Origin of the sequence: Variovorax sp. SRS16 (assembly GCF_901827165.1) — a bacterium.
Lineage (GTDB): Bacteria > Pseudomonadota > Gammaproteobacteria > Burkholderiales > Burkholderiaceae_C > Variovorax.
The window spans coordinates 1-226,156 of the sequence record NZ_LR594666.1; the positions used below are offsets into that span (position 1 = coordinate 1).

Genomic DNA, 226,156 nt, shown 5'->3' on the forward strand with positions numbered 1-226,156 from the left:
ATGCCGAGTGACAGCATCGGTGACAGCCTCTGGCAGGCTTGCGTCGATCAGCTCGCGCAGGAACTGTCCGAACAGCAGTTCAATACCTGGATCAAACCCCTGACGGCGCGGGTCGCGGACGACCTGTCCCGCGTCACGGTGTTCGTCGCCAACCGCTTCAAGCTCGACTGGATCCGGGCCCAGTACGCCGGCAAGATCGCATCGATGGCCGAGAAGCTCTATGGCCAGCCGGTAATCATCGAGTTAGCGCTCGCTCCTCGTGAAGTGGTTACCAGGCCTACCTCACTGGCCGTGGTGTCGGAAACCGACGTGCCGCGCGACATGGCAGGCCCGGGTGAGGATCCGGCCGCGGCCAGCTTCAAGAACCGGCTGAATTCGGGCCTGACTTTCGACACCCTGGTCGAAGGCACCGCCAACCGCATGGCGCGCGCTGCAGCCATGCATGTGGCAGGCATGCCCGGCCATCTCTACAACCCGTTGTTCATCTATGGCGGCGTCGGTCTGGGCAAGACCCACCTGATGCATGCGGTGGGCAACCGCCTGCTGTCGGAGCGGTCCGAAGCCAAAGTTCTCTACATCCATGCCGAGCAATTCGTTTCGGATGTGGTCAAAGCCTATCAGCGCAAGACTTTCGACGAATTCAAGGAACGTTATCACTCGCTCGATCTGCTGCTGATCGACGATGTCCAGTTCTTCGCCAACAAGGACCGTACGCAGGAAGAGTTCTTCAATGCGTTCGAAGCCCTGCTCGCCAAGAAGTCGCACATCGTCATGACGAGCGACACCTATCCCAAGGGCCTGGCCGACATCCACGAGCGGCTGGTGTCGCGCTTCGATTCCGGCCTGACGGTCGCGATCGAACCCCCCGAGCTCGAGATGCGCGTCGCGATCCTGATCAACAAGGCCCGCGTCGAAAGCGTCGAGATGCCCGAGGAGGTGGCCTTCTTCGTGGCGAAGAACGTGCGCTCCAACGTGCGCGAGCTCGAAGGCGCGCTGCGCAAGATCCTTGCGTACTCGCGCTTCAACCAGAAGGACATCTCGATCGCGCTCGCGCGCGAAGCACTGCGCGACCTGCTCTCGATCCAGAACCGGCAGATCTCGGTCGAGAACATCCAGAAGACGGTGGCCGACTACTACAAGATCAAGGTCGCCGACATGTACTCGAAGAAACGTCCGGCTTCGATTGCACGACCGCGCCAGATCGCCATGTACCTGGCCAAGGAGCTGACCCAGAAAAGCCTGCCCGAGATCGGCGAGCTCTTCGGTGGCCGCGACCACACCACCGTGCTGCACGCCGTGCGCAAGATCTCGGGCGAGCGCCAGCAGCTCACCGAACTCAACCAGCAGTTGCACGTGCTCGAACAGACGCTCAAGGGCTGACGAATGACTGTCATCGCAGATTCACATCAGCCTGTCAAAGGACAACTCTGGGGACAGTTCCGGCACAAGAAGGACCTTGTCCACAGCCGCGGCGTGAAGGCCGAAGTTGTGCGCCTCGGCGCGACAGCACCGAAGCACGGCTGCGCACAGCCGGCCGGCTGCAGCAACTCCCTGTCACGAAAGCGGAAAATCGCCCTGTCCACAGCAGGGGGCGTCCCTTATCTACTACTACTAAGTTGAATTAAAGAAATAAGGAAGAGGTAAGACATGATCGTATTGAAGGCAACTCAAGACAAAGTCCTTGCAGCGCTGCAGTCGGTGGCAGGGATCGTGGAACGGCGCCATACGCTGCCGATCCTGGCCAATGTGCTCATCCGCAAGACCGGCGGCCAGCTGCAGCTCACCACGAGCGACCTCGAAATCCAGATCCGTACCCAGGCCGAGCTCGGCGGCGACGAGGGCAGCTTCACGACCACCGTGGGTGCTCGCAAGCTCATCGACATTCTGCGCACGATGCCGTCCGACCAGACCGTGAGCCTCGAGTCGAGCGCGAACAAGCTGGTGCTAAAGGGCGGCAAGAGCCGCTTCACGCTGCAGTCGCTGCCGGCCGAGGACTTTCCGCTGGTGCAGGAGTCGGCCAATTTCGGCCCGGTTTTCAGCGTGCCGCAAAAGACGCTCAAGGACCTGCTCAGCCAGGTCTCGTTCGCGATGGCAGTGCACGACATCCGCTACTACCTCAACGGCATCCTGTTCGTCGCCGAAGGCAAGCAGCTGAGCCTGGTGGCCACCGACGGCCATCGCCTGGCTTTTGCTTCTGCAACGCTCGACGTCGAAGTGCCGCGCCAGGAAGTCATCCTGCCGCGCAAGACCGTGCTCGAGATGCAGCGCCTGCTGTCGGACGCCGAAGGCGCGATCGAAATGCAGTTCGCGAACAACCAGGCCAAGTTCAGCTTCGGTGGCATGGAGTTCGTCACCAAGCTGGTCGAAGGCAAGTTTCCAGACTACAACCGCGTGATTCCCAAGAACCACAAGAACAGCGTAACGCTGGGCCGCGCGCCGTTGCTGGCGAGCCTTCAGCGCACAGCAATCCTGACCAGCGAGAAGTTCAAGGGCGTGCGGCTCAACATCGAGCCCGGCACCTTGCGCATCGCGTCCAACAACGCCGAGCAGGAAGAAGCGCAGGACGAACTCGACATCGACTACGGCGGCGATGCGATCGAGATCGGCTTCAACGTGACCTACCTGATCGATGCGCTCGCCAACATGGGCCAGGAAATGGTGAAGCTGGACCTGGCCGATTCCAACAGCTCGGTGCTGATGACAGTGCCCGAGAACGCGTCGTTCAAGTACGTCGTGATGCCAATGAGGATCTGAGCACACCCCCAGGCTTGCCCACTTCGTGTGGCCGCCCACCCCCTTGCAGGGGGCAATACCGGCGGACCGGCAGAGCCGGATCCGCGGTATTCCTGAAATGAAGAGAAGAAGCGCCGGTGGCCTGAGTCCCTGAGAGAAAGATCCTGATGAGTGAAGAAAACAAGCCGGAAGTGCCGCACACCGAGCCGGTCTACACGCCTGAAATCGACAACGCGATTCCGATCGAAGTGACACCGGCCGCGGACAATTCCTATGGTGAAGGCGCCATCACGATCCTCGAGGGCCTGGAGGCGGTGCGCAAGCGCCCGGGCATGTACATCGGCGACACCTCCGACGGCACCGGTCTGCATCACCTCGTGTTCGAAGTGGTCGACAACTCGATCGACGAGGCGCTCGCGGGTTATTGCGACGACATCGTGGTTACCATCCACACCGACAACTCGGTGTCCGTCACCGACAACGGCCGCGGCATCCCGACCGGCGTCAAGATGGACGACAAGCACGAGCCCAAGCGCTCGGCGTCCGAGATCGCGCTGACCGAGCTGCATGCAGGCGGCAAGTTCAACCAGAACAGCTACAAAGTCTCGGGCGGTCTGCACGGCGTCGGTGTGAGCTGCGTCAACGCGCTCAGCAAGATGCTGCGGCTCACCGTGCGCCGCGACGGCAAGGTGCATACGCTGGAGTTCAGCAAGGGCTTCGTGCAGAACCGCATCGTCGAGACCGTCAACGGCGTTGAAGTCTCGCCAATGAAGATCACCGGCGAGACCGAGAAGCGCGGCACCGAAGTGCACTTCCTTCCCGACGATGAGATCTTCAAGGAAAACGCAGATTTCCATTACGAGATCCTCAGCAAACGCCTGCGCGAGCTGAGCTTCCTCAACAACGGCGTGCGCATCCGCCTGCTCGACGAGCGCACCGGCAAGGAAGACGATTTTTCCGGTGCCGGTGGCGTCAAGGGCTTCGTCGAGTTCATCAACAAGGGCAAGACGGTTCTGCACCCGAACGTGTTCTACGCGACCGGCGAGCGGCCTGCCGATACCTACGGCGGCATTCCAGGCACGCACATCGGCGTCGAGGTCGCGATGCAGTGGAACAGCGGCTACAACGAGCAGGTGCTGTGCTTCACCAACAACATCCCGCAACGCGACGGCGGCACCCACCTGACCGGCCTGCGTGCCGCGATGACGCGCATCATCAACAAGTACATCGAAGAGAACGAGTTCGCCAAGAAGGCCAAGGTCGAGGTCACCGGCGACGACATGCGCGAAGGCCTGTGCTGCGTGCTGAGCGTGAAGGTGCCGGAGCCCAAGTTTTCGAGCCAGACCAAGGACAAGCTGGTGTCGAGCGAGGTGCGCGCGCCGGTCGAGGACATCGTCGGCCGCCTGCTCTCCGACTACCTGCAGGAACGCCCGAACGACGCCAAGATCATCTGCGGCAAGATCGTCGATGCGGCGCGCGCGCGCGAAGCCGCCCGCAAGGCGCGCGAAATGACGCGTCGCAAGGGCGTGCTCGACGGCATGGGCCTGCCCGGCAAGCTGGCCGATTGCCAGGAGAAGGATCCGGCGCTGTGCGAGGTCTACCTGGTGGAGGGTGACTCCGCCGGCGGCTCGGCCAAGCAGGGCCGCGACCGGAAGTTCCAGGCCATCCTGCCGCTGCGCGGCAAGATCCTCAACGTTGAGAAGGCGCGCTACGAGAAGCTGCTGACCAGCAACGAAATCCTGACCATGATCACCGCGCTCGGCACCGGCATCGGCCGCGCGGGCGCGACCAGCGCGGGCGGCGGCGCCGACGACTTCAATGTCGCCAAGCTGCGCTACCACCGCATCATCATCATGACCGACGCCGACGTCGACGGCGCCCACATCCGCACGCTGCTGCTGACCTTCTTCTATCGGCAGATGCCCGAACTGGTCGAGCGCGGCCACATCTACATCGCACAGCCGCCGCTCTACAAGGTGAAGGTCGGCAAGGAGGAGCAATACCTCAAGGACGGCCCGGCGCTCGATGCCTTCCTGCTCAAGGTCGCGCTCAAGGATGCCAGCGTCGAGACCGGTGGCGCGCAGCCGACCACGCTCAAGGGCGATGCCCTCGCCGAGCTCGCGCGCAAGCATCAGCTGGCCGAGGCCGTCATCGCGCGCCTGGGCGTGTTCCTCGATGCGGCGGCCTTGCGCGCGATCGCCGACGGCGTGTCGCTGGACCTCGAGACGACGGCAAGTGCCGAAGCCTCCGCGGTGGCCCTGCAGAACAAGCTGCGCGAACTCAACACCACCGGCGCGCCGGCCGAGGTCGCCAGCGAGTTCGACGTCCGCAGCGACAAGCCGCTGCTGCGCATCAGCCGCCGTCACCACGGCAACATCAAGAGCAGCGTGCTGACGCAGGACTTCGTGCACGGCGCCGACTATGCGGCGCTCGCCGAGGCGGCCAAGACCTTCCGCGATTTGCTGGGCGACGGTGCCGTGGTCAAGCGCGGCGAAGGCGAGCGCGCCAAAGAAGAGAAGGTCAACGACTTCCGCGAGGCGATGCGCTGGCTCATCGGACAGGCCGAGAACGCCACCTCGCGCCAGCGCTACAAGGGCCTGGGCGAGATGAACCCCGAGCAATTGTGGGAGACCACCATGGACCCCAACGTGCGGCGCCTGCTGCGCGTCCAGATCGACGACGCGATCGAGGCCGACCGCGTGTTCACGATGCTGATGGGCGACGAGGTCGAGCCGCGGCGGGAGTTCATCGAACAGAACGCGCTGCGGGCGGCGAATATCGACGTGTGAGCGCCGGCCCTCTGGCCGCCACCTCGAAAGCCAGCGACACCGCAACGCGAACTGCCGATCGCGTGCCTGCTTCTTTTCGTTCCTGATCCGATCCTGCTTCGAGGCCGGCTGCGGTTGTCGTGCCAGCGCATCGAGCCAACCGATGCTGGTTTTGGTCGGCGTTCACGACCTCGACATTCATGAAATAGTGCCGGCCCGATCGATCTCCGATCGTCGCGTCCACGCTCCCTCCGCGTAAACGCTATGTCGAGCCCGAGTCTTGCTAAGGAAAATTCCCGGCGATTCCCACGCCGTTTTCTTGACAAGGACAGCACCGAAATGAACCCGATCCGGTTTTGGCAACCCGTCGCCGCCTTGGCGTTCTTCGGTGCGATGGCGTCGGCGCATGCGCTGACCAATCCGCCGATCCGCGTGGCGCAAGGCGTTGAATACATGTGCGGCGGAAACGGCAGCGCCGAGGCAGCGTTCATGCAGACGGTCGAGCCGCGCTGGGCGGCAGCCCTCGAGTTTTCGGTGAGCCGCGCCAAACCGGGCCATGTCCCGGCCGGCGTGAAGGTGGTGGTGCGCGAGCGCTATTCGAACCGGCAGGTGATGGAAGCGTCGGCCGACGCGCCCTTCATGCTCGCCCGGCTCGAGCCCGGTGCCTACGAAGTCGAGGCGACGCTGGCCGGCGTGACGCTGGAGCAGCCGCTGACGGTGTTCAATGGCCAGTCGTCCAAGGCAGTCTTCGTCTGGCCGTCGAACATCGATTTCGCTGCCGCGACCGGGCTGCCGCGGACGGAGCAGCAAGCCGCTGCGCGCACCGGCGACTGAGCTGGCTCGGCGGCGGTTTCGGCGTCGAGGTACCCTCGAGCGCGCCGCAGAATTCAGGTTCGCCTAAGCCTTGCTGGGGATAGTGGCGCCGTGGAGTTCGCTTCACGCCAACTCGAGCAAGGACACAGCGATGAACACGATCCGGTTTTGGCGGCCCGCAGCCGCGCTTGCAATTGGCGGTGCGTCACTTTTCGGTGCGTTGGCCGCCCATGCGATCTACAACCCGCCGATTCACATGGCGAACGGCATCGAATACATGAGCGGCGGCATCGGCAGCGACGAGGCCGCGCTGATGAAGACGGTGTCGCCGCGCTGGCCGGCGACTTTCGAATTCGCCGTCAAGGACAGGAGCGACAAGAACGGCGGCGACTTCGCGGCCGGCATCTCGGTGACGGTGCGCGACGCGTCCGGCCACGAAGTGCTCAACCATGTTTCCGCGGACGGTCCCTTCATGGTCGCGCGGCTCGATCCGGGCCGCTACGAGGTCGAAGCAACGCTGGCCGGCCAGACGCTGAAGCAGGAGGTCGACGTCCACGCCGGGATGCCGGCCAGGACGCTCTTCGTCTGGCCCGCGGGCACGGACACCACCAGCGCGCATTCGTGACAGCTGGCGGCGTCGGCTGACGCAGCCACCGGACCAGGATCCTTCCGGATGCCTGGTCTACCCCGAGCGGATGGTCCTTGGCCTTGCGCCGCGTGCGGGAAAGAAAATGCCGACCGCGCCGTGGCACGGACCTTGAATAGAGTGGCGAACGCTCTCACATGGGCTGTCTGGGCTCTGCCCGTCTTCCAAGGCCTCGATGCCGCTCCGTCCGCTGACCCTTCTCATCGCTCTGCTGCATGTCTACGTCGGACTGCGGCTGCTGCCCGCGCTGCAGGCGTGGACGCTCGCCTGGCCGCTGCTGCTGGCGGCGCTGGTGGTGTCCGCGGCGACCATGCCGCTGCCCTTCATCGGTCGGCGTTCAGCACGCCGGCCGCTGCCGGATGTCTGGAAGTGGATCGGGCTCCTGAGCATGGGCTGGTTCTCCTCGATGTTCGTGCTCACGATCGTGCGCGACGCGGGGCTGCTGCTGGGCTGGCTGGCCACGCTCGTCGGCGGATGGGAGATCGATGGGCAGCCATGGCGCTCATGGAGCGCTGCCGCCGTGCCGCTTGCGGCGACCGTGATCTCGCTGATCGGCTTTCTCAACGCCCGGCGCACGGCCGGCGTGGTGCGGGTCGACGTGCCGATCCGCGACCTGCCACGGGCGCTGAGCGGCTTCACGATCGCGCAGCTGAGCGACATCCATGTCGGTCCGACGATCAAGCGCGGTTACATCCAGCGCATCGTCGAGGCGGTCAACGGCCTGGGAGCCGATATGGTCGCGATCACGGGTGACCTGGTCGACGGCACGGTGCACGAACTGCGCGACCATGTGGCGCCGCTCGCGAGCCTGCGCGCCCGGCACGGCACCTTCGTGGTCACCGGCAACCATGAGTACTACGCCGGTGCGCATGCCTGGGTCGACGAATTGCGCCGGCTCGGCATGCGCGTGCTGATGAACGAGCACGTGGTCCTGCAGACGCGCAACACCACCGGCGCGCAGACCGAGGAAGAAGAACTCGAGAGTGCGCTCGTGGTGGCGGGCGTCACCGACTACACCGCGGTGCATTTCGATGCCGCACATGCGAGCGACCCGCAGGGCGCGCTGTACGGCGCGCCGCCGCTGGTGCACACGCGGCTGCTGCTGGCACATCAGCCGCGCAGCGCCCCGGCCGCGGCCGATGCGGGTTTCCACCTGCAGCTGTCGGGCCACACGCACGGCGGGCAGTTCTTTCCGTGGAACCTGTTCGTGCCCTTGCAGCAGCCCTTCACGGCGGGTCTGCACAAGCTGCGTGAGATGTGGGTCTACACCAGCCGCGGCACCGGCTACTGGGGGCCGCCCAAGCGTTTCGGCGCACCGTCCGAAATCACCTTGCTGCGCCTGGTGCAGGCCGTCTGAGGCAGGCCGCAGCCTCGCGCGAGCTGTCTCACTCAGGCTTGCGCGCTCAGCCTGCGCGCGTTGGACGTCGCCTTCGCATGGATGGGTTTCAGCCCGCGCTGGACGATGCGTGCGCTGGCGCTGGACAGCTGACTGGCCGTGGCGGCCGAGCGTGCCGCGGCGCTGCCGAGTGTCCTGGCATGTGTGACGGCCTGCTCGGTATCGGTACTGGTGATGAGCGCGAGGAGCGCGGCCGCGCCGATCAGCCATTGCTGCAAGGCACGCTGCACCAGCGCGAACTGGGTGGTGTGCAGCTGGTTCGCCATCGCCGCGCCGGATTCGGTGGCGGCCGCCAGCTTTTCCTGCCCCATCAGCTGGAACTCCGCCAGATCGGCCGCGCTCGGCGCGAGGCCGGCCTGTGCGATGCGCTCGGTCCGCATCCGGATCACCGAGCCGGAAGACAGCAGCATCTCGTGGGTCTTGAGACCGACGTCGGCCCACAGCATGAGCGGGTTGAAGAAGCGAGGGGAGGATGACAGGCTGGGCGACATGACCTCACTATAGGCCTTTGCATGGCGAATTGCTGCACTGCAGCATGAATTTGGTGGTGGCGTCCTACTTGCGAGGATCGACCGGCAGATGCAGCGGCGCCCGTCTCCGTCATGGACTCCGCGCGTGCGTGGCGAGCCCCGGCCGGGTCGGATCGAAGACGCTGTGGTAGTGCATGAGCCACAGGGCCTCGCCGGCATCCGGCGCTGGTGCCTGGTCGCGCCGGACGCCGGGTCCGAACTCGATCTCCTCGCCGCGGCCTCGCACGCTGCGTTCGGGCGTGAAGAGAGCCCAGCGTCGGTGCATGAAACGGCGCGCGAAGAAGGGCGACACCGCCTCGACGACATGGTGGACCGGCTCGAACCATGCGGCGTTCAAGGGGCCCCCGTCGTCATCCTCCTCGATGGTGCAGAAGCGAACGAAGGCCTTCATCCGGTGCATGTCGCGCCGCACGGCCTGCGCCATGTGCTGCGCGTGCAGCCGTTCCGCGTCGAGCGGTGCATGGCCGAGGGCGGGTTCGTGCACCAGACGCCAGAGCAGTCGGTACAGCAGCGCGAAGCGCGCAGGATCCTCATGAAGGACGACGGTCTCGCACAGCGACACGAAGGAACGCGGCACCACCAGGTTCATGCTGCCGCGCGCGGATTCGGCAGCGTGGCCGCGTGCAGCCGGCCGGGTGCATAGATCGGATGCGATCACCGATGGCGTGTGCCAGCTCACCGCTTCAGGCGGCACCAGCCGGGCGAGCAGCCCGCGAGCTTCCTGGCGAAAGCCGGGCCAGTCGGTCTCGCTCGCGAGCATGACGGTGTGCTGCAACATGCCGCCAAGTTAGGACGCGGCGCGATCGCATGTTGTAGGCGGTCAGGTGGAAAACAGAGAGGCCTCGACCGGCGTGCGCGGCCGCCGCATGTCAGCGGGTAGGTGATGGCGCTACGCCGCGGCGGCGGCGAGTTTCCTCGCGTTGGCTTCCATCGCGAGGTAGAGCAGCGTGGCCACCGCGAGCGGCGCCCAGTAGTAGACCGCGCGGTACATCAGCACGGCGGCGATCAGCGTGGTGTTCGACAGCGGCGGCGCCAGCAGCGCGACGAAGACGCCCTCCAGCACGCCGAGTCCGGCCGGCACGCGCGACAGCAGGCCGGCGACGGCGCCGGTCAGCAGCACGCTCAGCGCCGTCGGGTAGCCGACCTTGTCCTGCAACAGTACATCCATGATCGCGCCCATGACCGCCCAGTTGGCGATCGAGATCACCAGCTGGATGCCCGCGAGGCGCAGGCCGGGCAGGCCGATCTCGTGGCCGGCCACGGTCCACTCGCGCCGGCGCGAGAAGGCGCACAGCGCGAGATAGCCCAGTGCCACCGCGACCAGTGCCCCGCCGAGCGCCTGCAGTGCGCCGACGCCGATATGCCAGTCCGCGGGCAGCGCGAGCGGCCACCAGAGGAAAGCCAGCCCCGCCAGCAGGAAGTAGCCGAGCCAGTTGGTCAGCATGCTGGTGCCGACGACGCGCGTGATGGTGGCGGCTTCAAGCCCCAGCCGCGAATACAGCCGCGCCCGCATCCCGACCGCGCCGACCAGGGTGCCCAGGTTGAGATTGAAGGCATAGCTCACGAAGGTGATGCCCATCACCGTCGGCGCGCGCAGCGCGTGGCCGGTGTAGCGGCGCCCGACCAGATCGAAGCTGCTGTAGATCAGGTGGCTCGCGGCGCTCAGCGTGGCAGCGGTCAGCAGTACGGCGGACGGATAGGCGCCGATCGCATCGAACACCTCGCGCCACTCGATGGCCCGCGCCTGGACGATGAGCAGCGCGGCGACGAAGAGCAGGAAGCCGCTCACGACAACGCGCTTGGCCCAGGGCCACCAAGCTTTGGGCTCACCCCCAGGCTTGCCCACTTCGTGTGGCTGCCAACCCCTTTGCAGGGGGCAACACCGGCGGGCCGGCGGAGCCGGTTCCGCGGTGTTCTTCATGCTGCGTCCGTCTGCGTGGCGCCGCTGCCGGGCTCGGGCGGCGCCTCGAGCGGCTTCAGCCGCGGCGCATGGCGCGGCAGCCAGCTGGCCCAGCGCGGATACCAGCGCAGCAGGTGGAAGATGAAGAAACTGCGCACCAGGCGCCAGCCGCTCCATTCCGTCAGCTCCGATGTCTGCACCTGCTTGCAGCCGTGGCGCATGAGCTCGTTCAGCCGCCCCGCGAGCACGTGGTTGAAATCCTTGTCCCGCACAATGACGTTCGATTCGAGATTGAGCGACAGGCTCAGCGGGTCGAGATTGCTCGAACCGACGGTGCTCCATCGATCGTCGACCACGGCGACCTTGCCGTGCAGCGGGCGCTCGCAGTATTCGTAGATGTGCACGCCGGCATGCAGCAGGTGGTGATAAAGCATGCTGGCCGCGACCTTGACGATCGGCATGTCCGGCTCGCCCTGCAGGATCAGCCGCACGTCGACGCCGCGGCGCGCGGCCCGCCGCATCTCCTTGATGAGCCGATAGCCCGGAAAGAAGTAGGCGTTGGCAATGATGATGCGGTGACGCGCCGTGCGGATCGCGGCGCGATAGTGGCGTTCGATGTCGTTCGTGTGGCGGCGGTTGTCGCGCGTCACGAACTGCACGTCGGCGGTGCCGGTGGGCGCGCGCTCTTCGTGGCGCGCCGCCTTGAGGCGGCGGCGGAACCAGCCCGGGCCCTTGCCGCCGACCGCGATCGCATGCAGCACGAAGCGATGGATCTCCGACACGATCGGGCCGGTGAGCTCGACCGCATAGTCCTGCTTGGCCTTGGGCCCGAAGTCCATCAGATGGTCGGCCGAGAAGTTGATGCCGCCCACGAAGGCGCGCAGGCCATCGATCACCACCAGCTTGCGGTGCATGCGCCGAAAGAGATTGAGGCGCTGGCCGAACAGGCGCGAGCCGGGATCGAAGACGCGCACCTTGACGCCGGCCGAGGTCAGGCCTTCGATGAAGGCCGGCGACAGGTCGGGCGAGCCGAAGCCGTCGATCATGAGGTCGACCTTGACGCCGCGCAGCGCAGCCGAGCGCAGCGCGGCATGCAACTGTTCGCCGACCTTGTCTTCGAGCAGGATGAAGGTCTCGACGATCACCTCGCGCTCCGCCGCGCGGATCATCTCGAACACGCGCGGATAGAAGGCTTCGCCGTTCTCCAGCAACTCGAGGTGGTTGCCGGCGACCCAGTTGTTGCTCATGGGAGGCGCCCGTTCACAGTTCGATCTCCGCCACCAGCGGCGCGTGGTCCGACAGGTGCGACCAAGGCTTGCGCGGCAGCACGATGGGCGCATGCACGCCGGCGTTGCGCACGTAGATGCGGTCCAGCGCGAGCAGCGGAAAGCGCGCCGGAAAGGTCTTGGCCGCACTGCCGTTGGCATGCACGAACACCTCGCGCAGCGAGGCGCCCTCGGCAAGGATCTCGTGGGCCCGGGCGCGCCAGTCGTTGAAGTCGCCGGCGACCACCAGCGGCGCATCGTCGGGCACCTCGTCGCGCACGATGTGGCACAGCAGCTCCAGCTGCTGCTGGCGGTGCGTTTCGGCCAGCCCCAGGTGCACGCAGACTACATGCACGTCGATCGGCCGCCCGGGCAGGCGCAGCACGCAATGCAGCAGGCCGCGCTTTTCCGGACCGGTGATCGACACGTCGTGGTTGCGGAAATGGACGATGGGGAATTTCGACAGCACCGCGTTGCCGTGGTGACCCTTCGGATAGACCGCGTTGCGCCCATAGGCGAACTGCGGCCACATGGTGTCGGCCAGGAATTCGTAGTGCGGCGCCTCGGGCCAGTTGTCGACCTTGCGCGAATGGCGCGAATGCGTGCCGAGCACTTCCTGCAGGAACACCACGTCGGCGCCCACGGTGCGCACCGCATCCCGCAGCTCGGGCAGGATGAACCTGCGGTTCAGCGCCGTGAAGCCCTTGTGGGTGTTCACGGTCATGACCTTCAGGGAAGTGGGCGTGGCTGTCGCAACGGCCGCAGGGGAGAGAGACATCAGGTGTTCGGTTGTAAGCCGCCGCTCGCCGCCCGGCTGTAGGAACGCGCCACCTTCTTCATACTTCCAAAGTCAAAGGCCCGCAGCGCGTGATCGCTGCGGGCCTTTCTTTTCCGTGACGCCGGCAGGCGTCATGGACTCAACCCTTGGCGTGGGCCGGCGCTTCGTTGCCGGCATGGCCCATGTGGCCCATATGGCCGCCGCGGCCGTGGCCGGCGAAATGCATCGCCTCGACGTCGAAGATCTTCTGCTGCACCGGCGAGAGGGCGGCGTAGAAGTTGCGCGTGGCTTCGGCACGCTTGGCGAACATCGCGCTGCGCTCGGCCTGGCGCGCCTGGATGCGGTCGAGGCGCTGCGGCGTCGTCAGCTTGGCGAACTCGGCGCGATCGAAGCGGGCCGCGCCGGCGGGCCGGGCAGGCGGCTGCTGCGCGGCCGTGAAGCTCTGCCAGGCGCTTTCCTGGGCGGGCGTGATCTGGAGCACCAGCTTGAGATCGGCCATCCGCTTGGCGCGATGCGCCTGCATGCGTTCCATGCGCTGGGCCGGGTCCATGTGCCTGTGCTGCGCCGCGGGCCCGGCGTGAGACTGCGTTTCGGCGGCGGGCACGCCGGGCGCCGAGGGCGCCTGCGCGAACGCACCGGCCGAGCAGAAGGTGGCGGACGCCAGCAAGCCGGCGAGGAGGAGGTTTTTGCGAGAAGAGATCATGACAGTGCTTCCTTTCGAAGAAGCCTGCCACCGAGGGGCAGCAGGTGAGGGCAAGTGTGGCCGGGCTCTGTAACGCGGCCGTGAGGACAGCGTTAGCGCGCGTAAAGATAGATGAACCCGGCAGCGCGGCGTCAGGCTTCAGGCAGAGGTGCGCGGTATCGCGTAGTCCTCGCAAGCTTCCGGTGGCCGCGGCGCGGCGCCGGTGGGTTCTAGCCGAGCTTGCCGTTCTGGAAGTCGTGCATCGCCTGCGTCACCTGCTCGCGGGTGTTCATCACGAAGGGACCGTATTGCGCGATCGGTTCATGCAGGGGCCTGCCCGCGATCAGCAGCGCGCGCGCCGAGCTGTGATTGGAAGCAGGCGCATGCAGCAGCACACCGTCGCTGTCGGCCGCGTTGGCGAGGATGGCCATGCGCTTGGTCGGAATCTCGCTGCCGGCGATGTAGAGCGACTCCCGAAACACATAGACCAGCGCATTGTGGTTGGCCGCCAGCGGCTGCGCGAACTCGGCGCCCGGCGGCAGCGTGATGTCCAGGTAGAGCGGCTCGGTGTGCTCGCGCTGCACCGCGCCGGCGATGCCGTGGCTCTGGCCGGCGATCACGCGCACGTGCACGCCGGCCGGCGTGGTGAATTCGGGGATCTCCGCGCTCTGGATGTCCCGATACCAGGGCTTGCGCATCTTGTCCTTGGCCGGCAGGTTGAGCCAGAGCTGGAAGCCTTCCATCAGGCCTTCTTCCTGCTCGGGCAGCTCGCTGTGGACCAGGCCGCGGCCGGCGGTCATCCATTGCACGCCGCCGTTTTCCAGCAGGCCTTCGTGGCCGGCGCTGTCGCGATGGCGCATGCGGCCGGCGATCATGTAGGTCACGGTTTCGAAGCCGCGGTGCGGATGGCTCGGAAAGCCGCCGATGTAGTCGCCCGGGTTGTCGCTGCCGAAGGCGTCGAGCATGAGGTAGGGGTCGAGCCGCTGCTGCAGGGTCTGGTGCAGCACGCGCGTGAGCTTGACGCCGTCACCGTCGCTGGTCGAGACGCCGGCCACGATCTGGTCGATGCCGCGCGGTGCGGCCAGGGCGGCGGGTTCGACGGCGTGGGGATGGTGTGCGGTGGTCATGCGGCCATGGTGGCACGGACGGGACGACCGCGTTGTGCGTGGGGCGACCGGCACAAGGCGCGAAGGATCGGCGCCGGGCGGCGAGGCCGGCTGATCGACCACGCCTGGACGAAGATCTCGTCAGGGCGGCGGCGCGAAGTGCGCGTTGGCGACGCCGCGCAGCAGCGCTTCGCGCTGGCCATGGGTGATGCCGCGAACGCCCTCGGCCACCCACTTGGCACGCGCGGCATCGATCTGGCCGCTCTGCTGCCACTTCTCGAGCGCGGCGCCCGGGTTGCGCAGCATCGCCGCCAGCCACACCGCCTGCGCCGGCTCGAGGTTGCGCGCGCTGCGCTTGAAATAGCGGCGCGCGGCCGGCTCGGCGCCGCACAGGTCCGGGCCCCAGGGCGCGTTGTCGAGGTAGAGCTGCAGGATGCGCGCCTTGCCCAGCGTCTGTTCCATCTCGACCGCATAGAGCAGTTCGCGCAGCTTGCGCGCGGCGCTGCGCTCGCTGCCGGTCACCAGCAGCTTGGCGAGCTGCTGCGTGAGCGTGCTGCCGCCGCGCTCGGCCTGTTCGCCTTTCTGGTTGCTCTCCATCGAGGCCGTGAGTTCGGTCAGGTCGTAGCCCGGGTGGGTGAAGAAGCGCTGGTCCTCGGCCGCGATCACGGCGCGCGCGAGCCAGCTGTCGCTGGCCAGGCGGCTGGGTGCGCCGCAGCTGCTGCGCGCACCGAGCATCGCCTCGGTGCCCAGTCCCTCGACGGTGAACTGCGAGATGCGCGGCTGCATCGCGAAGGTGCCGGCCGGCAGCGCGACCTGCGCATGCAGTGCCAGCGTGCCGCCGATGCGTGCGCGCTGCAGCTCCGGCAGTTCGGGCGCGAGCACCGCGTACCACTGCGTGATCGGCGCGTCGGCGGCATCGATGCTGAGCTGCAGGTTCTTCTGCGAGAGCCGACCGTTCCAGCGCGCGTGAAGCACTTTGTCGGTGGTGCCGGATGCAGCACCGGCCGGCAGCGCGCCCGGCGTGGCTTCCAGCGTGCCGCTCAGCGAGCCGGCATCGCGGCGGGCCGTGATGCGCAGGTTGTCGACCCGGATCGGCGCCGGCCCGAGCGCGGGCACGGTGGCGCTGCAGGGCGCGCAGTCCATCTCGAGCGTGTTGGTGGGTTCGTCCCATCCGAAGCGCATCGGTCCGAAGCCGGTGTCGAGGGTGCGGCCTGCGATCCAGGGCGCGAACCAGGACGAGGTGGCCAGCCGAATCGCCGTCGGCACGCCGACGTCGAGCGTCAGCGGCCCGGTCTTGATGCGGGTCGGCCATTCGTCCTGGCCCGGCGCCAGCGCCAGCTTCACGATCAGGAAGGCGGCGACCGCGGCCGTCAGGATCACGGCCAGCAAGGCATACAACAGATAACGCAGCGCTTTGTTCAAAATCACTCTCTCACTCGATCCGCCGGGCGAGGGTCACGGCCTGCCACGGCCCCTGGGACTGTCCGCCGACGGCCGACCAGTACCAGGCTGAAGTGTCGGTGAAAGCACGGCCTTCGGCGTCGACGATGCGCTCGCAGACACGCAACTTCGACGTGCCGCGGCGCTCGGCGTCGAAACAACGCCACAGACGGGCCCCGGCATCGCGTTCCAGCCGCACCTGCGCGATCCGAAAACCGAGCGCGCGGTAGCAGTCGGCGGCCGGATGCAGCATGCGGGTCGGCGTGTTGACCTGGCGCAGCACGAACATGCGTTCGCCGTCGGTCATGCGCGCGATGGCGCCGGGGAAGCGGTCGGCGAAGCGCTGCTCGACCTCGCCGAGCGCCAGCGGGCGCAGCCGCACGCCGTCCCATTCGCTCGGCCACTCGTGAAAGGGCGCGATCGCCATGGGCGCCGGAGACGACCGCAATGCGCAGGCGGCCGACCATGCGAGGCAGGCCAGCATGACGATGGCGAACGCCGCCTTGTGGGCGATGCGGTTGACGAAGCGGTTCGCGAACCAGCGGTCAAAGAGCGGTATCGACACGGCGGCCTCCGTCGGTGGTGATCAGGCCCGGGATGGTGGGGGCCAGGCGGTGTTCGCGGGGCTTGGGTGCGCGCGCCATCACCCAGGCGATGCCGGCGCACACCAGCGCCAGCAGCGCGAGGCCGAGCGCTTCGTGCAGCGCGGGTGCCAGCGCATGGCCCGCGCCCTCGAAGCCGATCAGCAGGCTGTTGCGCACGATGTTGCCGGCCATCACCAGGAGGCCCACGGCCGGCAGCCGGGCCAGGAAGCCGCGGTCGTCGCGCCGCGCCCAGAGCGCGACCACACAGGCCGTGAAGTAGCCGAGCCAGACCATCTGCACGCCGGAGCAGGGCGCATCGACGATCACCAGGTGGCCATCAACCACCAGGCTGCTGCCTTCACGCGCGACGTCGAACAAGGGCGCCAGCAACCAGCGGCTGGCCTCGGCCGTCACGATGCGCAGCGGATAGCCCGCATAGAACTGCAGCGATGACAACAACGGCAATGCGAGCACCGACAGGCCCGCGACCGGCAGCGCGGCAATGCGCCGCGGCAGGAAGGCGATGAGGCCGCACGCGAGCGCGAGCACGGCCAGCAGCCCGGCCGCGAGCGGCGGCAGCGCCGGCAAGGCGCCCGCGCCGGTGCGCAACACGGTCGCGGCGAGCGTGCCGCCGGTGGCGCATGCCAGCCAGCCGAGCCGCGGCGCCGGACGCAGGTCGCGCCGCAGCGACCAGGCCAGCACGGCCAGCGCTGCGAGCGCCAGCAGGCCGAGCGGATCGTCGGAGCCGTCGCCGAGGCGCGTGGCCATCCAGAGCCAGGTCGGCATCAGCGCCGCGGCCTGCAGTGCCAGCCACCCCGAGGCCGGCGCGCGGTCGAGCTGGATGCCGCGGTCGAAGACGCGGGGGTGGGTGCTTGCGAGAACAGCGAGTGACATGCCGGTTCCTTCAAGCGGTGAAACGACGCGGGTCATGGCGGCGCGCTCTGCGGCGCAGCATGGCGAGCATCGACAGCACCACCGCGATCGCGCCCAGCGTTTCGGGCTCGGGCGTGCTCGGCACTTCGGCGCCGAGGGTCTGGCCGAGCGCGGATTCTTCGACGCCCTTGGGCAGCGGCTGCGGCTGGTCGACGCCCACGCTGTACTGCGGCGCTGGATTGCGCACCACCTTGTCGATCGCGATGAAGCTGGTGTACTGCGTCAGCAGCCCATAGCGCAGGCCGAGCTCGGTGATGCGCTGCTTGAACGCGTCGCCGCCTTCCAGCGCTTCCTGGTCGCTCAGGCTCGCGATGCGATGGCGCGCCCAGAGGCTGCGCAGCGCGGCCGCATCGCGGCGCGTCGGGCCGTCGATCTTCAACACCTGGCGGTACGGCCCGCTGGCGCTGCGGCCTTCGATCACGACGCTGCCGCGGGCTTCGCCGCGCCACTTGCCGAACACGATCACCGGTCGCTCGCCGAGCACGTCGGGCAGCGTTTCGGGTTCCACGTCGTAAACGTCGAGGCCCTCGAAGCGCGCCTTCACGTCGGTCAGCACGGGCGACTCGACCATGCGCCGAAAGCGCGCCGCCTGCTCCGGCGCCTGCAGCGGGTCGGTGATGATGAAAGGCTCGCCCATGCCGGCGCGCGCCAGGCCTTCCATCAGCATCCGGTTGACCGAGGAGCCGATGCCGAAGGCGAACAGGTTGGCCTTGGAGAGGTTCTGCCGCACCAGCGCGAAAGCTTCGCGCTCGACCGTCACATAGCCGTCGGTCACGACCACGATGCTGCGCGAGATGCCTTCGGGCTTGGGCTCCGCATAGGCGCGCCTGAGCGCCGGGATCAGCTCGGTGCTGCCGCTGCCGCTGTAGTTCTGGATCGTCGCGAGGGCCTGCGCGATGTTGGCGCGCGTCGCGGGCACCGAGTGCGGCGAGAGCATGCGGTTGCTGCCCGAGAACAACAGCACGTTGAAGGTGTCGCTGGGGCGGAGGCCGCCGATCAGCCGCTCCAGCATCACCTTGGCGGTGTCGAGCGGAAAGCCGTGCATCGAGCCCGAGATATCGACCACGAAGATGTAGTCGCGCGGCGAGATGGCGCTGGCGGCCACCGATTTCGGCGGCTCGACCATCGCGAGGAAGAAATTCTCCGCACCCTCGCCGCCGCTGCCGCCCTGGCCCTTGTAGAGCATCAGGCCCGATTCGATCTGCTCGCCCGCGAGGCGGTAGTCGAGCACGAAGTCGCGGTTGTTCGCAGGCTCGCCGCCAGCAGCGAGCGTGATGTCCGCATGCCGGTCCTCGTCGCGCTTCGCGACCTCGATCGCATGCGTGAGCGAGCGCACTTCGCGGATGCCGAGCGGCGTGTCGAGCACGACCTTCAGCTGGAAGGCCGTGCTCGGCGCCACGCCCGCGTGCAGCGTCGGCTGCGCGACCCACTTCGCATCCCGGTTCTCCGACCGCGGGCTGTTGTAGCGCGGCCCGACCACGGTCGGGAACACGAACTGGTAGTTGCCGGCCTGCGGCACCAGCAGCTCGGTGTAGCGCAGCTCGACCCGCACGTCATCGCCCGGCAGGATGTTGGCCACGTTCATCTGGAACACGTTGGGCAGATGCTGCTCGAGCAGTGCAGCGGTCTTGCCTTCCTTCTTCGCGCTGTCGTAGTCGATGCGGGCTTGCTGCTTCTCGCGGATCTGCGCGGTGATCAGGCGATCGCCGAGCCGCACATTGAGGCCGCCGACCGCGGCCCGCGGGGAGCCCGGGAACACGTACCTCGCTTCGATCGGTCGCTGCCCTTCGTTGCGATAGGTCTGCGTGACCGTGACGTCGGCGATCACGCCCGAGATCTTCACGTCGACCTGCGTGGCCTTGAGCGGCAGGCGGTCGACCGTCGGATCGTCGCTCTGGACGAAGAAGTACGGGCTCTCGGTCTTCAGGCGCGGCCCGGGCGCCTCCTGGGCCTGCACCGGTCGCGCGATGAGCACTGCGCAGCAGGCGCTCGCGAGGCTCAGCGTGGCGAGCCAGAGCCAGCGGCCGGGTCGGGGTGTGATGGCTTCCATGACGATGGTCCTTGTCCCTCGGGGGATGGTCGTGCGACGGTGCACGGGGACCAATGTCGGAGCCGGCGGAGAAGACAGTGGGAAGCCTGTTTGAACCAATCGGCCGCAAGCCGAGTCTTCTGTGAAGTCTGTGTGAAGTGAAGCGGCAAGGGACTTCACATGCGCTGCGGGTGGTGCAGCCACCATCGCAGCTCCCGATCGACGAGAGCGAGAACCACCGTGCCCCACATCGAAAGAGATTCCGACCCGCGCCGACCGCGCGACACCGCTCGCCCGCGTCCGGGTTGGCACACCTGGCTGCAGCGCCTCGCGCTGGTGGGCGCGGCCGGCCTGGCCTCGGTGCTGCTGGCCGGTGGCGTCGCGGTGGCGTTGGTCTATCGGAATCTGCCCGACGTCTCGGCGCTGTCGGACTACCAGCCCAAGCTGCCGCTGCGCGTGTTCTCGTCCGACGGCGTCCTGATCGGCGAATTCGGCGAGGAGCGGCGCGAGCTGATGCCGATCGCGCGCATTCCCAAGCAGATGAAGGAAGCCGTGCTCGCGGTGGAGGACGCGCGCTTCTACGACCACGGCGGCATCGACTACAAGGGGCTGGTGCGCGCGGTGCTCGCGAACATGAAGCGCGGCAAGAGCCAGGGCGCCTCCACCATCACGATGCAGGTGGCGCGCAATGTCTACCTGAGTTCCGAGCAGACCTACACCCGCAAGTTCTACGAGGTGCTGCTCGCCTTTCGGCTGGAACACCAGCTAAGCAAGGACCAGATCCTCGAGATCTACCTGAACCAGATCTACCTCGGCAACCGCGCCTACGGCTTCGCGGCCGCCTCCGAGACCTATTTCGGCAAGCCGCTGTCGGACATCACGCTCGCGCAGGCGGCGATGCTGGCGGGCCTGCCGAAGGCGCCGGGCACCAACAACCCGATCAACAACCCCGAGCGCGCGCACACCCGGCAGCTCTACGTGATCGATCGCATGCAGGAGGCCGGCTTCATCACGGCTGCCGAGGCGGACGCGGCGCGCAAGGAACCGCTGCAGCTGCGACAGGCGGCCGACCCGACCCGCCTGCATGCCGAGTACGTGGCCGAGACGGTGCGCCAGCTGATGTACGCGCAGTATGGCGACAGCATCTACACGCGCGGCTTCAAGGTCACGACCTCGCTGGTGGCGGCTGATCAGGCGGCGGCGTACAAGGCGCTGCGCAACGGCATCATGAACTACGAACGTCGCCAGCCCTGGCGCGGCCCGCGCAGCTTCGTCGACCTGCCGGACGATCCCGCGTCGCTCGACGACGCGGTCGACGACGCGCTGGCCGATCAGCCGGATGTCGGCGACGTGCTGTCGGCCGTGGTGCTGTCGGCTGGCCCGAAAGAGGTACGTGCCGTGCGCGGCAACGGCGATACGCTGAGCATCACCGGCGAAGGCCTCGGCCTGGTGCGCGCCGCGCTGTCGGACCGGGCCGCGCCCAACCTCAAGGTCCGCCGCGGCGCGGTGATCCGCGTGGCGAAGACGCCGAAGGACAGCTGGGAGATCACGCAGCTGCCCGAGGTCGAAGGCGCGCTGGTCGCGATGGATCCGAAGAGCGGCGACGTCAAGGCGCTGGTGGGCGGCTTCGATTACAGCCAGAACAAGTTCAACCACGTGACGCAGGCGTGGCGCCAGCCGGGCTCGAGCTTCAAGCCCTTCATCTACTCGGCGGCGCTCGAGAAAGGCTTCGCGACGACCACCATCGTCAACGATGCGCCGCTGTTCTTCGATGCCGCCACCACCGGCGGCCAGCCGTGGGAGCCGAAGGACTACGAAGGCACCTTCGAAGGGCCGATGACCTTGCGCCAGGGGCTGCAGAAGTCGAAGAACCTGGTGACCATCCGCGTGCTGCAGTCGATCGGCACGCACTACGCGCAGGACTGGATCACGAACTTCGGCTTCGACCGCGACAAGCACCCGGCCTACCTGCCGATGGCGCTCGGCGCCGGCTCGGTCACGCCGATGCAGATGGCCTCGGCCTATTCGGTGTTCGCCAATGGCGGCTATCGCATCGCACCACGCCTGGTGACGCGCATCACCGACCGCGACGACAAGGTGCTGGTCGAGACCGAGCCGCCGAAGCTCGACGAGAGCCGGCGCGCGATTTCGCCGCGCAATGCCTTCATCATGGACAACCTGCTGCAGAGCGTGGTGCGCGGCGGCACCGGCTACAAGGCCTACCAGGCGCTCAGGCGCGATGACCTGTACGGCAAGACGGGCACGACCAACGATTCGATCGATACCTGGTTCGCGGGCTTCCAACCCAGCATGGTCGCGATCGCATGGATGGGCTACGACGCGCCGCGCAAGCTCGGCGACCGCGAGAGCGGCGGCAGCCTGAGCCTGCCGATCTGGATCGACTACATGCGCGCGGTGCTCAAGGACGTGCCGGTGGCCGCGCCGGCGCCGCCGCCGGCCGATGTGGTGAAGGTCGACGGCGAGTGGTACTACGACGACTACACGCCGGGCCACGATGTTGCCAGCCTGGGCGTCGACGAAGGGCCGACGCCGCCCGCCGAGCAGCTGGCCGGCGCGCCCGTGAGCCCGATGCCGGCGCCCGAGGAGCGCAGCCGCATCCTCGACCTTTTCAAGTGAGCGGCAACGTGAGCGTGGCGAGCGCGCCGCCGCGCGGTGCGTTCGCCAGCTCGACGCGGCCGCGATGCAGCGTGGCGATCTCCTTCACGAAGGCCAGGCCGAGCCCGGTGCTTTTCTTCTGCGTGTGCGGGCGCGCGAGCGAATAGAACTTCTCGAACACCTTGTCCTTCGCATAATCCGGAATGCCCTTGCCGTGATCGCGCACGGTGATGCGCGCGACGCGCGAGGTGCTGCGCAGCGCGAGCACGACCTCGCTGCCCGAGGGCGAGAAGTCGATCGCGTTGTCGAGCAGGTTGCTGACGGCGCGCCGCAGCAGGAACGGGTCGCCTTCGGTGGAGGCGGGCGCATCGATCGACACCAGCACGCGCACCTCGCGCGCCGCGGCCGCGGCCTGCGCGCTGGCGGCCACCTCCTCGAGCAGCGGCACCAGCGCGACGGTCTGCGTGCGCTCCAGTGCGCGCCGCGTCTCGAGCGCGGTGAGTTCCATCATGCGGTCGACGATCTCCTGGATGCGCAGCGTCTCGTGCGCGATGTTGGCCAGGAAGCGCTCGCGTTCGGCCTGCGGCATCGAGGGTTCCTGGATCAGCTCGGCCGCGCCGCGGATCGCCGACAGCGGGCTCTTGATCTCGTGCGTGAAGGTCTGGACGTAGTCGGCCACGTAGTTGCGGCCGGTCAGTGCATCGCGCAGTTCGCGGGCGCCGCTGCGCAGCGTGTCGACGGCGCGGCGCGCCATGCGCCAGAGGCTGAGGCTGCCCTGCGCGTGCTGGCTGCGGATCCAGGCCAGGTAGTCGGAGATCAGGCCGAAGGGCCGCACCAGCCAGACCGAGACGATGATCGCCAGCACCATCAGCGCGAGGCCCGAGCCGGCGCCGACCCACAGCGTGCGCGCGCGCGCGTCCTCGACGAACTGGCCGAAGCTGCGCACCGGCTTGCCGACGGTGACCTCGCCGACGATCTCGTTGTTCCAGCGCACCGGCGCGCCGACGTACATCACCGAGGTCAGCGGGTCGCCCTCGATGTCGCGCGTGGTGCGCGCGCCGTAGACGCCGGCCAGCGAGCGGTTGACATCGCTCCACTGCGAGTAGTCGGCGCCGGTGTGGCGGCCGAGCGAGTCGAACAGCACGCGACCGTTGCGGTCGGTGACGTACATGCGCAGCTCGACGCGGCGCTTGTGCAGGTTGTAGATCTGGGCCGAGAACTCGCGCGCGTAGACCGAACGGAACAGCGGCTCGAGCCGTGCCGGGTTGATCGCGCCGGCGATCACGTCCTGTTCGACCAGGCTGGCCATCAGCTGCGAGATCTCGACCAGCGATTCCTCGGCCGACTCGCGGTAGCGCGGATCGATGTCGGCGACGACGCGGTACAGCAGAAAGGCAATGCCCGCGGTGTAGATCAGCAGGATGCCGATGAAAATTCGAGTTCTTCGGCTCACTCCCGAGCTCCGCGCACTTCGGTGTTCACGGCGTGGGAGGGAGGTCTTCATTGAGCGCATAGCCGGTGCCGCGCAGCGTGCGGATCGGCTCGACCTCGGGCGCGATGGCCTTGAGCTTGGCGCGCAGCGTCTTGATGTGGGCGTCCACCGTGCGGTCGAAGCTGTCGCTGGCCTCGTCCCAGACGCGCTGCAGCAGCTCGTCGCGCGTGAAGACGCGGCCGGGCCGTTGCACCATCAGGCGCAGCAGGCCGTATTCGTAGCGCGAGAGCTCGAGCAGCCGGCCGTAGTAGCGGATCTGCATGCGTTCGTTGTCGACCGCGAAGGGCGTTGCCGGCGCCATGGACGGCGCCGGTGCGGCGGCCGCCGCGCTCGCGGGGCCATTGCCGGCTGCTGCGCGCCCGCTGCGCCGCAGGATGGTGCGCACCCGCGCCACCAGTTCGCGCGGCGAGAAGGGCTTGGCGACGTAGTCGTCGGCGCCGAGTTCGAGCCCCACCACGCGGTCGATCTCGTCGCTGCGCGCAGTGAGGAACAGCATCGGCACGTCCGCGCCGCCGGCCTCGCGCATGAGGATCTGCAGGCGCTTGAAGAGTTCGAAGCCGTTCATGTCGGGCAGGCCGACATCGAGGATCGCGAGCGCCGGTGGTTCGGCGATGAACTGCGCGATGGCCTCCGCGGCGGTCGCGCACCAGACGGGCTCGAAGCCGTCGGTGCGCAGCACGTACTGCAGGGTGTCCGCGATGCCGGACTCGTCTTCGGCGATCAGGATGCGGGGAAGGGGCGGCATGGTCCGCATGGTAGCGGGCCGCGCCATGTCCGGGCGCCGGCTTCGCGGCGCGTCCCGCTCAGGCGGTCGGGATCCGGATGTTCAGCTGCCGGCGCGAAGGCTCGGGCGCGACGTCCGCGGAAGCCGGCGTGATGACGCGCGGCAGGACCAGCGTGCGTGCCAGCTTCGGTGATCGGGCCTGGAACGATTCGACGGCCGTGAGAGCCTTGCCCAGCACGCGCAGATAGCCGGTCAGCAGCTGGAGCCGGAACGCGGGCATCTTCTCGCGTTCGGCCTGCGCCACGTCGGCGATGAAGCCGTCCCAGTTCGAGGCGTCGAGCATGTTGGTGCACACCGAGATCGAGGTCGACAGCGCGCGCGCCGCATGCCACCACTGGGCGGGCACGAAGATCATGTCGCCGGGCTTGAGCACGGTGCGGTATTGCGTGGCCTTGGCCAGCAGCGGGTAGCGATCCAGGTCCATCAGGGTCGGATCGTCGACCATCGAGTGGTTCGGGAAGAACTTCTTCGGATAGAGGTACTGCCCGTCCTCGGGCGCGAACATCACGAATTCCTTGTCGCCGTAGATCTGCGTGATGGCGGCGTGCGCGTTCTCGCCGTCGAAGTGCATCACCGGGAACTTGCTGCCGACACCGCCCACGAGCAGCTTGAGGTAGCCGTCGGGCCGGCGCCATTTCTCGGGCATCAGCGGACTGGCATAGCGGCGCGGAAAACAGAACTTGTTCTGCGGGATCACGTCGGGCAGCAACTCGGGCAGCACTTCGTGCAGGAAGGACCGGTACATGTACGGGCCGGGCGCTTCGGGCGTGGAGGCCACGACCTCGTCGATGAACTGGTCGAAGGGCATGTCGCGGCCGTAGCCGATGGCGACCGGCTTGCTGCCGAAGCGTTGTTTGAAATGCGCCGGTGTCCAGCTGCGCATGGCGGCCCATTGCGGCGCCACATTGGAGATCACCACCGGCCGGCACGGGTGCATGTAACGGGCCAGGAAGTCCTCGTAACTCAGGTGCGTGCCGTCCACCCGTTCGATCGGTCGCCACTCGGCCGGGACGCGCCCGCCGGTCGGCGCGGCAACGGTCGCCCTGTCGGTGGCCTCTGTTTGCAAATGCATACAAAGATATTACAAAGAACACCGGGCTTTCGCAACCCGGCCCGGCGGCGTAGGCCGCCCGGTGTGTGCACTATTTCGCCTGGTACCCGGCGTTCTCGATGGCGACGATGATGTCCTGGCGTGGCTGGTTGCTCAGCACGTCGACATGGCCGCTTTCGAGGTCGACCGTGACCTGGGCTTCAGGGTCGACCGTCTGCACCGCGTTCTGCACGGCGCTCACGCAGTGGTTGCAGCTCATGCCCGAGACCTGGAATTTCTGGCTCATCGTCGTTGCTCCTTGAGGTCGATGGAATGGAAATGCAAGTCTGAACCTTCCCACGAGGTGAATGTCCAGTCGGCGGCTGTTTGACCTTGCGGCGTGCTGAGGTTTTCGCCTGCGCTGTCTCCGCGCGGACGCCGGCTCAGTGCGGCCAGAGCAGCGCCACGGCGATGCCGAGGCCCAGCAGCTGCAGCCCCCACGCGGAACGCGCCCGCAGCCGCGCATCGAGCAGCGCGCCGGTCGTCCAGAGGCCGGCGCCGCAGAGCGCCAGCAGCGCCGCATCGAGGCCGAAGCGCAGATCGTCGGCGCACCAGAGGAAGCGAAGCACCACCGCGGTCCAGAGCAGGAACTGCAGCGCGCCGGCGATGCCTTGCTGCGGGTGCGCGGGCGGCGTATCGGCGCGCGCCGCGACCAGCGAGAAGGCCGGCTTCGGATCGCGCAGCGCCACGTCCGCCGGCCGCCAGCCCGGCGGCATGAACCACACCCGCAGCTTGTCGCGCCAGTGCCGCGTGCGCCGCGCGTCGCGCCACAGCGGCGCGTAGGGCCCGAAGACCGCATGCAGGGGATTGCTGCCCTCGAGCCGTTCGCGCGTGCCGTAGACACAGGGCGCCGCCTCTTCGGCGAAGGTGCCGAACAGGCGGTCCCAGACCACCAGCATGCCGCCGTAGTTATGGTCGATGTACTCGTCATTGACCGCGTGATGGACCCGGTGGTTGGAGGGCGACGAGAACACGCGGTCGAACCAGCCGAGCTTGCCGATGTGCTCGGTGTGGATCCAGAACTGGTAGAGCAGCACCGCCAGCCCGGCCAGGCCGAATTGCTCGGGCGGCACGCCGACCACGGCCATCGGCAGATAGAACACCCATCCCAGCAGCGCCACCAGGCTTTCCTGCCGCAGCGCGGTCGAGAGATTGAAGCGCCGGCTCTGGTGGTGCACGGAATGCGCGGCCCAGAACACGGCCGACTCGTGACCGGCGCGATGCAGCCAGTAGTCGCAGAAGTCGAACAGCAGGATCGCCAGCGTCCAGCCGATCGCGCTGTTCCAGAAATCCGGCCGGGTCCAGAGCGCGAGTGCCGGATAGACCCACGCATACAGGCCGATCTGGAACAGCTGCGTGCACGCCGCGACGGCCTGGCTCAGCAGGCCCTGGCTCAGGCTGGCGACGGTGTCGTCGAAGCGATAGGTGTTGCGCTTGCGCAGCCATCCGTAGATGAACTCGCAGGCCATCAGCAGCGCGAACACCGGCACCGCGAAGACCACCAGCCGGTGCATGGATGCCTCGCGTCCTCTTCAGTCCGCCGCCGTGCGCGCGGCGACGATGACCGCGTTGGTGCCGCCGAACGCGAAGGAGTTGGACATCGCGTAGCGCAGGCCCGCGGCCTCGCGCGCGGTGCCGCGCACGAAGTCGAGGTCGAAGGCGGCATCGGGCGTGTGCAGATGCGCGGTGGGCGGCAAGACTTCGCGCGCCAGTGCACGCAAGGTCGCGACCAGTTCCACCGCGCCGCCGCCGCCGAGCAGATGGCCGTGGATCGCCTTGGTCGCGCTCACCGGCACCTGGTTGCCGAACACCGCGAGGATCGACGCTGCCTCTGCCGCATCGCCGGCCGAGGTGGCCGTGCCGTGGGCATTGATGTAGCCGATCTGCGCCGCCTCCAGCCCGGCGTCGCGCAGGGCCGCGCGCATCACGCGCGACTGCCCCGCGGAATCCGGATTGGTGATGTGGCTGCCATCGCAATTGGTCGCATAGCCGGTCAGCGTCGAATGCGCCGGCACCCCGCGCGCACGCGCATGCGATTCGGACTCGAGCACCAGTGCCGCCGCGCCCTCGCCCAGCGCGAAACCCGTGCGGTCGGCCGAGAACGGCCGGCACGCGGTGGACGGCGCATCCGCGGGCGGCGTCGCCAGCACGCGCATCGCCTGCCAGCCCGCCATCAGGCCCGGTGTCAGCATCGCCTCGTGGCCGCCGACGATCGCGACATCGAGCCAGCCGCCGCGGATCGCCCGCATCGCCTCGCCGATGGCCACGGCCGACGACGCACAGGCGCAGGCATAGCCGATGGCCGAACCGCGGGCGCCGAAGTGCAGCGCGATCTCGGCGACGGCCGCATTCGGCATCACCGTGAGCACCGTGGTCGGACGCATGCGCCGGTGTTCGCCGTAGAGCGCCGCGGCGGTGCTGTCGAAGGTGGCGGCGCCGGCCATGCCGCTGCCCCAGAACACGCCCAGGCGCTCGGGATCGACGCTCGAAGGCGCCAGCCCGGCCTGCGCTGCGGCGTCCTGTGCGACGCAGAGGGCCATCGCCGTGCCGCGGTCGAGCGGCAGGCGCGAGGTGCTGCGCGTGGCGCTCGCATCGAAGTCGCAGCGCGCCAGCGCGAGCTGCATGGGATCGAGCCCTTCGAGCCGCAGCGTTTCGCGCTCGACCGCCGAGCGCCCTTCGAACAGCGCCTCGTCGAAGGCCTCGGCGGTGCGCCCGAGCGGCGTCAGCAGGCCGATGCCGGTGACCGCCACGCGGCCCGCGTGCGCGGCGCCCTCCCGGCGATGGCTCGCGCGCACGCCGGCTGCGGCATCACCGGCCCTCATGCGGTGGGAGCGAGCGCGCTGCGCGGCTCGAGCTCCATCTGGTCGATCACTTCGCACAGGCGCTGCAGCGTGATGCCGGCTTCGCGCGGGTCGAGGCGTTCTTCCGGGATGCGAAGACGAAAGGCGTCCTCGACGGCGAAGACGAACTCCATCAGCGCGAGCGAGTCGAGGCCGAGATCGGCCAGTGCCGCATCGGGCTGGATGACGGCGGGCTCCAGATGGAACTCGGTTTCCAGGATCTTGGCGATGCTGTTGAAGGTGGTGGAACTCATGGGTGCGTTCTCCTTGGTCAGAGCGAAGGCGTGCCGCGCCTTCAGGCGGTGCCGTGCGCAACGGCTGCGGCGAATTCGAGGGTCTCGCGGATCACCTGCTGGCGATCGTTGTCGATGGTGATCATGTGAAAGCTGTTGCCCAGGATCACGGTGCGGAACGAAGCGCAGCGCAGGCCGCGCGCGAGGATGTCGAGGTTGGCGATGCTGGCGACTTCGTCCTCGCGCGCGTGCAGCGCCAGCACGTCTTCGCACACCACCTGGGCGAGGCGCGCGCGCACGTGGCGGATCAGGCGGTCGTGCTCGCGCAGGTGGGCGATGCCGATCACCGAGGCGCCGGCGCTGGAGATGCGGCGGGTGCGCAGCTCGCGCTCGATCCAGGCGCGCACGCGTTCGTTCTTGACGCCGTAGGGCGGACGCTCGCGGTATTTCCAGAAGCGACCGAGCGGGGTGTAGAACGCGAGCGGCAAGAAGAACTGGCGGCGCGGAACCGACCAGCCGTCGAAGCGCAGCGTGGTGGACATCAGCACCAGCGCGTCGACGCGCCGGCCGCAGCGGATCGCCGCGCCCAGCGCGAGCGAGGCGCCGGCGGAGATGCCGATCAGCATCACGCGGTCATGGGTGGCGCGCAGCGCGTCGACCTTCTGCTCGATGGCATCGATCCAGCCGGCGAAGGGCGTGGCGCGCTGCACCGCGAGCTCGGCGTCGAAGGAATAGCCCGCGATCGGCAGCGGGTGGATGGCGTAGCCGAGGCTGCGCAGGGAGGACTCGACGGGTCGCAGTTCGTCGGGCGTGCTGCACAGGCCGTGCAGCAGGACCACGGCGGTGCGGCGCGCGGCCGGGTGGCCGACGCCGGCGGTGTCGAAGGACTCGCGCGCACTCACAGGACCACCTCGGCTGCATGAGCCTCGGCGCTTGCTGCGGCCGCGGCTTTGGGCGCGAACCACGCGAGGCAGGACGCGGGCAGGACCACCAGCGCGAGCAGCGTGCCGGTGAAGAGGCCACCGATCACCACGACCGCCAGCGGACGCAGGAGCTCGGCGCCGGCGCCGTGCGACAGCGCCATCGGCAGCAGGCCCGCGGCCGCGAGGCTGGCCGTCATCCCCACGGTGCGCAGCCGGCCCATCGCGCCTTCGCGGATGGCATCGACCACCGGGCGGCCGTCATTGCGCAGCTGCTGGAATGCCGACAGCATCAGCATGCCGCTCAGCGCCGACGGGCCCGCGAGCACGATGAAGCCGACGACGGCCGCGACGGACAGGGGCATGCCGGAGATCCAGAGCGCCAGGCAGCCACCCGCCATGGCCAGCGGCACGCTCAGCAGCGCCAGCGCCGCCATCGGCAGCGACTTGAAGACCTCGAGCAGCAGCACGAAGATCAGCAGCAGCGAGACCGGCGCCACCACTGCGAGCCGTGCCATCGCACGCGCCTGGTTCTCTAACTCGCCGGACCATGCGACCGTGTAGCCGGCCGGCAGCCGGACGTGGCGCGCGACGCGGGCCTGCATGTCCCGCACCACCGAGCCCATGTCGCGGTCCTTGATGAAGACGCCGACGGCCATCGTGCGGCGGCCCGCTTCACGCGCGATGTCCATGGCACCGCTGGTCTCGCGGATGTCGGCGACCGCGGCGAGCGGGGTGTCGCTGCCGTCCGGCGTGGCGATCGGCATGCTGCCCAGCGTCGCGACCGTGCGGCGCGATTCGGGCAGACGCACGGCGACCGGCAACTTGCGCTCGCCTTCCCACAGGAAGGTGGCCGGCTTGCCGGCGAGCGCCACCTCGATCATGTCCTGCACGTCGTTCACGTTGATCCCGGCGTGCGCGGCGCGCTCGCGGTCGATGTCGATCGCGAGCTGCGGCAGATGGCCTTCGCGGTCGAAGCCGGCGAGAGACACGCCGCGCACCTGCTTGACTTCGTGCTCGATCGATTCGGCGATGCGGCGCAGCGTCGCATCGTCGTCGCCCGCGACCCGGACCACGATCTGGCCGTCGGTCTGCGAGATCGACTCGAGCAGGTTGTCGCGCACCGGCTGCGAGAAGGTCGGCGCCATGCCGGGCAGCGCCGAGAGGGCGCGGTCCATCTGATCGATCAGCTGCGGCTTCGTGATGCCGTCGCGCCATTGGTCGTGCGGCTTCAGGTCGACGAAGACTTCCGCCATGCTGATGGTGCGCGGGTCGGTGCCGTCCTCGGGCCGGCCTGCCTTGGACACGGTGGTGCGAACCTCCGGCACCGTCAGCAGCGCCTGGCGCGCGTTGTGCAGCATGCGGCCGGCTTCGGCGGTCGATACGCTGGAGGGCAGCTGCAGATGAATCCAGACCGAGCCTTCGTCGAGTTCGGGCATGAACTCCGAACCGAGGCGCGATGCGGCCAGCAGCGCCAGCGCGCATGCCGCGAGCGCGACGGCCGCCACTTGCCTGCGATGGTCCAGCGCCCAGTCGAGCACCGGCGCATAGAGGCGCTGGCCGGCGGCGGCGATGCGGTTGTCGCCACGCGGCAGCCTGCGCCGCAACAGCCCGCCGGCCAGCAGCGGCACCAACGTCAACGAGAAGATCAGCGCAGCCGCCAGCGCACTGCCGCTCGACAGGGCCATCGGCTGGAACAGGCGGCCCTCCTGGCGCTGCAGCGCCAGGATCGGGAGCTGCGCCGCGATCAGGATCAGCATCGCGAACAGCGTCGGCCGGCCGACTTCGGCCGTGGCCTCGATGAGGGCGCGGCGCCGCTCGTCGCGGTCTTGCAGTCCGGGTCTTTCGGACAGGCGATGCAGGATGTTCTCGACCACGATCGCCGCGCCGCACACGAGCATGCCGAAGTCCATCGCGCCCAGGCTCGACAGGCTGGCCGGCACGCCGCCAAGGGCCAGGCCGAGGAAGGCGGCCAGCAAGGCCAGCGGCATCACCACCGCCACGGCCAGGCTGGCGCGCAGGTTCCACAGGAACAGGCAGAGCGTCAGCGAGACCCCCAGCGCGGCTTCGACCAGGTTGCGCAGCAGGGTCGCGCGCGCTTCGCTCATCAACGACGTGCGGTCGTAGAAGGGCACGATCTGCACGTCGGCCGGCAGCCCGCGCCCGTTGAGCTGGGCGATCTTGTTCTTCACGTTGTTCAGCACCACGCTGGCATTCTCGCCCCGTCGCATCACGACGACGCCCGTGACCACGTCATCATCGAGATCCTGGCCCACGGTGCCGAGGCGCGGCAACGCGCCGATCTCCACATGCGCTACGTCGCGTACGAGGATCGGTGTCGTGTCCCGCGCGGAGACGACGATGCGGCCGATGTCGTCGGCCGAGCGCAGGAGGCCGATGCCGCGGATCGCGTACTGCTGCGCGCCCTGCGCCAGATAGCTGCCGCTGGCACTCGCATTGCCGCGGCCCAGTGCATCGAGCAGTTGCTGCAGGCTGAGCTTGCAGGCCCGCAGCTTGTCGAGGTCGGGTTGCACTTCGTACTGCTTGATGGCACCGCCCATCACGACCACATCGGCCACGCCGGGCACCTGCCGCAGCTGACGTTCCACGGCCCAGTCCTGGATGCTGCGCAGCTCGGTGGCCGAGAGTGCATCGCCGCGCAGCCGGTAGCGCAGGATCTCGCCCGCAGGCGTGGTGTTGGGCGCGATGTCGGCCTTCGCTTCGGAGGGCAGGTCGACACTGCGCAGTCTCTCCGCGATCTGCTGGCGAGCGTCCTGCACCCTGGCCGCGTCGTTGTAAGTGACGACGGTGAACGAGAGGCCGAACTGCGTGTGCGACAGCACGCGGATCGCATGAGGCAGGCCCGACAGCGCGACCTCGATCGGCAGCGTGACCTGTCGCTCGACTTCTTCGGCGGCATGGCCCGGGTAGAGCGCGATCACGGTCACCTGGATGTCGCTCGCGTCGGGAAAGACCTCGAACGGGAGCTTCCTGAAGGCAAGGAGGCCGACCATCACGAACAGCAGCGTGCCGAGCACGATGAGGAGCGGCCGGTCGAGCACATACCGGATCGATCGCTTCATGGCTTGCCGCTGCCCAGTGCGCTGGCCGCGACGTGTTCCGGATCGTCCGGCCCGGTGACGATGGCCGCCGACCTCTGCGCTTCGCACAGCTCGCGGGCCAGCAGGAGTGCGTTGTCGCTGACCACCAGCTCGCCGGCTGCGAGACCGTGCGAGATGGCGACCTCCGAGGCGCCGAGGTGGGCGACGCGCACGTCGCGCGACTCGAACACGCCGGGCTGCACCTCGACCAGCACCGAATGCCGCGCGCCATGCAGCATCACTGCCGCGGCCGGCACCACGACGCCCGGGGTGGATGTACCGGGAGCGGCCGCGGTGAGCGGCAGCAGCCTGAGCTGCGGATGGTCCGGCGCGAAACGGATCTGACGCCCCTGCACGGTGGGCGCCGGCGGCTCTGCATCGACCACGGACCCACCGTGATCGCCGCATGCCGCGAGCGCTGCGCCCATACAAAGGGAAAGGGCCGCACATGCGGCCCGCTGTCGTATCCTCATGCTGCGTTTATCGCGTTGCAACGCTGACCTCCCACTGACCCTTGCGTGCTGTAGAAATACGTACCTCTTTTATTGCGAGTCATCCCATGCGAATCATGTTGGTCGAAGACGATGCGGTGCTGCGCGACGTGATGCTGCGAAGCCTGCGCGACGCGGGTCATCGCGTCGATGTGGCGGCGAATGTGGAAGACGCCGATCACCTGTGGCGCGTGCAGCCCTTCGATGCGGTGCTGCTCGATCTCAACCTGCCGGCCACGGCCAGTCCGACCAGCGGGCTGGCCAGCGGGTTGACCACGCTGCGCCACGCGCGCGCACGCGGCGACCGGACGCCGGTGCTGGTGCTGACCGCGCGCGATCGCACCGAGGAACGCATCGCGGGGCTGGATGCCGGCGCCGACGATTACCTCGGCAAGCCCTTCGACCTGGCCGAGGTCGAGGCGCGCCTGCGCGCGCTGGTGCGTCGCGCGCAAGGCACGGAGGACGTCGCGACGCTGGGCCGGCTGAAACTGGATCGCAAGGCGCGGCGCTTCGCCGTCGCGGGCGTTCCGCTCGACCTGCCGGCACGGGAGTTCGAGGTGCTGTGGGAACTGATGAGCCCGCCGGGCCGCACGGTCAGCAAGCGCGCCATGTCGGACAAGCTGTCGACCTTCGACGAATCGCTCGGCGACAACGCGCTCGAGGCCTTCATCTCGCGGCTGCGCAAGAAGCTCGCCGGCAGCGGCGCCGGCATCCGTACCTTGCGCGGCATCGGCTATCTGCTGGAAGCGGAGGAGTGAGCGAAGCGGCGCGCGTCACCGCGGCGAACGCGCCGTCGCTGACCGCGCGCGTGCTGCGGCATGTGTTGCTGCCGCTGGCATTGACCTGGCTGGTCGGCACCGCGGTGGCGCTGGTCATCGCGAACTACTTCACCGAACAGGCCTTCGACCGCGCCATGCTCGACGATGCCTATTCGGTGTCGGCCAACGTGCAGGCGGGCGAGCGCGGCATCGAGCTGCTGCTGTCGCCGCGCGAAGTCACGACCGTGCTGTTCGACCAGACCGAGGCGGTGTACTTCGCGGTGCTGCGGCCAGACGGCTCGCTGCTCGCGGGCCATGCAGGCCTGCAGGCGCCGATGCCCGACGGCGGCGAACGCTATCGCTTCTCCGACGTGAGCTATCAGGGCAAGCAGCTGCGCGCCGTGGTGCTGAGGCACGAGACGCCGGACGCCTACCACGTGGTGATCGCGCAGACCACGCGCGCGCGCACCGCGATGCTGGAGCGCCTGCTGGTCTATTCGCTGGCGCCGCAATGCGTGCTGCTGCTGGTGCTCGCGACCTGGCTGTGGCGGGGCATCGAGCGCGATCTGCGTCCGCTCGGCGGACTGCAGCGCGCGCTCGATCGGCGCGATGCGCAGGACCTGTCGCCGGTGGTGGTGGCGCACACGTCGCGCGAACTCGAGCGGCTCGGCGATGCCGTCAACGCATTGTTCGAACGGCTCGGCCACAGCGTGCGCGCGCAGCGCGAGTTCGCCGGCAACGTGGCGCACGAACTGCGCACGCCGCTGGCCGGCATCCGCGCGCTCGCGGAGTACGGGCTGGCGCAATCGACGCCCGCGGTGTGGCGCGAACAGCTCGAACGCATCGCCGCGAGCCAGGCGCGCGCCAGCCACCTGGTCGACCAGCTGCTGGGCCTGGCGCTGGCCGACGAAGGGCATGCGGGGCTGCCGCGCGAGCCGCTGCGGCTTGATCAGCTGGCGGAGCAGGCCGTGCTGCGCCATCTGGCGCGTGCCGATGCGCGCGGCGTGGACCTGGGGGCGCGCGGGCTCGACGATGCGGTGACGGTGCAGGCGAATGCTGCGCTGGTCGAAGGCGTGCTCGACAACCTGATCGACAACGCGCTGCGCTATGGCGGCCGCACGATCACCATCGAGCTGGCCGGCCGTACGCTCGGCGTGGTCGACGACGGTCCCGGCATCCCGCCCGAGCTGCAGCGCGACCTGACGCAACGCTGGTCGCAGGGGCCGGCCGGCCACATGCTGGGGCAGGGCGCCGGGCTGGGGCTCGCGATCGTGGCGCGTTACGCGAAGCTGCTCGGCGCCGAACTCATGTTCGCCAAGGCGACGGATGAGGGCGGCTTGCGCGTGAGCCTGGCCTTCGGGCCGGACTGAGCAGCCGTCCGGCCGCTCAGGCCAGTGCGGGATAGTCGGTGTAGCCCTTCTCGTCGCCGCCGTAGAAGGTGTTCTTGTCCCACGGATTGAGCGCTGCGCCTTCGCGCAGGCGGCGCACCAGGTCCGGGTTGGAGATGAAGGGCTTGCCGAAAGCCACGAGGTCGTCGCCTTCCCTCAGCGCCTCTTCGGCGAGCGGCTTGTCGTAGCCGTTGTTGACCATCCAGGCGCCTTTGCCGCCGGCCTTGCGGTATGCAGCCTTGAGCGCCTCGTAGTCGAAGGGCCGGTCCTCGATGTCGCGCGGACCGCCGGTGGCGCCTTCGATGATGTGGATGTAGGCGAGGCCGAGCGGGGCCAATTGCCGCACGACGTAGTCGAACAGCGGTTGCGGGTCATCGTCATGCACGTCGTTCGAGGGGGTGACCGGCGACAGTCGAATGCCGGTTCTCCCACCGCCGACCGCGTCGACGACAGCACGCGTCACTTCGAGCAGCAGGCGGGCGCGGTTTTCGATGCGGCCGCCGTAGTCGTCGGTGCGCTGGTTGCTGCTGGTCTTGAGGAACTGGTCGAGCAGGTAGCCGTTGGCACCGTGCACCTCGACGCCATCGAAGCCGGCCGTCTCGACGGCATTGCGCGCGGCCGCGGCATAGGTGTGGACGATGCCGGGCAGCTCGGCGGCGTCGAGTGCGCGCGGCGCGGAGGTTTCGACGAAGGTCGGCACGCCGTCCTTGATGAGCACGGTCTTGGTCCTGGCCGTGATGGCCGAGGGCGCGACCGGCTGGCCGCTCTCCGGCTGCAGCTCCGTGTGCGAGACGCGGCCGACGTGCCAGAGCTGCACGACGATCTTGCCGTCCTTTGCGTGCACCGCATCGGTCACGCGTTTCCACGCATCGAGCTGCTCGGTGCCGTAAAGGCCCGGCACGTCGGCATAGCCTTGTCCCTGGTGGCTGATGGCGGTGGCCTCGGTGATCAGCAGGCCGGCGCTGGCGCGCTGTGCGTAGTAGGTGGCGGCGATGTCACGCGGCACGGCATCGGGCGAACGGTTGCGCGTGAGCGGGGCCATGACGATGCGGTTGGCGAGCTGCAGGTCGCCGGCCTGGAGAGGTTCGAAGAGGGAGGACATCGTGATCGGACGGATGAAGGTGGAAGAAAACAAGGCCGACGGTAAACGAGCCCGTGCAGCCCTGCTGCCGCGGGGTTGTCGGTTTGCTGGTAGGCAATTGCCGCAGAATGGCGGCCTCCCCATGACGACGACTGCCGCCACGCTCACGCCTGCGCATGCGCTTCGGCTCGCACTCGCGTTGTCGCTGGGCGCGGCCGTGTCGCTGGGCATCACGCGCTTTTCCTTTGCGTTGCTGCTGCCGCCGATGCGTGCGGACCTGGGCTGGAGCTACACGCTGGCGGGCGGCATGAACACGGCGAACGCCGCCGGCTATCTGCTCGGCGCGCTGATGACGCCGGCCCTGCTGCGGCGCTTCGGCCCGGTCCGTTTGCTGGTCGGCGGCGCCGTGTGGGCCAGTCTTTTCATGGCGGCGAGTGGCTTTTTCATTTCGGCGCCGGCATTGCTGCTGCAGCGGCTGCTGGCGGGTCTGGCGAGCGCATGGGTCTTTGTCGCGGGCGGCCTGCTGGCGACGCGACTCGGTGCGATGCAGCCCGGGCGCATGGGGCTTCTGTTGGGGCTGTACTACGGCGGCACGGGCTTCGGCATCATGCTGTCGGCGCTGCTGGTGCCACCGGTGCTGCAGGCGGCGGCGCGGCATGACCACGGCTGGGCCTGGGCCTGGTGGACGCTCGCGCTCGCGAGCGGCGCTGCGACGGCGGTGCTGTGGGCGGCCACGCGGGCCATGCACGGCGGGGCGTTCGCAGCGTCCGCTGCATCCGGGTCCCATGGGGTGCACGCGCGCGTCGGGCGGCTCGGTTGGGCGCTGGCGGCCTATGCGTTGTTCGGCGCCGGCTACATCGGCTACATGACTTTCGTGATCGCCCTGCTGCGCGAGCAGGGCGCCCGCGCGGGCGAGATCACGATGTTCTATGCCTTGCTGGGCGTCGCGTGCATTGCGTCGTCACGGCTATGGGCCGGCCTGCTGGACCGCTATCGCGGTGGCGGCCCGCAGGCCGTACTCAACGCCCTTCTGGGCATCGCCACGCTGCTGCCGGTGCTGAGCCATGCGTGGCCCTGGACTCTGGTTTCCGGGCTTTTGTTCGGTGCGGTGTTTCTGTCGGTGGTCGCCTCGACCACGGCGCTCGTGCGCCACAACCTGCCGCCGACCCAATGGGCGACCGGCATCAGCGCCTTTACGATCGTCTTCGCTTTCGGGCAGATCGTCGGGCCGACGGTGACCGGCTGGATCTCCGACGGCGCCGGCGGCCTCGCGCGCGGGCTCGTGGCGTCGGCGGTCACGCTGTGGATGGGGGCCGCGCTCGCATCGCGACAACGGCCGCTGCCGCGGTGAGCGCCAGACGACCCGATGGCGCCTACTTGCTCGGTGCTTCCGCCTTCAGTGCTTCCTGCACGGCAGGACGCGCGCCGACGCGTGCATGCCAGGACTGCACGTTGGGATAGGGCGACAGGTCGAAGCCGGTGGGCTTGGCCCAGTTGGTGACGGTGAAGAGATAGCCGTCGGCGACGGTGAAGTGCTCGCCCATCAGGTAGTCCTTGCCTTCGAGCTCACTGTTCAACCATTCGTAGCGCGCCTTGAGCTTGTTCTTCGCGATGGTCTTGGCTTCTTCGGGCATGTTGGGGTTGAACATCGGCGAGAAGCCCTTGTGGATCTCGGTGCCGATGAAGGTCAGCCATTCCTGCAGCCGGTAGCGCGACAGCGTGCCATTGGCGGGCGCCAGATTCTTGGTGGGCGCGAGGTCGGCGATGTACTGGACGATGGCCGGCCCTTCGCGCAGCCGCGTGCCGTCGTCGAGCTCGAGCATCGGCACATAGCCGAGGGGGTTGATGCCGTAGTAGTCGGTGCCGTCCTGCAGCTTGTGGCTCTTGGTGCTGGCGAGCACGGGTTCGAAGGCCAGTCCGGCTTCGCGCAGCGCGATGTGAGGGGACAGCGAGCAGGCGCCCGGCGAGTAGTACAGCTTCATGCGATGACTCCAGAGGATGGGAAACGTTCTTGCGAACTGAGCCGATGCTAGCGGTTTATGGCGATCGCGTTTTGTCCTACGACGCGTTGCGAGGAGCGACTATCGGGACAAGGCCGGGCGCTTCCTATGCTCCCTCGCGGTGCGGCGGATGTCCGCACGAAGGAGATTGCTCATGTTGAAGTACGCGATCGTATTCGCCGTCATCTCGCTGGTGGCCGGTGCGCTGGGCTTCGGCGGTGTGGCGGCAGGCGCGGCTGGCATCGCGAAGGTTCTGTTCGGGCTGTTCCTGATCCTGGCCGTCGTGTTCCTGGTGCTTGCGGCGCTGGGGGTTGGCGCGGTGAAGAAGGCGTTGGACTGATGGCGCAGCTTGTTCCGCGGTGGCCACGCGTGCGGCCTTTGGTGGTGCTGCTGCAAAGTCCCGCTCATCGCGCCGTGCGGGTGTTGCACGTGACGCAGTCGAACTGGCAGGTCGGAAACAAGCGCCGCCCGCGCGCCTGCGGCCTGCAAAAAGCCGGGAAGCGCTAGATTCCTCGCGGCGGTCCGTCGCAGCCCGAAGGCAGGACGGCGATGATGCTATAAAAAAGATAGCATCAAATCCAGGCGAGGCAATGGAATACGCGGCTCGGGCTTTGTCCCTTGCAGTCGCACAGAGTGGGCTTGGCGATTAAAATCATCGCCCTTTCGCGCCGCGCGCAGATGCGCTCCACTTCATGCTGTATCCCGAAGAATTTGATGTGATCGTCGTTGGCGGCGGCCATGCCGGCACCGAGGCTGCGTTGGCGGCCGCACGCATGGGCGTGCGCACCTTGCTGTTGACCCACAATATCGAGACGCTGGGACAGATGAGCTGCAACCCCTCGATCGGCGGCATCGGCAAGGGACATCTGGTCAGGGAGATCGATGCGCTGGGCGGCGCCATGGCCCTCGCGACCGATGAGGCGGGGATTCAGTTTCGAATTCTCAATTCGAGCAAGGGCCCAGCCGTTCGGGCGACGCGTGCGCAGGCAGATCGTGTGCTCTACAAGGCGGCGATCCGCCATCGGCTGGAAAACCAACCGAATCTATGGCTGTTTCAGCAAGCGGTCGACGATCTGATGATCGAGGGCGACCGTGTGGTGGGCGCCATCACGCAAGTGGGCATTGGCTTTCGCGCGCGGACCGTGGTGTTGACGGCGGGCACCTTTCTCGACGGCCGCATCCATGTGGGTCTGGATAACTACCGGGCTGGCCGCGCCGGTGATCCGCCCGCCATCAGCTTGTCGGCACGCCTCAAGGAACTGAAGCTGCCGCAAGGGCGGCTCAAGACGGGAACGCCGCCGCGACTCGATGGCAGGAGCATCGATTTTTCGAAGTGCACCGAGCAACCCGGCGATGGCATGCCGGGCGGTGCGGATGCCATGCCAGTCTTCAGCTTCATGGGCCGCGCCGAGATGCATCCACGGCAAATGGCGTGCTGGATCACCAACACGAACAGCCGCACCCACGAGATCATCCGCTCCGGCTTCGATCGCAGCCCGATGTTCACCGGCAAGATCGACGGCATCGGGCCGCGCTATTGCCCGAGCGTGGAAGACAAGATCAACCGCTTTGCGGACAAGGAAAGCCATCAGATTTTCCTGGAGCCCGAGGGCCTGTCGACCAACGAGTACTACCCGAACGGCATTTCGACGAGCTTGCCGTTCGACATTCAGTACCGGCTGGTCCGTTCGATGGCGGGGCTGGAGAACGCGCACATTCTCCGACCCGGCTATGCGATCGAATACGACTACTTCGATCCGCGAGAACTCAAGAGCAGTTTCGAGACACGAGCGATTCAGGGACTTTTCTTCGCAGGCCAAATCAATGGGACGACCGGCTACGAAGAAGCGGCCGCCCAAGGGCTCTTTGCTGGCGTCAATGCCGCATTGCAATGCCGAGCGGAAGCCCCGTGGCTGCCCCGTCGCGACGAGGCCTATCTCGGCGTTCTGGTAGATGACCTGATTACCAAAGGGGTCACTGAGCCGTACCGCATGTTCACCAGCCGGGCCGAGTTCCGGCTTCAGCTGCGCGAAGACAATGCCGATATGCGTCTCACAGAGGCGGGGCGCAAGCTGGGTTTGGTCGACGATGCGCGCTGGGATGCGTTTTCGCGCAAACGCGATCTTGTTTCACGTGAAACACAGCGGTTGGCATCGATTTGGGTCAATCCTCGCAATCTGCCGGCGAGCGAGTCCGAGCGCGTGCTCGGCAAGGCCATCGAGCATGAATACAGCCTGGGCGATCTGCTGCGCAGGCCCAATGTGAGTTACGACGCCTTGATGTCGCTCGATGGTGGTAAATACGCGGGCGCCGAGTTGTTGGGCGAGGTCGAGATCGAGCAGATCGAAATCGCGGCAAAGTATTCGGGCTACATCGATCGTCAGCACGATGAGGTGGAGCGGGCAGCGCATTTCGAGAATCTCAGGTTGCCCTTGGATCTGGATTATCACCAGGTTGCGGCGCTGAGTTTCGAAGTGAGGCAGAAGCTTGCGAAGCACCGCCCGGACACATTGGGCATGGCTTCCCGCATTTCGGGGGTGACGCCGGCGGCGATCTCCCTGCTCATGGTCCATCTCCGGAAGGGCGGGTACCGCGCCTTCACGCCGCGACCCGGAGTGGAGGCGGCTGAGCCTCAGATCGCGGAATGAGCCAGGATCGCCTGCTGCGCGAAGGCGCTTCCGCGCTCGGCATCGAGTTGACCGATCGCCAATGCGAGCAACTGCTGGCCTACAGCGTTCTGATTCTCAAATGGAACAAGGTCTACAACCTGACTGCGTTGAGAGACCCGGCCACCGTGCTGACCCATCACTTGCTCGACAGCTTGGCGGTGGCGGGGCCTCTTCGTCGTGAGCGGCCGAGTGGCGCGACACTGCTGGACGTTGGCGCAGGGGCTGGCTTGCCAGGCGTCGTCATCGCCATCCTGAGGGACGATATTCATGTCACTTGTCTCGACGCGGTGGCGAAGAAGGCGGCATTTGTGCAGCAAGTGACCGCTGAGTTGGAGCTCGCCAATCTCCGCGGATTGCACGCGCGCGTCGAGGCATTGAGTGGCAGTTACGACATCGTCAGCTCGCGCGCCTTCGCGTCGCTACCGGACTTCTTTCGCCAGTCCCGGCAGCTGTTGGCCGAAGAAGGCGTCTGGCTTGCCATGAAGGGGAGGGTGCCGAGCGACGAGCTTGCGCAGTTGCCTTCCGATATCGATGTGTTTCACGTGGAACAACTGAATGTTCCTGGGCTGGACGCCGAGAGATGCATCGTCTGGGCACGAAAACGCCTCTCTTGATGGGTGTGGCGCTTGGACCTCGCTTAGACTCGACGCTCTCCCATCCCAGGTAATTTCATGTTTGGTATCGCTGACTACGGCGCATTTGTCGCGGCCATCCTTCTCTTTCTTGCGATCCCCGGACCAGGGAATCTGGCGCTGATCACTTCGACGGGGAAGGGTGGAATTCGAGCGGGCCTGGCTGCCACGATGGGCGTGATCGCCGGCGACCAGGTCCTGATGTGGGCGGCCGTGGCCGGTGTCGCGGCCTTGCTGGCCGCCTATCCGACGGCCTTCAAGACTGTTCAGTGGCTTGGCGCAGCCTATCTGGCATGGCTGGGGTTCAAGATGCTGACGGCCAAGCCGGGTGCCGCTCCGATTCTCAATATTCGCCCAGGCCACTACCTGCGGCAGGCGCTGATGATCACCCTGATGAATCCCAAGGCCATCGTCTTCTATATGGCATTCTTTCCGCTGTTCGTGGATCCGGTTCGCCATCAAGGGCTCACCACCTTCGCCGTGATGGCCCTCACCATCGCCGTGCTCACCTTCGTCTACGGTCTTTCGGCCACGCTGCTCACGCATTTTCTGGCCGAGCGTTTGCGGGCCAATCCGCGCATTTCGCGCACCTTCGAAAAACTGGCAGGCGTCTTTCTGATCGCCTTCGGTGTCAAGCTGGCCGTCTCTCGATGATCAAGCCTGGCCTGAGTCCTTTCCTGCCCGCCCGGCGAGGCGCCTGATCCATGGCGAAGATCTTTTGTATTGCCAATCAGAAGGGCGGCGTCGGCAAGACGACCACCACGGTCAATCTGGCCGCTGGTTTGGCCAAGGTGGATCAGCGTGTGTTGATGATCGATCTCGATCCTCAAGGCAATGCGACCATGGGCTCAGGCGTCGACAAGCGCAAACTGGAAACCACGGTCTACGACGTGCTATTGGAGTCGGCTTCGGTTGCCGAAGCGCGGGTCAAGGCCGACAGGTGCGGCTACGACGTGTTGGGCGCGAACCGCGAACTTGCGGGCGCCGAGGTCGAAATGGTGGCGCTGGACAGGCGCGAAAAGCGGCTGCGCACGGCGCTGGCAGCCGTCGGAGCCGAGTACGACTTCATTCTGATCGACTGCCCGCCGAGCTTGAGCCTGCTCACGCTCAACGGGCTGTGCGCCGCGCATGGCGTGATCGTTCCGATGCAATGCGAGTATTTCGCGCTCGAAGGCCTGACGGACCTGGTCAACACCATCAAGCAGGTGCACGCCAACCTCAACAAGAATCTGCAGATCATCGGGCTGCTGCGCGTCATGTTCGATCCGCGCGTCACGCTTCAACAACAGGTCAGCGAGCAGCTCAAGGCGCACTTCGGCGACAAGGTCTTCGATACAGTGATCCCGCGCAATGTGCGGTTGGCCGAGGCACCGAGCTACGGCCTTCCGGGCGTGGTCTTCGACCCTGCCGCCAAGGGCAGCCTGGCATTTGTCGCCTTCGCGGAGGAACTGGTCAAAAAAATGCCGCCGGCCAGCGCCTTCGCACCCATCCCGCCCGCTGCGCCTCCGGTCGCGGCAGCCAGCCCTGTCAACGTGCCGCCCGCGGCCGTTCAAGATGCCGACGGGATCTGACGTGCCCGAAGGAAAAAGCGTCGACGGCGATCGATTTCAAGGCTGATGGCTGTCTCGAAAACCCTCCTCCTGCCAGGCTGGCAGAACAGCGGTCCCGCGCACTGGCAAAGCCGCTGGGAGTTGATCCATGGCGATCATCGCGTCGATCAGCACGATTGGATGCGGCCCTTGCGCGGCGACTGGTCGGCGCGCCTCGAGGAAGAAGTGCTGGCCGCGCCCGCGCCTGTGATGCTCGTCGCGCACAGCCTCGGGTGCATCCTCGTTGCCGCCTGGGCTGCTCATTCGCGCAACACGCACAAGGTGCGCGCCGCGTTGCTGGTCGCGCCGGGCGATCTGGAACGCGAGGACATTCGCCAGATGATCCCCGGCTGGGCACCGATCGTGTGGCAAGCCCTCCCATTTCGCTCGTTGCTGGTCGCAGCACGCAACGACCCGTACTGCGAAGCCGAACGTTCTCGCGAGATGGCGCGCGCTTGGGGTGCGGACTACCTCGATGCGGGTTTGCGCGGCCACCTCAACGGCGAATCCGGCCTCGGCGACTGGCCCGAGGGGCGAAAGCTGCTGAACGACCTACTGAAAGAAAATTGATTTCCATGGCCACCAAAAAACCCAAGGGCCTCGGCCGCGGACTCGAAGCCCTGCTCGGGCCCACCTTCAACGGGCCGGACGCCGCGGACGCCGGCGATGCCGCACCTCCGAATCCCACCACGTTGAATCTCGACCAGATGGTGCCAGGCGTTTATCAGCCGCGAACCCGCATGGACGAGGGTGCGCTCTACGAACTGGCGGAGAGCATCAAGGCGCAGGGGATCATGCAGCCCATCCTGGTCCGGCGTCTCGATCCCGAGATGGCGCGGACCAAGAACGCCGAATTCGAAATCATCGCCGGCGAACGCCGCTTCCGCGCAGCCGGCCTGGCCGGCCTCGACAGCGTACCCGTGCTGGTGCGCGATGTGCCCAACGAGGCGGCCGCGGCCATGTCGCTGATCGAGAATATCCAGCGCGAGGATCTGAATCCGCTGGAGGAAGCTCAGGGCTTGCAACGTCTTGTAGCTGAGTTTGGGCTCACTCATGAAACCGCGGCCCAGGCCGTGGGCCGCTCGCGCAGCGCGGCCAGCAATCTGCTGCGCCTGTTGAACCTCGCCGAACCGGCGCAGGCCATGCTAATGGCTGGCGACATCGACATGGGGCATGCCCGTGCCTTGTTGTCGCTGGACAAGGGCACCCAGATCACCGCCGCCAACCAGATTGCGGCCAAGAAGCTGTCGGTGCGCGAGGCCGAGGCGCTGGTGAAGAAACTGGCCGCCGAGTTCAGTCTCAAGCCCTCGCCGCGCCGCAGTGCCGGTGCGAAGTCACGCGACCTCGAACGGGTCGAGGAAGAACTGGCCGATCTGCTGGCAGCCGAAGTCGAGGTTCGAATCAAGAAGCGCCACAAGCGCGGCGGCAAGGTCGAGGAAAGCGGCGAGCTCGCCATTCATTTCGGCTCGCTCGATGCCCTCAATGGGCTGATCGAGCGCATCCGCCAAACGGCCTAGTTTCTTCCGGCGCATTTCCCCCCTTCCGGGCAATTGATTCGCCCGCACCGTTGCGCATATGCTCGACGGCTACATTTTTTAACTTTGATAACCTTAAGTTTTAGGAGGGATCGATCATGCGCCTCGCCACACTTCCGCTCGCAACGATTGCGGCGGCGACCTTGCTCTTGACCGGCTGCGAAACCACCGACATGCAGATGGGCAGCCAGAGCGCGAAGACGGTGGCCACCGGCAGCGCGGCCGGCACGGCTTCCACCAACGCCAGCGGTGCACTCGAACGATGCGCTTCCCCGCTGGGCACGGTGTCTCTGATCGAGAACCAGTCCGCCGGCTGGTACACCATCCTGCGCAACGAATACAAGCTGCCGCCGACTGCCAACCTGCTGCGCCTCCTGGTGCAGCAATCGAACTGCTTCGTCGTGGTCGAACGCAGCGCGGCGGGCATGAACGCCATGTCGCGCGAGCGCCAGCTCTCGCAGTCGGGCGAAATGCGCCAGGGCAGCAATTTCGGCGCCGGCCAGATGGTCGCCTCCGACTACGGTCTGTCGCCTGAAATCGTGTTCAGCAACCAGAACGCGGGCGGCATGGGCGGCTCCCTCGGTGGCTTGGTAGGCGGCCGCTACGGCGGTGTGCTTGCCGCAGTCGGCGGCAACATGCAGACCAAGGAGGCCAGTGCCCTCCTGACGCTCATCGACAACCGCTCGGGCGTACAGGTCGCCGCCTCCGAAGGCAGCGCTTCCAAGACCGATTTCGGCGCCTTCGGCTCGATCTTCGGCGGCAGCGGAGCCGGCGGGCTTGGCGGCTACACCAACACGGCGCAGGGCAAGGTGATCAGCGCCGCCTTCATGGACGCCTTCAACCAGATGGTCGTTTCGCTGCGCAACTACAAGGCGCAAACGGTCCAGGGCCAAGGCCTCGGCGGCGGCGGTCGCTTGGGTGTCGATGGCGGCGCGGCGCCTTCGCAGACTTCGGCACCCGCACCGGCACGCCGCAAGAAGCAGTGAGCGTCGCCCGCAGCCTGGGGCGAGCTACAGGCTGAATATTTTTCCCGGGTTCATGATGTTCCTGGGGTCGAGCGCGCGCTTGATGGTGCGCATCATGTCGACCGCACCGGCCCCTGCCTCGGTCACCAGAAAATCCATCTTGTGCAGGCCGACGCCGTGCTCGCCGGTGCACGTGCCCTCGAGTGCCAGCGCGCGCGACACCAGCGCGTGATTCAGCTTCTCGGCGGTCACGCGCTCTTCGGGCGCGTTCGGATCGAGCAGATAGCCGAAGTGGAAATTGCCGTCACCCACATGGCCGACCAGGAAGTAGGGGATACCGCTCGCATCGGCTTCGGCCACCGATTCGAGCAGGCAATCGGCCAGCCGCGAAATCGGCACGCAGGTGTCCGTCGAGATCACGCGGCAGCCCGGGCGTGACTGAACGGCCGCGAAGTAGCTGTTGTGGCGCGCGGTCCACAGACGCGTCCGCTCTTCGGGCGTGCTGGCCCACTCGAAGGCCTTGCCGCCATGACCGCTCGCCAGCTCCTGCACTGCCTCGGCCTGCTCCTTGACGCCCGCGGGCGAGCCGTGAAACTCCATCAGCAGCATCGGCTCCTCGCGCAGGCCGAGCTTGGCATAGGCGTTCACCATGCGCACCGTGTTCACGTCGATCAGCTCGACGCGCGCGATCGGCACACCGAGCTGGATGATCTCGATCGTGGTGCGCACGGCCGCCTCGATGCTCGGGAACGAACAGATCGCCGCCGACACCGCCTCGGGCAGCGGATAGATGCGCAAGGTGATTTCGGTGACCACGCCGAGCGTGCCTTCACTGCCGACGAACAGCCGCGTCAGGTCGTAGCCGGCCGATGACTTCTTGGCCCGCGTGCCGGTGCGAATGACTTCGCCGCTCGCCGTCACCACCTCGAGCGCCAGCACGTTCTCGCGCATCGTGCCGTAGCGCACGGCGTTCGTGCCGCTGGCGCGGGTGGCGGTCATGCCGCCGATCGAGGCGTCGGCACCGGGATCGATCGGGAAGAAGAGGCCGGTGCTCTTGATCTCCTCGTTCAGCTGCTTGCGCGTGACGCCGGGCTGCACCGTCACCGTGAGATCGTCGGCATTGACCGAGAGTACGCGGTTCATGCGGCTCACGTCGATGCTGATGCCGCCTTGCACCGCGAGCAGATGCCCTTCGAGCGAAGAGCCGACGCCGAACGCGATCACTGGCACGCTGTACCCGCCCGCGAGCTTCACTGCATCGGCCACGTCCTGCGTGCTCTCGGCGAAAACCACCGCCGAGGGGGGCGGCGCATCGAAGGACGATTCGTCGCGCCCATGCTGCGTGCGCACTGCCATGGCGGTCGAGCAGCGGTCCTTGAAATGCGCCTTGAGCGTGTCGATGAAGGCTTCGGGCACGTCGCGCAATGCGATCTCGGGGGTGAGATGGGTCAAGGCGGTGGGGGCGTTCATCGGCGAGTCTCCTGGAGGGGCTACCATTCTACGAACCGCACTTTCAAAAGACATCGATATGGGCAACCGCCTGACGCAGATCGCCACGCGCACCGGCGACGATGGCACCACCGGCCTCGGCGACAACACCCGCGTGCCGAAGAATCACCTGCGCGTGCAGGCCATGGGCGACGTGGACGAACTCAACTCGAACATCGGCGTGCTGCTGTGCGAGCCGATGCCGCCGACCGTTCGCGAACTGCTGGTCGACGTCCAGCACCAGCTCTTCAATCTCGGCGGAGAACTTTCGATGCCGGGCTTCACCTTGCTCAAGGCCGAGGCGCTGCTGCAGCTCGACAACGCACTGGCCGAGCACAACGCCGCGCTGCCGCGCCTGGCTGAGTTCATCCTGCCGGCCGGCACGCGTGCCGCATCGCTCGCGCACGTATGCCGCACGGTGGCGCGGCGGGCCGAGCGCGCCGTCGTGGCACTGGGCGCGGATGAAGCGCTCAACGATGCACTGCGCCAGTACCTCAATCGCCTGAGCGATCTGCTGTTCGTGCTGGCGCGGGTGCTCAATCGCGTCGACGGTGGCGACGATGTCTACTGGAAGAGCGAGCGCATGGCACGCGCGGCCGCCGACGCGTCGCATGCGGACCTGCCATCGCCGCCAACCCAATCCTGAAATGAAGGAGCCCTCGCCGATGTCATTGCCTCGAACCCTTTCCGCCCGCGTGCGTTCGCGCGCGGCCGTCTGCATCTCGCTCGGCGCAGCGCTGATGCTGCCCGTACTGGCCGTCGCGCAAAGCGCCGACAACCCGCCCAAGGCGCAGCGCGCGCACACGCTGAAGGCGCCGCCGCGCCACGGCAAGGTGCTGGGCGGCATCGAACACGGCGCCGACGCGGCCGGCCGCGGCATCGATCGCGCCGGCGATGCCACGCGGCGCGGTGTCGACAACACCGCCGAGCGCGCGAGCAGGCCGCTGCGCCGCGTCGGCGAGGCCTTCGGCCGCAAGCTGGGCGCGCGCGGCCCGTCGGGCCCGCCGCCCGTGGGGCCGCAGGGCAATCTGCCCTGAAACCGCAGCTTTACCTGACTTCACGCTGAATCGACACGCGAGGGACGCGGCCGACACATGGGCCGCCCACACTGGACTCCTCATCAACGCCAAAGGAGTTCCAAGATGATCAAGTCCAAAAGCATGACGGTGGCCGCAGCGGTGCTCGCGATGTGCATGGCCGGCAGCGCCTTCGCACAGGACCGCGGCTTCGACCGTTCGCCCGAGCGCAATGACCGCTTCTCGCAACGCCACGACCAGCGGGGCCACGAGGACTTCCGCCCGGGCCGCCAGGCCGACCGCCACGGCTACCCGCAGCCGCGTGCCGAATGGCACCGCGGCGACCGCGTGCCCACCGAGTACCGGGGCCGCAACTACGTCGTCAACGACTGGCGCAGCCACCGCTTGCAGGCGCCCCCGCGCGGCTACCAGTGGGTCGGTGTGGGCGGCGACTACGTGCTGGCGGCGATCGCCACCGGCGTGATCGCGCAGATCATCGCCAGCCAGTAGGGCGAAGCGGGGGCTCAGGCGGCGCTGGGCGTCACCTGGGCGCACACGTTGCGCCCGGTGATGGTCAGGCGCAGCCCGCCGCCGTGCCATTCGAGCCAGTTGAGCTTGACGTAGGCCTCGATATCGTCGTCGTCGATCTGATCGGCCTGCCGGTGGTGCAGGCGATCGACCGTGGCGGGCAAGCCCTGCCGCAAGCGCTCCCGAACTGCCGCGTCGGCGGCCTCATGGGGGGTTGTGCGCAACTGGGGAGTCGAGGCCATGGTGATCCGGTCCGTTCGCTGAAGAATGAAGTCGTCCCAATGTACGCTTCCTGCCGGCGAGGTCACGGACCTTTTTCTCGAATCGAAGCCGGGCCGCGACGGTCGCGCGCCCCGCTCGCCGCGGATCACTTGCGCTGCAGCAGCAGCTTGCTGACCTCGTCCACGTTGTCGCGGATGCGCTGGCGCACCACGTCGAAGGCGTCGGCCTGCGACTTGGCAGCCAGCTCGGCCAGTTCGCGGATGTCATCCAGCGCCCGCTTGAAGGCGGCCTTGCCCATGGTATCGAGCTTGGCGAGGTTCTCGCGCGGGTCGCCGGCCGACATGCCCTTGACGGCGCCCTGCCACTCGCCGATCGATGCCTTGAGCATCTCGGTCTGGCGCTGCACCACGGCCTGCAGCCCCTGGTAGGACTTCTCGTTGGCCTGCACCAGCGCCTGCAGATCCTTGCGCCCGCTCTCGACGATGGCACCCGCTGCACCGGCCAGCGGCAGGTTCTGCAAGCGTTCCGCCATGCCCTTGAGCGGCTTCACGAAGGCATCCTGGACATCGGCCGCGGCCTTGGCGGCCGTGGGGCGCGCCTTCTTCGCGGCGGTGGCGGTGCGGCTGGCGGTGCTCGACTTGCTGGTGGCCATGGTGCGATGTCTCCGTGTGGTTGTTGGAGCCGTGACGATACGCCCACACCGAGGTCGGATGGAAGCCCCGCACCAGAGGCCGCGTGCGTTCAGCGCGCCGCGAGCGCCGCGTCGGGCAGTTCGATCTTGACCTGCAGCACCTCGAGGTCGTCGTGTTTCTCGAGGTGTACCTTGATGTCCTCGGCCTTGATCGAAACGTACTTGGAAATCACCGCGATCAGCTCGCGCTGCAGCTCCGGCAGGTAGTCGGGCCTCTTGCCGCCGAGGCTGCTGCGCTCGTGCGCGAGGATGATCTGCAGCCGCTCCTTGGCAACGCTCGCCGTCTTCTTCTTTTCGCCCAGCAGAAACGAAAACAATGACATGCCTACCTCCCGAAGATACGCTTGAAGAAGCCCGGCTTCTCGGCATCGACGAAGCGCATCGGCTTGTCCTCGCCGAGGAAGCGCGCCACCACGTCGCTGTAAGCCTGGGCCACGTCGGTTTCGGTGTCGTGGATCGCGGGCACGCCCTGGTTGGAAGCCTGCAGCACGCTCTCCGATTCGGGAATCACGCCGATCAGCTTGATGCGCAGGATGTCCTTGATATCCTCCAGCGAGAGCATCTGCCCGCCGGCCACGCGATTCGGGTTGTAGCGCGTGATCAGCAGGTGCTCCTTGATCGGGTCGCCGCCTTCCTTGGCCCGCTTGGTCTTGGAGCCCAGCATGCCGAGGATGCGGTCCGAGTCGCGCACCGACGAGACCTCGGGGTTGGTCACGATCAGCGCCTCGTCGGCGAAATGCATCGCCATCAGCGCGCCGGTCTCGATGCCCGCCGGCGAATCGCACACGATGTAGTCGAAGCCCTGGTCAGCGAGTTCCTTGAGGATCTTCTCGACGCCTTCCTGCGTCAGCGCGTCCTTGTCGCGCGTCTGCGAGGCGGCCAGCACGAACAGGTTGTCGCACTGCTTGTCCTTGATCAGCGCCTGGCTCAGGTTGGCCTCGCCCTGGATCACGTTGATGAGGTCATACACCACGCGCCGTTCGCAGCCCATGATCAGGTCGAGGTTGCGCAGCCCGACGTCGAAATCGATCACGGCCGTCTTCTTGCCCGCGAGGGCGAGCCCCGATGCAAAGCTCGCGCTCGTGGTCGTCTTGCCGACACCGCCCTTGCCCGAGGTCACCACCACAATCTTGGCCATTCCCAATCCTTTTTTGTTTCAGTTGTCAGGTTGTTGTCGTGTCGAACCCGCCTCGTCAAAGGATCGCGTTCATCACCAGTTTCTTGCCGTCCAGCACGATCTGCACCGGCTTGCTCGCGAGTTCGGCGGGCAGCGCGACTTCCGAGGTGCGGTAGATGCCCGCGATCGCCACCAGCTGCGCCTCCATGCAGGTCGTGAAGATGCGCGCCTCGGTATCGCCGCGCGCACCGGCGATCGCCTTGCCGCGCAGCGGCGCGTAGACGTGGACGTTGCCGTCCGCGATCACCTCGGCGCCGAAGCTCACCACCGCCGTCACGATCACGTCGCCGCCACGCGCATACACCTGCTGTCCGGAGCGCAGCGGCTTGTCGATCACCAGCGTGCCGCCGGCCGGCACAGGCACCTCGCGCACGATCTGCGGCGCTTCGCTGCGCGGCTCGGCGGGGGGGGCGGCAGGGCGCGGGCTCGGCGCCACGGGCATGGCCGCGAGCGACAGGCCGGCGGCGCGCGCCGCGGCGTTCTGCACGTCGTTGCCGCCGCGCACCGCGATCGGCTGCGTCTGGTGGCGCGCCAGCAGACTGCGCAGCGCGGGAAAGTCGATCTCCGTGGCCTGCGCTTCGTCCTGCAGCTGCGAGAGGTCGATGACCACCGGCTCCTGCTCGAAGAAGTCGGGCGAGTCGGCGAGCTGGACCTCGAGCGCGTCGGCCAGGACATCGAGGTCCGCCGTCTTGAGGATCACCGCGATCAGCGGCAGCGTCGCGCTCTTGAATTCGAAAACCGCTTTGGTGCGCGCGGCGGATGCATCGGCCATGGAAAACGTGGTTCGAAAAGCGTTGAAGTCTAACGGGCATGGGCGTGCGTGCCGCAAAAGGCGTCGCGAATGCGTCGGCGACACAACATTTCTTTCACGACGTTGCAACTTCGGCCCATTGCGCAGGCTCCATGCACGGGGACTCGGCAACGCAGCCGATTCCTACATCGAGGCCCGAGATCCTTCTGCACACTCGGCCGCTTCCCGAAAAGCAGGAGCACGCTTGCGATGCAGCCCATTCTCGATATCCAGACCGTCCAGCCGGACCTGTTCACCTACAGCCTCGGTGCCGCCAAGCCGCCCGGCCGCCACTGCGGCGACTTCTTCGCATCGGCCGAGTGCTGCCTTCGCGATGCGGGCGATGCGCTCCATATGTACTTCGACAGCGTGCAGATCCGCTTCGCCGGCTTCACGCTCGGCAGCTATCCGGTGGCACGCATGATGAACGACCCGCCCGGCCTGTTCGCCGAACTGATGGCCGACCTGCTGGCGATCTACCGCCAGCGCGCCGCGCCGCGACACGGCGCGCGGCGCACGGCGCCTCAATTGCGCGAGCGGCCCAGCAGCGCATAGAGCAGGATCGCGCCGAAGGTCGCGGTGCCGATGCCGCCGAGCGCGAACTGGCCGAACTTCAGCGTGAAGTCGCCGGTGCCGATGACCAGCGTGATCGCGGCCACGATCAGGTTCCTGTTCTGCGAGAAGTCGACCTTGTTGTCGACCCAGATCCGCGCACCCGCCACCGCGATCAGACCGAATACCACGATGCTCACCCCGCCCATCACCGGCAGCGGAATCGCCTGGATCAGGGCGCCGAACTTGGGCGAGAAGCCCAGCAGCAGCGCGATCAGCGCCGCCACCACGAACACCGCCGTCGAGTAGATGCGCGTGGCCGCCATCACGCCGATGTTCTCGGCGTAGGTCGTCACGCCGGTGCCGCCCAGCGCGCCGCTCACCATCGTCGCCACGCCGTCGCCGATGAAGGCGCGGCCGATCAGCGGGTCGAGGTTGCGGCCCGTCATCGCGGTCACCGCCTTCAGGTGGCCCAGGTTCTCGGCCACCAGGATGATCACCACCGGCGCGATCAGCACGATCGCGTTGCCGTCGAACACCGGCGTCGTGAAGCCCGGCACGCCGAACCACGCCGCGCTGGCGATGCCCGACAGGTCCAGCGGCTTGCCCATGCCGAGGCCGTTGGTGAAGACCGCGTAGACGATGCTCGCGAGAATCAGCCCGACCAGGATCAGGAGCCGCTGCACCATGCCGCGCGTGAACACCGCGACCAGCCCCACGCACAGAAAGGTGACGGCCTGCATCCACGCATCGAAGTTGTTCGCCGCCATGTTCTTGATCGGCACGCTCGCCAGGTTCAGCCCGATCACCGCGACCACCGCGCCCGTCACCACCGGCGGCATGAAGCGCTCGATCCAGCCGGTGCCGATCGCCTGCACGATCGCGCCGACCACGACATAGATCGCCCCGCAGGCCACGATGCCGCCCAGGGCCACCGCGATGTTCCCGTTCGGCCCCTTGCCCGCGTAGCCGGTGGCCGCGATCACCACGCCGATGAAGGCGAAGCTCGAGCCCAGGTAGCTCGGCACCCGGCCGCCGGTGATGAGAAAGAAGATCAACGTGCCTACGCCGCTCATCAGGACCGCGATGTTGGGGCTGAAGCCCATCAGGATCGGCGCCAGCACCGTGGAGCCGAACATCGCGATCACGTGCTGCACGCCCATCGCGGTCGTCTGCGGCCAGGCCAATCGTTCGTCGGGTGCGACGACGGTACCCTGGGTGGCGGCGACTTCGCGCCAGCGGGGAAGGTAGGAATCGCTCATGTTTCTTTTTCCTCGGTTGTTGTCATTCACGAACAAGCCACGCGAAGTGGGCAAGCCTGGGGGTTAGCCAAGAATCATCATCGTGATGCGCGAGACACAGGTCAGCGCGCCCTCGTCATTCGTCATGTCGATCTGCCACACCTGCGTTGTGCGTCCACGATGCACCGGCCGCGCGATACCGGTGACCCAGCCCTCGCTGGTCGCGCGGATGTGGTTGGCATTGATGTCCAGCCCGACCGCGCGCTGCCCCTCCGGCGCCGAATAGTACGCGCCGCACGAGCCCAGCGTCTCGGCCAGCACCACCGACACGCCGCCGTGCAGGATGCCGTAGGGCTGCCGCGTACGCCCGTTCACCGGCACGCGGGCGCGGATGAAATCGTCGCCGACCTCGAGGAATTCGATGCCGAGCGTGGCCACGGCGGTGTCCACGTGGCTGCGGGTGAGCTGTTCGATCGATATCTCTTTGTGCCAGATGCGCATGGGGAATCTCCAGGTGAATGCCCAAAACTATAGCGATCGGTGCGCGCACGACGGGCCTCCGGCCGACACGGCGGCCGGCCGCGGGCGGGGATAAGCTTTGGACATGACGCGCACCCGACGATGGATCACCGGCGCGGCCGTGGCCGTCGTGGTGCTGCTGGCCGGCCTCGCGCTGCTCGCGCACCTGCTGCTGCCGAACGACCAGGCGTTCGCGACCGAGATCGCCACCCGCTTCGAGAAGGCCTCCGGCATCGGTCTTCGGGTCGGCGCAGCGCATTGGGCCTTGCGGCCCACGCCGGTGGTGCTGCTCGACGACGTTGCCACGGCGCAGGAGCCGCCGATCACCGTGCGCCGCATCGTCGTGCGGCCGCAGCTGGCCGGCCTGCTGCATCGCCGGGTCGCGGTCGATGCGGTCGAGGTCGACGGCGCGGTGCTGCCGCGCACCTCGGTGCGCGCATTCCGCGGCCGCTGGCAGGGCGATCCGGCCGCGAGCGCGCTGGCGGGCGCCTGGAGCCTCGCCGACGTGCCCGTGGCGCGCCTTCGCCTGCGCGACATCACGTGGATCGACCGGCGCGGCATCGCGCTCGCCTACGATGCCGACATCGCCTTCGACGCGCATTGGCGCCCGCGCGAGGCCGAGGTTTCGCGGCCCGGCGTCGCGCCGCCCGCCCGGCTGCGGCTCGAACGCGAAGGTGGCCAGGACCGCTGGCGCACGCTGATCGATGTCGGCGGCGGCACCTGGAACGGCGAGTCCGAATTGCAGGCTCCCGACGGCGGCCCATTGCGTTTCACGGCCCGGCTCGAGCCGAAGAACGTCGACATCGATGCGCTGGTGCGCAGCTTCGGCCGCCACAGCGCGGTCGAGGGCAAGCTCTCCGGCCAGACATCGGTCGACACCGAAGGCGAGAACCTCTCCGTGCTGATCGGCAAGCTGCACACGCGCACCCGCTTCACCGTCGCGCCCGCGACGCTCAACGGCTTCGATCTGTCGAAGGCGATCAGCACCGCCGGCTTCAGCCACGGCGGCAGCACGCCGCTCGAACAGCTGAGCGGCACGCTCGACACCCAGGCCAGCGACGACGGCGTGGTGTTGCGCTACACCGGCCTGAAGGCGCGCTCCGGCGTGCTCACCGCGAGCGGCAGCGCCACCGTGGTCAACCGGCGGCTCGACGGCGAAGCGGCGGTTGACATCGTCGACGGCGTGGTCGGCATGCCGCTCAAGCTCGGCGGCACGCTCGATGCGCCGCAGCTCTCGCTCACCGGCGGCGCGCTCACCGGCGCGGCCGTGGGCTCGGCCGTGCTGCCGGGTGTCGGTACCGCGATCGGTGCGCGCATCGGGCAGCAGATGGAGAAGATGTTCGGCGGCGGCGATGCGAAGAAGCCGGGCCGTCCGGCATCCTCGGCCAAACCGCGCTGAGCCGCGGTCCTCAGGGCAACAGGTTCAGCAGGCTGGCCACGAGGTGCGCCAGCGCCAGCAGCGCGGACCACAGCGCCTTCAGGCTCTGGAGAAAGTCCATCGTGCCGGCATCGTCACACGCCCAGCAACTGCGCCAGGGCATCGGGTGCTGCCAGCAGTTCGGCCGAAGAGCCGCGCCGCACGATGCGCCCCTTCTCCATGACCACGGCCTGGTCGGTATGCCCCAGCACCTTGCGCCAGTCGCGGTCCACGATCAGGGTCGCGATGCCGGTGGTGCGGATGTCGGCGATCACGCGCCAGATCTCCATCACGATCAGCGGCGCGAGGCCTTCGGTCGCTTCGTCGAGGATCAGCAGGCGCGGGTTGGTCATCAGCGCGCGGCCGATCGACAGCATCTGCTGCTCGCCGCCCGACAGCTGCTGGCCGCCGTGCGAGAGCCGTTCCGTCAGGCGCGGAAAGGTCGCCATCACACGGTCGAAGGTCCAGGCGCGCTGGCCGTCGATGCCGGCGCGCGCACTCATCAGCAGGTTCTCGCGCACGCTGAGATTCGGGAAGATCCCGCGGCCCTCGGGCACATAGCCGATGCCGCGGCGCGCCATCTTCTCGGGCGTCCAGCCGGTCACGTCCTGGCCGTCGAGCCGCACCCGGCCCGAGACCGGCCGCACATAGCCCATCAGCGAGCGGATCAGCGTGGTCTTGCCCATGCCGTTGCGCCCGAGCAGGCCGACCGAGGTGGCGGCCGGCATCGCGACGTCGACGCCGCGCAGGATGTGGCTGTCGCCGTAGCAGGTGTTGAGGCCTTCGATGTTCAGCATCTCAATGGTCCTCGCCGAGGTAGGCGGTACGCACTTCAGGATTGCTGCGGATCGACGCGGGATCGCCCGTCGCGATCACCGTGCCGTTCACCATCACCGTGATGCGGTCGGCGATGCGGAAGACGGCGTCCATGTCGTGCTCCACCAGCAGGATCGCATGCGCGGCCTTGAGGTTCGCGAGCAGCGTCAGCATGCGCTCGGTCTCCTCGGCGCCCATGCCGGCCAGCGGCTCGTCGAGCAGCAGCACGCGCGGCCGCGTGGCCAGGCACATCGCGACTTCGAGCTGGCGCTTGGCGCCGTGGCTGAGCGTGCCGGCGATGCGCTCGGCGACTGCGGCGAGGCCGGCGGATTCGAGCGCCTCGCGCGCCGTCGCATTGCTCGCGTCGCAGTGCTTCGACGATTGCCAGATCGCCCACGGCCGCGGCGTCGCTGCCTGCGCCGCGAGGCGGCAGTTCTCGTGCACGCTGAACTCGGGAAAGATCGTCGTGCGCTGATAACTGCGGCCGACGCCGCCGCGCGCGCGGCGCGCCTGCGAGCGCCGCGTGATGTCCTGGCCATCGAGCGTGATGCGTCCGCCCGAGGCGCCGATCTCGCCCGACAGCATGTTGATCAAGGTCGACTTGCCGGCGCCGTTGGTGCCGATCACCGCATGCACTTCGCCGCGATGCAGGTCCAGGGTCACCGCATTGACGGCGACCAGTCCGCCGAAGCGGCGCGTGAGCGTGTCGACCGCCAGAAGCGAAGTCATACCGCAGCCTTGGAAGAAGACACGCGCGCCGCGATGCCGACGATGCCCTTGGGCAGCAGCGCGACGAAGGCGATGATGGCAAGGCCCAGCGTCAGTTGCCAGTGGTCCGCGAGCGGCCCGACCAGCGCGGCCGTCGACAGCAGCTCCTTCAGCAGCGTGAACGCCACCGCGCCGATCACCGCGCCGCGCAGGTGGCCGAGGCCGCCGAGGATGATCATCAGCAGCACCTCGCCCGAGTTGTGCCAGGCCAGCAGCTCGGGATTGACCACGCCGTCGCGCGAGGCCACCAGGAAGCCCGCAAGCCCGGCCAGCGCGCCCCCGATCACGAAGGCCGCGAGCTTGTAGCCATAGACCGCGAAGCCCGCCGCGCGCATGCGCTGTTCGTTGACGCGGATGCCGGCCAGTGCGGCGCCGAAGCGTGAGCGCCGGACCAGCGCGAGAAAACCGTAGGTGCCGGCGAGCGCGGCCAGCACGAAGTAGAACTGCACGCGGCTGCTTTCCATGTCGAGGGCGCCGAGGGCAGGGCGCACGTACATGTAGATGCCGTCGCTGCCGCCGCCGAGCGCGGTGTCGTGGAACACGAAGAAGGCCATCTGCGCAAAGGCCAGCGTGACCATGATGAAGTACACGCCGCGCGTGCGCAGGCTCAAGGCGCCGACCACCAGCGCATAGGCCGCGGCCGAGCCCATCGCGAGCGGCAGCAGCCACGCGATCGAACCGCCGTCCTTGCCCGAGCCGAGCACGGTCGCATAGGCGCCGATGCCATAGAAGGCCGCATGGCCGAGGCTCACGAGGCCGGTCATGCCGACCAGCAGTTCGAGGCTCAGCGCGAAGATCGCGAGGATCATCACCTTGACCACGAGGTCCGAGATGTAGGGGCTCAGCAGCGGGCCGAAGAGGGCGAGCACGATCGCGCACACGAGCGGCAGCCAATGATTCAGGCGTTGCATCACGTCTTGCGCCCCATGAGTCCCTCCGGCCGCCAGACCAGCACGATCGCCATCAATACATAGACGCCGATCCCGCTCAGCTCGGCGAAGAACACCTTGCCGAAGGTATCGACGAAGCCGACCAGCAGCGAGGCCACCAGCGCGCCGGTGATCGAGCCGATGCCGCCGATCACCACCACCACGAAGCAGATGATCAGCACGCTCGAACCCATGCCCGGATACACCGAGGACATCGGCGCCGCGATCATGCCGGCCAGCGCGGCCAGCGCCACGCCGGCCGCGAACACGATGCGGTAGAGCCGGCGGATGTCGATGCCCAGGCCGCGCACCATGTCGCGGTTGCTGGCGCCGGCGCGGATCATCATGCCCAGCCGCGTGCGGTTGACCACGAGGTAGAGCCCGATCGCCAGCACGATGCAGGCGGCCGAGGCGAAGAGCCGGTACCACGGGTAGCTCATCAGCTCGCCGAGCGCGAAGCTGCCCGAGAGCCAGGGCGGCGCCTGCACCCCGTGCACGTCGTTGCCCACCAGCAGCGAGCGCAGCTCCTCGAACACCAGGATCAGGCCGTAGGTCATCAACACCTGCTGCAGGTGGTCACGCTGGTAGAGGTAGCTGAAGAAGGCCCACTCCAGCAGATAGCCGAACACCGCGGCGAGCACCACGCCCGCCGCGAGCATCAGGATGAAGTTGTTGCCGAACAGCGGCGCGAGCGCGAACGCCATGTAGGCGCCCAGCATGTAGAAGCTGCCGTGGGCGAGATTGATCACGCCCATGATGCCGAAGATCAGCGTCAGCCCCGACGCCACCAGGAACAGCAGCAGGCCGTACTGCACGGAGTTCAGGCATTGAACGAGAAAGGTACCGAAGTCCACGAGCAAGTTCTTGGTGAGGTCGTTGAAGGGTGCCGGGTCCCCGTCGGGGAATGCCGCGGAACCGGCTCTGCCGGTCCGCTGGCGTTGCCCCCGGCAGGGGGAAGGCGCAGCGACACGAAGTGCGCGCAGCCTGGGGGCGAGCTACATCTTGCAGCCGCGGGCCGGGTCGGCAAGGCCTTTGACGGCAATGTTCACCAGCTTGTTCTCCTTGCCCTCGACCTTGCGCAGATAGATGTCCTGCACCGGGTTGTGCGACTTGCTGATCGAGAACGTGCCGCGCGGGCTGTCGATCTTCGCCTTCTCGATCGCGCTCGCGAACTCGGCCTTCTTCGTGATGTCGCCCTTGACCGCGTTGAGGCCGATGCCGAGCATCTGCGCCGCGTCGTAGCCCTGCACCGCATACACGTCGGGCTGCAGCTTGAAGGCCTTGGCATAGGCGGTGCGGAAGGCGTTGTCGCGCGGCGTGTTGAGGCCGTCCGCATAGTGCAGCGTGGTCAGCATGCCTTGCGCCGAATCGCCCTGCGCATCCAGCGTGCCGTCGGTGAGGAAGCCGGGGCCGTAGAGTGGAATGGTCTTGTTGAGCCCGGCCGCCGCATAGTCCTTGACGAACTTGACCGCGCCGCCGCCGGCGAAGAAGGAATACACCGCATCGGGCTTGGCCGCCGCGATCTCGGTCAGCAGCGCCTGGAACTCGACGTTGGGGAAGGGCACGGTGAGATTCTTGACCACCTTGCCTCCGCCCTTCTCGAAGCCTTCCTTGAAGCCGGCCACCGACTCGTCGCCGGCCGCGTACTTCCAGGTGATGGTCATCGCGGTCTTCTTGCCCTGCTTGGCCGCGACCTCGCCCATCGCATAGGCCGGTTGCCAGTTCGAGAACGAGCTGCGGAAGATGTTCGGCGCGCACATCGGGCCGGTGACCGCATCGGCGCCGGCATTCGGCACGATCAGCACGGTGCCGCTTTCCTTGGCCGCCTTGGCCATCGCCATCGCGACGCCGGAGTGCACGGTGCCGATGATCACGTCGACGTTGTCGCGCTTGATCAGCTTGTTGACGTTGTCGGTCGCCTTGGCTGGATCCGATTCGTCGTCGACCTTGATGTACTCGATCTCGCGGCCGCCGAGCTTGCCGCCCTGTTCGTCGACGCGCAGCTTGAAGCCGTTCTCGATCGCCACGCCGAGCGCGGCGTAGGTGCCGCTGTACGGCAGCATGAAGCCGACCTTGAGCTTGGCCTGCTGGGCATGGCCGAGCGTGGCGATGCAGGCCAGCGCGAGCGCGGTCAGCGCGGTGCGTGCGATGCGGGTGGTCATGGAAGTCTCCTCGTGTTGATGAATGAAATGGCCGCAACTATCGCCTGTTCCGGCTGGTCGCGATGCGGGGAATGCCCGCAGTTGGGGATTTCCAGGAGCTCTGTCTGCGGCACGCGCGCGGCGATGCCGCGGATCTGCGCGAGCGTGCCGTACTCGTCGTCCATGCCCTGCATCGCGAGCACCGGGCAGCGGATCGTGCCGAGCTCGGCCTCGATGTTCCATTGCCGGAAGGGCGGGTGCAGCCAGATGCGGTTCCAGCCCCAGAAGGCGGAGTCGACGTCGTCGTGGTAGCGGCCGAGCTTCTGAGGCAGGTCGGTGCTCACATAGGCCTTGCGCGCCTCTTCGATGTTCGCGACCGTCATGTCTTCCACGAAGATGTGCGGCGCGAGCACCACCAGGCCTGCTACGCGCTCGGGGAAGCGCGCCGCATACAGCAGAGCGATGGAGGCGCCGTCGCTGTGGCCGAAGAGCCAGGGCTTCTCGGCCAGGCCGATGGCGCCGAAGAAGGCCGGCAGCACCTCGTGCGCCTGGCGGTGCATGAAGTCCACGTCCCACACTTCGTCGGCCGCGCGCGGCGTCGAGCGGCCATAGCCCGGGCGCGAGAACACCAGCCCGCGCAGGCCGCCGGCTTCGCACAGGCGCTCGGGGAAGTCCTTCCACATCGCGACCGAGCCGAGGCCTTCGTGCAGGAAGACGACCAGCGGGGCGTCGGTGCGCTCGGGGGCGATGCGCACGTACTCGATGCCCACCTCTTTCCCCCGCCACCGGATGGCGGCGAACCCGGTGCCGCTGCTCACGCCTTCTGCTCCTGCTCGCGCAGGCGGAAGCGCTGGATCTTGCCCGTCGCCGTCTTCGGCAGCTCGTCGACGAACTCGATGAAGCGCGGGTACTTGTAGGGCGCGAGGCGCTCCTTGACGAAGGCCTTCAGTTCGTCCTCGCTCACGGTCTGGCCGGACTTCAGCACCACATAGGCCTTGGTCTTGGTCAGCCCGTCCGCGTCTTCCTTGCCGATCACCGCGGCCTCGAGCACGGCCGGGTGCTGCATCAGCGTGGCCTCGACCTCGAAGGGCGAGACGTAGATGCCGCTGACCTTGAGCATGTCGTCGCTGCGGCCCGCATAGGTGTAGTAGCCGTCGGCATCGCGCGAGTACTTGTCGCCGCTCTTGGTCCAGCCGTCGCGGAAGGTCTCGCGGCTCTTCTCGGGATTGGCCCAGTACATCAGCGCGGTGCTCGGGCCCTTGATGTAGAGATCGCCGACCTCGCCGACCGCGACCGGCTTGCCGTCCTCGCCGCGCAGCTCGATCTCGTAGCCGTCGACCGGCTTGCCCGTGGTGCCGTAGCGGATGTCGCCCGGCCGGTTCGAGATGAAGATGTGCAGCATCTCGGTGGAGCCGATGCCGTCGACGATCTCGCAGCCGAAGTGCTGTTTGAAGCGCTGTGCGATCTCGCCCGGCAGCGCCTCGCCGGCCGAGGAGCACATGCGCAGCGACACCGTCTCGCGCGCTGGCAGCGCGGGCGAGGCAAGCATGCCGGCGAAGCCGGTCGGTGCGCCGAAGAACACCGTGGGCTTGTGCGTGCCGGTCCAGCGCTTGAAGGTCGCATCGGGCGTGGGGCGTTCGGCCATCAGCAACACGGTCGCGCCGACCGAGAGCGGAAAGGTCAGCGCATTGCCGAGCCCGTAGGCGAAGTACATCTTGGCCGCGGAGAAGCAGACATCGTCCTCGGTCAGCGCGAGCACGGGTTTGCCGTAGAGCTCGGCCGTCCACCATGGGTTGGCATGCGTGTGCACCGTGCCCTTGGGCTTGCCGGTCGAGCCCGACGAATAGAGCCAGAACGCATGGTCCTGCGGCGTCGTGGCCGCGGGCGCGGGCAGCGGCGCGTGCGCGGCGATCGCGGCGTCGATGCCCTGCGCGCCCTCGGGCAGCGCGCCCGCGGGCTGCGAGACGAAGAGGGCGCGCACGGCGTTCGGCGCCTTGCCCATCGCGTCCTGCAGCACCGGCAGCAAGGCGCCCGATACCAGCGCGGCCTTCGCGCCGCTGTGGTCGAGCATGTAGGCGTAGTCGTCGGCCGTGAGCAGCGTGTTGACCGCGACCGGCACCACGCCCGCGTACAGGCAACCGAGGAAGCTCACGGGCCAGTCGGCGTTGTCGAGCATCAGCAGCAGCACGCGGTCCTCGCGTTGCACGCCCGCGGCGAGCAGCGCCGCGGCGAGCCGGCGCGCGCGGTCCTCGAGCTGGCCGTAGGGCAGGGTGCCGCGGTCGTCGACGTAGGCGATCTTCTGCGCGCGGCCGCGGTTGAGAGCGAACAGATGCTCGGCGAAGTTGAAGGAGGCAGGCAGGCTCATGGATCTAGCTCCGTAGTTTCAGGAACACCGCGGAACCGGCTTGGCCGGGCCGCGGGTGTTGCCCCCTGCAAAGGGGGTTGGCGTAGCGACACGAAGTGCGCGAAGCCTGGGGGTCATTTCAGTTCGGCGAGCACGCCGGGGCTGGCCTGGACGGCGCTGCGCCGGTGATAGAAATCCAATGCCCGCAAGCCGCCCAGTTCGGCGCCGCCGCCCGCGCGGCCCGGGCCGCCGTGGTTGGACATCGGCATCACGTTGCCGTGGCCGGTCTGTGCTTGCGCGACCTCGGGCGTGATCACGTGCACGCGGCCATGGCTGGCCGCGAGCTGCACGGCAGCCGCGCCGAGCGCCGCATCGTCCGCGCCATAAAGTGAAGTCACGAGCGAACCCTGCCCGCGGTGCGCGATCGCGATCGCATGGTCGACGTCGCGATAGGCCAGCAGCGTCGCGACCGGACCGAACACCTCGATGTCGTGCACGCGCCCTGCCGCATCGGCATCGCGCGCACCGAGCAGCACCGGCCCGATGCAGGCGGCGATGGCTGGGTCGGCATCGACCAGCGCCTTGCCGCTGCCGTCGTGCAGCAGCTCGGCCTGCGCCTTCAACACGTCGAGCCCCTCGCGCACCGCATTCAGCTGCGCGCGGCTCACCAGCGACCCCATGCGCACGCCTTCGTTGCGCGGATTGCCGACCGTGATGCCGGCGAGCTTGGCGCCGATCGCTTCGGCCGCCGCGTCGTAGACCGCGGCCGGCACCAGGATGCGTCGGATCGCGGTGCACTTCTGGCCCGCCTTGACGGTCATCTCGCGCACCACTTCGCGCACCAGCAGGTTGAAGGCCTCGGAACCCAACGCCGCATCGGGCAGCAGCAGCGCAGAGTTGAGGCTGTCGGCCTCGATGTTGACGCGCACCGAGCGCTCTGCCACCGCGGGATGCGAGCGGATCACCGCACCCGTCTCGGCCGAGCCGGTGAACGAGACCACGTCGAAGCTTTGGAGCTGATCCATCAGCCCGTTCGAGCTGCCGCAGATCACCGACAGCGCGCCGGCCGGCAGCACGCCGGCCTCGACCACGTCGCGCACCATGCGCTGCGTGAGCCAGGCGGTCGAGGTCGCGGGCTTGACGATCACCGGCACGCCCGACAGCAGCGCGGGCGCCGCCTTTTCCCAAAGTCCCCACGACGGAAAGTTGAAGGCATTGATGAACAGGGCCACGCCGCGCGTCGGCACCTGCAGGTGCTGCGACATGAACACCGGCTCCTTGCCGAGCTTGACCGCATCGCCGTCGCGCAGCACGCGCACGTCGCCGAGCGCGTCGCCCCATTTCGCGTACTGGCCGAGCGTGAAGATCGCGCCGTCGATGTCGACCGCCGAATCGTTCTTCACCGTGCCCGAGTTGGCCGTGGCGATCTCGTAATAGGCGTCGCGATTGGTTTGCAGCACCTTGACGATGCCGGCGAGCAGGCCGGCGCGCTGCTTGTACGTCATCGCGCGCAATGCGCCGCCGCCGGTCTCGCGCGCGAAGCGGAAGGCTTCGGGCAGATCGAGCCCGGTCGCATCGACGCGTGCCAGTTCGGTGCCCAGCACCGGATCGAAGAGCGCGGTGCCCGCGCCGCTGCCGGCCTGCCAGCGGCCGGCGACGTGATTGGAAAGGAGTTCGGTCATGGCGTCTTCGTGAATTGGATCTGGCCTTCGGGCAGCAGATAGAGAACCAGCGCGCGCCCTTGCGCGACGGTGGGGCGATGAGAGGTGCCGGCCGCGTACACGCACCAGCCCGCGGGCCGGCCGTCGAAAGTCGCATCGCCTTCGAGCGGCATGATCAGGTCGATCTCGCCATTCGGATGCGTGTGGTGCGGCCCCGCGATGTCCTGCATGTCGACCACGTCGACCGAGAAGCGGTGCAGCGCATCCTCCGCCTTGAACACGCGGCCGTAGCGGATGCCGCCGCCTTCGCGATCGCAGAGCCAGCCTTCGGCCACGCCCTCGATGCAGGCCTGCTTCAGGCTGTCGAAGGTGGCGCTGCCGGCGCCATGGGTGCTGTTGAGCCAGCGGTCGAGCGCCTCGTCGAGCGGCCGGCCGGCGATCTGTGCCGTCAGGTCGGCGAGGCGCTGATGGAAGGCTTGCTTGGACATGGGCTTTTCTTCGTGGGATGGACGGTTGAACTTGCGGCAATCGACTTCGTGCAGTATCTTGCCTGTGCCCGAACAATAAGCATCGACACAAAAGGTGTCAAGCAATATAGTGCATGTTTGGGGTTTACCCTGCATGACGAACCGATGGAGAGCGAGCCAGTGTCATGAATCAGAGAGCCGACGACGCGGTGTTGACCGCGCCCGCCGAAGCGGTCCCGGCGACCGAGGAAGCCAACAAGAACCCGCTGCTGGTGGCGCTGGGCGAGCGCGTGCGCAACCTGCGCGCGCGGCGCGGGCTCACGCGCAAGGCCGTCGCGCAGGCGGCCAATGTGTCGGAGCGCCATCTCGCCAACCTCGAGTACGGCATCGGCAACGCATCGATCCTGGTGCTGCAGCAGGTGGCCGGCGCGCTGCAGTGCTCGCTGGCCGAGCTGGTCGGCGACGTGACCACGATCTCGCCCGAATGGCTGCTGATCCGCGAGCTGCTCGAGAACCGCGACGAAGCCGATCTGCGCCGCGCCCGCCTGGCGCTCGGCGAGCTGCTCGGCACCGCCGGCGCCGACCCGGCGCGCAGCCGCCGCATCGCGCTCGTCGGCCTGCGCGGCGCCGGCAAGTCCACGCTCGGCCAGATGCTGGCGGACGATCTCGAAGTGCCTTTCGTCGAACTCAGCCGCGAGATCGAGAAGCTGGCCGGCTGCAGCGTGCGCGAGATCCACGACCTCTACGGCACCAACGCCTACCGCCGCTACGAACGCCGCGCCCTCGAGGAAGCGGTGCAGATCTACAGCGAGGTGGTGATCGCCACGCCCGGCGGCATCGTGTCCGACCCGGCCACCTTCAACCAGCTGCTCGCGCACTGCACCACCGTCTGGCTGCAGGCCGCGCCCGAGGAACACATGGGCCGCGTTGCCGCGCAGGGCGACACCCGACCGATGGCCGCCAGCAAGGAAGCGATGGACGACCTGCGCCGCATCCTGAGCGGCCGCGCCGCCTTCTATTCCAAGGCCGACCTCAGCGTCGACACCAGCGGCCGCGACCTCGCGCAGAGCTTCCAGGTCCTGCGCGACACCGTGCGAGAAGCCATGCGCCGAGGTGGCTGAACCCGGGCCGGCCCTCGACATGTAAAAAAGTCGCGAGCGGGTTGACGTGAACCAGAACATGCAGCATGATGCATGTTCTGGTTCACGCCTAATGCACTATTGTTCGTAATGCCCGCAGCCCAGGAGACCCGCCCCATGACCGAAACCACCGCCGCCACTCCCGCCCTTCGCGTCGACTACCGCACCGACCCGGCCCAGTACCGCCACTGGAAGCTCAGCGTCGAGGGCGCGGTCGCCCGCCTCTCGCTCGACATTGCCGAGGACGGCGGCATCCGTCCCGGCTACAAGCTCAAGCTCAACAGCTACGACCTCGGCGTGGACATCGAGCTCTGCGACGCGCTCAACCGCGTGCGCTTCGAACACCCCGAAGTGCGCTCGGTCATCGTCACCAGCGCCAAGGACCGCATCTTCTGCTCGGGCGCCAACATCTTCATGCTCGGCGTCTCCAGCCACGCCTGGAAGGTGAACTTCTGCAAGTTCACCAACGAGACCCGCAACGGCATCGAAGACTCGTCGAAGCACTCGGGCCTCAAGTTCATCGCCGCGGTCAACGGCGCCTGCGCCGGCGGCGGCTACGAGCTCGCGCTGGCCTGCGACGAGATCGTGCTGGTCGACGACCGCTCGTCCTCCGTCTCGCTGCCCGAAGTGCCGCTGCTCGGCGTGCTGCCCGGCACCGGCGGCCTGACCCGCGTCACCGACAAGCGCCATGTGCGGCATGACCTCGCCGACATCTTCTGCACCAGCGTCGAAGGCGTGCGCGGCCAGCGCGCAGTCGAATGGCGCCTGGTCGATGCGATCGCCAAGCCTGCGCAGTTCGGCGCCGCCGTGCAGGAGCGCGCCGCCAAGCTCGGCGAAAGCAGCCATCGCCCGGCCGACGGCAAGGGCGTGAGCCTCACGCGCCTCGAACGCGAGGACGGCCCCGACAGCCTGCGCTACGAACACGTCACGGTCGAGATCGACCGCGCGCGCCGCACCGCCACCTTCACCGTCAAGGCACCGAAGGGCGCGCAGCCCGCCGACATCGCCGCCATCGAAGCCGCGGGCGCCGCCTGGTGGCCGCTCGCCATGGTGCGCCAGCTCGACGACGCCATCCTCAACATGCGCACCAACGAGCTCGACATCGGCACCTGGCTGCTCAAGACCGAAGGCGATGCGCAAGCCGTGCTCGACAGCGACAAGACCCTGCTCGCCCACAAGGACCACTGGCTGGTGCGCGAAACCATCGGCGCGCTGCGCCGCACGCTCGCGCGCCTGGACGTCTCCTCGCGCAGCCTGTTCGCGCTGATCGATTCGGGCTCGTGCTTCGCCGGCACGCTGGCCGAGATCGCCTTCGCCGCCGACCGCGCCTACATGCTCGCGCTGCCCGACGATGCGGCGCGCGCACCGAAGATCACGCTCGACGAATTCAACTTCGGCTTCTTCCCGATGGTCAACGACCAGAGCCGCCTGCAGCGCCGCTTCTACGAAGAGAGCGCGCCGATGGAAGCCGCGCGCGCCGCGGCCGGCCGCGCACTCGATGCCGACGAGGCGCTCAAGCTCGGCCTCGTCACCATGTCGCCCGACGACATCGACTGGGACGACGAGATCCGCATCGCGATCGAAGAGCGCGCCGCCATGTCGCCCGATGCGCTCACCGGCCTCGAAGCCAACCTGCGCTTCGCGAGCCGGGAGAACATGGCGACGCGCATCTTCGGCCGCCTCACCGCATGGCAGAACTGGATCTTCAACCGCCCCAACGCCGTCGGCGAAAAGGGCGCATTGAAGGTCTATGGCACCGGCGAAAAAGCCGGCTTCGATTTGAACCGCGTCTGAACAACCCCGCCCGAACCACCCAAGGAACAACGATGAGCACGATCAACTACAGCGAGAAGATCCCCAACAACGTCAACCTCGGAGAAGACCGCACGCTGCAGCGCGCGCTCGAAGGCTGGCAGCCCAACTTCATCAACTGGTGGGACGACGTCGGTCCCGACGGCTCGACCAACTACGAGGTCTACCTGCGCACCGCCGTCAGCGTCGATCCGCAGGGCTGGGCCCAGTTCGGCCACGTGAAGATGCGCGACTACCGCTGGGGCATCTTCCTGAACCCGGGCGATGCCAACCGCGAGATCCACTTCGGCGACCACAAGGGCGAGAAGGCCTGGCAGGACATCCCCGGCGAACACCGCGCCAACCTGCGCCGCATCATCGTCACGCAGGGCGACACCGAGCCGGCCTCGGTCGAGCAGCAGCGCCACCTGGGCCTCACCGCGCCCAGCATGTACGACCTGCGCAACCTGTTCCAGATCAACGTCGAGGAAGGCCGCCATCTCTGGGCCATGGTCTACCTGCTGCACAAGCACTTCGGCCGCGACGGCCGCGAGGAAGCCGAGGCGCTGCTGCAGCGCACTTCGGGCGACCAGAACAACCCGCGCATCCTCGGCGCCTTCAACGAGAAGACGCCCGACTGGCTGGCCTTCTTCATGTTCACCTACTTCACCGACCGCGACGGCAAGTTCCAGCTGTCGGCGCTGGCCGAAAGCGCCTTCGATCCGCTCGCGCGCACCACCAAGTTCATGCTGACCGAAGAGGCGCACCACATGTTCGTCGGCGAGAGCGGCGTATCGCGCGTGCTCGCGCGCACCGCGGCCGTGATGAACGAGCTGAAGACCGACGACCCGCAGAAGGTGCGCGCTGCCGGCGCCATCGACCTCGGCACCATCCAGCGCTACCTGAACTTCCACTACAGCGTCACCATCGACCTCTTCGGCGCCGACCAGTCGAGCAATGCCGCCACCTTCTACAGCTCGGGCCTCAAGGGCCGCTACGAGGAAGGCAAGCGCACCGACGACCACGTGCTCAAGGGCCAGACCTACAAGGTGCTCGAAGTCGTCAACGGCCAGCTCGTCGAGAAGGACGTGCCGATGCTCAATGCGCTCAACGAAGTGCTGCGCGACGACTTCATCAAGGACTCGGTGGCCGGCATCGGCCGCTGGAACAAGGTGCTCGAGAAGGCCGGCATCCCGACGCGCCTGGTCGTGCCGCACAAGGCGTTCAATCGCCAGATCGGCGCGCTGGCCGGCATCAAGATGTCGCCCGAAGGCCGTGTGGTGAACGAGACCGAATGGGCCGCCAAGAAGGACGAGTGGCTGCCGACGCCCGAAGACTTCGCTTTCGTGGCATCGTTGATGGGCCGCGTGGTCGATCCGGGCAAGTTCGCGGGCTGGATCGCGCCGCCGGTGATGGGCATCAACCGCCAGCCGGTGGATTTCGAATACGTCCGCTTCGGCTGATTGAACTCCCTCTCCCCTCGGGGAGAGGGCAGGGGTGAGGGGGCGGCGCACCCACGATCGACGGCGTGCCCCTCACCCTGACCCTCTCCCCGCGGGGAGAGGGAAAGGAGATAAAACATGGACATGGCCACCCTCGAACTCAGCGTCATCAAGCAGCACCTGATCGACCCCGAGATCTGCATCCGCTGCAACACCTGCGAGGCCACCTGCCCCGTCAACGCGATCACGCACGACGACCGCAACTACGTCGTGCGCGCCGATGTGTGCAACGGCTGCATGGCCTGCATCTCGCCGTGCCCGACGGGCTCGATCGACAACTGGCGCACCATGCCATTGGTGCGCGCCTACTCGATCGAAGAGCAGCTCAGCTGGGACGAACTGCCCGCCGAACTCACGCCCGAGCAACTCGAAGCCGAAGGCGTTGCCGCGCCCGGTGATGCCGTGAACCCGGCGCCTGCCGCGCCGCCGCAGCCGGCCGTGGAGCCGGGCCAGGTCGTCTTCAACTCCTCGCAGTACGGCGCCACCACGCCACCCTGGTCGGCCGCACACGCGTACACCAACCTGCATCCGCCGAAGAAGCCCACCACCGCCACCGTGGTCGGCAACTTCAACTGCACCGAGGCCGGCTTCGAGAACCAGACGCACCACATCGTGCTCGACTTCGGCAGCATGCCCTTCCCCGTGCTCGAAGGCCAGTCGATCGGCATCATCCCGCCCGGCACCGATGCCAACGGCAAGGCGCACTTCGCGCGCCAGTACTCCATCGCCAGCCCGCGCAACGGCGAGCGGCCGGGCTACAACAACATCTCGCTCACGGTGAAGCGCGTCACCGAGGATCATCAAGGCAAGCCCGTGCGCGGCGTTGCCAGCAACTACGTGTGCGACCTCAAGGTCGGCGACAAGGTGCAGGTGGTCGGGCCCTTCGGCGCGTCCTTCCTGATGCCCAATCATCCCAAGTCGCACATCGTGATGATCTGCACCGGCACCGGCAGCGCGCCCATGCGCGCGATGACCGAATGGCGCCGGCGCCTGCGCAAGAGCGGCAAGTTCGAAAGCGGCAAGCTGCTGCTCTTCTTCGGCGCGCGCACGCAGCAGGAGCTGCCGTACTTCGGTCCGCTGCAGACGCTGCCCAAGGATTTCATCGACATCAACTTCGCCTTCTCGCGTACGCCCGGCCAGCCCAAGCGCTACGTGCAGGACGTGATGCGCGAACGCGCGGCCGACCTCGCCGCGCTGCTGAAGGACGGCCAGAGCCACTTCTACGTGTGCGGCCTGAAGAGCATGGAAGAAGGCGTGGTGCTCGCGCTGCGCGATGTGGCCGTCGAAGCGGGTCTCGACTGGGACACGGTCGGCGAGGCGCTGAAGCGCGAAGGCCGCATGCACCTCGAAACCTATTGAGCCGCAGTCCGTGAAGTTCGCCGAGTTCCACGTGGGCCAGGTCATCGAGGCCGGACCCTATCTCGTGACCGAGGCCGAGGTGCTGCAGTTCGCGAAGGCCTACGACCCGCAGTGGTTCCATACCGATCCCGACGCGGCGTCCGGCAGCCCCTTCGGCGGCTTGATCGCGAGCGGATGGCATACGGCATCGATCGCGATGCGGCTCCTGACCGATGCGGCATTGGTCGGCTCCGAGTCCTTCGCTTCGCCGGGGCTCGCGTACCTCAAGTGGCCGAACCCCGTGCGGCCCGGCGATGCGCTGCGGCTCGCAGCCGAAGTGGTCGAAGTCCGAAGGTCGGAGAAGCGCCCGACCCTCGGCATCCTGCGCTGGCAATGGCGCCTGTTCAACCAGCGCAAGTCGATGGTGCTGGACCTCGAAGCGACCAGCCTGTTCCGGCTCGGTCCCACCGAACCCGGCGCGGCCACCGCCTAGTCTCAGCCCCTGCGTGCCCGCCACGGGTGCGCTGCGCGAGCGTTGCGATTTCTGCATCGCAGCGTGCGAAAACCAATGCTTGTCCGCGGCCCGGCCCGCGCGGAATATCGCGTCCTCGTTCACGCCTTCCGCCACACACCGCCGCTGCCATGAAAGCCTCCACCTCGAAACCTCGCCTCGCGCTCGGCCTGCTGATCCACCCGACCGGCAACCACGTCGCCTCCTGGCTCCATCCTTCCGCGCAGGTCGACGCGGGCTCCAACTTCGCGCACTACGCGCAGCTCGCCAAGACCGCCGAGGCCGGCTGCTTCGACTTCATGTTCCTCGCCGATGCGCTCGCGGTGCGCGGCGGCCACATGGAAGCGCTCTCGCGCTGGCCGCAGTACATGGCCTACTTCGAGCCGACCACGCTGCTGTCGGCGCTGGCCGCGCTCACGCGCAACCTCGGGCTGGTCGCGACCGCGACGACCAGCTACAACGAGCCCTTCAACATCGCGCGCCGCTTCGCCTCGCTCGACCACATCAGCCACGGCCGTGCGGGCTGGAACGTCGTCACCTCGTCCAACCCGGACGAGGCGCTCAACTTCGGCCGGCCCGAACACTTCAAGCATGGCGACCGCTATGCGCGCGCTCGCGAGTTCGTCGAGGTCGTCAAGAAGCTCTGGGATTCGTGGGAGGACGATGCCTTCATCCGCGACCGCGCATCGGGCCGCTACTTCGAGCCGTCGAAGCTCCACGTCGCCCACCATGCGCAGGAGCACTTCAATGTCCGCGGCCCGCTCAACATCTCGCGCGCGCCGCAGGGCTATCCGGTGATCGCGCAGGCCGGCGCCTCCGAGGACGGCCGCGAGCTCGCGGCGCACAGCGCCGAGATCGTCTTCACGCCCCTGCACTCGCTCGACAAGGCCAAGGCCTTCTACCAGGACGTGAAGCGCCGCATGGACAAATACCGGCGTGCCGAAGACCAGATGAAGATCACCCCCGGCCTCAACGTGATCGTCGGCGCGACCCGCGACGAAGCGGTGCGCAAGCAGAAGCATCTCGAATCGCTGGTCCATCCGGCCGTCGGGCTGGAGCTGCTGTCCAATGCGCTCGGCGGCATCGATCTGGCCGGCTGCGATATCGACCGGCCGCTGCCCCTGTCGCTGATCCCCGAGGACACCAACACCAGCAAGGGCACGCTCGCGCACACGATCGAGATGTCGCAGAAGGAAGGCACGACGGTGCGCCAGCTCTATCTCGAGTACGCGGGCGCGCGCGGCCAGCGAACCCTGCTCGGCACGCCGCAGAGCATCGTCGACGACATGGAGGAATGGTTCCATTCGAAGGGCGTCGACGGCTTCCTGATCCAGCCTTCGGTCGCGCCCGCCGACCTGGTCGATTTCGTCGATCTCGTCGTGCCCGAACTGCAGCGGCGCGATCTGCTGCGCACTTTCTACGAAGGCGGCACGCTCAGAGACAACCTCCAGCTGGCCCGGCCGGACAATCGCCATGCGGCCTCGACCACAGGAGAACGGTCATGACCTCACCCACGCTTGAACGCAAGGCGCCCTCTGCGCAGACCGCCGAATTGCCGGCCCGCTTCAAGGCCGCGATGCGCGGCGTGGCCGGCACGGTGACCATCGTCACCGCGACGCAGGGCGAACGCTTCGTCGGCATGGCGGCGACGGCCTTCAGCGCCGTGTCGATGGACCCGCCCTCGCTGCTGGTCTGCGTCAACACCGACGCATCGATCCATGCCGCGATCGTGAAGACGCGAAGCTTCTGCGTGAACATCCTGCACCGTTCCAACGAGCCGGTCTGCCACTTCTTCGGCGGCAAGTTCACGCAGGAGGAACGCTTCGCGGCGACCGAATGGAAGGCCACCGAGCGCGGCCTGCCCTATCTCGCCTCGTCGCAGGCCACGCTCGAATGCGAGCTGTCGGACAGCATCGACCATGGCAGCCATTCGATCTTCGTCGGCAACGTGCTGGCGGCGCGCCTGGGCGATGCGATCAATCCGCTGCTTTATCTCGACGGCCGCTACGAATCCATTGCGGCGCGCGGCTGAAGAACCCATTCGAATCAAGGAGACATCCATGAAAGCAATCTACGGGCTGGCAGTGATTCCCTTCATCGGGTTCCTGTCCGGCGGCGCGATCCTCTCGAAGGTCGACCCGCTGTTTCTCGGGCTTCCCTTTTTGATGGTCTGGAACATCGCCTGGATGTTCATCTCGTCCGGCATCCTGGCCGTGATCTACTGGTTCGACTCGCACGCAGAGGACGCTCAACAATGAACGCCGCATTGATCGTCATCGCCATCTTCTTCGCCTGCGCGCTCGCCGCCGGCCTCGTCGCCCGGCGCGGCATCACGATGAACCTCAAGGAGTGGGCGGTGGCGGGCCGCGGCTTCGGCACCGTCATCACCTTCGTGCTGATCGCCGGCGAAGTGTTCTCGACCTATTCCTTCCTCGGCGCGACCGGCTGGGCCTACGGACGCGGCGCGCCCACCTTCTACTACCTGGCCTGCGCATCGCTGGCCTTCGTCATCGGCTACTGGAGCCTGCCGCGGCTGTGGGCCTACGCGCAGGAGCGCGGGCTCATTTCCTTCTCGGACTACTTCGAATCCAAGTACCGCAGCAAGCCGCTCGGCGTGATCGTCTGCGTCATCGCGCTGCTGGCCATGATTCCGCTGCTGGTCATCCAGCTGCGCGGACTCGGCATCATCGTCGCCGAGACCTCGTACGGCGCCATCAGCGAGAACGCGGCGATCTGGATCGGCCTGTCGATCATGGTCGTCTACATCGTCGTCTCGGGCATTCGCGGCGCGGCGACCGTGGCGGTGATCAAGGACATCTCGATCTTCGCGCTCGCGCTCTTTCTCGGCATCTACCTGCCGCTGCATTACTTCGGCAGCTACGCGCACATGTTCAGCGCGATCTCGACGGCCAGGCCCCATCACTTCCAGCTGCCGGACAAGGGACTCAACCTCAGCTGGTACAACTCCACCGTCATCCTGATCTCGCTCGGCTTCTACCTCTACCCCTACCAGTTCACCAGCATCTACGCCGCGCGCAGCCTCAATGCCGTGCGCAAGAATGCGGTGATCCTGCCGCTCTACCAGACGCTCATCACCTGCATGTACATGGTCGGCTTCGCGGCGATCCTCGTCGTGCCGGGGCTCGAGGGTGCGTCGGTGGACCTCGCGCTCTTTCGCATCAGCAAGCTGTCCTTCGATCCGTGGTTCGTCGGCGTGATCGGCGGCGTCGGGCTGCTGACCGCGGTGGTGCCCGGCGCGATGATCCTGCTCAACGCGTCGACCATGGTCGGCAAGAACATCTACAAGGAATACTTCAACCCCTCGGCGCCCGACACGCGCGTCGAGCGCGTCGCCAAGATCACCGTGCCGCTCTATGCGCTGGTCGCGGTCATCGCTCTGTTCAAGTCCGGCATCGAGATGGTGCCGCTCGCGCTGCTCGCGTCCAATCTGCTGAACCAGCTCTTCCCGTCCTTCATCGTCGGCCTGTTCCGTCGCGACGCCATCAACGGCCGGGCGCCGATCGCGGGCATCGCCGCCGGCATGATGCTCATTGCCTACGTGATGCTGGGGTACGATGGCAGCGTGGCCCGGGCCTTGCCCTTTGCGCCGGACTTCATCCAGTCATGCAACCTCGGACTGCTGGCATTGCTGCTCAACCTCGCGGTGTTTCTCGCGGCGATGAAGCTCTGGCCTGAAGGCAGCAGCCAGGCCGCCGACGAATCCTTCTCGATGCCGCGCAACGCATAGACGATCCACCGATGAAGGGACGCATTAGCTCGCTCTCGATGCTGTACCTGGCCGAGGTGGCCGATGCGGGTTCCATCCGCCTGGCCGCCGAGCGCCTCTTCATCTCGCCCTCGGCGCTCAACCGCAAGATCCTGCTGCTCGAAGAGCAATTGGGCACCGCCATCTTCAAGCGCGCGGCCCGCGGCGTCACCCTCACCGGCGCGGGCGAGATCATGCTCGCCGCCGCCCGGCAGACCGAGCGCAACCTCGCCACCGCCATCTCGCAGGTCGAGGCGCTGCGCGGCCTCAAGCGCGGCCACGTCAACTTCGGCACGCTCACCGGCTTCGCGGAGAAGGCCGTGCCCGAACTGCTGGCGGCCTGGCGCGTATCGCACCCCGAGGTCACTTTCAACTTCTACGCCGGCAACTCGCGCGACATCGTGCAGCAGGTGCTCGAAGGCCGACTCGACCTCGGCCTGTGCTGGGACCCGCCGAGCTCCACGCCCGTGCGCCGCGTGGCCTCGGCCGACATCCCGATCGGCGTTGCGATGCAGCCCGACCATCCGCTGGCTTCGCGCAAGAAGGTGCGGCTGCGCGAGTGCCTGGAATACGCGGTCGTCTTCCCCTCGCGCGGCATGGAGTTCCGCACCGTGCTGGACCGCATCAACATCGGCATCGAAAGCCGGGTGACGCCGGCGATCGAGGTGAATGCCATCGCGGCGCTCAGGCAGCTCGCGCTCATCGGCAACGACCTCGTGCTGATCACCGCCAATTCGGTGATCGACGAGATCGAGGCCGGCACCATCGTGCTTCGGCCGCTGGAGGATCCGGGCTGCGACCTGCTCAAGCTCAGCCTGTTCACCAAGGACTCCGACAGCCTGCCGGCCGTGGCGGACGTGGTGATCGCGGGCCTGGAGCGGGAGCTGGAGACGGTCAGGGCGCGGATGGCGGCGATCGCGGTGTGAGTTGAATCGCTCGCGCTGCCGGCTTGTCGTCAGCCTTCGCCATCCTCGCCATCCGGCGCACCCACATCCAGACAGCGCCGGTGAATGCGCTTGAGCGCGGTGAACATCACGCGCCGTTCTTCAGGCGTCAGCAGATTGATCATCGATGCCTGCGCCTGCCGCGCGACCGGGATGACCTGCGCATGCAGCGCTTCGCCGGCCGGCGTGATCGTGCAGACCAGCCGCTTTCTCGGCGCCGGGCCTTCGGCCTCGAGCGCGACGAGGCCGCGCTGTTCGAGCAGCCGCAAGGTGCGGCTCACCAGCGCCTTGTCCGAAGTTGATTGCACGACCAGCTTCGAGAACGGGATCGCATGCGCATGGGCCAGCAGCGCCAGGATGCGCCACTCCGGCACGGTGAGCCCGAAGCGCCGCGCGTAGGGCAGCGTCGTCACGCGCCGCAGCGCATTCACCGTCTGGCTCATCACGGTGGTGATGAAGTTGTCGACGGTGAGGTCGTCGCCCGCGTCGTTGAGCCGGGACCACGGATCGATGGCGCCCGGCGATGGCGAAGGATGGGAGCGTTCGCCTGAAATGTTGTCCTTCATCTGTTTGTCAATCCGTTGTTTCACTTGGTTGATCAGTCAACAACTTCATTCTAAGATCGTCTGGCGTTCCAAATATGGTTAAGCGTTTCATATATAAAACATCACCGTTGTCCGATCTCAGACCATCGAAGAAAGCACATGATGAAAGCCAATCGTCGTCAATTGTTCCTCGCCCTGGGTGTTCTGCTCGGCGGCGCCTGGGGAAGCGGGGCGCATGCCGAAGCGCCGGCCTATCCGGCCAAACCGATCACGGTCGTGGTCGGCTATCCGGCCGGCGGCGACACCGACGCCATGGCGCGCCTGTTCGCCGAGAAGCTGCAACTGCGGCTCGGCCAGCCCGTGATCGTCGACAACCGTCCCGGTGCCGGCGGCACCATCGGCAACACCTACGTGAGCCGCGCCGCGCCCGACGGCTACACGCTGCTCTTCACGCCCAACCCTTTCACCACCGCACCGCTGGTGATGAAGCTCGCGCCCTCGGTGTCGTATGACGTGTTGAACGGCTTCACGCCTGTCATCCACTCCGCCAACCAGGCGGTCCTGCTGGTCGCCAGCCCCACCGCCGGCATCAAGAGCGTGGCCGACTTGGTGGCGCAGGCCAAGGCCGGCAAGGCGTTGTCGTACGGAACACCCGGCGCGGGTTCGCCGATGCACATCGCCGGCGAGTGGCTGAACCGCGACGCCGGCATCCAGGTGCAGCATGTGCCTTATCGCGGCGTCGCGCCCTCGGTCAACGATGTCATCGCGGGCCATATCCCGCTGGCCTACGTCACGCTCGGCCCGGTCGCGCAGTACGTGTCCACCGGCAAGCTCTACGCGCTCGCCATCTCCGACGGCAAGCGCTCGCCGCTGTTGCCGAATGTCCCCACGCTCGCCGAATTGGGCTACAAGGACATCGATGCCGGCGCGTGGAACGGCTTCTTCGCGCCACGCAACACGCCGGCCTCGGTCGTCAACCTGCTGAACGCGAACCTCAACGAGATCCTCAGGATGCCCGACGTCATCGCCAAGATGGGGACCTACGGCGCCGCGCCGGTCGGCGGTCCGCCGGCCGCGCTGGCCAAGGTCAACGCCGCGGACTACGAGCGCCTTGGCAAGGTCATCAAGGACCTGAGCATCCAGGCCGAGTGAGCGCCTCATGACCGCTGCGACCACGCAATCGACACTGGGCCACGACACGCCGCAAGTGACGGCGCGCGCCAAGGTGACGGGAAAGGCTCAGTACGCCGGCGACCTGAAGGTCGCGGGCATGCTGCACGGCAAGGTCCTGCGCAGCCCGCATGCCCACGCGCGGATCGTGTCCGTCGACGTCTCGGAGGCCCTGGCCTTGCCCGGCGTGCGTGCGGTGCTGACCGGCGCCGACGCGCCGCGCGCGCGTTGGGGCGTGAGCCACAAGGAGCGCCGCATCCTGGCCGAAGACGTGGTCCGTTTTTGCGGCGAAGAGGTCGCCGCCGTGGCCGCAGTCACGGAGGAGATCGCGCGCGACGCGCTCGACCTGATCCGCATCGCGTACGAAGAATTGCCCGCCGTGCTGCTGCCCGAGGAAGCGCTCGACGACGAGGCGCCGATCATCCACGACGGCCGCCAGAACAACATCGCGCACGAGATCCGGTTCGAGCGCGGCAGCGTCGCCGAAGGCTTCGCGCAGGCGGACCTGGTTCACGAGGCCACCTACACCACGCACGCGCAGTACCCGGGCTACCTGGAACCTATGGGCACGCTCGCCATGGTCGACCCCGAAGGCCGGCTCGTGGTCTGGACCTCGACGCAGTCGGCCTTTCTCGCGCGGGCGCGGCTCGCCGCGGCGCTGGAACGCCCCGTCTCCTCGGTCCGCGTGATCCAGGCCACCACCGGCGGCGGCTTCGGCGGCAAGATCGTCGAAGACGCGAACCAGCTGGTCGCGGGCCTGCTCGCGCTGAAGACCGGCAAGCCCGTGCGCCTGGTCAACAACCGGCTCGAAGATTTTCTGGCGTGTCCCACCAGCCTGCCGGAACGCATCACCCTCAAGCTCGGCATGACGCGCGACGGCCTCATCGTCGCGAAGGACGTGCACATCGTCGCCGACTGCGGCGCCTATGCCGGACTGACTTCCGAAGTGATGCACGTGAGCGCCATGCGCAGCGACAACATGCACCGGCTGAACAACGTGCGTTCGCACGCGACGCTGGTCTACACGCACGCGCCGCCGCATGGCGCGTTCCGCGGCTTCGGCGGCACGCAGATGCTGTTCGCGCTCAACAGCCACATCCACATGATGGCCGAGCAGCTGGGCCTGGACCCGGCGGAGGTCCACAAGCGCAACGCCATCGGCGCCGGCGAGGTCTCGGTCCACGGCTGGAAGGTCGCGAGCACCGGCCTCGTCGAATGCATCGACCAGGCGACCGCTGCGCTGCACTGGCACGAGAAGCGCCCCGCGCAGCCCGACGGCCCCGTGCGCCGGGGCCGTGGCATGGCCGCCGCGATGCATGTGAGCGGCAACCGCACCATCGGCAACTGGGACGGCTCGACCGTGGTCGTGAAGATCAACGAAGACGGCCGCGTGATGATCCACAGCGGCGAGAGCGACATGGGCCAGGGCGCAGCGACCATGCTGACCCAGATCGTCGCCCACGAGCTCGACCTGCCGCTCTCGCACGTCAGCGTGATGCTGCCGGACACCGACGTCGCGCCCTTCGCCATCGGCTCCTTCGCCTCGCGCGTCACCATCGTCGCCGGCAATGCCGCCATCGTCGCCGCGCGAAAGGCGAAGGCCAGGCTGCTCGATCTCGCGGCCATCCTGCTCGAAGTGCCGGTGGACCAGTTGGCGGTCGGCAACGCGGCCATCCACGTGCGCGAAGCGCCCGACAGACAACTGGCCTTCGCCGACATCGCGCGCCAGCACATCTGGCGCCACGGCGGCGAAGCCATCCAGGTCAGCGCCACCTGGGACGCGAAGACCGTCATGCACGACGACAAGGTCTACGGCAACGTCGCGCCCGCCTACTCCTTCGCCGCGCAGGCGGTCGAGGTCGAGGTCGATACCGAGACCGGCCGCGTCACCGTGGTCGACAACTTCGTCTCCGACGACTGCGGCAAGGCGCTCAACCCGATGGCGATCCACGGCCAGACCAACGGCGCGACCGTGCAGGCCATCGGCTGGGCGCTCTACGAGCAACTCCAGCTCGAGGCCGGCCGCATCGTCAACGGCAACTTCGCCGACTACACCATGCCCACCGCCGATGCCGTGCCCATGCTGCGCGGCGGCTTCGTCGAATCGAACGACCCCAACGGGCCTTACGGCGCCAAGGGCGCGAGCGAAACCGCGATCCTTCCCGGCGCACCGGCCATCGCCAACGCGGTCTACGACGCGATCGGCGTGCGCATCACCGACCTGCCGATCACGCCCGAGAAAATCCTCGCCGCTCTGCGCCGACGCAAGGAGGCTGCCCATGCGTGACTTCGATTTCCTGCAGCCCGCCTCCGTGTCCGAAGCCGCGCACATGCTGGCCGACCTGGGCGACGAATGCCGCGTCATTGCCGGCGGCACTGCGCTCATGCTGGCCATGCGCCAGCGCATGCTGACGCCGACGCACCTCGTCTCTCTCGGCGCGCTGCAAGGGCTGCGCGGCATCGCATACGACGCCACGCAGGGGCTGCGCATCGGTGCACTCACGCGGCATGCCGAGCTCGCGCGTTCGCCGCTCGTGCAGCAGCACTACCCGATGCTGGCAAGCATGGCCTCGCGCGTCGCCAACCCGCAGGTGCGCAACCAGGGCACCATCGGCGGCAACCTCTGCTACGCCGACCCGGCCACCGATCCGCCGGGCTGCCTCATGGCGCTCGATGCCGAGGTGGTCGTCAGCGGCGTCCATGGCGATCGCGTCATGGGCATCGAGGACTTCCTCGTCGACTACTACACCACCGCGCTCGCGCCCGACGAGCTGCTGACCGAAATCCGCATCGCACCGTCAGAGCCCGGCTGCAGCGGTGTCTATTCACGCTTCCTGCGCACCGCCGCCGAACACCGGCCGCTCGCCAGCGTCGCCGTGTCGGCGCGCCGCAGCGGCGCACACTGCCATCGCATCCGCATCGCAGTCGGCGCATCGACGCCGATCCCGCTGCGCCTGCGAAGGGCCGAAGCCCTGCTGGCCGACAAGGCGGTGACGCCCGCGCTCGCCGCCGAGGCCGCCGACATCGTCGCGACCGACATCGAGCCGGTGGCCGACCAGCGCGGCGATGCCGACTATCGGCGCGACATGGTGCGCGTCGTCGCGCGCCGCGCGCTGCTCGAACTCTTCGAGCTCGGCGCCGATCAAGGAGCGCACGCATGACCCAACACACCATCGAAGTCACCGTCAACGGCGAGCATCACAGCGTGCAGATTCCCGCACGCCGATTGCTCAGCGACCTGCTGCGCGACGACCTGCACCTGACCGGCACCAAGCGCGGCTGCGAGACCGGCATCTGCGGCGCCTGCTCGGTGCATCTGGATGGCGAGGTCGTCAAGTCCTGCCTGATGCTCGCGGTGCAGGTCGACGGCCGCAGCATCACCACGATCGAAGGCCTCGGCGACGGCGACACGCTGCACCCGCTGCAGGAGAGCTTCATGAACTGCGGCGGCTTGCAATGCGGCTACTGCACGCCCGGCTTCGTCATGACCTCGTGCGCCATGCTCGCGCACAACCCTGCGCCCACCGAAGACGAAGTGCGCCACGGCCTCAACGGCAACCTCTGCCGCTGCACGGGCTACACGCAGATCGTCGAATCCATTCTTGTCGCCGCGGAGAAGATGCGTGGAAATTGAAAAGACCGTCGTCGTCCCCGCACCCGCGAGCCGCGTGTGGGCGCTGTTGCTCGACCCGCAGGTGATGGGCGGCTGCGTGCCCGGCATGCAGTCCATCGAGGTCATCAGCGATGTCGAATACGTCGCCGAGATCAAGGTCAAGGTGTCCTTCGTCAGTGCGAAGTTCAAGCTGCGCACCACCATCGTCGAGCAGCGTGCGCCGCACTACCTGCGCACCGAAGGCACTGGCGAAGACAAGTCCGTCGCCAGTTCGCTCAAGCAGACCAGCGAGCTCTTCCTGACCGAGCAGCCGGACGGCCGGACCGAGCTGCGCATCCTGGTCAAGGTCGACGTGCTCGGCCGCCTGGGCACCTTCGGCCTGAGCGCGATGAAGACCAAGGCCGACCGCATGTGGGACGAGTTCACCGAGAAGCTCGTGGCCCGAATCACGGGCGCGGGCGATGCGGCGCCGGGCGATGTCAAGGTCACGGTCGCACCGCCGAAGGCTCCCGCGGCCATCGCATCGGCCGATGCGGTTGCGCGTGGGACCGCGGTCGCGCCTGCGCGCGCGAGCGCGCCGCCAGACGCCGTCCCCCTCACGGTGCCACCGCCCGCGACGGCGCAGACGCAGGCCGCCGCGCCGTCCCACGCCACTTCCACCGCACGCGACACCTGGTGGTCGCGCTGGTTCGGCCGCTCGCCGCAACGCGCATCGACCGACATCTGCATCGAGATCCAGCGCGGCGATACCGTGGTCAAGGTGCTCTGGCCCGTGCAGGGCGCGAGCGATTGCAGCGCATGGCTGCGCGAGTTCCTCGCGAGTCCACCGTGAACGCGAACGCCAGCCGCATCGTCCAGACCGCCTCGCACTGGGGCGTGTACGGCGTCGAGTTGTCGGCCGCCGGCGAGATCCTGTCGACGCGGCCTTTCAACGCCGATCCCGCACCCCCCGCGCTCATTCACGGCCTGCCCGACATGGTGCGAAGCCCGCTGCGCATCACCCAGCCGCACGTGCGCGCCGGCTACCTGCGGCAGCGCGAGCGCTCCGCGCAAGGGCGCGGCGCCGAAGCCTTCGTGCCCGTGTCATGGGACACCGCGCTCGACCTCGTCGTCGATGGCATGCAGCGCATCAAGTCCGAGTTCGGCAACGAATCCATCTACGGCGGCTCCTACGGCTGGGCCAGCGCGGGCCGGCTGCACCATTCGCCCAGCGTGTTGAAGCGCTTCCTCGGCCTCTTCGGCGGCTACGTCGACAAGCGCGGCAACCACAGCTTCGGCGCGGCGCTGGGCGTCATGCCCTACGTCACGGGCGACAACGACGTCACCTCGATGGTCGTGCCGTGGTCGTCGATCGTCGAACATTCCGAACTCGTCGTGATGTTCGGCGGCGCGCACAGCAAGAACATGCAGATCGACGCCGGCGGCGCCGCCATGCACGAGAACGCCGGCTGGATCGCGCGCGCCGCCGCGTCCCGCGTGCGCTTCGTCAACATCAGCCCGGCGCGCAGCGACATGACGCAGGGGCTCGATGCCGACTGGATTCCCATCCGACCGAACACCGATGCCGCGATGATGCTCGGCCTCGCGCATTCATTGGTCATGCATCGTGCGCACGACATCGCCTTTCTCGCGACCTATTGCGAAGGCTACGAAGCCTTCGAGCGCTACCTGCTCGGCCTGGACGACGGCGTCGCCAAGGACGCGGCCTGGGCCGCCGCCGTGACCGGCGTGCCGGCAGAGACCATCGAGGCCCTCGCCTTGCGCATGGCCGGCTGCCGCACACTGGTGACGACCACCTGGTCCATCCAGCGCGCCGACCATGGCGAGCAGCCGGTGTGGGCTACCGTCGCGCTCGCTTCGATGCTCGGACAGATCGGCCTGCCCGGCGGCGGCTTCAGCCTGGGCTTCGGCGCGGTCGCCGGCATCACGGTGAACCGGCCCGAGAACATCCCGCGCCCGACGCTCTCGCTCGGCAAGAACCCGATTCGCAGCTTCGTGCCGGTGGGGCGCGTCGCCGACATGCTGCTCAACCCGGGCAGCGAACTCGAATTCAACGGCACCACGATCAGGATGCCGGACATCAGGCTCATCTACTCGGTCGGCGGCAACCCCTTCCACCACAACACCAACCTCAACCGCTTCGTGCAGGCCTGGCGCAAGCCCGAGATGGTGGTGGTGCACGAGCCCTGGTGGAATCCGCCGTCGAAGTACGCCGACATCGTGCTGCCCGCCACGACCACGATGGAGCGCAACGACATCCTCGCGACCGACCTGCAGCGCCACTACATCGCGATGCGCCAGGTCATCGATCCGGTGGCGGCCTCGCGCAACGACATGGACATCTTCGCCGAGCTGTCCGATCGGCTCGGCTTCCGGCAGGCCTACACCGAGGGCCGCGACGAGATGGGCTGGCTGCGCCACCTGTACGCTCAGGCCCGCGAGCGCGCCTTCGAACTCGGCTACGCGCCGCCGGCCTTCGACGCGTTCTGGGCCGCGGGCAGCTACGAGTTTCCGATGCTGAAGGCGCCGCCGCTCTTCATGTCGGCATTCCGCAGCGACCCCGTCGCGAACAAGCTCGCGACCCCGTCGGGAAAGATCGAGCTCTTCTCGCGCAGGATCGAAGCCTTCGGCTACGACGACTGCCCGCCGCATCCCGCGTGGCTCGAGCCGGCCGAATGGCTCGGCGGCCAGCGCGCTGCGACCTACCCGTTCCACTTGCTGTCGAATCAGCCCGAGGGGCGATTGCACAGCCAGATGGATGCCGGCGCCGTGAGCCGCGCGACCAAGCTCGGCGGCCGTGAGCCGTTGACCCTGCATGCGGCCGACGCGCAGCGCCACGGCGTCGTGGCGGGTGATGTGGTGAAGGTGTTCAACGACCGCGGGGCTTTTCTCGCCACCGCCGTGATCTCTGATGCGCTGATGCCGGGCGTGCTTCAGGTCGCAACCGGCGCGTGGTTCGATCCCGAGGATCCGGCCGCGCCATGCTCCGTCGAAAAGCACGGCAACCCCAACGTGGTGACGATGGACAAGGGCACGTCGCGCCTGACGCAGTCCTCGGTCGCGCAGACCGTGCTGGTGCAGATCGAGAAGTGCGTGGACCCGCCACGCGTCAGCGCCTTCGACCTGCCGGCCATCTACTCCGCGTAGCCCGGCAACTCGCGGTCCAGCACGCGCATCATCGCTTCGAAGAACAGCCGCTCGCGCTCCGCGCGCGGGTGGCGGTCGTCCTGCCCCGGGGTCTGCACCTGCCGGACCATCTCGTCGCTCAACACGGCCAGCGGGCGCCCGGTGGCCAGCGCGAGCATCTGCATGCGGCAGACCCGTTCGACGCGGTAGAGCCGGCGGTAGGCCGCGGCCACCGTGTCGCCGATCGCCAGCACGCCATGGTTCTTCATGAAGACGATCGGCTTGTCGCGCGCGAGGGCCGCCAGGCGCTCGCCTTCGGCCGGATTGCTCGCGGTCCCGGTGTAGTCGTCGTCGTAGGCGATCTGCGTGCTCACCAGCGCCGCCGTCTGGCTCGCCGGCTGCAGCCGGTTGTCCTGCAACATGTTGAGCGCCGTGGCCCAGGTCTGGTGGGTATGCAGCACCACCTTCGCGCCGGTGATGCGGTGGATCGGCGCGTGAATGCACTGCGCGGAAATCTCCACCACGCCGTCGCCTTCGTGCGTGACACCCTGCTCATCGAAGACCAGCAGCTCGCTCGCACGGGCCTCCGACCAATGACAGCCGAAAGGCATGATCAGGAATCGGTCCTCGCGCCCCGGCACCACCATGGTGAAGTGGTTGTCGATGCCTTCGTCGAGTTCGTGCAGCGCCGCCATGCGATAGGCCGCCGCGAGATGGATGCGCGCTTGCGTGATCGGATCGACGCTGGTGGTCATGGCCGTGCTTAGTTGATGTGGATGTTGGCCTTCTGGATCACGTCTTTCATCAGCGCGTCGTCCTTGGCAATCTGCGCCTTGAAGTCGGCCGGCCCCTCGAACGCGCTCGACATGCTCATAGCGGTCAGCTTGCTCTTGTCGATGCCTTCCATCACCTCCTTCGAGGCGACCCCGATCTGGTCGACGATGTTCGCGGGCGTGCCCTTGGGTGCGAAGACGCCATACCAGTTCGGCACGTCGAGGTCCACGCCGAGCTCTTTCAGTGTCGGCACGTTCGGCAGATCGGGGTGGCGCGTGCCCACCATGCTCGCGATGGCCTTCAGCTGCCCGGCTTTCACCTGCGGCACGACCACGCTGTCGTAGACGACGTCCACGCGCCCGCTCAGCAGGTCGGGAATGAATTCCGCCGAACCCTTGTAGGGCACGTGCACCGTGTTCACGCCCGTCTTGAGGTTGATCAGTTCGCCCATCAGGTGCGTCATGGTGGCCGGGCCGGCCGAGCCGAAGGAATACTTGCCCGGATGCTTCTTCATCTCGGCGACCACCTCGGCGAAGGTGTTCCCCGGAAAGTCCTTGCGCACCACCATCATCGGAATCCAGGTGGTGAGCCGCGCGACGGGCACGAAGTCGGTGAGCGGGTCGTAAGGGAGCTGCTGCAGATGCGGCGTCACGACGAAAACCCCCGTCGGCGCGACGAACAGCACGCTGCCGTCGTTGGCGCCGCGCATCGCCGCCTGCGCACCGATCACGCCGCCGGCGCCCGGCTTGTTGTCGACGATGACGGCGCGTCCCAGCTTCTTGCCGAGCGCTTCGGCATAGAGCCGCGCGATGTTGTCCGCATTGCCGCCGGCCGGGTAGGGCACGATGACGCGGATGGGCTTGTCCTGCTGCGCGGCGGCAGGCAGGGCGAAGGCGGCGGCAAGGGCCAGGGCAAGGGCGAGGACGGGCCTGCGTTTCATGGTGATGATGTCTCCGTGGATGTCGAGGGTTCTTTGCTTCAACGGCCTTCGAAGCGAGGCTCGCGTTTTTCCTTGAAGGCGCGCTTGCCTTCTTCCAGGTCCTCGCTCAGGCGGATCGCATCCAGTTGCTGGAGCGTGCGCGCATAGATCTCGGACGGGCTCTGCGGAATGATCTGGCCGACGAAGCGCTTGATGGTGCGGATCACCAGCGGCGCCATGCCGGCGATCTCCTCGGCCATGGCCAGGGCCACCTCCAGCTGCTGGCCGACGGGTGTCACCTGGTTGATCAGGCCCACTTCATAAGCGCGCTGTGCATCCATCTGCCGGCCCAGCAGCATCACCTCCATCGCGACCTTCTGCGGGATGCGCGCGGCCAGCGCGGTGATGAAGCCCTGCGTGAGGCCGATCTTCGCCTCCGGGTAGCTGAACTTCGTGTTCTCGGCCGCGACGGCGAGGTCGCAGGTCGCGGTGAGCGTGATGCCGCCGCCGATGCACCAGCCGGCGATGGCCGCGATGATGGGCTTGTCGGTCACGATGCCGGCGCCGGGCGTGCAGCGCCAGAACTCCGGAATATCGTTGAGGTCGGCGCCGGCCGTGAAGGCCTCGTTGCCGGCGCCGGTGATCACGGCCACGCGCTGCGACGCGTCGGCGTCGAACTCGGCGAAGCCGCGCTGCAGATCGAGCGCCGTCGCCTGCGAGAGCGCGTTGCGCTTGGCCGCGTTGTCGATGGTGAAGAGGGTGACCGCGCCGCGGCGGTCGATGCGAAGGCAACTCATTGGAAAGACTCCCCGATCCGCGCGCGCGCGTCCACGGCCATGCAGCCCCTGGGACCCAGCTTGAGCGGATTCACTTCGAACTCGAAATCGCGGCCCCGCAGGCGCTCCGCGATGGCGGCAAGACGGCGCACGGCGTCGACCGCCGCGTCCAGGTCGACCGGCTCGGCGCCGCGATAACCGCGCAGCAGCGGCGCGATGCGCAGCGACAGCAGCGCCTCGCGCACCGCCGCCGCCGACACGGGCAGCGGCAGCAGCACCACGTCCTTCATCAGCTCGACCCACACGCCGCCGCTGCCGACGATCAGCACCGGCCCGAACTGCGGATCGTTGCGCGCACCGACGAGCAGCTCCACCGTGCCGGTGGCCATCGCCTGCAGGAAGAAGCCCTCGATGCGCGCCTCGGGCATCGCTTGCTGCACCCGCCGCTTCATCGCCGTCAGCGCCGCGCGCAGCGCCGCCGCATCGTGCAGGTCGAGCGCGACGCCGCCCACTTCCGTCTTGTGGACGATCTGCGGCGAGACGATCTTCGCCACCAGCGGGTAGCCGATCTCGTCGGCGCGTACCAGCGCTTCCTCGATGTCGGCGACGACGACGCCCCGGTTGACGGGAATGCCGGCGGCATGGAGCAGCGCCTTCGCTTCCTCTTCGCCGAGCGATGCGCTCTCGGCCGGCAGCGCGAAGTCGAGTGCGGGCAGCGGCTCGGGTGCCTCTTGCTCGCGCCACGCGGACCACGCGCGCCAGGCGCGGATCGCCTCCACCGCCTCGGCCAGCGAATCGGTGAAGGGCTGCCCCGATTGCCGCAGCAGCGCGCGCGGGCCGTTGGCCAGCGCGCCCGGCTGCATCACCTGCAGCACCGGCTTGCCGGCTTCGGCGCAGCCTTGCGCCAGCTCGCCGGCCAGCGCCGTGAGGCCCGGCGCGGTGGTGATGACGGCGAGGCAGATGTCGGCCTGCGTGTCGCGCATCGCGAGCAGGGCGCTCTGGTAGCCGAAGTCCGGCACCTCCCTCACCTTCGCGCCATAAAGGTCCACCGGGTTGTCGGCCTGCCCCGGCACATAGAGCGTCGCCAGCGCTTCACGGGCCGTCTCGCCGAAGCGGGTCATCGGAATGCCGGCATCGGACAGCGCATCGGCACTCAGCGCCGCGCTGCCGCCGGAGGTCGAGATGAGCACGGCCTGCGCGACGCGGTGCGCCGGATGCTGCGCCATCGCCGCGGCCAGCAGCAGCATCGCGAACACGTCGTTCAGCAGCACGATGTTCTCGCGCTCGCACACGGCCTTGAGCACCGCGTAGTCGCCGGCCAGGCTGGCGGTGTGCGAGAAGGCCGCGCTGGAGCCGGCGGCCGTGCGCCCGGCCTTCACCGCGAGCCATGGCTTGCCGGCCGTCCGCGCGCGGCGCGCCAGCTGCACGAATCGCGCCGGCGATTTCACGCCCTCGATGTACGAGCAGATGACGCGCGTGTGGGGATCGTCGATCAGGAACTCGATGAAGTCGCACAGCTCCAGGTCCGCCTGGTTGCCCACCGACACGCAGTGGCTGAAGCCGATGCCCATGGCCGTGGCGCGATCGAACAGCGTGCCCATCAGCGCGCCGCTTTGCGTGATGAAGCCGATCGGGCTGCGCGGCAGCGTCTCGACATCGAGAGCGGGCGACGAGCACAGCACCAGCTTGTTCGCGGGGCTGATCACGCCGAGGCAGTTGGGGCCGATCAGGCGCATGCCGGCGGCCCGCGCGATCGCCACCAGCTCGGCCTCGATCGCGGCGCCTTCGGGGCCCGCATCCGAGAAGCGCGCCGTGATGATGATCGCGCAGCGCACGCCGCGATCGGCGCACTCCTGCACGCGCGCCTTCACCTGCGCCTGCGGCACGGCCATGATCGCCATGTCGGGCGCTTGCGGCGTCACGGCGACGGACGGATAGGCCTCGAGGCCGAGCAGTTCCTTGCGGTTCGGATTGATCGGATAGATGGTGCCGGCGTACCGGTGGCGCAGCAGCATCTGCAGCACGCGGCCGCCGAATTTGCCCTGGTCCTCCGAGGCGCCGATGACGGCGACGGAGCGCGGGCTCAGCAGCGCGGCGATGGGGATGGGCGGGTCGGATGTGTTCATGCGGGGAGGACGATAGGCGTTCCATCAATCAGTGCAACAGTTCTGCATTCTGGAACACCACGGCAGCCCGCCGCCGGCCCTCAGTGCGGACCGAAACGGATCTGCGACAGCGCGGCCATGGGCTGGTTGCCGGCCAGCGCGCTGGAGACATCCGAGGCTGCCGCCATCACCGCCTGCGTCCACTCGCCCAGCACGCTCTTGCGAAAGCGCGCCGCGGGCCCCGAGATGCCGATCGCCGCGATCATCGAACCCCGCGTGTCCCGCACCGGCGAGGCGATGCCCCAGACGTCGTTGCGCCATTCCGCGCGGTTGAGGGCGAAGCCCTGCTCGCGCACCTTGCGCATCTCCTTGAGGAAGGCGGCAGGGTCGGTGATGGTGCGCTCCGTGTGCGGCTCGAGCCGCTTGGCCACGTCCTGCAGGATCGAGGGCGCGACATAGGCCAGCTGCACCTTGCCGGTCGCCACGCAGTAGGCCGGCGCGCGGCCGCCGATCTGCGAATAGGCGCGCACGGGGTTGGGGCTGTCGACCTTGTGCACGTAGACCACCTCCGTGCCGTCGAGCACCGACAGGTGCACGCTCTCGCCCGTGAGCACCATCAGCGCTTCCATCTGCCGCTCGGCGTGGCGCCGCAAATCCAGCTTGGACAGCACGGCAGAGCCGAGTTCCCACAGCTTGATGGAGGGCGCGTAGCTGCCGCTCTCTTCGTCGCGCAGCACGAAGCGTGTCTCGACGAGCGCCTGCATGAGGCGATGGACATTGCTCTTGCCCATGCTCAGCTCGCGGCCGATCTGCGTGAGGCCGAGCGCGCGGTCGCTGCGCGACAGCAGTTCGAGCACCGCCAGCCCCTTGAGAAGGGTGTTGTTCATGTTCCGTATTCTAGAACTCTTGATGTGTCATTTGGAACTCTCTATCGTCGCCGCCATGAATCAAGAACAACGCAAGACCGCCGGCGGCGTAGCCGTCACGGCCCGGCAGCCGCTGGCCGGCATCCGGGTCGCGGAGTTCTGCTCCACGGCCGCCGGTCCCTTCTGCGCGATGCTGCTGTCCGACATGGGCGCCGAGGTCGTCAAGATCGAGCCGCCCGAAGGCGACGGCCTGCGCCAGTGGCCGCCGATCACCGACGGCTACAGCGAGAACTTCGCCTCGGTGAACCGCAACAAGAAGTCCGTCGTGCTCAACCTCAAGGACCCGGCCTCAGCCGAGATCGCGCGCCGCCTGATCCTGGACTGCGATGTCGTGGTCGAGAACAACCGCCCCGGCGTCATGGACCGCCTGGGCCTCGGCTATGCGCAGCTGCGCGCCGAGCATCCCGACCTCGTCTACTGCTCGATCTCGGCCTTCGGCCAGAGCGGCCCGCGCGCCAGCGAAGGCGGCTTCGACCTCACCATCCAGGCCGCAGCCGGCGTGATGAGCGTCACCGGCGAAGAAGGCGGCGTGCCGGTGAAGTGCGGCGTGCCGGTGTCCGACTTCGCTTCCGGGCTCTATGGCGCCTATGCCGTGGCGGCGGCGCTGAGCGCGGTGCGCGCCGGCGCCGGCGGCGTTCACATCGACGTGCCCATGTTCGGCTGCACGCTGGCCATCGCCGCACTGCAGACCAGCGAGTACTTCGGCAGCGGACGCAGCCCGCGCCGCCTCGGCTCCGCGCACCCGCGCAACGCGCCCTACCGCGCGTTCGAGGCGTCGGACGGCTACTTCGCGATCGCGGCCGGCAACCATCCGCTCTGGCTGAAGGTGCTCGGCGTGGTCGACATGCCGCAGCTGGCCGCCGACCCGAGGTTCCTGAGCACGCTCGACCGCGCGACCCACCAGGCCGACCTGAAAGTGCTGCTGGAAGAGAAGTTCCGCACCGCGCCCGTCGCGCACTGGCTGCAGGTGTTCCGCGAGGCGGGCGTGCCGCACTCGGCCATCAACGACTATGCGTCCGCGCTCGCCGATGGCCAGGTCGACGCGATGGGCTGGGTGCACGCGCTCACGCTGCCCAACGGCGCGACCACGCGCACCTTCGGCTTCCCGCTGCGCCTCGACGGCCATGCGGCCGACATCCGTTCAGGCCCGCCCGCGCTGGGCGAGCACACGGAAGAAATCCGCGCACGCTACGGCGAGCGCGTGCCCGCGTGACGACGCCGGCGCATGCCCGCCATGTCTGAACGCCTCGACCCCTTCGTGGCCGCCGCGACGGCCGCCGTGGAGCGCTGCGCCGACGAAGCGCAGCTGCTCGATCGGCTCGAACACGCGATGCGGCAACTCGTCGCGGCCGACGACTGGCTGCCCGCCGAACTCGCCCAGCCGCACCCGCAGCACTACCAGCAATACCTGCTGCACTGCGATCCGCAGCAGCGCTTCTCGGTCGTGAGCTTCGTCTGGGGCCCGGGCCAGCAGACGCCGATCCACGACCACACCGTGTGGGGCGTGATCGGCATGCTGCGCGGCGCCGAGATCGGGCAGCACTACCGCCGCACGCCCCGGGGCATGCAGGCCGAAGGCACGCCCGAGCGGCTGAACCCCGGCGACGTCGCCGCCGTGTCGCCGCGCATCGGCGACATCCACCGCGTGAGCAATGCCTTCGACGACCGCGTGTCCGTCAGCATCCATGTCTACGGCACCGACATCGGCCGGCTGACCCGGCACGTCTTCGATCCGCAGACCGGCGCCGTGAAGGACTTCGTGTCCGGCTACGCCAACGCATGCAAGGCAGCGACATGAGCGCCGCGCCGGGCCGCCCCAAGCAAGCTCGCACCGCAGTGCGAAGCACGAAGGTTGCGTGATGACCGAGGCGCCCGTTCTCGTCGATGCCTCGGCGGCCGTCTGGCGCGTCACGCTCCATCGCCCGCAGCAGGGCAATGCCTGTTCGGCCGAACTCGTGCGCGCGCTCGACGATGCGGTGGCGCGCGCCGAGGCCAAGGGCGCCGAAGCCCTCGTGCTGCAGGGAGAAGGCCGTCACTTCTGCACCGGCTTCGACCTCTCGAAGCTCGACGACGAGACCGACGACACGCTGCTCGCGCGCTTCGTACGCATCGAGCTGCTGCTGCAGCGCATCGCCCACGCGCCCTTCCTCACCATCGCGCTCGCGCAGGGCCGCACGATGGGTGCCGGCGCCGACCTCTTCGCGGCCTGCGGGCTGCGGCTCGCGCAGGCCGATGCCGCCTTCGCCTTCCCGGGTGCCCGCGGCTTCGGCCTCGTGCTCGGCACGCGGCGCCTTGCCGCGCGCGTCGGCACCGAGACGGCGCTCGACTGGGTCGAGAGCGGCCGCAGTGTTGCGGCCGACGAGGCTTGCCGCCGAGGGCTCGTCACCTCGCTGGTCGATGGCCCGCATGCCATCGACGCGCACTCTCTCGCGCGCTGGCGCGAGGACGCGCAGCTGCGCGCCAGCCTGCGCCAGGCCGTGGATCCGCACCGCGCCGACGCCGCCGCGCGCGACCTCGACCTGCTCGTGCGCTCCGCCGCGCGGCCGGGCCTGCGCGAGCGCGTGGCCGCGTACGTCGCGCGCGTGGCCGCGGCGCGCCGCAGCAGCCCTCCCGGTCCGGTGCGTGACGCGTGAGCGCGCCGGCTTCTTCTCATCTCCTTCACCTCACTGACCGACGAAAGAAAGACCAAGACCATGTTCATGAACTGGACCGACCTGCTGGGCACCCTCAAGCGCTCCTACACCCGCCTAGGCAACACCAACCCGAAGATGCTGGAGGCCTACCGCGCCGTGGCCGCGGCCCAGGGCTCCAACGGCGCGCTCGACGCCAAGACCCGCGAATTGATCGCCATGGCCGTGGCCGTGACGACGCGCTGCGATGGGTGCATCTCGTCGCATGCGGCTGCGGCTGCGAAGGCCGGGGCGACCGAGGCTGAGATGAGTGATGCGTTGGGCGTGGCGATCGCGCTGAATGCGGGGGCTGCGTATGTGTATTCGCTGCGGGCGATGGAGGCCTTCGGGGAACTGAAGGGCAACAACAGCTGAGTTGCAGTTCATCGAGACCCTCGGCCGTCGGGGTCAGGCATGCTTCGCCAGCGGATACAGCAGCAAGCCGAGCAATGCCGCCGCGACGACGACCAGCGGCTCGGGAATCTTCTTGAAGCGCCACAGCAGTGCAGCGGTGCCGATGGCCAGCGCGGCTGTCGCCAGATCGATGATCGATCGCTGCGCGATGACGAGCACTGCGCCGCTCAGCGCACCTATTGCCGCGGCCGTGACACCATCGACGAACGCGACGATGCCAGGGTGCTTGCCGTGTTTCTTGAAGTACGGCGCGGGCGCGACGGTCAGCAGATAGCACGGCACGAAGGTGGCCAGCGCCGCGACGAGCGCACCCCAGAACCCGGCAATCAGGTAGCCGATGAAGGCTGTTGTGATGACGACCGGACCCGGCGTGATCATCGCGACCGCCACGGCATCGACGAACTGGCGCTCGTTGAGCCAATGGTGTTCGGTGACGACGCCGCCGTACAGGAACGGGACGATCGCAAGCCCGCTTCCGAAGACGAAGCTGCCGGCGTACGCGAAGAACGCGCCGATCTGCCCGAGCAGATGCCAGTCCGTGGTCCCCGCGGCGAGCATCGCAGCCGTCGGCGCTACTGCTGCGATGCTGCCGAGATGCCCACCGAACCAGCGCTTCGGCGGCGCGCGCACCAGCCACACCAGCACGCCGGCGCCGAGGAAGAGCCAGACACTCTCGGACTGGGTCAGCACCGTGAGCACGGCACTGAGCAGGAAGATCGCCCAGAGCAGCTTGTCGCGGCCGATGCTTCGGGTCGTCAACTTCCACGCGCTCATCGCGATGATGCCGATCACGCAAGCGCCGACGCCGTAGAAGACGGCCTGCATCCAGGGCAGGCCACCGTAGGCCACATAGGCGGCGCCGAGCGCGACCACCATCAGGAATGAGGGCAAGACGAAGGCGAGCCCTGCCAGCGTGGCGCCCATCAGCCGGTAGTGCACATAGCCCAGGTAGATCGCCAGTTGGGCCGCGAGCGGTCCCGGCATCAGCTGCGCGAGCGTGATGCCTTCCTTGTAGTCGGAGTCGGAGATCCAGCCCCGGCGCTCGACCAGGTCCCGGTACATGCTGCCCACGAGCGCCACCGGTCCGCCGAAGCCCCATGTACCGAGACCCAGCATGTAGCGCACCAGTTGCCACCGCGAATAGCTCGGAGAATTCGTGGGCGCCACGTTGGTCGTCGCATCGGTCATGGGACGTCGCCTGCAGGTTTGCCGCGCATGAAGTGCATGTAGAGCGAGTCCAGCAGCCCGCTGATCTCGGTCAACAGCGCGTCGTCGTCGGCCAGACGTTCGCGCGCGCCGGCGAGCATGGCTTCGAAGCCGCTCGCCTCGGCCACCGGCTCGCCGCCCACATCGAGCGAGTGAACCATCGCGCCCAACCGGACCAGCGCCGGATCGTCCTCCAGGCCGAAGCTGGCCATCAGGTTCTCGAAGGTCACTCGATCGCCGATGTGCGTGAAGGTCGCCCCGTCGAAGTCGAAGCCCAGTGCGCTCTTCGGGCAGTCCGCCGGCTTCGCGAGCCACCGGAACCGTGCGTCGTGGTCGATGAAGCGCCGGATCAGCCAGGCGCTGGCCACCCTGTCTACCCACAGCTTTCGCCGCGTGGCCCAAAGGCGCCCCTGGTACCGGGCCGGGTCGAGCCGGGCAATGCGGCCCTCGGTCTCGTGCGGCTCATCGGGCGACAGCACCGCCTCGACGCACTTGTCGAAGTCCGTCCAGGCCGCCTCGGCTTCCAGTTGGGCTTCGCCGGGGAAGAAGTCGACCGCGCGCAGCGCGTCGAACTCGCGCTGAAGCTTGCGTTGGAGCCGGGCCAGTTCGGGCATCGCCATGGAAGCGATCCCGGCGTTGGCCTCTTTCCAGGACTTGCGCAATTCGGCGTAGTCCGCGCTGCGGTCGAAGAGCTGCCGGTAGGCGTCCGCCTCGTCGGCCGAGTGCGGCGATGCGTTCAGCAGCCAGGCGCTGCCGCCCTCGCGGGCGCACGCATCGGCGAGCTCCTTCAGCCTGGCTGCATGCTCGCCCTGGGCGGGCAACAGGTACGCGCCGTCGCGCAGCGCCATGCAGCCCAGCGCCTTCAGCGCGCGCCAGATCCGCATGCGTCCGGTGGCGCTCGACGTGGGGAGAGAGACGACGAGCAATAGCCATGAGGCATTCGAGGTCGGCATGTCGCGTATCATACATTCATGTAGAGATCTCAACATCAAGATGGGGGCTGCGCATGCACGACGACATCCGGCCGCGACTGGCCATCCTCTATCCCGGAGACCGTGCGGCCCGCGATCGGGCCGATCCGGCGAGCAGTCGATTTCTTGCGCTCTTCGATGCGTTCGAGCGCGCAGGCGTCGCCGTCGAACCCGCCGTCTACCACGACGACTTCCGCGACGAGGTGCTGCGGCAGCTCATGCACGTACAGGGCGTCCTGGTATGGCACAACCCGATCGAGGGTGGCCGCGACCGCCGGTGCCTGGACGCGTTGCTTCGCGAAGTGGCTGCGCAAGGGGTCTTCGTCAGCACCCACCCGAACACGATCCTGAAGCTCGGCACCAAGGATGTGCTGCTCTCGGTGCGCGATCTGCCTTTTGGCAGCGACGTGCACCGCGTCGACCATCTTGCTCAGTTGTCGACCCAACTGCCCGGTCGCTTGCTGCTCGGCCCTCGCGTGCTCAAACAGTGCCGCGGACACAGCGGGATCGGCGTGTGGCGCATCGAGCGGCGCGGAGAAGGCCTCTATGCGCTGCAGCATGCGCAGCGCGGCGCGACCGAGGCGCTGTTGAACATGGACGACGTCGTGCAGCGGCTCGCACCGTACTTCGACAACGACGGCCACATGATCGACCAGGCCTGGCAGCCGCGCATGGTCGAGGGCATGACGCGCGCCTACCTTGTGCAAGGCCGGGTCGCGGGCTTCGGCCACCAGACGGTGGTGGCACTGCACCCCGGGTCGGGCGCAGGCGAGGCGCCTTCACCGACGACGCGGCTCTACAGCGATGCGGACGATCCACGGTTTCAGGCGCTGCGCAGGCGTCTGGAGGAAGAATGGGTGGGACTGATGTGCGACCGCCTCGGCCTCCCGCATGAAGCGCTGCCGATGCTTTGGGATGCGGACTTCCTGCTCGGCGAGCGACGCGGCGGCGAGTCGGAAACGTACGTGCTCTGCGAAGTCAACGTCAGCAGCGTTTCACCCTTTCCTCCCTCGGCGGTGGCACCGTTGGTCGATGCGACCCGGCGGACCCTGATGGCAGGACGTGACCGTGCCAAACATCACGAATGGCCGTGCTGAGTCCCTGAGCCAACCACTGCGGCAGAGAAGTGCATGGCTAGAGTCGTCGACGAGGAGACTCCGCCCATGGCAAGACGAAAAAGAACAAGCACCGCCGAAGACCTCATCGACCTGATCTCGATGCTGCCGTGGTGGGCCGGCGTGTCGCTGGCGATCATCAGTTACGTGGTGCTGCATGCGTGGGATGCGCGGCTGGCCGCTGTCATCGCCGCCCAGCCCACGATGAACACCGGCCTCCTGCACATGTTCGTGTACGCAGGCCAGTTTGCATTGCCCTTCTTCTGCCTCGTGGGCGCGGCGGCTTCGGCATGGCGACGCCATCAACGCAAGGCGCTGGCCGACAACGTGAGCGCGGGCAAGGCCGCGGATGTGCTCGATGGCATGAGCTGGCGCGAATTCGAGCTGCTCGTCGGCGAGGGCTTCAGGCTCAAGGGCTTCAGCGTGGTCGAGACGGGCGGCGGCGGTGCCGACGGTGGCATCGACCTCGTCTTGCGCAAGGGCGGCGAGAAGCACCTGGTGCAATGCAAGCAATGGCGTGCGTACAAGGTCGGCGTGCAGGTCGTGCGGGAACTCTATGGCGCGATGGCCGCTTGCGGCGCGGCGGGTGGCTTTGTCGTGACCTCGGGGCGATTCACGGAGGATGCGCGGGCGTTTGCCGAAGGGCGCAACGTGACGCTGATGGATGGGGATGCGCTGTTCAAGATGATTCGGGCGGCGCGGGGTGCTGCGAGTGCCCGAAGCGACGAGCCTGTGCGGCGGGCTGAGAGCAAGCCGGCGTCTTCTTCAGCAATGCCGGATGCCGGCGATACGCCGCTGATGCCGATGTGCCCGCGATGCGCGGGGCCGATGGTGCGGAGGGTTGCGAAGAAAGGCGCGAACGCGGGGGAATCTTTCTTGGGTTGTTCTGCGTTTCCGAAGTGCAGGGGCACTGCGTGAAAGCGCATTGGCGTTGCGCATGAAGAACGTGATCGTGCTGGTGATCATTTGCCTGGCGGGCTGGAAGGCATTCACGTATTACGAACAGCGGCAGCAAGTCAGTCGTTCGGTGACTGAGAAGGTGTGGAGTCCGGATTCGGGGAGTCAGCCGGCGTCGGTGAATACGGCATTCAGGTGCGATGGGCGCACTTACTGCTCGCAGATGACTTCGTGTGAGGAGGCGACGTATTTCTTGAAGAACTGTCCTGGGGTGAAGATGGATGGGAACGGGGATGGGGTGCCTTGTGAGAAGCAGTGGTGTCGGTAGGACGCGATTGGACAATGGCATCGGACACAAGTCATCTTCTTCGACTACGTCAGTCTGATTGCATACTGTTTGGCCGAAGCCGATGAGATCTACTTCAGACGCGTCGCGCCCATCATTCGTGTGAAGTTGCGCAACCGCATATATTTGAGGTTGTGTACATTTAGTTGAAAAAAACAGAAATTGGAAGGTGCGCATGAGAATTCAATCCGTTGGCATCAAGAACTTTCGCACCTTGAAGGACGTGACAATCCCCTTTGATTCCGTCACGACTTTCATCGGGCCGAACGGTGCTGGCAAGTCAACTGTGCTCCGTGCGCTTGATTGGTATTTCAACGGTAAGCCTGGTTCACTGACAGAGCAGGATTGCTCCTTCGGCGCGACTACCGAGAACATAGAGGTTCAAGTTACCTTTACGGATCTCACCAACAAGGACCGGGAAGCACTTGGCAAGTACACGCCGGATGGCGTTGCCACATTTACGGCTTGGAAGCGTCGGTCGCCCGATAACTCTGAAGTGCTTTCAGCGAATGCGAAGGGCTTTCCGGATTTCAACGCGATCAAGGCCGCAAGTGGCGCGGCAGCGAAGAAGGATCAATACGCCAATCTCCGTAGCAGTCGTTCGGACTTAAACCTCCCCGCAGCCAATACAGGTACAGCCGTTGATCAGGCGATGGCGACTTGGGAGTCTTCCCACACAGATCAGCTTGTGGACGCCCCCGAAGCGCTGCAGACCAACTTCTTCGGCTTCAACAGCGGGGGCAAGATGAGTGGCCTATTTGACTTCGTCTTGGTCACTGCCGATCTTCGGGCTAACGAGGAGTCGATAGACGGGAAGTCGAGCATCGTTGGACGGATCCTCGAGCGTTCAATTGATCGTGCTGCCGCTGACGAGGAGATCGCGAAGATCGTTGAGGAGTCGCGCGCCAAGCAGCAGGAAGTCTATGAGGAGAAGTTCAAAGCGCAGCTTGAGGCCATAACAACGCAGCTCAACGACATCGTGACGTCCTACTCTCCCGGGCGGGCTGTCACTGTTGCCCCTGCCGAGGTGGAACTCAAGGCACCTCGAACGACGTTCGACGTGGCCGTGCTGGATGGCACAACCTCGACTGCGGTAGAGCGGCAGGGGCATGGCTTTCAGCGCACGCTTCTTATTTCGGCTCTCCAGCTCCTGGCGCAGTCGGGAGCGGCTTCAGCAGAGGGGGTTATCTGCCTAGCGATCGAGGAGCCGGAACTCTATCAACACCCAATTCAGGCTCAGACGTTTGCCAAGGTACTCCGGTCGCTTGCTGAGGACACCGGTAAGCGAATCCAGGTCACTTATGCGACTCACAGCCCTTACTTCCTTGAGGCGCGACATTTTGACCAAGTTAGGCGGCTGACGAGGTCGCCTGACGAAACTCCTGTGGTCACTGTCCATCTTGCAACTGTTGCTAAGGTAAAGGCTAAGTTGAACGGGGTGCTGAGCGCCGATACAGTTGATCGCCAGCTCGACGGCATTGTGGTGAACCAGCTTGCCGTGGCGCTTTTCGCGCATCGCGCCTTCCTCGTAGAAGGAACGACAGAGTTGTCCGTGTTCTACGGCATTGGCGATAAGACTTGTCTCGGCTCGCTTGAGGCCGCTGGAGTCTCTATCGTCTCTGTAGGAGGAAAAACATCTATCCCACTCGTCCACGCCATCCTGACTTCGATTGGCATCCCGGTCTATGCGCTCTTCGATGCGGATCGCGGATGTGAAGCGCGTGCGAAAGCCAAAGGCAAAGCACAGAACAAGATCGATGAGGAACGGAACAAGAATGCAAAAGAGAATCGTGCGGCGTTGAAGTACTTCGGCCGAACTGAAGAAGACTTCCCATCTGCCATCGTTGCTGAAGAGGTGGCAATATTTGAGGATCACCTTGAGGCGTTTCTTTTGGCGAACTGGACCGAATGGATCACGGCATGCAGCAATGTCGAGGCTGCCGCAGGCATCAGTCTTGAGAAAAATCAACTCGCGTACCGATCGGCAACACTCAAGGCCGAGGGTGTGGTGCCTGACATGCTTGCGCAGATCCTAGCTAAAGTAGAGGGTAAGTAGCTATGAATGAAATCATCTGCCCGCATTGCGGGAAAGCATTCAAGATTGACGAAGCCGGGTACGCGGACATTCTGAAGCAGATTCGCGACAGTGACTTCGACAAGCAGCTGCACGAGCGGCTTGAGCTGGCCGAGCAGGACAAGCGGAACGCCGTTGAACTAGCCGAAGCCAAGGTTGCCAACGAGCTGCAAAAAACTGCCGCAGCCAAGGACGCCGAGATCCAGGAACTGAGGTCCAAGCTCGATGCCGGTGATGTCGAGCGGAAGCTCGCGGTGACCGAAGCCCTAAACGCCGTAGAAAAAGAGCGCGAAGCGCTCGCGAACGAACTCGAGCAGGCGAAACACGACAAGCAAACTGCCTCCCAGCTAGCGGAGGCGAAGCTTGTAAACGAACTGCAGAAGGCCGCTGCTACGAAGGACACGGAGATTCAAGGCCTAAAGGCTAAGCTCGATGCAATCGAAGTTGCGCAGAAGCTCGCGATTAACGAGGCAGTCGGTGTGGTCGAGAAGGAGCGCGACAAGCTGCAGAGCGGCCTTGAGCGAGCGGAGCTTGAGAAACAGCTTGCCGAGAAGTTGCTCAAGGACAAGTACGAAACTCAGATCAAAGATCGCGATGACGCAATTGAGCGTCTCCGGGATATGAAGGCTCGCCTATCGACCAAGATGGTCGGGGAGACTCTCGAGCAGCATTGTGAGACCGAATTCAACCGCATTCGAGCGACGGCGTTTCCAAGGGCATATTTCGAGAAGGACAATGACGCACGGAGCGGCAGCAAGGGTGACTACATCTTTCGCGACTCGGACGAATCTGGCACGGAGATCGTCTCGATCATGTTCGAAATGAAGAACGAGAGTGATCGCACCGCGACGAAGAACAAAAACGAGGATTTTCTGAAAGAGCTCGACAAGGATCGCACCGAGAAGCGATGCGAATACGGGGTGATGGTCTCTCTGCTCGAGCCCGACAGTGAACTCTACAACACTGGAATTGTTGATGTGTTCCACCGCTACCCAAAGATGTACGTCATCCGACCGCAGTTCTTTATTCCAATCATCACGCTACTGCGGAATGCAGCGATGAACTCCCTCTCGTACAAGTCGGAACTAGCGCTTGTCAAGGCGCAGAATATTGACATCACGAAGTTCGAAACTGAGCTTGAGTCTTTTAAGACTGCATTCGGGAGAAATTACGATCTCGCCTCCGGGCATTTTCAGAAGGCAATCGCGGAGATCGACAAGTCGATCGAACACCTACAGAAGACAAAGGACTCCTTACTCGGCACCGACCGAAACCTTCGTCTTGCGAACGACAAGGCCCAAGACGTGACGATCAAGAAGCTGACTCGGGGCAACCCAACGATGGCGGCGAAGTTCGCCGAGCTCAACGATCAAGGCCCGTCGGATGCGGGTTGAATCTGGTCAAGGCGCCAATGAATGCAAACGATTGGCGTCTGCTCGGCCAGTTCGTTGCGCGTTGGCGCGAAGGCACCGTGGCCACGATGATTGAACACACTCTCGAGTCCCTACTTAAGCTTCGAAGCGAAGCCCTTGCGAACGACCTTGTTGATATAGCTATTTAGGCCTTGCCCGGCTTTAGCTAATTGCTTCATTTGCGCAAGGTTCGCGGCACCAGCACTTTGACTTGTGTAGAGATAGATTGATCCATCTCCGAATTGAACTTTGATCGAAGATTGCTCGATCTCATAGGCGACAACGTTCGAGCCATCACCACTGTTTGCGTACCGTTCCATCGCTTCTCCTCGTGCTCGTTGCAATTTGCAAATGTTTGATGGTATGGATTTATCTGTTAAGAGAAAGTGGGGTTACCGCTAGACAACTGAGATGTAGTTATGTGTTGTTGTGCCTTGACTGGTTGCAATATGTCTGAGATTCGAGGTCGATGCGCGGTCGTCGCTGATCGCAATCGCTGCGTTGCCGGCGTTCGCAGCAGTCCTTGACATCGAACAAACACCACCGGTTGGTGCATCGACAAAGGCACGCACTATAGTCTCTGGCGCTTGACGCCGCATCTCTCCACACTTACGTGGATGCACACCTCGCGAAAGCTCTCCTTGGCAACTCGTCCAAAGAGTCGAGCACTAGCATTGCGCCCGATGCGGGATCTGCTGCTGCGACTCCCGTGCTTGCCAGTTCATGAGTCCCACCAAATCGACTTTTCATCGGCTGCCCCTGAAATGCTGACGGCAATCGCCGAAGACGCCCAATCGACCCTGGCGACCGTCCATCAAGGCCTGGGCGCCCTTGGCCATCTCCTCGCCCACTCCGCAGTCGTCATCGAAGACGGCACCATCGGTGCCGACAGCCTCGAAAGCCTAGGCTTCCTGATGGCCGAACTCGGCGATCTGGCATCTGCGTGCATGACACTCGCCGCGCAATGCCGGCAGGCAGTAGCGGATCGCGCTTGACAAGCTGCGCCCGGAAAGGCGAATACTTAGTCCATGCATTCAATGCGGACCGCGCCATCCACACGGCCACGCCATCAACCAAGTGAAGCCCAACATGCACCCCGACGAATCCCAAATCCGCGACTTGGTCTCCACCTGGCTCTCCGCCACCCAATCCGGCGACACCGCCAAGGTCCTGTCCCTCATGACCGAAGACGCCGTCTTCCTGATCCCCGGCCAGCCCGTGATGCGCAAGCCCGACTTCGCCGCCGCCGCCAAGGCGCAGTCGGCGCAGGGCGCGCCGGCCATCGACGGCACGAGCGAAATCCAGGAGATTCAGGTGCTGGGCGATTGGGCGTTCATGTGGACTCGATTGAAGGTCGTCGTCACGCCGCAAGACGGCTCGCCCGCCGCGACGCGTGCCGGGCACACGCTGACGATCCTGCGCAAGCAGCAACGCCAATGGCTGCTCGCGCGCGACGCGAACCTGCTGGCGCCGGTGCCGGCGCGATGAACTCGAAGCAGCATCCCCTCGTCGTCGTCTACCATCTTCTCGATGCCGAGAACCTCGCGTCCGTACGTAAGCTCGGACTGCTCAGCACTCGGCGTCTTGTCGAAGCATCGGGCGACGCGAATCCCCAGACGCTGCGCCGCCACCGCGCGAAGGGCGAGCGCCTGGCATCGGGCGCGAAGATCCGCGATCAGCGTCCCATGCCGCCGCTGGCGCTCGCGCGCGCACTCGGAAGCGGGCTCGTCCCCGAAGACTGGTACGCCTTGCTCAATGCCAAGGTCTTCTTCTGGCTCGACGTCGAGCGACTGAATCGGCAACGTGCCGCGTGCGGCAGTTCGCCTCAGGTTGCGCTCGTGATGGACGCGCGTCGCATGCTTGACGACTACAAGGCGTCTGCCTTTGTTTCGCCGATCAACACGGGCAACGCGATGCGCGCGCCCGCGCGGCGCAATCTCACGACCTTCGTGCCTTACGAGCGCTGGCGGGTCGACGCGTGGCAGCATGAGGTCATCGAAGGCCAGCCTGCGCGACCCAGGACGCATCGGCCGGTCGAACTCACGATCGACGAGGCGATCCCGAATGCGATGAGCTACGTTCTCGAAGTCATCCCGCTTCCTTGGGGCCAGAAGCTGATGAAGGACGCGCGGGCCGCCGCGGCCTGAAGCGCGCTTTGTCAGGGTGGGGTGCACCTGTGGCCTGCGATGACGACGCTCAGGCGGCGTGCCGCAGCACGGTCACCGCGAAGACGATGAACGCGACCCAGCCGATGGTGAACAGCATCGTCCGCGCCATGAACAGCCCGAAGCCGCTGATGTGCACCACCGCATGCGCGAGGCGCGCATAGAAGTAGACGATGGCGCAGGTCGCGGTCGCGGGGGTGGAGATGCCCGCCGCCTGCGCGACCAGCACCACCGCCGCGAAGGGCGCGAGGTTCTCGAGCGCGTTCTGGTGCGCGCGGTTGGCGCGGTTGACCCAGGCCGGCAGCGGCACGGTCGGCGCGACCCTGTAAGTCTCGGGCGTCAAGGGCCCGCGCGAGGTCACGTAGCCGATCACGACGGGGATCCAGAGCGCGCCGGTCAGGATGGCACTCAGCAGCAGGTAGAACAGCTCGGTCTTCATGGTGTCTTCTCCAGGTGGGTGGGGACGCGCAACGTTACTCCGAGGACGTTCGGCGCGGGCAAAAGGATGCGGTCGCCGTGGTCGCGGGTCGATGGGGGTCAGCGCTTCTTCGCCGCGGGCGCGCGGGCGCCGGCGCTCACCCGGCCTTCGGCGCCGATCTCCTGCAGCAGCCGGGTGAGCATGCGCAGCACCTCCTTGCCGGCATCCGTCATCGGCCGGCGCCGCGTGCTGCCGATGAAGGTGCTCTGGCGGATCACCGGATGCGTGATGGCCGCGATGCCGACCAGCCCCTGCAGGCTCTCGTCCAGCACGGCATGCCGCGGCAGCACGCAGTGCAGGCCGCAGTTGATGACGGCGTCCTTCATCACGTTCTGCGAATCGGTTTCCATCAGCACCTGGAGCTGCACCTCCTGCCGGCTGGCGATGTCGTCCAGCAGCGCGCGCAGGTTGTTGGGGCGCGTGGGCATGGCCAGCGGCAGCCTGGCGAAGGCCGAGAAGCGCAGGCTGCCCTCGCGCAGCGCGGGCGAGCCGGCCTTGGCGATCAGGCACATCTCGGTCGAGAAGACCGCGTGGTGCCCCGAGCGGCGCAGCGGCCGGTAGTGGTTGAAGATGCCGATGTCGATGCGGCCCTCGGCCAGCAGCACTTCGGTCTCGCCGCTGTAGGCCTCGAAGATGCGCAGCCGGATGTCGGGGCATTCGTCGCGCACGCGGGCATACAGGCGGTTCGCCAGCGGCCGCGCGAGCGAGGGCAGCAGGCCGACGCTGACCACGCCCGCAGGGCGGCGCAGCAGCGAGTGGGCGTCCTTCACGATCTCGCCGGCATCGGCCAGCAGCGCCTGGGCGCGCGGCAGCACCTTCTGGCCGAGCTCGGTGAGTTCGACGCCGCGCCCGGTGCGATGGAACAGGCGCTTGCCGAGCACCGACTCGAGCTGCCCGATGTGCCGGCTCAGCGCCGACTGCGCGATGCCGAGCGTGGTGGCCGCGCTGGTGAGGCTGCCCTGCTCGGACGCGCGCACGAAGCTGCGCAGGCTCTGCAGGTCGAGGTCGATCCCATCTCCGTTTTGCATGACTGGTATCCGTGCTATCTGGCTTCCGTATTCTGCAGCCGATGCCTAGACTGCGCCGGATGACTTCCACCGCAACCACCGGCCCGCTGCAGGGCCTGCGCATCCTCGATATCTCGACCGTGATTGCCGGCCCGTGGTCGACCACGCTGCTGGCGGACCTCGGCGCGGAAGTGCTCAAGGTCGAGATGCCGGGCAGCGGCGATGCCCTGCGCGCGCTGCCGCCGTACAAGGAGGGCGTGCCGCTGTGGTGGAAGGTCGCCAACCGCAACAAGCGCGGCATCACGCTCGACCTGCGCCGCGAGGAAGGCCGCGCGCTGCTGGGCCAGCTGCTGCCGGACTACGACGTGCTGGTCGAGAACTTCCGACCCGGCACGCTCGACGGCTGGGGCATCACGCGCGAATGGCTGCACGGCATCCGGCCCAGCCTCACGATCCTGCGCGTGACGGGCTTCGGCCAGACCGGGCCGTACCGCAACCGGCCCGGCTTCGCGCGCGTGTTCGAGGCCATGACGGGCTTCACCAACATCTGCGGCGAGCCCGACGGCACGCCGCTGCACTTGGGCTTTCCGGTGGCGGACGCGGTGGCGGGGCTGTTCGGCGCGCTCGGCATCCTCAGTGCACTCTACCGGCAGCAGCGCAGCGGCGAGGCGGTCGGCCAGGAGATCGATTGCTCGCTGATGGAGTCGATGTTCCGCGTGCTCGACTTCCTGCCGATCGAATACGACCAGCTGGGCGTGGTGCGCCAGCGCTCCGGCAACATCAGCCAGTACGCGGCGCCCGGCAACGTCTACCGCACGCGCGACGGGCGCTGGGCCTCGATCGCGGCCTCGACGCAGCGCATCTACGAACGCCTGTGCGCGGCGCTCGGACGCGCCGACCTCGCGGACGATCCGCGCTTCGTCACCAACCCGCTGCGGGTGGCGCACCGCGCCGAGCTCGATGCGATCCTGGCCGGCGAGATCGCGATGCACGACCTCGATGCGCTCGGCGTGCTGCTGGAGAAAAACGAGGTCGGCTTCAGCCCCATCTACGACATCGCCGACATCTTCCGCGACGCGCACTTCGCCGCGCGCAAGGCGATCGTCGACGTGCCCGACGAGGACTTCGGCAGCGTGCGCATGCAGAGCGTGGTGCCGGTGTTCTCGCAGACGCCGGGCGCCGTGCGGACCTCCGGCCCCTCGCTCGGCCAGCACAACGCGGACGTGTTCGCGCAGCTCGGCCTGACGGCGGCGCAGATCGGCGGGCTGCGCGAAGCCGGCGTGATCTGAATCGGACAAGGACCAAGGAGACATCGAAGATGAGAAAGACGATCGACCGCATCCTGGCGCTGCTGCTCGCCATGATCTGCACCTTCGCCGGCGCGCAGCCGGGCTATCCCGACAAGCCGATCAAGCTGATCGTCGGCTTCCCGCCGGGGCAGGCCACCGACATCATGGCGCGGCTGGTGGCCGACCGGATTTCGCGCGCCACCGGGCAGCCGCTGATCGTCGAGAACCGGCCGGGGCAGGGCGGCAGCATCGGCCTGGCCGCGCTCGCCAAGGCGCCGCACGACGGCTACACGATGGTCCTGGCGGCCACCGCATCGATGGCGACCAATCCGCATCTCTACAAGAACATCGGCTACGACACGCTGAAGGACTTCGCGCCCATCAGCCGCCTCGCCGAGGTGCCGCTGGTGCTGGTGGCCAACCCGTCGGCGCCCTTCGACACCGTCGCCGAGCTGGTCGCCTATGCCAAGGCCAACCCCGGCAAGCTGAGCTATTCGTCGAGCGGCAACGGCACGCTGTCGCACCTGGCGATGGAGCTGTTCAAGCAGCAGGCCGGCGTCTCGCTGGCCCACATTCCCTACCAGGGCAGCGTGCGCGCGATGACCGACCTCGTCTCGGGCAACGTGCTGCTCGGCTTCGACACGGTCACCGTGACGGCGCCGCAGATCGCCTCCGGCAAGCTGAAGGCGCTGGGTGTCGCCTCGGCCTCGCGCGTGCCGACGCTCGCGCAGGTACCGACCCTGACCGAGGCCGGGCTGCCGGGCTTCGTGGCCAGCCCATGGGTCGGCTTCCTGTTTCCGAAGGGCACGCCCGCCGACATCGTCGCGCGCATGAATGCCGAGATCCGCAAGGCGGTCGACGATCCCGGCGTGCAGAAGAGCCTGCACGGCATCGGCGCCATCGTCCACACTGACACGCCGGACGAATTCGCGCAGGTGATCCGCAGCGACTACGACAAGTGGGGCCGGCTGGTGCGCGACTCCGGCGCGCGGGTCGATTGAGCATGACAGCCGACGTATCGACAGCATCGACCCCGGCGCCGATCGCGCCCGGCACCGAGTTCGGCGGCCGCCGCGTGCTGACCGAACACCAGCTCGAGCTCGCGATCGCGCTGACCGGTGGCACGCATCCCGTGCACACCAGCGCATCGGCCGCGCAGGCCGCGGGCTTTCGCGGGCGGATCTTCCATGGCGCCGTGAGCGCGGCCCTCATGGCCGCGGCCATCGGCGCGCACTTTCGCGACGAGCAGATCGCGCTGCTCGAACAGAACAACCGCTTCGCCGCGCCGACCCATCCCGGCGACGTGCTGGATTCGGCCTGGACCGTGGACGAGGTCCGTGCCGCGAAGCGCAGCGGCGATACCATCCTCGCACTGCGCGGACGGATGACGAATCAGGATGGCGTGGTCGTTCTCGAATCCCGCGCCACCGTTCTGCTGCGGCGGCCGTCGTGAGCGGCGCCGAAGCGGGCAGTGCCAAGGAATCGAAGATGAATGTGTCCCATGCGGTCGAGCAGCGCGTCTCCATCCGCCGTTTCAAGCCCGAGGCGCCGTCGGCCGATCTCGTGCGCGACATCCTGGAGCGCGCATCGCGCGCGCCGTCGGGCGGCAACCTGCAGCCCTGGCGCGTGTTCGCGCTGACCGGCGAGCCGCTGGCTCGACTCAAGGAACTGATCGCCGCCGAGCCGCCGCAGGAGGAGCCCGAGTACGCGATCTATCCGCCGAACCTGTGGGAGCCTTTCCGCACGCGCCGCTTCCAGAATGCCGAGGACCTCTACGCGACGATCGGCATCGCGCGCGAGCACAAGGCCGAGCGCCTTCAGCAGATGGGCCGCAACGCCGAGTTCTTCGGCGCGCCGGTCGGCATCTTCGTGTGCATCGACCGCGGGCTCGGGCCGCCGCAATGGGCCGACCTCGGCATCTACATGCAGACGGTGATGCTGCTGGCCGTCGAGCGCGGGCTCGACACCTGCCCGCAGGAATACTGGGCCAACCGGTCGAAGCCCGTCTCGGCGTTTCTGAAGCTGCCGCCCGAGCTCATGCTCTTCGCCGGCATCGCGCTCGGCTGGCGCGATGAGACCGCGCCGATCAACCGGCTGCGCGCGCGACGCGATCCGTTCGAAAGCTGGGGCGAGATGATCGGGTTCTAGCTAACCGTGCAGCTCGCTCTTTCTCTGGATGATGCGCGACACCAGCCCGTACTCGATCGCCTCCTCGGCCGACATCCAGCGGTCGCGCTCGATGTCGGCGAGCACGACATCCATGGACTTGCCGGTCTCGCGCGCGATCGTCTGCGCGATGCGCTCGCGCGCCTTGATGATCTCGCGCGCATGGATCGCGATGTCGGTGGCCTGGCCGCCCGCGCCGCCGCTGGGCTGATGGATCAGGAAGCGCGTGTTGGGCAGGCAGAAGCGGCGCTCGCGCGGCGCGGCCAGGTAGAGGTGCGTGGCGGCGCTGCCGACCCAGCCGGTGCCGATCATGTTCACCGGTGCGGCGATGAAGCGCACGATGTCGTGGATCGCATCGCCCGATTCGAGGTGGCCGCCGGGCGAGCTCACCAGGATGTCGATCGGCGCGCTGCTGTCGGCATCGAGCGCGATGAGCCGTCGCGTCACGTCGGCGGCCGACACGTCGGTGATGGCGCCGAAGATCAGCAGGGTGCGTGACTTGAAGGCTTTCTCTTCGAGGTAGGAGTTGCGCGGCTCGGCGGTGCTGGCCGGCGTGGGGTCTGGAGTTTCCATGGGGACGGTCCTTGTGATGAAGTTGCCATGATGAACCGGTTGCGCCTCGTCAGCTTTTCTTCACCAGCGAGCACCCCGACTTCTCCAGCGGCTGGAAGGCCTCGTTCGCGGGAATGGTCGCGAGCCGCTTGTAGTAGTCCCACGGGTACTTCGATTCGGCGGGCGTCTTCACCTGCTCCAGGTACATGTCGTGCACCATGCGGCCGTCCTCGCGGATGCGGCCGTTCTTGGCGAAGAAGTCGTTGATCGGCGTGGCCTTCATCTTCGCCATCACGGCCTGCGGCGCATCGGTGCCGGCGTCCTTGATGGCGCGCAGGTAGTGCATCGTCGACGAGTAGTTGGCGGCCTGGATCGCGGTCGGCATCTTCTTCATGCGGTCGAAGTAGCGGCGCGACCATTTGCGCGTCTCGTCGTTGCTGTCCCAGTAGAAGGCCTCGGTCAGCATCACGCCCTGGGCGGCCTTGAGGCCGACGCCGTGGATGTCGGTGATGAACACCGCGAGCCCGGCGAGGTTCTGCTTGGCCGGATCGATGCCGAATTCCTGCGCCGACTTGATCGCGTTGATGGTGTCGCTGCCGCCATTGGCCAGCCCGATGATCTTCGCGCCCGAGGACTTGGCCGCCAGCATGAAGGACGAGAAATCGCTCGCGTTGAACGGATGGCGCGAGCTGCCGACGACCTTGCCGCCCGACGCCACCACGACCTCGGTCACGTCGCGCTCGATCTGCTGGCCGAAGGCATAGTCGGCGGTCAGGAAGTACCAGGTGTTGCCGCCGTTCTTGACGATCGCCTTGGCCGTGCCGTTGGCCATCGCGTAGGTGTCCCACGCGTAGTGGACGCTGTTCGGGCTGCAGCTGTCGTTGGTCAGGCGCGTCGAGCCGGCGCCGTTGATGATCGCGATGCGGTTCTTCTGCTTCGCCATGTCCGACACGGCGAGCGCGACCGCCGAGTTGGTGAGGTCGGTGATCATGTCGACCTTCTGCACGTCGAACCATTCGCGCGCCTTGTTGGCCGCGATGTCGGCCTTGTTCTGGTGGTCGAGTTCGAGCACCTCGATCGGGCGGCCGAGCACCTGGCCGCCGAAGTCCTCGACGGCCATCTTCACCGCCATCACCGAGCCGCGGCCCGAAAGCTCCGACAGCACGCCGCTCATGTCGGTGCTGACGCCGATGCGGACCACGCCGTCGGAAATCGCGTCGCCCTGCGCCTGCGCGGCCGTGGCGAGCGCGAGAACCGCGAGGCCGATCGCGCCCGTGCGCCATGGAAGTCTTTGCATGATGTCTCCTTCTTCGGGTGATGTCAGATCACGTTGCGGGTCAGGCCGCCGTCGACGCAGATGTTCTGGCCCGTGATGTAGCTCGCGTGCACCGAGGCGAGAAAGGCGCACAGCGCGCCGAAGTCCTCGGCCGTGCCGAGGCGCTGCATCGGAATGCTCCTGGCCATCTCCTCGCGCACCGCCTCTTCGTCGAGCGCGAGCCGCCGCATGCGGTCGGCGATCACGCGCTGCAAGGCGCCGGTGTCCATCAGGCCCGGCAGCAGGCCGTTGACCGTGATGCCGTGCGGCGCGACCTCGCGCGCGAGCGAGCCCATCGCGCCCGTGAGCCCGACGCGCAGGCTGTTGGACAGCGCCATGTTCGGATAGAGCTCCTTCACCACGAAGGAGGTGATGTTGAGGATGCGGCCGAAGCGCTGCGCGCGCATCGCGGGCAGGAAGGCGCGCACCACTTCGAGCGGGCCGAGCACGTTGGTCTCGTGGCTGCTGCGCCAGGCGGCCAGCGCGGTTTCCTCGAAGGGCGCGGCCGGCGGCCCGCCGGCGTTGGTGACGAGGATGGAGGGCTCGCCGATGCGCGACACCGCGCCGATCAATGCGGCGCGCTGCGCCTCGTCGCCGATGTCGCCGGCGATGAAGCATGCATCGGGCAGCGAATGCGCGGCCGTCTCGCCCTGCTGCGCATCGCGGCCGTTGAGGATCACGCGCACGCCCGCCTCGGCGAGCGCGCGCGCACAGGCAAAGCCGAGCCCGCGCGTGCCGCCGAGCACCAGCGCCGTTCGTCCTGCGATGCCGAGGTCCATGCGTGCGCTCTGGCTAGAACGGGCAGGAGGGCTCGAAGGACGGCGCGCGCCGCTCGCGCAGCGAGGCGATGCCTTCCTTCACGTCCGGCCCCGAGAAGCCCATGAACTCGAGCGCGAGCGAGCTGTCGAAGGTCGGGCCCGCGAGGCGCAGCCAGTTGTTGAGCGCGTACTTGGTCCAGCGGATCGCGGTCTGCGAACCCTGCGCGAGTTTCTCCGCCACCTCGAAGGCCTTGGCCACGAGCTGGTCTTCGGGCACGGCGAGCGACACCAGGCCGATGCGCTCGGCCTCTTCGCCCGAGACGGCTTCGCACAGCATCAGGTAGTACTTGGCCTTGGCCATGCCGCACAGCAGCGGCCAGACGATCGCCGCATGGTCGCCGGCCGCGACGCCCAGGCGCGTGTGGCCGTCGATGATGCGCGCGGTGGTGCTGGCGATCGAGATGTCGGCCAACAGGCCCGCGACCAGGCCGGCGCCGACGGCTGGTCCGTGCATCGCCGAGACGATGGGCTTGCTGCAGTTGATGACGTTGTAGACCAGGTCGCGCGCCTCGCGCCAGACGCGCGCGCGCACGTTGAAGTCGTTCGCCATGTCCTCGACCAGGCCGAGGTCGCCGCCGGCCGAGAAGCCCTTGCCTTCGCCGCGGATGATGGCGACGCGCGTCTCGGGATCCTTGTCGATGTCGCTCCAGATGCCGGCCAGCTCGCGGTGCAGGGTGTGGTCGGCGGTCGAGAGCTTCTTGTTGGCGCTCTGCGAGGCGCCCATGACGATCTCGAGGATGCCGCCGGGGTGGCGCTTCAGGGTCAGCGCGTGGTAGTGCGCGTAGGGGGCTTCGTTGGCCATGTGTCGGTCCTTGGATGGTTCGTGAATCTCAGATTTTCTTGCGGTCCTGCCAATACGGTTCCTTGAGCAGGTTCTTCTGGATCTTGCCGATGGGCGTCTTCGGAAAGCCGTCGACGAAGCGCACCAGCCGCGGCCGCTTGAGCCGCGCCAGCTTCTGTTCGCATTGCGCGAGCACGCGCGCCTCGCTCAGCGTGCAGCCGGGCTTGAGCAGCAGGTAGGCGGCCGGCACCTCGCCCCACTTGTCGTCGGGGATGCCGAACACCGCGCACTCGGCGACCTCGGGCAACTCGTAGAGCACCTGCTCGATCTCTTTCGGATAGACGTTCTCGCCGCCCGAGATCAGCATGTCCTTGGCGCGGTCGATCAGCGTGATGAAGCCGTCGGCATCGACCACGCCGATGTCGCCCGACAGGCCCCAGCCGTGGCCGAGGCGGAAGAACTCGGCCGTCTGCACTGGCTCGCCGTAGTAGCCGATCATCAGGTTGTCGCCGCGCGAGGCGACCTCGCCCATCTCGCCGGCCGCGGCCGGGCTGCCGTCGGCGCGCAGCACGGCGACGTCGACGTTGTAGGGCTGGCAGCCGACGCTGCCGAGCTTGTCCTGCACGCGCTGCCACGGCAGCGCCGCGATCACGCCCATCTCGGACTGGCCGTAGATCTGCGTCAGGCGCAGTTGCGGCAGGCGGCGCATCAGCTCGACCTGCACCCAGTCGGGCATCGGCGCGCCGGCGAAGGAGAGCTTGGTCCAGCTCTGCAGATCGCGCGCTTCGAGCCCGGGCAGCATCGCCAGCGCATTGGCCTGCGTCGGCACCATGAAGGTGGCGGTGATGCGCTCGGCCTCGACCGCGTCGACGAAGGCCGCGGGCGACCAGGGCGTGACGAACACGGTGGTGGCACCGACCAGCATGGCCGGCTGGAACATGATGTTGAGCGCGGCCACGTGGAACAGCGGCGTCACGATGGCCACCACGTCGGCGGCTTCCAGATGCTCCTCGACCACCACGGTGTGCGCGGTGATGGCGCGCGCGCGGTGGTTCATCAGCACGCCCTTCGGATGGCCGGTCGTGCCGCCGGTGTAGGTCATGCAGAAGGCATCGCGTTCGTCGATCGACACCTCGGGCGGCGTCGCGGGCTGGTCGGCGATGAAGCGGTCGAAGGCGAGGGCGCCGGGCAGCGCGCCGTGGTCGGGCTCACCGCCGATCGCGATGACATGCCGGATGCCGGGGCAGGCCGCGCGCACCGCCGCTACCTTGTCGGCGAACTGCACGTCGTACAGCAGCACCTGCGTCTCGGACTTGTTCAGCACATAGCTCAGCTCGTCGGGCGCGTAGAGGATCGAGACGTTGTTGAGCACCAGCCCCGTGCGCGCGACGCCGAAGAACACGGCGCCGTAGGCCGCGAGGTTGCGGCACAGCATCGACACGATCGCGCCCTTGGGCAGGCCGAGGCCGAGCAGCGCGTGCGCGATGCGGTCGGCCGCTGCATCGAGCTCGCGGTACGGCACGCGCTCGGTGTGCTGCGCGCCGCGAAAGACGATGGCCGCCTTGTCCGGGAATCGGCGCGCCGAGCGGCGCAGCATGTCTCCTGTCAGCATCCGGGTGCCTTTACGAAATGCAGAAAATGTTTTCGTTTAGCGTAAATGCTGTACCGGGCACGTGTCAATCCGCGGACAATCCCGCGGTCGAAGCAAGCAATCAACCCGGAACCCGAACATGGACAAGCGCGCGCAGGCCGGTGTGCAATCGGTGGAGAACGGCCTCGATCTGATGCTGATCGTGGCCCACAACCGCCGCCCGATGAAGATCACCGACATCGCCGAGCAGGCCGGCATCTCGCCGAGCAAGGCACACCGCTACCTGGTGAGCTTCCTGCGCACGGGCTTCATCACGCAGGACCCGGAGACGGGGCTCTACGGCATGGGCTCGGTGGCGCTGGAGTTCAGCCTCTCGTGCCTGGCCACCATCGAGCCGATCTCGCTCGCCACGCGCGAGGCCGAGCGCCTGTGCGCCGCGCTTGGCCACACGGTGGCGGTGTCGGTGTGGGGCAGCTTCGGGCCGACGGTGGTGCGCTGGGAGCAGCCCGCGCGGCCGGTGATGGTGAACGTCGGGCTGGGTTCGGTGTTTCCGCTCTACCGCTCGGCCACAGGGCGCGTGTTCGCGGCCTTCATGGCGCGCGAGCAGATGAAGGCCTACCTCGCATCACCCGTGAATCGCGAGCCGTCGGCCGACACGCCCGAAAGCATCGAGCAGGTGCGCGAGCGCGGCATGGCGCGCGCGGTCGGCGACTTCATGGAAGGCATGAGCGCCTTTGCCGCGCCGGTGCTCGACGACCGCGGGCGCCTGGTGCTGACGATGACGGTGCTGGGCTACAAGGCCGGCTTCGATCATCGGTGGAGCGGGCCCGTGGCCGCCGCGTTGCAGAGCGCCGCGCAAGGACTGTCGCGCACGCTGGGTTATGAGCACCAGCGCCTCGCGCGCTCCAGGGCGGTGACGTGAGCGCGTGAAAAAGCCCGCAACGCGCGAGCGCTGCGGGCTTGCCGAGGCCGACCTCGACTACTTCTTGACGCCGACCGAGCCCGACCCCTGGGCCTGGCCATTCACGCCCGCGCCGCCGAGCGAGCCCGCGGCGCCGGTCACGCCGTTCAGCGTGCCGCCGACGGTGTGGGTCACACCGCCCACGGCACTCGTCGCACCGCCGACCGCACCGGTGGCACCGCCGACCACGCCGCCGAGCGTGTTGCCCAGCCCGCCTGCCGCATTGCCCGTGCCGCTCGTTCCCGCGCTGGCGCCGGTGTGGGTCTGTGCGCCGGCGCCTGCGGTGCCCTGCTGCGGTGTCGCGCTGGTCTTGCCCGAGGCATTGACATCGGCGTTCACGCCCACGCCCACGCCGAGGTTCTGCGCATTCGCGATCCCGCCTGCGGCGAGCAGGCCTGCGAGCAAGGCGCCGAGAACGAGGGGTTTGTGTTGCTGCATCTTCATGGGTGACGGTCCCTTTCATTGAATGGTCACTGATGGAAGAACCGGCTTTCGGCCAGTTCCCGGTGAACCGTAGGGGACGGGACGCAGTGCGCCTTGTGCGCGACAGTCGCGCGTGGCTGTGGGAGGTGGCCGTCGGCGAAATGGGAGGCTGGCGCGTTGGCGCCGCGCCGCGCGGGAACTCAGTCGCGCACTTCCATCGCGCGATTGAGGCGCAGCGCCGCCAGCGTGCAGGCCGCGCCCGACAGCAGGTACACGCTGACATAGGCGAGCCCGAAGTGCGCCGAGAGCCCGAGCGCCACCAGCGGCGCGAAAGCCGCGCCGATGAGCCAGGCCAGGTCGGAGGTGAGCGCCGCGCCGGTGTAGCGGTAGCGGGCGCTGAAGTTGGAGGTCACGGCGCCGGCGGCCTGACCGTAGGAAAGCCCCAGCAGCACGAAGCCCAGCAGGATGAACGCGTCCTGTCCCACTCTGCCGCCATCCATCAGCAAGGGCGCGAAGCCGCTGAACACGCCGATCAGCGTGGCCAGGATGCCGAGCGTGCTGCGCCGCCCGATGCGGTCGGCGATCACGCCGGACGCGATGACGGCCGGGATCGCGATCGCTGCGCCGATGATCTGGACCACCAGCACCTCGTTGACCGGCTGCGTCGAATACAGCGTGATCCACGACAGCGGGAACACGGTGACCAGATGAAACAGCGCATAGCTCGCCAAGGCCGCGAAGGCACCGATGAACAGGTTCGAGCCCTGTGCGCGCAAGAGCTCGCGCACGTCGCAGGGTTCGAGTCCGCGCTCGCGCAGCAGCTCCGAATATTCGTCCGTCGCCACCAGCCGCAGGCGCGCGAACAGGGCCACCACGTTGATCGCGAAGGCGACGTAGAAGGGATAACGCCAGCCCCAGTCGAGGAAATCGTCCGACGACAGATTCGCGTGCAGGAACAGGAACAGCGCGCTGGCGATGATGAAGCCGATCGGCGCGCCGAGCTGGGGAATCATCGCGTACCAGCCGCGCTGCTTGGCCGGGGCGTTGAGCGCCAGCAGCGAGGGCAGGCCGTCCCACGAGCCGCCGAGCGCGATGCCCTGGCAGAAGCGCAGGATCGACAGCAGCACGATCGATGCGAAGCCGATGCTGGCATAGCCCGGCAGGAAGGCCATGCCGGCCGTCGAGATGCCGAGCAGGAAGAGCGCGACCGTGAGTTTGGCGCCGCGCCCCCAGCGGCTCTGGATCGCCATGAACGCGACCGAGCCGAGCGGCCGCGCGATGAAGGCGAAGGAGAAGATCACGAAGGCGTAGAGCGTGCCTTCGAGCCGCTCCTCGAACGGAAAGAACACGGACGGGAACACCAGCACCGACGCGATGCCGTAGACGAAGTAGTCGAAGTATTCGGAGGCGCGGCCGATGATCACGCCGATGGCGATCTCGCCCGGCGCGACGCCGGAATGGTCGGGGGTCGTGAGCCGCGCGTTGGATTCCATCGAACGCGTCGAAGGCTCGGCGGGATGCGGACTGATGCTGGACATCATGCGTGCTCGTGGTTCCGGTGGTGTGTCATGCGAACACCCGAGGTTCTCACCGCTGGCGAAATTTAGCCATAGGACAAAACGTCCAATAGCTTCTGCGCGTCATTGGTCGTAGATTCTGCATGTTCCAGATCACGCCCACCTCTTCTTTCTTCCGGCAATGCCTTCGCTCAAGAACCTTCGCGGACTGCTCCTGCTCCCGGCCGTCGCTCTGCTGGCCGGGTGTAACGCGGTGTTGCTGAATCCGTCGGGCGACATGGCGGTCCGGCAGCGCGACCTGATCTACATCTCGACCGGACTGATGCTGCTGATCGTGGTGCCGGTGATCGTGCTGATCCTGCTGTTCGCCTGGCGCTACCGGCAATCCAACCGCGAAGCCACCTACACGCCCGATTGGGACCACTCGACGCAGCTCGAACTCGTCATCTGGGCCGCACCGCTGCTGATCATCATCGCGCTCGGCGCGCTGACCTGGATCAGCACGCACACGCTCGATCCCTACCGTCCGCTGCAGCGGCTGGACAACGGGCGCGAGATACCGGCCGACAGCAAGCCGCTGGTGGTCGAGGTGGTGGCGCTCGACTGGAAGTGGCTCTTCCTCTATCCCGAGCAGGGCATCGCCGTGGTGAACGAGCTGGCGGCGCCGGTGGACCGGCCGATCACGTTCAAGATCACGGCCTCGTCGGTGATGAACTCCTTCTTCATCCCGGCGCTCGCCGGCCAGATCTACGCCATGCCGGGCATGGAAACCAAACTGCACGCGGTCATCAACAAGCCGGGCGAGTTCGAGGGCTTCTCGGCCAACTACAGCGGCGCGGGTTTCTCCGGCATGCACTTCAAGTTCCATGGCATGAGCGCGGGCGATTTCGACCGCTGGGTGCAGTCGGCCAAGGCCGGCGGCGGCACGCTCAACCGCAACGGCTACCTGCAGCTCGAGCGCCCGAGCGAGCGCGATCCGGTGCGCCGCTACGCCAGCGTCGCGCCCGGCCTGTACGACGCCATCCTCAACCGCTGCGTCGAGAGCAACAAGATGTGCCTGAAGGACATGGCGGCGATCGACCAGGACGGCGGCCTCGGCATGCCGGGCAGCTACAACCTCGCGTCGCTCGACCCCGCGATGCGCACGCGCCTGGGCGTCGACGGGAAACCCGTGCGCAGCTACGTCGCCGCCATGTGCAGCGTCAACGATCCGCCCGACGCGCCGTATCTGGCCGCGGGCCGGCCGAACTGAGCCGGCGACGGCTCCCCACATTCCGGACGCACGATGTTCGACCATCCCGACCTCACGAAGCTGATCTTCGGCCGCCTCACCTGGGAGGCCATTCCGTACCACGAGCCGATCCTGCTCGCGACCTTCATCGCCGTCGCCATCGGCGGCATCGCGATCCTCGGCGCGCTGACCTACTACCGCGTATGGGGCTACCTGTGGCGCGAGTGGTTCACCAGCATCGACCACAAGAAGATCGGCGTGATGTACATCGTTCTCGGCCTGGTGATGCTGCTGCGCGGCTTCTCCGACGCGATCATGATGCGGCTGCAGCAGGCCGTGGCCTTCGGCGATTCGACGGGCTACCTGCCGCCGCACCACTACGACCAGATCTTCACCGCGCACGGCGTGATCATGATCTTCTTCGTCGCCATGCCGCTGGTCACGGGGCTGATGAATTTCGTCGTGCCGCTGCAGATCGGCGCGCGCGACGTGGCCTTTCCCTTCCTCAACAACTTCAGTTTCTGGATGACCGTCAGCGGCGCGGTGCTGGTGATGATGTCGCTGTTCGTCGGCGAGTTCGCGCGCACCGGCTGGCTGGCCTATCCGCCGCTCTCGGGCATCGCCTACAGCCCGGACGTCGGCGTCGACTACTACATATGGTCCTTGCAGGTGGCGGGCATCGGCACGCTGCTGTCGGGCATCAACCTGATCGCGACCATCGTGAAGATGCGCGCGCCCGGCATGGGCCTGATGAAGATGCCGATCTTCACCTGGACCGCGCTGTGCACCAACATCCTGATCGTCGCCGCCTTCCCGGTGCTGACCGCGGTGCTCGCGCTGCTGGCGCTGGACCGTTACGCCGGCACCAACTTCTTCTCGAACGACTTCGGCGGCAGCGCCATGATGTACGTCAACCTGATCTGGATCTGGGGCCACCCCGAGGTCTACATCCTGGTGCTGCCGGTATTCGGCGTGTTCTCCGAAGTGGTGTCCACCTTCGCCGGCAAGCGCCTGTTCGGCTATGCGTCGATGGTGTACGCGACGATCGTCATCACCATCCTGTCGTACCTGGTGTGGCTGCACCACTTCTTCACCATGGGGTCGGGTGCGAGCGTCAATTCCTTCTTCGGCATCACGACGATGATCATCTCGATCCCGACCGGGGCGAAGATCTTCAACTGGCTGTTCACCATGTACCGCGGCCGCATCCGCTACGAGGTGCCGATGCTGTGGACGGTCGGCTTCATGGTCACCTTCGTGATCGGCGGCATGACCGGCGTGCTGCTTGCGGTGCCGCCGGCGGACTTCGTGCTGCACAACAGCCTGTTCCTGATCGCGCACTTCCACAACGTGATCATCGGCGGCGTGATCTTCGGCCTCTTCGCCGGCATCACCTACTGGTTCCCGAAGGCCTTCGGCTACACGCTCGATCCGTTCTGGGGCAAGTGTTCGTTCTGGTTCTGGCTGGTGGGCTTCTATCTTGCCTTCATGCCGCTGTACGTGCTCGGCCTGATGGGCGTCACGCGCCGCCTGAGCCATTTCGAGGATCCGTCGCTGCAGATCTGGTTCCAGATTGCGGCCTTCGGCGCCTTCCTGATCGCGCTCGGCATCCTGTCCTTCATCATCCAGCTGGTGGTGAGCTTCCGGCGGCGCGAGTCGCTGCGCGACACCACCGGCGACCCGTGGGACGCGCGCACGCTCGAATGGTCGACCTCGTCGCCGCCGCCCGCGTACAACTTCGCCTTCACGCCGCGCATCCACGACAGCGACGCCTGGTGGGACATGAAGAAGCGCGGCTACGTGCGGCCGCTCGCGGGCTTCATCCCGATCCACATGCCGAAGAACACGAGTGCGGGCTTCATCCTGGCGATGCTCAGCGCGGTGTGCGCCTTCGCGCTGATCTGGCACATGTGGCTGATCGCCGGCGTCGCCTTCTTCTGCGTGCTGGCGGTGGCGATCGGCCACACCTTCAACTACCAGCGCGACTTCCACATTCCGGCCGACGAGGTCGTGCGCGTCGAAGGCCATCGCACGCGCCAGCTGGCCGCGCTGCAACCCGCGGGAGGCCGGGCATGAGCGCCGTGATGGCTCCCGCCGCGAGTGGTGCATCGGCGCCGGATGCGCCGCACTTCTACCTGGCCGAGGAACATCACGTCGAGAACGGCACCCTGCTCGGGTTCTGGCTCTACCTGATGAGCGACTGCCTGGTCTTCGCCTGCCTGTTCGCGGTCTATGCGGTGCTGGGCCGCAACTACGCGGCCGGCCCTTCGGGCGCCGACCTGTTCGAGCTGCCGCTGGTCGCGCTCAACACCTCGATGCTGCTGCTGTCGTCGATCACCTATGGCTTCGCGGTGCTGGAGATGCAGCGTGACCGCCTCAAGCCGATGCTGGCCTGGCTGGCGATCACCGGGCTGTTCGGCGCGGCCTTCCTTGGCATCGAGCTCTACGAGTTCACGCACCTGATCCAGGACGGCGCCGGCCCGCAGCGCAGCGCCTTCCTGTCCTCGTTCTTCACGCTGGTCGGCACGCACGGGCTGCACGTGACCTTCGGCACCATCTGGCTGATCACGCTGATGGTGCAGACCGCGCGGCGCGGGCTGATCGCCGAGAACAAGCGGCGGCTGATGTGCCTGTCGATGTTCTGGCACTTCCTGGACGTGGTGTGGATCGGCGTCTTCACCTTCGTCTATCTGATGGGGACATTGAAATGACCCCCAGGCTTGCCCACTTCGTGTGGCCGCCCACCCCCTTGCAGGGGGCAACACCAGCGGCCCGGCAAAGCCGGTTCCGCGGTGTTCCTGGAATGGAGCAATTGCAATGAACGCAGACCACGATGGTGCCGGCGCGAGCCACAGCACGCTCAAGGGCTACATGACGGGCTTCGTGCTGTCGGTGATCCTGACCGCGATTCCGTTCTGGCTCGTGATGGGCAAGGTGTTCGACAAGTCGAGCACGACGGCGATCGTGATCCTGGCCTTCGCGGCGGTGCAGATCGTGGTCCACATGATCTACTTCCTGCACATGAACACCCGATCGGAAGGCGGGTGGTCGCTGCTGGCGCTGATCTTCACGATCGTGCTCGTCGTCATCACGCTGAGCGGCTCCCTATGGGTGATGTACCACCTCAATCACAACATGATGCCGATGTCGACGCAGGACATGAAGTCCATGCCTTGACGCCGCCGCCGCAACGCCATGCCGCACGTTCCACGGCCGCCCGGATCGGGCTGGCGGCGTGTGCCGTGGGGGTCTTCGCGGGCTTCGTCGCGCTCGGCACCTGGCAGGTGGAGCGCAGGGCCTGGAAGCTGGACCTGATCGCGCGCGTCGAAGCGCGCGTGCACGCGCCGGCCGTTGCGGCGCCCGGGGCAGCGCAATGGCCGCAGCTGAATGCGGCCCATGACGAATACCGTCATGTGCGCGTGAGCGGCATCTTTCTTCACGACCGCGAGACGCTGGTGCAGGCGAGCACCGAGCTCGGCGCCGGCTTCTGGGTGCTGACGCCGCTGCGCATGCAGGAGGGCGGCGTGGTGCTGGTCAACCGCGGCTTCGTTCCGCCCGAGGCGCGCGAGCCGGCGGCACACGCGGCGGCCGAGGCGGATGCACCGGCGAGCGTGACCGGCTTGCTGCGCATGACGGAGCCTGGCGGCGGCTTTCTGCGCCACAACGATCCGGCCGCGAACCGCTGGTACTCGCGCGATGTGCAGGCCATTGCCGGCGCGCGCGGGCTCGACCCTGTCGCGCCCTTCTTCATCGACGCCGACGCGGCGCCGCGTGCAGCCGGCGCGCCGCGCGCATGGCCGGCCGGCGGGCTGACGGTGATCAGTTTTCCCAACAACCATCTGGTCTATGCGATCACCTGGTATGCCCTCGCGCTGATGACCGCGCTGGCCGCATGGCGCGTCGCACGCGAGGAGACCGGCCGCCAACATCGCCATGCCGACGAGAATGCGGGACGGCCATGAACCAGCCCGCGAGCCTCGACGACGCCACCGGCCTGCAGAACATGCAGCAGCTGATCCAGCTGCGCTGGATCGCGGTCGTCGGCCAGGTCGTCACGATCGCGATCGTGCACTTCGGTTTCGGCATCCGCCTGCCGCTGGGCGCGATGACGGCGGTGCTGGCCTGCCTCGTCGCCTTCAATGCTGCGAGCCTGTTGCGCTGGCGCGCGCATCGCGAGGTCACCAACGGCGAGCTGTTCTTCGCGCTGCTGGTGGACGTGGGCATGCTGACCGCGCAGCTCTATCTGAGCGGCGGCGCGACGAATCCGTTCGCCTTTCTCTATCTGCTGCAGGTCATCCTGGGCGCCGTGCTGTTGGAGGCCTGGTCGACCTGGACCATGGTCGCCGTCACCGGCGCCTGCTTCGCGGGGCTGGCGCTGCTGTCGCGGCCGCTGACCCTGCCGCTCGATCACTACCGAGGCCTGGCCAGTCCGTACATCCAAGGCATGCTGATCTGCTTCGCGCTCAACGCGGGGCTGCTGGTGATCTTCATCACGCGCATCGGCCGCAACCTGCGTGCGCGCGATGCGCGGCTGGCGGCGTTGCGCCAGCGCGCGGCCGAGGAAGAGCACATCGTTCGCATGGGCCTGCTGGCTTCGGGCGCGGCGCACGAGCTCGGCACGCCGCTGGCCACGCTGGCCGTGATCCTCGGCGACTGGCGCCGAATGCCGGCCTTCTCGTCGAACCCCGAACTGCTGCAGGAGGTGGGCGAGATGCAGACCCAGGTGTTGCGCTGCAAGTCCATCGTGAGCGGCATCCTGCTGTCGGCCGGCGAGGCGCGCGGCGAGTCGTCGGCGAAGACGACCATCGGCACTTTTCTCGGCGAGCTGGCCGAGGATTGGCGCGTGCGGCATCCCGGCATCGACTTCGTCTACGAGAACCGCTTCGGCGCGGACTTGCCGATGGTGTCCGACTCGGCGCTCAAGCAGATGATCGGCAATCTGCTCGACAACGCGGGCGAGGCCTCGCGGCGATGGGTGCGCCTCGAAGCGGCGCGCGAAGCCGATGCGCTGACCCTGACGGTGACCGACGACGGCGCCGGCTTCGCGCCCGGAATGCTGGCGCAGTTCGGCAAGCCCTACCAGTCGAGCAAGGGGCGGCCGGGCGGCGGGCTGGGGTTGTTCCTGGTCGTCAATGTGGCACGCACGCTGGGCGGCGTGGTCGCCGCGCGCAACCGGCCCGAAGGCGGCGCCGTGGTGCAGCTCACACTGCCGCTGGCGGCGATCACGCTCGAAGAGGAGGATGAAGAAGATGGAAGCTGATCGCCTGCTGTTCATCGTCGAGGACGACGCCGCCTTCGCGCGCACGCTCGGGCGCTCGTTCGAGCGGCGCGGCTATGCGGTGATGAGCGCTTCCAACCTGGGCCAGGTCGAGGAGCTCCTGCGCGCGCATTCGCCGGGCTATGCGGTGGTCGACCTCAAGCTCAACGGCGAGGCATCGGGGCTGGCCTGCGTCAAGACCTTGCACGCGCACGATCCCGAGATGCTGATCGTGGTGCTGACCGGCTTCGCCAGCATCGCGACCGCGGTCGAGGCCATCAAGCTCGGCGCCTGCCACTATCTGGCCAAGCCTTCCAACACCGACGACATCGAGGCGGCCTTCGGACGTGCGGCGGGAACCACCGAGGTCGAGCTGACCAGCCGCTCCACCTCGATCAAGACGCTGGAGTGGGAGCGCATCCACGAGATGCTGGCCGAGACCGGCTTCAATATTTCCGAGACCGCGCGCCGGCTCGGGATGCATCGGCGCACGCTGGCGCGCAAGCTGGGCAAGCAGCAGGTCAAGTGAACGGCGTGATCGGCTAGGAGGGCTCCGGCGCGAATTCGATCGTGTAGCCGAGCCGCTCGAACACCTGGAGGATTTCGCGCTCGCCATACCACTGGTCCAGTTGCGACAGCGGAACCTCGCTGCGCAAGGTGAGCGGCGACAGGCTCGCGAGTCGGCGCACCTTGGCATGGTGGCCGAACAGTTGCAGCGCATTCCAGCCGTGGTGGAGGGCCGGGCCGGCATGCTCGATGGAGAAGCGGCGCGCGACATCGACGGAGGCAAAACGCAGTCCCGCATCTTCGAGTGCAGGGCGCAGCACGCCGCTCAGCTGCACGTCTTCCAGCAGCGGCCGATGCTTCCAGTGCATCGTGAGCGGATGGCCCTCGACCGCATCGGGCGGCGGGATCTCGACGCGAATGTGGGGATGATCGATGAGTGCACGCATGAAGCGGCGGCTTCGCAGGCTGAAGCCGCCGTTCTGAACTGGGGTCACGACGCAACCCGGGCGGCCGTAGTCCTTGCTCCACTCGAAGCGCGTGGACCAGTAGGACGCTTCGGGCGTGACGACGCGAGCCAGGTGGATCGGTGCCCCGACGTAGTCGCAGTCGAGAAACTCGTCGTTCCAGTTGGCTGCGTTGATCACCCAGCCATCGTCCTGCACGACCAGCGCGAACTCGGTCGGCACCACGCGCCAGAGCGCGAACATCATGAACCAGCTGTACTCGTGGTAGTTCATGGATGCCAGTGCGATATGGCGGATGCCGGCAGCCAGACCATCGGGCGCCTGCGGGCAGCACAGCACGGCGCGGCTGCCGGGCATTTGCGCGAGGCTGTGCTGCAGTGCGCGCGCCGCGCCGCCGGCGTCGGGCAGGCCGGTGACCGAGATCAGTGTGATGCGCTCGAACGCGTGCATGTTTCGCTCAGCCGGGAAAGCGCGCGCAACGCGTGCCAGACGCCGCGATGGAAGGCGCACGTGTGCGCCTTGGCATTACGGTCTTCCCACAGGCGCGGTGTCATACCGCGCGATGCTACTGCCGTGCAGTGGAGATTTGCTGTCGCTGACTGCGCCAGCAGGTCCTGGAATCTCGCTTTTTGTCGCAATCGTCACGATGGGTCGGCATTGATTTTTACATTCAATGCGTCGCCAACACGCGAAGAGCAAACAGGGAGTTCCGCCATGAACAAGATCCACCGCAGTCTCTGGAACGCCGCGCTCGGTGCCTGGGTTGCCGCCCCCGAAAACACGCCCGCGCGAGGCAAGCGAACGTGCAGCGCTTCGAGCACGGCGTGGACGTGCGTCTTGATGGCCGCGCTGTCGTGCCTTGGTCTGCCCATCGCCCACGCCGCCGGCGGCAATGGCGGAGGCTTTCAAAGTGGCGCAGGCGGCACTGACGGACAGGACGGAGGCGATGGCGTCGGACAAAGCTTCGGCGCCGGAGGCGGGGGCGGGGGCGGAGGCGGTTCCGGCGCAACTGTCGGGGGAACGGGCGGCTCGGGTGCCGGTGGCCGTGCCGGCGGAGCGGCAGGCCAGAACGGAGCCAGCAGTGACGGGACCGAAGGAGACGGCGGTGGCGGTGGCGGTGGCGGCAATGGTGGGGCCAATGGTCAGACGAGCGCAGGACCGCTCGAAGTCTCTGCGTCGTCGATGGGTGGCAATGGTCAAGCCGGCGGCAATGGTGGTGCGAGCGGCTTCAACGGCGGAGCCGGCGGCGGCGGCGGCGGCGGTGGTGGCGGCATCGGCCTGCTGGGGACGGCGGCGGCGCAGTTCGTCAATCAATCCACCATCAGCGGGGGCACCGGGGGCGATGGTGGCCGCGGGGGCGTAGGCATGGGCGATGGCAACGGCGAAGGTATAGGCGGCAATGGCGGGAGCGGCGGTGATGGCGGCACGGGCGTCGGCATCACGGCGTCGGGCGCGACCTTGACGAACGCCAGCAACAGCAGCATCACGGGAGGCCAGGGCGGAAAAGGCGGTGTGGGCGGAACCGGAGACGGCCCTGGCGATGGCGGCAGGGCCGGCGCGGGCGGCCATGGAGGAGCGGGCGTTTCCGGGGCTGGCCTGACAGTGATCAACGGCGGAACGATCGAGGGTGGCCTGGCGGCCGATGGCGTCACCCGCGCCAATGCCATCGCATTCACCGGCGGCAGCAACGTGCTGACTCTGCAGTCCGGCTGGGCATTGATCGGGAACATCGGCGTCAGCGGGAGCCTGACCTTCAATCAGGCCATCGCGGTCGATCTGGCGAATGTGATCACCGGCACGGGTTCGGTTGTTCAGCAAGGCCCCGGAGCACTCACGCTCGATGGCGTCAACACCTACAGCGGCGGGACCGCCATCCGTGCCGGCACGCTGGCTGTTTCTTCCGACGCCAATCTCGGCGCAACCTCGGGTGGCCTGACCCTCGATGGCGGCACGCTCCAGACCACCGCGAGCTTTGCGACCGCGCGTGCCGTCACCCTTGGGAATGGCGGGGGTACCTTCCAGACCGACGCCGACCTCGCGTCCACCGGCGTCATCTCAGGGCCGGGTGCCCTCGCCAAGACCGGCATCGGCACGCTCACTTTGTCCGGCGCGAGCAGCTACACCGGCCCGACGAACGTCAATGCGGGCACGCTGCAGGCCGGCGCGGCGAACACGTTCGCGTCGGGCAGCCGGTTCACCGTGGCAGCGGGTGCCGCGCTCGACCTCCACAACTTCAGCCAGACACTCGGCTCGCTCGCTGGTGCCGGCAGCGTGAATCTTGGCACGGCCACGCTGACGGTCGGCGATAGCACGAGCACGACTTACACGGGCGCGATCTCGGGCGCTGGTGGCTCGCTGATCAAGGTCGGCACGGGCATGTTCACGCTGTTGGGTGCCAATGGCTATACGGGCGGCACCATCATCACCGACGGCACGCTCGCCGGCAGCGCCGCGAGCTTTGCTACCGGCCCGATCACCGACAACGCCGTCCTCGTCATCGATCAACCCAGCGATGCCACCTTCTCCAATCCGATCTCGGGCAACGGCACCCTCACCAAAACCGGTGCCGGCACGCTGACCCTCGGGGGTCCCAACACCTACAGGGGCGGCACGAGCTTCAATGGCGGCGTGGTCTCCGTATCCAGCAACGTGAACCTGGGCGATCCCACAGGCGGCCTCAGCTTCAACGGCGGCACGCTGCAGACCACGAGCAACCTCACGATGAATCGGGCCACGATCCTCAACGGATCGGGCACGTTCGACACGGACCCGGGCATGACCCTGACGCAGCAAGGCGCGATCAGCGGCAACGGCACGCTCGTCAAGACCGGTGGCGGCACTCTGACACTCGCGAGCCCCAGCGGCAACAGCTACACAGGCGGCACCGCCCTGCACACAGGCCAACTTGCAGTGGGCAACAGCACCGCCCTGGGCACTGGCTCCCTGGCCATGGACCCCGGCACCACGCTCGCTTTCGCTGCCGACAATCTCACGCTCACCAACCCGATCGCCTTCACCGGCGCGGGCGACCCCACCATCGACACCGGCGCCTTCACCGCCACGCTCGCCGGCGGCATCACCGGCACGGGCGACCTCGGCAAGATCGGCAGCGGCACCTTGGTCCTCGGCGGCACCAACACCTACACGGGTGCCACCATCGTCTCTGAAGGCACCTTGCGCGCAGGTGCCGTCAATTCCCTCAGCGCCGCCTCCGCACACACCATCGCCGCCGGCGCCACGCTTGACCTGGCCGGCTTCGATCAGACCCTCGCAAGTCTGACCAATGCCGGCACCGTCTACCTGGCCGGCACCGCGCCCGGCACCACGCTCACCGTCACCGGTGCCTACGTCGGCAACGGCGGCATCCTGCGCCTGGCCACCACCCTGGGCGACAGCGCCAGTGCCAGCGACCGCCTCGTGCTCAACGGCCCCGGCGCCAGCGCCAGCGGCCACACCACCGTGCAAGTCGTCAACACCATGGGCCTGGGCGCGCTCACCAGTGGCAACGGCATCGAACTCATCGGCGCCCTCAACGGCGCCACCACCACCGCACAAGGCACCAAGGACGCCTTCGCGCTGCAGGGCGGCCATGTGGATGCGGGCGCCTACGCCTACACCCTGCAGCCCGGCGACGCCGCGGGCGCGGGAGAGAACTGGTACCTGCGCTCCACCAGCACACTGCCGCCGCCACCACCACCACCACTACCGTCACCGTCACCGTCACCGTCACCGTCACCGCCACCGTCACCGTCACCGCCGTCACCGCCGGCACCACCAGCACCACCACCTCCACCCGTGCAAGTGCCCAGCTACCGTGCCGAAGTCCCGCTCTTCGCTGCGCTGCCCGAGCAACTGCGCCAGGGCGACCTCGCGATGCTCGGCAATCTGCATCAGCGCATCGGCGACGACGACGTGCAAGCCGCAGCCAAGGCCGGCCTGCAGGGAAGCGCCCCCGACACCCCTTCGTCCACCGGCAATCGCCGCGCCTGGGCACGCGTCCTCGATACCCGCCGGGACATCCGCCAGGACGGCACCGTCAGTCCTCACAGCGGCGGACGCCTGACGGGCGTACAGGCTGGTACCGACCTGTTGGCCGACACCCCTTGGCACGCAGGCCTGTACGTCGGTCAGCTCGACGGCAGCATGAGCGTCCACGGCTTCGCGCTCGGCCAGCCCAGCCTCGCCGTTGGCAGCAACAGCCTGCACAGCCAGTACCTCGGTGGCTACGTCACCTGGACGAATGACAGCGGCTTCTACGCCGACGCCGTGCTGCAGGCCGGGCGCCATCACTACGACATGCAGGCCCTGGACAGCCTGCCTCTCCACGGCAAGGCCACCAGCCTGAGCGCCTCGCTCGAAGTGGGCCAGGCCTTCGTGCTGGGTGAGGGCTGGCAGATCGAGCCGCAGCTGCAACTCGTGCATCAGCACCTTGCGCTGGACGACGCCAACATCGCCTCGGCGCTGGTGCGCCAGGAGGCCGGCAGCGGTTGGCTCGTGCGCGGCGGCGTGCGCGTGAAGGGCGACATCGCCACCGCGGCGGGCAGGCTGCAGCCCCATGCGCGGCTGAACCTGTACCGGGCCTCGAGCGGCAGCGATGTCGCAAGCTTCGTCACGCCGGCAGCGACGACGTTCATCGCCAGCCGGACGGGTAGCACCGCCGCCGAGTTGGCTGGGGGCTTCACGCTCGCGCTCAACGACAGCACCAGCCTCTACGGCGAACTCGGCAGGCTGTGGGCCTCGGGCGGGCAGGCGCGCGTGAGCAGTTCGATCGGCGCTTCGCTCGGGCTCAGGGTGCGCTGGTAAGACGCGCCGCGGCCTGGCGAATCACCAGTTCGCCTCGCGCTCCGGCGTCGCCGTGATGTGGTGGATCGACAGGTCCGCGCCGTCGTACTCCTCTTCCTGCGTCAGGCGCAGGCCCATCGTCGCCTTGAGCGTGCCATAGACCGCGGCGCCGGCCACCAGGGCCCAGGCCACGCCGAGCGCGACGCCGATGCATTGCGCCAGCAGGCTCACGCCGCCGATCCCGCCCAGCGCCTTGCTGCCGAAGATGCCCGCCGCGATGCCGCCCCAGGTGCCGCACAGGCCATGCAGCGGCCAGACGCCGAGCACGTCGTCGACCTTCCACTTGTTCTGCACCAGCGTGAACATGAGGACGAAGATCGCGCCCGCCACGCCGCCCACCACCAGCGCGCCGAGCGGATGCATCAGGTCGGAACCGGCGCACACGGCCACCAGCCCGGCCAGCGGCCCGTTGTAGACGAAGCCCGGATCGTTCCTGCCGAGCGCCAGCGCCACCAGCGTGCCGCCCACCATGGCCATCAGCGAGTTCACCGCGACCAGACCGGAGATCTTGTCGATGGTCTGTGCGCTCATCACGTTGAAGCCGAACCAGCCGACACACAACACCCATGCACCGAGTGCGAGAAAGGGAATGTTCGATGGTGGATGCGCGCTCAGCGAGCCGTCGCCGCGGTAGCGGTTGCGGCGCGCGCCCAGGAGCAGCACGGCCGGCAGCGCCAGCCAGCCGCCGACCGCATGCACGACCACCGAGCCTGCGAAGTCGTGGAACGGACTGCCGGTGAGCGACGCGATCCAGCCCTGGATGCCGAAGGCCCCGTTCCATGCGATGCCTTCGTACAGCGGGTAGACGAAGCCGACGATCACCGCGGTGGCGATGAGCTGCGGCCAGAACTTGGCGCGCTCGGCAATGCCGCCCGAAATGATGGCCGGGATGGCGGCCGCGAAGGTGAGAAGGAAGAAGAATTTCACCAGCCCGTAGCCGCTCTGGAGCGCGAGCCGATCGGCGCCGACGAAGAAATGCGTGCCGTAGGCGATGCCGTAGCCGACGAGGAAATACACGATGGTCGAAACCGAGAAGTCGACCAGGATCTTGACCAGCGCATTGACCTGGTTCTTCTTGCGCACGGTGCCCAGTTCGAGGAAGGCGAAGCCCGCGTGCATGGCCAACACCATGATGGCGCCGAGAAGAATGAACAGCGCGTTTGCGCCCTGATTGAGTGCGTCCATGGGGAGTTTTTGTCTTGAGTTGGTGCGCTTCGTCCGCCTTGCACGGATGCGTACCAATCGCAAGCAAAAATGGTGCCCGTGGAGCGCGATCCTGGTGCCGATTGCCTGGGGCCATGGCGTCGCGCACCGAAAAAGCACGCGCCGTCGGGGCGAGAGGCGATCCTCCGATCGCCCCGCTGCTCAGACGCCGGCCTTGGCCAGCCTCGCGTCGGCCATGGCTTGCGCCCGCAGTCGGTCGTATTCCAGCTTGTCGACGGGCGCTGCGCCCGATTGTCCGAGGTCGTTCAGATGAACCCGGTAGGTCTCCCGCGCAGTGAAGGCGGCGATCGCCGAGATGACCGTCACGCCCAGCGTGATCGCGCCGATGGTGAGCGGCACGTTGGTCGAGCCCGGAGGCGCCACGGTGGCGAAGAGTGCCGGCAGCAGCGCGGTGATGGTCGTGCCGATGTTCTGCGAGATCGCCATGGCCGAGACCCGGGTGCGCGTGCGGAACAGTTCGGGGTAGAAGCTCGGGAAGACGGCGTTGTAGCCCTGGTAGACGATGCCCCACATGAGCAGCGAGGCGGCAATCGCCAGTGGCACGTTGTGGATGCTGATCGCGTAGAGATACAGGAACGACAGCAGCCCGGCGCCGAGCGCGCCGACGACGATCGGCGGCTTGCGGCCGATACGGTCCGAGAGATTGCCCACATAGGGAATGACCAGCACCGCCAGGATGTTGCCCAGCACCGGAATCCACAGGTAGATGTCCTTCTGGAAGCCGATGCCGTAGGCCGGCTGCACCGCGTAGGCCGCACCGAACACCGTGGCCACCACGGGGATCACGTTCATCAGCGACATGCAGACGACGCGGATCATGTCCCGCCAGCTGAGCTGGAAGGCCTGGATGATCGGCGCCTTGGGCAGCTCGCCGTGCTGGCCTTCTTCGGCGAAGGCGGGCGTCTCCTCGACCTCGCGGCGGATGATGTAGCCCGCCACGATGACCACGAAGCTGAGCAGGAAGGGAATGCGCCAGCCCCAGCTGTTGAAGGCGTCCTCGGGCATGAAGTGCGCCAGCGGCAGGAAGACCGCCGCGGCCAGGATTTGCCCGGCCTGCACGCCCTGCAGCGTGAAGCTGGCGAAGAAGCCGCGCCGGCCGAAGGGCGCGTGCTCCAGGATCATCGAGCTGGCACCGGAAATCTCGCCGGCCACCGCGAAGCCCTGGATCAGCCGCAGCGCGACCAGAAGCGCCGGCGCCCACAGCCCGACCTGGTGGTACGTCGGCAGGAGCCCGACCGCCATCGTCGAGAAGCCCATGAGGAACATGCAGACGATCAGGACCTGCTTGCGGCCATGGGTGTCGCCCATGTGCCCGAGCACGAAAGCGCCGATGGGCCGCGCGACATAGCCGACGCCGTAGGTCGCGAGCGAGGCGATGATAGCGATCCTCGGATTTCCCGAAGGAAAGAAGATCTGGGGAAAGATCAGCGACGCTGCCGTCGCGTAGATGAAGAAGTCGTAGTACTCGAGCGCTGAGCCGATCCAGCCGCTGGCGGCGGCCTTTTTCGACTGGGGATTGGCGCGCTCGTGTTTCTCGGGGTTGGCCATGGTTGTCTCCGTGGTGGATGAATCGGATAGCGGATGTGCAAGTCACGCTTGTCCGGACCCGCGGCGCCACTGTACGAACGACGCAGCCTTCCCCACAACGCCGCGGGACCCATCGCCGATCGATCATCGATCGGTGACGTTCACCATGCGCGCGAAATACGGGTAAAACCTAGGTCGGGCAGGTGTTCAGCGGAAGAACGCGCTCGGCGTCTGCCCGAATTGCCGCTTGAACATCGTCGCGAAGGCGCTGGGGCTGTCGTAGCCGAGCGCCAGTGCGATCTCGACGACTTTCTCGCCGGTCGCCAGCCGTTCCAGCGCGCGCAGCAGGCGCGCCTGCTGGCGCCATTGACCGAAGGTCATGCCGGTCTCGCGCGTGAAGAGGCGCTGGATGGTCTTGACGTCGACCGCGAGAAGCCGCGCCCAATGACTCAGCGTGGACACGTCGCCCGGCCGTTCGAGCAGCCGCGCGCAGATGCGCCGAAGCCGCGGATCCGCCGGTTGCGGCAGGTGCAGCGGCAGCACGGGCAGCGCTTGCAGTTCGTCCAGCAACAGCCGCATCAGGCGTCCCGCGCGCGAGTCCTCGGCATAGGGGTGTTCGACCTCGATCGCGGCCAGGATCAGCTCGCGCAGCAGGGGCGAGATGCCCACCGCCTGCGAGCGCCGCGGCAGCTGCGGCGCGGCGTCCGGGCGCACGTAGATGCTGCGCATGTGAACCACGCCGATGCAGCGGATCCGATGCGTCAGTTCGGCCGGCATCCAGATGCCTCGCGTTGGCGGCACGATCCATTGGCCGCCCTCGGCGGCCACCATCATCACGCCGTGCACCGCGTAGATCAGCTGGTTTTCGGCATGCGCATGGCTGTCGATCACGTGGCCGGCCGGGTAGTCGATCGCCCGGCTGGTCACCGGCATGCCGCTGCGCCGGAACTCGGCAAGAAAATGCGGGGTCGGGGTCATGGCGATGCCGGAGGAGGCGGATGTCCTTTTCGCGAAGATCGAGGCCCGAAGGGCGCGAGACAGGCAAACATCCTATCTCTAACATCCGGCCTTCGTCCTGTCTCAACGAACGCGCGCGGCAGCGACCGCGCCCAGCCCATGTCATCGACTGCTGCCTCTTCCACCGCTCGCCTGACCCCCATGACGGACCGTCCGAGCGCCTCGTTCGGCGTGCTCGGCGCGATCAGCGCCTCGCACATGATCAACGACATGATGCAGTCGCTGATCCTGGCGATCTATCCCATCCTGAAGGGCGACTTCCACCTGAGCTTCGGCCAGATCGGACTGATCACGCTCACCTACCAGTTGACCGCCTCGCTGTTCCAGCCGCTGGTCGGCCTCTACACCGATCGCCGTTCGACGCCCTATTCGCTGCCGGTCGGCATGAGCTTCACGCTGATCGGGCTGATCCTGCTGGCCTTCGCACCGAGCTTCGCGATCGTGCTGCTCGCTGCGGCATTCGTCGGCACCGGCTCGTCGATCTTCCATCCGGAATCGTCGCGGGTTGCGCGCATGGCTTCCGGCGGCCGGCATGGGCTGGCGCAGTCGCTGTTCCAGGTCGGCGGCAATACCGGCAGCGCGCTCGGGCCGCTGGTCGCGGCGGCGATCATCGTGCCGTTCGGTCAGCGCAGCGTGGCATGGTTCGGGCTGGCCGCGCTGGTCGGCATCCTGCTGCTGACGCAGGTCAGCAAGTGGTATGCGGTCCAGCAGGCGGCCGCCAAGGCGCGCCCGGCACAACGTGCGGCCGTGCCGCCGCTGCCGCGCGGCAAGGTGATCGGCGCCATCGGCGTGCTGCTGCTGCTGATCTTCTCGAAGTATTTCTATATCGCCGGCATCAGCAGCTTCTACACCTTCTACCTGATGGACAAGTTCGGCGTGTCGGTCCAGAGCGCACAGGTCTATCTGTTCGTGTTCCTGTTCGCCTCCGCGCTCGGTACGCTGGTGGGCGGGCCGGTCGGCGACCGCATCGGCCGCAAGCCCGTGATCTGGGCATCGATCCTCGGCGTCGCGCCCTTCGCGCTGCTGCTGCCGCACGCCGATCTGTTCTGGACCACGACGCTGACGATCATCATCGGGCTGATCCTGTCCTCGGCGTTCTCCGCGATCCTGGTCTATGCGCAGGAACTGATGCCGGGCAAGGTCGGGATGGTCTCGGGCCTGTTCTTCGGTTTCGCGTTCGGCATGGGTGGCCTGGGCGCCGCACTGCTGGGCCTCCTGGCCGATCACACCAGCATCGACTTCGTCTACCGCGTCATCGCCTACTTGCCGCTGCTCGGCATCGTCGCGGCGCTGCTGCCGAACGTCGAGCGGCCGCGCCGCTTCGCGACGGCCTGACGGACGCGCGCTCTCGGCATCGGCGGCCGGTCGCGCACCCGGTCGCCGAGCACTCGCTCGGGCAGCGAAAAAGTACCACGCGCTACGCCCCTTTGAAACAATTGTTCAGATTGTTCCTGCGCATTTATCGCACATTGTCGCGTGTGCATGCGGCCTTCTCCAAGGTGCCGCGGGCATTCGGCAAGGGGCACGCCGACACATCAGTCGCCTCGCTTTCGCCGGCCTGCGCCGGCGTACCTCAAAGAGTGAGCATATGGAAATCGCAATCGTCGGCCGCCATCGCGCTCTCGTGGATCGCGCACGCGCCAGTGTGGAAGCGCTCGGCCATCAGGCCACGGTGTTCTCGACGCCGCAGGCGCTGCGATCGGCCGCCGAATGCCGTCGGATCGGCATGGTGGTGTTCGTCATGGGCGCCGAACAGGCGTCGCCGTCCGCATGCGTCGATGCCGTCCGCGCCGCCGATCGCGATGCGCCGGTGCTGGTTGCGGTGAGCCCATCGAACGTGGCGCTCATGGGCCCGGCCTTCGAATCGCCGCTGAGCGAGTTCATCGTCAGACCCTACACCTCGAAGGAACTCAGGGCCCGCGTGCACGCCGTTCTGCGGCGCACCTACCGGACCTGCCCGGAGAACCAGGCGGTGTTCGGCCCCTACCGCTTCCTGCCGCTGGAGTCGACCGTCGAACTCCACGGCGTTCCCATCAAGCTCAATCCCAAGATGTTCGCGCTGGCCACCTTCTTCTTCAATCGCCCGGGCCAGCTCTTCTCGCGCGATCACCTTCGCGCCGCCGTCTGGCCGACGGCCGGAGACGGCCAGTCCCGAACCGTGGACACCCATCTGTCGGTCCTGCGCAACCGCCTGCAACTCGAGCCCGCCAACGGCTACGTCCTGCGCAACGTGTATCGGCGCGGCTACCTGCTCGACGCGGTACACGCGCGCCCCGTCGAAGTCGCCGACCCGCCGCGCTTCGTGCCATCTCGCCGCGACGGTGTCGGTGCCCACCACGTTGCCGATGCCATGTGCCCCTGAGGCAGCCTGACGAGGGCAGATCGATCAGCCCTCGTCACCAGGCTGCACATCGTCCGTCGCCATCGGAAGGCCGATCACGAAAGTCGTCCCCGCGCCCGGTGCGCTCATGACGTCGATCCAGCCGCCGTGATGCGCCACCACGGCATGCACGATCGTCATGCCGATCCCCCAGCCGTGCCCCGCGTCGCGCGCCGACGGCGTCGAATTCCATTTGCGGCGCAGGCCGCTGTCCATCAGGCCGGCGACCTGGCCCGCGTTCATTCCCGCGCCTTCGTCGCGGATCGAGATCAGTACCTCGCCACCGACCTTGCCCGGCTCGTCGTTCGCTTCCAGGCACACATGAATGCTGCTGCCGCTTTCGCTGTAGCGGATCGCGTTGTTCAGCAGGTTGACGAAGGCGCGCGTCAGCAGCGAAGCGTCCGCCGAGATCGTGCAGTCCGCGGCGCCAAGCCGCGGCGTGATGGTCACGCCGCGCGCGCTGGCCGAGGCCCATGTGGCATCCACCGCATCGAGCACCGCCGCACCCGCGAAAGTCAATGCATACCGATAGACGCCCGACTCCGCCTCCACCATGTCCATGAAACTTTCCGCCAGGTGGATCGTGCGCCGCGCCTCGCCGCCGATGCCCTCCATCACCTCCTGGATGTCGACGTTCGCGGCCTTCTCCGAATAAAGGCCCAGAAGGCTCAGAATCCTGATCCTGACCATCGTTCAGTTCGTGGTCATCACCAAGGGCGCCGAGCGCGTGGCCGAGGTCGGCGCGCGCTTCTCGCTCGATGCGATGCCGGGCAAGCAGATGTCGATCGACGGCGACATGCGCGCCGGCGTGATCGACATGGACGAGGCGCGCCGCCGTCGCGGACTGGTCGAGAAGGAGAGCCAGCTCTACGGCTCGATGGACGGCGCGATGAAGTTCGTCAAGGGCGACGCCATCGCGGGGCTGATCATCGTGGCGGTGAACCTGCTGGGCGGCATCCTGATCGGCACGATGCAGCGCAACATGAACATCGGCAAAGCCGTCGAGGTCTATTCGATCCTCACGATCGGGGACGGCCTCATCGCGCAGATTCCCGCGCTCTTCATCTCGATCTGCGCCGGCATGATCGTGACCCGCGTCACCAGTGCCGACGGCGGCCCCTCCAACGTCGGCAAGGACATCGGCACGCAGCTGCTGTCGCAGCCCAAGGCGCTGATGATCGGCATGGCCGTCATGGTCGGCTTCGCGCTCATTCCGGGGATGCCCGCCATTCCGTTCCTGATGCTGGCATTCCTCGTCGGCACCGTGGGCTACACGCTGATCCGCGGCGAGCGCCAGCAGGTCGATGCCAAGACGGGGCGCGTGACGACGGTCTCGGCGATGGAAGCCGCGGCGCAGTCGAAGGCAGCCAGCGCCGCCGCGGCGGCCGCCAAGGCCGACGACACCGAGGGCTTCACGCTCACCGTGCCGCTGATGGTGGACGTCAACGATGCGCTCGAGAGCGTGTTCTCGGCCGAGCTGCTGAACGAGGAGCTCATGAAGATCCGCCGCGCGTTGTACTTCGACCTCGGCATCGTGTTTCCCGGCATCCAGCTGCGCTACAACCCGCGCCTGCCGCCGGAGACCTATTCGATCCTGCTGGCGGAGATTCCCGTTTCGCAGGGACGCCTGCGCGCCGGCTACCTGCTGGTGCGCGAGACCGAGGAGAACCTCACCGCGCTGTCGATCCCCTTCGAGAACGATCGCAAGTTCCTGCCCAACATGCCGACCCTCTGGACGCCGGCCGAGCTGAAGGACCCGCTCGGCCGCGCCGGCATCTCGTTCATGGAGCCGACGCAGGTGCTGAGCTACCACATCGCCTTCGTGCTCAAGAAGTACGCGGCCGACTTCATCGGCATCCAGGAAACGCGCGCGTTGATCACCAACCTCGAAGGGCGTTTTCCGGAGCTGGCCAAGGAGCTGCAGCGCGTGCTGCCGATCCACAAGATCGCCGAGATCCTGCAGCGGCTGGCGTCCGAGGAGGTATCGATCCGCAATCTGCGCGCGGTGGGCGAGGCGCTCATCGAGTGGGGCCAGAAGGAGAAGGATTCGGTGCTGCTCACCGAGTACGTGCGCATGGCATTGAAGCGCCACATCAGCCACAAGCATTCGAGCGGACAGAACATCCTGCCCGCCTACCTGCTGGCGCCGGCGGTCGAGGACAGCGTGCGCGGCGCCGTGCGGCAGACCTCCGCCGGTTCCTATCTGGCACTCGACGCCCAGCTGTCGAAGACGCTGGTGGAGAACATCAGGAAGACCGTCGGCGATCTGTCGGTGGGCCGCCAGCGTCCGGTGCTGCTGACCTCGATGGACATCCGGCGCTACATGCGCAAGATGATCGAGCAGGAGCTCTACGAGCTGCCCGTCATCTCCTACCAGGAGCTGACGACCGACATCAACATCCAGCCCTTGGCGCGGATCGAAGCCTGAGGACACGGCAGTGCCAGAGCCGACCCTGACTTCCGACACCACGACGCCCATCGAGCTGCGCGTGCTGTACGGCCCCCAGGCCGGCAGCCGCCTGCAGCTCGCATCCGGCGACTATCTCATCGGGTGTTCCGACGAGTGTGCCATCGTGCTGAGCGGCCTGCGGATGGCGCAGCGGCACGCATTGCTGGTCGTGCAGGGCGAAGAGGCGCGGATCGCGCCGCAGGACGGCCCGGTGTGCGATGCGATGGGCAACGCCATCGCCGACGAACTGGTGCTTACCCTCGGCATGCCGGTCGAATTGGGCGGCGTGTCGATCGCCATCGATCGTGTCGACGCTGCGTGGCCCGATGCGCAGGCCGTCGCGCCGATGAAGGACGCGGCCTCCGCACCGGTCGAGGCCGCGACGGCGGCATCGAGCGCCGCCGCCGCACCTGCGGCTGGCGGACTTCGGTCTTCGCCGGCGGCGCTGCGGCGCGCGCGCGGGGTCAGTCTGATCGCGATGGGCATCGCCGCATTGGCACTCCTCGGCCTCGCATTCGCCTGGGCCCTGGACGGCGAGAGAGCCGCCGCGCCGCAGCCCGAGCTTGCGAGCGTGGCGGCGCCCGGCAGCGGGCCGCCCGAGGCGCTGACCGGTCTGCTTCGCACGCTGGATCCGGCACACGCATTGACGCTCACGCGGCAGGCCAACGATCAGTGGCTGGTGAGCGGCTACGTGGCGACCGGCACCGAGAAGAAAACGCTGATGGACGGATTGGCGGATCTGACGCCCGTGCCGGCGTTGAAGCTCTTCTCGGAAGAAGAAATCACCAAGGCGGCCAACGAGGTGCTGAACGCCAGAGAGGACGCCTCCGACGGCGTGCTGGCGCTCGAGAACGGCGGCAAGGGCCTGTTGCGCCTGAGCGGTGCCGTTCGGCATGCAGTCTCGGCGCAGTCGGCGAAATTGTCACTGATGATCGTGCCTGGCGTGAGCAGCGTCGACATCAGCGACGTGATGCTGCCTGAGAAGCTGCTGGCCGATCTGAAGGGGCGCATCGATGCCGCGGGCCTGCGGCAGCAACTGGTCTTCACCAGCGAATGGCCGACAGTGACTTTGACCGGCTCGGTCGACGAAACGCAGCGGGCGCGCTGGGAGACATTGATCCGGGCTTTCACCCGGGCCTATGGCGATGTGCTGCCGCTGCATGCCACGCTCACCCCGGCCGTTCCCAAGGCCATGCTCGAGGTGCGCACCATCGTCGGCGGCGACGCGCCCTACATCGTGACCCGGCAGGGCGTGCGCGTGAATCGCGGTGGCGAGATCGACGGCCATGTGCTGAGCATGGTCCGCGACACCGATGTGGTCTTCGATGGCGCGCAACGCTGGCAGATCGCGAGGTAGGCGATGGTCGAACGCATCTTCATGCTCGAACTCCAGGAGCGTCTCAGTACCGATCCGCACGGCGAGCTGCGCCGGAGCCTGATCGCGCAGCTCCAGGATCTGCAGACGACGCTGCTGGCAAGACGCAGGCTGCTCAACGAACCGGAGGTGTACCACCGGATCCAGGCCGCGCTGGGCGCGGTCGAGGCTGCGCTCGGGACCTTGCGAACACTGTCCATCCGCAAAGGGCCGTCGGTCGGTCGATGGCTTCCGTAGTCATCACGCCGGCCTTTCCGATTTCCTGTTTCACCATTCTTGGAGGTAGCGACCATGGCAGCAATAAGCGGCATTACCCTGGCTGATATCAACGATGCGGTCGGCCCGGGCATCGCATCGGCAGAAGCCGCCGTGAAGGCCGACCTCGCGGCAGCGAGCAGCGGCACGGCCTTGAGCGTGGCGCAGCTGACCCAGTTGCAGTTCGACGAAGAAGAATTCACGATCATCGGTTCCATCTACTCCGCCCTCCTGAAGGAACTCTCGGACCTGTTGAAGAGCATCGTCCAGAAGATGTGAGCAGGCCGCGGCCGCGAGGGCGCAGATCGGCTGCGCGGGAATGATCCAGTTGCCCGCAAAGTACTGCGTACCTCAGGGTGATGATGAAACCGCCCATCCTGGACGCGGCGATGCGCGATGGCTTCGAGCCCGCGCAGGACGCCGATGCGCCCGACACCGACCAGCTGTTCCGCCAATTGGTGGACCGGCACCGCGTGCGCCTGCAGCGCTTCGTGATGCGGCACATCGGCCAGCCCGACGACGCCGAGGACATCGCACAGCAGGCATTCGCCGAAGCGGTCCGCACCATCGAACGCTTCCGCGGCGAGTCCGAGCTGTCGACCTGGCTCTATGGCATCGCGATGAACCTGGTGCGCAACTACCTCAGCCGCGCGCCCCATCGGATGTATCGCTTCGAGACCGATGAAAGTCTCACGACCATGTTCTCGCCCGATGGAGACCCGGGAGACAACGTGTCGATGCAGCAGACCCTGCGCCAACTGTCCGAATCGATGGCGGAGCTGCCGCGGGAAATGCGCGAAGTGCTGACACTGGTCGCGATCGAGGAAACGGCCTACGAGGACGCAGCGGCCATGCTGTCGGTGCCTGTGGGTACGGTTCGCAGCCGGCTGTCCCGCGCGCGTGCCGCGTTGCGGGCGCGGCTCGCGGCGGCCGGTGTCGACGTGCCGTTCTTCTGACGAGAGATGCGTCAGCGCGTTGCCTCACCAGGTGCGCGAGAGCACCGAACCGATGGCCCGCTGCATCAGCGGCTGTGCAGCCCGAAGGTCCACGCCGCGCCGATCGGAACCGGCGGCCGCCATCTCGAGCGCGAAGGCGCCGTCGATGCGCGCGCGGGTGTCGACGGACAGCGTCTCCGGGTCGACGCCCGCGGCGGCGACGCAGGCATGAAACGCCGCGCCATCGCCCTCGGCCAACAGCAGAATGCGCGAAAGAAAACTCAGGCCGGACATCGCGGTGCGGCTGATCTCGGCCGCCGAAACGGCGGTCTCGATCTCCTGCCGCGTGAGCGCGCGCGGATTGCCAAGATCGTGCCCGAGCGCCTGCAGCACCGAGTGCGCGACCGCGCTGCCGAACGCCGGGCACAGCATGCCCAGCAAGGCCTGCGCCGTGGCGCCGGATGGCGATCCGGCCCCTGCGCGCAGCGGCCGCGCCACGCCCGGCCCGGCAGGGGCGGCCGCGGAGTTGTGAAGAGAAGTCATCATGAGGTGCCGATGCAGCTGCGAAGCGAAGCCTTGTCTCGAATGCGGGCCCAGGTGCAGCCGCGCCGATGCCGACATGAGTAACACCCACGTCGAAGAAGTTCGCCGGCTCAGGCCTCGCGGCCGGTGTTCAACGGATAGCCCGCCTCGCGCCATGCCTTCATACCGCCATCGAGCGCGACCGCATGCAGGAAGCCCATGTCGCGCAAGGTCGATGCGGCCAGGGTCGAGATGTAGCCGAGCTCGCAGCAGGTGAGGATGCGCCGCGTGGGGTCGGGCAGGTCCTGGTTGACGCGCAGCTCGAGCTGGCCGCGCGGCAGCAATCGCGCGCCGGGCACGTGGCCGGCCTCGTAGGCATCGCGCTCGCGCACGTCGAGCACGATCAGGTTGTCCTCCCGCGCCTCGACGCGCGCCTTGAGTTCGACCAGCGACATGAAAGGCACGGCGGCCGTCGCCTCGGCGAGCAATCGCGCCACGGTCTTGCCGCCGCTCATGTTCGTGCGCAGCGCCTCGGTGACGTGTGTCGGCATGGTCAGGCTGAGGCTGCGCATCATCTCGACGAAGGCCTCGCGCTCGCGCTTCTGCAGCCGCGGGTTCGTTGCGATCTCGTCCGCGATGGTTGAGTGCGTGCGTCCCTTGTAGTCGTGCGCCGGATTGACCTTGAGCGAGGGGTCGAGCGTCAGCACTCGGTTGAACAGGCTGTCGTAGAGCGCCTCCGGATCGCCGCTCGGCAGGTCGGTGCGGCCGGTGCCGCCGATCAGCAGGGTGTCGCCGGTGAAGAGGCGGTCCTCGACCTGCAGGCACATCGAATCGGCCGTGTGGCCCGGCGTGTGGAGGACCTGCAGCCGCAGTTTGCCCAGCACCACCATCTCGCCGTCGCCCAGGCGCATGTCGACGAAGGGCGCCGGGCTCGCGCGGTGCATGACGACCGGCACCTTCATCTGCTGCGCCAGTGCCTTGGTCGCCGAGAAATGATCGGCATGCGTGTGGGTGTCGATCAGGTAGCGGATGCGCACGCCCTCCTGGGCGGCGAGCGCGAGGTAGTGGTCGATCTGGCTCAGCTCCGGATCGATGAGTGCGGCCGCACGGGTCTCGCCGCAGCCGACGAGGTAGGACTGGCAGCCGCCGGTTGCGATCTGCGCGAAGATCATGCGTGGCTCCCGTGGGCTGCCGCCGGTGGGACTCAGCCCGGCTGCTTGGTCACGCGCAGATAGGGCTTGGGCGACTTCCAGCCCGCGGGGAACAGCTTCTTGGCGTCCTCGTCCGACACCGAGCCGGCGATGATCACGTCCTCGCCGTTCTTCCAGTTGGCCGGCGTCGCGACCTTGTGCGCCGCGGTCAGCTGCATCGAATCGACCACGCGCAGGATCTCGTCGAAGTTGCGCCCGGTGGTCATCGGGTAGGTCAGCATCAGCTTGATGCGCTTGTCGGGACCGATGACGAAAACCGAGCGCACCGTCGCGTTGGTGGCCGCGGTGCGGCCCTCGGAGCTGCCCGGCTCCTCGGCCGGCAGCATGTTGTAGAGCTTGGCGACCGCGAGGTCGGTGTCGCCGATCATCGGGTACTTCGGCAGGTAGCCCTGCGTTTCCTCGATGTCCTTGGCCCAGCGATCGTGCGCATCGACCGGGTCGACACTCAGGCCGATCAGCTTGGTGTTGCGCCGGGTGAATTCGGGCTCGATCTTCGCCATGTAGCCCAGCTCGGTGGTGCACACCGGCGTGAAGTCCTTGGGATGCGAGAACAGGATGGCCCACTTGTCGCCGATCCATTCGTGGAAGCGGATCGGTCCCTGGGTCGTGTTGGCGGTGAAGTCGGGTGCGAGATCGTTGATGCGCAGGGACATGGTGGCTCCTTAGGGATGAAAGATGGACATCCGCCGCATGCCGGCGGCCGCGGCAGCTAGCCGGAAAGTACACCACGATCCGCGCATCCGGACAATATTTTCCCGGATTGAAAAAGTGCAATGCGGGGCGTTACGCTGGGCGCGTGACACCTACGCCCACTCCCGCCTTCATCCCCCTGATCCGCCTCTACCAGGACTGGCTGCGCGATACGCGCGGCCTGGCCTTCGATTCCTACGATGCGCTGTGGCGCTGGTCGGTCACCGACCAGCCCGCTTTCTGGCAGAGCATCTGGGACTACAACGGCATGCGGTCGCCGACGCCGGCCGACGCAGTGCTGGCCGACGCGCACATGCCCGGCACGCGCTGGTTTCCGGGCGCCCAGGTCAACTATGCGCGCGAGGTGCTGCGCCACGCGAATGCGGCGCACGCGGCGGGCATGCCGGCCATCGTCAGCGAGAACGAGCTCGGCCAGGTGCGCGAACTCGCGTGGCCCGAATTGCGGCGGCAGGTCGCGGCCTTCGCGCTGACGTTGCGCCGGCTGGGCGTGGCGCGCGGCGACCGCGTGGCCGCCTACCTGCCCAACGTGCCGGAAACGATGATCGCCTTCCTCGCCTGTTCGAGCATCGGCGCCGTGTGGAGCGTGTGCGCGCCCGACATGGGCACCGCCGCGGTGGTGGACCGCTTCCGGCAGATCGAGCCGAAGGTGCTGATCGCGGCCGACGGCGTGCACTACGGCGGCAAGCCGCTCGACCGCAGCGGCGTGCTGGCGCAATTGCGTGCGGCGCTGCCCAGCGTCCGGAAGCTGGTGTTGCTGAAGACGCCGCATGCCGCCGAGCCGGTCGCCGCCGATATCGACTGGGTCGCGGCCGTGGCGCAGGAAGATGCCGAGACCGCCGCCTTCGAACCCGAATGGCTGCCTTTCGACCATCCGATGTGGGTGCTCTATTCGAGCGGCACCACCGGCCTGCCCAAGCCGATCGTGCACGGGCAGGGCGGCGTCATCCTCAACATGTATGCCTGCGGGCTGCACAACGACATCGGTGCCAGCTACACGGCCAACAACCACGGCGAGCGCTACCACTGGTACAGCTCGACCGGCTGGGTGATGTGGAACTCCCAGCTCGCGGGCCTGGCCATCGGCGCGACCATCTGCCTCTACGACGGCAACCCGGCCGGCAGCAAGGACCGGCCCGACTGGGGCGTGCTGTGGCGCTTCGTCGCGCGGCACCGCGTGACCTTCTTCGGCGCCGGCGCAGCCTACTTCGCGAACTGCATGAAAAGCGGTCTCGACCTGGAGGCCTGCGGTGACCTGTCGCGCGTGCGTGCGCTCGGCAGCACCGGCTCGCCCCTGCCCGAAGACGTGCAGCGCTGGGGCACAGCGCAATTGAGCGCAGCCCGTGAAGCGGATCTCTTGCGGGAGGGCCGCCGCGCCCGGCCGCCCGAAGCGGCCGGCCCGCCCCCTGGCAGGGGGGGTGGCGAAGCCTGGGGGGCGAGCCAGGTCTGGTGGTGCAACATTTCGGGCGGCACGGATTTTTGCGGCGCCTTCGTCGGCGGCAACCGCGAACTGCCCGAGGTGCCGGGCCAGATGCAATGCCGCCAGCTCGGCGCCTCGGTCGAGGCCTGGAACGAGCAAGGCCGGCCGGTGATCGGCGAGGTCGGCGAACTGGTCTGCACCCGGCCCATCCCGTCGATGCCGCTCTACTTCTGGGGCGACGAGGGCAACGCGCGCTATCTCTCCAGCTACTTCGACACCTACCCCGGCGTCTGGCGCCACGGCGACTGGCTCAAGGTCGGCGAGGACGGCGGCTGCATCATCTACGGCCGCAGCGACGCCACCATCAACCGCCAGGGCCTGCGCATGGGCACCAGCGAGATCTACAGCGCCGTCGAAGGCCTGCCCGAGGTGCTCGACTCGATGGTGGTCGATCTCGAGTACCTGGGCCGCGACAGCTACATGCCGCTGTTCGTCGTGCTGCGCCAGGGCGTCGCGCTGGACGACGCGATGCGCGGCAAGATCAACGACGCGATCAAGACCTCGCTGTCGCCGCGCTTCGTGCCCAACGACATCTTCCAGGTGGCCGAGATTCCGCGCACGCTCTCGGGCAAGAAGCAGGAGCTGCCGATCAAGAAGCTGCTGCTCGGCCAGCCGATCGAGAAGGTCGTGAACCGCGAGGCGATGGCGAATCCGGCCAGCCTCGACTGGTACGTCGCGTTCGCTGCCCGCCGCGCGTAGTCCGCTGGGTCTCGGGCCTGCCCGGGCTCCTGCCTCCCGTGCGCGCTCAGGCCTCGCCCTGCATCGCGATCGGCGGCATGCAGGCCGGTGTCCTGCACGGTGCGGCCTGTCGCCGCCGCAGATCGCGCAGCATGCCGCTGCGTGTGTAGGGCAAGCTGTGTCCGGAGAGCAGGAGCGAGAACTTCGTCACCATCGCGTGGGTCCTCGAGACGGGTGCGTGAACCGGCATCAGCATCAGCCACAGCGCCACCACGGCGGGGACGAGCGGGCTGACCGGCCCGGTGGACGGCAGATTCTCCCAGTTCAGCGCCATGGCGCTGGCGATGCCGCCCACCATCAGCCCGCCCAGCACCTCCGACACCGAATGCGCGCCGACCACCACCCGCGAGACGCCGATCAGCAGCGCCAGCCCGAAGCCGGCCGCCACGGCGAGAGGGCGGCCCGCCCGCGATGCGGAAGGTGCCAGCGTGCCCAGCAGCAACGGATAGACGGCGGCGGCCAGCATGGCATGTCCCGAGATACCGGTGAAATTCAGTTCGGGCCAGCCGATGCCCCAGCCGATGAACGCCACCTTGCTGGCGGCCGTCACCAGAATGGCAGCGGCCAGCGACGCGATCCACCAGATCGCGAGCGCGCGCGCATCGGCCTGTCGCAGCAGCCCCAGCGTCGTCAGCAGCGCAGCCGGCAGCAGGATCTGTGCCTCTCCGAGACGCGTCAGCAGATGCCAGAAGTAATGAAGGGAACCCAGCGCACCGAGCACGATTCAGCGGCCTTTGTCATCGAGCGCCGGCGTCGCCCGCCGCATCAACGGAAGAACATGCCGAGACCGGCCAGGAGCATGAGAACCGCCAGCGTGATCAGCGTCAGCGCCATCCAGCGCGTGGCGACCGCCCGCGCCAGCGGCCGGTCGTTCCCGTTCCTGAAGTTCCTGAGACGGTGCGCTCTGCGAGACATGCGTGGCATGTGCGCGACTTTGCATCCAGGCGGCTGATCGGGCACTGACGAGGAGGCATGGGGAAAAATGCCACGGCCCAGCCGCCGGTGCATGCACGCGTGCGATGACTTTGCCCACAGGTAACAACATGTGTGGTTGAATGTCGGCCGGGTCGAGATTCAAACAGGAGAAGCCATGAGGCAATCGGTGGGCATTGCATGCATCGTCATGCTCGTCGGCGGATGCGCGACGAGACCGGCGACAGGGCCGGGTTCCGGCGTCGGAGCGGACTATGTGCCCATGGTCGAAACACCCGCCGCGGCGCCCACGGCGTACGACGACGACGTCGCCAAATGCCAGGCCAGCGCGCGCAGCATTCCCTTCCGGGCGGACGAGCACAACGAGGCGCTGGCCGTGCTGGATACCGCGGTGATCGGGACGGTCGTCTCGACCGGCCTGGGCATCTACACCGTGATCGCGACCGGATGGACCGGCGGCGCCATGGGAGGCTTCGGCTACTGGATGTACTCGCCGCAACGCGCCACATGGCGCGCCAAGCAGGAAACCTCCATCGCGAACTGCATGGCGCGCAAGGGCTATGTGAACACCGATCCCTCCGTGAAGGTCACGTGGATCCCGCCGTCGCAGAGGTCCCTCGCGCCGCCGCGGGCCACCGGCGTCGACACCTACAACGCCGAGAAGCTGGTCAAGTCGCAACGCTGCGGCATCGCGCCGCTCGCGGCCCTGGTGGCCAAGGGCCCGGGCTTCGAGCGCTACAGCGTCGCCTGCGCCAATGGCCAGGTCGTGCCGGTGCGCTGCGAGTTCGGCAACTGCCGGATCAGCCAGACCGTGGCGACTGCACGCTGAGCATTGCCATCCGCAGCCCCATGGCGACTGAGTCCAACCGACAAGACGAATTGAAGAAGATGGTGCTGTGCGCCAGTTGCGCCGGCATCCAGCGCAACTGGCGCCGCGCGCCCGGGCATGCCGAGCTCGTGCAGCTGTCCAGCCGCAAGGTGGAGCGCAGCGATGGCGAGCACGGCGGCCACACCATCAACGTCACGAGCTACCGGTGCGATGCCTGCGGCACGCGCTGGGAATACGAAAACGACAAGACGAACCAGCAAGCGGGCTGGTCGGTCGTCGGCCGCTAGGCGCCGAGACGCCGATCGATCCCGAGGACATGGCCGCGGTTCGCCGCGCATTGACATGCAGGCATTTACTTGCATATACTGAACCCATGCCGACAATCACCGCATGGACGACACCGACCTGCTCTTCAAGGCGCTGGCAGATCCCAGCCGACGCAAGCTCCTGGACTCGCTGCATGCGGGCGACGGACAAACGTTGAGCGAACTGTGCGAGCACCTGGACATGACGCGCCAGGCGGTGACGCAGCACCTGGGCCTGCTCGAGGCGGCAGGCCTGGTTGCGATCACCTGGCGCGGCCGCGAGAAGCTGCACTTCCTCAACACGGTGCCGCTGCACGAGATCTACATGCGCTGGGTCCGCAAGTTCGACAAGCCTCGCCTCGAGGCCTTGCATGCCCTGAAACGAAACCTGGAAGGCAAACGCCATGAATGATTCGACCTTCGTCTACGTCACCTACATCCGTACGACGCCCGAGGAACTGTGGGCCGCGCTCACCAGCCCGGAGTTCACGAAACAGTACTGGTTCGGCGTCGAGGCCCGCTCCGAATGGAAGCCGGGTTCGTCCTGGCAACTCGTGTTTCCCGATGGCCGCATCGCCGACACGGGCGAGATCGTCGAGGCCGACGCGCCGCGGCGCCTCGTCATCAAGTGGCGCAACGAATTCAAGCCGGAGATGAAGGCCGAGGGCTGGTCGCGCTGCACGATGGCGCTGGAGCCGGCGGACGGCGCGGTCAAGCTGACCATCACGCACAGCATCGAACGGGAAGGCTCGAAATTCATCGAGGCCGTTTCCGGCGGCTGGCCGCGCATACTTTCCAATCTCAAGTCGCTGCTGGAAACGGGCGCGCTGGCTTTCGCAGCGGCATAGGCTGCGCTGGCGCCTCGCCGGGCGTGCTTCGGGCGAACCGACTACAGCGGCCGATGCGGATTCACCCTAGGATCCGGGCGCGAATCTCGCCTCATTCCGTTGAAGTCACCGGATCGCCGCCGCGGCCCACCAGGAGCCCCCATGCCTCGTCTTCGCCTGCACCCCGTTGTCCGGTCCGCCCTTCTGCCGATCTCTGTGGTCGCCCTCGCGGGCCTCGTGGCAGCCTGCACCGTCATGCCGCCTGGCACTACCGCAACGGGCATGCGCGTGACCTCCAGCGCCTTTGCGGACAACGGCCGCATTCCGGCGGAGCACGCCGGCCTCGGTGATTGCGGCGGCAGGAACGTCTCGCTGCCCGTGGCCTGGAGCCGCCTGCCCGCCAAGGCGCAATCGGTCGCCGTGCTGCTCTCGGACCCGGACGGCGCGAACGGCCTCGGCGTGTCGCACTGGGTCGCCTACAACATCCCGGCCGGACGCGGCGAACTCAAGGCGGGCGAGGCCGAGGCGGCTGCCGGCTTCACGATCGGACCGAACGTCGCGGGCGCCGCGGCCTATCGCGGCATGTGCCCGCCGGCCGGCGATCTGCCGCACCACTACACCTTGACCGTGGTCGCTTCCGATCTCGCGCCCGGTGCGTTGCCGGCCGGCTTGACGCGCGATGCCTTGTTTGCCGCGCTCAAGGGCCATGCGCTGGGCGGGCAGAGCGTCGTCGGCCTCTATGGCCGCTGACGACGCGCCGCGCGCCCTAATCGATGCGCGCCTGGGTCAGCGCGTCCTGCAGCGTCGTGGCGTAGGCCGCGATCTCCACGGCCTTGTCCTGGCCGTTGATGATGCGGCGCGCCGCGACATAGTCGACGCCCGCGTCGCCGATGTAGTCCGACAGCTTCTTGCCGGTGAAAAGGCCTTTGCGCATGCCGACCGACATGATGCGGTACGCGTTGACCGGCTCCAGCACCCGCGTCGGCTGGTCGATGAAGGCCGTGCCCAGGTTCACGGCCTGCCCGAGCTTGAGGTAGTTGGCGCGGCCCGTGATCTGCACGTAGCCGCGGCCCTTGAAGCGCAGCCCGTCGCCTGGTTGGGTGTTGCCGAGACGACGGCCGATCGCGGTGCCTGACTCGTATTTCGCGAAGTACGAATCGGCGCCGAACTCGGTGATCGGCTGGAAAGTGTTGGCGCACTCGTGCTTGACCGTGGCCAGCATGTAGGCCACCCGGCGGTCGTCGTCGATGTCGGGGTCGAGCTGCACGAAGCTCAGCAGCTGGTCCAGGCCCTGGTACTGCGATGCGGTGAGCTTGGAGAAGGATTGCTCGTAGGCGGCGACGAAGGCTTGATGATCGTAGAACATGGGGGCGCTCCTGATCGGCGGTCTCGGCGCAATCTACGCCGCGGCGCGGTGGCGTCCTATAGCGCTTAAGCCATACGGCCGCCTGCCGACTGCGCCAGCAGCCACTGGCGGAACAGCACCAGCGCGGACCGTTCGTCCTGCGATGCGGGCGTCACCAGGAAGTAGCTGCGCTCCCCGCGCAAGGGCCGGTCGCAAGCCACCACCAGCTCGCCGCGCGCGAGCTCGGCCTCGATCAGCATGCGCGGCATCAGCGCCACGCCGAGGCCGTGCGCGGCGGCGATCGCCAGCATCGAGAACAGCTCGTAGCGCGGGCCGCTGTGCGCGCGCGGCGCATCGACTTGCTGCGCGTCGAACCATTGGCGCCAGCCGTCGGGCCGCGTGCTCTGTTGCAGCAGCGGCTGCTTCGCGACCGCGGCCGGCGAGAGCGTCTTGCGCGGCGCGATCAGCGCCGGGCTGCAGACCGGCACCACGTCCTCGGGCAGCAGCACGGTCGACTGCGTGCCGGCCCAGTTGGCCGTCTGCGCCGGCGTGCCGGCGTAGAGCGCGGCATCGAAGGTGGTGTCGGTGAAGAGAAAGGGGCGGGTGCGCGTCTCGATGTGCACCGTGATGTCCGGATGCTTCGCCGCGAAGTCGGGCAGGCGCGGAATCAGCCAGCGCGTCGCAAAGGTCGGCACCGCCGCGAGCTGGAGCGAACCGCCCGACCCCTGGCGTGCCATGGTGTCGAGCGTGTCGCGCTCCATGGTGTCGAGCTGGCGCGCGATCTGGCGCGCATAGTCGGCACCGGCCGGCGTCAGCGCCACGCCGTGGCGGGTGCGGCGAAACAGCGCCAGGCCGAGGAAGTCTTCGAGTGCCGTGATCTGGCGCGACACGGCGCTCTGCGTCAGCGCGAGTTCCTGCGCGGCGCGGGTGTAGCTCTCGTGGCGCGCGGCTGCCTCGAAGCAGATCAGGGCCTGGGTCGACGGGATTTTTCGGCGCATGGTATGCGGGAGTGACATGGCGAGACGACACGCTCACCAATGAAGCCTTGCACTGCGATTATCCGATCAAGTGCGCAAAGCGCATAACTGAGTGTCGAATCCTCGTTTGCGCTCGCACCGTCTGGCGCTTACGATCGGTGCCAACCTCAAGCCCTTACGGAGACCTCGCATGGCCCACGCCGCCTTTCACTGGGAAGACCCGCTGTTGCTCGACCAGCAACTCACCGACGACGAACGCATGGTGCGCGATGCCGCCAATGCCTACTGCCAGGAACGCCTCGCACCGCGCGTGCTCGACGGCTTCCGCAACGGCGAGACCGATCCGGCCATCTTCCGCGAGATGGGCGCGCTCGGCCTGCTCGGTCCGACCATCCCCGAGCAGTACGGCGGCCCCGGCCTCAACTATGTGTGCTACGGCCTCATCGCCCGCGAGGTCGAGCGCGTCGACTCCGGCTACCGCTCGATGGCCAGCGTGCAGAGTTCGCTGGTGATGGTGCCGATCAACGAATTCGGCACCGAGGCGCAGAAGCAGAAGTACCTGCCCAAGCTCGCCACCGGCGAGTGGATCGGCTGCTTCGGCCTGACCGAGCCCGACCACGGTTCCGACCCCGGCAGCATGGTCACGCGCGCCAAGAAGGTGGCCGGCGGCTATTCGCTGACGGGCGCCAAGATGTGGATCAGCAACAGCCCGATCGCCGACGTGTTCGTGGTCTGGGCCAAGGAAGTGAGCGAGAGCGGCCAGGTCGGCCCGATCCGCGGCTTCGTGCTCGAGAAGGGCGCCAAGGGCCTGTCGGCGCCGGCGATCCACGGCAAGGTCGGCCTGCGCGCCAGCATCACCGGCGAGATCGTGATGGACAACGTGTTCTGCCCCGAGGAGAACGCATTCCCCGAAGTGCAAGGTCTCAAAGGCCCGTTCACCTGCCTCAACTCCGCGCGCTACGGCATCTCGTGGGGCGCGCTCGGCGCCGCCGAGGACTGCTGGCACCGTGCGCGCCAGTACACGCTCGACCGCAAGCAGTTCGGCCGCCCGCTCGCGGCCAATCAATTGATCCAGAAGAAGCTGGCCGACATGCAGACCGAGATCACGCTCGGCCTGCAGGGCTGCCTGCGCCTCGGCCGCATGAAGGACGAGGGCACGGCGTCGGTCGAGGTCACCTCGCTGCTCAAGCGCAACTCCTGCGGCAAGGCGCTCGACATCGCACGCCTGGCGCGCGACATGATGGGCGGCAACGGCATCAGCGACGAGTTCGGCGTGGCGCGGCATCTGGTCAACCTCGAGGTGGTCAACACCTACGAGGGCACGCACGACATCCACGCGCTGATCCTCGGCCGTGCCCAGACCGGCATCGCAGCGTTCGCGAACTGAGATGACTGCGCCCAGGGAAGGCGCCCTCGCGGGCCTCAAGGTTCTCGATCTCTCCCGCGTGCTCGCGGGCCCGTGGTGCACGCAGATCCTCGCGGACCTGGGGGCCGACGTGGTCAAGATCGAGCGTCCCGGCGTCGGCGACGACACGCGCACCTGGGGCCCGCCCTTCCTGAAGGACGCCGAGGGCCGGGACACCAACCAGGCCACCTACTTCACGGCCTGCAACCGCAACAAGCGCTCGGTCACCATCGACATGGCCGCACCCGAAGGCCAGGCGCTGCTCAAGCAGATGGCCGCGCAGAGCGACATCCTGGTCGAGAACTTCAAGACCGGCGGGCTCAGGCAGTACGGGCTCGACTACGAGAGCCTGCGCGCCATCAATCCGCGTCTCGTCTACTGCAGCGTGACCGGCTTCGGCCACGACGGCCCGCACGCCACGCGCGCCGGCTACGACCTGATGATCCAGGCCACCAGCGGCATGATGAGCATCACCGGCCGTCCCGACGAAGAAGCGGGCGGCGGGCCGCTGCGCGTCGGCGTGGCGCTGACCGACCTGTTCACCGGCGTCTACGCCAGCACCGCGATCCTGGCCGCGCTCGAAGTGCGGCATCGCACCGGCGAGGGCCAGCACATCGACATGGCGCTGCTCGACGTCGGCATGGCGATCCTCGCCAACCAGGCCAGCGCCTTCCTCAACACCGGCGTCGCGCCGAAGCGCCAGGGCAACAGCCATCCCAGCCTCGCGCCCTACCAGGACTTCCACACCCAGGACGGCGCGATGCTGCTGGCCATCGGCAACAACGGCCAGTTCGCGCGTTTCTGCGACGCCGCCGGTCATGCCGACTGGGCTGCCGATCCGCGCTTCGCCACCAACACGCTGCGTGTGCGGCACCGCGAGGTGCTGATTCCGCAGATGGAGGCCGTGACGCGCACGCGCACCACGGCCGAATGGATCGCGCTGCTCGAGGACAAGGCCGTGCCCTGCGGCCCGATCAACGACATCGCGCAGGCCTTCGACGACGAACAGGTGAAGGCACGCGGCCTGGCCATCTCGCTGCCGCGCGACGCGGGCGACGGCATCGGGCAGATCTTCGGCGTCGCGAGTCCGCTGCGCCTGCAGGCGACGCCGCCCGTGCTGCGCCATGCACCGCCGGCCCTGGGCCAGCACACCGACGAGGTGCTGGCCGAGCTGGGCCTCGATGTGGCCGAGCGGCGGGCGCTGCGCGCGGCCGGGGTGGTCTGACGGAATCCGCCATGGCCGGGAACGCCTGAGCACGGAAGCGGTCTATCGGGTTTCGGCTTCCGGTCATCATCGGGCTCATGAAACTCCTGCACAAGAAGGCGCTGGTCGACGGCATGGGTGCCCCCAGCGACACGCGGCGCTCGTCGGAAGCGGCCAAGGCACCCGCGCCCGACACGCTCACCCCCGGTGACCGCTACCAGGAATTCTTCGTCGCGGTGCAGGAAGCGCGCGTGTTCCCCGACAGCAAGACCTTCGTGGACTGCGCCCCGCACGACGAGCCGGCCGCGATCCTCGATGCCTACCGCGCAGCACGCCATGCGCCGGGCTTCGATCTGGCGGCCTTCGTGCATGCGCACTTCCGGGTCATCCGGTCTGCGCCCAGCGAATACACCTCGGTGCCGGGTCAGCCGATCGCCGCGCACATCGAAGACCTCTGGAACGTCCTGACCCGCCATCCGAAGGCGCATCCGCCGCGTGCCTCGCTGCTCCAGCTGCCGCATCCCTACGTGGTGCCGGGCGGACGCTTCGGAGAGCTCTACTACTGGGATTCGTACTTCACCATGCTAGGCCTCGTTCCGGGCGGCCATCTGCAATTGCTGCGTGACATGGTGGAGAACTTCGCCTACCTCATCGACACCTACGGCCACGTGCCCAACGGCAACCGCAGCTACTACCTGAGCCGCTCGCAGCCGCCGCTGTTCGCGTTGATGGTCGAGCTCGCCGAGCAGTACGGCGTCGTGGGGCAGCGCCACTTCCTGCCGCAGCTGCGCCAGGAGCATGCCTACTGGATGAACGGCAGCGAGGGCCTGCCGCCGGGCGCCGCACGCGGCCGCGTGGTGCGCCTCGCGGACGGCACGCTGCTCAACCGCCACTGGGACGACCGCGACACGCCGCGCGAGGAGTCCTGGCTGGAAGACGTGTCCACCGCCCGCGCGGCCGACCGCGATGCGGCCGAGGTGTACCGCGACCTGCGCGCGGCCTGCGAGTCGGGCTGGGACTTCAGCACCCGCTGGCTGCGCGAGCCGGCGCCGCGCGGCACGCCGCACGCGGCCGCGCCGGTGCGTGCCGGCAGCGCGGCATCGCTGGCGAGCATCTGCACCACGTCAATCCTGCCGGTGGACCTCAACGCCTTTCTCTACAAGCTCGAAAGCAAGATCGCCGAGCTCGCGGGGGACAGCGGCTACATCAGCACCGCGGACGAATTCACCGAGCGCGCGAGGCAGCGCAAGGCCGCGATCGTCGAGCACTTCTGGGATCCGAAGCAGGCCGCCTTCTTCGACTACGACTGGCAGCAGGGCGTGCGGCGAACCTGTCTCACCGCGGCCTGCGTCGTGCCGCTGTTCGTCGGTCTGGCCGAGCCGGCCCAGGCGCAGGCACTGGCCGAGACGGTGTCGAAGCGGCTGCTCGCCCACGGCGGCCTCGCGACCACCGAGTGTCCGAGCGACCAGCAATGGGATCAGCCCAACGGCTGGGCGCCGCTGCAGTGGATGGCGATCTGCGGTTTCGCCGACTATGGGCAGGAGGCGCTGTCCGCGACCCTCGCGAAGCGCTGGCTGGCGACCGTCGCGGCGGTGTACGAGCGCGAAGGCAAGCTGGTCGAGAAGTACGCACTGCGCGTGGTCGAGCACGAAAGCTCGGCCGGCGGCGGCGGCGGCGAATATCCGCTGCAGGACGGCTTCGGCTGGACCAACGGCGTCACTTGCGCGCTGCTTGCCCGGCATCCGCAGCACACGGCCCACGGATCGGTCGCGCACGACGCGGCGCCGCGGCATCGCTGAGGCGCGCGGCGCTTCACCAGATCGTGCAGCCGCCCTGGCGCGGCAGGCCCCGCAGCAGCCCGGGTATCTGGCTGCGCCCGACACCCAGATCCTGCAGTTCGCGCTCGCTCATCGCGGCCAGCAGCCGCTGGTCACGCCTGCAGCGCAGCGTGCGGGCGATCGCCTGGAAAAGAAGAATGGCGACGGTGGGTTTCCTCTGTGACATGACTCGGCTCCTGACAAGGCGCCCATCTTCCGGTCTGGCGTGCTATCGTGGAAGTTGAGATTTCTGTAGCGACTGATCAGCTTTCCTGATGCGACAACTCAACCTCGATCAGCTGCGTACGCTGGTGTCCATCGTCGACCTCGGTACCTTCTCCGCCGCGGCCCAGGCGCTGCACCTCGCGCAACCTACCGTCAGCCTGCACATCAGCGAACTCGAATCGCGGCTCGGTGCCAGGCTGGTGGTGCGCGGCAGCCGCCGCATCACGCCGACCGCTGCCGGCGCCGCGCTGGTGGAGCGCGCGCGTCGGCTGCTGCGCGATGCCGACGATGCGGTCGATGCCGTGCGGCGTCAGGCCGAAGGCCGCCTGGGCCGCGTGCGGCTCGGCACCTCGACCGGCGTGGTGGTCGACCTGCTGCCGCAGGTGCTCGAAGCGCTGGAGGCCAGCAACCCCGGCATCGATGTCGAGGTGAGCATCCTCGGCTCGACCGAGGCGATGTCGCGCCTGGCGACCGGCACGCTCGATATCGGCCTGGTCGCGGTGCCGCAGCCGCCGCTGCGCGACATCGTGGTCACGCGCTGGCGCAGCCAGCCGATGATGGCCTTCGTGCCGCGCAAGTGGCAGGCGCCGAAGCGTGTGACACCGTCATGGCTGGCCGCACAGCCGCTGATCTTCAACGACGCGAGCACGCACATGTACCGGCTCACCATGGAATGGTTCGCCGCCGCCGGCGAGGTGCCGCGCGCACGCATCGAACTCAACTACGACGCCGCGATGCGCAGCCTCGTTGCGGCCGGCTACGGGGCGGCCGTGCTGCCGCTGAACAAGACGGACGACGAACGCCTGGACGAGCGCTTGCAGGTGCTGCCACTGAGCCCGCGGCTCGTGCGCCGCCTCGGTATCGCGCATCGGCCGCGCGCGTCGCAGGACGGGGCGACCGAGAGCGTGCTGCGGATCCTCGAGACCTTTCGCCAGGCCTGAGCCGCGCTCAGAACGCCTGGCCGACGATCGCGAGGACGAAGACCAGCACGCCGAGCGCGAGATTGACGACAACCAGCTTGCGGATGGTGTTCAGGTTCGCGGCCGCCACCGGCCATTCGCGCGCCGCGACGGCGCGCAGCAGGCGCGGGTAGGGCGCGAAGCGCACGTGCAGGAACAGCGCCATCATCACCAGGCCGACGCCCAGCATCGCGTGCACGTTCCAGTGCACGCGCGCGAAGCCGCCCATCGTCCAGACCAGCAGCAGCCCGCTGGCGAGCGAGCTTGCAATCGCGATCGAGACGCCGAAGAAGAAGCGCGACAGCGCATTTGCCATGAAGGCCAGCCTCTGCGGCGGCTCCAGCGTCGCGACGGCGGCGGGCCGGACCGAGAAATGCATCGCGGCCATGCCGCCGACCCAGAAGGCGGCGGCGAGCAGGTGCAGGAAAAGAAGAGCGGCAGGAAAAAGAGGCATGGCCGAGCGTAGACCAGAACACGCATCGGCGCGCGGCTTGTCGTCGGATCGCGTTCAGCGCGGCTTTTGGAAGCCGCTCTCGATCCACGCGGCAGCGCTGTCGGCGCTGAGCCTGAAATCGGGCCGCACACGCGCCTCGCCCAGTTCGGCGCCGAGTTCATCGAGGGCGCTGAGCACCGCATGCGGATTGTCTTCGTCGGGCACGATCCGCAGCGAGACGCGGATGCGTTCCGATCCCGCGCCGACGCTCACGCTCCTGTTGAGCCGCGCGTGCAATTGCTGCTCGTGGCGGCGCAGCACCTCGGACGCCGTCTTGACGAGCGTGTGGAAGGCCGGCGCATCGAGCGGCTTGGGATTCTTCTTGTCGCGGCCCATGGTCCATGGCCCGACCAATGCGGGTTCCGGGTCGCCCTGCCGCGTCATCGAGACGGCCCAGCCGTCGTCGTCCTCGTTCTTGATGACGCGCGCGGTCCAGAGTTCGTCGCTCCAAAGGGTGGCTTGCTGGATCGGGCTGGGGGCTTCGGTTTCATCTGTCATGGCGAGGTGTCAAGAATTGAAAAGACCGGTGCGCGACATGAAGCGTTCGAGCGTCTTCATGCCTTCGGACTCGCGCGCCGGTTCACCAGCACGATGCCGAACGCCACGCCCGCGAGCGCCAGCGCCAGGCGCAGCGTGAGCGGTTCGGACAGCAGCACCACGCCGAACACCAGCGCGAAAACCGGTGCGAGGAACGTGTACGACGAGATGTGCGTGGCCGGGTAGTGCCGCAGCATCCACATCCAGGCCAGATAGCTCGCGAAGGCACCGATGGTGGTTTGCAGCGCGATCGAGAACCAGGCATAGCCCGAGTACGACCAGCCCCACTGCTCGCCCAGGAGCAGCGACAGCAGCGGCGAGACCAGCGCCGTGACGGTGATTTGATAGAACAGCGTTTTCTCGGCACTGGCCGTCGCGAGCCTGGTGGCGCGGATCGCCAGCGTCGTCAGCCCCCACGCAAGGCCGCCACCCAACGCGATCACATCGCCGAGCAGCTGGCGCGAACTGCTGTGGCCGAAGCTCTCGCTGAAGGCGAGCACCACGCCCGCGAAAGCGATCGCCAGCCCGATCCACTGCACGCCGCGCAGCCGCTCGGCCGGCACGAAACGCGGCAGCAGCAGCGAGACCACGAAGGGCGCGGTATAGAGGAACACGGTGAGCCGCGAAGCCGAAGTGTGCTGCAGCCCGATGTAGATGCAGACGAACTCGGCCGCGAACAGAAGCCCTGCGAGCAGCCCGCCGGGCAAGGTGCCGTCGCGCTCGAAAAGCGGCACGCGGCGCCATGCGCACCAGAGCCACAACAGCACGACCGCGCCGGCCATGCGGATCGATGCCTGCCACAGCGGCGGAACCTCGGCGGTGGTGGTCTTGATCAGGATCTGCTGCAGTCCCCAGAATGCGCAGCAGGCGATCAGAAGGGCGATGGCGCGAGTATCGAGGTGGTCCTTGCGTTCGATCATTCGTTGTTTGTCTTGTTGTGCGGCGGGCGCTTGTCCTTCGACGCTTGCCATGATGCTGCGACGGCGTAGGGCGGCTTGCCGTGGGTGCCGACCATCAGGTCGGGCACGACGAGTTCCACGTCCGGCACCGCGCGCGCGGCGCGTTCCAGCCGATGCGCGACAGCCTCTGAAGGCACGCAGCCCTGCAGGTAGATCCAGCGCCGCTGGATGATGGCCCAGACACTGCTGCGCCGCGCGCCGGGGACCGTCGCCAGCGCGGCCTGCACCTTCGGCGCGAGCGGCTTGTCGTAGCGGTACGCATTGCTGTCGGCGCATTGGCCGGCGAGCCAGCAGGTGGTGCCGCGCTCGAGCCGCGAATGGATCTGCTCGCGCCGTTCCGCCTCGGTGTAGAGCGGGCCTTCGGGAACGGGACAGCCGCGTGCGCCGGAAGCGATCTGCAGGAACGGGTCGTCGAACCAGTTCTTCTTTTCGGGACTTGCGGCGGTCTCGGTGGTCTGTGCGAGCGCCACCGACGCCGTGCAGGCCGTCGCGAGCAGCGCCGCCATTGCGTTGCGGCAGGCGCGCGGCGTCAGCGGAAACCGGCTGGCTGGACGAGGTGGCATCCACCGATCGTAGCCCGCTCGTGCGAAATGGCCTGGACGCCGGCCGCGCCCGGCCATCAGAGCGGATGCTCGGTGTAGAAGCGGCCGCCGTGGAACAGCAGCGGCGAGGCGCCCGGTGTGTGGGTGCAGCGCTCGACCTCGCCGACGAAGATCACGTGGTCGCCCTCGTCGTAGCGGCTGCGGTTGAAGCACTCGAAGCTGGCTGCCGCGCCGACCAGCACCGGCGCACCGCCGAGGCCTTCGCTGAAGACGACTTCGGCCCAGCGGTCGATGTCCTTCGTCGCGAAACGCTCTGCCAGGTCCTTCTGGCTGGCCGCGAGGATGTTGATCGCGTAGTGCGAACCGGTGCTCAATGCCGCCATCGAGGCCGCGCTGCGCGCCAGGCTCCACAGCACCAGCGGCGGATCGAGCGAGACCGAATTGAAGGAATTGGCCGTGAGGCCGACCAACGCGCCGCCGGCCGAGCGCGCCGTGACGACGGTCACGCCCGTGGCGAACATGCCGAGGGCATCGCGGAATTCGTCCGAGGAGAAGGTGGGCGGCTGCGCCCGGACAGTAGCGGTCACGAGGATGCGGAAGAGTGAAGGCCTATTCTGGCCGATCGGCCCCGGCCATGCTGTCGCCGGCTCTCTAGCCGAAGAACCAGTAGCCGACGCCGATCGCGGCGACCACGCCGGCGAACTCCGCGAGCAACGCGCAACCCACTGCGTGCCGCGCGCGCTGGATGCCGACGGCGCCGAAGTACACGGCCAGCACGTAGAAGGTGGTCTCGGTGCTGCCCTGGATGGTCGCCGCGACCAGCGCGGGAAAGCTGTCGACGCCCTGGGTCTTCATGGTCTCGATCAGCATCGCGCGCGCCGCGCTGCCGGAAAAGGGCTTGACCAGTGCCGTCGGCAGCGCGTCGACGAAGCGCGCGTCCCAGCCGGTCAGCCCGACCGCCCAACGGATGCCGCCGAGCACCATGTCGAGCGCGCCTGATGCACGCAGCACGCCGACCGCGCACAGCATCGCGACCAGGTAGGGCAGCAGGTTCTTCGCGACGTCGAAGCCTTCCTTCGCGCCCTCGATGAAGCACTCGTAGACCTTGACGCGCCGCAGCGCGCCGGCCAGCAGGAAGGCGACGATCAGGCCGAAGAGCACGAGGTTGCCCAGCAGCGACGAGAGCGAGGCGAGCGCCGCAGCCGACAGCGTGGCCAAGAGCGCCATGAAGCCGGCGAGCAGCAGGGCGCCTGGAACCAGATAGGCCAGCACCACCGGATCCCACAGCTTCAGGCGCTGCACGAAGGCGACCGACAACAGGCCGACCAGCGTGGAGGCGCTGGTCGCGAGCAGGATCGGCAGGAACACCAGCGTCGGATCGGCGGCGCCCTGCTGCGCGCGGTACATGAAGATCGTGACCGGCAGCAGCGTCAGCGAGGACGCGTTGAGTACCAGGAACAGGATCTGTGCATTGCTGGCCGTGGTGGCACTCGGATTGAGCGCCTGCAATTCGCGCATGGCCTTCAGGCCGATCGGCGTCGCGGCGTTGTCCAGGCCCAGCGCGTTGGCGGCGAAGTTGAGCGTGATGAGGCCGAGCGCCGGATGGCCGGCCGGTACCTCCGGCATCAGCCGCTTGAACAGCGGGCCGAGCAGCCGCGCGAGCCCATCGACCAGGCCGGCTGCCTGGGCGATGCGCAACAGGCCGAGCCACAGCGTGAGCGTGCCGAACAGCAGCACCATCACCTCGACGGAGAGCCTGGCCATCGCGAACAGGCTTTCGACCAGCGCCGCGAACACGCCCGCGTCGCCGCCGATCAGCCAGCGCCCGAGCGCGGCCGCCGTCGCCGCCAGAAAAAAGCCAAGCCACAAGCCGTTGAGCACGCGTATCCCTCTGCTGCCGATGCGCGCCGATCATAGGGTGCGCACGGAGGATGCCCATCGCGCCTGCCTCATCGCGCGGTTCGGCCGATCGGCCGGAACCGCCCCGGCTTCGTCAGGCCGTCTCTGCGAGCGCGTCGCCCAGTGCGTTGACGAGGCGATCGATCTCGGCCTTCTCGGTCACGAAGGCCGGCGCGAGCTGGATCGTGTCGCCGCCGTAGCGCACATAGAAGCCTTTCTTCCAGCAGGCCATCGCCACTTCGTACGGCCGGCGCGCGGGTTCGCCGGGGACGGGTGCGAGCGTGATGCCGGCCGCGAGTCCGTAGTTGCGGATGTCGGCCACATGCTTCGCGCCCTTGAGGCTGTGCACGGCATTCTCGAAGTGCGGTGCCAGCGCCTTCGCGCGGCCGACCATGTCTTCCTTCTGCAGCACCTCGAGCGCAGCCACACCCGCCGCGCAGGCCACGGGATGCGCAGAGTAGGTGTAGCCATGCGGAAACTCGACCATGTAGTCCGGGCCGCCGGCGGCCATGAAGGTGTCGTAGATCTCCTTCTTCGCGATCACGGCGCCGAGCGGCTGCGTGCCGTTGGTGACCTGCTTGGCGACGTTCATGATGTCCGGCACCACGCCGAAGGCATCGGCGCCGGTCATGGCGCCGCAGCGGCCGAAGCCGGTGATGACCTCGTCGAAGATCAGCAGGATGCCGTGCGCGGTGCAGATGTCGCGCAGGCGCTGCAGGTAGCCCTGCGGCGGGACGACCACGCCGGCCGATCCGGACATGGGCTCGACGATCACCGCCGCGATGTTGGAGGCATCGTGCAGCGCGATCAGGTCGAGCAGGCGGTCGGCGAGTTCGGCGCCATGAGCCGGCATGCCGCGGCTGAAGGTGTTCGCAGCGAGCTGGGTGTGCGGCAAATGATCGGCCTCCACGGCCTGGCCGAAGGTCTTGCGGTTGCCGCCGATGCCGCCGACCGAGATGCCGCCGAAATTGACACCGTGGTAGCCCTTCTCGCGGCCGATGAGCCGGGTCTTGCTGGCCTGGCCCTTGGCACGCCAATAGGCGCGCGCCATCTTCAGCGAGGTGTCGGCGGCCTCCGAGCCGGAGCCGGTGAAGAACACGTAGTCGAGCCCTGCGGGCGTGAGCTCCTTCAGCTTGTTGGCGAGCTCGAACGATTGCGGGTGGCCGTGCTGGAAGGCCGGCGCGTAGTCGAGTTTCGCGATCTGGCGGCTGACCGCTTCGGTGATCTCAGGGCGTCCGTGGCCCAGACCCGAGCACCACAGGCCGGACAGGCCGTCGAACACCTTGCGCCCGTCGCCGTCGGTGAAGTAGACGCCCTTGGCCTCCACGATCATGCGCGGATCGGCCTTGAAGTTGCGGTTGCCGGTGAAGGGCATCCAGTGGGCATCGAGCCAGGCGGCGTCGGTGCGCACGGGGGAAGTCTGGGACTTTGCGGTCAGGAGGGTCATGGCATTCCCGCGTGTTCGCACGGGCCTCGGTGGTGGGGATGGTGCATTGTTGGGCTCGACAATGGTCTTGCAAATGGCGCAATATCAATGTTCACTTGACGATTCATGAAAGTAAAAACCAGCCCCAAGAATCGCGCCGTGCTCGGCCAGCTGAGCGACATGGACCTGCGCCTGCTCAAGGTCTTCAAGAGCGTGATCGAATGCGGCGGCATGGCGGCGGCCGAGCTCGAACTCAACATCGGCACCTCCACCGTGAGCCGCCACATCAAGGACCTGGAGACGCGGCTGGGCATGGTGCTGTGCCGCCGCGGGCGCGCCGGTTTCGCGCCCACGGCAGAGGGGCAGCGCGTGTACGAGGAGACGCTGCGGCTGCTGGCCTCGGTCGACGCGTTTCGCAGCAGCATCGACGACATCCATCACCGCATGGGCGGACAGCTCGAGGTGGCGGTGTTCGACAAGACGGCCAGCAATCCGCAGGCGCATATCGGCGAGGCGATTGCGCGCTTTGCCGCCGAGGCGCCCGGGGTGCGTCTCAGCATGCACGTGGCGTCGATCAACGCCATCGAGCGCGGCATCATCGACGGCAGCTTCCACGTCGGCATCATTCCGGCGCACCGCAATTCGAGGAGCCTGGCCTACGCCGAACTGTTCGGCGAGACCATGCTGCTCTATTGCGGCGCCGATCACCCGCTCTTCGGCGCCCGACACCAGGGGCTCACCTGGGCGAAGCTCCGGGCCCACTCGTTCGCCGGCCTGGGCTATCACTCACCCAACATGGAGCTCAGCCACCGGGCGCGGCTGGCGCGTGTGGCCACCGGCTTCGACCAGGAGGCGATCGCGACGCTGATCCTCTCGGGCCGCTACCTGGGTTTTCTGCCCGATCACTACGCGGAAAGCTTCGAGCGGCATGGCCGCATGCAGGCGGTGGCGCCCCAGCGCTTTCGCTATGCCTGCCGGTTCGTCAGCTTGCTGCGTCGATCGCCGCAACCCTCGCGAGCGACGCAGCTGTTCGCCGAGTGCCTGGCGGCTGCGCACGGCGAATAGTTCAGCTTCGTGATCGAGGCCCGGGATGTTGTGGCACGTCGATCAACAGATCGGGCTTGAAGCCTTCCTGCTCCCCCTTGCCGACGTAGCCCAGAGGATTGGCGACGACGCGGCAGCCGTCCTTGACGTAGTCGAATGGGCAATGCAGGTGTCCGTGTAGCCACAGATCCGCCTTCGGCAGGAGTTCGTCAAGCGAATTGCAGAAGCCGGCGGTGCCGGGCGTGAGCCCATAGCGAGGGTCGGCGCTGGCCAGCGTCGGCGCAAAATGGGTGATCGCTACCGTGGTGCCGCCGAACGGTCGAGCGAGCGCGCCGCTCAGCCATGCCTGGCACGTGAGTGAGTGCTCTCTGAGAGCCTCGGAGAGAAAGGGTCGCCCGTGGCGCGTCGTCGCCGCCTTGTGGAGGTAGAAGTTGGCTGCGCGCATGGCCTTGCCGCGCTTCTTGAGAACCTCGGCCATGCCGTCTGCAGGATCGACCAAGGCATCGAAGTCGGCCCACAGCGTGGTGCCGATGAAGCGCACGCCGTCGATGACACGGCTTTCCCGCTCGAGCCAGAGGATGCCCAGCGTCTCGCAGGTGTCGCGAAGCTGGGCATGGACCGCGTCGAAGTCGGCGTTGTCATATTCGTGATTTCCCGGAACGTAGACGGCCGGCGTCGGCCAGCCATGACCGGGTGAGAAGCGCGCCAGCCCGAAGTCCGGCGCGGCGAGGCGCGAGCCTTCCTGGTAGGAGCCGATATCGCCGGCCAGCACCAGCAGGTCGGCATCGGGGTTCGGCGCGATCTGCAGGTGGGGATGGACTTCGAGGTGCAGATCCGACAGCAGCTGAAGCTTCATGAGGGTGCCCGTGGAGGAACCGCCGGCTGCCGTGTCGCCTGCTTGCCCCGCGGGCTGGCAAAGGCCGCGTGCGCGGAACGCAGCAGGGCCTGTCGCAGCCATTCGTGCGCATGCCCATGCTGCGCGCCACGATGCCAGACTGCATCCACATGCACCAGCGGCTGATCGAAGGGCAGATCGTGCAGGACCAGCGCCGCGCCGACGCCCGCGACCTTGGCGAAGTGGCGTGGCAACACCGTCAGCAAATCCGAGCTCGCGACCACGCGGCCGGCGGTGAAGAACTGGTTGACCGTGACAACGATGCGCCGCTCCCGTCCCATGGCGCCGAGCGTCTGATCGATGAGGCCGTAGGGCCGGCCCGAGAAGGTCACGAGCAGATGGCGCGCTGCGCAAAACGCGTCCAGCGTCAAGGGCACACCGGCCAGCGGGTGGTCGCGCCGCATCACGCACACGTATTCGCCGACGTACAGCCGCTGCGTCTCGAAGGCCACGCCGACACCCGATTGCCCGCGCGCCGCGAGGTTGGCAATCACCGCCGGAAAATAGCCGACAGCCATGTCGACCTCTTCGTTCTCGAGCATGCGGCGGGGATCGCGCGTCGTCAGCGGCAGCACGCGCAGCGAGATGGCGGGCGCCTCTTCTTCCACGATCCTGACCAGGCCGGGAACAAGCTCCGCCGCCGTGGCGTCCGCCATGGCGAGCAGGAAGGTGGTGTCTGCGATGCCCGCGTCGAATTCGCCTGGCGCCAGCGTGTGCTGAAGCTGGCGCAGCGCGTCACGCACGGTGGGCCAGAGCGCCAAAGCCCTCGCGGTGGGCTCCACGCCGGCGCCGGCACGGCGGACCAGGTCGTCGCCCAGTACGTCGCGCAGGCGCCGCAGCGCGTTGCTCACCGCGGGCTGGGTGATCGCGAGATTGCGCGCGGCGCGCGTCAGATTGCGCTCCGCCATGACTTCGTCGAAGACGCGCAGCAGGTTCAGGTCGAGCGTGCGAAAGTTGATATCCATCACCATGGCGAATGATAGACATCATCAAGATAAATTGGCAAAACATCAGGGTAACCCCTAATATCACTCCATCGGCTTCGGCCTTTTTGTATGGAGGAATGAATCATGACCAGTTTTGTCCACGTTGAACAACCTTCAACACATCCGGGCGTCGCCCGCGCCGAGGCTTTCGTCGACCGCATCCGCGCAGCGCGGCGCGGCTTGAGCAAGTTCGGCGGCTTGGCCGCCTTGCTGCTCGCCGCCATGGTTTCGTCGGTGGTGGTCGTTGCCGACAAGCTCCTCTCGACCTGGGACGATGGCGGAATGGTCGCCGCCTGGGCGATTCTCTGGTTCGTGGCGTTCGCTGGGATCGCGTTCTTTGCCGGGACGGCGCGCAGCTTTGCCGTCCGTACGGTCGCTGCCGTCGGTGAGGCTTCGCGTCGCCGCGAGGCGGCCCGTGCGGACGCGGAGTTCATGGCTTACGCCCAGTTCGACCCGCGCGTGCTGCGTGAACTGCAGGCGATTTCGATGCACAACGAAGCGCAAGAGATGCGTTCGGCTGCCTGAGCTGATCGACAACCAGCCAAAGAAAAAGCCGCCCTCGGGCGGCTTTTTCTTTGGCTGCGGAGAAGCTTCAAGCCGCGAGACGCAGCTCGATCGCCGCCTTGATGGCCGGCAATTCCTTCGGCAAGTGGTGCGCCAATTGCTGGAACAGCTCGGCGTGGAGCTTCAGCTCCGCATGCCACGCGGCCTTGTCGATGCTGGTGACGGTATCGAACTGCCGGGCGCTGAAGTCGAGCCCCGTCCAGTCGAGATCCTCGTAGCGGGGGCTGACGCCGAACACGTGCTCGACGCCTTCGGCCTTCTGCTCGACACGGTCGATCATCCACTTCAGCACGCGCATGTTCTCGCCATAACCGGGCCAGACGAACTTGCCGTCCTCGCCCTTGCGGAACCAGTTGGTCGTGTAGATCTTCGGCAGGCGCGCATCGGAAGCTTCCAGCTTCTTGCCCAGATCCAGCCAATGCTGGAAATAGTCGCTCATGTTGTAGCCGGCAAACGGAAGCATGGCGAAGGGATCGCGCCGCACCACGCCTTGCTGGCCCGCGGCGGCGGCCGTCGTTTCGGAGCCCATGGTCGCAGCCATGTACACGCCCTCGACCCAGTCACGGGCCTCGGTCACGAGCGGTACCGTGGTCGAGCGGCGGCCGCCGAAGATGAAAGCGTCGATCGCAACGCCCTTCGGATCGTCCCAGGCGTCGTCGAGCGCTGGATTGTTGGTTGCGGCCACGGTGAAACGGGCATTGGGATGCGCGGCCTTGGCGCCCGTTTCCCTGGCGATGGCGGGCGTCCAGTCCTTGCCTTGCCAGTCGATCGCGTGGGCGGGCGGCTCGCTCATGCCTTCCCACCAGACGTCGCCGTCATCGGTCAGCGCCACATTCGTGAAGATCACGTCGCGATCGAGGCTGGCCATGCAGTTCGGATTGGTCAGCGTGTTGGTCCCCGGCGCGACGCCGAAGTAGCCGGCCTCGGGGTTGATCGCATGCAGCTTGCCGTCGGCACCGGGCTTGATCCAGGCGATGTCGTCGCCGATGGTGGTGACCTTCCAGCCTTCGAAGCCGGCAGGCGGAATCAGCATCGCGAAGTTGGTCTTGCCACAGGCGCTGGGGAAGGCGGCGGCCACATGGTATTTCCTGCCTGCCGGATTGGTCACGCCGAGGATGAGCATGTGCTCCGCGAGCCAGCCCTCGTCGCGTCCCATGTTCGAGGCGATGCGCAGCGCGAAGCACTTCTTGCCCAGCAGCGCGTTGCCGCCGTAGCCCGAGCCATAGCTCCAGATCTCGCGCGTCTCGGGATAGTGGACGATGTACTTGGTCTTGTTGCAGGGCCAGGACACGTCCTTCTGACCGGGTTCGAGCGGCGCGCCCACGGTGTGGACGCAAGGCACGAAGTCGCCGTCCGCGCCCAGCACGTCGTACACAGCCTTCCCCATGCGCGTCATGATCTTCATGTTGACCGCCACGTACGGGCTGTCGGAAAGCTCGATGCCAATGTGCGCGATCGGCGAACCGAGCGGCCCCATGCTGAAGGGAACGACATACATCGTGCGGCCCTTCATGGAGCCGTCGAACAGCGGTTGCAGCGTGGCGCGCATGTCGGCCGGGGCCATCCAGTTGTTGGTGGGGCCGGCGTCTTCCTTTCGGGGAGCGCAGATGAAGGTGCGATCTTCGACGCGAGCGACGTCGCCCGGATCGGAGCTTGCCAGGTAGGAGTTGGGCCGCTTGGCCGGGTTGAGCTTCTTCAGTGTCCCGGCTTCGACCATCTGCTGGCAAAGCCGCTCGTATTCCTCGCTGCTGCCATCACACCAGTGGATCGATTCGGGCTTGCACAGCGCGGCCATGTCGGCCACCCAGGCGATCAGCTTCGCATTCTTGACATAGTCGGGCGCCTGGACGGCGAGCCCCTTGACGGGTGCGTTCATCATGTCTCCTAAGTTGAAAATCGTCTTTTCGAACGGGACTCGGCGCCTGAAGCAGGCGAGGTCCGTTGGAAAAAACGCTTCTCTCGGGAGGTGATGACCAAAGTGCCTGCAGCCGCGCTGACTGCAGGACGCCAGTCCGACCCGGCGAAGACCTTGGGAGAAGGCGAGCCATCGCCTCGTAGCCCAGGGCCTCGACCGCTGTCAGGCCATGAAGACGGCGATGGACGCCAGCAAGAGCATCAGGACGGCGCCAGCCACCGGCAGCACCAGGGGCATGAGGTGGACGATCGACTCGACGGTGTCGTTTTCAACGGCGGCTGCATGGCCGGATTCGACGGGGGTAGGGTTGGACATCGGGATTCCTTGGGTTCGCAAGACTGAAACTATTTTACCGACAGGGCTGCACGGCGCGGCGTAGGGGGTTTCCAGTCGCTAATGCTGCTCTGCCGCCTCGAAACCCGCCGCGCGCAACGCGTCGAGCACGGCCGCCAGATGGGCGCGCCCACGCGTCTGCAGCACCAACTCCACTTCCACGTTCTGGGCCGCGAGCATGGTGAAGGCCCGCTGATGATGGACTTCGTCGATGTTGGCGCCCGCTTCCGCCACGGTCGCCGTGATCTGGGCCAGCGAGCCGGGCACGTCGCGCACGCTGACGCGCACGCGGGCCAACCGACCGGCGCGTACCATGCCGCGCTCGATGATCGCGGCGAGCAGCAGCGGATCGATGTTGCCGCCCGAGAGCACCAGCCCGACGCGTTTGCCCTTGAATCGTTCGGGATGCCGCAGCAGCGCAGCGAGTCCGGCCGCGCCCGCGCCTTCGACCAGCGTCTTCTCGATCTCGAGCAGCATCAGCACCGCCTGTTCGATGTCGCCCTCGTCGACCAGGAGCAGATCGTCGACCAGGCTCGCGATGATCTCGCGCGTCAGAACGCCCGGCGTGCCGACCGCGATGCCCTCGGCGATCGTGCTCTGTCCCTGCGGGTGGTGCGTGCCCTGGACCGCGTTGACCATCGCCGGAAAGCGCGCGGTCTGTACGCCCACGATCTCGATGCCCGGCTTGCGTGCCCGCGCCGCCACCGCCATGCCGGCGATCAACCCGCCGCCGCCGACCGACACCACCAGCATGTCCAGCGCGGGCACCGCATCGAGCATCTCCAGCGCGACCGTGCCCTGGCCGGCGATGACGGCCTCGTCGTCATAGGGATGGACGAAGGCCAGGCCTTCGCTTTCGGCCAGCGCGAATGCATGCGCACGCGCCGCTTCCAGCGAATCGCCGTGCAGCACGACCTCCGCGCCGAAGCCGCGGGTGCGCTCGATCTTCACGCCGGGGGTGAAGCGCGGCATCACGATCAGCGCGCGCAGCCCCAGCCGCTGCGCATGGTAGGCCACGCCCTGCGCATGGTTGCCGGCCGACATGGCCACCACGCCGCGCGTGCCGGTTTGAGACAGGTCGACGAGCTTGTTGCATGCGCCGCGCTCCTTGAACGAGGCGGTGAACTGCAAATTCTCGAATTTCAGGAACACCTGCGCCCCGACGATCTCCGACAGGGTGCGCGATTCCACGCACGGCGTGTCGAGCACTTGCCCTTGCAGCCGCCCGGCCGCGCGTTCGATGGCTTCGATTCCGATCATGGGCGGGATTGTGGACGGATTCGCAACATCAGGGTTTTTACCGTACCCAAGACTTCCCCAAGGCAAAAGTCTGCGCTATGGTCGCTCTCAGAATTTCACTCTCCTAGCTGGAGGTCGCCCGATGGTCAAGCGTTCCGGTGTCGATGTGGTGGCCGCCGCCTCGCGCGGCCATGCATTGCCGTCGCCCGGACTCAAGGAAGCGCCGGTGCTCGAACTCATGTGTTCGCACTTCGTGCTCACCCTTGCGGCCAAGCAGGGGCCGCGCTTCAACGTGCGGCGCGACCTCAACGGCCTGCTGTCGCTCACCGGGCGGCATCTGGTCTGGCCGGCGCCCGTGCTGCAGCGCCTGCGCGAATTTCTCGGCCGCCGCTGCGCCGGCAACGAGATCTGGAAGGGCATCGAGGACTTCGACGGCCGCACGATGCTCGACCGCCATGGCGTCTGGCGCGGCCCCTACGAGGAAGGCACGCTCTTCTTCTATCTCGACGAATACGCCAAGGACCAGCCCAAGGACCTGCTCGCCGTCCTCTCGGTCACGCGCGACTGGCTCACCCACGCGCTGCGCAAGCAGTCGACGCTGGTCGAGAAGAACATTGATGCACTCGCCGGCCTGCTGCAGCTCAACAAGGCCGAGCGCGCGCTGCTGCTCTACGGCACGCTGGCGCGCTATCAGCGCGACCTGCGCTCGCTGCTGGTCGAATTCAAGGTCAACAATGCGCCCGAGGCCTATGCCGCGATCGCCGAGGTCGCTGGCGTCAATGCGACCGAGGTGGGCGAGGCATTGCGCGCAGGTTCGCGGCTCGAACGCATCGGCCTGGTCGAGAACCTGATCTCCGAACACAACATCACCGACCTGGCCGACCTGATGAAGGTCAGCGAGAAACTGCCGCCGGTGCTGATGCGCGAGTACCGCGACCACAACGAACTCATGGCCGTCTTCACGCGGCCCTCCGCCAAGAGTGCACTGACGACCCACGATTTCTCCTTCGTGCAGGACGACGCGCAGATGCTCGTCACCCTGTTGCGCGCCGCCGTCGCGCGCAAGGAGCCCGGCGTCAACGTGCTGCTCTACGGACCGCCCGGCACCGGCAAGACCGAACTCGCCAAGGTCGTCGCGCAGGCCGCGGGCCTCGAGCTCTTCGAGGTCGAATACGCCGACCGCGATGGCAATTCACTCTCCGGCCGCGACCGCTACCGCTCGCTGCAGATCGCACAGGTGTTCCTCAAGGGCAGCGCCCAGGCGGCGTTGCTGTTCGACGAGGTAGAGGACGTGTTCCCGCCGATCAGCACCGAGGCCGCGCAGCTCATGGCGCGCGCCGAACAGGTTCCCTCGCCGGCCAGCGGCAGCGTGAGCGGCAAGGCCTGGGTCAACCAGATCCTCGAGTCGAATGCCGTGCCCACGCTCTGGGTCACCAACCGCATCGAGCAGATCGACCCGGCCTTCCGCCGCCGCTTCGCCTACCACCTCGAACTCAAGTCGCCGCCGCCCGGCGCGCGCGAGCAGCTGGTTCGCAAGACGCTCGAAGGTGTCTCTGTGTCCGATGCGTTCACTGCCAAGCTGGCCGGACGCAAGGGCCTCACGCCGGCGCAGATCCGCACCGCGGTGCGCTTCGCGGAGCTTGCCATGACCGAGGGTGCATCGGTCGAAAGCCTGATCGAGCGCCAGCTCAAGAATGCCGACCTCGCGCTCGGCACCGTCGATGGCCTGGGTGCGCGCCGCAGCGTGACCACCTACGACCTCGACATGCTCAACGTCGAGACGCGCTTCGAGATCCCGCGCATCGTCGAGGCGCTCAAGGTGCGCGGCCACGGGACGCTGTGCTTCTACGGCGCGCCCGGTACCGGCAAGACGGCGTTGGCCGAACACATCGCCAAGGCCATCGCGCGGCCCCTGATCATCAAGCAGGCGAGCGACCTGATGAGCAAGTATGTCGGCGAGACCGAGCAGAACATGGCCGCCATGTTCAAGGAGGCCGAGGCCGAGAAGGCCGTGCTGCTGCTCGACGAGGCCGACAGCTTCCTGCAGGATCGGCGCGGCGCGCAGCGCACCTACGAAGTGACCGAGGTCAACGAGATGCTGCAGGGCATGGAGCGCTTCGACGGCATCTTCGTCTGCACCACCAACCTGCTCGACCGGATCGATCAGGCCGCGCTGCGCCGCTTCACCTTCAAGATCAAGTTCATGCCGCTGACGCCCGTGCAGCGCGAGCGCATGTTCGTCACCGAGGCGCTGGCAGGTGATGAGGCGCTGATGACCGGCGAGATTCGCACGCGACTGGCGAGGTTGGCGCAACTGTGTCCGGGCGACTTCGCGGCGGTCAAGCGCCAGACCGACATCCTGGCCGCAGAATTCTCGGCCCTCGAGTTTCTCGATCAGCTCGATGCCGAACATCGCATCAAGCCCGAGGTGCGCGAGTCGCGTGGCATGGGCTTCGTGATGTAGTTGTTCTCCGGGCAGCGCGCACTTCGCGGCGCTGGGTCTTCGCGTCGGAGGTGACGAACAAGAAGAAGCTTGGTAGATTCCGCGCCGGCGTTCTGCTTTCAAGGCAGAAATATGGAGAAGCGCATACGCGCCCCATCAGGGAAGAACAATGAATGATGTGTTGATCATCGAGGATCGATCACATGCGTCGTGACGGCGACAGATCGACAGGACTTCATCGCGCAAATCAAAAGCCACGGATTTCTTGGCTACGTCGTCAAGGCCATGCCCGCGGCGGAGTTCCTGTCGGCATTGGCCAAAGTCCTCGCTGGCGAACAGGCATTTCCTGTGTCCGGTGCACCCCATGCAATGAGCACGGCAATTCGGATCACGCGGCGACAAGCCGAGGGCCCCGGCCAGCGAAGCCAGGCCTGAAAACTGAGAAGCGCGGAGACAAACACAATGGGCCAGGGGCGGTTCAGCGCGCGCCATCCTTTCACACGGGCGCAGGTCGAGAAACTCGTCGAAGCAGTGACCAATGAGCGGCCGAGCAAGCGTTTGCTCGTGAACGTCACGACTGCGCATCGCCAGAACTCTATCCATCAGTGGGTCTTGAAAGGTGTCATCCGCTTCGACTGCATGTGCGGAAGCGACCCACGCTGGATGATGCATGGATGGTTGCTGATGAGGGGCGAATATGAGCATATGCAAGGAGCAGTACTGACCTTCGTCGAGTTAAGGCCGAACGGCCGATGCAAGGCGGTCACCGTGACGTCTGTCGAGGGGGAATTTCCGGTCGTCGATCCGCTCGTGGTCGGCAGGCAGTACGACCGCATGGTGTGCATTACCCGCAGCGAGACACGATCGACCGCGATGCCCGGGTGGGATTGCCTTTCCTCGGTCACCGTCGATGGCGCGGATGTTCAGTCATACGTCTTTGGCGACGACTGGATGGTGGAAGAACATGTGTATGCCTCAGATGCTTCAAAGCCCGAAATGCCAGCGAAATGGGTGCTTGGAACGGCGCTCAACCTGCGCACCCGAAAGACGGTCCTGTCTGTGTTTGCTGCGGACGCTATCGACAAGGGGCCGGTCGCCCAGGCGGAGCTTCCCTATCCGCTGCCGGTCGGCCTTCATGGAACTTTCCATGCCAGGACGTAACCTGCGCTAGTTGCCGCCGCGTGAATTTCGAGGGCTTGAGCCCTGACGGCATCTACATCAAGCCGTGCTCCGCCATCGAGAGCGTTCCCTCGACCGCGACGATGACGTGATCGAGCACGCGAACATCGATGGTCGCCAGCGCCACCCTGATGCTTCGAGTCATTGCGATGTCCTCCGAGGAAGGTTCGCAGCTTCCGCTTGGATGATTGTGCGAAAGCACGCAGGCCGCAGCGTTGAATCTGATCGCTTCCCGCACCAGCTCCCGCGGGTAGACCGAACTCCTGGACAGCGTCCCGCGGAACAATTCGTTGAACTCGATCATGCGATGCCGGCTGTCCATCCAGATGATCGCGAAGACTTCGTAGTCCTTGCGCGCAAGCCGAATTCGCAGGAAGTCCTTGACGGTGTCGGATCGCTCGAAGCAGGGTCCGTTGCGGATCCTGCGCTCCAGCACCTCGAGCGCTTGCTGTATACAGCGCTCGCTGCGCGCTTCATCTTCGATGCGTTCATCCATTGACGAATTGCAACATCGGACGCCTGGGCGGGGAATATGCACTTTTACATCTGTGCTCCGCGGGCAACCTGTGATGCGTCGTCAACGAATCGTCAGAACGCCGCGCAAACCCTCAGCACGTCCGCCCCATAAGCATCGAGCTTCTTGCTGCCAATCCCGCTGATGCCCTGCAGGTCTTCCAGCGTGGCCGGCGCGCGCTCGGCGATGGCGGCGAGCGTGGCGTCGTGGAAGATCACGTAGGCCGGCAGGTTGTGCTCGCGCGCGACCTCCGCACGCCAGGCCTTGAGCGCGGCGAAGCGGGCCTGCCCCGTCGCATCGAGCGCTGCGGCGGCCGGCGAAGGTGCTCCGCGCGCGGCCTTCTCGCGCCGCGGCTTGCGATCGGCTGGTGACGACACCGATTCGCGCAGCATCACCGTCGTTTCACCTTTCAGCACCGCGCGCGAGCCATCGGTCAGACGCAGCGTGTTGAAGGCCTGCGCATCGACCGCCAAGGCGCCGGTCGCAATCAGTTGTCGCAACACGCCGCGCAGCTGCGCTTCGCTGAACTCGCTGCCGATGCCGAAGGTGCTGAGCGAGGCATGGCCGAACTGCGAGACCTTCTCGGTCGCCTTGCCGCGCAGGATGTCCATGATGTGACCGGCGCCGAAGCCGATGCCGCTGTGTTGCTGCACGCGGTAGATGGTGGACAACAATTTGCGCGCCGCATCGGTGCCATCCCACACTTGCGGCGGCGTAAGGCAGTTGTCGCAGTTGCCGCAGGGCGTACTCGGCTCGCCGAAGTAGCCGAGCAGCCGAACGCGCCGGCAATCGCTGGCCTCGGCCAGCGACAACAGCGCATCGAGCTTGCCGCGCATCACCTGCTTGAACTCCTCGCCGGCCGGGCTTTCGTCGATCATGCGGCGCTGATTCACCACGTCCTGCAAACCGTAGGCCATCCACGCATCGGCGGGCGCACCGTCGCGGCCCGCGCGGCCGGTTTCCTGGTAGTAGCCTTCGATATTCTTCGGCATGTCGAGATGGCCGACGAAGCGCACGTCGGGCTTGTCGATGCCCATGCCGAAGGCGATGGTCGCGACCATCACGATGCCTTCCTCGCGCAGGAAGCGGTTCTGGTTCTTCTGGCGCACCGCGGCATCGAGTCCGGCGTGGTAGGGCAGGGCGTTGATGCCCGCGTCGCACAGCGTCTGCGCCACGTCTTCGACGCGCTTTCTCGACTGGCAATAGACCACGCCCGCATCGCCCTCGTGCTCGCGCTGGATGAAGCGCAGGAGCTGGGTCGTGGCCTCCTTCTTCTCCACGATGGTGTAGCGGATGTTGGGCCGGTCGAAGCTCGAGACGAACTGGCGTGCCTCTTCGAGCTGCAATCGTTCGACGATGTCGGCGCGCGTCAGCGCATCGGCCGTTGCGGTGAGCGCGATGCGCGGCACGCCGGCATAGCGCTCGTGCAGCACCGTCAGCGCGCGGTATTCGGGCCGGAAGTCATGGCCCCACTGGCTCACGCAATGCGCTTCGTCGATGGCGAACAGCGAGAGCTTGCCGCGTTCCTTCAGCGCATCGAGCTGCGACAGGAAGCGCGGCGTCGTGACCCGCTCCGGCGCCGCGTAGAGCAGCGTGATCTCGCCGCGCAGCATGCGGCGCTCGACGTCCTGCGTCTCTTCCCAGTCGAGCGTCGAATTGAGAAAGGCCGCGTCCACGCCGGCCTCGTGCAGCGCACCGACCTGGTCGTGCATCAGCGCGATCAGCGGCGACACGACCACCGTCACGCCGTGGCCCGCGCGCTGGCGCGCGATCGCCGGGATCTGATAGCACAGCGATTTGCCGCCGCCCGTGGGCATCAGCACCAGCGCATCGCCGCCGTGCACCACGTGGTCGACGATGGCCTGCTGCGGCCCGCGGAACTGTGCGTAGCCGAAGACCTCGTGAAGGATCGCCGAGGGATCGGGGTTGGATGGGTGTGACAGCAAGAGGGACACAGGTCGAAGGGGTTGGGTCTGGCGCTGCCGGTTGCTCCCTCCGGCGTGCGCGGCCCGATTGTCGCCGCTCAGCAGAAGGGGCAAAAAACGACAGAAATCACATTTTTTATGGAACAGCAAGAAAAAGGACGTTACCAAGCATGGGACGTTGTCCATCACCGCACGATCCAGGAGACATGAATGAGCAGGGAAAACTACAGAGCGTTCGTGGAAGATTTTTGCGAGGACCTCGGCCTCGATGACGTCGAGGACGTCTTGCACCGCGGCATCCTTGCAGTGGACGACACGGTCGTCGGCATCGAATACCTCGACGGCAGGAACGAGGTCCGACTCTTGATGGATCTCGGCGAGATCGAACCGCGTGAGCAAAGCCGGCTGACCACCGTGCTGCTCGAAGCCAACCTGGGCAACACGAGCTTGTATCTGCCGACTTTCAGCATGGATGCCGAGACCCACCACCCCATCATTGCTTGCCATGTGCCATTGCAGGCCCTGATCGATGAGGAGGTCGACCTTGTCTCTCTGCTGGAAGAGCGGATGGTTCCGATGTATTCGGAATGGAAAAGCCTGGTTGCCCAGGCCCTTCACAACCACGAGCAGGATGCGGACCTCTCACCTCATTTCGATCATCTGGCTTGAGGTGAAGCGTCATGGACAGTCCTCGTTCCCTGGGCTTGCGTGCCGAATTGCCTCTTGATCTCGCCGGCTCGCCTTCCACGGATTCAAATCAGAAGCCCACGCGGGACTTGTCAACGAACAAGTCCGGACAGCCGCCGACGATACGCCGCGTGCAATCGAATCCGCGGCCGCGGCTGGTCAGATCCAGCGTGCGCCGTCCGGTCGACGGTCAAAACCCTTTCAAGGTGACGGAACGCTCGCCGCTTCTTTCAAGAATGGGTGTCGATGGCAGTGAATCCCAGCCGCCGATGGACCCATTGTTGACGCAGCATTCGGAAGATTCCATTGAGTTGCCCGATCTCGTTGCGCTGCCGTGCCCATCAGACCTGCCTTCTCCGTCGGAAGCACGTGAACTCATCGAGAAACAAAGCGAGTTATCGCGGCCCCAGACCTTGTTCGACCAGGCGACGTTCCAGCAGCTCAAGCAAGATCTGATGAAGGCCAGGCAACCGAGTCAAAGGCCGGCGAGGAGCGGCAGTGACGGCCCTACGGGCATTGGGCAGCCGAGACTGGAGGCCAGCAAGGAACATCACTATGTACCTTTCGGCCACTCCTATCTGTATGCGGCTCGCCGAGAGGGAGACAAGGAACAAACCGGGCACTTCGAGGAACAGGACCAAGCCTGCACCACCGAAAGCGGCAAGCTGTCCCAGGAGAAATATTTGACCAGAAGCGAGGTGACTCGCTCCCAGAGTTTGGCGAAGTCCGAGACCAGGATGGCACATCGTCTCCAGAGGGCACAGGTGGCAGTCACCGCGCCCATGCACAGGTTTTTCCCCCGCACCGCAGGGGCCAGGTATGGCCGCGCCGAGCCGGTGGACGATTTGCTGGTGCCGGAAAAGACCCTCGCCAACGACTACGCAGGCGGGCAGTTGGGGGCAACGGAGCGAACGATACCGTCCGTGCCCGGCGTCGGCGGCGACAGCCTTGCGGGGTTGGGGACGCAGTTTGTCGGCAACTTGACCAACCCGATGGAGGTTGCCCTCGCATCTTCGGGTCTCGTCAAGCTCAAGAACACGCGTGACGCAGCCATCAACGACCTTCTGCGTCACTACAGGAATGCACTGCGTTTCTACCGGCATCTGGACAGGGCGACGGACGAGGAAGCCGAATCCTTTCTGAAGTTCGTTGACGCCTGTCAAAGGCTCGTGCCGCTCGAACTCGACGGGCTCGGAATGCGAGCTGTCCGTATCGGAAATTGGACTGCCGAGGCCGTGTCTCGATACACCGCGGTCAAGGCTTACGCCGGGGCGCCGATTTCCGTTGGGTCGACAGCGACCGTGATTGCAACATTGGCCACGTCGATCAATTCGCTGCCCGTTGGAGACGTGTTCTCGATTCCGCTGGGGGTGGCGGTCGGGGCCTTCGATGCTTTCCAAGGCCATAAGGAGCTTGTTCAGCAACGCGACAAGAATGCCGTCGCCAGGGTGCGTCAAGACAACCTGGCCGCCATCATGAGAATGTCTTCGATGCTGGGCGGCGCTGCCAGGAGCTTGCACGCACACCAGGATAGATTGATCAGGCAAGCCAAGCGAGAAGGCGGAATTGCGATTGCGCGCATCGGGAAAGGGATCGCCCATTCGCCGCTGGCAGTGGCCGGCGGCACAGCGGCGATGCTGGCCCTGCTTGCGGGCGGAAGTCTCATCACGGTAGGTGGCATCTACTTCGGCCTCGGTCTCCTGGGCATGACATTCATGGGCGTCGGCCTGTACCGAAATCAAAAGCGCGTCTGGGCTGAACACAATCGAAAGTGGCGTCAGCGCGCAGCGCAGGCGTTCATATGCCAAATCCCTCCTCATGTCCTCGAGAGCTGGATGGGCATGAAGAATCCGGTCCCGTTCGAGGTGTCGTTCGAGGAGGGCGAATATCTTCCGGCCGAGCTGCGTTTCAAGGGCGAACACGCCACTGTGATTGACGTTCAGCAAAACGAATATATCGGCCTCCATGTCATGGCCACGCGCGTGCGCGACTGTCTGGTGTATCCGCAAGGCCGTTCTCCGGTTCAGGATGAATTGATCAACCTGTTGCTCTGCTTGGGGATCAGCGAGCTGGAACAAGAGGCGATCTGCCGCGTCGCCCGAACCAAGAAGAAGGACGCGCAGATAGACTTCATTCAAGCACGCCTTGCCCCGGCCTTTGGCATCAAGTTCGTTGCGCCTGCAGGCCGCGCCAGTGTGATACATCCATCGATTTTCTTGAATGCCTTCAAGAGCGCGCTGAAGTTGTGCTGGAGAGAGGGGGACGACCTTCCTGCCGTTCTGCACAGAGAGAAAGCAGAAGCCGACGCGCTGGTAGAAAAATTGAATGGGGAGAATGCAAGCGTTGAGTCGTCGTCGCAGGAATCAGGTACCGAGCAGGCAGTCTGGGAAGATCTTCGAAAGGGCATGGGGAAAGAGATCAGTGCTGCGCTCGACCAGATCACCGGAAGTTCGGCGAGCCGGTACGCAAGGATCGAGCAGTACATGTCCTTGACGTTCCAAGGCTCGATCAATTGGAAGGAAGAGTTTCGTCGATCCATTGGGGATTTCCTGGACAGGACGAACGATCTCGAGGATGCGGAGCACATCGGAGTCGAGAGCGATCACGCGCTTTTCTGCAAGCTGCTGCAAGAGTTCAGGATCCATCTGATACTGAGCGATGGCGAAGATGAAGACGCTGGTGCTCCTTCGAGCGCGCAGAAAGTTGCTCGCAACATCTCGGTGTCCCCGTCATCGCGCGGAATCGACTCCGACACCTCTTCGTCCGATGCAATGCCACCGCTGTTGTCGCGCGGACGCACCTCGCCGTTCTTCATCGAGGCGCCGACGAAGCCGTCCCAAACAGGGAGTCCTCGGCAAAAGATGTTGGCAAGGACTGCGCGCAGTACTTCATTGCAGTCACCGCGTGGCGTCACGCGTGACACCGCGCCATTGAATAGACCGCCGATGCTGTCGAACGACGGCGCTCCGCCGCGACGATTGGTTTCAATCAGTCCGGAAAATTCTTCCGAGGAGCAGGAATCGCCCCGGCTGCCTTCAGCGCAGGGCCCTTTGATACCGCCACGGATCGAGAGCGCCCGGAGAAAGGAATTGCAAAGGACCGTCCGCAGCACGCGCGGCGCCGCCTTGCAGTCGCCGCGTCGCAACCGCGCGATCGCGGCCAATCAGCAATATCTCGACAAGTTCTCCGAGGCTTGGCTGCGAACCTACGGCCCCAGTGGAAAGAAGGACAGCCCGAACAAGGGCAAGGCCGACACGGTGGGCTTCTATCACCAAGTGGGCATCCAGATGGCTGAAATCCTTCCCGGCAAGGCGCAGGCCAAGGAGGACTTCCTGGCCTTCGCCAAGGAGACCCTGACGGCAGGGGCGCCATCGTCCGCGCTGTGGGACAACGTGCGCATGTTCGTGGCTGCGGAAGAACTGATCGCTCAGGCCGGGGAACCGCCGCATCCGTCGGTCTCCGGAGTTTCGGGCGCGCGCATGGTGAAGTTGCTTCAACCGCTGGCGGCCTCCAACAGTTCTCCACTCGCGCTGTACAAGCTGATCCAGCAGCAGGCGAATGAAATCATGAACGCGCAAGGGCTGCCTTCCGACCCGGCGACGGACATCGGGCCGTACCTGCGTTTTGCCGGAGCCTATGTTTCGCGGCTGAAGAATTCTTCCGATCGCGAGTTGGCCCCATTGGGAATTTCGAAGCTGCAGCTCGGGCAGCTGGAGGAGTTGCTGCGCGGTGCCATCATGTACCAGCAGGAACTCGTGTCCCTCGATTCGCCATGATCGAGGGTCTGGATTCGGAACCGGGCGGTTCGTCGGCATGGCGGGAGGTCGCCTTCATGCGCAGGACCGGCGAATTCCTGACCGAGGGTTAACCTGTATATACAGGTGTATCATCGCGAACGAAACTCGCCGCTCGGCAGCCGTGGCGCATGTCGCCGGCCGAGGAGTCCACCACCGCCGCGCATTGCCCGCACTGCCAGACAAAGACACCGCATGACCGCCGCCAGCCACCGCAAAGCCATCGATGCGCGCAAGCCCGCACACAAGCCCGCGGCTGCGGTCCCGCACGGCACGGCGGGTGCCACCCAGCCCGCGATGGCGCTGTACGAGCAGGTCAAGGCCTTCATCACGCACAAGATCCAGGACGGCTCCTGGCCGGCCGGCCACCGGTTGCCTTCGGAGAGTGAGCTGGTCGCCAAGTTCGGCATCGCGCGCATGACGGTCAACCGCGCACTGCGCGAGCTGGTGGAGCAGGGCCGCATCGTGCGCGTCGCCGGCGTGGGCAGCTTCGTGGCCGAGGACAAGCCGCAGTCGACGCTGCTGCAGATCGCCAACATCGCCAGCGAGATCCGCGCCCGCGGCCACGACTACCGCTGCGAGTTTCTGGCGGCCGAGCGCATCGCGGCCTCGCCCGACGTGGCGGTGTGGCTCGACCTGCGGCCCGGCGAGTCGGTGTTCCACACCGTGTGCCTGCATCTTGAAAATGAGATCCCGATGCAGCTCGAGGACCGCCACGTCAATCCGCGCGTGGTGCCGGCCTTTCTCGACCAGGACTTCTCGCTCGTCTCTCCCAGCGAATACCTGGTGCGCAACGTGCCCTTCGACCAGATCGAGCATGTGGTCGATGCCGTGCTGCCGACCGCCGACCAGGCCGAGCGTCTCGCCATGGCGATGACCGACCCGTGCCTGCTCCTCACGCGCCGCACCTGGACGCGCACCGTGCCGGTGACGATGGTGCGCTGCCTGCATCCCGCGTCGCGCTACCGGCTCGGCAGCCGGTTCCGCGCCGACGGCAACCCTTCCTTCGGCTGAGGCGCGGATCGACATCCGGCCTTGTCGCCGCCACTACTTGTATAGACAGGATTGTCATGAACAACGCTTCATCGAAAGGACCCTCGCCGTGAACGCCCCCGACAAATTTCTCGCCGCCGGGCCCGACCCGCGCCATGACGCGAGCCGCACGATCCGCGCGCCGCGCGGCAGCACGCTCAGCTGCAAGAGCTGGCTCACCGAGGCGCCGTTCCGCATGCTGCAGAACAACCTCGACCCCGAAGTCGCCGAGCGCCCGCAGGACCTCGTGGTCTACGGCGGCATCGGCCGTGCCGCGCGCGACTGGGCCAGCTTCGACCAGATCCTCGCCACGCTGAAGGAACTGAACGACGACGAGACGCTGCTGGTGCAATCGGGCAAGCCCGTGGGCGTCTTCAAGACCCATGCGGACGCGCCGCGCGTGCTCATCGCCAACTCCAACCTCGTGCCCAAGTGGGCCACCTGGGAGCACTTCGGCGAGCTCGACCGCAAGGGCCTGATGATGTACGGCCAGATGACCGCCGGCAGCTGGATCTACATCGGCAGTCAGGGCATCGTGCAGGGCACCTTCGAGACCTTCGTCGAAGCCGGACGCCAGCACTACGGCAACGACCTCTCGGGCAAGTGGATCCTCACAGCCGGCCTCGGCGGCATGGGCGGCGCGCAGCCGCTGGCCGCCACGCTCGCGGGCGCGGTCTCGCTCACCATCGAATGCCAGCAGGCCAGCATCGACTTCCGCCTGCGCACACGCTACCTCGACAAGCAGGCGAAGGACATCGACGATGCGATCGCGCTGATCGCGCAGCACACGAAGGACAAGGAAGCGGTGTCGATCGGCCTGCTCGGCAATGCGGCCGAGATCCTGCCCGAACTCGTCAAGCGCGCGAAGGCCGGCGGCCTCACGCCCGATCTGGTGACCGACCAGACCTCGGCCCACGACCTCGCCAGCGGCTACCTGCCGATCGGCTGGACCCTCGCGCAATGGGAAGCCGCGAAGGCCGACGCGACGCAGCATCCGACGCTGCGCACCGCCGCCGCGAAGTCGTGCGCGATCCACGTGCAGGCCATGCTCGACTTCCAGGCCATGGGCATTCCGACGGTCGACTACGGCAACAACATCCGCCAGGTCGCGTTCGACGAGGGTGTGAAGAACGCGTTCGACTTCCCCGGTTTCGTGCCGGCCTATATCCGGCCGCTGTTCTGCGAGGGCAAGGGGCCGTTCCGCTGGGTCGCGCTCTCGGGCGATCCGGAGGACATCTACAAGACCGACGCCAAGATCAAGGAACTGTTCCCCGACAACACGCACACCCACCGCTGGCTCGACATGGCGCGCGAGCGCATCGCCTTCCAGGGCTTGCCGGCACGCATCTGCTGGCTCGGCCTCGGCGAGCGCGACAAGGCGGGCCTGGCCTTCAACGAGATGGTGAAGTCGGGCGAGCTCAAGGGTCCGATCGTGATCGGGCGCGACCACCTCGACACCGGCTCGGTCGCAAGCCCGAACCGCGAGACCGAATCGATGAAAGACGGCAGCGATGCCGTCTCCGACTGGCCGCTGCTCAACGCGCTGCTCAACACCGCCGGCGGCGCCACCTGGGTGAGCCTGCACCACGGCGGCGGCGTGGGCATGGGTTACTCGCAGCATGCGGGCGTAGTGATCGTGTGCGACGGCACCGACGCCGCCGCCCGGCGCATCGCGCGCGTGCTCTGGAACGACCCCGCCAGCGGCGTGATGCGCCATGCCGATGCGGGCTACGACAGCGCCGTCGCCGCGGCAAAGCAGCACGCACTCCACCTTCCCATGATCCCCAAGGCCTGAACGACCATGTCCGAAATCCATCTTCACTACCTCAACCACCTCGACGTCCAGGCGCTCGCCATGACCGACGCCGAGATCATCGCCGCCGTCGAGGACGGCCTGCTCGCACAGGGCCGTGGCCAGACCACCATCGAGCCCCGCATGCACCTGGTGCCGGAGAAGGACTATCCCGGCCACTTCAACGTGCTGCGCGGCTACGTGCGGCCGCTCGGCGTCGCCGGCGTCAAGGTGGTGGGCGACTTCTATCGCAACTACGAACGCGGCCTGCCCTCGGAGCTTGCGATCCTGAATTTGTTCGATCCGAAGACCGGCGCACCGGTGGCCATCATCGATGCCTCCGACATCACCGACATGCGCACCGGCGCGATCACCGCGATCGGTGCCAAGCATCTCGCGCGCAAGGGCTCGAAGGTGCTGGGCCACATCGGTGCGCGCGGCACCTCGTACTGGAACGTGCGCCTGCTGCATTCGATCTTCCACTTCGACGAGATCCGCGTGCACTCGCGTCGCAAGGAAAGCCGCGATGCGTTCGCCGCCCGGCTCGAAAAAGACCTGGGCGTGAAGATCACCGTCACCGAGGACTGGGAGTCCTGCGTGCGCGGCGCCGACATCGTGGTCGAGGCCTCGCGCCTGGAAAAGCCCACGCCGATCCTCAAGACCGAATGGATCAAGAAGGGCGCCTGCGTGATTCCCTACGGCACCATGAGCGCGGTCGAGCTGTCGCTGACCGACATCATGGACAAGATGGTGATGGACGACTGGGGGCAAGCCAAGGCCGGTCCGCTGGGTGCACTGCGCGCGCACGTCGACAGCGGCCGGCTCTCGGAAGAGACGCTGCATGCCGAGCTCGGCCAGATCGTCGCCGGACTCAAGCCGGGCCGCGAAAGCGAGGACGAGACCAACCTGTTCTGGCACCGCGGCCTGTCGCTGTCGGACATCGCGCTCGGCGCCGCGATGCTGCAGAAGGCGCGCGGCATGGGGTTGGGTCAGCAGCTGCGCTTTCGCTGATGACGACGGGCGGTCGATCGATGCTCTCCTCTTCGTCCGGATCGATCACGCCGATCGCGAATGCGCGCATGTACTCGGCCACGCCGGCGGTGCGCGCCGAGTGGCGTCGGCTGTCGCAATGGGTGCTCGCGCGCGCCGGGCTCGACTGGCCGGTCGTCGACTACGACGCGCCCGCGCCGCTCTCTGCGCTGTGGGAACGCGAAGACCTCGGCCTGGTCACGATGTGCGGCCTGCCGTTCTCGCAGCGCGCCGTGCGGCCGACGCTGATCGCGGCACCCGTGCCCTCGCCGCCGCGCTACGGCGGCCGGCCCATCTACTTCACCGACATCGTGGTGCGTGCCGCGTCGCCGCATCGATGCCTCGAAGACAGCTTCGGCGGCGTGGTCGGCTACACGCTGGCCGATTCGATGTCGGGCGGCGTCGCGCTGGCGGCGCATCTGGCGCCCTTCCGGCAGCGGCATGGCGCGCGGCTCTATCGCGCCGCGGTCGGTGGGCTGGTCAATGCGCGCGGCGTGATCGAGGCGCTCGCTGAGGGACGCATCGATGTCGGCCCGCTCGACAGCTACTACCACGACCTGCTGCGGCACGACGAGCCCGCGCTGGCCGCGCAGGTGCGTGTCGTCGCCAGCACCGGCGCGATGCCGATCCCGCCTTTCGTCGCGACCGCCGTGCTCGGCGCCGAAGAACTCGAGCGCCTGCGCGATGCGCTGCGCGCCGTCGCGACCGCCGATGAACTGCAGGCGACCCGGCGATGCCTGCTGCTCGAAGGCTTTGCCTTTCCCGATCCGGCGGACTACCAGATCCTGGCCAGCATCGCCGATCGTCCTCTCCCTTCTTTCGAGGAACTCTGATGAAACGCTTTCTCTCTGCATTGCTCTGCCTGTCGCTTCTGCCTTTCGCCGCTGCTGCGCAGACCTATCCGAGCAAGCCGGTCCACCTGATCGTTCCCTTCGCGGCCGGTGGTCCTGCCGACGTGCTCGGGCGCCTGGTCGGCCAGGACTTCACCGACAAACTGGGCCAATCCTTCGTGGTCGACAACAAGGCCGGCGCGGCCGGCAACATCGGCGTCGATGCGGTGGCCAAGGCGGCGCCCGATGGCTACACGCTGGGCATCGTGCCGGTCGGCAACGTCGCGGTGAATCCGACGCTGTTCCCGAGCCTGCCGTACAAGGCGGCCGATCTGCAGCCGGTCGCGATGCTCGGTATCGTCGAGAACGTGCTGGTGGTGAATGCGTCGGTGCCCGCGAAGTCGCTCAAGGAACTGCTTGCATTGGCGCTGGCGAAGCCGGACACGCTGAGCTTCGCATCGCCCGGCGCCGGCAGCCAGGCGCACCTGGCCGGCGAGCTGATGGGCCTGAGCGGCAACGTGCGCATGCTGCATGTGCCCTACAAGGGCATCGGTCCGGCAGTCAACGACTTGCTCGGCGGGCAGGTGTCGATGATGTTCGCGCCGATCTCGGTCGCGCTGCCGCACCTCAAGACCGGCAAGCTGCGCGCAATCGGCGTCGCCAGCCTGCAGCGCTCCGCCGCGCTGCCCGACGTGCCGACCATCGCCGAGCAGGGCATGCCCGCCTTCGAGGCCGTCTCGTGGTATGCGCTGATGGCGCCCGCGGGTACGCCCAAGGCCGTCGTCGATCGCCTCAACGCCGAGGCGGCGAGCATGCTCGCCAGGCCGGACGTGAAGGAGAAGTTCGCAGGGCTGGGCATGGAGCCCGGTGGCGGCACGCCCGAGCAGCTGGCGGCACGGATCCGGTCGGAGACCGCGCGCTGGTCCGACGTGATCAGGAAGAAGAACATCCAGCCCGAGTGAAAACAGTGAGAGCGATGAAGACGCTGCGGCACTTTTCGCGCGATGCCTTGCCGGTGACGCCGTGGAAGAACGGCGGCGGCACGACGCAGGAGATCGCATGCGGGCCGCCGGGCACGACGCTCGGCGACTTCGGCTGGCGCGTGAGCATCGCGACCATCGCGGCCGCGGGGCCGTTCTCGGTCTTTGCCGGCACCGACCGCAGCATCATGCTGCTCGAAGGCGATGGCGTGCGGCTGCGTTCGCGCGATGGTCGCATCGATCATCGACTCGAAGCGCTGCACCGGCCCTTCGCCTTCCCCGGCGACACGGCGATCGACTGCGCGCTGCTCGGTGGCGCATCGAGCGACTTCAACGTGATGACGCGGCGCGGCCAATGGCGCGCCGAGGTACAGGTCGTCGATCGCGCCGCATCGATCGCTGCCGCACCGCATGGCGTGTTGCTGGCATTGCGCGGAAGATGGACGCTGAACACGGATGCGCCTGCGTGCCGCGAAGGAGAGGGCCTCTGCTGGAGCGGCGAGCCGATGGCATGGCGGGCCGTGCCCGTCGGTGCGCACGCGCGACTGGCCGTGGTGCGCATCGTCCCGGTCTCGTCTGCAGAGAATGAAGAAGGAAGCCCATGAAACGCCTTCACGAACTGCCTTCCGCCGACGGCCTGTGGACCGGCTTGCGGCTTGCGCCCGATGCCGCGTCGGACGTGCCGGCAGCCGATGGCGAGGATGCCGCGATCGTCGTCGACCAGGGCGCGATCGCATGGATCGGCGCACGCGCCGCGCTGCCGCCCGCGTTCGCCGCATTGCCAAGCCACGATGGGCGCGGCGCGCTTGTCACGCCCGGCCTGGTCGATTGCCACACGCACCTGGTCTACGGCGGCCAGCGCGCCAACGAGTTCGCGATGCGGCTTGCAGGCGCCAGTTACGAAGAGCTGGCCGCGGCCGGCGGCGGCATCGTCTCGTCGGTGAATGCCACGCGCGCCGCCGACGAAGACACGCTCTACGCGCAGGCCGCGCCGCGGCTCGCGCAATTGCTGGCCGACGGCGTGTGCGCGATCGAGATCAAGTCGGGCTACGGCCTGGCGCTCGAACACGAGCGCAAGCAGTTGCGCGTCGCGCGCCGGCTCGGCGAGGACCACGGCGTCACCGTGCGCACCACCTTCCTCGGCGCGCACGCGCTGCCGCCCGAATACGCGGGCCGCAGCGGCGACTACGTCGCCGAGGTCTGCGACCGCATGCTGCCCGCGCTCGCGGACGAGGGTCTGGTCGATGCGGTCGACGTGTTCTGCGAGCGCATCGCCTTCTCGCTGGCCGAGACCGAGCGCGTGTTCCAGGCTGCGACGCGGCTCGGCCTGCCGGTCAAGCTGCATGCCGAGCAGCTGTCCGACATGGGTGGCGCGGTGCTGGCCGCGCGCTACGGCGCGCTCTCGTGCGACCACCTCGAACATCTGTCGGCCGAGGGCATCGCCGCGATGCGCGAGGCCGGCACGGTCGCGGTGCTGCTCCCCGGCGCCTACTACACGCTGCGCGACACGCAGCTGCCGCCGATCGAAGCATTGCGCGCTGCGGGCGTGCCGATGGCCGTGTCCACCGACCACAACCCCGGCACCTCGCCTACGCTGAGTCTGCTGCTGATGGTCAACATGGCCTGCACGCTGTTCCGGCTCACCGTGCCCGAGGCGCTGGCCGGCGTGACGCGCCACGCGGCGCGCGCGCTGGGGCTCGCGGACACGCACGGCACGCTGGCCGCGGGCCGGCCGGCCAACTTCGTGCTGTGGCAGCTCGCGGACAGCGCCGAGCTCGCGTACTGGCTCGGCCAGCAGGCACCGCGCACCATCGTCCGCCAGGGGCGCATCGCATCGATGGCGCACGCCTTGGAGAAATCCGTTGGCTGAAACAATCTCCTCTTCTGCGGCGTCGGCGACCGGTCGTCTGTTCGCCGCCGATGCGCTGTTGCCCACGGGCTGGGCGCGCGACGTGCTGATCGAGTGGAATGCCAGCGGTGAACTGTCGGCGGTGACCGCCGGCAGCCGCCCCGACGGCGCACCCCGCGCCGCGGGGCCCGTGATCCCCGGCATGCCGAACCTGCATTCGCATGCCTTCCAGCGCGCGTTCGCCGGGCTCACCGAATTCCGCGGCGCGGCCGAGGACAGCTTCTGGAGTTGGCGCACGTTGATGTACCGCTTCGCAGCGCGCGTCTCGCCGGCGCAGGTCGAGGCGATCGCGACCGGCCTCTACGCCGAGATGCTCGAAGCCGGCTACACCGCGGTGTGCGAGTTCCACTACCTGCATCACGACAGCGACGGCCTGCCCTATGCCGACGATGCCGAGCTCGCGCTGGCACTGCTGCGCGCAGCGCGGCGCACGGGCATCGGCTTCACGCTGCTGCCGGTGCTCTACCAGGCCAGCGGCTTCGGCGGCATGGCGCCGAACGAAGGCCAGCGCCGCTTCATCCGCAGCACCGAGTCGATGCTGCGCCTGCTCGAACGCCTGCGGCCGCTGTGCGCGGCGCAGGGTGCGCGGCTCGGCCTCGCGCCGCACTCGTTGCGCGCGGTGCCGGCCGACGGCTTGCGCGAGGCGTTGGCGGGCCTGCGCGCGATCGATGCCGCGGCGCCGGTCCACATCCACATCGCGGAGCAGACCGCGGAGGTCGAGGCCTGCCTCGCATGGAGCGGCCAGCGGCCGGTCGCATGGCTGCTCGACCACACCGAGGTCGATGCGCGCTGGTGCCTCGTGCATGCAACGCACATGGATGCCGACGAATACCGGCGCGCCGCGGCGAGCGGTGCGGTCGCCGGCCTGTGCCCGACCACCGAGGCCAATCTTGGCGATGGCATCTTCGATCTGCCGGCCTGGCGCGTAGCGCAGGGCGCCTGGGGCATCGGCTCCGACAGCCATGTCTGCGTCAATGCGGCGGAAGAATTGCTGATACTCGAATACAGCCAGCGCCTCGCCACGCGCCAGCGCAACGTGGCGGCCGATGGCGTGCAGGCGCAGGTCGCGACCGCGATGACGCTGGCCGCTGTGCGCGGCGGCGCGCAGGCTTCGGGGCGTGCAATCGCCGGCCTCCAGGCCGGGCAGCAGGCCGACTTGGTGGTGCTCGATGCCGCGCATCCCGCACTCGCCGGACTGCCGGCGGCCGACATGCTCTCGTCGCACGTCTTCGCGAGTCATCGCAGCAATGCGATCGATGCCGTGTGGGTCGCGGGCCGGCCGCGCGTCGCCGCGGGCCGCCATTTGCTTCACGACAGCGCGACGGCGGGCTTCGTCGCCGCGCGCACCCAACTGCTCGACACGCCATGACCTTCGACACCACCGAACCCGCGTTCCGCTTTCGCCAGGGCACGCGCCCCTTGCTGATCTCGATGCCGCATGTCGGCACGCACCTGCCGCGCGCGCTGGCCGCGCGCCTCACGGCCGAAGCGCGCCAGGTGCCCGACACCGACTGGCACCTCGAGCGGCTCTACGACTTCGCCGATGCGCTCGGCGCTTCGGTGCTGGTGGCGACGCACTCGCGCTACGTGATCGATCTCAATCGCCCGCCGGACGATCAGAACCTCTATCCGGGGCAGGACACGACCGGGCTGTGTCCCGTCGACACCTTCGACAAGACGCCGCTCTATGCAGCCGGCGACGTGCCGGACGAAGCCGAGATCGCGGCGCGCCGCGATGCCATCTGGCGGCCGTACCATCGGCAACTGCGTGCCGAGCTCGATCGCATGAAGGCCGTCCACGGCACCATTGCGCTATGGGATGCGCATTCGATCCGCTCGGCGCTGCCGCGCTTCTTCGAGGGTCGGCTGCCGGACCTCAACCTGGGCACCGCCAATGGCGCCAGCTGCGATCCGGCGCTCGCGGCCGCGCTGCTCGGCATCGCCTCATCGGCCGAGGGTCACACGTCGGTGCTGAACGGCCGCTTCAAGGGCGGCCACATCACGCGCGAATACGGCGATCCATCCGCCGGCGTGCACGCGGTGCAGTTGGAGATGACGCAGGCCAGCTACATGCAGGAACGCCTGCCCTTCGACTACCTGCCTGCAACCGCCGCTCGCGTGCAGCCGGTGGTGCGTCGCATGCTGGAGGCGGTGCTCGCGTTCGTCGAGCGCGGTTGAGCGGAAGAGCGCCGGCGCCGAACCGGCAGGCGCGCTCGGTGCCTCGCTTCCATGTGCAATGGCGGGCCCGTGGTTTCATGGGTCCGAGATCAGCGTCAGGCTGTCGTCGTCCTGGAAGGTCTCGATCTCGGCCACCCATTGCAGGAGGCGCACCTGAACCTCCTTGCTCGCCTCCTCGACGCGAGCTTGTACCTCTTCGACAAATTTCTGTTTCATGCCTGAAGGCCCATTGACCATGGTGGTGAGGATCTGGGCGGTCAGAGAATAGATCTTGCGTTCGTCGAGCGGCAACGCCGGATGCAATGAAAGGAGCGACACGTGTTGCGGCAGTGTCCGCAAATAGACCGCCTTGAAGACCAGCAGCTTTGCTTCTTCCTTGAGCACTTCGATGGGCTTGTCGCTGTTCGGCGAGAACTCGCTTGCGTCGACTTCCCGAAACAGTTTTTTGAGTATCGACACGAAAGGTCTCGGAAGCTCGAGTGTGCTGAAGTAGTTCAGCAATGGCGACAACAGAGAGCCCATGAAGTTGTTCCACTTGTGGTTGATCTCATTGGGCATACCCGATTGATTCAATGGAGATATCCCTTGCTGGGCATGAGAGGTCCACACGTGGGCGATTATCTGGGAGTACTCCACCGTGCGATGCGCAATCAGCTGCAGCAGTGGCTGTGCGGACGCGGCTCCGAAAGGGCCCAGCAGGGCGGCAAGCGGCTTCAGCGCAGGGCTGTTATGGCGAAAAATGCCCAGTCCTTGGAAGGCTGCGGATTTCAGTGTGCTGGTGAGTTGAACAGTCACTTCCGTCCATTCGTCCTTCGTCAAACGGTGTTGCTCGATGAACTCACTCTGGAATTGCTGCGCGATGACAACAGTCGCGACCTGGCTCAGATGGTTGCGCGCCTGGGTCTTTTCGGATTCAAACGCTGCCGCCTTCAAGCCCTTCATGCAATGCTCCAGCGGTGCAGCCAGCGACTTCACCAACCGGTTCAATTGGTCCTGAGTGGGCGTTGGAAGGTAGTGTGCGGTGCTGCGCACCAATTTGAAAATGCAGAACTGCTGGCACACCATCTTTCGAGCCCCGGAGCCTGTGCCGATCTCCGTGTGCATGCCCGCGGAGAGAAGCTGAAGGCGAAGACTCAGCGCTTGCGTGTCTTCGGCGTTGGTGAAGTAGTCCGGAAACGCATTCTTGTAGCGCTGAATGGTTTGCTGCTCCGAACGCTTTTTCGTCGTCGTCATCGCATCCCAACGTGATCTCGACAAGGCCGCCAACTCGGGGGAGCGCGGCGATTGCGCTTGAGGGCGGGGCGATTGAAGCCGAGGAGAACGGGGACTGCGAGTCGCCGTCGAAAAATCCCTCTGGCGCGGCACGCGCTCCAGTTTGGGCCTCGGCTCTTTCTGCTGGAGCGAGAGAGCACGCGACATTGACTTCAGCTTCGTCCGGTGCGGCAGAGGGGGCAAGTCGTATTCGGCATTTCTGTGCACCGGCGGCTTTTCCTCTCCGGAAAGTCCCGGCGTGCGCAACAGAGGCTTTCGCTCGATGGATGCCGTGTCGCTGTCAGGATGCGCTACCGTGGATTCGGGCTGACGAGATACGGAAACGGAGGGAAGAGGCGCGCCAGTGCCTGCCGTCTGCGCTGTCGTCGTTGTGGTCGTGATCGTCGGGGTCGTCGTCGCGCTTTCGCCGGGAAGCTCCGGCTCGCCCGGGGTGCCGACGTATTTCGCAAAGAGCTCGCGGTCGGCGAGCGTCAAATCCGATTCGATCCCCGGCATGACCGGCACCGGTGCGCCGCCCCGGTGCGATGCGGAACCGAGAACGTCTCCGAGCTTGGGTCGCGGCGAAATCGGGTTTGTGCCCGTTGGCGCTGTCTGATGGAGATCCCTGGATTCCTTCTTCTCGGGTGAGACATCTCGTGGGCTCGGGGCCGGCGAGCCAGGAGAAGAAGGAGGAGTGGGAGGAGAAGAGATTGAGCGCATTGCATGCTCCGTCATCTGGTAGGTGGGCCGAAATGTCCGGGCGGGAACGAGGATGACTGTCTGCCGCTCTCAGGCCATGGCGGCCATGAACAAGTCACCACCTTCTTCGAGAGGCGAGGCTTCGCAGTCCAGAGGATCTGCGACCATTCGCCGGGCCGCCTCCGTGTTTTCGACGTGCGTGCGCAAGGCATCGGCGATGTATTCGCCATCGAGCACGTCCGCATCCAGAAGATGAGTGCAGAAGATGGCACGGGACATGCCGATGTCGAACGCATGACCGCCGCCGTAGGCGCTGTGCTCCTTCAGATTGAGTTCCAGGAGCTGCTCGCACACGCGCGCCTTGTCGTCAGGGCTCACGACGCCGAGATCGATGTAGCAGGCGATCGAATCCGGATCGTGCGTGGCATCGAACGCGAGCACGACTTCAACGTTGTCGATCGAAAAGCTGTAGCGCCCGTCGTCCAGCAATGGCTCATGGCCCAGGGAAAATGCCGTGGCTTCGCAAATTTCTTTGAAATGTTCCTGATTCATGAAAAGAAGAGTTCCTGATTCGATGGCTGAGGGTTGTGGCGCACGAACGATGGACGCGCTTGCGCAAGCACTGGGTAACGTGCGTTTCCGCCCAGTTCCATTTCTCGCGGAGATGCGGCGAAAGCCGGACGCGAATGACCCTTGGCCTCGGGGTGCCGCAAGCGTGGTTCGGACTACTGCGGCTCGAGCTTGTCCGCAAGTTGTCCGAAGAATTCGACAACGAGCGGCAGCATTTCCACTGTGATTCCCATTCTTTCGGGACGCGGCTGCGTGTCCGGCTTCATGGTGTAGCTGATCAAGCGTTGGAGTCGGCTCAGCATCAGCGCATGGATCTCTCGTTCGATGGGGGTTTTGAAGGGATCCGTCGAGGGCGCTGCCAAGTGCGAGACAACCAGGTGCAAGAAGAGGAATTGAACGAGAGCAAGCTTTGCTTCGCGCCGCCGAAGCCTGGCGGCATCGGATGCTTGCGACGATTCCAGGGGCACGCTGTCGTTGATCTGGGCAAACAGGTGGCGGATCGTGTCGGCGATCGGGAAGGAAAAACTGAAATTCCCCAGAAAGCGAATGGCATCCGACATCAGGAGGTTCCTCAAGTCGGCCCTGCTGTTCAACAGCGCGATCGCATCGCTGGCCCCTTTGACCTGCTTGAGTTCCGAGCTGCGCTTTTGGTATGTTTCGATCAGCGGCATCGCCAGAGCGGCCCCATAGGGGAGCAAGGCATCCAATAGAGGATTTATCTGCATCCCGATTTCGATGGTTCTGAGCGTCAGCCTGGCCTGTGGAGAGGACAGCATCCTGCGGAGTTCGGCCGAAAGCCGAGTCCATATCTCGTCGAACAGGCGGTGGTGCTGAAGGAACGCGTCGGGATAGCACTTTGCAATCACCGAGATGATGCTTGTCTCCAGGCGCTTGTACGCTCTGGCGAGATGCGCGGCAGCGGATCGGCCTATCAGCTTCTGCCCCTTCATGACCAGATGCCATTCCTTGACGCAGTAGTCCAGCGACGGCCCTAGCAGTTCCGTCATGCGATCCGGTTCACTCAAGGCCGCAGGTGGAATGAAATGCAAGAAATGCCGAATCAGATCCGGAATGCAAAAGCTCTGAAACTCCCGGGTGATGACGGCACGCCTGACCAATCGGGCATCTCCGATGCCTTCGACAGGTCGTCCCCACTTTGCGATGCGTTCGTACAACTGCTTGATGGCCTGGTCGGTAAAGCATCCCGGAAAGGCTTGATAGTATTGAATGCAGATTTCTTCTCGAAGACGTTTGTTGGTCTTCGCAATTTCTTGCTCTCTCGTTGGCGCCTGCACGGTTCTGCGAGTTGAAAGCACCGTCTTCTTCGGATTTGTTCTCGCTTTTGCAATCGAATGACTCAGAGGGGTCGCTTTGGAGTCCGGAGAGGAATGAATCTTCAGATCTCTCGCTCTCGACGTGTACTCCAATCTTCGTTTGGGCGCTTGAGGAATAAGCCCTGTCGGTGTCTCTGCGACAACAGGCGCAGACGATGTGGAAGGGTCGGCCTCGGGCAAGTTGCCTTCCCGCGTGGGTGAGTGCGGCGTTTCCGCGAAGTCGCCGGACAAAGATCTCCGTGACGTGCCTTGCAAGGTCAAGGCCCTGCTCTGAAAAAAGACCGGCACCGGTGCGCCTGTCCGATGCGTTGAGACCTTCCACTCGCGGGTTCCGCGCTGCTGCCCGATGACGCTGTTCAAGCTCCTTCCTTCGGGCGCGTCGGAAGCTGTGTCGAGGGTTGAATGCGTTTGCGTGCCGACTTTCGATATCGGGCGATCGGTCAGCGGTGGCGGCGTGACCCGATGCTGGCGCGGCGAATCCGGCGGCGAGGCAGGCGGTGTGGTGGAGGGCGACTGGCGAATGGATTCCATGCGAAGGGTCTCTCAAGGGAGTTGATTGAGGAAAAGGAAGGAGGTCAGCGCGAAGACCCCGGACTACGTAACTCGGGACCCGGGTTGGTTCCTTCGGTGAACAAGACCTTGAGCGCGCAGAGCCTGCGGCCACTTCATAGAATGACGTCCATGAACAAGCCCGTTGCCTATACCCGCGCAAGCAAACTTCCGGACATCCTTGCGCAACGCATCGCGATCCTCGACGGCGCCATGGGCACGATGATCCAGCGCTTCAAACTCAACGAAGCGCAGTACCGCGGCGAGCGTTTCAAGGATTTCGAGCGCGACGTCAAGGGCAACAACGAACTGCTCTCGCTGACCCGCCCGGATGTCATCAGCGACATCCACGAAGGCTACCTCGCGGCCGGCGCCGACCTGATCGAGACCAACACCTTCGGCGCGACCCGCATCGCGCAGGAGGACTACAAGATGGCCGATCTGGCGCGCGAGATGAACCTCGCCTCGGCCCGGCTCGCGCGTGCCGCCTGCGACAAGTTCAGCACGCCGGACAAGCCGCGCTTCGTCGCCGGCGCCCTCGGCCCGACGCCCAAGACGGCGAGCATCAGTCCCGACGTGAACGACCCGGGCGCGCGCAACGTGAGCTTCGAGGAACTGCGTGCGTCCTATTACGAGCAGGTCGAGGCGCTGGTCGAGGGCGGCGCCGACCTGCTGCTGGTCGAGACCATCTTCGACACGCTCAATTCGAAGGCCGCGCTGTTTGCGGTCGACGAGTATTTCGAAGCCAGCGGCGAGCGCCTGCCGCTGATCATCAGCGGCACCGTGACCGATGCCTCGGGCCGGATCCTGAGCGGCCAGACCGTCACCGCGTTCTGGCACAGCGTGCGCCACGCGCGGCCGCTGGCGGTCGGCCTCAACTGCGCGCTGGGCGCCGCGCTGATGCGCCCCTATCTGCAGGAACTGGCGCGCGTCGCGGACGACACCTTCATCAGCTGCTATCCCAATGCCGGCTTGCCCAATCCGATGAGCGAGACCGGCTTCGACGAAACGCCCGATGTCACCTCGCGCCTGCTGCACGAGTTCGCGACCGACGGTCTCGTGAATATCGTGGGGGGCTGCTGCGGCACCACGCCGGAGCACATCGCGGCCATCGGGCAGGCCGTCGCGCCGCTGGCGGCACGCACGCCGCATCGCGCCGCCTTCTACCGCGAAGCAGCCTGAGCGCTGCTCGCGGCCGCTTGTGAAGCCGAGATAAAGAAGCTCTCCAAAGGTTGGCGCGGTGCACGTGCCGTCCAGTTGCGGCGTTGGGGGGACAGCGCCATGGCCGATTGACAACGGGTCGAGCGGCGGCCTACCCTGATCCCAAAGGAACACCCCATGAACCACAGAATTGCCCAGCGCTGGATCGGCATCGGAGCCCTCGCCATGGTGCTGCCGGTCGTCGCGGCGGCGCAGCAGGCCTTCACGCGCGGCCCGCTCAATCTTCGCGCCGGTCCATCGGGCGACTATCCGCTGGTGGCGCGCCTCGGGCCGGGGCAGCCGCTCGAGGTGCTCGGCTGTACCGATGGCTACGCCTGGTGCGACGTGGTGCTGCCCGACTCGATGCGCGGCTGGGCCAATGCATCGCGGCTCGATTTCGCCTACGAGGATCAGCGCGTGCCGCTGGCCACCTATGGCGCGGCGATCGGCATTCCGCTGATCGGCTTTGCGATCGGCAACTACTGGGCCGATCACTACCGGGACCGCCCCTGGTACGGCGACCGGCGCTGGTGGCGCGGCGGGCCGCCGCCACCGATGGCCGGCTGGCGTCCGCCACCGCCGCCGCACGCAGGCTGGCGGCCCAATCCGTGGCAAGGTCCCGGTTTCGGCCCGCGCCCCGGTCCTGGCCCTGGGTTCCGCCCTGAACCCGGATTCCGGCCTCCGCCGGGGATCCGGCCGCCGGTCGACCCCGGCTTTCATCCGGGCGGGCGTCCGCCCGGCCCGGGCTTCAATCCTGGCAACGGCGGTATGCGTCCACCCGGTCAGGGGTTCGTTCCACCGCAAGGCGGTCCGCATCCAGGCCCTGGCATGGGACGGCCCGGCGGAGGACCCCGGCCCGGCTTCGAACCCGCACCGCCGATGGGCGGTATCCGGCCGCAGCCCCGCGTTCTGCCGCCGTCGCCCAACACGCCATCCTGACGCGCAGTGCGTTCGGGCCCGAGCCGGGCGGCCCGGAACGCGCGATCTATCGGTGGGTGGCGCCGGCGAGCATGCGGCGCAGTTTGCTGCGCAGCGGGGTCTCGTCCTTCGGGGAGGCACCGGTGCCGAACTGCTGCGCGGCGAGTTCGCGGCTCGCGCCGTTGCGCAGGTCGATCTCCTGCACGATCTGGCCCTTGCCGTAGACGAAGGCCATGTCCGCCAGTTCGAGCACGTCGTCGATGTCGTGCGTGATCATCAGCACCGGGATGCCCCATTGGCGGCGGACTTGCGCCAGTTCGGCGCGCAGCGTGCTGCGCAGCATCGGGTTGAGCGCGGCAAAGGGCTCGTCGAGCAGCAACACCTGGGGCTGGCAGGCGAGCGCGCGCGCCAGCGCGACGCGCTGCTGCTGGCCGCCCGACAGCGTCCCCGGCCGGCTCTCGGCCAGCGCGCCCAGTTCGAAACTGTCGAGCAGCGCCTGCACGCGCTCGGCCTGTTCCGCGGACAGGCGCCGCCGGTGCCAGGAGGTCAGTCCGAAGGCGATGTTCTCGCGCACCGACAGGTGCGGGAACAGCGCGTAGTGCTGGAACAGGTAGCCGATGCGGCGCGCCGGCGCGGGCACGTCGATGCCCTTGGCGGAATCGTAGAGCGTGCGTCCGTCGAGGCGCACATGGCCGCTGCTTGGATGAAGCAGGCCGGCGATGGCCTGCAGCGTCAAGGATTTGCCGGCGCCCGAGGGCCCGTAGAGCGCGGCGAACGGCACATCCGTCGCGAAGCGCACCGCGAGGTCGAAGCGCCGGCTGCGGTCCGAAACCGTCAGCCTGAGATCGACATCGATCACGGCTTCCCGAAACCGAAGCGCGTCAGCACCTTCTGTGCGGCGTCGGTGGACATGAACGCGATGAAATCCCTGGCCAATGCCTTCTCCTTGCTTTCACCCACGACCGCGATCGGGTAGGTCACGGGCACATGCGCCGAGGGCGTGAGCACCACCTTCACCTTGTCGCCCATGATCGCGGCATCGGTGCGGTACACGAAGCCCGCCTCGACCTCGCCGCGAGCCACGTAGTCGAGCACCTGGCGCACGCTGTCGGCCTGCACGAACTTCGGCTCGAGCGGGGCCCAGAGATTGGCATTGTCGAGCACCTGCTTGGTGTAGCGGCCGACCGGCACGGTGGCCGTCTTGCCGATGGCGATCTTCCTGACCGCCGCACCGGTGAGATCCTGCAGCGTCTTCACGTCCGGGCCGCCCTGGATCGGTTCGATGACGACGAGGCTGTTGGTCACGAAATCCTTGCGTGTCGCAGTATCGATCAACTTCTGCTCGACGGCGCGGTCCATCGTGGCTTCGTCGGCGCTGGCGAACACATCGACCGGCGCACCCTGCTGGATCTGCTGCAGCAGCACGCCCGATGCCGCGAAGTTGAAGCGGACCGTGGCGCCCGGCTTGGTGGCTTCGAACTGGGTCCCCAGTTCCTTGAACGCATCCGTCAGACTGGCCGCGGCCGAGACGGTGATCTGCTGCGCCGCGGCGGCCAGTGGCAAGGCCAGTGCGAGGACGAGGGACAGCAGGCGGGACATGGCTCGCATGATGCGGCTCCTTGGTATCAGCGCAGTGAGAAGAACCGGTTCGACAGAACCAGCACGGTGATCGAAAGCAGAGAGGTCACGACAACCAGCACCAGCGCCATGTCGTCCTGGCCGGCCTGCACGGCGTCGTAGATCGCCATCGAAAGGGTCTGGGTCTGTTTCGGGATCGAGCCCGCCACCATCAGCGAGGCGCCGAACTCGCCCATCGCCCGGGCGAAGGCCAGCAGCGTGCCGGCCAGGATGCCGGGCCAGGCCAGCGGCAGCGTCACGCGCAGGAACACCGACCAGGGCGACTGCCGCAAGGTGCTGGCCGCGGCTTCGAGCGAGCGGTCGACGCCTTCGAAGGCGGCGCTCGCCGACTTGAGCACCAGCGGCAGCGCGACCACCGCCGACGCCACCACGGCACCGTGCCAATTGAAGATGATGGTGTAGTCCAGATGCTCCCGCAGCCAGGCCCCGATCGGTCCGCGACGCCCGGCGACCACGAGGATGCCGTAGCCGATGACGGTGGGCGGCAGCACCAGCGGCAGCATGAAGACCGCTTCGAGCACCGTGCGCCCCGGGAAGCGCTTGCGGGCGAAGACCCAGCCGAGCGCCAGGCCCACAATGAGCGCCAGCAGCGTGGCGAAGGCCGCAACCTTCAGCGACAGGCCCAGCGGAAACCAGTCCATGGAAGCGAGAAGCGTCATCGTCATGTTCATTGCAATACGACGTTATTGTTACACATAGCCTTGCAAGATCAGCCGCAGAAGGGCGCTTGGTGCAACATCGGCGCGCAATCTTCATATACTCGCGAATACAGCGATGCGGCAAGATCGCCGCATCGCCCAAGCCAGAAGGCCGACACCATGCGCCGCCCCGAATACGACACCGTCGTTCGCTCGATCACCGGAAAGCCGGAGCTTCGCCGCGTCACCGAGGTTCAGGAATGGCGCATCGAGCAGGAGCTGGATTCCAGCCGCTTCGTCATCTCGGTCGTGAGCGCGGGGGGCGAAGCGCAGTCGTTCCTGGTGGCGCTGACCGATGCCCAGGACATCGGCGACGTGCTGCAGCGCAAGGCCGCGGGGCTCGCCGCTTCCGGGGGCTGAGTGGCCCTCATTCCATGCGGTCGTCGGCGCGCACGTCCGGCAGCCGGGCCAGGCGCGACCCCAACCAGCCGACGCGCTCGGTGCTGCGCACGTCGAAGCGCGGCACGTGCGGCTTGATGTCGAGCACCGGCCGTCTGGATCGGCATGCCGCTGACCTCGGTGAAGCGGCTGTGCACGATGCCGATCGGTCGGCAGATCACCGTGTCGCGTGCGCTCATGAAGCAAGCAGCCGCGTGAGCGCGCTGATGTCCGCAGCCGCGGCGACGCGCGCCGCGCTCTCGATCGCGCGGTAGTGCTTGATCAGCTGCTCGCCCACCGGCGTGAGCGCGGTGCCGCCGCCGTGCGACCCGCCGGTGGCGGTGTTCACCGCGGGATTGGCGAGCGCGCGGTTCATCTCGTCGATCAGCATCCACGCGCGCCGATAGGACATGCCGAGCTGCCGGCCCGCGCCGGAGATCGAGCCCGTTTCGGCGATGGCCTCGAGCAGCGCGATCTTTCCCGGACCGATGGCAATGCTCTCGTCTCGGTAGATGCGAAGGCGGAACTGCACTTTGGATTTCATGCCAGGCGAATGTTGATGCGTGGAGCGAAGGGTAAACGATGCCCGGCTGCCGGTCTCGGCGTACCTGTGCCTTGGTTTCGTTATGTCAGGATGAATACATCGATATGCATCGGAGGATGAGGGGATGAAAGAGTCGTCTCGCTGGGCTCTGTCGGCCATGGCCGCTGCTGCCGCGGCGGCATGGCTTGTCGCCGGGTGCGGCGGTGGCGGCAGCCTCGGTGCCGGGTTCGGCGGTGCACCGTCGTCACGCAGCTCGATCCTTCGGCCTCGGTGCGCGTGGCCGGTGCGGTCGAGCGGCCGGCGGCCTATGGCGCCGCTCAGATCGCCGGGCAGCCGGCCACGACGCAAACGGTCCATAGCGGCGGGCGCTCAGCAGCCTGCTTCCCGCTGCAAGGATTCGAGGATCCGCTCGAGCGTCTTCAACGCCTTGGCCGGCGCTTCGAACTGCGCCGCCACGATTGCGCCGTCCACCGCCAGTGCAATGGCCTGCGCGTCCCTGGCGCGGTGCCGCGACGGCGGCAGCAGCGCTGCGATCTCTGCCGCCATCGCCCGCTTGTGGGCGCGTGCGATCCCGGTCACCTCAGGCAACGCACCGCCCAGTTCGCCGACGCTGTTGATGAAGGCGCAGCCCCGATAGCCGGCATCGCCGAACCATTCGGCCAGCGCGGGAACCAGCGCGTCGATGCGGCGCCTGCGTCTGGTGCCGTGCCGCTGCAACGCATCGGTGAACCACGCCATCCAGCGCTGGTGGCGATGGTCCAGGAAGGCGCGGATGAGGTCGTTCTTGCTGGGGAAGTACCGGTAGAAGGTCACCTTGGTCACGCCGGATTCGGCGATCACGCGATCGATGCCGGTCGCGCGGATGCCTTCGCGATAGAACAGCGCGTGCGCCGTCAGCAGAATACGTTCGGCCGGCGGGCGTTCCTTCGAGTTCGGCATGGCGGGAGCGCAAGACATGGGGTCATTGTAGACAGGGCTGTCTACCCGGGTTAGATTGGTCTCATGTAGACAACTCTGTCTACACGCTCTCCATCCATCTCCAAGGAACCTGCTCATGGAAACCAGACCGCCGCTTCCGCCGTTCACCCTCGAAACCGCCACCCAGAAGGTGCGCCTGGCCGAGGACGCCTGGAACAGCCGCGACCCGGCCCGCGTGGTGCTGGGCTACAGCGAGGACACGCGCTGGCGCAACCGCGCGGAGTTCCCGGTCGGGCGCGCGGCGGCGCAGATCTTCCTCGAACGCAAGTGGGCGCGCGAGCTCGACTATCGGCTGATCAAGGAGGTGTGGGCCTTCGGCGGTGCGCGCATCGCGGTGCGCTTCGCCTACGAATGGCATGACGATTCGGGCCACTGGTTCCGCAGCTACGGCAACGAGAACTGGGCCTTCAGCGAAGCGGGGCTGATGACGCACCGCCACGCCAGCATCAACGACCTGCCGATCGACGAGAGCGCGCGCAAGTTCTTCTGGCCGCTCGGGCGCCGGCCCGACGACCATCCGGGGCTCAGCGAGCTCGGCCTTTAGGACGGCGCACCGGTCTTCTCGCGCGCGATCAGCGCCACGAAGCGCTGCGCGCCAAGGCCGAGGGGCCGTTCGCGCGACCACACCACGTCGACCCACAGGTCGAGTCCGTTCGACAGGTTCTCGAACGGGATCTCCACCAGCGAGCCGGCAGCGACATGCGGCCGTGCGAAGTTGCGCGGCAGCCAGCCCCAGCCGAGGCCGGCCGTGATCAGGCTCAGCGCGGCCAGCGCGTTGTCGGTGCGCCAGACATGGCGCGCGAACACGAAGCGCGGATCGCTGGTGGCGAGGTCGCGGCCGGCGACGACGATCTGCCGCGTGGTGGTCAGGTGCTCCTCGCGCAAGCGCCCGCCGGCCGCGGCCAGCACCGGATGGCCGGGCGCCATCACGGCGACCATGGTGTCGCTGGCCACTTCCTGGAAGCCTTCGCGGCCGTCGAGGCTCGGCCGCTCGAACACCAGCGCGAGCTGCGCGCGGCCGCTGTGCAGCAAGGCCAGCGCGTCGGCCTGCGGTGCGGCCAGCACCTCGACCTCGAGCAGCGGGTATTCCTGTGCCAGCGCGGCCAAGGGTCCGCTCCAGGGCGCGGCCAGCAACTCGGGCGCGATGGCCAGCGTGAGGCGGTTCTCCAGCCCCTGGTGCAGCGCGAGTGCCTGCACCTGCAGCTGCTTGAGCTGGGCGGCCAGCAGCCGCGCCTGCGGCTCCAGCGAGCGCGCCGCGGGCGTGGGCTGCGGCTCGCGACCATTGCGGTCGAAGAGCTTCAGGTCGAGTTCGGCCTCGAGATTGGCGACGGCCATGCTGACCGCCGAAGGCACCCGGCCCAGCGCCCGGGCAGCGGCCGAGAACGACCGATGGTCCAGCACCGCGAGGAAGACCTGCACGCTGTCGCTCGAAAAGCTCATGCCGCGACCTGTCAATAAAACTGAAGGAAGATGACTTTTTATATCAGAAGATCGGACATAAAGTCGCGACATCCCCATCACCGCCACGGAACGAATTCATGCAAGGGCTCAAGCGCCGCGTCATCTACATCACGCTCTACGAAGGACTCGCCATCGTCGCGGCGAGTGCCGGGCTGTCGCTGATGTCGGGCGAGGGCCTGGGCCATTCCGGCCCGCTGGCCGTCATCGCCTCGGCCATCGCGGTGGTCTGGAACCTCGTCTTCAACGCCTTGTTCGAGCGCTGGGAATCGCGCCGCACGGTGCGTGGCCGCAGCCTGAAGCGCCGCATCGCCCATGCGATCGGCTTCGAGGGCGGGCTGGTCGCCTTCCTGGTACCGGTGTTCGCATGGTGGCTGGACGTGACGCTCTGGCAAGCCCTGATGATGGACCTGGGGCTGGTCGTGTTCTTCCTGGTCTACACCTTTGTCTTTAACTGGGCCTTCGACCTGCTGTTCGGCCTGCCGGCATCGGCCAGCGGTGCGGCGCAGCCGGCCTGATCCGGACGCGCCGGCGACCGCCCGCTCAGGCGTCCGTGAAGCCTGAGGCGAAGGCGCTGCGCAGATAGGCCACGAAAGCCGTGACGGCCTGCGGCACGTGACTCGCGTAGGGGCGAATCGCATGCAGCTGCTCGGCAAAGGCGCCAACCGGCTTCCACTGCGGCAGCACTTCGACCAGCTTGCCGGCCTGCAGCCCCGACTGGGCGCTGAAATCGGGCACCAGCGCGATGCCGAGCCCGGCCAGCGCCGCATCCCGCAGCGCCTCGCTGTTGTTGGCTGCGAAAGGTCCGGCCACCGGCACCGTGATCCGTTCGCCCCCGCGCCGCGCGGCCCGCGATTCGAAGGTCCAGGTCGGCGTCTCCTGCGCGCGCGGATAGTGCAGGCAGTCGTGCGCCTTCAGATCCTCGGGCGTCTTCGGCGCCGGCCGGCGGCGCAGGTAGGCGCGGCTGGCCACCAGCAGCGAGTGCGTCGGGCACAGCAGCCACGCGACGTGCGTGTCGGGCACCGAGGCCGCGTGCCGGATCGCGAGATCGAAGCCCTCCATCGCGAGCGAGCTCAGCCGGTCGGACAACTCCAGCTCCAGCCGGACCTCGGGATTGGCGCGCAGGAAGCCCGCCACGCGCGGCACCAGCTGCTGGCGCGCCAGCGCGACCGGTGCGGTCACACGCAGCAACCCACGCGGCCGGCCCGCGAGGTCGCGCACGCCCGCAAAGCTGTGGGCGATGCGCTCGAAGGGCGCTCGCGTTTCGTCCACCAGCCGCTGGCCGGCCTCGGTCAGGCGCACGCTGCGCGTGGTGCGGCGCACCAGCGGCACGCCAGCCGAGCGTTCGAGCTCGGCGATGCGCTGGCTCATCGCGGCCTTGCTCACGCCCAGCCTGGCCGCGGCGGCCGTGTAGCTACCTTGCTGCGCGAGCACGACCAGCCAGTGCAGATGGGTCCAGAGCAACTCGATTTTTTTGTCGTCCATGCCGCCATTGTTTACCAACGTGAACAATCAATTCAGCGCCAGCGCCTAGGCAGCAGCAGCGCGGCTTCATAGACTGGGCCTCTCGCACACTCACCGGACAGAGACATGACCACCCAGATTTCCGTTCCCACCCCGATCGCGCACTACGTCGCGGGCCGCCGCACCGGCGGCGCCTCGCAACGCACCCAGGACGTGTTCAACCCCGCCACCGGCGCGGTGACCGGCCGCGTCGCGCTCGCCAGCCGCGCCGATGTCGACGAAGCCGTCGTGGCCGCGCAAGCCGCCTTCCCGGCCTGGGCCGACACGCCGCCGATCCGGCGTGCGCGCGTGATGTTCAAGTTCCTCGAGCTGCTCAACAAACACCGCGACGAACTCGCGCACCTGATCACCGCCGAGCACGGCAAGGTCTTCACCGATGCGCAGGGCGAGGTCTCGCGCGGCATCGACATCGTCGAGTTCGCCTGCGGCATTCCGCAACTGCTCAAGGGCGACTTCACCGACCAGGTCTCCACCGGCATGGACAACTGGACGCTGCGCCAGCCGCTCGGTGTGGTGGCGGGCATCACGCCCTTCAACTTCCCGGTGATGGTGCCGATGTGGATGTTCCCGGTCGCGATCGCGGCCGGCAACACCTTCATCCTCAAGCCCAGCCCGACGGACCCGAGCGCCTCGCTGCGCATGGCCGAACTGCTCAAGGAAGCGGGCCTGCCCGACGGCGTCTTCAACGTCGTGCAGGGCGACAAGGAGGCGGTCGATGCGCTGCTGGAACATCCCGACGTGCGCGCCATCAGTTTCGTCGGCTCGACGCCGATCGCCAACTACATCTACGAGACCGGCGCGCGCCACGGCAAGCGCGTGCAGGCGCTCGGCGGCGCCAAGAACCACATGGTGGTGATGCCCGATGCCGACATCGACCAGACCGTCGATGCGCTGATCGGCGCGGGCTACGGCTCGGCCGGCGAGCGCTGCATGGCGATCAGCGTCGCGGTGCTGGTGGGCGATGCGGCCGACAAGATCATGCCGCGCCTGGTCGAGCGCGCGAAGCAATTGAAGATCCTCAATGGCACGAACCTCGACGCCGAGATGGGCCCGATCGTCACGCGCGCGGCCCATGAGCGCATCAGCGGCTACATCGCGCTGGGCGAGAAGGAAGGCGCACGCCTGCTGGTCGACGGCCGCGGCTTCGACGGCAAGAGCGCCGGCCAGGGCTGCGAGGCCGGCTTCTGGATGGGCGGCACGCTGTTCGACCAGGTCACGCCCGACATGCGCATCTACAAGGAAGAGATCTTCGGGCCGGTGCTGTCCTGCATGCGGGTGCACGACCTGAAGGAAGCGGTGGACCTGATCAATGCCCACGAGTTCGGCAATGGCGTCTCGTGCTTCACGCGCGACGGCAACGTGGCGCGCGAGTTCGCGCGCCGCATCCAGGTCGGCATGGTGGGCATCAACGTGCCGATCCCGGTGCCGATGGCCTGGCACGGCTTCGGCGGCTGGAAGCGCTCGCTGTTCGGCGACATGCATGCGTATGGCGAAGAGGGCGTGCGCTTCTATACCAAGCAGAAGTCGATCATGCAGCGCTGGCCGGAGAGCATCGGCAAGGGGGCCGAGTTCGTGATGCCCACTGCAAAGTAACGCGTCTTTTCCCTCTCCCTCCGGGAGAGAGGGCAATACCCCTCGCTCGACGATCGCTTTAAAATCGCGGCTCCTGCCCGAGGAGCGTTGCAACGCTCGGCCTTGCCGAGCGTCAGGCTCGGGCCCCGGGCCGTATCCACGGCGCGCCATGCAACGACGCTCACCTGACCCATGTCTTTTCCAGGTGAGCCGTCCATGTCCTCCTTTCCCGATGTCCCTCCCATGAAACTGTCCGGCCTGGAGCCGGTGCAGATCGGTGAAGGCACGCTGTTCGTCAACATCGGCGAGCGCACCAACGTCACCGGTTCGAAGGCCTTCGCGCGCATGATCCTCAACGGCCAGTTCGAGGAAGCGCTGGCGGTGGCGCGCCAGCAGGTCGAGAACGGCGCGCAGGTGATCGACATCAACATGGACGAGGCCATGCTCGACAGCAAGGCCGCGATGGTGCGCTTCCTGAATCTGATCGCGAGCGAGCCCGACGTGGCGCGCGTGCCGATCATGGTCGACAGTTCCAAGTGGGAGGTGATCGAGGCCGGCCTGCGCTGCATCCAGGGCAAGGGCATCGTCAACTCGATCTCGATGAAGGAAGGCGTGGACGAATTCAAGCGCCAGGCCAGCTTGGTGCGCCGCTACGGCGCCGCGGCGGTCGTGATGGCCTTCGATGAACAAGGCCAGGCCGACACCTACGAACGCAAGATCCAGATCTGCGAGCGCGCCTACCGCATCCTGGTCGACGAGATCGGCTTCCCGCCCGAGGACATCGTCTTCGACCCCAACATCTTCGCGATCGCCACCGGCATCGAGGAGCACAACAACTACGCGGTCGACTTCATCAACGCCACGCGCTGGATCAAAGAGAACCTGCCGGGCGCCAAGGTGTCGGGCGGCGTGAGCAACGTGAGCTTCAGCTTCCGCGGCAACGACCCGGTGCGCGAGGCGATCCACACGGTGTTCCTCTACCACGCGATCCAGGCCGGCATGGACATGGGCATCGTCAACGCCGGCATGGTCGGCGTCTACGACGACCTCGAGCCCACGCTGCGCGAGCGCGTCGAGGACGTGGTGCTCAACCGCCGCCCCGATGCCGGCGAGCGCCTGGTCGAGGTGGCCGAGACCGCCAAGAGCGGCGCCAAGGACGAGAGCAAGAAGCTCGAATGGCGCGGCACGCCCGAGCAGCCGGTGTCGGTCGAGCAGCGCCTGTCGCATGCGCTGGTGCACGGCATCACCGACTTCATCGTCGACGACACCGAGGAGGCCTACCGCGGCATCCTCGCCAAGGGCGGCCGGCCGCTGCACGTGATCGAAGGCCCGCTGATGGACGGCATGAACGTCGTCGGCGACCTGTTCGGCGCCGGCAAGATGTTCCTGCCGCAGGTGGTGAAGTCGGCGCGCGTGATGAAGCAGGCGGTGGCGCACCTGCTGCCCTACATCGAGGAAGAGAAGCGCCAGGACGAGGCCGCGGGCCGCGACGTGCGCACCAAGGGCAAGATCGTCATCGCCACCGTCAAGGGCGACGTGCACGACATCGGCAAGAACATCGTGACCGTGGTCCTGCAGTGCAACAACTTCGAAGTGGTGAACATGGGCGTCATGGTCCCGTGCCACGAGATCCTCGCGCGTGCCAAGGTGGAGGGCGCGGACATCGTCGGCCTGTCGGGCCTGATCACGCCCAGCCTCGAGGAGATGCAGTACGTCGCCGGCGAGATGCAGAAGGACGATCATTTCCGCATCAAGAAGATCCCGCTCCTGATCGGCGGCGCCACCACCAGCCGCGTGCACACCGCCGTCAAGATCGCGCCGCACTACGAGGGCCCGGTGGTCTACGTGCCCGATGCCTCGCGCAGCGTGAGCGTCGCGCAGTCGCTGCTCTCCGAGCAGGCCACGAACTACATCGACGAGATCAATGCCGACTACGACAAGGTGCGGCTGCAGCATGCCAACAAGAAGCAGGTGCCGCTGTGGCCGATCGCCAAGGCGCGCGCCAACAAGACGCCCATCGACTGGTCGGCCTACCAGCCGCCGGTGCCCAAGTTCATCGGCCGGCGCATGTTCAAGAACTTCGACCTCACCGAGTTGGTGAAGTACATCGACTGGGGCCCGTTCTTCCAGACCTGGGACCTCGCCGGCCCGTTCCCCGCGATCCTCAAGGACGAGGTGGTCGGCACCGAGGCCGTGCGCGTGTATGCCGATGCCAAGCGCATGCTGCAACGCCTGATCGAAGGACGCTGGCTCAGCGCCAGCGGCGTGATCGGCTTCTGGCCCGCCAACACCGAGCGTGATGACGACATCGTGCTCTACACCGACGAGTCGCGCAGCGAAGCCGCGCTCACCTGGTACGGCATGCGCCAGCAGACCGAGAAGCAGGTGATCGAAGGCGTGATGCGCCCGAGCCGTTGCCTCGCCGATTTCGTCGCGCCGCGCGCGAGCGGGTTGAAGGACTACGTCGGCATGTTCGCGGTCACCGCGGGCCTGGGCGTCGAGAAAAAGGAGAAGTACTTCGTCGACGACCTCGACGACTACTCGGCCATCATGTTGAAGGCCCTGGCCGATCGCCTGGCCGAGGCCTTCGCCGAGGCGCTGCACCATCGCGTGCGCACCGACCTCTGGGGCTACCAGCCCGACGAGAGCCTGAGCAACGAGGACATGATCCGCGAGAAGTACCGCGGCATCCGGCCCGCTCCGGGCTACCCGGCCTGTCCCGACCACAGCGTGAAGCGGCCGATGTTCGATGTTCTGAACTGCACGGACATCGGCATGACCCTGACCGACAGCCTCGCCATGATGCCCGCTGCCAGCGTGAGCGGCTTCTACCTGAGCCACCCCGATTCGACCTACTTCAACGTCGGCAAGATCGGGCACGACCAGCTGGAGGACATGGCGGCGCGGCGCCAGCAGAGCGAAGCCGAGCTGGAGCGCTTGCTGGCGCCGAATCTTTGACGCAGCAGGCCGGCATCCTCATGGCCGGCGGCCGGGAGTTCCTATTCAGAAGCTGATGTTTGCGGCCGCGCACTACGCGGCGCTGGCGGTCTTCGTCGTCAGCTGCTGGGGCTGCGGACGAGCGCTGCTGTCGCGCTTCGGCGCGCCGCCGCGCCCGGACGTCTGGCTTGCCGCGGCCATGGCCACGACGCTCGGGGTCGGCCTGTTCGTCTGCGCCTTCCAGGCGCTCGCGATCGCGGGCGTGTTCGGCCGTGCGGGCGTGGTCGCGCTGGTCGCCGCGGGCCTCGTGGCCGCGGCCCTGCAATGCCCCGCATGGCTGCGCGAACTGCGCGAACTGCGCGAGCTGCGCGAGCTGCGCGCCGCGCCGGCGGACGCGCCGTTCTCGGCGCTCGACAAGGTCGCGCTCGCCGCGCTCGCGCTGGTCGCGCTGCCGACGCTGATGGCACCGCTGGCGCCGCCCGCCGTCTTCGACGAGCTGATGTACCACCTGCCCTATGCGCGCCAGGTGGCCGAGAGCGGCTCGCTGGGCATCCACGCGTGGCTGCGCTATCCCTGGTTTCCGTATGACTACAACCTGCTCTTCGCTGCGGCGCTGACGGTCGGCGACGATGTGCTGCCGCATTTCCTCAGTGCGCTGGCGGGCTGGCTGTCGGTGGGGATCGTCTATCGCCTGGGCATGCAGCACACGAACCGCATGATTGCTTGCGTCGGCGCTGCCATCTGGCTCGGGCTCGGCGACTACGCGGGCGCGCTGATCGACGGAGGCACCGCACTCTTCGTGCTCGCCGCCTGTGTGGCGCTCTGGTGGTGGCGCGAATCGCCGCCGCAGCAGGGCGCGCGCTGGCTGGCATTGGCGGCTTTCTGCCTCGGCGTGGCCGCGGGTTCGAAGTACCAGGCGCTGACCTTCCTGCCGCTGGTGGCGCTGTTCGTGGCCCGGCATGAACGCCGCCCGCGCGTGTGGGGCGTCGCGCTGCTGTGCTTCCTGATCCCCTGCGTCTACTGGTACGCGCGCAACGCGCTCATGACCGGCGATCCCTTCAACCCGATCGGTGCGCGGCTGTTCGGCTTCACCAACTGGATTCCCGCCGACTACGTCCAGCAGGTGGCCGACGTGCATGCGCATGCCAACCCGCCGAACCCGCTGCTGTGGGCCTTTCTGTGGGTGCCTTTCGGCGCGGCGTGGAAGCGCTCGGCCGCGGTGCGCGCCGCCTTCTGGTTCGGCGCCTACGCGGTGGTGGTGTGGCTGCTGACCTCGCGCTACCCGCGCTACCTCAGCGCGGCCTATCCGCTGATCGCGATCTGCGCGGCGCTCGGATGGCAGCGCCTGCTTTCGGGGATCGCGACGCACTTGCACCGCGCATGGCCGCAGCACGAGGCCGCGCTCGCACGAGGCGGCCGGGCCGCGCTCGGCCTGCTCATGGCCGTGCTCGTCGTGTTCTCGGCGCACCAGGCGCTCGCCAGGGCGCGGATGATCTCGCCCACGCCGCAGGCGCGCGAGGCCTTCCTGCGCGCCAACGTGCCGGGCTATGGCGTGATGAGCTACCTGCGCGCCCATCCTTCGCCCGGCCGCGTGTACCAGGTCGCGCTCAGCGAAGCGATCTACTACGGGCCCAATCCGATCTGGGGCGATGCGCTCGGCCCGTGGCGCTACGCGGACTTCATCCTGCTGCCGGCCGACCAGATGGCCCGCAAGCTCGCAGCGCAAGGCTTCGACACCGTCGTCGTGTCCGGGCCGGTCGCGCCGGCGCTCACCGGCAAGCCCGGCTTCGATCGCCATTTCGCGCTGCTCTACCAAGAGGACGGCGCCCGCGCGTACCGTATCCTGCCGACTGCGCCATGAACGACAACCCGACCCCTCGCCCGCCCCTGCGCATCGCCGCCGTGATCCCGTGCTTCAACGAGGCACTGGCCATCGCGCAGGTGGTGGCCGAATTCCGCGCCGCGCTGCCCGAGGCGCAGATCCACGTGTTCGACAACAACTCGACCGATGGCACGGCCGCCGTGGCGCGCGCCAGCGGCGCCTCGGTGACCCGCGTCGAATTGCGCGGCAAGGGCAATGTGGCGCGGCGCATGTTCGCCGACGTCGAGGCCGACGTCTACGTGATGGTCGACGGCGACGCCACCTACGACCTCGGCGGCGTGCGCCGCATGATCGACACGCTGGTCGAAGGCAATCTCGACATGGTGGTCGGCTATCGCGTCGACGATGGCGCCGATGCGCAGACCTACCGTGCCGGCCACCGCCTGGGCAACCGCATGCTGACCGGCGCGGTCGCGCGCCTGTTCGGCGGCCGGCTCACCGACATGCTCTCGGGCTATCGCGTGTTCTCGCGCCGCTATGCCAAGTCCTTTCCCGCCGTGTCGGAAGGCTTCGAGATCGAGACCGAACTCACCGTCCATGCGCTGGAGCTGCGCATGCCCTTCGCCGAGCTGCCGGTGCGCTACCGCTCGCGGCCCGAGGGTTCGCACAGCAAGCTCTCGACCTACGCCGACGGCTGGAAGATCCTGAAGACCATCTGCCGCCTCTTCATCAGCGAGCGGCCGCTGATGTTCTTCTCCAGCATCGCCTACGTGCTGGCGCTGGGCTCCATCGCCGGGGCCGTGCCGCTGGCGATCACCTACCTGCACACCGGCCTGGTGCCGCGGCTGCCCACGGCCGTGCTGCTGACCGGCACCATGCTGACCGCGATGCTGGCCTTCGTCTGCGGCGTGGTGCTGCACACGGTGACGATCGGCCGCCAGGAAGCCAAGCGCCTGCGCTACCTCGCCATTCCCGGCGTACGGCACACGGCCGAGCCATGAAGGTCGGCCGCGAGTTCCTGTCCTTCGCCGTGGTCGGCGTGATCGGGCTGGGCGTCGATCTCGGCGTGCTGTATCTGCTCGCGCCGCTGTTCGGCTGGTATGGCGCGCGCGTCATCTCCTTCTTCGCGGCGGCCAGCACGACCTGGGCGCTCAACCGGCGCTTCACCTTCGCCCATCGGCCCTCGGGCGTATCGATCGGACGCGAGTACTTGGGCTATCTGCTGACCATGCTGGGCGGCGCGCTGGTGAACTACACGACGTACGTGCTGACGCTGCACTGGATCGCCGGCCCATGGGCGCCTGCGCTGGGCGTCGCGCTCGGCAGCTGCGCGGGGCTCGCGGTCAACTTCCTGTCGGCCCGCCACCTCGTGTTCGGCGCGCGGCGCAATCCCTGAAGGCGCGCGTCAGTGCGCGGCTGAAACCACCACGGGGATTTCGGTCGCGGGCGGCGTATTGCGGCTGCGCCCGCAGCGCACGATGCCGTCGATCATCACCATGCCGACGCCCGGAATGTCGCCCAGCTGCACGCTCTCCAGCAGGCCCGCGGCCGGCGAGTGCTGCGCGCGGTCCATGAACACGAAGTCGGCATCGCGGCCCGCCTCGATCAGCCCGCAGTTGAGCTTGCGGATGCGCGCCGTGTTGCCGGTGGCGAAGCAGAACACCAGCTCGGCCGGGATGTTCGCGAAGGCCGAGATGAAGGACACCATGCGCAGGATGCCCAGCGGCTGCACGCCCGATCCCGCAGGCCCGTCGGTGCCGAGGATCACGCGGTGCGGACACTTGAGCTCGATGGCGGCGCGGGCCGCGGCGATGGCCGTCTTCTCGTTGCCGTTGTGCACGATCTCGATCGCACGCGACGACTTCTCGCACAGCTCGCACACGTGCGCCTCGGGCAGCGAGGTGTGGCCGCCGTTGATGTGGCCGATGACGTCGGCATCGGCTTCGAGCACCGTGTCCTTGTCGATGTAGCCCGAGCCCGGGACCGAGGGCCCGCCGGTGTGGATGGTGCTCTGGATGCCGTGCTTGCGCGCCCAGGCCACCATCTCCTTGGCCTCGTAGCCGGCCTTCACCGTGCCCAGGCCGACTTCGCCGAGCAGGCCGACACCGGCTTCGGCGAGCTCCTTGAAATCGCTCTCGACCATGCCCTTTTCGATGACCGGCGCGCCGGCCAGCACCTTGACGCCGGCCGGGCGGAAGTTGTCGAAGGCGCGCTGCGCGGTGATGGCCAATGCCTTCAGGCCGACGATGTCCTTGGGCCGGCCCGGCAGGTGCACCTCGCCGGCCGAGATCATGGTGGTGACGCCGCCGTTCATCGTCGATTCGATCCAGCCGAGCTGGCTCTGACGCGGCGTCCAGTCGCCGAACACCGGATGCACGTGGCTGTCGATCAGGCCCGGCGCGACGCAGGTCTTCTTCACGTCGATCACGGTCTGCGCACCTTCGAGGTTGCAGTCCTTTTCGCGGCCGACCGCGACGATCAGCCCATCGTTCACGACGATCGTGTCGGCGTCGAGGATCGGCCGGTCGATGTCGCCCGACAGCAGCAGGCCTATGTTCCGGATGACGACCTTGCCCGACTTTGCGGTGCTTGCGATTTCTGCCATTTCTGAACCTCTTCGTGGGATGGGGTGGGTTGTTCTTCGGAGGCGCCCGCGCCGACCGTGCGCAACACGGTTTCGATCACGAAGTCCTCCCAGTGCGCGACCGCCTGCGGCGTCTCCAGCGGCTCGCCGAGGAAGGCGGTCAGCGTGTGGCGGTTCGAGGTGTAGAAGTAGCCGGTCGACGCGATCAGCAGGTACAGGTCGCGTCCGGCCACGTCGTCGCGGAACAGGCCTTGTGCGACGCCGCTGGCCATGATCTCGTCGATGATCGCGATGGCCCGCGACGAATACTCGCGCGCGCGCAGCGACTTCGCGATGTGGCGCCCCTTGTGCAGGTTCTCGGTGTTGAGCAGCGTCACGAATTCGGGGTTGCGGCGGTAGTAGCCGAGCACGAAGCGGATCAGCGCCGTGAGCGACTCGACCGGGCGTGTCGCATCGATGTCGATCGCGGCCTCGGCATCGTCCATGCGCCGGTAGATGCCCTCGAGCACCGCGATGAACAGGCCTTCCTTGCTGCCGAAGTAATAGTAGATCATGCGGTCGTACGACTTGGCCGCCTTCGAGATCTTCTCGACGCTGCCGCCGTCGTAGCCGTACCTGGCGAACACCTTGGTGGCCGCGCGCAGGATGCTGTCGCGCGTGGCCTGCGCGGCCGCCTCGCGCACGCCGGTGCGGCGCGTGGGCTTGGCGGTCGCTTTACGTTCCATCAGAGCTGCCTCGAAAGATCGCGAAGAAGGCGGCCGCCGCCGGGCCGCCCCAAGGCGAGCAGCGCCTCCCCCTCGGGGGGTGGCGAAGCACACGAAGTGGCAAGCCGGGGGGCTGTCATTTCTCGGCGAAGGCGCGTTCGATCACGAAATCGCCGGGCGTTGACGTGTTCCCTTCCTTGAAGCCGCGCGCCTCCAGGATGTGCTTGAGGTCGACCAGGAGGCCCGGGCTGCCGCACAGCATCACGCGGTCTTCGGCGGCGTTGAGCGGCGGCAGGCCGAGGTCGTCGGTGAGCTTGTTGGTCTCGATCAGCTCGGTGATGCGGCCCATGTTGCGGAACTCCTCGCGCGTCACGGTCGGGTAGTAGAGCAGCTGCTTCTCGATCATCTCGCCCAGGAATTCATGCCGGGGCAGGTGGTCCGTCACCAGGTCGTGGTAGGCCAGCTCGTCGATCTGGCGCACGCCGTGCACCAGGACGACCTGCTCGAACTTCTCGTAGGTGTCGGGGTCGCGGATGATGCTCATGAAGGGTGCCAGGCCGGTGCCGGTGCCGAACAGGTACAGGCGCTTGCCCGGCAGCGTGTAGTCGATCAGCAGCGTGCCGGTGGGCTTGCGGCCCACGATGACCGTGTCGCCGACCTGGATGTGCTGCAGCCGCGAAGTGAGCGGGCCTTCCTCGACCTTGATGCTGAGGAACTCCAGGTGCTCTTCGTAGTTGGGGCTCACGATGCTGTAGGCGCGCAACAGGGGCTTGTTGTTGACCTTGAGGCCGATCATCGTGAAATGGCCGTTGGAGAAGCGCAGCGCCGGGTCGCGCGTGGTGGTGAAGGTGAACAGCCGGTCGGTCCAGTGGTGGACGCTCAACACACGTTCTTCGCTGAAAGCACTCATAGGAATCAGGGGTGGTTTGTGAACGAAAGGATCCGCCAATTGTCGGCGACTACCGAAAACACCATTGCCAGTACCGGGTTCGTTTGCTACATTGAGCTTTGATGTAGTGAATGCCACATGAAAGTGTAGTGAATGCTACACAAACATCGGACCCGGCACAAGCGGGTTCCGGCACGGTGGGTGCAAACCCGATGAACCCGATTCCTGCGAGAAGCCCGCGATGACCGAACACACCAAGACAGACGGATTACCCGGCATGGACATGCCGGTCCTGCCCGAGGCCACGGGCCGGGCACCCCTGCGCAACGAGCGCATGAACACGAGCAAGGTCGAGTGCAACGCCTGCCCCGTCCTGTGCCAGATCTCCGAGGGCCGTACCGGCGCCTGCGACCGCTACGCCAACCGCGACGGCGTGCTGGTGCGCGTCGATCCGGTGCTGCTGCTGCGCCGCGAGCTGGCCAGCGAATCGCCCGCGCTGGTGCCCTTCGCGCGGCCGGCCGCCGAGCCCGCGGCCGGGGGCGCCGAGCCCGACTGGAACGGCGATCTCCTTCATGCCGACGAGGTTTTCGTGACCGGCGTGGGTTCCTCCACCACCTATCCCGACTACAAGCCCGCGCCCTTCATCGTGGCTTCCAGGGCGCAGGGCGTCGACATGGTGACGGTGGTCACCGAAGGCATCTTCAGCTACTGCAGCTTCAAGGTGAAGATCGACACCGACCGCTTCCTCGGCGCCGAGCAGGCCAACGTGCGTTATCGCGGCGAGGTCGTGGGCCACGTCACCACCGCCGAATACGGCTCGCAGATGCTGTCGCTCGGCGGCGTGCACCATCTGACCGGCGGCAGCAAGAAGGAAGGCCGCATGACGGTCGAGCTGATGCAACTGCTGGGCAACAAGAAGGCCGCCGAGTGCGTGATCGACGGCGGCGCCAGCATGGTGATCCAGGCCGGCCGCGCGCCGATCGTGAACGGCGTCGAGGAGCAGCGCATGCGCGTCGGCTGCGGTTCCGCGGCGATCGGCATCTTCGCGCGCCAGCTGTTCGGCCAGGCGGACGAGGTGGTGGTGGTCGACGACCACATCACCGGCGTGCTGACCGAGCACCAGGCCGGCCGCTGCCTCGACATGGCGGCCTCGGGCATCCAGATGCGCGGGCGCAAGTCGACGCCGGGGCGTTACTTCCAGGTCGCGAACCCTGGCAACGGCTGGGGCGGCACCGACATCGACGATCCGCTGTCGATCATCGAGGGCTGGGAAGAAGGCGTCGCGCGGCCCGGCCTGCGCCTCCTGATGACCTCGACCACCGGCGAGCATGCGCAGTGGTACGTGCTCGACGAACAGCTGCGGCCGGTCGAGCAGCCGATGCCGGCCGAGGTGCGGCGCATCGTCGAGCGCATCGGCGAGAACTGCGAGCCCTCTCTGTGCTCGGTGCTGTTCCTCGGCGGCGCCGGCGGCAGCCTGCGCGCGGGCGTCACCGAGAACCCGGTGCTTCTCACGCGGGCGATCAAGCGCGCGCTGGTCAACGTCACCTGCGGCGGCGCGCCGGCCTATGTGTGGCCCGGCGGCGGCATCACGGTGATGGCCGACGTGCTGCGGATGCCCGACAACAGCTTCGGCACGGTGCCGACGCCGGCCATCGTCGCGCCGATCGAGTTCAGCATGCGGCGCGACGACTACGCGGCGCTCGGCGGTCACATGGCGCACGTGTTCTCGCTCGAACAGGCGCTGGCGCGCGGGGCCTGGCAGGCCGACGGTGCGCCGCTGGCGCGCCAGTGGCTGCGCATGGATGCGGCCAATCCGTGGCCGCTGGGTCAGCCGCCGATGCTCGGTTAGGGGATTCTGGTGCCTGTTGTTTCTTTTTCCTTGGGTGGGTGCCCGGTCAGCGCTGCGGGCTGCTCGGCCCCACTGCGCCGGCCCCTTCGGGGCTGCCCTGCGGTGCTCGCCTTTCGCGGGGTCTCGCTCAAACTCGCTTCGCTCAGACAGTCGCGAGCCCTGATCCGCGAAAGGCTGCGCTCCTCGGCGGCGCAGAGGGGCCGAGCAGCCCGCAGCGCTGACCGGGCTTGGGGTGGTGCGAAGAATGCGCACTTCGTTGAGGCCCGGTGCCCTCACCCCAGCCCTCTCCCAGAGGGAGAGGGGGCAAGACCACGGCGTGTCCACGGCGGCGGGCGGTGTGCCCTGGGCCGGCCGTTGAGGCACCGCCGAGCAGCGCAGCGGTACGCGGATCAGGGCTCGCGACTGTTTGAGCCGAAGGCGAGTTTGAGCGAGACCCCGCGTACCGCGAGCAGCGCAGGGAAGCCCGAAGGGCCGGTGACGTCGGCCGGCCCAGGGCACACCGCCCGCCGCCGCGCCCGCTGTGTCATCGGACTTTGCAGCGCATCCAAAGACCTCACCGGAACAGGCGCCAGATCATGAGCGCCCAACGTAGCGCACTCGACGGCGGCCGCTGGCATCTCAACCACGGTCCGATCGACATCGTGGCCGAGGCCCGTGGCGATGCAGAGGCGGTCGCCGCGGCGCACGAGGCCGCGTGGCTGCGCTTTCGCGGCGTGCTCGACGAACTGGTTGCCGAGTTGCCCCTGCTGCGGCAGCCCGTCGGCGCGAGCTGCGCGCTGCAGGGCCGCATCGCGCGGCGCATGTGGAACGCCTGCGCGCCTTTGCGTGCCGGCTTCATCACGCCGATGGCGGCGGTCGCGGGCGCCGTGGCGCAGGAGCTGGTCGCGTTCTACGAGCGCCCCGGCATCGAGCGTGCGTGGATCAACAACGGCGGCGACATCGCGTTGCACTTCGCGCCGGGCCAGTCGGCGCGCGTCGGCCTGTTCGCCGATCTCGCGCGCTTCGATCCGAGCGATCGCGCGCCGCTCGCCACCGACGGCCAGTTCGCCATCGACGCCGCGATGCCGGTGCGCGGCGTCGCGACCAGCGGCTGGCGCGGGCGCAGCTTCTCGCTCGGCATCGCCGACAGCGTGACGGTGCTCGCGGCCAGCGCGGCCGAAGCCGATGCCGCGGCGACCGTGATCGCCAATGCCGTCGATGTCGACGACCCGGGCATCCACCGCCGGCCCGCCAGCGCCTGCAAGGACGACAGCGATCTCGGCGACATCCCGGTGACGACCGGCGTCGACGCGCTGGCGCCCGCGCAGGTGCGCCGCGCCCTGGACGCGGGCGCGGCCCGTGCCGAAGCGCTGCAGCGCTTGGGCCTCGTGCATGCGGCCGTACTCGTTTGCCAGGGGCAATGGCATGTGCTTCAGCCCTTAAGCTCGCAGACTGCGGGCCTGCTGCCCGCTGCAGCTGGTTCAGTATTTGCTTAACGAAAAGCAGGACGCTTTCATGATCGATATCCGCCGTGTCTTCACCCAGGTCGAGCACATCCACCACGAGTTCGGACCGCGTGCGGCCACGCCGCTGGTGCGCGGCGCCATCGCCGCGGTGCTGACCAATCCCTTCGCGGGCCGCTACGAGCCCGACATCCTGCCGATGATGAAGCTGCTCGATCCGGTCGGTGTCGACATGGCGCATCGGCTGCGTGCCGCCATGGACGTGCCGGTCGAGCGCATCGCCACCTACGGCAAGGGCGCGATCGTCGGCGCCGCCGGCGAGCTCGAACACGGCGCGCTGTGGCACGTGCCCGGCGGCTATGCGATGCGCGAACTGCTCGGCTGGAAGGGCGACCGCGATGCCTATCGCCAGGGCAAGGCGGAAGACAAGACGGGGCAGCCCGGCAACGGCCTGTCGATCGTGCCCTCGACCAAGAAGGTGGGCGCGCCGGGCACCACGCTCGACGTGCCGCTCACCAACATCAACGCCAGCTACGTGCGCGGCCAGTTCGACGCCTTCGAGGTGCGCGTGCCCGGCGCGCCGGCGTCCGACGAGATCGTCTACATCCTCGCGATGAGCACCGGCTACCGCGTGCATGATCGCGTCGGAGGCCTGCGGGCCGAAGACATCAGCAAATGGGACGGCCTGCGCTGAGCGGCCGGATTCACCCTTCAATCCGAGACAAGGAAGAAACCATGAGTGCCAATATCCGCAAGCTCGTCGTGCAGGTCGATGAGACCCGCAAGGAGATGGGCCAGACCATCGATCCGCCCACTCGCCGCGCGGTCGCCATCGCGGTGATCGAGAACCCCTACGCCGGCCGCTACAGCGAGTCGCTCGACGAGCTGATCGCGATCGGCGAAGAGCTCGGCGCGCTGCTCGGCCAGAAGGCGGTGCAGGCGCTCGGTATCGAGCCCGGCCAGGCGCAGAGCTACGGCAAGGCGGCGATCGTGGGCGAGGGCGGCGAGCTCGAACATGCGGCCGCGATCCTGCATCCCAAGCTCGGTGCGCCGCTGCGGCTGGCGGTCGAGAAGGGCGCGGCGCTGGTGCCGTCGAGCAAGAAGCGCGGCACACTCGGCACCGCGATCGACGTGCCGCTCGGCCACAAGGATGCGGCCTTCGTGCGCAGCCATTTCGACGCTGTCGAGGCGCGCGTGTCGGATGCGCCGCGCGCGGGCGAGATCGTCGTCGCGGTCGCGGTCACCGACAGCGGCCGGCCGCTGCCGCGCATCGGCGGACTGAAGACCTCGGAAATCAAGGGCGAAGACGGCCTCAGGTGACACCCCATCCGTCCTGCCAAGTTTTGTTCATCGACTTTCACACCGAGGAGTTTCCATGACCCCCATGCGTTTTGCGTTCAGCGCGGTTTCGCTCGCCGCACTCACCCTCGCGCTCGTGCCCGCCGCGCAGGCGCAGGGCGTGATCAAGATCGGCGAGATCAACAGCTACAAGGCGCAGCCCGCGTTCCTCGAGCCTTACAAGAAGGGCATGGAGCTGGCGGTCGAGGAGATCAATGCCAAGGGCGGCGTCAACGGCAAGAAGATCGAACTCATCACGCGCGACGACAACGCCAACCCGGGCGACGCGGTGCGCGTGGCCGAGGAGCTGGTCTCGCGCGACAAGATCGACGTGCTCACCGGCACCTTCCTGTCCAACACCGGCCTCGCCGTCGCCGACTTCGCCAAGCAGAAGAAGTTCTTCTTCCTGGCCGGCGAGCCGCTCACCGACAAGATGACCTGGCAGGGCGGCAACCGCTACACCTTCCGCCTGCGCCCAGGCACCTACATGCAGGCCGCGATGCTGGTGCCGGAAGCGGTCAAGCTCAAGAAGAAGCGCTGGGCCATCGTCTACCCGAACTACGAATACGGCCAGTCGGCCGTGGCCGCGTTCAAGCAATTGCTCAAGGCCGCACAGCCCGACGTGGAGTTCGTCGCCGAGCAGGCGCCGCCGCTGGGCAAGGTGGATGCCGGCAGCGTGGTGCAGGCGCTGGCCGATGCCAAGCCCGATGCGATCTTCAACGTGCTCTTCGGCGCTGACCTGTCGAAGTTCGTGCGCGAAGGCAATACGCGCGGCCTGTTCAAGGACCGCGAGGTGGTGAGCGTGCTGACCGGCGAGCCCGAGTACCTCGATCCGCTGAAGGACGAGACGCCCAACGGCTGGATCGTCACCGGCTACCCCTGGTACGGCATCCAGACGCCCGAGCACAAGGCCTTCTTCCTCGCGTATCACAACAAGTACCAGGACTATCCGCGCCTCGGCTCGGTGGTCGGCTACACCATGATCAAGTCGGCCGCGGCCGGCATCGCCAAGGCGAAGAGCACCGATTCCGAGAAGCTCGTCGCGGCCTTCAGCGGCCTGCAGGTGGACACGCCCTTCGGCAAGATCAGCTACCGCGCCGAGGACCACCAGTCGACCATGGGCGCCTTCGTCGGCAGGACGAAGAACGAGAACGGCAAGGGTGTGATGGTCGACTACCGGTACTTCGACGGTGCCAAGTTCCAGCCGTCGGCCGCCGACATCAAGAAAGCCCGCGCAGCGGATTGAGCGAGCCACCCACCATGAGTTTTTCCGGGTTCATCGTCCAACTGCTCAACGGCCTGGCCGGCGCGTCCTCGCTGTTCCTGGTCGCGGCGGGGCTGTCGCTGATCTTCGGCGTCACGCGCATCGTCAATTTTGCGCATGGCTCGTTCTTCATGGTGGGCATCTACATCGCCTACACGCTGGTCGACCGGCTGGGCACGGGCTATGGCTTCTGGCCCGCGCTCGTGCTGGCCGCGCTCGCGGTCGGCGTGATCGGTGCGCTGATCGAGATGGCGCTGCTGCGGCGCATCTACAAGTCGCCCGAACTGTTCCAGCTGCTCGCGACCTTCGCGCTGGTGCTGGTGATCAAGGATGCGGTGCTGTGGCTGTGGGGGCCGGACGAGCTGCTCGGGCCGCGCGCACCGGGCCTCGCGGGCTCGGTCATGATCCTCGGGCGCCAGTTTCCTTCCTACGACCTGTTCCTGATCGTCGTCGGGCCGCTGGTGCTCGGCGCGGTCTGGCTGCTGCTCACGCGCACGCGCTTCGGCACGCTGGTGCGCGCCGCCACGCAGGACCGCGAGATGGTCAGCGCGCTCGGCGTCAACCAGGCCTGGCTCTTCACCGCGGTGTTCGCGCTCGGCGCGCTGCTCGCGGGCCTCGGCGGCGCGCTGCAATTGCCGCGCGAACCGGCGACGCTCGAGATGGACCTCAACACCATCGGCGCGGCCTTCGTGGTGGTGGTGGTCGGCGGCATGGGCTCGATCCCGGGCGCCTATGCGGCGGCGTTGCTGATCGCCGAGATCAAGGCGGTCTGCATCTGGCTCGGCGTGGTCGACATCTTCGGCATCAGCATCTCCTTTTCCAAGCTCACGCTGGTGGTCGATTTCCTCGTGATGGCGGTGGTGCTGGTGTGGCGGCCGTGGGGCCTGATGGGCAAGCCGCAGGCGCCGAGCCGCTACGTGGGGATGCAGGAAGAGCCGCTGCGCCGGCCGGGCAAGGTCTACCTGATCGCGGCCGCGGTGCTGGGCCTGGTGCTCGCGGCCGTGCCCTTCATCGCGGCCGACTCGCCCTACACCACGGTGCTGATGATCGACCTGCTGATTGCCGCGCTGTTCGCGACCAGCCTTCACTTCATCATGGGGCCGGCCGGCATGCATTCGTTCGGTCATGCGGCGTACTTCGGGCTCGGCGCGTACGGCGCGGCGCTGCTGGTGCGCCACCTCGGCCTGCCGATGGAACTCGCGCTGATCGTCGCGCCGCTGGTGGCCGCGGTCGGCGCCTTCGTCTATGGCTGGTTCGCGGTGCGCCTGTCGGGCGTGTACCTCGCGATGCTGACGCTGGCCTTCGCGCAGATCACCTGGGCCATCACCTACCAGTGGGACGACTTCACGGGCGGCAGCAACGGGCTCACCGGCGTCTGGCCTTCGGCCTGGCTGTCGGACAAGAACGCCTACTACTGGCTGACGCTGGCGCTGGTGGCGCTCGGCGTGTTGTGGCTGCGTCGCGTGCTGTTCTCGCCCTTCGGCTATGCGCTGCGCGCGGGCCGCGACTCGGCGCTGCGCGCCGATGCGATCGGCATCGACGTCAAGCGCATGCAGTGGGCGGCCTTCGTGATCGCAGGCGCCGCGGCCGGGCTCGCGGGTGCGCTCTATGCGTTCTCGAAGGGCAGCATCTCGCCGGAATCGCTCGCCATCGGCAAGTCGGTCGATGGGCTGGTGATGGTGCTGCTGGGCGGCATCCAGACACTCGCCGGGCCGGTGGTCGGGGCGGTCACCTTCACCTGGCTGCATGATGCGGTGGCGCGAAATACGGACTATTGGCGGGCGATGCTCGGTGGGATCATTCTGTTGCTCGTGCTGTTGTTTCCGCAGGGGATTGCGGGGTTTGCGAAGCAATTGTTCGAGCGGCGGCGGCATGTGCGTGAGTCTGCTGTGCTCGACGAGGTGAAGGCATGAGCGGGCTTTTGCCTTTGCTCCCTCTCTCTCCCAGAGGGAGAGGGAGCAAGAAGGGAGGGAGTAAGACCTCATGAGCCTCCTCCAAGTCACCGAACTCGGCAAATCCTTCGGCGGCGTCAAGGCCGTCGACGGCATCAGCTTCGAGCTCGCAGCCGGCGAGCTGCTGGCGCTGATCGGCCCCAACGGCGCCGGCAAGTCCACCACCTTCAACATGGTGAACGGCCAACTCAAGGCCGACCGCGGCTCGATCCGGCTCGACGGCGAAGAGCTCGTCGGCCGCAAACCACGCGAGATCTGGCGCCTGGGCGTGGGCCGCACCTTCCAGATCGCCGAGACCTTCGCCTCGCTTACGGTGGTGGAGAACGTGCAGATGGCCTTGCTCTCGCATGACCACCAGCTGTTCTCGACCTGGCGCCGCGCCTCGGACCACAAACGCGGCGAAGCGCTGGCTTTGCTCGACCAGGTCGGCATGAAGGCGCAGGCCGACCGGCCCTGCAGCGTGCTCGCGTACGGCGACGTCAAGCGCGTCGAGCTCGCCATCGCGATGGCCAACAGTCCGAAGCTGCTGCTGATGGACGAGCCGACCGCCGGCATGGCGCCCCAGGAACGCAATTCGCTGATGGCGCTGACCAAGCAACTGGTGATCGACCGCGGCATGGCCGTGCTCTTCACCGAACACAGCATGGACGTGGTGTTCGCGTATGCCGACCGCATGATCGTGCTCGCGCGCGGGCGCCTGATCGCGCAGGGCAAGCCGCTGGAGATCCGCGACCATCCGAAGGTGCAGGAGGTGTACTTCGGCAGCGGCAAGACTTTCGCACACCCCCAGGCTGCGCGCACTTCGTTGCGCTCCGCCACCCCCCTTGCAGGGGGCAGCGCCAGCAGCCCGGCAAAGCCGGTTCTGCGTCGCTCCTTGAAAGAGCCCGTATGACGAAAGACATCCTGCTCGAAGCCAAGGCCCTGTGCGCCTGGTACGGCGCCGCGCAGATCCTCTACGACGTCGACCTCGAAGTGCGGCGCGGCGAGGTCGTCGCGCTGATGGGCCGCAACGGCGCCGGCAAGTCGACAACGCTCAAGGCGCTGATCGGCATGCTCGCCAAGCGCCGCGGCGCGGTGCGCTTTCTCGGCCACGACATCTCGAAGAGCGAGCCGCACCATGCAGCGCGGCTCGGCCTGGGCTTCGTGCCGGAAGACCGGCGCGTGTTCACCGACCTCAGCGTGATGGAGAACCTCGAGGTCGGCCGCCAGGCCGCGCGCCGCTGGAGCGACGGCAGCGATGCGCCGCTGTGGACGCCCGAGCGCCTGTTCAAGCTCTTCCCCAATCTCGGCGAGATGCCGAACCGCCCCGGCGGCCGCATGAGCGGCGGCGAGCAGCAGATGCTGACGGTGGCGCGCACGCTGATGGGCAATCCCTATCTGGTGCTGCTCGATGAGCCTTCGGAAGGCGTCGCGCCGGTGATCGTCGAGCAGATGGCCCACATGATTCTCGAGCTCAAGGCGCAGGGCGTGAGCATCCTGCTGTCCGAGCAGAACATGCACTTCGCGGAGCTGGTGTCCGACCGCGCGTATGTGCTCGAGAAAGGGCAGATCCGCTATCACGCGTCGATGGCCGAGCTCGCGGCCAACGATGAAGTGCGGCGCGCATATCTGAGTGTCTAGGCAGCAAGAGTTTTCAACCCGAGGAGCGACCCCATGCACGACATCCCACGCAGAACCCTCCTGAAAGCGACCGCCGCATTCGGCCTCGTCAGCGGCCTCGGCCTCGCGATGCCGATCTTCGCGGCCACGAAGATCAAGCCCGACGGCAAGTCCGCGCTGATCGTGGTCGACGTGCAGAACTGCTTCATCGACGGCGGCACGCTGCCGGTCAAGGGCGGCGCCGAGGTGGTGCCGGTCATCAACAAGCTGGCCGGGTCCTTCGGCAACATCGTCGTCACGCAGGACTGGCACACGCCGGGACATGCCTCGTTCGCGAGCAGCTATCCGGGCAAGAAGCCTTTCGAGACCACCAGGCTGAGCTACGGCACGCAGGTGCTGTGGCCCGACCACTGCGTGCAGGGCACCGACGACGCGGCGCTCGACAAGGACCTCAAGCTGCCCACCGCGCAGCTCATCATCCGCAAGGGCTTCCACAAGGACATGGACAGCTACTCGGCCTTCGAGGAAGCCGATCACAAGACGGCGACCGGGCTTGGCGGCTATCTCAAGCAGCGCGGCATCAAGAAGGTGTTCGTGACCGGCCTGGCGACCGACTTCTGCGTGGCCTGGACCGCGATGGATGCGCGCAAGGCCGGCTTCGAGGTCTATGTGATCGAAGACGCGACGCGCGCGATCGATCTCAATGGTTCGCTGGCCGCTGCGTGGAAACAGATGGCGGCAAAAGGGGTGAAGCGAATCCAGTCCGCCGACATCGAAAGCGCCTGAGCCGGCACACCGAATGCCCGAGTTCGCACTGAAGGTCAATGGACGCCACGTCGAACTCGCGGTGCCGCACGAAGCGTCGCTGCTGCATGTGCTGCGCAACGACCTGGGGTTGAACGGACCCAAGTACGGCTGCGGCCTGGGCCAGTGCGGCGCGTGCACGGTGTGGGTCGACGGTGTCGCGGCGCGCGCGTGCGTGATTCCGGCGCACGGCGTGGCGGGCCGTGAGATCACCACGCTCGAAGGGCTAGGCTCGCGCGAGAAGTGGCATCCCGTGCAGCAAGGCTTCGAGGATGCGCAGGCCGCGCAATGCGGCTACTGCCTCAACGGCATGGTGATGCAGGCCGCCGCGCTGCTGGCGCGGGACCCGCATCCGAGCGAGGCCCGCATCCGCAGCGAACTCTCCGGCAACCTGTGCCGTTGCGGCACGCACGTGGAGATCGTCGCCGCGGTGCAGCGCGCCGCGTGGCTGATCGCGAACGAGGACGCCACCACGTGACACGGCGTGCCGACCTGCCGCGCACGCGCAGCGAGTTCATGAATGCCGACGGCGTGCTGGTCGTCGTGCGCAAGACGCCGCCGCCGCCGCCGCCCGCGCCGGGCCAGCCGCCCACGGTGTGGGGCAACCCGGCCGAAGGCGACGAGGTGCTGCTCGCGGTCTGGGACGACGGCAGCGTCAGCGCGCTCAATGGCCACGTCGATCTCGGCACCGGCATCCGGACCTCGCTCGCGCAGATCGTCGCCGAGGAACTGGATGTGCCTTTCGAGCAGGTCTGCATGATGCTCGGCGACACGGCGCGCGTGCCGAACCAGGGCGCGACCATCGCCAGCGCATCGATCCAGATCCATTCGCAACCGCTGCGCCTTGCCGCGGCGCAGGCGCGTGCGTGGCTGGTGGCGCAGGCATCGGAGCGCTTCGGCGTGCAGCCTTCGCTGATGAAAGTGCGCGACGGCCGCGTGCAGGCCGGTGACGATGCCGCCTTCGGTGCCGGCTTCGGCGAACTGGTCGCGGGCGGCCGCACGGTGCTGCATCTCGATGCCGATGCGCCACTGAAGAACCCGGACGACTACCGCGTCGTCGGCCGCTCGGTGCCGCGCGTCGACATCCCGGCCAAGCTCGCGGGCGAGCTCGCCTTCGTGCACGACATGCGCGTGCCCGGCATGCTGCACGGCCGCGTGCTGCGTCCGCCCTATGCGGGCGCGGACCACGGTGACTTCATCGGCAACACGCTCGAGTCGGTCGATGAAGCATCGATCGCGCACATCCCCGGCATTCGCGCGGTGGTCGTGATCCGCGACTTCGTCGGCATCGTCGCCGAGCGCGAAGAGCATGCCGAGCAGGCGATGCGCGAACTGCGCGTGAGGTGGAAGCCATGGCCGGGCCTTCCCTCGCTCGACGATCTCGCCGGCGCGATCCGTGCCAACCCCGCGACCCAGCGCTTGCTGGTCGACGAAGGCGATGTCGACGGCGCGCTCGCCGCGGCAGCGCAGCCGATGCCGCGCACCTATGTGTGGCCCTACCAAATGCATGCGTCGATCGGCCCCTCGTGCGCGCTGGCGCACTGGGCGCCCGGCGGCGACGACGGATTTGCATTGCGCGTGTGGGCCGGTTCGCAGAATCCCCACGTGCTGCGCGCCGATCTCGCGCAGCTGATGGGCCTCGACGACACCGCGGTCGACGTGGTGCGCATGGAGGCCGCCGGCTGCTACGGCCGCAACGGCGCCGACGATGTCGCGGCCGATGCCGCGCTGCTCGCGCGCGCGGCCGGCGCGCCGGTACGCGTGCAGCTCACGCGCGAGCAGGAACATCTGTGGGAGCCCAAGGGCGCCGCGCAGCTGATGCAGATCCGCGGCGGGCTCGATGCCGAGGGCGGCGTCGCGGCCTACGACTTCGAGACCTCGTACCCGTCGAACGGCGCGCCGACACTCGCGCTGCTGCTCACGCGCACCATCGAACCGGTGGCGCAGGCCTTCGAGATGGGCGACCGCACCGCGCGCCCGCCCTATGCGTACGGCAACCTGCGCGTGAAGGTCAACGACATGGCGCCGATCGTGCGCGCCTCGTGGTTGCGCGGCGTGTCGGCGCTGCCGAGCTCGTTCGCGCACGAGTCCTATGTCGACGAGCTCGCGACCGCGGCCGGCGTCGATCCGGTCGCCTTCCGGCTGCGCCATCTGCGCGATCCACGTGCGGCCGAGCTGGTGCGCGAGACCGCGCAGAAGGCCGGCTGGCGCATGCGCACCGGCCCGCAGGAGAACGCCGACGGCGGCCTCGGGCCGGGCGGCGATGTGCTGTTCGGCCAGGGCTTCGCCTATGCGCGTTACGTGCACAGCAAGTGGCCCGGCTTCGGCGCCGCGTGGTCGGCCTGGGTGGCCGATGTCGAGGTCAATCGCAGGACCGGCGAGGTGCATGTGCGGCGCGTGGTGGTCGGGCACGACGCGGGGCTGGTGGTCAATCCGGCCGGCATCGATCACCAGATCCACGGCAACGTGATCCAGAGCACGAGCCGCGCGCTCAAGGAGCGCGTGCGCTTTGCGCCGCAGGGCGGCGCGCCGGGCGCACAGCAGCTGCCTGGCGTGCCGGCTTCGGGCGTGGTCGCGAGCCGCGAGTGGGGCAGCTACCCGATCCTCGATTTCCGCGAAGTGCCGGTGATCGAGGTGATGCACATGCAGCGGCCCGGCGAGCCGCCGCTGGGCGCGGGGGAGTCGTCGTCGGTGCCGGGGACGGCGGCGATCGCGAATGCGATCTTCGATGCCACGGGCCAGCGCTTTCGCGAGCCGCCGTTCACGCCGGAGGTTGTTCGCGCGGCCTTGAACCCGTCTTCACTCCCTCCCCCTCCGGGGGAGGGCTCGGGTGGGGGCACGCAGCGTGTGAACGATGACGGCGATGGCAGCGGCCGCGTGCCCCCATCCCAGCCTTCCCCCGGAGGGGGAAGGAGCAAGACGGCTTGGGCGGTGGGGCTCGTGGTCGGCGGGCTGGGCGTCGTGGCGGGCCTGCTCGGCTGGCGCCCCGTGATCGCACCGGTGTCGCTCAGCGCACCGGTCTACAGCCAGGCGACGATCGAACGCGGCCGCGTGCTCGCCGCGCTCGGCGACTGCGCCGTGTGCCACACCGCGCCGGGTGGCGTGCCCAATGCCGGCGGCCGCGCGATGGAAACGCCCTTCGGCACCCTCCACACCACCAACCTCACGCCCGACGCCGATACGGGCCTCGGCCGCTGGTCCTTCAGCGCCTTCCAGCGCGCGATGCGCGAAGGCGTCTCGCGCGACGGCCATCATCTCTATCCGGCCTTCCCGTACACCGCGTTCGCGAAGACCAGCGACGACGATCTGCAGGCGCTCTACGCCTACTTCATGTCGCTGCCGGCCGTGCGCGCCGAGACGCCGAAGGCCGAACTGAAATTCCCCTTCGGCCTGCGGCCGTTGATGGCCGGCTGGAACGCGCTCTTCCACGATCCCTCGCCCTACCAACCCGTGGCCACGCAAAGCGCCGAATGGAACCGCGGCGCCTACCTCGTCAACGGGCTCGGCCACTGCGGCGCCTGCCACACGCCGCGCAATGCGATGGGCGCGGAGCAAGGCGGCGCGGCCTTCCTGTCGGGCGCGCTCGTCGATGGCTGGGAGGCACCGGCATTGACTTCGCTCTCGTCGTCGGCCGTGCCGTGGAATGCGGACGCGCTCTACCGCTACCTGCGCCGCGGCCATGCACCCCATCACGGCATCGCGGGCGGCCCGATGGCCGAGGTGGTGCGTGAACTCGCGGCGGTGCCGGATGCCGACATCCGCGCCATGGCGAGCTATCTCGCGAGCTTCAATCCATCGAGCGTCGGCGACGACCACGCAGCGCGCGCGCAACGCGCCGTCGCCGACGCCGCGGCCGGCCAGGGGCAACTGCTCGGCAACGCGCAGCGCATGTTCGACAGCGCCTGCGCGGCCTGTCACCACGA

Annotated in this window: 217 protein-coding genes, 1 pseudogene and 1 riboswitch (1 of these 219 cut by a window edge); of the genes and pseudogenes, 120 read left to right on the forward strand and 98 right to left on the reverse strand. The window is 67.2% G+C overall.

From position 1 onward, the window contains the following. The 6 genes from dnaA to E5P2_RS00030 all read left to right on the forward strand — a co-directional run. Positions 1–1,380 (forward strand): chromosomal replication initiator protein DnaA (gene dnaA, locus E5P2_RS00005; protein WP_162565136.1); only part of this gene is annotated, 1,380 nt, incomplete at its 5' end. A gap of 267 nt (positions 1,381–1,647) precedes the next feature. Beyond that, positions 1,648–2,754: a DNA polymerase III subunit beta gene (dnaN, locus tag E5P2_RS00010; RefSeq protein WP_162565137.1), complete on the forward strand. Its 1,107-nt coding sequence runs from the start codon at positions 1,648–1,650 to the stop codon at positions 2,752–2,754. Between the two features lie 143 nt (positions 2,755–2,897). Continuing rightward, positions 2,898–5,522 (forward strand): DNA topoisomerase (ATP-hydrolyzing) subunit B, encoded by a 2,625-nt coding sequence (gene gyrB / locus E5P2_RS00015; RefSeq protein ID WP_162570284.1) that lies wholly within the window; start codon positions 2,898–2,900, stop codon positions 5,520–5,522. Between the two features lie 318 nt (positions 5,523–5,840). Beyond that, a complete protein-coding gene (locus tag E5P2_RS00020; protein ID WP_162565138.1) occupies positions 5,841–6,335 on the forward strand; it encodes a hypothetical protein in 495 nt (164 codons plus the stop codon). Between the two features lie 130 nt (positions 6,336–6,465). Further along, on the forward strand, positions 6,466–6,939 hold the full coding sequence (locus tag E5P2_RS00025) for a carboxypeptidase-like regulatory domain-containing protein (protein ID WP_162565139.1): 474 nt from the start codon (positions 6,466–6,468) through the stop codon (positions 6,937–6,939). 196 nt (positions 6,940–7,135) lie between these two features. Continuing rightward, positions 7,136–8,317, forward strand: a complete 1,182-nt coding sequence (locus E5P2_RS00030) for a metallophosphoesterase (protein ID WP_162565140.1) — start codon at positions 7,136–7,138, stop codon at positions 8,315–8,317. A gap of 32 nt (positions 8,318–8,349) precedes the next feature. On the opposite strand, the gene E5P2_RS00035 is transcribed toward E5P2_RS00030, so the two are convergent. The 11 genes from E5P2_RS00035 to E5P2_RS00085 form a co-directional block, all read right to left on the reverse strand. Further along, on the reverse strand, positions 8,350–8,847 hold the full coding sequence (locus E5P2_RS00035) for a polyhydroxyalkanoate granule-associated phasin (protein WP_162565141.1): 498 nt from the start codon (positions 8,845–8,847) through the stop codon (positions 8,350–8,352). A 109-nt stretch (positions 8,848–8,956) separates the two neighbouring features. Beyond that, positions 8,957–9,664 (reverse strand): TIGR03915 family putative DNA repair protein, encoded by a 708-nt coding sequence (locus E5P2_RS00040; protein WP_162565142.1) that lies wholly within the window; start codon positions 9,662–9,664, stop codon positions 8,957–8,959. Between the two features lie 111 nt (positions 9,665–9,775). Next, entirely contained in the window at positions 9,776–10,675 is a 900-nt protein-coding gene (locus E5P2_RS00045) for a lysylphosphatidylglycerol synthase transmembrane domain-containing protein (RefSeq protein ID WP_232080529.1), read from the reverse strand. 128 nt (positions 10,676–10,803) lie between these two features. Further along, positions 10,804–12,033: a cardiolipin synthase ClsB gene (clsB, locus tag E5P2_RS00050; RefSeq protein WP_162565144.1), complete on the reverse strand. Its 1,230-nt coding sequence runs from the start codon at positions 12,031–12,033 to the stop codon at positions 10,804–10,806. 13 nt (positions 12,034–12,046) lie between these two features. Continuing rightward, positions 12,047–12,829: an endonuclease/exonuclease/phosphatase family protein gene (locus tag E5P2_RS00055; protein WP_162565145.1), complete on the reverse strand. Its 783-nt coding sequence runs from the start codon at positions 12,827–12,829 to the stop codon at positions 12,047–12,049. Positions 12,830–12,968: 139 nt separating this feature from the next. Further along, positions 12,969–13,532, reverse strand: coding sequence for a Spy/CpxP family protein refolding chaperone (locus tag E5P2_RS00060; protein WP_162565146.1), 564 nt, complete (start codon positions 13,530–13,532; stop codon positions 12,969–12,971). A gap of 209 nt (positions 13,533–13,741) precedes the next feature. Next, on the reverse strand, positions 13,742–14,638 hold the full coding sequence (locus E5P2_RS00065; protein WP_162565147.1) for a pirin family protein: 897 nt from the start codon (positions 14,636–14,638) through the stop codon (positions 13,742–13,744). A gap of 120 nt (positions 14,639–14,758) precedes the next feature. Next, positions 14,759–16,045, reverse strand: coding sequence for a biosynthetic peptidoglycan transglycosylase (locus E5P2_RS00070; RefSeq protein WP_232080530.1), 1,287 nt, complete (start codon positions 16,043–16,045; stop codon positions 14,759–14,761). Between the two features lie 4 nt (positions 16,046–16,049). Then, a complete protein-coding gene (locus E5P2_RS00075) occupies positions 16,050–16,622 on the reverse strand; it encodes a hypothetical protein (protein ID WP_162565148.1) in 573 nt (190 codons plus the stop codon). Next, the gene (xrtQ, locus tag E5P2_RS00080; RefSeq protein WP_162565149.1) at positions 16,603–17,535 is read right to left on the reverse strand and encodes an exosortase Q; all 933 of its coding nucleotides are present in this window, start codon (positions 17,533–17,535) and stop codon (positions 16,603–16,605) included. The genes E5P2_RS00075 and xrtQ overlap by 20 nt, the downstream gene beginning before the upstream one ends. Before the next feature lie 10 nt (positions 17,536–17,545). After that, positions 17,546–19,624, reverse strand: a complete 2,079-nt coding sequence (locus tag E5P2_RS00085) for a VIT and vWA domain-containing protein (protein WP_162565150.1) — start codon at positions 19,622–19,624, stop codon at positions 17,546–17,548. A gap of 159 nt (positions 19,625–19,783) precedes the next feature. Between E5P2_RS00085 and E5P2_RS00090 the strand changes: the two genes are divergently transcribed. Then, entirely contained in the window at positions 19,784–22,240 is a 2,457-nt protein-coding gene (locus E5P2_RS00090; protein ID WP_162565151.1) for a penicillin-binding protein 1A, read from the forward strand. Here the strand turns inward: E5P2_RS00090 and creC are convergent. The 10 genes from creC to E5P2_RS00140 form a co-directional block, all read right to left on the reverse strand. Beyond that, a complete protein-coding gene (gene creC / locus E5P2_RS00095) occupies positions 22,233–23,672 on the reverse strand; it encodes a two-component system sensor histidine kinase CreC (protein ID WP_162565152.1) in 1,440 nt (479 codons plus the stop codon). The two genes, E5P2_RS00090 and creC, sit on opposite strands and share 8 nt — an antisense overlap. Positions 23,673–23,697: 25 nt before the next feature. Next, positions 23,698–24,456, reverse strand: a complete 759-nt coding sequence (gene creB / locus E5P2_RS00100) for a two-component system response regulator CreB (RefSeq protein ID WP_162565153.1) — start codon at positions 24,454–24,456, stop codon at positions 23,698–23,700. Positions 24,457–24,514: 58 nt separating this feature from the next. Beyond that, positions 24,515–25,567 (reverse strand): cupin-like domain-containing protein, encoded by a 1,053-nt coding sequence (locus E5P2_RS00105; RefSeq protein ID WP_162565154.1) that lies wholly within the window; start codon positions 25,565–25,567, stop codon positions 24,515–24,517. Between the two features lie 70 nt (positions 25,568–25,637). Beyond that, the gene (locus E5P2_RS00110; RefSeq protein ID WP_162565155.1) at positions 25,638–25,832 is read right to left on the reverse strand and encodes a heavy-metal-associated domain-containing protein; all 195 of its coding nucleotides are present in this window, start codon (positions 25,830–25,832) and stop codon (positions 25,638–25,640) included. A 136-nt stretch (positions 25,833–25,968) separates the two neighbouring features. Beyond that, positions 25,969–27,099 (reverse strand): sterol desaturase family protein, encoded by a 1,131-nt coding sequence (locus E5P2_RS00115; RefSeq protein WP_162565156.1) that lies wholly within the window; start codon positions 27,097–27,099, stop codon positions 25,969–25,971. 18 nt (positions 27,100–27,117) lie between these two features. After that, the gene (locus tag E5P2_RS00120) at positions 27,118–28,407 is read right to left on the reverse strand and encodes a beta-ketoacyl-[acyl-carrier-protein] synthase family protein (protein ID WP_162565157.1); all 1,290 of its coding nucleotides are present in this window, start codon (positions 28,405–28,407) and stop codon (positions 27,118–27,120) included. Next, positions 28,404–28,679, reverse strand: coding sequence for an acyl carrier protein (locus E5P2_RS00125; RefSeq protein ID WP_162565158.1), 276 nt, complete (start codon positions 28,677–28,679; stop codon positions 28,404–28,406). The genes E5P2_RS00120 and E5P2_RS00125 overlap by 4 nt, the downstream gene beginning before the upstream one ends. Before the next feature lie 41 nt (positions 28,680–28,720). After that, the gene (locus E5P2_RS00130) at positions 28,721–29,560 is read right to left on the reverse strand and encodes an alpha/beta hydrolase (RefSeq protein WP_162565159.1); all 840 of its coding nucleotides are present in this window, start codon (positions 29,558–29,560) and stop codon (positions 28,721–28,723) included. Next, the gene (locus E5P2_RS00135; protein WP_162565160.1) at positions 29,557–32,661 is read right to left on the reverse strand and encodes an efflux RND transporter permease subunit; all 3,105 of its coding nucleotides are present in this window, start codon (positions 32,659–32,661) and stop codon (positions 29,557–29,559) included. The genes E5P2_RS00130 and E5P2_RS00135 overlap by 4 nt, the downstream gene beginning before the upstream one ends. Further along, on the reverse strand, positions 32,658–33,065 hold the full coding sequence (locus E5P2_RS00140) for a hypothetical protein (protein WP_162565161.1): 408 nt from the start codon (positions 33,063–33,065) through the stop codon (positions 32,658–32,660). The genes E5P2_RS00135 and E5P2_RS00140 overlap by 4 nt, the downstream gene beginning before the upstream one ends. Before the next feature lie 173 nt (positions 33,066–33,238). Here E5P2_RS00140 and E5P2_RS00145 point away from each other — a divergent pair, with 173 nt between their 5' ends. Then, a complete protein-coding gene (locus tag E5P2_RS00145) occupies positions 33,239–33,928 on the forward strand; it encodes a response regulator transcription factor (RefSeq protein ID WP_162565162.1) in 690 nt (229 codons plus the stop codon). Beyond that, complete coding sequence (locus E5P2_RS00150) at positions 33,925–35,298, forward strand: sensor histidine kinase (protein WP_162565163.1); 1,374 nt, start codon at positions 33,925–33,927, stop codon at positions 35,296–35,298. Before E5P2_RS00145 ends, E5P2_RS00150 begins: the two co-directional genes overlap by 4 nt. Before the next feature lie 16 nt (positions 35,299–35,314). Here E5P2_RS00150 and E5P2_RS00155 read toward each other — a convergent pair whose 3' ends face one another. Then, complete coding sequence (locus tag E5P2_RS00155; protein WP_162565164.1) at positions 35,315–36,418, reverse strand: alkene reductase; 1,104 nt, start codon at positions 36,416–36,418, stop codon at positions 35,315–35,317. Positions 36,419–36,539: 121 nt separating this feature from the next. On the opposite strand from E5P2_RS00155, the gene E5P2_RS00160 reads away from it, so the two are divergent. Next, positions 36,540–37,748: a YbfB/YjiJ family MFS transporter gene (locus tag E5P2_RS00160; protein WP_162565165.1), complete on the forward strand. Its 1,209-nt coding sequence runs from the start codon at positions 36,540–36,542 to the stop codon at positions 37,746–37,748. A 22-nt stretch (positions 37,749–37,770) separates the two neighbouring features. On the opposite strand, the gene gstA is transcribed toward E5P2_RS00160, so the two are convergent. Next, positions 37,771–38,379: a glutathione transferase GstA gene (gstA, locus tag E5P2_RS00165; RefSeq protein ID WP_162565166.1), complete on the reverse strand. Its 609-nt coding sequence runs from the start codon at positions 38,377–38,379 to the stop codon at positions 37,771–37,773. A gap of 172 nt (positions 38,380–38,551) precedes the next feature. Here gstA and E5P2_RS00170 point away from each other — a divergent pair, with 172 nt between their 5' ends. The 9 genes from E5P2_RS00170 (at position 38,552) to E5P2_RS00210 (ending at position 45,808) form a co-directional block, all read left to right on the forward strand. Then, on the forward strand, positions 38,552–38,737 hold the full coding sequence (locus tag E5P2_RS00170) for a DUF1328 family protein (RefSeq protein ID WP_162565167.1): 186 nt from the start codon (positions 38,552–38,554) through the stop codon (positions 38,735–38,737). After that, on the forward strand, positions 38,737–38,904 hold the full coding sequence (locus E5P2_RS00175; protein ID WP_174262625.1) for a hypothetical protein: 168 nt from the start codon (positions 38,737–38,739) through the stop codon (positions 38,902–38,904). The genes E5P2_RS00170 and E5P2_RS00175 overlap by 1 nt, the downstream gene beginning before the upstream one ends. A gap of 185 nt (positions 38,905–39,089) precedes the next feature. After that, the gene (gene mnmG / locus E5P2_RS00180) at positions 39,090–41,045 is read left to right on the forward strand and encodes a tRNA uridine-5-carboxymethylaminomethyl(34) synthesis enzyme MnmG (protein ID WP_162565168.1); all 1,956 of its coding nucleotides are present in this window, start codon (positions 39,090–39,092) and stop codon (positions 41,043–41,045) included. Continuing rightward, a complete protein-coding gene (gene rsmG, locus E5P2_RS00185) occupies positions 41,042–41,680 on the forward strand; it encodes a 16S rRNA (guanine(527)-N(7))-methyltransferase RsmG (RefSeq protein WP_162565169.1) in 639 nt (212 codons plus the stop codon). The genes mnmG and rsmG overlap by 4 nt, the downstream gene beginning before the upstream one ends. 57 nt (positions 41,681–41,737) lie before the next feature. Beyond that, on the forward strand, positions 41,738–42,352 hold the full coding sequence (locus tag E5P2_RS00190; protein WP_162565170.1) for a LysE family transporter: 615 nt from the start codon (positions 41,738–41,740) through the stop codon (positions 42,350–42,352). Positions 42,353–42,402: 50 nt separating this feature from the next. Continuing rightward, on the forward strand, positions 42,403–43,269 hold the full coding sequence (locus E5P2_RS00195; protein WP_232076915.1) for a ParA family protein: 867 nt from the start codon (positions 42,403–42,405) through the stop codon (positions 43,267–43,269). Between the two features lie 45 nt (positions 43,270–43,314). Further along, positions 43,315–43,857, forward strand: a complete 543-nt coding sequence (locus tag E5P2_RS00200) for an RBBP9/YdeN family alpha/beta hydrolase (protein ID WP_162565171.1) — start codon at positions 43,315–43,317, stop codon at positions 43,855–43,857. A gap of 5 nt (positions 43,858–43,862) precedes the next feature. After that, complete coding sequence (locus E5P2_RS00205; protein WP_162565172.1) at positions 43,863–44,804, forward strand: ParB/RepB/Spo0J family partition protein; 942 nt, start codon at positions 43,863–43,865, stop codon at positions 44,802–44,804. Positions 44,805–44,920: 116 nt separating this feature from the next. After that, a complete protein-coding gene (locus tag E5P2_RS00210; RefSeq protein WP_162565173.1) occupies positions 44,921–45,808 on the forward strand; it encodes a CsgG/HfaB family protein in 888 nt (295 codons plus the stop codon). Between the two features lie 24 nt (positions 45,809–45,832). Here E5P2_RS00210 and E5P2_RS00215 read toward each other — a convergent pair whose 3' ends face one another. Beyond that, positions 45,833–47,257 (reverse strand): FAD-binding oxidoreductase, encoded by a 1,425-nt coding sequence (locus E5P2_RS00215; RefSeq protein WP_162565174.1) that lies wholly within the window; start codon positions 47,255–47,257, stop codon positions 45,833–45,835. 58 nt (positions 47,258–47,315) lie between these two features. Between E5P2_RS00215 and E5P2_RS00220 the strand changes: the two genes are divergently transcribed. The 3 genes from E5P2_RS00220 (at position 47,316) to E5P2_RS00230 (ending at position 48,801) form a co-directional block, all read left to right on the forward strand. Beyond that, positions 47,316–47,921 (forward strand): cob(I)yrinic acid a,c-diamide adenosyltransferase, encoded by a 606-nt coding sequence (locus E5P2_RS00220; protein WP_162565175.1) that lies wholly within the window; start codon positions 47,316–47,318, stop codon positions 47,919–47,921. 19 nt (positions 47,922–47,940) lie between these two features. Beyond that, positions 47,941–48,312 (forward strand): hypothetical protein, encoded by a 372-nt coding sequence (locus tag E5P2_RS00225; RefSeq protein WP_162565176.1) that lies wholly within the window; start codon positions 47,941–47,943, stop codon positions 48,310–48,312. A gap of 105 nt (positions 48,313–48,417) precedes the next feature. Further along, entirely contained in the window at positions 48,418–48,801 is a 384-nt protein-coding gene (locus E5P2_RS00230; protein ID WP_162565177.1) for an RcnB family protein, read from the forward strand. A gap of 14 nt (positions 48,802–48,815) precedes the next feature. Here the strand turns inward: E5P2_RS00230 and E5P2_RS00235 are convergent, their stop codons facing one another. From E5P2_RS00235 to minC, 5 genes are all read right to left on the reverse strand, one after another. Beyond that, the gene (locus E5P2_RS00235; protein ID WP_162565178.1) at positions 48,816–49,061 is read right to left on the reverse strand and encodes a hypothetical protein; all 246 of its coding nucleotides are present in this window, start codon (positions 49,059–49,061) and stop codon (positions 48,816–48,818) included. Positions 49,062–49,186: 125 nt separating this feature from the next. Further along, a complete protein-coding gene (gene phaP, locus E5P2_RS00240; protein WP_162565179.1) occupies positions 49,187–49,693 on the reverse strand; it encodes a TIGR01841 family phasin in 507 nt (168 codons plus the stop codon). Positions 49,694–49,782: 89 nt separating this feature from the next. Further along, the gene (minE, locus tag E5P2_RS00245; protein ID WP_162565180.1) at positions 49,783–50,055 is read right to left on the reverse strand and encodes a cell division topological specificity factor MinE; all 273 of its coding nucleotides are present in this window, start codon (positions 50,053–50,055) and stop codon (positions 49,783–49,785) included. Between the two features lie 2 nt (positions 50,056–50,057). Next, a complete protein-coding gene (minD, locus tag E5P2_RS00250) occupies positions 50,058–50,870 on the reverse strand; it encodes a septum site-determining protein MinD (protein WP_162565181.1) in 813 nt (270 codons plus the stop codon). A 55-nt stretch (positions 50,871–50,925) separates the two neighbouring features. After that, entirely contained in the window at positions 50,926–51,681 is a 756-nt protein-coding gene (gene minC, locus E5P2_RS00255) for a septum site-determining protein MinC (protein WP_162565182.1), read from the reverse strand. Positions 51,682–51,909: 228 nt separating this feature from the next. Between minC and E5P2_RS00260 the strand changes: the two genes are divergently transcribed. Next, positions 51,910–52,254: a hypothetical protein gene (locus E5P2_RS00260; RefSeq protein ID WP_162565183.1), complete on the forward strand. Its 345-nt coding sequence runs from the start codon at positions 51,910–51,912 to the stop codon at positions 52,252–52,254. On the opposite strand, the gene E5P2_RS00265 is transcribed toward E5P2_RS00260, so the two are convergent. Further along, complete coding sequence (locus E5P2_RS00265; RefSeq protein ID WP_162565184.1) at positions 52,224–53,513, reverse strand: solute carrier family 23 protein; 1,290 nt, start codon at positions 53,511–53,513, stop codon at positions 52,224–52,226. The two genes, E5P2_RS00260 and E5P2_RS00265, sit on opposite strands and share 31 nt — an antisense overlap. A gap of 63 nt (positions 53,514–53,576) precedes the next feature. Continuing rightward, a complete protein-coding gene (locus E5P2_RS00270) occupies positions 53,577–53,993 on the reverse strand; it encodes a hotdog fold thioesterase (protein WP_162565185.1) in 417 nt (138 codons plus the stop codon). Between the two features lie 103 nt (positions 53,994–54,096). Here E5P2_RS00270 and E5P2_RS00275 point away from each other — a divergent pair, with 103 nt between their 5' ends. Further along, on the forward strand, positions 54,097–55,410 hold the full coding sequence (locus E5P2_RS00275) for an AsmA-like C-terminal region-containing protein (protein ID WP_162565186.1): 1,314 nt from the start codon (positions 54,097–54,099) through the stop codon (positions 55,408–55,410). Between the two features lie 113 nt (positions 55,411–55,523). Here the strand turns inward: E5P2_RS00275 and E5P2_RS00280 are convergent, their stop codons facing one another. The 9 genes from E5P2_RS00280 to E5P2_RS00320 form a co-directional block, all read right to left on the reverse strand. Continuing rightward, entirely contained in the window at positions 55,524–56,225 is a 702-nt protein-coding gene (locus E5P2_RS00280) for an ABC transporter ATP-binding protein (protein ID WP_162565187.1), read from the reverse strand. Between the two features lies 1 nt (position 56,226). Then, complete coding sequence (locus E5P2_RS00285; RefSeq protein ID WP_162565188.1) at positions 56,227–56,973, reverse strand: ABC transporter ATP-binding protein; 747 nt, start codon at positions 56,971–56,973, stop codon at positions 56,227–56,229. Continuing rightward, the gene (locus E5P2_RS00290) at positions 56,970–57,923 is read right to left on the reverse strand and encodes a branched-chain amino acid ABC transporter permease (RefSeq protein ID WP_162565189.1); all 954 of its coding nucleotides are present in this window, start codon (positions 57,921–57,923) and stop codon (positions 56,970–56,972) included. Before E5P2_RS00290 ends, E5P2_RS00285 begins: the two co-directional genes overlap by 4 nt. Continuing rightward, positions 57,923–58,795 carry a branched-chain amino acid ABC transporter permease gene (locus tag E5P2_RS00295; protein WP_162565190.1) on the reverse strand — a complete coding sequence of 291 codons (873 nt, stop codon included), beginning with the start codon at positions 58,793–58,795 and terminating at the stop codon, positions 57,923–57,925. Before E5P2_RS00295 ends, E5P2_RS00290 begins: the two co-directional genes overlap by 1 nt. Before the next feature lie 141 nt (positions 58,796–58,936). After that, positions 58,937–60,103 (reverse strand): ABC transporter substrate-binding protein, encoded by a 1,167-nt coding sequence (locus E5P2_RS00300; protein WP_162565191.1) that lies wholly within the window; start codon positions 60,101–60,103, stop codon positions 58,937–58,939. Further along, positions 60,100–60,900 (reverse strand): alpha/beta fold hydrolase, encoded by an 801-nt coding sequence (locus tag E5P2_RS00305; RefSeq protein ID WP_162565192.1) that lies wholly within the window; start codon positions 60,898–60,900, stop codon positions 60,100–60,102. The genes E5P2_RS00300 and E5P2_RS00305 overlap by 4 nt, the downstream gene beginning before the upstream one ends. Then, the gene (locus E5P2_RS00310; protein ID WP_162565193.1) at positions 60,897–62,447 is read right to left on the reverse strand and encodes a benzoate-CoA ligase family protein; all 1,551 of its coding nucleotides are present in this window, start codon (positions 62,445–62,447) and stop codon (positions 60,897–60,899) included. The genes E5P2_RS00305 and E5P2_RS00310 overlap by 4 nt, the downstream gene beginning before the upstream one ends. A 113-nt stretch (positions 62,448–62,560) precedes the next feature. After that, positions 62,561–64,108 (reverse strand): 3,4-dehydroadipyl-CoA semialdehyde dehydrogenase, encoded by a 1,548-nt coding sequence (locus E5P2_RS00315; protein ID WP_162565194.1) that lies wholly within the window; start codon positions 64,106–64,108, stop codon positions 62,561–62,563. Further along, positions 64,105–64,575, reverse strand: a complete 471-nt coding sequence (locus E5P2_RS00320; protein ID WP_162565195.1) for a DUF4863 family protein — start codon at positions 64,573–64,575, stop codon at positions 64,105–64,107. Before E5P2_RS00320 ends, E5P2_RS00315 begins: the two co-directional genes overlap by 4 nt. 164 nt (positions 64,576–64,739) lie before the next feature. Between E5P2_RS00320 and E5P2_RS00325 the strand changes: the two genes are divergently transcribed. From E5P2_RS00325 to E5P2_RS00370, 10 genes are all read left to right on the forward strand, one after another. Then, entirely contained in the window at positions 64,740–65,675 is a 936-nt protein-coding gene (locus E5P2_RS00325) for a helix-turn-helix transcriptional regulator (RefSeq protein ID WP_162565196.1), read from the forward strand. 135 nt (positions 65,676–65,810) lie between these two features. Beyond that, a complete protein-coding gene (gene boxC / locus E5P2_RS00330) occupies positions 65,811–67,487 on the forward strand; it encodes a 2,3-epoxybenzoyl-CoA dihydrolase (RefSeq protein WP_162565197.1) in 1,677 nt (558 codons plus the stop codon). A gap of 32 nt (positions 67,488–67,519) precedes the next feature. Then, positions 67,520–68,947, forward strand: a complete 1,428-nt coding sequence (boxB, locus tag E5P2_RS00335) for a benzoyl-CoA 2,3-epoxidase subunit BoxB (protein ID WP_162565198.1) — start codon at positions 67,520–67,522, stop codon at positions 68,945–68,947. A 117-nt stretch (positions 68,948–69,064) separates the two neighbouring features. Further along, positions 69,065–70,345 carry a benzoyl-CoA 2,3-epoxidase subunit BoxA gene (gene boxA / locus E5P2_RS00340; protein WP_162565199.1) on the forward strand — a complete coding sequence of 427 codons (1,281 nt, stop codon included), beginning with the start codon at positions 69,065–69,067 and terminating at the stop codon, positions 70,343–70,345. A 10-nt stretch (positions 70,346–70,355) separates the two neighbouring features. Next, positions 70,356–70,817, forward strand: a complete 462-nt coding sequence (locus tag E5P2_RS00345; RefSeq protein ID WP_162565200.1) for a MaoC family dehydratase — start codon at positions 70,356–70,358, stop codon at positions 70,815–70,817. A gap of 149 nt (positions 70,818–70,966) precedes the next feature. Beyond that, positions 70,967–72,340, forward strand: coding sequence for an LLM class flavin-dependent oxidoreductase (locus E5P2_RS00350; protein ID WP_162565201.1), 1,374 nt, complete (start codon positions 70,967–70,969; stop codon positions 72,338–72,340). Continuing rightward, a complete protein-coding gene (locus tag E5P2_RS00355; RefSeq protein WP_162565202.1) occupies positions 72,337–72,867 on the forward strand; it encodes a flavin reductase family protein in 531 nt (176 codons plus the stop codon). Before E5P2_RS00350 ends, E5P2_RS00355 begins: the two co-directional genes overlap by 4 nt. Positions 72,868–72,895: 28 nt before the next feature. Next, a complete protein-coding gene (locus E5P2_RS00360; protein ID WP_162565203.1) occupies positions 72,896–73,093 on the forward strand; it encodes a DUF3311 domain-containing protein in 198 nt (65 codons plus the stop codon). After that, positions 73,090–74,583 carry a sodium:solute symporter family protein gene (locus E5P2_RS00365; RefSeq protein WP_162565204.1) on the forward strand — a complete coding sequence of 498 codons (1,494 nt, stop codon included), beginning with the start codon at positions 73,090–73,092 and terminating at the stop codon, positions 74,581–74,583. Before E5P2_RS00360 ends, E5P2_RS00365 begins: the two co-directional genes overlap by 4 nt. Positions 74,584–74,594: 11 nt before the next feature. Further along, complete coding sequence (locus E5P2_RS00370; protein ID WP_162565205.1) at positions 74,595–75,527, forward strand: LysR family transcriptional regulator; 933 nt, start codon at positions 74,595–74,597, stop codon at positions 75,525–75,527. A gap of 29 nt (positions 75,528–75,556) precedes the next feature. Here the strand turns inward: E5P2_RS00370 and E5P2_RS00375 are convergent, their stop codons facing one another. Beyond that, positions 75,557–76,111, reverse strand: a complete 555-nt coding sequence (locus E5P2_RS00375; RefSeq protein ID WP_162565206.1) for a MarR family winged helix-turn-helix transcriptional regulator — start codon at positions 76,109–76,111, stop codon at positions 75,557–75,559. A 141-nt stretch (positions 76,112–76,252) separates the two neighbouring features. Between E5P2_RS00375 and E5P2_RS00380 the strand changes: the two genes are divergently transcribed. The 6 genes from E5P2_RS00380 to E5P2_RS00405 are packed head-to-tail and all read left to right on the forward strand — an operon-like array spanning position 76,253 to position 84,020. After that, positions 76,253–77,242 (forward strand): Bug family tripartite tricarboxylate transporter substrate binding protein, encoded by a 990-nt coding sequence (locus tag E5P2_RS00380; protein ID WP_162565207.1) that lies wholly within the window; start codon positions 76,253–76,255, stop codon positions 77,240–77,242. 7 nt (positions 77,243–77,249) lie between these two features. Beyond that, positions 77,250–79,547, forward strand: a complete 2,298-nt coding sequence (locus E5P2_RS00385) for a xanthine dehydrogenase family protein molybdopterin-binding subunit (RefSeq protein WP_162565208.1) — start codon at positions 77,250–77,252, stop codon at positions 79,545–79,547. After that, positions 79,540–80,421 carry an FAD binding domain-containing protein gene (locus E5P2_RS00390; RefSeq protein WP_162565209.1) on the forward strand — a complete coding sequence of 294 codons (882 nt, stop codon included), beginning with the start codon at positions 79,540–79,542 and terminating at the stop codon, positions 80,419–80,421. Before E5P2_RS00385 ends, E5P2_RS00390 begins: the two co-directional genes overlap by 8 nt. Beyond that, positions 80,418–80,894: a (2Fe-2S)-binding protein gene (locus E5P2_RS00395; protein ID WP_162565210.1), complete on the forward strand. Its 477-nt coding sequence runs from the start codon at positions 80,418–80,420 to the stop codon at positions 80,892–80,894. The genes E5P2_RS00390 and E5P2_RS00395 overlap by 4 nt, the downstream gene beginning before the upstream one ends. Then, on the forward strand, positions 80,884–81,705 hold the full coding sequence (locus E5P2_RS00400; RefSeq protein WP_162565211.1) for a CoxG family protein: 822 nt from the start codon (positions 80,884–80,886) through the stop codon (positions 81,703–81,705). The genes E5P2_RS00395 and E5P2_RS00400 overlap by 11 nt, the downstream gene beginning before the upstream one ends. Next, positions 81,702–84,020: a molybdopterin-dependent oxidoreductase gene (locus E5P2_RS00405; protein WP_232080531.1), complete on the forward strand. Its 2,319-nt coding sequence runs from the start codon at positions 81,702–81,704 to the stop codon at positions 84,018–84,020. The genes E5P2_RS00400 and E5P2_RS00405 overlap by 4 nt, the downstream gene beginning before the upstream one ends. Here E5P2_RS00405 and E5P2_RS00410 read toward each other — a convergent pair. From E5P2_RS00410 to E5P2_RS00430, 5 genes are all read right to left on the reverse strand, one after another. After that, entirely contained in the window at positions 84,008–84,754 is a 747-nt protein-coding gene (locus E5P2_RS00410; RefSeq protein ID WP_162565213.1) for a class II aldolase/adducin family protein, read from the reverse strand. The genes E5P2_RS00405 and E5P2_RS00410 overlap by 13 nt on opposite strands. An 8-nt stretch (positions 84,755–84,762) precedes the next feature. Next, on the reverse strand, positions 84,763–85,713 hold the full coding sequence (locus E5P2_RS00415; protein ID WP_162565214.1) for a Bug family tripartite tricarboxylate transporter substrate binding protein: 951 nt from the start codon (positions 85,711–85,713) through the stop codon (positions 84,763–84,765). Between the two features lie 38 nt (positions 85,714–85,751). Further along, positions 85,752–86,489, reverse strand: coding sequence for an enoyl-CoA hydratase/isomerase family protein (locus E5P2_RS00420; RefSeq protein WP_162565215.1), 738 nt, complete (start codon positions 86,487–86,489; stop codon positions 85,752–85,754). After that, positions 86,486–88,594 (reverse strand): acetate--CoA ligase family protein, encoded by a 2,109-nt coding sequence (locus E5P2_RS00425; protein ID WP_162565216.1) that lies wholly within the window; start codon positions 88,592–88,594, stop codon positions 86,486–86,488. Before E5P2_RS00425 ends, E5P2_RS00420 begins: the two co-directional genes overlap by 4 nt. Positions 88,595–88,674: 80 nt before the next feature. Next, positions 88,675–89,460, reverse strand: a complete 786-nt coding sequence (locus E5P2_RS00430) for an IclR family transcriptional regulator (RefSeq protein WP_162565217.1) — start codon at positions 89,458–89,460, stop codon at positions 88,675–88,677. 55 nt (positions 89,461–89,515) lie between these two features. Between E5P2_RS00430 and E5P2_RS00435 the strand changes: the two genes are divergently transcribed. The 4 genes from E5P2_RS00435 (at position 89,516) to E5P2_RS00450 (ending at position 92,543) form a co-directional block, all read left to right on the forward strand. Then, positions 89,516–90,712, forward strand: coding sequence for a CaiB/BaiF CoA transferase family protein (locus E5P2_RS00435; RefSeq protein WP_162565218.1), 1,197 nt, complete (start codon positions 89,516–89,518; stop codon positions 90,710–90,712). Positions 90,713–90,733: 21 nt separating this feature from the next. Beyond that, positions 90,734–91,297, forward strand: coding sequence for a cysteine dioxygenase (locus tag E5P2_RS00440; protein WP_443083541.1), 564 nt, complete (start codon positions 90,734–90,736; stop codon positions 91,295–91,297). A 61-nt stretch (positions 91,298–91,358) separates the two neighbouring features. After that, positions 91,359–92,132, forward strand: coding sequence for an enoyl-CoA hydratase/isomerase family protein (locus tag E5P2_RS00445; protein ID WP_162565220.1), 774 nt, complete (start codon positions 91,359–91,361; stop codon positions 92,130–92,132). A gap of 60 nt (positions 92,133–92,192) precedes the next feature. Beyond that, positions 92,193–92,543, forward strand: coding sequence for a carboxymuconolactone decarboxylase family protein (locus E5P2_RS00450; RefSeq protein ID WP_162565221.1), 351 nt, complete (start codon positions 92,193–92,195; stop codon positions 92,541–92,543). Positions 92,544–92,576: 33 nt separating this feature from the next. Here E5P2_RS00450 and E5P2_RS00455 read toward each other — a convergent pair whose 3' ends face one another. Together E5P2_RS00455 and E5P2_RS00460 are read right to left on the reverse strand one after the other, a co-directional pair. Continuing rightward, entirely contained in the window at positions 92,577–93,770 is a 1,194-nt protein-coding gene (locus E5P2_RS00455) for a chromate transporter (protein WP_162565222.1), read from the reverse strand. Next, on the reverse strand, positions 93,767–94,741 hold the full coding sequence (locus E5P2_RS00460) for a chromate resistance protein ChrB domain-containing protein (RefSeq protein WP_232080532.1): 975 nt from the start codon (positions 94,739–94,741) through the stop codon (positions 93,767–93,769). Before E5P2_RS00460 ends, E5P2_RS00455 begins: the two co-directional genes overlap by 4 nt. A 53-nt stretch (positions 94,742–94,794) precedes the next feature. Here E5P2_RS00460 and E5P2_RS00465 point away from each other — a divergent pair, with 53 nt between their 5' ends. The 5 genes from E5P2_RS00465 to E5P2_RS00485 all read left to right on the forward strand — a co-directional run bounded on the left by E5P2_RS00465 (position 94,795) and on the right by E5P2_RS00485 (position 100,585). Beyond that, on the forward strand, positions 94,795–95,856 hold the full coding sequence (locus tag E5P2_RS00465) for a Cj0069 family protein (RefSeq protein ID WP_162565224.1): 1,062 nt from the start codon (positions 94,795–94,797) through the stop codon (positions 95,854–95,856). A gap of 66 nt (positions 95,857–95,922) precedes the next feature. Continuing rightward, on the forward strand, positions 95,923–96,792 hold the full coding sequence (locus E5P2_RS00470; RefSeq protein WP_162565225.1) for a restriction endonuclease: 870 nt from the start codon (positions 95,923–95,925) through the stop codon (positions 96,790–96,792). Positions 96,793–96,811: 19 nt separating this feature from the next. Further along, positions 96,812–97,099 (forward strand): excalibur calcium-binding domain-containing protein, encoded by a 288-nt coding sequence (locus E5P2_RS38120; RefSeq protein WP_162565226.1) that lies wholly within the window; start codon positions 96,812–96,814, stop codon positions 97,097–97,099. 193 nt (positions 97,100–97,292) lie between these two features. Next, positions 97,293–99,173 (forward strand): ATP-dependent nuclease, encoded by a 1,881-nt coding sequence (locus E5P2_RS00480; RefSeq protein ID WP_162565227.1) that lies wholly within the window; start codon positions 97,293–97,295, stop codon positions 99,171–99,173. Between the two features lie 2 nt (positions 99,174–99,175). Continuing rightward, a complete protein-coding gene (locus tag E5P2_RS00485) occupies positions 99,176–100,585 on the forward strand; it encodes a DUF2130 domain-containing protein (RefSeq protein WP_162565228.1) in 1,410 nt (469 codons plus the stop codon). A 110-nt stretch (positions 100,586–100,695) separates the two neighbouring features. Here E5P2_RS00485 and E5P2_RS00490 read toward each other — a convergent pair whose 3' ends face one another. Next, entirely contained in the window at positions 100,696–100,923 is a 228-nt protein-coding gene (locus E5P2_RS00490) for a hypothetical protein (RefSeq protein WP_162565229.1), read from the reverse strand. A 444-nt stretch (positions 100,924–101,367) separates the two neighbouring features. Between E5P2_RS00490 and E5P2_RS00495 the strand changes: the two genes are divergently transcribed. The 3 genes from E5P2_RS00495 (at position 101,368) to E5P2_RS00505 (ending at position 102,750) form a co-directional block, all read left to right on the forward strand. Next, entirely contained in the window at positions 101,368–101,598 is a 231-nt protein-coding gene (locus E5P2_RS00495) for a hypothetical protein (RefSeq protein ID WP_162565230.1), read from the forward strand. 94 nt (positions 101,599–101,692) lie between these two features. After that, a complete protein-coding gene (locus tag E5P2_RS00500) occupies positions 101,693–102,091 on the forward strand; it encodes a YybH family protein (RefSeq protein WP_162565231.1) in 399 nt (132 codons plus the stop codon). After that, positions 102,088–102,750: a DUF7002 family protein gene (locus tag E5P2_RS00505; RefSeq protein WP_162565232.1), complete on the forward strand. Its 663-nt coding sequence runs from the start codon at positions 102,088–102,090 to the stop codon at positions 102,748–102,750. The genes E5P2_RS00500 and E5P2_RS00505 overlap by 4 nt, the downstream gene beginning before the upstream one ends. 49 nt (positions 102,751–102,799) lie before the next feature. Here E5P2_RS00505 and E5P2_RS00510 read toward each other — a convergent pair whose 3' ends face one another. After that, positions 102,800–103,207 carry an MAPEG family protein gene (locus E5P2_RS00510; RefSeq protein WP_162565233.1) on the reverse strand — a complete coding sequence of 136 codons (408 nt, stop codon included), beginning with the start codon at positions 103,205–103,207 and terminating at the stop codon, positions 102,800–102,802. Between the two features lie 98 nt (positions 103,208–103,305). Then, a complete protein-coding gene (locus E5P2_RS00515; RefSeq protein WP_162565234.1) occupies positions 103,306–104,274 on the reverse strand; it encodes a LysR family transcriptional regulator in 969 nt (322 codons plus the stop codon). Between the two features lie 59 nt (positions 104,275–104,333). On the opposite strand from E5P2_RS00515, the gene E5P2_RS00520 reads away from it, so the two are divergent. From E5P2_RS00520 to E5P2_RS00535, 4 genes are read left to right on the forward strand one after another with little or no spacing between them, the layout of a single operon-like run. Continuing rightward, on the forward strand, positions 104,334–105,542 hold the full coding sequence (locus E5P2_RS00520; protein WP_162565235.1) for a CaiB/BaiF CoA transferase family protein: 1,209 nt from the start codon (positions 104,334–104,336) through the stop codon (positions 105,540–105,542). A 29-nt stretch (positions 105,543–105,571) separates the two neighbouring features. Then, entirely contained in the window at positions 105,572–106,543 is a 972-nt protein-coding gene (locus E5P2_RS00525; protein WP_162565236.1) for a Bug family tripartite tricarboxylate transporter substrate binding protein, read from the forward strand. A 2-nt stretch (positions 106,544–106,545) separates the two neighbouring features. After that, positions 106,546–106,995: a MaoC family dehydratase gene (locus E5P2_RS00530; protein WP_162565237.1), complete on the forward strand. Its 450-nt coding sequence runs from the start codon at positions 106,546–106,548 to the stop codon at positions 106,993–106,995. Between the two features lie 35 nt (positions 106,996–107,030). After that, positions 107,031–107,690 (forward strand): nitroreductase, encoded by a 660-nt coding sequence (locus tag E5P2_RS00535; protein ID WP_162565238.1) that lies wholly within the window; start codon positions 107,031–107,033, stop codon positions 107,688–107,690. Here the strand turns inward: E5P2_RS00535 and E5P2_RS00540 are convergent, their stop codons facing one another. From E5P2_RS00540 to E5P2_RS00560, 5 genes are read right to left on the reverse strand one after another with little or no spacing between them, the layout of a single operon-like run. Further along, positions 107,691–108,281: an ATP-dependent Clp protease proteolytic subunit gene (locus E5P2_RS00540; RefSeq protein WP_162565239.1), complete on the reverse strand. Its 591-nt coding sequence runs from the start codon at positions 108,279–108,281 to the stop codon at positions 107,691–107,693. A gap of 49 nt (positions 108,282–108,330) precedes the next feature. Beyond that, the gene (locus E5P2_RS00545; protein WP_162565240.1) at positions 108,331–109,557 is read right to left on the reverse strand and encodes an ABC transporter substrate-binding protein; all 1,227 of its coding nucleotides are present in this window, start codon (positions 109,555–109,557) and stop codon (positions 108,331–108,333) included. A 23-nt stretch (positions 109,558–109,580) separates the two neighbouring features. Continuing rightward, complete coding sequence (locus E5P2_RS00550) at positions 109,581–110,354, reverse strand: SDR family oxidoreductase (protein WP_162565241.1); 774 nt, start codon at positions 110,352–110,354, stop codon at positions 109,581–109,583. A gap of 13 nt (positions 110,355–110,367) precedes the next feature. Next, positions 110,368–111,195, reverse strand: a complete 828-nt coding sequence (locus E5P2_RS00555) for an enoyl-CoA hydratase/isomerase family protein (protein WP_162565242.1) — start codon at positions 111,193–111,195, stop codon at positions 110,368–110,370. Between the two features lie 28 nt (positions 111,196–111,223). Continuing rightward, entirely contained in the window at positions 111,224–112,786 is a 1,563-nt protein-coding gene (locus tag E5P2_RS00560) for an AMP-binding protein (protein WP_162565243.1), read from the reverse strand. A 118-nt stretch (positions 112,787–112,904) separates the two neighbouring features. On the opposite strand from E5P2_RS00560, the gene E5P2_RS00565 reads away from it, so the two are divergent. Continuing rightward, on the forward strand, positions 112,905–113,687 hold the full coding sequence (locus E5P2_RS00565; protein WP_162565244.1) for an IclR family transcriptional regulator: 783 nt from the start codon (positions 112,905–112,907) through the stop codon (positions 113,685–113,687). 57 nt (positions 113,688–113,744) lie between these two features. Here the strand turns inward: E5P2_RS00565 and E5P2_RS00570 are convergent, their stop codons facing one another. Further along, positions 113,745–114,170, reverse strand: a complete 426-nt coding sequence (locus tag E5P2_RS00570; protein WP_162565245.1) for an adhesin — start codon at positions 114,168–114,170, stop codon at positions 113,745–113,747. A 179-nt stretch (positions 114,171–114,349) separates the two neighbouring features. Further along, a complete protein-coding gene (locus E5P2_RS00575) occupies positions 114,350–115,687 on the reverse strand; it encodes an MFS transporter (RefSeq protein WP_162565246.1) in 1,338 nt (445 codons plus the stop codon). 160 nt (positions 115,688–115,847) lie between these two features. Here E5P2_RS00575 and cyoA point away from each other — a divergent pair, with 160 nt between their 5' ends. From cyoA to E5P2_RS00610, 7 genes are all read left to right on the forward strand, one after another. Further along, complete coding sequence (cyoA, locus tag E5P2_RS00580; protein WP_162565247.1) at positions 115,848–116,918, forward strand: ubiquinol oxidase subunit II; 1,071 nt, start codon at positions 115,848–115,850, stop codon at positions 116,916–116,918. A gap of 33 nt (positions 116,919–116,951) precedes the next feature. After that, positions 116,952–118,973, forward strand: coding sequence for a cytochrome o ubiquinol oxidase subunit I (gene cyoB / locus E5P2_RS00585; RefSeq protein WP_162565248.1), 2,022 nt, complete (start codon positions 116,952–116,954; stop codon positions 118,971–118,973). Next, positions 118,970–119,608: a cytochrome o ubiquinol oxidase subunit III gene (gene cyoC, locus E5P2_RS00590; RefSeq protein ID WP_162565249.1), complete on the forward strand. Its 639-nt coding sequence runs from the start codon at positions 118,970–118,972 to the stop codon at positions 119,606–119,608. The genes cyoB and cyoC overlap by 4 nt, the downstream gene beginning before the upstream one ends. A gap of 106 nt (positions 119,609–119,714) precedes the next feature. Further along, positions 119,715–120,074 carry a cytochrome o ubiquinol oxidase subunit IV gene (gene cyoD / locus E5P2_RS00595; RefSeq protein ID WP_162565250.1) on the forward strand — a complete coding sequence of 120 codons (360 nt, stop codon included), beginning with the start codon at positions 119,715–119,717 and terminating at the stop codon, positions 120,072–120,074. After that, on the forward strand, positions 120,071–120,859 hold the full coding sequence (locus E5P2_RS00600; RefSeq protein WP_232080533.1) for an SURF1 family protein: 789 nt from the start codon (positions 120,071–120,073) through the stop codon (positions 120,857–120,859). Before cyoD ends, E5P2_RS00600 begins: the two co-directional genes overlap by 4 nt. Then, complete coding sequence (locus tag E5P2_RS00605) at positions 120,856–122,157, forward strand: ATP-binding protein (RefSeq protein ID WP_162565252.1); 1,302 nt, start codon at positions 120,856–120,858, stop codon at positions 122,155–122,157. The genes E5P2_RS00600 and E5P2_RS00605 overlap by 4 nt, the downstream gene beginning before the upstream one ends. Further along, complete coding sequence (locus E5P2_RS00610; RefSeq protein ID WP_162565253.1) at positions 122,147–122,683, forward strand: response regulator transcription factor; 537 nt, start codon at positions 122,147–122,149, stop codon at positions 122,681–122,683. The genes E5P2_RS00605 and E5P2_RS00610 overlap by 11 nt, the downstream gene beginning before the upstream one ends. A 13-nt stretch (positions 122,684–122,696) precedes the next feature. Here the strand turns inward: E5P2_RS00610 and E5P2_RS00615 are convergent, their stop codons facing one another. Further along, positions 122,697–123,575 (reverse strand): DUF5672 family protein, encoded by an 879-nt coding sequence (locus E5P2_RS00615; protein WP_162565254.1) that lies wholly within the window; start codon positions 123,573–123,575, stop codon positions 122,697–122,699. Positions 123,576–123,839: 264 nt separating this feature from the next. Here E5P2_RS00615 and E5P2_RS00620 point away from each other — a divergent pair, with 264 nt between their 5' ends. Then, on the forward strand, positions 123,840–127,928 hold the full coding sequence (locus tag E5P2_RS00620; RefSeq protein WP_162565255.1) for an autotransporter outer membrane beta-barrel domain-containing protein: 4,089 nt from the start codon (positions 123,840–123,842) through the stop codon (positions 127,926–127,928). Positions 127,929–127,949: 21 nt separating this feature from the next. On the opposite strand, the gene E5P2_RS00625 is transcribed toward E5P2_RS00620, so the two are convergent. From E5P2_RS00625 to E5P2_RS00635, 3 genes are all read right to left on the reverse strand, one after another. Beyond that, complete coding sequence (locus E5P2_RS00625; protein ID WP_162565256.1) at positions 127,950–129,152, reverse strand: ammonium transporter; 1,203 nt, start codon at positions 129,150–129,152, stop codon at positions 127,950–127,952. A 180-nt stretch (positions 129,153–129,332) separates the two neighbouring features. Beyond that, complete coding sequence (locus tag E5P2_RS00630; RefSeq protein WP_162565257.1) at positions 129,333–130,739, reverse strand: MFS transporter; 1,407 nt, start codon at positions 130,737–130,739, stop codon at positions 129,333–129,335. A gap of 186 nt (positions 130,740–130,925) precedes the next feature. Further along, positions 130,926–131,696: an AraC family transcriptional regulator gene (locus E5P2_RS00635; protein ID WP_162565258.1), complete on the reverse strand. Its 771-nt coding sequence runs from the start codon at positions 131,694–131,696 to the stop codon at positions 130,926–130,928. A 180-nt stretch (positions 131,697–131,876) separates the two neighbouring features. On the opposite strand from E5P2_RS00635, the gene E5P2_RS00640 reads away from it, so the two are divergent. Next, positions 131,877–133,070, forward strand: a complete 1,194-nt coding sequence (locus tag E5P2_RS00640; protein WP_232080534.1) for an MFS transporter — start codon at positions 131,877–131,879, stop codon at positions 133,068–133,070. A 253-nt stretch (positions 133,071–133,323) separates the two neighbouring features. Then, a complete protein-coding gene (locus tag E5P2_RS00645; RefSeq protein ID WP_162565260.1) occupies positions 133,324–134,097 on the forward strand; it encodes a response regulator transcription factor in 774 nt (257 codons plus the stop codon). Positions 134,098–134,121: 24 nt separating this feature from the next. On the opposite strand, the gene E5P2_RS00650 is transcribed toward E5P2_RS00645, so the two are convergent. Further along, positions 134,122–134,805, reverse strand: a complete 684-nt coding sequence (locus E5P2_RS00650; protein WP_162565261.1) for a sensor histidine kinase — start codon at positions 134,803–134,805, stop codon at positions 134,122–134,124. On the opposite strand from E5P2_RS00650, the pseudogene sctV reads away from it, so the two are divergent. The 5 genes and pseudogenes from sctV to E5P2_RS00675 all read left to right on the forward strand — a co-directional run. Then, positions 134,792–136,543 (forward strand): annotated as a pseudogene (gene sctV / locus E5P2_RS00655) (type III secretion system export apparatus subunit SctV); the annotation flags it as partial. The gene E5P2_RS00650 and the pseudogene sctV sit on opposite strands and share 14 nt — an antisense overlap. A 10-nt stretch (positions 136,544–136,553) precedes the next feature. Next, positions 136,554–137,921 (forward strand): type III secretion system inner membrane ring subunit SctD, encoded by a 1,368-nt coding sequence (sctD, locus tag E5P2_RS00660; RefSeq protein WP_162565262.1) that lies wholly within the window; start codon positions 136,554–136,556, stop codon positions 137,919–137,921. 3 nt (positions 137,922–137,924) lie between these two features. Next, a complete protein-coding gene (locus tag E5P2_RS00665) occupies positions 137,925–138,176 on the forward strand; it encodes a hypothetical protein (RefSeq protein ID WP_162565263.1) in 252 nt (83 codons plus the stop codon). A 54-nt stretch (positions 138,177–138,230) separates the two neighbouring features. Further along, positions 138,231–138,473 carry an EscF/YscF/HrpA family type III secretion system needle major subunit gene (locus E5P2_RS00670; RefSeq protein ID WP_162565264.1) on the forward strand — a complete coding sequence of 81 codons (243 nt, stop codon included), beginning with the start codon at positions 138,231–138,233 and terminating at the stop codon, positions 138,471–138,473. Between the two features lie 83 nt (positions 138,474–138,556). Then, on the forward strand, positions 138,557–139,150 hold the full coding sequence (locus tag E5P2_RS00675; RefSeq protein WP_232080535.1) for an RNA polymerase sigma factor: 594 nt from the start codon (positions 138,557–138,559) through the stop codon (positions 139,148–139,150). A gap of 24 nt (positions 139,151–139,174) precedes the next feature. Here E5P2_RS00675 and E5P2_RS00680 read toward each other — a convergent pair whose 3' ends face one another. The 3 genes from E5P2_RS00680 to E5P2_RS00690 all read right to left on the reverse strand — a co-directional run bounded on the left by E5P2_RS00680 (position 139,175) and on the right by E5P2_RS00690 (position 141,515). Then, positions 139,175–139,675 (reverse strand): hypothetical protein, encoded by a 501-nt coding sequence (locus tag E5P2_RS00680; protein WP_232080536.1) that lies wholly within the window; start codon positions 139,673–139,675, stop codon positions 139,175–139,177. Positions 139,676–139,782: 107 nt separating this feature from the next. Next, entirely contained in the window at positions 139,783–140,823 is a 1,041-nt protein-coding gene (locus tag E5P2_RS00685) for an MBL fold metallo-hydrolase (RefSeq protein WP_162565267.1), read from the reverse strand. Positions 140,824–140,855: 32 nt separating this feature from the next. Then, entirely contained in the window at positions 140,856–141,515 is a 660-nt protein-coding gene (locus tag E5P2_RS00690) for a peroxiredoxin (protein WP_162565268.1), read from the reverse strand. A 143-nt stretch (positions 141,516–141,658) separates the two neighbouring features. Between E5P2_RS00690 and E5P2_RS00695 the strand changes: the two genes are divergently transcribed. Then, positions 141,659–143,749 carry an acetoacetate--CoA ligase gene (locus E5P2_RS00695; protein WP_162565269.1) on the forward strand — a complete coding sequence of 697 codons (2,091 nt, stop codon included), beginning with the start codon at positions 141,659–141,661 and terminating at the stop codon, positions 143,747–143,749. A gap of 46 nt (positions 143,750–143,795) precedes the next feature. Here E5P2_RS00695 and E5P2_RS00700 read toward each other — a convergent pair whose 3' ends face one another. Further along, the gene (locus E5P2_RS00700) at positions 143,796–144,509 is read right to left on the reverse strand and encodes a phosphatase PAP2 family protein (protein ID WP_162565270.1); all 714 of its coding nucleotides are present in this window, start codon (positions 144,507–144,509) and stop codon (positions 143,796–143,798) included. A 44-nt stretch (positions 144,510–144,553) separates the two neighbouring features. Continuing rightward, complete coding sequence (locus E5P2_RS00705) at positions 144,554–144,712, reverse strand: hypothetical protein (RefSeq protein WP_232080537.1); 159 nt, start codon at positions 144,710–144,712, stop codon at positions 144,554–144,556. A gap of 166 nt (positions 144,713–144,878) precedes the next feature. On the opposite strand from E5P2_RS00705, the gene E5P2_RS00710 reads away from it, so the two are divergent. From E5P2_RS00710 to E5P2_RS00730, 5 genes are all read left to right on the forward strand, one after another. Further along, positions 144,879–145,550: a hypothetical protein gene (locus tag E5P2_RS00710; RefSeq protein ID WP_162565272.1), complete on the forward strand. Its 672-nt coding sequence runs from the start codon at positions 144,879–144,881 to the stop codon at positions 145,548–145,550. Positions 145,551–145,570: 20 nt separating this feature from the next. After that, entirely contained in the window at positions 145,571–145,837 is a 267-nt protein-coding gene (locus E5P2_RS00715; protein WP_162565273.1) for a hypothetical protein, read from the forward strand. 103 nt (positions 145,838–145,940) lie between these two features. Next, complete coding sequence (locus E5P2_RS00720) at positions 145,941–146,267, forward strand: ArsR/SmtB family transcription factor (RefSeq protein WP_162565274.1); 327 nt, start codon at positions 145,941–145,943, stop codon at positions 146,265–146,267. Then, a complete protein-coding gene (locus E5P2_RS00725) occupies positions 146,260–146,703 on the forward strand; it encodes an SRPBCC family protein (protein WP_162565275.1) in 444 nt (147 codons plus the stop codon). The genes E5P2_RS00720 and E5P2_RS00725 overlap by 8 nt, the downstream gene beginning before the upstream one ends. Before the next feature lie 141 nt (positions 146,704–146,844). Beyond that, positions 146,845–147,432: a YbhB/YbcL family Raf kinase inhibitor-like protein gene (locus E5P2_RS00730; RefSeq protein WP_332107533.1), complete on the forward strand. Its 588-nt coding sequence runs from the start codon at positions 146,845–146,847 to the stop codon at positions 147,430–147,432. 16 nt (positions 147,433–147,448) lie between these two features. Here the strand turns inward: E5P2_RS00730 and E5P2_RS00735 are convergent, their stop codons facing one another. Both E5P2_RS00735 and E5P2_RS00740 read right to left on the reverse strand, forming a co-directional pair. Beyond that, positions 147,449–148,048, reverse strand: a complete 600-nt coding sequence (locus E5P2_RS00735) for a hypothetical protein (RefSeq protein WP_197908428.1) — start codon at positions 148,046–148,048, stop codon at positions 147,449–147,451. Positions 148,049–148,113: 65 nt separating this feature from the next. Next, on the reverse strand, positions 148,114–149,025 hold the full coding sequence (locus E5P2_RS00740; protein WP_162570289.1) for a LysR substrate-binding domain-containing protein: 912 nt from the start codon (positions 149,023–149,025) through the stop codon (positions 148,114–148,116). 169 nt (positions 149,026–149,194) lie between these two features. Between E5P2_RS00740 and E5P2_RS00745 the strand changes: the two genes are divergently transcribed. The 3 genes from E5P2_RS00745 (at position 149,195) to treF (ending at position 153,412) form a co-directional block, all read left to right on the forward strand. Then, a complete protein-coding gene (locus E5P2_RS00745; RefSeq protein ID WP_162565276.1) occupies positions 149,195–150,391 on the forward strand; it encodes an acyl-CoA dehydrogenase in 1,197 nt (398 codons plus the stop codon). 1 nt (position 150,392) lies between these two features. Then, positions 150,393–151,634 (forward strand): CaiB/BaiF CoA transferase family protein, encoded by a 1,242-nt coding sequence (locus E5P2_RS00750; RefSeq protein WP_162565277.1) that lies wholly within the window; start codon positions 150,393–150,395, stop codon positions 151,632–151,634. A 77-nt stretch (positions 151,635–151,711) separates the two neighbouring features. Continuing rightward, a complete protein-coding gene (treF, locus tag E5P2_RS00755) occupies positions 151,712–153,412 on the forward strand; it encodes an alpha,alpha-trehalase TreF (protein ID WP_197908431.1) in 1,701 nt (566 codons plus the stop codon). A 13-nt stretch (positions 153,413–153,425) separates the two neighbouring features. Here the strand turns inward: treF and E5P2_RS00760 are convergent, their stop codons facing one another. Beyond that, positions 153,426–153,617 carry a DUF1127 domain-containing protein gene (locus E5P2_RS00760; protein WP_162565278.1) on the reverse strand — a complete coding sequence of 64 codons (192 nt, stop codon included), beginning with the start codon at positions 153,615–153,617 and terminating at the stop codon, positions 153,426–153,428. Between the two features lie 88 nt (positions 153,618–153,705). Here E5P2_RS00760 and E5P2_RS00765 point away from each other — a divergent pair, with 88 nt between their 5' ends. Then, positions 153,706–154,596, forward strand: coding sequence for a LysR family transcriptional regulator (locus tag E5P2_RS00765; RefSeq protein ID WP_162565279.1), 891 nt, complete (start codon positions 153,706–153,708; stop codon positions 154,594–154,596). 7 nt (positions 154,597–154,603) lie between these two features. On the opposite strand, the gene E5P2_RS00770 is transcribed toward E5P2_RS00765, so the two are convergent. The 7 genes from E5P2_RS00770 to E5P2_RS00800 form a co-directional block, all read right to left on the reverse strand. Then, on the reverse strand, positions 154,604–155,068 hold the full coding sequence (locus E5P2_RS00770) for a CopD family protein (RefSeq protein WP_162565280.1): 465 nt from the start codon (positions 155,066–155,068) through the stop codon (positions 154,604–154,606). 54 nt (positions 155,069–155,122) lie between these two features. Then, on the reverse strand, positions 155,123–155,605 hold the full coding sequence (locus E5P2_RS00775; protein ID WP_162565281.1) for a hypothetical protein: 483 nt from the start codon (positions 155,603–155,605) through the stop codon (positions 155,123–155,125). 56 nt (positions 155,606–155,661) lie between these two features. Then, entirely contained in the window at positions 155,662–156,564 is a 903-nt protein-coding gene (locus E5P2_RS00780) for a DMT family transporter (RefSeq protein ID WP_162565282.1), read from the reverse strand. After that, complete coding sequence (locus tag E5P2_RS00785; protein WP_232080538.1) at positions 156,561–157,166, reverse strand: BON domain-containing protein; 606 nt, start codon at positions 157,164–157,166, stop codon at positions 156,561–156,563. Before E5P2_RS00785 ends, E5P2_RS00780 begins: the two co-directional genes overlap by 4 nt. 56 nt (positions 157,167–157,222) lie before the next feature. Then, on the reverse strand, positions 157,223–157,732 hold the full coding sequence (locus tag E5P2_RS00790; RefSeq protein WP_162565283.1) for a flavin reductase family protein: 510 nt from the start codon (positions 157,730–157,732) through the stop codon (positions 157,223–157,225). A 64-nt stretch (positions 157,733–157,796) separates the two neighbouring features. After that, positions 157,797–159,026: a nucleoside recognition domain-containing protein gene (locus E5P2_RS00795; protein ID WP_162565284.1), complete on the reverse strand. Its 1,230-nt coding sequence runs from the start codon at positions 159,024–159,026 to the stop codon at positions 157,797–157,799. Positions 159,027–159,138: 112 nt separating this feature from the next. Next, the gene (locus E5P2_RS00800; protein WP_162565285.1) at positions 159,139–160,491 is read right to left on the reverse strand and encodes an aspartate aminotransferase family protein; all 1,353 of its coding nucleotides are present in this window, start codon (positions 160,489–160,491) and stop codon (positions 159,139–159,141) included. A gap of 105 nt (positions 160,492–160,596) precedes the next feature. Between E5P2_RS00800 and E5P2_RS00805 the strand changes: the two genes are divergently transcribed. After that, on the forward strand, positions 160,597–161,535 hold the full coding sequence (locus tag E5P2_RS00805) for a LysR family transcriptional regulator (RefSeq protein ID WP_174262627.1): 939 nt from the start codon (positions 160,597–160,599) through the stop codon (positions 161,533–161,535). Position 161,536: 1 nt separating this feature from the next. Here E5P2_RS00805 and E5P2_RS00810 read toward each other — a convergent pair whose 3' ends face one another. After that, positions 161,537–162,370, reverse strand: a complete 834-nt coding sequence (locus E5P2_RS00810; RefSeq protein WP_162565286.1) for a metallophosphoesterase — start codon at positions 162,368–162,370, stop codon at positions 161,537–161,539. Beyond that, a complete protein-coding gene (locus tag E5P2_RS00815; RefSeq protein ID WP_162565287.1) occupies positions 162,367–163,374 on the reverse strand; it encodes a LysR family transcriptional regulator in 1,008 nt (335 codons plus the stop codon). Before E5P2_RS00815 ends, E5P2_RS00810 begins: the two co-directional genes overlap by 4 nt. A 105-nt stretch (positions 163,375–163,479) precedes the next feature. On the opposite strand from E5P2_RS00815, the gene E5P2_RS00820 reads away from it, so the two are divergent. Further along, positions 163,480–163,920 (forward strand): hypothetical protein, encoded by a 441-nt coding sequence (locus E5P2_RS00820; protein WP_162565288.1) that lies wholly within the window; start codon positions 163,480–163,482, stop codon positions 163,918–163,920. 67 nt (positions 163,921–163,987) lie between these two features. Here E5P2_RS00820 and E5P2_RS00825 read toward each other — a convergent pair whose 3' ends face one another. The 3 genes from E5P2_RS00825 to E5P2_RS00835 all read right to left on the reverse strand — a co-directional run bounded on the left by E5P2_RS00825 (position 163,988) and on the right by E5P2_RS00835 (position 167,467). Beyond that, positions 163,988–165,835 carry a phosphoenolpyruvate carboxykinase (GTP) gene (locus tag E5P2_RS00825; protein ID WP_162565289.1) on the reverse strand — a complete coding sequence of 616 codons (1,848 nt, stop codon included), beginning with the start codon at positions 165,833–165,835 and terminating at the stop codon, positions 163,988–163,990. Positions 165,836–166,036: 201 nt separating this feature from the next. Further along, positions 166,037–166,189: a hypothetical protein gene (locus E5P2_RS00830; protein ID WP_174262628.1), complete on the reverse strand. Its 153-nt coding sequence runs from the start codon at positions 166,187–166,189 to the stop codon at positions 166,037–166,039. Positions 166,190–166,267: 78 nt separating this feature from the next. Continuing rightward, positions 166,268–167,467, reverse strand: coding sequence for a threonine ammonia-lyase (locus tag E5P2_RS00835; RefSeq protein WP_162565290.1), 1,200 nt, complete (start codon positions 167,465–167,467; stop codon positions 166,268–166,270). A 121-nt stretch (positions 167,468–167,588) separates the two neighbouring features. On the opposite strand from E5P2_RS00835, the gene E5P2_RS00840 reads away from it, so the two are divergent. From E5P2_RS00840 to E5P2_RS00850, 3 genes are all read left to right on the forward strand, one after another. Further along, positions 167,589–169,910: an ATP-binding protein gene (locus tag E5P2_RS00840; RefSeq protein WP_162565291.1), complete on the forward strand. Its 2,322-nt coding sequence runs from the start codon at positions 167,589–167,591 to the stop codon at positions 169,908–169,910. A gap of 189 nt (positions 169,911–170,099) precedes the next feature. After that, positions 170,100–170,324: a hypothetical protein gene (locus E5P2_RS00845; RefSeq protein WP_162565292.1), complete on the forward strand. Its 225-nt coding sequence runs from the start codon at positions 170,100–170,102 to the stop codon at positions 170,322–170,324. 27 nt (positions 170,325–170,351) lie between these two features. After that, the gene (locus E5P2_RS00850; RefSeq protein ID WP_162565293.1) at positions 170,352–171,050 is read left to right on the forward strand and encodes a carotenoid oxygenase family protein; all 699 of its coding nucleotides are present in this window, start codon (positions 170,352–170,354) and stop codon (positions 171,048–171,050) included. Positions 171,051–171,102: 52 nt separating this feature from the next. On the opposite strand, the gene E5P2_RS00855 is transcribed toward E5P2_RS00850, so the two are convergent. Together E5P2_RS00855 and recQ are read right to left on the reverse strand one after the other, a co-directional pair. Next, on the reverse strand, positions 171,103–171,564 hold the full coding sequence (locus tag E5P2_RS00855) for a JAB domain-containing protein (protein WP_162565294.1): 462 nt from the start codon (positions 171,562–171,564) through the stop codon (positions 171,103–171,105). Positions 171,565–171,656: 92 nt separating this feature from the next. Beyond that, a complete protein-coding gene (recQ, locus tag E5P2_RS00860) occupies positions 171,657–173,528 on the reverse strand; it encodes a DNA helicase RecQ (protein WP_232080539.1) in 1,872 nt (623 codons plus the stop codon). A 21-nt stretch (positions 173,529–173,549) separates the two neighbouring features. Here recQ and E5P2_RS00865 point away from each other — a divergent pair, with 21 nt between their 5' ends. The 12 genes from E5P2_RS00865 (at position 173,550) to hutG (ending at position 187,738) form a co-directional block, all read left to right on the forward strand. Further along, positions 173,550–173,717, forward strand: coding sequence for a hypothetical protein (locus E5P2_RS00865; RefSeq protein ID WP_162565295.1), 168 nt, complete (start codon positions 173,550–173,552; stop codon positions 173,715–173,717). Then, positions 173,718–174,176, forward strand: a complete 459-nt coding sequence (locus tag E5P2_RS00870; protein ID WP_162565296.1) for a CesT family type III secretion system chaperone — start codon at positions 173,718–173,720, stop codon at positions 174,174–174,176. Positions 174,177–174,187: 11 nt separating this feature from the next. Next, positions 174,188–177,970 (forward strand): hypothetical protein, encoded by a 3,783-nt coding sequence (locus tag E5P2_RS00875; RefSeq protein WP_162565297.1) that lies wholly within the window; start codon positions 174,188–174,190, stop codon positions 177,968–177,970. A gap of 315 nt (positions 177,971–178,285) precedes the next feature. Then, entirely contained in the window at positions 178,286–179,002 is a 717-nt protein-coding gene (gene hutC / locus E5P2_RS00880; RefSeq protein ID WP_232080879.1) for a histidine utilization repressor, read from the forward strand. 88 nt (positions 179,003–179,090) lie between these two features. Continuing rightward, a complete protein-coding gene (gene hutU / locus E5P2_RS00885; RefSeq protein ID WP_162565299.1) occupies positions 179,091–180,815 on the forward strand; it encodes a urocanate hydratase in 1,725 nt (574 codons plus the stop codon). A gap of 6 nt (positions 180,816–180,821) precedes the next feature. Continuing rightward, complete coding sequence (locus E5P2_RS00890; protein ID WP_162565300.1) at positions 180,822–181,823, forward strand: ornithine cyclodeaminase family protein; 1,002 nt, start codon at positions 180,822–180,824, stop codon at positions 181,821–181,823. Between the two features lie 20 nt (positions 181,824–181,843). After that, positions 181,844–182,674 carry a phosphate/phosphite/phosphonate ABC transporter substrate-binding protein gene (locus tag E5P2_RS00895; RefSeq protein WP_232080540.1) on the forward strand — a complete coding sequence of 277 codons (831 nt, stop codon included), beginning with the start codon at positions 181,844–181,846 and terminating at the stop codon, positions 182,672–182,674. Next, on the forward strand, positions 182,674–183,633 hold the full coding sequence (locus E5P2_RS00900) for a Bug family tripartite tricarboxylate transporter substrate binding protein (RefSeq protein ID WP_162565302.1): 960 nt from the start codon (positions 182,674–182,676) through the stop codon (positions 183,631–183,633). Before E5P2_RS00895 ends, E5P2_RS00900 begins: the two co-directional genes overlap by 1 nt. A 14-nt stretch (positions 183,634–183,647) precedes the next feature. Then, positions 183,648–184,256, forward strand: coding sequence for a HutD/Ves family protein (locus E5P2_RS00905; protein ID WP_162570294.1), 609 nt, complete (start codon positions 183,648–183,650; stop codon positions 184,254–184,256). Beyond that, the gene (gene hutI / locus E5P2_RS00910; protein WP_162565303.1) at positions 184,253–185,521 is read left to right on the forward strand and encodes an imidazolonepropionase; all 1,269 of its coding nucleotides are present in this window, start codon (positions 184,253–184,255) and stop codon (positions 185,519–185,521) included. The genes E5P2_RS00905 and hutI overlap by 4 nt, the downstream gene beginning before the upstream one ends. Beyond that, positions 185,514–186,929 (forward strand): formimidoylglutamate deiminase, encoded by a 1,416-nt coding sequence (locus E5P2_RS00915; RefSeq protein WP_232080541.1) that lies wholly within the window; start codon positions 185,514–185,516, stop codon positions 186,927–186,929. Before hutI ends, E5P2_RS00915 begins: the two co-directional genes overlap by 8 nt. Continuing rightward, positions 186,926–187,738: an N-formylglutamate deformylase gene (gene hutG, locus E5P2_RS00920; RefSeq protein WP_162565304.1), complete on the forward strand. Its 813-nt coding sequence runs from the start codon at positions 186,926–186,928 to the stop codon at positions 187,736–187,738. Before E5P2_RS00915 ends, hutG begins: the two co-directional genes overlap by 4 nt. Positions 187,739–187,813: 75 nt before the next feature. On the opposite strand, the gene E5P2_RS00925 is transcribed toward hutG, so the two are convergent. The 3 genes from E5P2_RS00925 to E5P2_RS00935 all read right to left on the reverse strand — a co-directional run bounded on the left by E5P2_RS00925 (position 187,814) and on the right by E5P2_RS00935 (position 192,123). Then, positions 187,814–189,505, reverse strand: coding sequence for a hypothetical protein (locus tag E5P2_RS00925; RefSeq protein ID WP_162565305.1), 1,692 nt, complete (start codon positions 189,503–189,505; stop codon positions 187,814–187,816). A gap of 273 nt (positions 189,506–189,778) precedes the next feature. Continuing rightward, entirely contained in the window at positions 189,779–190,240 is a 462-nt protein-coding gene (locus E5P2_RS00930; protein WP_162565306.1) for a CesT family type III secretion system chaperone, read from the reverse strand. A gap of 173 nt (positions 190,241–190,413) precedes the next feature. Further along, positions 190,414–192,123, reverse strand: coding sequence for a hypothetical protein (locus tag E5P2_RS00935; protein WP_162565307.1), 1,710 nt, complete (start codon positions 192,121–192,123; stop codon positions 190,414–190,416). A gap of 150 nt (positions 192,124–192,273) precedes the next feature. Between E5P2_RS00935 and E5P2_RS00940 the strand changes: the two genes are divergently transcribed. Continuing rightward, positions 192,274–193,323 carry a homocysteine S-methyltransferase family protein gene (locus E5P2_RS00940; protein WP_162565308.1) on the forward strand — a complete coding sequence of 350 codons (1,050 nt, stop codon included), beginning with the start codon at positions 192,274–192,276 and terminating at the stop codon, positions 193,321–193,323. A 156-nt stretch (positions 193,324–193,479) separates the two neighbouring features. Then, the gene (locus E5P2_RS38125) at positions 193,480–194,280 is read left to right on the forward strand and encodes an SH3 domain-containing protein (protein WP_162565309.1); all 801 of its coding nucleotides are present in this window, start codon (positions 193,480–193,482) and stop codon (positions 194,278–194,280) included. 46 nt (positions 194,281–194,326) lie between these two features. Here E5P2_RS38125 and E5P2_RS00950 read toward each other — a convergent pair whose 3' ends face one another. The 3 genes from E5P2_RS00950 to modB are packed head-to-tail and all read right to left on the reverse strand — an operon-like array spanning position 194,327 to position 196,568. After that, positions 194,327–195,118 carry a sulfate/molybdate ABC transporter ATP-binding protein gene (locus E5P2_RS00950; RefSeq protein ID WP_162565310.1) on the reverse strand — a complete coding sequence of 264 codons (792 nt, stop codon included), beginning with the start codon at positions 195,116–195,118 and terminating at the stop codon, positions 194,327–194,329. Next, positions 195,115–195,867, reverse strand: coding sequence for a molybdate ABC transporter substrate-binding protein (gene modA, locus E5P2_RS00955; protein WP_162565311.1), 753 nt, complete (start codon positions 195,865–195,867; stop codon positions 195,115–195,117). The genes E5P2_RS00950 and modA overlap by 4 nt, the downstream gene beginning before the upstream one ends. A gap of 17 nt (positions 195,868–195,884) precedes the next feature. Next, positions 195,885–196,568, reverse strand: a complete 684-nt coding sequence (gene modB, locus E5P2_RS00960; RefSeq protein ID WP_162565312.1) for a molybdate ABC transporter permease subunit — start codon at positions 196,566–196,568, stop codon at positions 195,885–195,887. 147 nt (positions 196,569–196,715) lie between these two features. On the opposite strand from modB, the gene E5P2_RS00965 reads away from it, so the two are divergent. Then, positions 196,716–196,955 (forward strand): hypothetical protein, encoded by a 240-nt coding sequence (locus E5P2_RS00965; protein ID WP_162565313.1) that lies wholly within the window; start codon positions 196,716–196,718, stop codon positions 196,953–196,955. Between the two features lie 214 nt (positions 196,956–197,169). On the opposite strand, the gene E5P2_RS00970 is transcribed toward E5P2_RS00965, so the two are convergent. Together E5P2_RS00970 and E5P2_RS00975 are read right to left on the reverse strand one after the other, a co-directional pair. Then, positions 197,170–197,517, reverse strand: a complete 348-nt coding sequence (locus E5P2_RS00970) for a winged helix-turn-helix domain-containing protein (RefSeq protein WP_162565314.1) — start codon at positions 197,515–197,517, stop codon at positions 197,170–197,172. A 369-nt stretch (positions 197,518–197,886) separates the two neighbouring features. Further along, a complete protein-coding gene (locus tag E5P2_RS00975) occupies positions 197,887–198,474 on the reverse strand; it encodes a TetR/AcrR family transcriptional regulator (protein WP_162565315.1) in 588 nt (195 codons plus the stop codon). Between the two features lie 97 nt (positions 198,475–198,571). Between E5P2_RS00975 and E5P2_RS00980 the strand changes: the two genes are divergently transcribed. After that, the gene (locus tag E5P2_RS00980; RefSeq protein ID WP_162565316.1) at positions 198,572–199,039 is read left to right on the forward strand and encodes a nuclear transport factor 2 family protein; all 468 of its coding nucleotides are present in this window, start codon (positions 198,572–198,574) and stop codon (positions 199,037–199,039) included. Here E5P2_RS00980 and E5P2_RS00985 read toward each other — a convergent pair. Then, a complete protein-coding gene (locus E5P2_RS00985; protein ID WP_162565317.1) occupies positions 199,036–199,935 on the reverse strand; it encodes a LysR family transcriptional regulator in 900 nt (299 codons plus the stop codon). The two genes, E5P2_RS00980 and E5P2_RS00985, sit on opposite strands and share 4 nt — an antisense overlap. A 98-nt stretch (positions 199,936–200,033) precedes the next feature. Here E5P2_RS00985 and E5P2_RS00990 point away from each other — a divergent pair, with 98 nt between their 5' ends. Continuing rightward, positions 200,034–200,471 carry a PACE efflux transporter gene (locus tag E5P2_RS00990; protein ID WP_162565318.1) on the forward strand — a complete coding sequence of 146 codons (438 nt, stop codon included), beginning with the start codon at positions 200,034–200,036 and terminating at the stop codon, positions 200,469–200,471. Between the two features lie 25 nt (positions 200,472–200,496). Here the strand turns inward: E5P2_RS00990 and E5P2_RS00995 are convergent, their stop codons facing one another. Next, entirely contained in the window at positions 200,497–201,438 is a 942-nt protein-coding gene (locus E5P2_RS00995; RefSeq protein WP_162565319.1) for a LysR family transcriptional regulator, read from the reverse strand. 105 nt (positions 201,439–201,543) lie between these two features. Here E5P2_RS00995 and E5P2_RS01000 point away from each other — a divergent pair, with 105 nt between their 5' ends. The 5 genes from E5P2_RS01000 (at position 201,544) to E5P2_RS01020 (ending at position 209,204) form a co-directional block, all read left to right on the forward strand. Next, entirely contained in the window at positions 201,544–203,070 is a 1,527-nt protein-coding gene (locus E5P2_RS01000) for a CoA-acylating methylmalonate-semialdehyde dehydrogenase (RefSeq protein WP_162565320.1), read from the forward strand. A gap of 73 nt (positions 203,071–203,143) precedes the next feature. Further along, positions 203,144–203,239: riboswitch (S-adenosyl-L-homocysteine riboswitch) on the forward strand. A 53-nt stretch (positions 203,240–203,292) separates the two neighbouring features. Then, entirely contained in the window at positions 203,293–206,007 is a 2,715-nt protein-coding gene (gene metH / locus E5P2_RS01005) for a methionine synthase (RefSeq protein ID WP_162565321.1), read from the forward strand. Between the two features lie 55 nt (positions 206,008–206,062). Then, entirely contained in the window at positions 206,063–207,847 is a 1,785-nt protein-coding gene (locus E5P2_RS01010) for an ArnT family glycosyltransferase (protein ID WP_162565322.1), read from the forward strand. After that, positions 207,844–208,809: a glycosyltransferase family 2 protein gene (locus E5P2_RS01015; RefSeq protein ID WP_162565323.1), complete on the forward strand. Its 966-nt coding sequence runs from the start codon at positions 207,844–207,846 to the stop codon at positions 208,807–208,809. Before E5P2_RS01010 ends, E5P2_RS01015 begins: the two co-directional genes overlap by 4 nt. Next, entirely contained in the window at positions 208,806–209,204 is a 399-nt protein-coding gene (locus E5P2_RS01020) for a GtrA family protein (RefSeq protein WP_162565324.1), read from the forward strand. The genes E5P2_RS01015 and E5P2_RS01020 overlap by 4 nt, the downstream gene beginning before the upstream one ends. Positions 209,205–209,213: 9 nt before the next feature. Here E5P2_RS01020 and E5P2_RS01025 read toward each other — a convergent pair whose 3' ends face one another. The 3 genes from E5P2_RS01025 to E5P2_RS01035 all read right to left on the reverse strand — a co-directional run bounded on the left by E5P2_RS01025 (position 209,214) and on the right by E5P2_RS01035 (position 212,006). Then, on the reverse strand, positions 209,214–210,413 hold the full coding sequence (locus E5P2_RS01025; RefSeq protein WP_162565325.1) for an amidohydrolase family protein: 1,200 nt from the start codon (positions 210,411–210,413) through the stop codon (positions 209,214–209,216). Then, positions 210,359–211,117, reverse strand: coding sequence for a TetR/AcrR family transcriptional regulator (locus tag E5P2_RS01030; protein ID WP_162565326.1), 759 nt, complete (start codon positions 211,115–211,117; stop codon positions 210,359–210,361). Before E5P2_RS01030 ends, E5P2_RS01025 begins: the two co-directional genes overlap by 55 nt. Before the next feature lie 115 nt (positions 211,118–211,232). Next, positions 211,233–212,006 (reverse strand): ferredoxin--NADP reductase, encoded by a 774-nt coding sequence (locus E5P2_RS01035; RefSeq protein WP_162565327.1) that lies wholly within the window; start codon positions 212,004–212,006, stop codon positions 211,233–211,235. A gap of 220 nt (positions 212,007–212,226) precedes the next feature. Between E5P2_RS01035 and E5P2_RS01040 the strand changes: the two genes are divergently transcribed. The 11 genes from E5P2_RS01040 to E5P2_RS01090 all read left to right on the forward strand — a co-directional run. Continuing rightward, positions 212,227–213,834, forward strand: coding sequence for a 6-hydroxynicotinate reductase (locus E5P2_RS01040; RefSeq protein ID WP_162565328.1), 1,608 nt, complete (start codon positions 212,227–212,229; stop codon positions 213,832–213,834). A gap of 575 nt (positions 213,835–214,409) precedes the next feature. Beyond that, positions 214,410–215,309 carry a UPF0280 family protein gene (locus E5P2_RS01045; protein ID WP_162565329.1) on the forward strand — a complete coding sequence of 300 codons (900 nt, stop codon included), beginning with the start codon at positions 214,410–214,412 and terminating at the stop codon, positions 215,307–215,309. A 19-nt stretch (positions 215,310–215,328) separates the two neighbouring features. Then, positions 215,329–215,970 (forward strand): amino acid synthesis family protein, encoded by a 642-nt coding sequence (locus E5P2_RS01050; protein ID WP_162565330.1) that lies wholly within the window; start codon positions 215,329–215,331, stop codon positions 215,968–215,970. A gap of 41 nt (positions 215,971–216,011) precedes the next feature. Further along, positions 216,012–216,596, forward strand: a complete 585-nt coding sequence (locus E5P2_RS01055) for an amino acid synthesis family protein (protein WP_162565331.1) — start codon at positions 216,012–216,014, stop codon at positions 216,594–216,596. Positions 216,597–216,651: 55 nt separating this feature from the next. Next, entirely contained in the window at positions 216,652–217,860 is a 1,209-nt protein-coding gene (locus E5P2_RS01060; RefSeq protein ID WP_162565332.1) for an ABC transporter substrate-binding protein, read from the forward strand. Positions 217,861–217,874: 14 nt separating this feature from the next. Continuing rightward, positions 217,875–219,791: an ABC transporter permease gene (locus E5P2_RS01065; protein WP_162565333.1), complete on the forward strand. Its 1,917-nt coding sequence runs from the start codon at positions 217,875–217,877 to the stop codon at positions 219,789–219,791. Positions 219,792–219,861: 70 nt separating this feature from the next. Beyond that, entirely contained in the window at positions 219,862–220,722 is an 861-nt protein-coding gene (locus E5P2_RS01070; RefSeq protein ID WP_232080542.1) for an ABC transporter ATP-binding protein, read from the forward strand. Next, the gene (locus E5P2_RS01075) at positions 220,719–221,450 is read left to right on the forward strand and encodes an ABC transporter ATP-binding protein (protein ID WP_162565334.1); all 732 of its coding nucleotides are present in this window, start codon (positions 220,719–220,721) and stop codon (positions 221,448–221,450) included. Before E5P2_RS01070 ends, E5P2_RS01075 begins: the two co-directional genes overlap by 4 nt. A 33-nt stretch (positions 221,451–221,483) precedes the next feature. Then, positions 221,484–222,215, forward strand: a complete 732-nt coding sequence (locus tag E5P2_RS01080; protein WP_162565335.1) for a nicotinamidase — start codon at positions 221,484–221,486, stop codon at positions 222,213–222,215. Positions 222,216–222,228: 13 nt separating this feature from the next. Then, positions 222,229–222,711, forward strand: a complete 483-nt coding sequence (locus E5P2_RS01085; RefSeq protein ID WP_162565336.1) for a (2Fe-2S)-binding protein — start codon at positions 222,229–222,231, stop codon at positions 222,709–222,711. After that, a protein-coding gene (locus E5P2_RS01090) for a molybdopterin cofactor-binding domain-containing protein (protein ID WP_162565337.1) crosses the window boundary here: on the forward strand, positions 222,708–226,156 show its 5' portion. It continues 277 nt past the right edge of the window; only the first 3,449 of its 3,726 coding nucleotides appear in the window; the start codon lies at positions 222,708–222,710; its stop codon lies beyond the right edge, outside the window. The genes E5P2_RS01085 and E5P2_RS01090 overlap by 4 nt, the downstream gene beginning before the upstream one ends.

Coding starts and splice junctions, on each gene's coding strand:
- E5P2_RS01040 (WP_162565328.1), top strand. CDS start 212,227: ATGACCGAACACACCAAGACAGACGGATTACCCGGCATGGACATGCCG.
- E5P2_RS00170 (WP_162565167.1), top strand. CDS start 38,552: ATGTTGAAGTACGCGATCGTATTCGCCGTCATCTCGCTGGTGGCCGGT.
- E5P2_RS00750 (WP_162565277.1), top strand. CDS start 150,393: ATGACTGCGCCCAGGGAAGGCGCCCTCGCGGGCCTCAAGGTTCTCGAT.
- E5P2_RS00565 (WP_162565244.1), top strand. CDS start 112,905: ATGGACAAGCGCGCGCAGGCCGGTGTGCAATCGGTGGAGAACGGCCTC.
- E5P2_RS00770 (WP_162565280.1), bottom strand. CDS start 155,068: ATGCCTCTTTTTCCTGCCGCTCTTCTTTTCCTGCACCTGCTCGCCGCC.
- E5P2_RS01020 (WP_162565324.1), top strand. CDS start 208,806: ATGAAGGTCGGCCGCGAGTTCCTGTCCTTCGCCGTGGTCGGCGTGATC.
- E5P2_RS01060 (WP_162565332.1), top strand. CDS start 216,652: ATGACCCCCATGCGTTTTGCGTTCAGCGCGGTTTCGCTCGCCGCACTC.
- E5P2_RS00670 (WP_162565264.1), top strand. CDS start 138,231: ATGGCAGCAATAAGCGGCATTACCCTGGCTGATATCAACGATGCGGTC.
- E5P2_RS00260 (WP_162565183.1), top strand. CDS start 51,910: ATGCAGCCCATTCTCGATATCCAGACCGTCCAGCCGGACCTGTTCACC.
- E5P2_RS00270 (WP_162565185.1), bottom strand. CDS start 53,993: ATGCGCATCTGGCACAAAGAGATATCGATCGAACAGCTCACCCGCAGC.
- E5P2_RS00020 (WP_162565138.1), top strand. CDS start 5,841: ATGAACCCGATCCGGTTTTGGCAACCCGTCGCCGCCTTGGCGTTCTTC.
- E5P2_RS00325 (WP_162565196.1), top strand. CDS start 64,740: ATGAATCAGAGAGCCGACGACGCGGTGTTGACCGCGCCCGCCGAAGCG.
- E5P2_RS00085 (WP_162565150.1), bottom strand. CDS start 19,624: ATGGAAGCCATCACACCCCGACCCGGCCGCTGGCTCTGGCTCGCCACG.
- creB (WP_162565153.1), bottom strand. CDS start 24,456: ATGCCGCCCCTTCCCCGCATCCTGATCGCCGAAGACGAGTCCGGCATC.
- E5P2_RS00535 (WP_162565238.1), top strand. CDS start 107,031: ATGAATGTGTCCCATGCGGTCGAGCAGCGCGTCTCCATCCGCCGTTTC.
- E5P2_RS00390 (WP_162565209.1), top strand. CDS start 79,540: ATGCGTGACTTCGATTTCCTGCAGCCCGCCTCCGTGTCCGAAGCCGCG.
- E5P2_RS00235 (WP_162565178.1), bottom strand. CDS start 49,061: ATGGCCTCGACTCCCCAGTTGCGCACAACCCCCCATGAGGCCGCCGAC.
- E5P2_RS00510 (WP_162565233.1), bottom strand. CDS start 103,207: ATGAAGACCGAGCTGTTCTACCTGCTGCTGAGTGCCATCCTGACCGGC.
- E5P2_RS00265 (WP_162565184.1), bottom strand. CDS start 53,513: ATGAGCGATTCCTACCTTCCCCGCTGGCGCGAAGTCGCCGCCACCCAG.
- E5P2_RS00705 (WP_232080537.1), bottom strand. CDS start 144,712: ATGCCACGCATGTCTCGCAGAGCGCACCGTCTCAGGAACTTCAGGAAC.
- E5P2_RS01085 (WP_162565336.1), top strand. CDS start 222,229: ATGCCCGAGTTCGCACTGAAGGTCAATGGACGCCACGTCGAACTCGCG.
- E5P2_RS00800 (WP_162565285.1), bottom strand. CDS start 160,491: ATGACCCTCCTGACCGCAAAGTCCCAGACTTCCCCCGTGCGCACCGAC.
- E5P2_RS00555 (WP_162565242.1), bottom strand. CDS start 111,195: ATGGCCAACGAAGCCCCCTACGCGCACTACCACGCGCTGACCCTGAAG.
- E5P2_RS01030 (WP_162565326.1), bottom strand. CDS start 211,117: ATGGAACGTAAAGCGACCGCCAAGCCCACGCGCCGCACCGGCGTGCGC.
- cyoB (WP_162565248.1), top strand. CDS start 116,952: ATGTTCGACCATCCCGACCTCACGAAGCTGATCTTCGGCCGCCTCACC.
- E5P2_RS00440 (WP_443083541.1), top strand. CDS start 90,734: ATGTCTGAACGCCTCGACCCCTTCGTGGCCGCCGCGACGGCCGCCGTG.
- E5P2_RS00980 (WP_162565316.1), top strand. CDS start 198,572: ATGGAAACCAGACCGCCGCTTCCGCCGTTCACCCTCGAAACCGCCACC.
- minE (WP_162565180.1), bottom strand. CDS start 50,055: ATGTCATTGTTTTCGTTTCTGCTGGGCGAAAAGAAGAAGACGGCGAGC.
- E5P2_RS01075 (WP_162565334.1), top strand. CDS start 220,719: ATGACGAAAGACATCCTGCTCGAAGCCAAGGCCCTGTGCGCCTGGTAC.
- E5P2_RS00720 (WP_162565274.1), top strand. CDS start 145,941: ATGGACGACACCGACCTGCTCTTCAAGGCGCTGGCAGATCCCAGCCGA.
- metH (WP_162565321.1), top strand. CDS start 203,293: ATGAAACTGTCCGGCCTGGAGCCGGTGCAGATCGGTGAAGGCACGCTG.
- E5P2_RS01025 (WP_162565325.1), bottom strand. CDS start 210,413: ATGGCAGAAATCGCAAGCACCGCAAAGTCGGGCAAGGTCGTCATCCGG.
- E5P2_RS00465 (WP_162565224.1), top strand. CDS start 94,795: ATGCACGACGACATCCGGCCGCGACTGGCCATCCTCTATCCCGGAGAC.
- clsB (WP_162565144.1), bottom strand. CDS start 12,033: ATGAGCAACAACTGGGTCGCCGGCAACCACCTCGAGTTGCTGGAGAAC.
- cyoA (WP_162565247.1), top strand. CDS start 115,848: ATGCCTTCGCTCAAGAACCTTCGCGGACTGCTCCTGCTCCCGGCCGTC.
- cyoC (WP_162565249.1), top strand. CDS start 118,970: ATGAGCGCCGTGATGGCTCCCGCCGCGAGTGGTGCATCGGCGCCGGAT.
- E5P2_RS00445 (WP_162565220.1), top strand. CDS start 91,359: ATGACCGAGGCGCCCGTTCTCGTCGATGCCTCGGCGGCCGTCTGGCGC.
- E5P2_RS00040 (WP_162565142.1), bottom strand. CDS start 9,664: ATGTTGCAGCACACCGTCATGCTCGCGAGCGAGACCGACTGGCCCGGC.
- E5P2_RS00835 (WP_162565290.1), bottom strand. CDS start 167,467: ATGATCGGAATCGAAGCCATCGAACGCGCGGCCGGGCGGCTGCAAGGG.
- E5P2_RS00505 (WP_162565232.1), top strand. CDS start 102,088: ATGAACTCGAAGCAGCATCCCCTCGTCGTCGTCTACCATCTTCTCGAT.
- E5P2_RS00830 (WP_174262628.1), bottom strand. CDS start 166,189: ATGTCCAACCCTACCCCCGTCGAATCCGGCCATGCAGCCGCCGTTGAA.
- rsmG (WP_162565169.1), top strand. CDS start 41,042: ATGAGCCAGGATCGCCTGCTGCGCGAAGGCGCTTCCGCGCTCGGCATC.
- E5P2_RS00275 (WP_162565186.1), top strand. CDS start 54,097: ATGACGCGCACCCGACGATGGATCACCGGCGCGGCCGTGGCCGTCGTG.
- E5P2_RS38120 (WP_162565226.1), top strand. CDS start 96,812: ATGAAGAACGTGATCGTGCTGGTGATCATTTGCCTGGCGGGCTGGAAG.
- E5P2_RS00025 (WP_162565139.1), top strand. CDS start 6,466: ATGAACACGATCCGGTTTTGGCGGCCCGCAGCCGCGCTTGCAATTGGC.
- E5P2_RS00205 (WP_162565172.1), top strand. CDS start 43,863: ATGGCCACCAAAAAACCCAAGGGCCTCGGCCGCGGACTCGAAGCCCTG.
- E5P2_RS01000 (WP_162565320.1), top strand. CDS start 201,544: ATGACCACCCAGATTTCCGTTCCCACCCCGATCGCGCACTACGTCGCG.
- E5P2_RS00560 (WP_162565243.1), bottom strand. CDS start 112,786: ATGCTGACAGGAGACATGCTGCGCCGCTCGGCGCGCCGATTCCCGGAC.
- E5P2_RS00875 (WP_162565297.1), top strand. CDS start 174,188: ATGGACAGTCCTCGTTCCCTGGGCTTGCGTGCCGAATTGCCTCTTGAT.
- E5P2_RS00195 (WP_232076915.1), top strand. CDS start 42,403: ATGGCGAAGATCTTTTGTATTGCCAATCAGAAGGGCGGCGTCGGCAAG.
- E5P2_RS00630 (WP_162565257.1), bottom strand. CDS start 130,739: ATGGCCAACCCCGAGAAACACGAGCGCGCCAATCCCCAGTCGAAAAAG.
- E5P2_RS00665 (WP_162565263.1), top strand. CDS start 137,925: ATGGTCGAACGCATCTTCATGCTCGAACTCCAGGAGCGTCTCAGTACC.
- E5P2_RS00735 (WP_197908428.1), bottom strand. CDS start 148,048: ATGTTCTACGATCATCAAGCCTTCGTCGCCGCCTACGAGCAATCCTTC.
- E5P2_RS01010 (WP_162565322.1), top strand. CDS start 206,063: ATGTTTGCGGCCGCGCACTACGCGGCGCTGGCGGTCTTCGTCGTCAGC.
- E5P2_RS00300 (WP_162565191.1), bottom strand. CDS start 60,103: ATGACCACCCGCATCGCACGCACCGCGCTGACCGCGCTCGCGCTGGCC.
- E5P2_RS00935 (WP_162565307.1), bottom strand. CDS start 192,123: ATGGAATCCATTCGCCAGTCGCCCTCCACCACACCGCCTGCCTCGCCG.
- E5P2_RS01055 (WP_162565331.1), top strand. CDS start 216,012: ATGAGTGCCAATATCCGCAAGCTCGTCGTGCAGGTCGATGAGACCCGC.
- minD (WP_162565181.1), bottom strand. CDS start 50,870: ATGGCCAAGATTGTGGTGGTGACCTCGGGCAAGGGCGGTGTCGGCAAG.
- E5P2_RS00775 (WP_162565281.1), bottom strand. CDS start 155,605: ATGACAGATGAAACCGAAGCCCCCAGCCCGATCCAGCAAGCCACCCTT.
- E5P2_RS00645 (WP_162565260.1), top strand. CDS start 133,324: ATGGAAATCGCAATCGTCGGCCGCCATCGCGCTCTCGTGGATCGCGCA.
- E5P2_RS00675 (WP_232080535.1), top strand. CDS start 138,557: ATGAAACCGCCCATCCTGGACGCGGCGATGCGCGATGGCTTCGAGCCC.
- treF (WP_197908431.1), top strand. CDS start 151,712: ATGAAACTCCTGCACAAGAAGGCGCTGGTCGACGGCATGGGTGCCCCC.
- E5P2_RS00540 (WP_162565239.1), bottom strand. CDS start 108,281: ATGGAAACTCCAGACCCCACGCCGGCCAGCACCGCCGAGCCGCGCAAC.
- E5P2_RS00725 (WP_162565275.1), top strand. CDS start 146,260: ATGAATGATTCGACCTTCGTCTACGTCACCTACATCCGTACGACGCCC.
- E5P2_RS00420 (WP_162565215.1), bottom strand. CDS start 86,489: ATGAGTTGCCTTCGCATCGACCGCCGCGGCGCGGTCACCCTCTTCACC.
- E5P2_RS00065 (WP_162565147.1), bottom strand. CDS start 14,638: ATGACCACCGCACACCATCCCCACGCCGTCGAACCCGCCGCCCTGGCC.
- modB (WP_162565312.1), bottom strand. CDS start 196,568: ATGAACATGACGATGACGCTTCTCGCTTCCATGGACTGGTTTCCGCTG.
- E5P2_RS00430 (WP_162565217.1), bottom strand. CDS start 89,460: ATGAACAACACCCTTCTCAAGGGGCTGGCGGTGCTCGAACTGCTGTCG.
- E5P2_RS00285 (WP_162565188.1), bottom strand. CDS start 56,973: ATGACTTCGCTTCTGGCGGTCGACACGCTCACGCGCCGCTTCGGCGGA.
- E5P2_RS00895 (WP_232080540.1), top strand. CDS start 181,844: ATGCTCTCCTCTTCGTCCGGATCGATCACGCCGATCGCGAATGCGCGC.
- boxB (WP_162565198.1), top strand. CDS start 67,520: ATGAGCACGATCAACTACAGCGAGAAGATCCCCAACAACGTCAACCTC.
- E5P2_RS00355 (WP_162565202.1), top strand. CDS start 72,337: ATGACCTCACCCACGCTTGAACGCAAGGCGCCCTCTGCGCAGACCGCC.
- E5P2_RS00870 (WP_162565296.1), top strand. CDS start 173,718: ATGAGCAGGGAAAACTACAGAGCGTTCGTGGAAGATTTTTGCGAGGAC.
- E5P2_RS00035 (WP_162565141.1), bottom strand. CDS start 8,847: ATGTCGCCCAGCCTGTCATCCTCCCCTCGCTTCTTCAACCCGCTCATG.
- E5P2_RS00215 (WP_162565174.1), bottom strand. CDS start 47,257: ATGAACGCCCCCACCGCCTTGACCCATCTCACCCCCGAGATCGCATTG.
- E5P2_RS00780 (WP_162565282.1), bottom strand. CDS start 156,564: ATGATCGAACGCAAGGACCACCTCGATACTCGCGCCATCGCCCTTCTG.
- E5P2_RS00680 (WP_232080536.1), bottom strand. CDS start 139,675: ATGATGACTTCTCTTCACAACTCCGCGGCCGCCCCTGCCGGGCCGGGC.
- E5P2_RS01015 (WP_162565323.1), top strand. CDS start 207,844: ATGAACGACAACCCGACCCCTCGCCCGCCCCTGCGCATCGCCGCCGTG.
- E5P2_RS00785 (WP_232080538.1), bottom strand. CDS start 157,166: ATGCCACCTCGTCCAGCCAGCCGGTTTCCGCTGACGCCGCGCGCCTGC.
- E5P2_RS00485 (WP_162565228.1), top strand. CDS start 99,176: ATGAATGAAATCATCTGCCCGCATTGCGGGAAAGCATTCAAGATTGAC.
- E5P2_RS00520 (WP_162565235.1), top strand. CDS start 104,334: ATGACTTCCACCGCAACCACCGGCCCGCTGCAGGGCCTGCGCATCCTC.
- E5P2_RS00460 (WP_232080532.1), bottom strand. CDS start 94,741: ATGCCGACCTCGAATGCCTCATGGCTATTGCTCGTCGTCTCTCTCCCC.
- E5P2_RS00615 (WP_162565254.1), bottom strand. CDS start 123,575: ATGCACGCGTTCGAGCGCATCACACTGATCTCGGTCACCGGCCTGCCC.
- minC (WP_162565182.1), bottom strand. CDS start 51,681: ATGGCCGATGCATCCGCCGCGCGCACCAAAGCGGTTTTCGAATTCAAG.
- hutG (WP_162565304.1), top strand. CDS start 186,926: ATGACCTTCGACACCACCGAACCCGCGTTCCGCTTTCGCCAGGGCACG.
- E5P2_RS01050 (WP_162565330.1), top strand. CDS start 215,329: ATGATCGATATCCGCCGTGTCTTCACCCAGGTCGAGCACATCCACCAC.
- E5P2_RS00730 (WP_332107533.1), top strand. CDS start 146,845: ATGCCTCGTCTTCGCCTGCACCCCGTTGTCCGGTCCGCCCTTCTGCCG.
- hutC (WP_232080879.1), top strand. CDS start 178,286: ATGGCGCTGTACGAGCAGGTCAAGGCCTTCATCACGCACAAGATCCAG.
- E5P2_RS00995 (WP_162565319.1), bottom strand. CDS start 201,438: ATGGACGACAAAAAAATCGAGTTGCTCTGGACCCATCTGCACTGGCTG.
- E5P2_RS00350 (WP_162565201.1), top strand. CDS start 70,967: ATGAAAGCCTCCACCTCGAAACCTCGCCTCGCGCTCGGCCTGCTGATC.
- E5P2_RS00925 (WP_162565305.1), bottom strand. CDS start 189,505: ATGCCGGGGATCGAATCGGATTTGACGCTCGCCGACCGCGAGCTCTTT.
- E5P2_RS00135 (WP_162565160.1), bottom strand. CDS start 32,661: ATGAAGCGATCGATCCGGTATGTGCTCGACCGGCCGCTCCTCATCGTG.
- E5P2_RS00855 (WP_162565294.1), bottom strand. CDS start 171,564: ATGGATGAACGCATCGAAGATGAAGCGCGCAGCGAGCGCTGTATACAG.
- E5P2_RS00965 (WP_162565313.1), top strand. CDS start 196,716: ATGCGCCGCCCCGAATACGACACCGTCGTTCGCTCGATCACCGGAAAG.
- E5P2_RS00990 (WP_162565318.1), top strand. CDS start 200,034: ATGCAAGGGCTCAAGCGCCGCGTCATCTACATCACGCTCTACGAAGGA.
- mnmG (WP_162565168.1), top strand. CDS start 39,090: ATGCTGTATCCCGAAGAATTTGATGTGATCGTCGTTGGCGGCGGCCAT.
- E5P2_RS00685 (WP_162565267.1), bottom strand. CDS start 140,823: ATGATCTTCGCGCAGATCGCAACCGGCGGCTGCCAGTCCTACCTCGTC.
- E5P2_RS00220 (WP_162565175.1), top strand. CDS start 47,316: ATGGGCAACCGCCTGACGCAGATCGCCACGCGCACCGGCGACGATGGC.
- E5P2_RS00310 (WP_162565193.1), bottom strand. CDS start 62,447: ATGAGCCTGCCTGCCTCCTTCAACTTCGCCGAGCATCTGTTCGCTCTC.
- hutI (WP_162565303.1), top strand. CDS start 184,253: ATGAAACGCCTTCACGAACTGCCTTCCGCCGACGGCCTGTGGACCGGC.
- E5P2_RS00900 (WP_162565302.1), top strand. CDS start 182,674: ATGAAACGCTTTCTCTCTGCATTGCTCTGCCTGTCGCTTCTGCCTTTC.
- E5P2_RS00395 (WP_162565210.1), top strand. CDS start 80,418: ATGACCCAACACACCATCGAAGTCACCGTCAACGGCGAGCATCACAGC.
- E5P2_RS00530 (WP_162565237.1), top strand. CDS start 106,546: ATGACAGCCGACGTATCGACAGCATCGACCCCGGCGCCGATCGCGCCC.
- E5P2_RS00425 (WP_162565216.1), bottom strand. CDS start 88,594: ATGAACACATCCGACCCGCCCATCCCCATCGCCGCGCTGCTGAGCCCG.
- E5P2_RS00370 (WP_162565205.1), top strand. CDS start 74,595: ATGAAGGGACGCATTAGCTCGCTCTCGATGCTGTACCTGGCCGAGGTG.
- E5P2_RS00290 (WP_162565189.1), bottom strand. CDS start 57,923: ATGCAACGCCTGAATCATTGGCTGCCGCTCGTGTGCGCGATCGTGCTC.
- E5P2_RS01065 (WP_162565333.1), top strand. CDS start 217,875: ATGAGTTTTTCCGGGTTCATCGTCCAACTGCTCAACGGCCTGGCCGGC.
- E5P2_RS00930 (WP_162565306.1), bottom strand. CDS start 190,240: ATGAATCAGGAACATTTCAAAGAAATTTGCGAAGCCACGGCATTTTCC.
- E5P2_RS00385 (WP_162565208.1), top strand. CDS start 77,250: ATGACCGCTGCGACCACGCAATCGACACTGGGCCACGACACGCCGCAA.
- E5P2_RS00635 (WP_162565258.1), bottom strand. CDS start 131,696: ATGACCCCGACCCCGCATTTTCTTGCCGAGTTCCGGCGCAGCGGCATG.
- E5P2_RS01035 (WP_162565327.1), bottom strand. CDS start 212,006: ATGAGTGCTTTCAGCGAAGAACGTGTGTTGAGCGTCCACCACTGGACC.
- E5P2_RS00975 (WP_162565315.1), bottom strand. CDS start 198,474: ATGTCTTGCGCTCCCGCCATGCCGAACTCGAAGGAACGCCCGCCGGCC.
- E5P2_RS00495 (WP_162565230.1), top strand. CDS start 101,368: ATGCTGACGGCAATCGCCGAAGACGCCCAATCGACCCTGGCGACCGTC.
- E5P2_RS01080 (WP_162565335.1), top strand. CDS start 221,484: ATGCACGACATCCCACGCAGAACCCTCCTGAAAGCGACCGCCGCATTC.
- E5P2_RS00570 (WP_162565245.1), bottom strand. CDS start 114,170: ATGAAGATGCAGCAACACAAACCCCTCGTTCTCGGCGCCTTGCTCGCA.
- E5P2_RS00890 (WP_162565300.1), top strand. CDS start 180,822: ATGTCCGAAATCCATCTTCACTACCTCAACCACCTCGACGTCCAGGCG.
- E5P2_RS00745 (WP_162565276.1), top strand. CDS start 149,195: ATGGCCCACGCCGCCTTTCACTGGGAAGACCCGCTGTTGCTCGACCAG.
- E5P2_RS00715 (WP_162565273.1), top strand. CDS start 145,571: ATGGCGACTGAGTCCAACCGACAAGACGAATTGAAGAAGATGGTGCTG.
- E5P2_RS00055 (WP_162565145.1), bottom strand. CDS start 12,829: ATGTCTCTCTCCCCTGCGGCCGTTGCGACAGCCACGCCCACTTCCCTG.
- E5P2_RS00160 (WP_162565165.1), top strand. CDS start 36,540: ATGACGACGACTGCCGCCACGCTCACGCCTGCGCATGCGCTTCGGCTC.
- E5P2_RS00820 (WP_162565288.1), top strand. CDS start 163,480: ATGACCAGTTTTGTCCACGTTGAACAACCTTCAACACATCCGGGCGTC.
- E5P2_RS00210 (WP_162565173.1), top strand. CDS start 44,921: ATGCGCCTCGCCACACTTCCGCTCGCAACGATTGCGGCGGCGACCTTG.
- E5P2_RS00815 (WP_162565287.1), bottom strand. CDS start 163,374: ATGGATATCAACTTTCGCACGCTCGACCTGAACCTGCTGCGCGTCTTC.
- dnaN (WP_162565137.1), top strand. CDS start 1,648: ATGATCGTATTGAAGGCAACTCAAGACAAAGTCCTTGCAGCGCTGCAG.
- E5P2_RS00500 (WP_162565231.1), top strand. CDS start 101,693: ATGCACCCCGACGAATCCCAAATCCGCGACTTGGTCTCCACCTGGCTC.
- E5P2_RS00765 (WP_162565279.1), top strand. CDS start 153,706: ATGCGACAACTCAACCTCGATCAGCTGCGTACGCTGGTGTCCATCGTC.
- E5P2_RS00230 (WP_162565177.1), top strand. CDS start 48,418: ATGATCAAGTCCAAAAGCATGACGGTGGCCGCAGCGGTGCTCGCGATG.
- E5P2_RS00550 (WP_162565241.1), bottom strand. CDS start 110,354: ATGGACCTCGGCATCGCAGGACGAACGGCGCTGGTGCTCGGCGGCACG.
- E5P2_RS00985 (WP_162565317.1), bottom strand. CDS start 199,935: ATGAGCTTTTCGAGCGACAGCGTGCAGGTCTTCCTCGCGGTGCTGGAC.
- E5P2_RS00435 (WP_162565218.1), top strand. CDS start 89,516: ATGAATCAAGAACAACGCAAGACCGCCGGCGGCGTAGCCGTCACGGCC.
- cyoD (WP_162565250.1), top strand. CDS start 119,715: ATGAACGCAGACCACGATGGTGCCGGCGCGAGCCACAGCACGCTCAAG.
- E5P2_RS00840 (WP_162565291.1), top strand. CDS start 167,589: ATGGTCAAGCGTTCCGGTGTCGATGTGGTGGCCGCCGCCTCGCGCGGC.
- E5P2_RS00940 (WP_162565308.1), top strand. CDS start 192,274: ATGAACAAGCCCGTTGCCTATACCCGCGCAAGCAAACTTCCGGACATC.
- E5P2_RS00090 (WP_162565151.1), top strand. CDS start 19,784: ATGCGCTGCGGGTGGTGCAGCCACCATCGCAGCTCCCGATCGACGAGA.
- E5P2_RS00410 (WP_162565213.1), bottom strand. CDS start 84,754: ATGACCACCAGCGTCGATCCGATCACGCAAGCGCGCATCCATCTCGCG.
- E5P2_RS00315 (WP_162565194.1), bottom strand. CDS start 64,108: ATGACCGAACTCCTTTCCAATCACGTCGCCGGCCGCTGGCAGGCCGGC.
- E5P2_RS00825 (WP_162565289.1), bottom strand. CDS start 165,835: ATGAACGCACCCGTCAAGGGGCTCGCCGTCCAGGCGCCCGACTATGTC.
- E5P2_RS00805 (WP_174262627.1), top strand. CDS start 160,597: ATGAAAGTAAAAACCAGCCCCAAGAATCGCGCCGTGCTCGGCCAGCTG.
- E5P2_RS00970 (WP_162565314.1), bottom strand. CDS start 197,517: ATGAAATCCAAAGTGCAGTTCCGCCTTCGCATCTACCGAGACGAGAGC.
- E5P2_RS00760 (WP_162565278.1), bottom strand. CDS start 153,617: ATGTCACAGAGGAAACCCACCGTCGCCATTCTTCTTTTCCAGGCGATC.
- E5P2_RS00455 (WP_162565222.1), bottom strand. CDS start 93,770: ATGACCGATGCGACGACCAACGTGGCGCCCACGAATTCTCCGAGCTAT.
- E5P2_RS00905 (WP_162570294.1), top strand. CDS start 183,648: ATGAAGACGCTGCGGCACTTTTCGCGCGATGCCTTGCCGGTGACGCCG.
- E5P2_RS00200 (WP_162565171.1), top strand. CDS start 43,315: ATGGCTGTCTCGAAAACCCTCCTCCTGCCAGGCTGGCAGAACAGCGGT.
- E5P2_RS00415 (WP_162565214.1), bottom strand. CDS start 85,713: ATGAAACGCAGGCCCGTCCTCGCCCTTGCCCTGGCCCTTGCCGCCGCC.
- E5P2_RS00450 (WP_162565221.1), top strand. CDS start 92,193: ATGTTCATGAACTGGACCGACCTGCTGGGCACCCTCAAGCGCTCCTAC.
- E5P2_RS00105 (WP_162565154.1), bottom strand. CDS start 25,567: ATGCATTTGCAAACAGAGGCCACCGACAGGGCGACCGTTGCCGCGCCG.
- E5P2_RS00320 (WP_162565195.1), bottom strand. CDS start 64,575: ATGTCCAAGCAAGCCTTCCATCAGCGCCTCGCCGACCTGACGGCACAG.
- E5P2_RS00625 (WP_162565256.1), bottom strand. CDS start 129,152: ATGGACGCACTCAATCAGGGCGCAAACGCGCTGTTCATTCTTCTCGGC.
- E5P2_RS00280 (WP_162565187.1), bottom strand. CDS start 56,225: ATGCTGAACATCGAAGGCCTCAACACCTGCTACGGCGACAGCCACATC.
- E5P2_RS01070 (WP_232080542.1), top strand. CDS start 219,862: ATGAGCCTCCTCCAAGTCACCGAACTCGGCAAATCCTTCGGCGGCGTC.
- E5P2_RS00145 (WP_162565162.1), top strand. CDS start 33,239: ATGCGAATCATGTTGGTCGAAGACGATGCGGTGCTGCGCGACGTGATG.
- E5P2_RS00710 (WP_162565272.1), top strand. CDS start 144,879: ATGAGGCAATCGGTGGGCATTGCATGCATCGTCATGCTCGTCGGCGGA.
- E5P2_RS00190 (WP_162565170.1), top strand. CDS start 41,738: ATGTTTGGTATCGCTGACTACGGCGCATTTGTCGCGGCCATCCTTCTC.
- E5P2_RS00490 (WP_162565229.1), bottom strand. CDS start 100,923: ATGGAACGGTACGCAAACAGTGGTGATGGCTCGAACGTTGTCGCCTAT.
- E5P2_RS00120 (WP_162565157.1), bottom strand. CDS start 28,407: ATGAGGGCCGGTGATGCCGCAGCCGGCGTGCGCGCGAGCCATCGCCGG.
- E5P2_RS00740 (WP_162570289.1), bottom strand. CDS start 149,025: ATGCGCCGAAAAATCCCGTCGACCCAGGCCCTGATCTGCTTCGAGGCA.
- E5P2_RS00850 (WP_162565293.1), top strand. CDS start 170,352: ATGGGCCAGGGGCGGTTCAGCGCGCGCCATCCTTTCACACGGGCGCAG.
- E5P2_RS00060 (WP_162565146.1), bottom strand. CDS start 13,532: ATGATCTCTTCTCGCAAAAACCTCCTCCTCGCCGGCTTGCTGGCGTCC.
- E5P2_RS00610 (WP_162565253.1), top strand. CDS start 122,147: ATGGAAGCTGATCGCCTGCTGTTCATCGTCGAGGACGACGCCGCCTTC.
- E5P2_RS00810 (WP_162565286.1), bottom strand. CDS start 162,370: ATGAAGCTTCAGCTGCTGTCGGATCTGCACCTCGAAGTCCATCCCCAC.
- E5P2_RS00225 (WP_162565176.1), top strand. CDS start 47,941: ATGTCATTGCCTCGAACCCTTTCCGCCCGCGTGCGTTCGCGCGCGGCC.
- E5P2_RS00110 (WP_162565155.1), bottom strand. CDS start 25,832: ATGAGCCAGAAATTCCAGGTCTCGGGCATGAGCTGCAACCACTGCGTG.
- E5P2_RS38125 (WP_162565309.1), top strand. CDS start 193,480: ATGAACCACAGAATTGCCCAGCGCTGGATCGGCATCGGAGCCCTCGCC.
- phaP (WP_162565179.1), bottom strand. CDS start 49,693: ATGGCCACCAGCAAGTCGAGCACCGCCAGCCGCACCGCCACCGCCGCG.
- E5P2_RS00620 (WP_162565255.1), top strand. CDS start 123,840: ATGAACAAGATCCACCGCAGTCTCTGGAACGCCGCGCTCGGTGCCTGG.
- E5P2_RS00175 (WP_174262625.1), top strand. CDS start 38,737: ATGGCGCAGCTTGTTCCGCGGTGGCCACGCGTGCGGCCTTTGGTGGTG.
- E5P2_RS00360 (WP_162565203.1), top strand. CDS start 72,896: ATGAAAGCAATCTACGGGCTGGCAGTGATTCCCTTCATCGGGTTCCTG.
- boxC (WP_162565197.1), top strand. CDS start 65,811: ATGACCGAAACCACCGCCGCCACTCCCGCCCTTCGCGTCGACTACCGC.
- gstA (WP_162565166.1), bottom strand. CDS start 38,379: ATGAAGCTGTACTACTCGCCGGGCGCCTGCTCGCTGTCCCCTCACATC.
- E5P2_RS00365 (WP_162565204.1), top strand. CDS start 73,090: ATGAACGCCGCATTGATCGTCATCGCCATCTTCTTCGCCTGCGCGCTC.
- modA (WP_162565311.1), bottom strand. CDS start 195,867: ATGCGAGCCATGTCCCGCCTGCTGTCCCTCGTCCTCGCACTGGCCTTG.
- E5P2_RS00480 (WP_162565227.1), top strand. CDS start 97,293: ATGAGAATTCAATCCGTTGGCATCAAGAACTTTCGCACCTTGAAGGAC.
- E5P2_RS00640 (WP_232080534.1), top strand. CDS start 131,877: ATGACGGACCGTCCGAGCGCCTCGTTCGGCGTGCTCGGCGCGATCAGC.
- boxA (WP_162565199.1), top strand. CDS start 69,065: ATGGACATGGCCACCCTCGAACTCAGCGTCATCAAGCAGCACCTGATC.
- E5P2_RS01045 (WP_162565329.1), top strand. CDS start 214,410: ATGAGCGCCCAACGTAGCGCACTCGACGGCGGCCGCTGGCATCTCAAC.
- E5P2_RS00155 (WP_162565164.1), bottom strand. CDS start 36,418: ATGTCCTCCCTCTTCGAACCTCTCCAGGCCGGCGACCTGCAGCTCGCC.
- E5P2_RS00525 (WP_162565236.1), top strand. CDS start 105,572: ATGAGAAAGACGATCGACCGCATCCTGGCGCTGCTGCTCGCCATGATC.
- E5P2_RS00470 (WP_162565225.1), top strand. CDS start 95,923: ATGGCAAGACGAAAAAGAACAAGCACCGCCGAAGACCTCATCGACCTG.
- E5P2_RS00115 (WP_162565156.1), bottom strand. CDS start 27,099: ATGCACCGGCTGGTGGTCTTCGCGGTGCCGGTGTTCGCGCTGCTGATG.
- E5P2_RS00545 (WP_162565240.1), bottom strand. CDS start 109,557: ATGCAAAGACTTCCATGGCGCACGGGCGCGATCGGCCTCGCGGTTCTC.
- E5P2_RS00575 (WP_162565246.1), bottom strand. CDS start 115,687: ATGTCCAGCATCAGTCCGCATCCCGCCGAGCCTTCGACGCGTTCGATG.
- E5P2_RS00650 (WP_162565261.1), bottom strand. CDS start 134,805: ATGGTCAGGATCAGGATTCTGAGCCTTCTGGGCCTTTATTCGGAGAAG.
- E5P2_RS00380 (WP_162565207.1), top strand. CDS start 76,253: ATGAAAGCCAATCGTCGTCAATTGTTCCTCGCCCTGGGTGTTCTGCTC.
- E5P2_RS00515 (WP_162565234.1), bottom strand. CDS start 104,274: ATGCAAAACGGAGATGGGATCGACCTCGACCTGCAGAGCCTGCGCAGC.
- E5P2_RS00690 (WP_162565268.1), bottom strand. CDS start 141,515: ATGTCCCTGCGCATCAACGATCTCGCACCCGACTTCACCGCCAACACG.
- E5P2_RS00605 (WP_162565252.1), top strand. CDS start 120,856: ATGAACCAGCCCGCGAGCCTCGACGACGCCACCGGCCTGCAGAACATG.
- xrtQ (WP_162565149.1), bottom strand. CDS start 17,535: ATGTCACTCGCTGTTCTCGCAAGCACCCACCCCCGCGTCTTCGACCGC.
- E5P2_RS00030 (WP_162565140.1), top strand. CDS start 7,136: ATGCCGCTCCGTCCGCTGACCCTTCTCATCGCTCTGCTGCATGTCTAC.
- E5P2_RS00125 (WP_162565158.1), bottom strand. CDS start 28,679: ATGAGTTCCACCACCTTCAACAGCATCGCCAAGATCCTGGAAACCGAG.
- E5P2_RS00375 (WP_162565206.1), bottom strand. CDS start 76,111: ATGAAGGACAACATTTCAGGCGAACGCTCCCATCCTTCGCCATCGCCG.